Raw genomic sequence first — 230,686 nt, forward strand, 5'->3', positions numbered from 1 at the left:
ATCCATTAAATACCCGGCATACATAACATTAACTTTATTGCCAATTGCTGGCTTTTCTCCGGTACCGTTTTCCAAAGTCAATACCTTTAGTCCGGATGGCAACGTTTTAGCTTTTGCCTTTTGAGCATCTATTGATGCTGCAAACTCATCTTTTATTTTTTGCACTGCAGCTAATTTCTCAGCTTTTTCCTTTTCTATGGCTGCCAGTCTTTCTTCCTCACCATCAAAATAATCGGTCATAATCTGTACAGCATCGAACTTACGAGCTTCTTTGCCATTGCGAATTATTTCTATAGTGTTCATAATAACCGGTTCTACCGGTTTGTTGCCTGCTCCTACAGGTACATTGGCAATTGAATCCACGACGTCCATACCTTCCACTACCTCACCAAAAACAGAATGCTTGTTGTTTAACCAAGGTGTTTCTTTATGTGTAATGAAGAATTGACTACCATTTGTTGCGGGTCCTGAATTTGCCATAGACAAAATACCTTTTCTGTCGTGTACCAAAGAATCATTGAACTCGTCCATGAATTTATACCCAGGGTTTCCGGTACCTTGACCTAATGGGTCGCCACCTTGAATCATAAAGTCTTTCATGACCCTATGGAAGGTTAAACCGTCATAATACTTTTTGTCTTTGTACTCTTCGCTCACAAAAGTATTTGTACCCTCTGCCAAAGAAACAAAGTTTGCGACGGTAACGGGTGTTTTTTCTTGCTCTAGGCGAACAATGATATCGCCCTTAGAGGTTTTGATATCGGCGAATAAACCGTCACCTAAGTCTGCTCTTTTGCTAGTCTTACAGCTGGTCATAATTAAACCGATAACTGCAAGCAAATACATTTTTTTAATCATAATGGTCATTTTAATTTACTGTATTTTCTTGTTGTTTTTCTATTTGTAAAATTGTTATGGTAGACTTAAGGGGAACGTTACTGCCAATTTTATTTTCATCGCCATGATAACCAAAGGCTATGGAGGAAGGAAACAAAAACGTAGCGCGCTCCTTTTCTTTCAGCATTTTAACGGCATCACGTAAGCCTAGGAATAATTCTTGTTTATCTACCTTGTAATTAACAACACCAATATCTTCCTTAGAGTAAATGGTGTCATTGTCCAATGTTAATATATCATAAGTAAATACAACCAAATCGTCCGTTTTAGGTGTGTAGTCACTTGTTTCATTTACTGTTAAATAATGATACCACGAGCCAGATTTGCTATGATCATAATGTTTTAATGAATCTAACTCAATAATCGCCTGAATTTTCTTTTCTTCGGCTTCTAGCAACTTTCGGCTTCGTTCTATAGATGCCTTAAAGAAGCTTCCGCTTTTGGTCTGTACCGGTTTTCTTGGTTCAGGACCATCACAACAGCTAAATAGTACAACTAAAAATAGAATAGATAATATTCTCATGATTGTAATTGATTCTTATACAATGGTAATAACGCGGTAAATTTGGCAATGGTATCTGCTATATTGTCTTCACTTCTGCCTCCTGCGGCGTTTGTGTGCCCGCCACCATTAAAATGTTTTCTTGCAAAGTCGTTGACAGAAAAATCGCCAACGGACCTAAAAGAAATTTTAAAAATTCCTTCTTCTTTATTCTCAATAAAAATTACGGCAAATTTAATACCGTCTAAGGTTAAACCGTAGTTTACAAAACCTTCTGTATCTCCTTTTTGGTAATTGTATTTGTCCAGTTCATCTTGGCTCAAAGTTATATATGCCGTAGCATATTCGTTTAAAATGACCATATTCTTTAACGCACAACCTAATAAATGTAGTCGGCTTGGGGAATTGGTGTCATAAATTCGATGATGAATTTCTGTGCCTTCAGCACCCTTGTCCATAAGGTCTGCTACAACTCTATGTGTATTACTTGTGGTTGCTGCAAATTTAAACGAACCAGTATCTGTCATAATTCCCGTATAGATACAGTTTGCCATATCTGGGCTAATGCTATTTTCATCACCTAGTTGATTAATGAGTACATATACCATTTCACATGTAGAGCTCATGCTTACATCAGAATACATGATACTGGCATAGTCAGAAGGTTCTTGGTGGTGGTCTACCATCACAAAAGTAGCCTGCGCCGACTCTAAAATTTCACTCATTTGACCAACGCGACCTAAGTGGTTAAAGTCTAGTGTGAAAACTATATCCGCTTCGTTGATTACTGTCTTGGATTGAGAATTTTCTCTTTCAAAATTTAATATCTGTTGTGCGCCGGGCATCCATTTTAAAAATTTTGGAAAGTCGTTGGGCGCTACAATAGTTGCTGAATGACCATTGTTGGATAAATAGTGCCAAAGTGCCAATGTAGATCCAATGGCATCACCATCAGGATTTTTATGTGGTATAATAGCTATTTTCTTTGGTGATGAAAGTAGCTTTTTAAGGGCGTTCAAGTGCTCTAAATTCATGGCGGCAAAGATACAATTTAATAATATAGGCTTTAAATGGAATACCTTAATTTTACCCAGACTTAACTATTTTACATGAAAAAAATTGCTTTTTTAATTTGGGGTTTACTGCTCGTTTCTTGTTCGTCTAAAAAGGGTTTAACTGAAAAAAAAGACTTTATAATTGCATTTGGATCTTGCAATAGGGTTGATTTGCCTAACCTTTTGTGGGATGATATTCTTAATACAGAACCAGATGTATGGATCTGGGGTGGGGATAACATCTATGCAGATACAGATGATATGAAAGCTTTGAGGGCTATGTATGATCAACAAAAGAAGGAGCCTGGTTATAAAAAACTGGCTCAGACAACAGATGTTTTAGGCACATGGGACGATCATGATTATGGGTTGAATGACGGAGGTGTTGAGTTTAAGGCTAAAGCCGCCAGCCAGCAAGAGTTTTTGAATTTTATGAACGTACCTAAGAGTAGTGAGTTGCGAAAACGAAAAGGGGTATATAATTCCAAAAATTATGTAATTGATGGGCATGAGGTCCGTATTATACTTTTAGATACAAGATATTTTAGAACACCACTTACACCAGATACCGAAACGGATAAGAGAATTAAACCAAATGAGTATGGTGTAGGTACTATTTTAGGTGATACACAATGGAACTGGCTAGAAAAGGAGTTGCAAAACTCTACTGCAGACTTCAACATTATTGTAAGTAGTATTCAATATCTATCTCAGGAACATGGTTTTGAGGCTTGGGGGAATTTTCCGCATGAAGTGGATAGGCTGGCAAAATTAATAGAGGATACTAAGCCTAAAGGTGTTGTTGTGTTATCTGGAGACCGCCATATTTCTGAATTTTCAAAAATCAATCTAGAGGGTATAGATTATCCTTTAATTGATTTTACCAGTAGCGGGCTCACACATGCGTATAGGGAATTTTCTGGTGAACCTAATAAATACAGAGTTGGAGAGGTAGTTTATACCGAAAGTTTCGGAATATTGGAATTTGATTTTAAGGCTAAAACGGTTGATTTTAAAATAGTTGGTGATAACGGAAATGTGTTAGGGCAATTAGAACAAGTCTATGAATAGTTGTGAGATATGTGGAAAAACGTATTTTTGCGCAAAAATTAAGATATGAGTACGAATAGAACGTTTACAATGATTAAACCAGATGCCGTTGAAAACGGACATATTGGGGCTATTTTAGAAAAAATTACTGCTGCTGGTTTTAAAATCGTAGCGATGAAATATACACAGTTAAGTTTAAGGGATGCACAAGAATTTTATGGTGTGCATAGAGAGCGCCCTTTCTTTGGTGAATTGGTAGAGTTTATGACCAGAGGACCTATTGTAGCTGCAATTTTAGAAAAAGAAAATGCAGTTGAAGACTTTAGAGCTTTGATCGGTGCTACAAACCCTGCTGATGCTGCAGAAGGTACTATACGTAAAATGTTTGCTACCAGTATTGGTGAAAATGCCGTACATGGTTCTGATAGCGACGAAAACGCGGCTATTGAAGGTGCTTTTCACTTTGCAGGAAGAGAAATTTTCTAAGACAATATTTTTATGAATTAAAAAGCCAGTTCTTTAGAACTGGCTTTTTTTTGTCTCATTCAATTATAGATGTTTATCTAAGTATCAATTTCTTCACTACCTCTTTTCCAATTTCTTCATTGATCATTCGTACTATTTTAGATTTGCCTAGGCTTAGCTCTTCGCGCAATACGGAAGAACTTAGAGAAACATACAAGGTGCCAAATTTCAGCTCAATCTCTGTAGTATAGTTGTCTACACCGTTACCCATTAATTTAGCCCATGCAGCTCTTGCATCGACTTTGTCTATTCCTTTTTCTAATTTATTTTTTTGAATAAATGCAGAAAGTGCCTCTTTCATTGAAGTATTTTCGTTTCCTCTGCTTGCCATTATGGGGTTATGTTTATAGGTTCAAATCTATTATATCTATAGGTGACACCTTCGCTATTTTTTACCGAAAAACTTTTCTCATCTAATGAGGTCAACACTTCTTCCCATATGTTGGAGTTGTTAGTGTATTTCATAAAAATAGAGTCATTAGAAATTCTAATAAAAAAAGCTTCGGCGTCGTTTGAGGTTTCAAAGGTGCCATTAAATTTTGGATCTACTTTCTTCCTAAATCCTGATAACGAATCTAACTTTATATAGTCGACCGTACTATTAATTGAGTATTCTTTTTTTGCTCCATCTACGAAGGTAACTTCTTTTATTTCCCAATACCCATTTAGCAAGTGTAATTTGTCTTTGTCAACTTTAGCACTGCAAGAAATTAGAAATAGAGAGAGAATAAGAGTAAGCTTTTTTATCATTACAATTTAAATATTTTATAGGATTGATGAATTTTTTTAACAATGCTCTCGGTACGGTCGGCGTGGGTGTCACTGATGAATATTTGCCCAAAATTCTCATTGTTCACCAATGTAATGATATGGGAGACCCTATGTTCATCTAGCTTGTCAAAAATATCATCAAGAATTAAAATAGGTGTTGTGCCACTTTGAGATTTCATAAAATGAAATTGAGCAAACTTAAGGGCAATCAAATATGATTTTTGTTGGCCTTGACTTCCGAATTTTTTGATTGGGTATTGGCTGATCTCAAAGCTGAGGTCGTCTTTGTGGATGCCAACACTTGTATATTGTAGGGCGCGGTCTTTGTCTAGGTTTTTGTTTAACAGCGTAAGCAAATCATAATCTTTTAATTTGCTTTCATAAGAGAGGGAAACATCTTCAGAATTGCCGGTAATAGATTTGTATTGTTCTTGAAAAATAGGAATAAATGCTTCTAGGAAAGAAGTTCTTTTTTTATAGATTTCAGAACCATAAGTATGCATTTGCTCATTATAAACTGCCAACGTATCGTTATTGAAAGTTCTATTGGCCGCAAAATATTTTAAAAGTGCATTTCTTTGAGAAACAACCTTATTATACTTAATGAGGTTTTGTAAATACGATTTATCTGATTGGGAAATGACTCCGTCAATGAATTTTCTTCGTGTTTCGCTTCCTTCAATGATCAAATCCCTGTCTGCAGGAGATATGATAACTAGCGGCAACAGTCCAATATGGTCAGCAAAACGTTCATAAGCCTTACCGTTACGCTTAATTATTTTCTTGTTGTTTTTTTTAAGGCTGCAAACAATTTTCTCTTCTCTACCTTCTTTTTCAAACGTACCGTCAATCACAAAAAAATCTGACCCATGTCTTATGTTTTGAGAAGAGACTGGGTTGAAATAACTTTTTCCAAAAGACAAATGATAAATAGCGTCTAAGATGTTTGTTTTACCTATACCATTAGCGCCTACAAAACAATTTATTTTTACATCAAAAGCAAGTTCTTTAGATTCAAAATTTTTATAATTGATCAGTGATAATTGTCTCAGCAGCATTAAAAATTTCCGATTTTAGATTTGGTAGGATGAAAACTAGCTTAAAATATCCAAAAATAACGAATAAATACACTTTGCGATTTCAATAAAACCATTATTTTTGCGCGATCAATAAATTTACAGATGGCAACATATAAGAAAAGAGGATATAAACCTGAAACAAAGGCTGAACAGCAAGAATTTGATGAACAGGAAAGCACAACAGCTGAGGTTTTTAGTTCTTTAGATGAAGGAGCTTCAAGGTCAGAAGAGTGGGTTTCTAAGAATCAGAACTATATTTTAGGTGCCATTGGGGTAATAGCTATCAGTGTTTTGGCATATTTGGCGTACAATCAGTTTGTTGAAAAGCCAAAGGAATCAAATGCGGCAAATGAAATGTATTATCCGCAGCAATATTTTGACCAAGCTTTAGTAGCGACCAGTCAAAAAGATTCATTGTTTACTTTGGCTTTAGAAGGAGCTGAGGGTAAATACGGTTTCTTGGATATCATTGAGGAGTATAGTGGAACTAAAGCTGCAAACTTGGCAAATTACGGAGCAGGTATGTCTTACTTGAATATGAACAAATATCAAGAGGCTATCACTTATTTAGAGGATTTTAGTTCTGACGATGCTATTTTAGGATCGTTGGCCAAAGGAGGTCTAGGAGATGCTTTTATGCAATTAGACCAACCTTCCGATGCTTTAGGGTATTATGAAGCTGCTGTAAAACATAGCGGTAATGAATATACAGCCCCTAAATTTCTTTATAAAGCAGGTGTTACTGCATTGGAAATGGGAGAGAAGGATAAGGCTTTGGAGTTTTTTGAAAGAATAAAGAACGATTTTCCAAAATCAGAAAATGCTAGTTCAATAGATGCGTTTATTGGTATGGCTAAAAGTGCTGAATAATGGCAACAGAAAATAAAAATTTATCGGCTTACGATAAGGCAACAATCCCAAACGCGAACGGACTTCGGTTTGGGATTGTTGTTTCAGAATGGAATTCAGAGATTACCGAAGGTCTGTATAATGGTGCTGTTGATGCATTGTTAGATTGTGGTGCCCAACGTTCTGATGTTATTCGATGGGATGTTCCTGGAAGTTTTGAACTTACTTTTGGTTCAAAAAAAATGATACAATCCCATAAAGTAGATGCTGTGATTGCCATTGGTAGTGTAATACAAGGTGAGACCAAGCATTTTGATTTTGTTTGCGATGCCACTGCGCAAGGCATTAAAGACCTGAACGTGATTACAGATGTGCCTGTTATTTTTTGTGTGTTGACCGATAATAACATGCAACAAGCTATTGATCGTAGTGGAGGTAAACATGGTAATAAGGGCACGGAGGCAGCTATTGCCGCAATTAAAATGGCTGTTCTAGGCAACTAAGGTTTCCGGTCTTTTATTTTTAATCTGTTTCAAACTATTTTAGAGGTAACGGTTGACAGCTTCAACTGTTAACAAATTTTGGCATTCCTATTATGCCCTGTTTTTCTATTTTAAGTAACTTTGAGGTTATGGGGATGTTGAGTAAAATAACAAAGTTGCGAAAGAATAGGCGGTTTGAGTATAACCCCAGATTTTATGATGATAAAGGAAAAGGGAATCCTTACAAAATTGAGCCTAAATTTGACCAATTTCGCAGTACACTGAATACATCTCGAGGTTTAAAAAGAAAAATCAACAGTGCCATAGAAGACGCTAAAAGAAAAGGTGATCGCAACCTTAAGATGAGAATGGTCATCATTATAGCTGTTTTGGTTTTGATTTTTCTTTATATAATTGATTTTGACCTCTCAATTTTCTTTTCTTCATAATGGCCGATATTATTAGACTTTTACCAGACCATGTAGCAAACCAAATTGCTGCTGGTGAAGTGGTACAACGCCCATCATCAGTAGTTAAGGAGCTGATGGAAAATGCCATCGATGCCGGTGCAACCGATATTCAATTAATTATAAAAGATGGTGGCAAAACACTTATTCAAGTAGTTGATAATGGTAAGGGTATGAGTGGTACAGATGCCCGTTTGAGTTTTGAACGCCATGCAACGTCAAAAATTCAAAAAGCTGAAGATTTATTTAATTTGCATACCAAAGGCTTTAGGGGAGAGGCACTTGCATCTATTGCTGCTATTGCCCATGTAGAGATGTTGACCAAAACCGAAGATGATGATATTGGTACAAAAATTAAGATTGAAGGCAGTAAAATTGTTTCACAAGAAGTAGTAGTTGCTCCAAAAGGGACTTCTATGTTGGTAAAGAATTTATTTTTCAATATTCCGGCTAGAAGAAATTTTTTAAAATCTGACCAAGTCGAGTATAGACATATTACCGATGAATTTCATAGAATTTCATTGGCACACCCTCAGGTAGCATTTAGTTTTTATAATAACGGGAGTGATGTTTTTCAATTGCCGGCCAATGAATTCAGAAAGCGTATAGTTCATATTTTTGGAAGAAAGACCGACGAGAAACTGGTTCCAGTTGAAGAGGAAACTCAGGTAGTAAAAATATCAGGATATATTCTAAAACCAGAATTTGCTAAAAAGAGTAGAGGAGAGCAGTTTTTCTTTGCTAACAACAGATTTATAAAAAGTCCGTATTTACATCATGCAATTTTAGGTGCTTTTGAAGGAGTGATAAGACCAGGAACGCATCCTGGTTATTTTTTGAATTTAGAGGTGAATCCAGGTACAATCGATATTAATATACACCCTACAAAAACAGAAGTTAAATTTGATGATGAGCATACGTTGTACGCTATGTTGAAATCTACCGTTAAGCATAGTTTGGGGCAATTTAACGTTGTGCCAGCGCTTGATTTTGAACAAGACCAGAACTTAGATACTCCGTACTCTTATAAAAATAAGCAGGTTGGTATTCCGCAGGTAGTTGTAGATGCTTCTTTTAATCCATTTGAAACAACTGTTAAAACATCAAAAGGAAATAACAGTACAGGTAATTATAAAAAACCAAAAGTAGAAGGTTGGGAAAATTTATATGCGGGACTAGAAACCAAGGTAGAAAGTAATGTTAGTCATTTGGAATTTGAATCTGAGGTAGTGAATAGCAGTATCTTTGATGATGAAAAAGAATCTATTGAGCCGACTACTACTACGTTTCAATTGCGTAAAAAATTTATAATTACCACTATAAAATCTGGAATGGTAGTTATAAATCAGAGCAGGGCACATCAACGGGTGCTTTATGAAAACTTTTTAAAGAACATAACTATTAAAGAAGCCGTAAGTCAGCAGTTACTTTTTCCGTTGACTTTATCATTTTCACCAGGTGAAATGAACATTTTAAAGGAAATTAAAGATAACCTTTGCACTGTTGGTTTTGTATTTGGTGATTTGGACGATGAGGGTGTTGAGATAAAAGGAGTTCCTGTTTTGGTCGCTGAGAGCGAAGTACAAATGATTATGGAGCAGTTGATGTCAGATTTTCAACAAGAGGTGCCTGGAGATAGTTTTTCCCAAAGTGATATGTTGGCAAAAACATTGGCAAAAACCCTGTCTGTAAAAACAGGGGAATCATTAGACGAGTTTTCTCAAGTAAAGTTGGTCAACGATTTATTTGCTTGTAAAGAGACTACATTAAGCCCTTTTAACAAAAAAGTATACGTGACCATTACCGAGAATGATATTGAACGAAAATTTATATAGATGGGAAGAATAACAGAAACTATAAAGCATTTATTGATTATTAACGTGCTATTCTTCATTGCCACACAGTTGTATGGGGAACAAATGTATGAGTTGTTTTCTCTTTATTTTCCTAAGAACGAGCATTTTCAACTATGGCAAATAATTACCCATATGTTTATGCATGGGGGTTTTATGCATATTCTTTTCAATATGTATGCGCTATGGGCTTTTGGTTCGCCTTTGGAGCAAATGTGGGGCAGAAATAAATTCCTGTTCTTTTATATATCAGCTGGTTTAGGTGCCGCTTTAATACATATAGGGGTGAACTACTATTATTATAATGCGGGTATGAGTGCTTTAATGGAGGCAGGCTTAGCTGAAAGTAGTATTCTTGAAATCATTAATAGCGGTCAGTATAGTACAGAATGGTACAATATAGCGGATCGTTCAACCATAGATAATTTCTTAGGGGCGTTCAATACACCTGTAGTGGGTGCTTCTGGGGCTATTTATGGTATTTTGGTAGCTTTTGGTATGTCTTTTCCAAATAGTGAATTGTTTTTAATTTTCTTACCGGTACCTATTAAGGCTAAGTTTTTTATTCCCGTTTTAATAGCATTAGATTTGTTTTCTGGCGTTACCGGGTATAGTTTGTTTGGTCAAGGAATTGCCCACTTTGCACATGTTGGTGGGGCACTCTTTGGATTTTTGATGATGTGGTATTGGAAGAAAAATCAGTTTAATAATAATAGGTGGAACTAAAGTATGGCTCAACCAGATTTAAAATATCAATATAGTAGGCTAAACATTGCCGAAAAATTAATTGTTATTAATGTCATTGTATTTCTAATAAATGCGTTGGTACCTTTTCTCTTAGGCTTATCCGGCAATAGTATTGTTAAGTGGTTTGAACTGCCAAATGATATTGTAGATATTGCTTTTCAACCATGGTCTATAATTACCTATTCTTTTTTTCATGGTGGTTTTGGTCATTTATTTTGGAATATGCTTTTAATTTATTTTGTTGGACGCATTTTCTTAAATCTCTTTGATGCAAAACGATTTCTTAATGTCTATGTATTAGGAGTTATTCTTGGGGGATTGTTTTTTGTTTTGGGTTACAATATTTTTCCGGCATTTTTTAATACAAATGCCTACCTAATTGGAGCGTCTGCAGGAGCTAGTGCTGTCTTGATTTTTATATGTACCTATCTACCCAATCAAGAGGTTAGAGTGATATTTTTTAATGTGAAGTTGTGGATTGTGGGCGCAGTCGTTGTGCTTAGTGATTTAATACAGTTGCCCATCAGTAACTCAGGAGGACATTTAGCGCATTTAGGTGGTGCGTTTTTAGGGTATTTATATGCGAGTCAATTGGCAAAAGGAAATGATATTGGTTCTGGTTTTTCTAAGTTTATGGATAGTATAGCAAACATGTTCAAAGGTGCAGGAAAGAAGTCCAACATGAAGACCGTATATAAGAAAGAGAATACATCAAAATCTAAATCCACGGTCAGTGATTATGATAAGAAATCTCATCAAAAGAAAATAGATGCAATCCTAGATAAAATAAGTAAATCTGGCTATGAAAGCTTATCTAAGGCTGAAAAAGATTTCTTGTTTAAAGCGGGAAAAGAAAATTAAAATGAAGAAATTATCTTTTTTCAATAAAATCATGTGGTTTTTAAACGTGATTGCAACTCTTACTTTGTTTTTAGCGTGTATAGTACCTTATACCTCAATTGCTAGTTTAGCCTTTATTAGTTTGGCGGTGCCGGTGTTGGTGTTGTTCAATATGTTGTTTTTTTTGTATTGGCTAATTGGTAGAAAAATCAATATGTTATTGTCGCTGTCCGTATTGATTTATGGATATATCACCTTGGGTTCCTTTATCGCTTTTAATGGTAGTAGTAATGAGAAACTTGAAGAAGATACCATTTCTTTGTTAAGTTATAATTCATTGGGTTTTCGTAGTAAATATCATAATGAATGGGAAACATTAACTACTCCGGAAGTGATAGAATTTGTAGAAGGCGAAAATCCTGATATAATCTTTTTTCAGGAATTTCAACCAATTTTTATTAAGGATGATATGTTAAAGGATTACCCTTATAAGGCTAATAAATTCAAAGATAAAGAAGGAGTGTCCAGTAAAAATTTAGCTATTTTTTCTAAATATAAAATCATTGGAAATGGAGAATTGGATTTTCCCAATACCTTCAATGGTGGAGTGTATGCTGATATTGTATTTAAAGGGGATACGATTCGTTTTTATAACCTACATTTAGAATCGTTGAGCATTAGACCTAACTACATTAAAAAAGAAAGATCAGATAAGCTATTTGTACGTTTAAGAGATTCTTTTGATAAGCAAGAAAGACAATCTAATTTGGTAAAAGAGCATATAGAAAGCAGCCCATATCCGGTTATTGTTGGCGGAGATTTCAACAATACGCAATTCTCAAAAGTGTATTTTAATATCAAAGGAAATTTAAAAGATTCCTTTTTGGAAGCGGGTCATGGTTACGGGGAAACCATCAAGTTTTGGAAGTTTCCTTTTAGGATAGATATGATTCTAACAGACCCTTCATTCGAAGTTGTGTCACATAAAAATTACAAGATCAATATATCTGATCATGAGCCAATTATGGCTACCGTTAAAATCCCTTAGTAATAAAAAAACAATCAACTACATCTGCCAATATATGTATAAGCAGTGCCGCACCAATGATTCTCGTTTTCTTATAAGTAAATAATAAAATGTAAATGACTATTGCCCAATAGGTATGTAATGGGTGAAAGTTAATACTGCAGCGGTTAGAATCAAACATTGGTGTAGCCAACAGGTGGTCAACATCTATAATAATACCCGATAAAAGAATTACTGCAGACCAAAATTTGTTTTCACGGTAAAAGTAGATGGCAATGACAATCGGTACTAGAAAATGAATGCCATAATGAGCTATAAACCTAAGCATTATCTTTATAGATAAAAACTTTTTGAAGATATTCTATAGAATTTGGTCCCATGTTGAAAAGCAGGTCTAAAATGCTTAAATTAGGTATGAAACCATGACGATCACCAAAAACCTGAGTGTAAGGTTCTATAGTAAGTTTGTGTTTTAATTTGGCATTTATCAAAAATCTAAAATCTTCATGTTCACTTAGGGAAACTTCAAATTCTTTTGTAGATTCTTTGGGCATTTCCATTTGTAAACACTCGAATATTGTTTCTATTGTTTTTAAATTGTAATCTAACAACTTATCATATGGTTGGTCATATAATGGCTTAATCTCGTCTTCGTAAAATTCAAAAAACGGAGATGTTCTGTAAGCAGTTTGCAGGGTGCGCCAATGTTGCCTTTGCCATGGATAGGAATTGTCTATTAAAACATCTTTATACTTCTGCCTGCCTTGTTCTTTACCAACATGAATAATCGGTATGCTTAAAATATGCTTGCCGCGATCATTTGAAATGTAGGTTCTATTTCTAAATGTCTGTTTTTGATAATTATCATGTACTTCCCAACATGTAGGTTCATGCAGAACATAGCTAAACGTTAGTATATTTGGAAAGTATGAAGGATGAATTACTTTCATCTGCCTTATTTAGTGCTCTTTTTACGTTTCCAGAACCAATTTCCAACTAGATAGGCAACTAATAGTATCAAGAAATACTTAAAATAAGATTGTGGTTCTCCGTCGCCATTTACTGTGGTAAAAATACGATCCCATCTAGGTCTCCAATTGGAAATGCCTTCGGTAAAGTTGTCAAAACTCATCCAAATAAAGATAGGGGTACCCACAATATGATTTTCAGGCACATAGCCCCAAGCTCTACTGTCTTCAGAATGATCCCTGTTGTCTCCCATCATCCAAAAATAATCTTGTTGAAATGTATAGCTGGTCGCAGGTTTTCCATTGATGCTAATTTGATTTCCGGATATAGAAATTTCGTTGTTCTCATATTCTTCGATTATTTTCTTGTATAATGGAAGAACTTTTAAATTTAAAGCTACAGTAGCACCTTTCTGAGGAATGTAAATAGGACCTAATTGACTATAGTTCCAAGGATAGTCAGGACTTTGAGGAAACAAATTGATCCCTCGTCTACCTTTTTCTGTTACTTGTTGTACAACAGAATCTATGTTGGAATCTTTTCTTAGTGAATTGACCATTTCCGCGGTTAGCGGAACCGTACGCTCACGATCGGTAATTTCTTTTAACGATAACCTGTATTTGGAAATTAGGTTGGCTGGAATACCTTTTGATTTGGTAAATAATTCAATTTGTCCGTTTTCACTTTGGTTAAACCCAATAATGTAGTTTCTAATTCCGTTAACTTGTTCTTGGTTTAAGGGGTTTGATAGGTATTTTCGTGTAAAATCCGTAATGCCTAGGTTGTCCAAAGCTCTTGATGAAACCCCTTTTGAGCTGTAAATAGTGTAGTCAAATTGAGGTTTAGCACTTTTAGGTAGTTCTAATTGCTTGCCGTTTATAAAGACGTAACCATCACGGACTTCTAATGAGTCCCCTGGAATACCCACACAGCGTTTTACGTAGTTGGATTTTTTGTCAATAGGTTTGTCTACACCTTTTTCTTTTTTGAAGAAAACCCTAACTGTATCGGCAGGCCAACTAAAAACTACAATGTCATTTCTTTCTACTTTGGTAAATCCTGGTAGTCTAAAATAAGGGAGTTGTGGCTTTTTTAAGTAAGATGGCACACCTAAAACAGGAAGTGTGTCGTGAACCATTGGCGCAGCAACCGTCGTCATTGGTGTTCTTGCTCCGTAATGAAACTTGCTAACAAATAGAAAATCACCCACCCTAAGCGTGCGTTCTAATGAACCTGTAGGTATTACATACGGTTGTATAAAATAGGTGTGTACCAAGGTGGCCGCGACAACAGCGAATAAAATGGAACTTACCCACTCTCCGGCAGCCGTTTTAGGTTGTAAAGATCTGTCTTCTACGTAAGTTACTTCTAAGGCATAATTTACATAGTAAATATAAAAACCTAGCGTTAGAACCACTATCCATGTTTCTAACTTGCTATTTCTGCCAAAACTTCTAATGGTTTCTACCCAAATAACAGGAAACATTAAAAGATTTATAATTGGTATGAACAACAAGATCACCCACCATTTTGGTCTGTTGATGATTTGCATTAAGACAATGGCGTTATAAACAGGTATTGCAGCTTCCCAAGCTTTTCTACCGGCTTTAACGTATAATTTCCAAGTTCCTAAAAAATGGATAACTTGTACAATGAGAATAAATATAATCCATTGAGTGCCGTTCATCTTCTTTGTTTTTTATTGAAATAGTTTGAATTATGATAAAATGCGCTAGATATCAATAATCCATGAGTCTTAAAGATTTATTTTTGTTACGTTTTTAACCAAGGTTTAACACATCTCTCATTGAGAAAACACCTGTTTTTCCAATAATCCATTCTGCTGCGGTTACCGCACCCAAAGCAAAACCTTCTCTGTTATGCGCGGTATGTTTTATCTGAATGCTATCAACAACACTATCATAGGAAACGGTATGTGTTCCTGGAACCTTGCCAATTCTTTTTGATGTAATTTTCAATGTTTCGGCAGACGCACTATCTAGTTTCCATTCTTTATAACTGGAGTTTGCAATAACCCCTTCAGCCAAAGTTATAGCTGTGCCACTGGGTGCATCTAATTTTTGCGTGTGGTGAATTTCCTCCAATTCAGCCTTATATTCTGGTATATTCTGCATCATTTTAGCCAAATAATTATTCAGCTCAAAAAATATGTTTACACCCAAGCTAAAATTAGAAGCATATATAAACGCTCCTTTTTTATCCTTACACAAACTAACGGCATCTTCATAATGATTTAACCAACCCGTTGTTCCGGATATGACCGGTACATTGTTATTGATACAAGTAGTGATGTTATTGAAAGCAGCGCTAGGCATGCTAAAATCAATGGCAACGTCCATTACGCTAAAGTCAATGTTTTCTGTATTTTCATCAATTTTGGCTACTATTTCATGACCACGATTCAAGGCAATTTGCTCTATCATCTGACCCATTTTTCCGTATCCGAAAAGTGCAATTTTCATTCTTAAAATTTTATAATTAATGCCATGCCGTAATTTGGACTATTGGTTACTTGATTAAAATCTAAGTAAGGCTCAAAGTCTATACTGAGGTCATCGTCAATATTAAACTGTTTTAAATGTGCGTCAACATTGGCGTCGACAATATTAAGAGCGTATAACCCTATAGCTGCAACCAACCAAAGGTCACGGTCATTTTGAAAACGTTCTTGTTGGTATTCAAGGTCATCTAAGTCCAAATCTGGGTCTGCACCTTCTGGGTTATCTCCATTGATATCATAATATTCATCATCTGTAAACCCGGCCTGCCTTCTTTTAAAGGCAGTTCTAAAACTTTTGTACTGATTGTTATTCCATGTATAAGCGTATATACTGCCGCCAATGGCTCCCCAAACGATTGGAACTTTCCAGTATCTCTTGTTGTAGATTTGTCCCATACCGGGTAGTACGGCAGAGTAAAATGCAGCTTTACTTGGGGCTAATGGTTTAAATTCTCTTTCTACCTTTTTCAAGGCAACAGAATCTTTAATGACTACCCCTTTTTTGGCAAGGTCTGCCTGTACGCTATCTATTTCAGTTTTAGGTATAGAATCTTGCTCCTCTTGTGAGAAGGTGAAATTTATAAATAGCAAAAGTGTACTAAATAATAAAAGATAGTTACGCACCTGTTATCAATTTTTTGATACGGTCAAATTCCTCTTGAGACTTAAATGGTATGGTTATTTTTCCTTTGGCATTATCAGTAGATTTAATATCTACCTTTACGGATAAGGCATCCGTTAATTCTTTTATCCCTTTTCTAACAAATACAGCTGGATCGTTCTTCGCCTGCTTTTTGACCTCTGTAGGGGCTTCTGCCTTAGAATGATATGCTTTTACGGCGCTTTCGGTATCTCTAACAGAAAGGTTGTCAAATATGATTTTCTCGTAAATTGAAATTTGATCTTCTTTTTTCTCAATATTGACCAAAGCCCTACCATGCCCCATACTTAGAAAACCATCGCGCATGCCTGTTTGAATAATAGGGTCTAGCTTTAAAAGGCGTAAATAATTGGCAATAGTAGATCTTTTTTTACCAACACGTTCGCTCAGCTTTTCTTGTGTAAGATTTATTTCATCTATTAAACGCTGATATGAAAGTGCTATTTCTATAGGGTCTAAGTCCTGCCTTTGTATATTCTCAACCAAAGCCATTTCCAAAGACTCTTGGTCATTGGCAATACGTATGTACGCAGGTATAGTTTCTAAACCTAATAGTTTAGAAGCACGAAACCTTCTTTCTCCTGATACTAGCTGAAATTCATTAAAACCTAGTTTTCTAACGGTAATTGGTTGTATAACTCCCAATTCTCTTATAGAAGTAGCAAGTTCTTTTATGTGTTCGTCATTGAAATTTGAACGTGGTTGAAACGGATTTACCTCTATATGGTCTAAATCCAATTCAATTATATTTCCAACAACTTTATCTGCATTTTTGTCAGATGCTGTGTTTATGTCATTCTCCGGATCTTTTAAAAGAGCCGAAAGTCCTCTACCTAAAGCTTGTTTTTTAGTCGCTTTTGCCATACTTAAACCGTCTGCTTATTTTTTTTGACTATTTCATTAGCCATGTTCAAATAATTTGTTGCCCCTTTACTGGCAGCATCGTATTTGATAATACTTTCACCATAACTAGGAGCTTCACTTAACCTAACATTTCGTTGAATTACGGTGTCAAATACCATATCTCCAAAATGCTTTCTTACTTCATCTACCACTTGGTTAGATAATCGCAACCTTGAGTCGTACATCGTCAACAACATACCTTCAATGTCCAATTCAGAGTTATGTAGTTTTTGTACGCTCTTAATCGTATTCAACAATTTGCCTAAACCTTCAAGTGCAAAGTATTCGCACTGTATAGGTATTATAACTGAATCTGCAGCAGTCAATGCATTTAAGGTCAACAATCCTAAAGAAGGAGCACAATCAATTAAAATATAATCATAATCGTTCTTAAGGTCCGTAATGGCCTTTTTCATCATGTATTCGCGCTCATCCTTATCTACCAGTTCAATTTCAATGGCAACAAGGTCAATATGTGCCGGAATAAGGTCTACATTGGGTGATGTGGTCGGTATGATCGTCTCACGAGCACTTTTGGTGTGTTCCAAAAGTTGGTAAGAACCCAATTCAACCCCATCGACATCTATACCAAGCCCAGAAGTAGCGTTCGCCTGGGGGTCAGCGTCTATCAATAATACCTTTTTTTCCAATACACCTAGCGAGGCAGCTAAATTTACTGAGGTAGTAGTTTTGCCTACACCTCCTTTTTGATTGGCTATAGCAATAATCTTGCCCATGTTCAAAGTAAGTTAGGTGGTAAAAATACAATTATTTATGAGGCTAATGAAAGCTTTTTGTTAACACTAAGTGAATAAGCACTCACTTTTCATTAATAATGCGTTAAACTTTTAGTTTTGAAAAGGTTAAGACTTGGTGTAATATAAAGTATTTAGAAAGTGAAAAACTTATTAAAATGATATGAAAATTATTTTTTATCCTTAAGTTTTAGACTATCCTCATATTCAATAAGATAAATTTCTTCGTTCTTTTTCTTAAGATAATACTCTTCTCTGGCAAACCGTTCCAACTCATCTTCGTCAGATAATTTTTCTATAATCTTTTTATCCTTGGCAATTTCTTCTTTTAAAAATTCTTGTGTTTTCTCAAGCTTCTTAATTTCTTTTCTTAACTCTAGGTGTATTAACAATGAATTGGTGTCAAAAAAAAGCATCCAAACAACAAAAACGGTCAAGACCAACACATACATGTTGGTCATGATTTTAAACCATTTTTTTTGTTTTAAATCTTTGAATGCCATTATGACTGCATTATTTTTTCGTTGATGATACTCTTTACAATTTCAACGGCTACTGTATTGTATTTATTATTAGGTATAATAATATCTGCGTATTCTTTGGTAGGCTCAATAAATTGTTCGTGCATTGGCTTAATGACCGATTGATATTTTTCAAGGGTTTCATCTAAATTCCAACCACGTTCGTTTACATCTCGTTTTAGTCTTCTGATTAATCGCTCATCTGTATCTGCATGAACAAATATTTTGATATCGAACATTTTACGAATAGCAGAATTGGTCATGATTAAGATACCCTCTACTATGATAACTTTTGTAGGGTGGGTAAGTACAGTTTTTGCGGTTCTGTTACATTCAAGAAAAGAGTAGACTGGTTGCTCTATTGATTCTCCGTTCTTTAAGGCGATTAGGTGTTGTTCCAATAAGGCAAAGTCAATGGAGCTTGGGTGGTCAAAATTGGTTTTTCGTCTATCTTCTAATGATAAATGAGACAGATCGTTGTAATAAGAATCTTGTGAGATTACACCAACTTCTTCATTGGGCAATTCATTGATGATTTGATTTACTACCGTGGTTTTTCCACAACCGGTTCCACCAGCAATACCTATAACGAGCATACATTGAAATTTAATGCAAAAGTACATATTTGAATTTCAAAATTACCTAAACTTAAAAATCAACTTTTAATTAACATTGCTTGTATGGTTAAGCCGTATTTTTGCACAATGCAGAATGAACAAGTAAAGCCAAATTTTGAATTTGTAGCCTTAATGGCTTCTTTAATGTCAATTGTTGCCTTAACAATTGATGCCATTTTACCGGCTATGGCAGACATAGGTATAGCTATCAATAGTTTAGACCCAACCCGGAATCAACTATTGGTAACTATGATATTTTTGGGATTGGGGGTAGGTCAACTTTTTTTCGGACCACTGTCAGATAGTTTAGGTAGAAAGCCCATTGTTTATTTAGGTTTTACGGTGTTTCTTATTGCTAGTGTTATTTGCTTGTTGGCTCCAAATCTTGAAATTATGTTGGTGGGGCGTATTTTGCAAGGTATTGGGTTATCTGCTCCAAGAACAATCAGTATATCCATAATTCGTGATACTTATAGAGGAGATTACATGGCAAAAATCATGTCATTTGTTACGGCATTTTTTATTTTGGTACCCGTAGTGGCTCCTGCAATAGGCAAAGCGGTAATGGAGTATACCGGATGGGAAGGAATTTTTTATATGCAATTGTTTTTTGCTCTTGTTGTAGGTATCTGGTTTTATAAAAGACAGGAGGAAACGTTGAAACCCCAATATAAAGTGCCATTTTCTTTTCATGTTTTTGTTAGAGGTACCAAAGAGATTTTTAAATATAAAGAAACTGTTTCGTGTACCATGATTTCGGGTTTGATCACAGGATCCTTCTTAGTGTACTTAAGCTCTGCGCAACACGTGTTTGAAGAACTTTATGGTTTAACAGATACATTTCCATATGTATTTGCAGGTTTGGCATTGTCCGTTGGTTTTTCAACATTAATGAACGGTACATTGGTTTTGCGTTTTGGTATGCGTAATCTCTCTTTTGCCGCACTGGTTGCCTTTACGGTAATTGCTTTGTCTTACAGTTTGCTGTTCTTAAATTCTCAAAACCCGAGTATAACGATACTATTGATATTTCTTTCGTTACAATTTTTATGTTTAGGTTTTATCTGGGGTAATATGCGATCTATTGCTATGGAGCCAATTGGGCACATTGCAGGAATAGGTGCTGCCATAACAGGATTCATTTCTACAATTCTGTCCATTCCTATTTCTATATTTGTGGGAAGTTTTATTGAGGATTCTGTTTGGGCACTGTTTGCTGGTTTAGGGGTATGCGGCTTAATTTCGGTAGTGTTGTTTATGTCTTTTAAAACCAGGCCCTTGTTCGCGAATAATCATGCCTTCTCTAAGTAATCTTTGTAAAAGCGTCTAATTGTTGCTTGAGGTTTTAAATTTTTAGAGTTTTTGTTATCTATACGCTTTTTAAGGCTATTTGTACGTTAATTGGTTGATTTTCAGAACTGTGGATTTATATTGTGAATGTTATGTTTTAATAAATAATAATGTTTACAGCTATGAAAAATCCTTTTCTCTATGTGCTAATACTATGGCTTGTTTTTGTAGCATGTAAGAATAGGGGAAATACGCACGATATTTCAAACAGACCTTTTATAGCTTGTGCGCCTATTACAACAGATTTATCTTGGTATCAATCTGATAATATAGCTCCATTGATCGATGGTTTAGATGTAATAGAGTTTCCTGTAACTACTAATGATAGGCTGGCTCAAAAATATATTAATCAAGGCATGGTATTGGCTTATGGATTCAACCATGCAGAAGCGGCAAGGTCTTTTTATTATGCAACTAAATTGGACCCTGATTGCGCAATGGCATACTGGGGTTTTGCCTATGTTTTGGGTCCAAATTATAATGCGGGCATGGAGCCGGATAATTACCAAAGAGCGTATGATGCTGTTCAAAAGGCAAAAGAATTAGCGAGTAAGAATGCATCTCAAAAAGAAAAGGATTTAATTAATGCCTTATCCAAAAGATATGTTCAATTCCCGGTCGAGGATAGAAGTGAACTTGATCTAAAATATTCAAATGCGTTATTGGAAGTTTATAATAAGTATTCATATGATGCAGATGTAGCTGCCTTATATGCCGAATCTATCATGGATATGTTTCCTTTTGATTTGTGGGATGAAAATGGAAATCCAAGAGAAAGAACAAATGAAATTGTTCAAGTTGTAAATAAAGCTTTGGAAATAGATCCAAAACACCCGGGTGCCCATCATTTTAAAATTCATATGCTTGAAGCATCTTTGCACCCAGATGGAGCCTTGGAAAGTGCCAAAATTTTTGACGAAGGTTTGGTGCCTGGCGCTGGACACCTTATTCACATGCCTTCTCATGTTTATATAAGAACGGGTGATTATCATAAAGGTACTTTGGCAAATTTGCGGGCTGTGGTAGTAGATAGCAATTATGTGGCTGCTTGCAATGCCCAAGGTGCATACCCAATAGCCTATTTTCCCCATAACTATCATTTTTTGGCTGCTACCGCTGCGTTGGAAGGAAATAGTAGTTTGGCGTTAAATGCTTCGTACAATGTAGCAAAACATTCAAGTACTACCTTAATGAAAGAGCCGGGCTGGGGAACACTGCAACATTTTTACACGATACCGTTTTATATTAGTGTAAAGTTTGGTAAATGGGAAGAAATATTGGAATTGGAGAATGAGGTACCTTCTTTAAAATACCCTGCCGCAATTCTTAATTATGCACGTGGTATGGCTTTTTTAAGTTTAGGTGAAATGGAAAAAGCAAAAAAAGAATTATACTCTTTGGAAACTTTTGCGAAAGATGAAAGTTTAAAAGAAATAACCATTTGGGATATTAATACCGTTTCGGTATTGGTTCAAATTGCCAGAAATGTTTTAAAAGCTGAGATTTTGGCAAAGGAATTTAAATATTCTGAAAGTATATCATTGTTACGCGAAGCGATTGAAATAGAAGATGGATTAAATTATAATGAACCGCCAGATTGGTTTTTTTCAGTAAGACATCACCTTGGAGCAATTCAAATAGAAGCTGGGTTGTACAATGATGCAGTAAGTACGTATAAAGAAGATTTGCTGAGGCTACCTAAAAACGGATGGGCGCTACACGGTTTAAAACTGGCTTACGAAAACTTAAACAATCAGGATAAGGTGAAAGAGGTTGAACTGCTAAGAAAGCAAAGTTGGGAAAATGCCGATATTGTTTTGACCACCTCTCGTGTAAAATAAAATTCGCCAAACCCATTTTTTCAATGAGCTTGACGAACTTGGTTTAAATAAAGTATGTGTCGTAATTGTAAATTATAGTGCATTTTCCATAATTTCTTGAACAACTTCTGGGTTTAAAAGTGTACTGGTATCTCCTAAATTACTTGTGTCGTTGCTGGCGATTTTGCGTAAAATTCTTCGCATAATTTTACCACTTCGAGTTTTTGGCAGACCAGATACAAATTGAATTTTATCCAATTTGGCAATAGGACCTACATGTTCTGTAATTTGCTGGTTGATTTCTTTTCTTAAATTTTCACGATCTCTACTTTCACCAGTTTCCTTAAGAATTACATAGCCATAAAGGGCATTTCCTTTAACATCATGTGGGAAACCTACAATAGCTGATTCCGCAACAGCAGGATGTTCGTTAATAGAATCCTCAATAGGAGCGGTACCCAGATTGTGACCAGAGACAATGATTACATCATCTACACGACCTGTAATTCTGTAATACCCAACGGCATCTCTCAACGCACCATCACCTGTAAAATACATGTTTTCAAAGGCAGAAAAATAGGTGTCCCTGTACCGGTCATGATTGCCCCATACCGTTCTTGCAATAGACGGCCATGGGAATTTAATGCACAGCCTACCATCAACTTGATTGCCTTTTATTTCTTTACCATTCTCATCCATTAGTGCCGGTTGAATGCCAATAAATGGTAAAGTCGCGTATGTAGGCGTAGTTGGTGTTACGTAAGGTATTGGTGTAATCATTATTCCGCCTGTCTCCGTTTGCCACCAAGTATCCACTATAGGGCTGTTTTTTTTGCCAACATTGTTGTTGTACCAATGCCATGCTTCCTCATTTATGGGTTCACCTACTGAGCCTAACACTTTAAGGCTGGATAAGTCATGTTTTTCAACGAAATCTAAATTTTCTTTTGCCAAAGCTCTAATGGCCGTTGGCGCGGTATAAAACTGATTAACTTTATGTTTTTCTACAACCTCCCAAAAACGTCCGTAATCTGGGTAGGAAGGAACTCCCTCAAACATTAATGTGGTTGCTCCATTGGCAAGTGGACCGTACACTATATACGAGTGCCCGGTTATCCAACCTATATCAGCAGTACACCAGTAGACATCATTTTCTCTATATTGAAATACGTTTTTAAATGTATAGGCGGTATATACCATATAACCTGCAGTGGTATGTACCATTCCTTTGGGGGTACCGGTTGATCCGGAGGTGTACAGTATAAATAATGAATCTTCGGCATCCATGATTTCTGCAACACAATCTGCATAAGCTTCGTCCAATAAGGGTTGTAACCATTTGTCCCTGCCATCTAGCATGTCTATTTTGGTTCCTGTGCGTTTGGTCACTAAAACATTGGCTACACCAGGGCACCCTTCCAATGCTTTGTCGACAATTCCTTTTAGGTCGATAGATTTACTACCTCGAAAAGAACCATCCGCAGTTATGACAACCTTACAATCAGAATCATTGATCCGTGTTGCTAGGGCATTTGAAGAAAACCCTGCAAATACAACGGAATGTATGGCGCCAATACGTGCACATGCCAATAATGCGACAGATAGCTCAGGAATCATTGGAAGATAAATACAGACACGATCTCCTTTTTTTACGCCATGGTCCAATAATACATTTGCCATTCGGCAAACTCTCTCGTGCAATTGCCTGTAGGTGATATGAAGAGCTTCTTCTTTAGGATCGTTAGGTTCAAATATGATGGCGGTTTTGTCACCTCTTGTGGGTAAATGCCTGTCTAAACAATTTTCTGTGATGTTGAGTTTTGCACCTTCAAACCATTTTATTTCGGGCTTTTTAAAATCCCAGCTCAATACATTGTCCCAGCGCTTGCGCCAGACAAAATGCTCCTCTGCAATCTCTTCCCAAAATGATTCGGGATTTCTGATCGATTTTCTATAGACTTGATAGTATTCCTCAAGATGTTTAATGTGGTAATTACTCATGGTATGCGTTAATTAATATGCAAAGGTTGTTGAGGCCTTTGGTCGTTGTTGTTTCTAATTGATTTATGTTGTTTAATGTCCCGTAGCTTCACCTGCACCACTGGGTATTCTAATATTTTCTACAATTTCTTGAACATCTTCTGGAGGTTCAGGAGTAAATTGCAGTATAATAATGGCTACTATAAAATTAGCGATCATTGCGATGCTACCAAAACCTTCTGGTGAAATTCCAAACCACCAATCGTTTGATGCTCCGCCCCCAAACCAACCGAATTTAAATTTGGTCATATAGAAGAGCATAAGTAAGATGCCGACGACCATACCGCCAATGGCACCTTCTTTATTCATTTTTTTGTAAAATATACCAAGTACGATTGCCGGAAAAAAAGATGCGGCAGCAAGACCAAATGCCAGGGCGACAACTGCAGCTACAAAACCTGGCGGATTTATACCAAAGTACCCTGCAATTATTACGGCAATGGTGGCCGATCCCCTTGCGACCCATAATTCCGCCTTATCCGAGATGTTAGGTTTAAAGACTTTTTTGACCAGATCATGTGATACCGAGGCAGATATAACAAGCAATAGCCCTGCTGCTGTTGATAGGGCAGCCGCCAGACCGCCAGCGGCAACCAAAGCAATTACCCAAGCCGGTAGATCCGCAATTTCGGGGTTTGCCAATACCATAATATCATTGTCAATAGTCAATTCATTCTTTGATTTTTCAGCTACATATTGAATTTTGCCATCTTCATTTTTATCATCAAAAGATAATAGTCCGGTTTCTTCCCAATTTTTGAACCAAACAGGCATGTTTGAATATTCTTCATTACTGACCGTGTTGATGAGATTGGTTTTTGCAAATACGGAAACAGCCGGGGCCGTGGTGTATAAAATAGCGATTAGTAATAAGGCGAGTCCGGCAGATTTACGAGCATCTTTTACTTTTTTCACCGTAAAGAAGCGAACAATGACATGGGGTAAGCCTGCAGTGCCTACCATGAGAGCCAAGGTTATGGCAAAAATATCGGTGACAGATTTAGATCCATCAGTATATTCGTTGAAACCTAGTTCTGTAGATAATCCGTCTAGTTTATCCAATAAAAAAGTTCCAGACCCATCATTTAAGGTGGAGCCCATTCCTAATTGAGGTATAGGATTTCCTGTCATTTGTATGGATATGAAAATTGCAGGAACCATAAAGGCGAAAATCAGCACACAGTATTGTGCTACTTGGGTATAGGTAATACCTTTCATTCCACCTAACACGGCATAGAATAATACGATGATCATTCCTATAATCACCCCCGTATTGATATCTACTTGAAGAAATCTTGAGAATACTACACCTACACCGCGCATTTGTCCTGCCACATAAGTAAACGACACGATCAGTGCACAGATCACAGCTACAATTCTAGCCGTTTTTGAGTAGTAGCGGTCACCAATAAAATCCGGAACGGTGAATTTTCCGAACTTTCTAAGATATGGAGCAAGTAATAGGGCCAAAAGCACATATCCACCTGTCCATCCCATTAAATATACAGAACCATCATAGCCAGCAAAAGAGATGATGCCTGCCATAGAGATAAATGAAGCTGCCGACATCCAATCCGCTGCGGTGGCCATACCATTGGCTAATGGAGAAACACCGCCACCCGCAACATAAAAATCTTTTGTGGAACCTGCGCGAGACCATATAGCTATACCTATGTATAGTGCAAAGGTGAGTCCTACTAAAATATATGTCCAGGTCTGTACATTCATTTTGTTAGTTTTAGTTGGTGTGATTAATCGTTGTATCCGTATTTTTTATCCAATTTGTTCATGAGTCTTACATAAACAAAAATTAGGATGACAAAGATGTAAATAGACCCTTGTTGCGCAAACCAGAAACCTAATTTAAATCCGCCGATTTTAATAGTGTCCAATGCTTCCTTAAATAAAATGCCAGCTCCAAATGATACAGCAAACCAAATGGTCAGCAAGATGAATAAATAACGTACATTTTCTTTCCAATAAGCGGTAGCTTTCTTTTGTTTTTCAGACATTTTATATGCTATTTTAATGAGTGAATACGCTTAGAGTGCACTAAAGCCGTATTCGTTTAAAACTTGTACCATGACAGAGTAAAGGCTCTATTATTTTAAATCTCGATTATCAAGTAAATTAGGCATAAAAGTTTAATTAGGTATGAACAATACTCCACTTGATGAATCTTTTTTTGCTCCAGTTACGGAGGAAAGTACATTTGTTAGTTGCTCAACCCTTAAAACGCCCATTAACGCAAATACCAAAGCTTCTTTAAACTCTATAATTATTTTTTCGGGCACCACTACATTTGTGGTTTCGCCCAATTTAGCTTGTAATGTTTCGGTTAGAAAGGAATTTAAAGCTCCGCCACCGGTTACCAATAATTCTTGGTTGTTGTGTTTAAAATTCAATTGAATCTGTTGTGCCACTTTATCGCAGATATGATGAACACTGGTGTGTAACAAGTTCTCTAAGGTATCTTTGGTATCTTCTACAATGGGCACTACCTCGGCTAAAAACCACTCATACCCAATAGATTTTGGGTGTGGTAATAAATAGTACTCTAGACCATTTAACCTTTCTAACATGGTTTTGTTTATTTTACCCTTGCGGGCTAGTTTACCGTCCTCGTCGTATTCTAGATCCACCTTTCTGGTGATATAGTTGAGAATCATATTTGCTAAACCAATATCATAAGCTATTCGCTTTCCTTTTACATCAAAAGATATATTGCTGATGCCACCTAAATTTAAACAGAAATCATATTGAGTAAAGAAAATACTATCACCAATAGGTACTAGAGGAGCTCCTTGACCACCCAATGCCAAATCATTTGTTCTAAAATCACAGATGACTTTTATACCGCAAGCATTTGCCAAATGCTGTCCTGAGCCAACTTGAAATGTAAGCCCCATCTCTGGTCTATGGTGAGTGGTATGACCATGACTGGCAATATAATCTACTGCCAACGAATAGTCGTTAACAAAGGTCAAAACCTGTTCTCCTAGCCAAGTGCCATAGGTGTTATGTAATTCTATAAGTTTTTCTGCAGATAAATCAATGGCATTTTTTAAGGTGTTCAACATTTCAGTTGAATACTTAATGCTCTTGGTTTCTTTGATTTCAAATTGCCAAGTTCCTTTTTTCTCCCAAATGTGACAGTAAGCTAAATCAAGGCCATCTAATGATGTGCCTGACATGAGACCGATAATTTTATATGTTTTCATTTCTGATGGGTTGCCGTTTTTTTACTTGATAATAATAAATGATCAGTGCTACCAGTGTTAGTTCTGTTATTAATGAAAAAATAGAGCCTTCAAAACCGAATTGCCCTCCGTTCATCATATTATTTTCTGGAACAGTGAACTCTATGATACTATAGATATCTTGTCCGCTTACATTAAAGCCGAACAAGGATTGAAATAGATTCCAACTAAAATGGAAGGCTATAGGGTACCATAAATTTTTTGTGTAGATGTATGAGACCCCCAGTGCAATTCCTGCTAAAAAAAGGCCTGTTAAACTGAAAAGACTAATATTTGGATTTGCTCCATGAGCTATGGCGAACACTATAGAAGAAATTATAAGTGCGATATACTTGTTAAAGGATAGCATAAGGTTCTTTAGAATATACCCTCTAAAAAGAACTTCTTCTAAAATGGCTACAAGTATGAACAGTAATGTAGTATAGATTAACTCTAATACATCAAAGTTAAATTCAGTATAGATAATTTCTTCGGCTGCCCATAAACTAACATAGGCCAATCCCATTATGACCAACCCAAGTAGAGTACCTGTTATAATATCGTTTTTTCTGTTTTTAATCTGAAGCCCAACGTCCATAAAATTTTGCTTGTCCATATATTTCATGAAAATCCAGACTAAAAGTAGCGTTCCTAAAAACGAGAAAAATGTCATGATTAGTTGCTGAAGAGAGGTTTCTTGAAAATCTTTATCACCAAATGGAATACCGGCAACGAAAGCACCGGCAAGTTGAAATAGACCAACTATTATAAAATATGGAAATATCAATGCAATTACTCTAGCCCATCCGCTATGATTCATAAGACTCTAATTTAGTTTTACAGGTAATTTTCCTTTTGCCTCTAATGTACCCATAAAATGTGCTGTGGCAACGTCTTGAAACTCTTTGAAATTCTGATATGCAATTACGGTAGCCATTGTTTTATCCGTTTTAAAAGATTGTAGAGCATATGGGTTTCCAAAATGATACAGGACCACTTTTTTGGTAATGATTAAATCATTTAAAAAATCTATTTCCTCTTGAAGAAAACCAAAATTATTGGTTGGTTTTATTTGAGGAGGAGTTAGCAGCAAAAGAATCTCGGTTTCATTTTCAACTTCTTTTCGCATTGCCGTAATATTTTCAACAATGTCTTGGTTCATTTGATCTGTGGTAAACCTTTTAAGTGTCAATGTGCAGAAATTGGTTGTTCTAAAATGTTCAATATCTTGCGCAGTGCCATTATGTAAGGTGATTGATCGCTCCGCTATTTGTTTGTTCAGAGCACTTGGGTCTGTTAATTCTAGAGTGGAATCAACTTCTGATATTGCCTTTGCTTTCAGTTTCCAAATACGTTCTATACTCTTGTTAATTTGTGCTTCCGATGCATTTTTTAAAATACATTGAATGCCTTCTTCTATATGCTCGGCAAAACATAAAACGTCATTACCTGCATTAAAGGCCAACCATTCCAATTCTCCTTTGGTCGGGTAGTTTTTAGATACTGCATGCATGTTCAAGGCATCTGAAATGACTACTCCGTCAAAGCCCATTTCATGCCTTAATACACCGGTTATTATATCTTTATTAATGCTAGATGGTAATTCTGGGCTAGTGGTCAGTGCAGGCACAGATAAATGACCTACCATCACGGAATCTACACCTTCATCAATTAATTTTTGAAACGGGTAGAGCTCAGTCTCCAATAACTCGGCTTTTGTTTTCTCTATAACAGGAAGCCCCAAATGTGAATCTGTAGCCGTGTCTCCATGTCCGGGAAAATGCTTAATGCTTGTAAGTACACCTTCGGACTGGGTTCCTTTTACAAATGCTTTTGCCAATGTGATTACTTGTTCTTTGTCATCACCAAAGGATCTATACCCAATTACAGGGTTGTTAGGGTTTACGTTGACATCTACTACAGGAGAAAGATTCCAATGTATTCCTGCGGCTTTACAATCTTTGGCAATGTTCTGGCCTACTTTAAATACTAAGTCTTTATTGTCCTTATTGGCTCCTAAGGTAATGGCGTACGGATATTGGGGGGTGTTTTCTATGCGCATGGCCAAACCCCATTCCGCATCAATGGAAATCAATAGGGGGTAAGTAGCCGCTTTTTGATATCTTTTGATGAGGTTTTTTAAAGTTTCAAAACTATTTTCATTGACAACAATTTTCTTTTTGCCTTCAAAGTTAGTTGCAGCACTTGCGCGTGAATGAAAAAAACAAAGCCCGCCAACATGGTGTTCAGAAATTAATTTTTCTAGCTGCTGTATTTCTTCTTCGGTATCATTTATAAAAGCTGCGGGTATAAATAATTGACCAACTTTTTCTGAAAGTGAAAGTTGCTTTAAGGCTTTATTTGTAGGTAGTAATCTATTCATTGGTAACCGTTGTTTTTTTCCCGAAATCTGCTGGGTAGGTAATAAATTTTAAAAGTAAGAGTGCTGGTAGGGCCGCAATGACTACCCATACAAAAAAGCCGTCATACCCCAGCCATTGCTGCATGTAACCGCTGATCATACCGGGTAGCATCATCCCTAAGGCCATAAAACCGGTGGCAATGGCGTAGTGAGATGTTTTAGATTTGCCCTCGGCAATGTAAATGAGGTACATTAAAAAGGCGGCAAAACCGAAACCATATCCAAATTTTTCAAAAACCACTGTTGCCGTAACGGCATAGATACTTGTAGTATTGGTCATGGCCAAAACGGCGTAAAGAATATTAGGCAGGTTCAATGAAAGTACCATGGGTAACATCCATTTTTTTAAACCATCGCGCGAGATTAAGATACCACCCAATATACCGCCAACGGAAAGAAAAATAACTCCTACGGTACCGAAAATAGTTCCCAATTGTTCCGTAGAATATCCTAATCCGCCTTTATCGGGTGAGTCCAATAAAAAAGGGGACGCCATTTTTACCAATTGTGATTCACCTAAACGGTACGTAAGAATAAAAGCTAACGCAATACCTATGCCCGGTTTTTTAAAAAATGATGCAAATACCTCTAAAAAGCCTGCTGGTTTTTCTTTATCCTCCGTATTTTCAGATTCATATTTTGGTGTAACAAAAAAGTTGGCAACAGTCATGATCAACATTAAAAAAGCGGCAGCTGACATAGTTATGCTCCAAGCTTTGGTGTTGTCGCCATATTTGTTTTCCAAGAAACCGGCAAGTACAACTATTAAACCTTCGCCCGTTACCATGGCAAGTCTGTAGAAAGTACTTCTCATGCCAACAAAGAACGATTGTTTTTTTTCTGTTAAGCCAAGCATGTAATATCCATCTGAAGCAATGTCATTGGTGGCAGAGGCAAATGCAGCCATCCAGAAACAGGCCAAAGATGAAACAAAGAACATATTAGTAGGCAATGTTAAGCCCACACCTAACAATGCAACAGCTATTAATAGTTGCATGCTTAAAAACCACTTTCGTTTGGTGCTTTTTAAATCAACGAACGGACTCCATAATGGTTTAAGTACCCATGGTAAATAGAGAATACTGGTGTATAGGCCTATGTCTTCATTGCTGACCCCTAATTTTTTGTACATGATTACGGAAACCGTAACTACCAATACATAGGGCAAACCTTGTGTGAAATAAAGCACAGGTACCCATGCCCAAGCTCCTTTGTCTTTTTGTACCATACTACTTATTCACTTGTTTTAAATTAATAATTATTGGAGTGGTCTCTTTACCGTAAACATCAATGAAATTAATGGCGTTGTACTTTTTCTTCAACTGGTCAAGTGGTATGTTTAGGCTTGTGTTATTGTTCTCAACATAAATTTTCGATCTTAATTTCTTTATGTCATAGGTGTCTTTAACCCTTATGCCAGATGAGTAGACTAAAGCAAATCTTATATTGTTCAAGTCATTGAACTCTAGTGATAATTCAGTATCGTTTTTACTTGCACTTACCAATTTTGGTGTTTTTATCGTGTGGTTTTTGGCTAAGCCAGAAATAGGATTCAATGCTGGTCTCTTATAGTATTTTTTGTGAATATATTCTACCACATCATCTTTGTCAGTCATTAATGATTTGGCACTGAACATGATATTGCCTTGTATTTGCGGTGTGTTACGCGCCAACTCTAATTGCATGGGCAATTCTTTTTTTTCTTCCCAAGCTTTATCGCTGTTATTTCTAATCTTATAAGGTCCGTTACCTACATATAGATTAGTGTTATTGTTGTTCTTTGCCCACCAATCAACAATTTTTCTGTGCGATGCTACAGGTAGACCCATGCTCCAGTATACTTGGGGTGCTAAATAATCTATCCAACCTTTTTCCATCCAAAGTAATGGGTCGGCATACAAATCTTCATAAGTAGTTTGTCCTGCTTTGGTGTCAGAACCTTTTGGATCTGTACTATTATTTTTCCAAACCCCAAACGGACTTATACCAAACTGAACCCAAGGTTTAATTGATTTTATGGTTTCGTGAGACTGTCTTACTAAAGAGTCAATATTACTACGTCTCCAATCATCTAATTTTTGATGCTCTTGTGCGTACATTTTAAAGGCGACCGAGTCATCAAAAACTTCATTTAAAACCTTGTAAGGATAAAAATAATCATCAAAGTGTATGGCATCTACATCATAATTAGTCACTAACTCCGCTATAATATTTGAAAAGTGGTTGCGAACTTCTGGCAAACCTGGGTTGTAATAATTTTTCTTGCCATAATGCACTATCCACTCTGGGTGGGTACAGTAGTCATGAGTTTCTGATAATACTTCAAAATTTTCATCGAAAGTTGCCCTGTACGGATTTAACCACGCATGGAACTCCATGCCTCTTTCATGGGTTTCGTTGATCATCCATTCTAGGACGTCTGTATTCCATTTGGGGGCTGTACCTTCTTCTCCTGTTAAAAATCGTGAATATGGCGCATAATCAGATTGGTAAAAAGCATCGCCGGCTGCACGTACTTGAACTATTACGGCGTTATAATTCTCTCTTTCATAAAAATCTAAAATCTTTAAGAAATCGGTTTTTTGTTTTTCTGCTGAATCATTGCCATTCTTTGGCCAATCTATATTGACCACAGTAGCGACCCAAACCCCTCTAAATTCACTTTTAGGGTATTTTTCATATGACTTAAAAATGCCACATGAATTAAGAATAAGTAGTAAAGCAAATAGTGTTAGCTGTTTTATCATAAAGTTGAAGCCGATTAGATGACTTTTAACAAAAAAGGCCCATTTTAATTTTAAAAATAGGCCTTTTAATTCAATTCAGTTGTTAGTTGAATTTATGTCTTACAAAGGCTTCCATTGCTGCATATGATGATAAGCCCATTGCTTTGTATTTATTAGCGGTATCCCGATTTCTTTCTTCGGCGCGCATCCAGAATTCTCTTGAATCATCTCCTTGAAACATGACACCATCTTTTTGGGATTGGTGACAGAAAATAGCATTACGCTTTTTCAAAACCTGACCAGGACTCATTGGTACTGCCATTTCAATTTCATTGATGTCCCACTCATGCCAAGCACCTCTATAAAGCCATAACCAACAATCTTTCATAAAGTCTTCGGTCTTTAGTTTTTCGCAGGCTGCAAACACTGCATCTAAACAAACTTTGTGCGTGCCGTGTGGATCGGCAAGATCACCAGCTGCATATATTTGATGGGGTTTTATATCGCTTATAATATTGGCGACAATGGTAATGTCTTCATCAGAGAGATTTTTCTTTTTTATGGTGCCCGTTTCATAGAATGGCAGATCTAAAAAATGCACATTTTCATCTTGTAACCCCATGTATCTTGTTGCCGCATAAGATTCTCCTCTTCTTATCTTGCCCTTTAAATTTCGAACTTCTGGCGAGTCTATACGGGTTTCATTCTTTTCCGAAAGAGATTTGATGATTTTATTAGCTTCGTCTGACGGACTGATATGTAAAGCTATTTCTGCATATTTCCTGGCGTCTGTATCAGAAACCGCTATGTTACCAGAGGTTTGATATACAATGTGCACCTCATGACCTTGTTCTACAAGCCTGTCAAACGTACCACCCATTGATATGACATCATCATCTGGGTGCGGACTAAATATTATCACTCTCTTTTTTGCAGGAGTGGCACGTTCTGGGCGGTGAGTGTCATCTGCATTAGGTTTTCCGCCAGGCCAACCTGTTATGGTATGTTGCAATTTGTTGAACATTTCAATGTTCAGGTTATAAGCATCATTTAGAGCAAGTAAGTCTGCCATACCGTTATCATTGTAATCTTTATCGGTTAAACTTAAAATCGTTTTTCCGGTAGTCTCGCAAAGCCAAACGATAGCTTTAGCTTTCAATTCTTCTGTCCACTCACAGGCATCTACCAGCCATGGAGTTTTGTTTTTTGTCAATTCGCTTCCGGCACCCGTATCAAGAACAAAGGTGCAATTGTCATGCTCTTGCAAATATGTTGCCGGTACGTGTGAAGATATTTCCCCTTCAATTGTTTTCTTAATAATGTTCGCCTTGTTTTGACCCCAACCTAATAAAACAATACGTTTAGCTTTTCTTACCGTTGAAATACCCATGGTAATGGCTTTTCTAGGTACATTGTCTATGCCTAAAAAAGAAGGTGCGGCATCTACTCGTGTAATATGATCTAATGTAATTACTCGTGTGCCGGAATTAAAGTGAGATCCAGGTTCGTTAAAACCAATATGCCCTGTTCTGCCAATACCTAAAAGTTGAAAATCCAGCCCTCCATGTTCTTTAATTTTACGCTCGTAGCTTAAACAATAAGCCGTAGTTTCTTCGTTGCTTACCGTGCCATCTGGAATGTGAATATTCTTTTCAGGTATATCTACATGATTAAATAGATGTTCGTGCATGAAGTAGAAATAACTTTGAATATTATTTGGCTCCATGGGTAAATATTCATCTAAGTTAAAAGTGATTACATTTTTAAAACTTAGACCTTCTTCCTTATGCATGCGAACCAACTCTTCATAGACCCTGATCGGTGACGATCCTGTGGCTAAACCCAAAACGCAATTTCTTTTTTGCCCTTGTCTCTTTTTTATTAAAGCTGCAATTTCATGAGCAACTTGAATAGAAGCTTCATTTGAATCTTGAAAGATTACATTATGAATTTTTTCAAACCTGGTTTCTTCGAATTGCCCAATGGGTTTATGACTAATGTCAATTTTGGAATCTATTACGGCGTTTTTCATTTGATATTGATGGGTTTTTGGATTTTTAAATCATGCAAATATATGCGTTATTTTTATTAACTGCAGTTTTTTGCAATAAATTATGCGACTTTTTGCTGTTAATTTATCCTTAACTACACTTTACAATATATTAACGTCATAAAACGGCATCTGATAAAATTCGCTATATTTGCCATGTTTATTAGAAAATTGCCGTTAATATGTTAAAAGAGGAACGCCAACAAACCATTTTAAATGAGGTGGATCTGCACAATAGAATTCTTATCACAGATATTGCCGAGGCGTTAGATGTATCTATTGATACCATTAGGCGAGATGTAAAAGAGCTTGATGCGGAAAATAAGCTCAGAAAAGTACATGGTGGTGCCATTTCTATGGGATTTATGACCAATAGTGCAAGAAATACTAATATTTATAAATTAGAGGATAAAGTTACAATTGCAACCAAGGCAGTTGCCATGTTGCGAGATGGTGCGGTTATTTTTTTGGACGGAGGAACCACGTGTATGGAATTGGCACGAATAATACCTGAAAACTTAAATCTTACCTGTTTTACCATAAGTCTGCCCGTTGCCATGGAACTTTCTCATAAAGCCAATATTAATGTGATTTCTATTGGCGGTCAAATTTCAAAAGAAGCACAGATCGCTATTGGTGCAAATGCCATTCACCATATTTCTGAAATTAGGTTCGATTATAGTTTTATAGGAACGGGATATGTAGATGCTACCTTTGGCTTAACGGAGTTTGATTGGGATATCGTTCAAATAAAAAAAGCGATTATAAAAGCCTCTAAAAAAACTGTATTATTGTCTATTTCAGAAAAATTAAATTCTCAACATCGATATAAAACATGTGATATTAGTTCTATTAATACTATGATTACTGAATTGAACCCCAGTGATCTGTTATTGAAAGCCTTTAAAAATCACGATATAAAAATTATATAATTAAATGGATTATAAAAAAATCACCGAAACTCCTTCTAATCATAATAATTTGGAGTTAATGGATACCCAGACCATTCTTCACAAAATGAACGAAGAGGATAAGAAAGTGGCATTGGCGGTAGAGAAAACTATTCCACAGGTTACTAAGCTTGTAGATGCTTTGGCAGAACGTTTTGCAAAAGGAGGTAGGCTATTTTATATTGGGGCAGGAACCAGTGGGCGTTTGGGTATTCTTGACGCTTCTGAAATACCCCCAACTTTTGGTATGCCACATGAACGTGTTGTTGGTTTGATCGCAGGCGGAGATACGGCTATAAGAAAAGCTGTAGAAAATGCTGAAGATGCCATACAGCAGGCATGGGTAGATTTAATGATGCATGATATCAATGATACCGATGTTGTAGTCGGTATAGCGGCATCTGGTAGTACTCCTTATGTAATTGGGGGACTGGAAGATGCAAAGAAAAATGGAATTTTAACGGCTGCAATTACCAACAATCCTGGCGCTCCTATTGCAAAAATTGCGGATATTCCCATTGAAATTAATGTGGGACCTGAATTTCTGACCGGGAGCACTAGAATGAAAAGCGGTACATCTCAAAAATTAGTATTGAATATGATATCTACTGCCTTAATGATTAAAATAGGTAGGGTGAAGGGGAACAAGATGGTAAACATGCAATTGAGCAATGATAAGCTTGTTGATCGTGGTACTCGTTATATTATGGAAGGTCTTGATATTGATTATACCGAAGCTGCTGCCTTATTGAAAAAGCATGGGTCTGTTAAACTGGCTATAGATGCTGGTAAACAATAAAGACGATGATTACTTCTAGCTAAAGAGAAAGCCTGAATATTTAAATTTATATTCAGGCTATTTTTTATGCTTTAGCTTTTCGGAATCAATTTATAGATTCCTTTTCCTTCAACAGCTACATAAATTAATCCGTCCGGACCTTCATGTACGGCACGAACTCTTCCCATACCGTCCATTAATTTTTCCCTAGCAATTACTTTGTTACCATCCAAAATCAATCGTTCTAAATATTGGAAAGCTAAAGATCCTACCAATATACTCCCTTTCCAGTTTTTGTAGATGTCACTAGTAACATAAGTCATGCCGCTAGGTGCAATAGAGGGTACCCAATAATGAATAGGCTGTTCCATACCTTTCATTTCGGTTTTATCAGTAATAGGTGTTCCGCCGTAATTAATGCCATAAGTAACTAATGGCCAACCATAATTTGCACCTTTTTTAATGATATTGATTTCATCGCCACCTCGCGGTCCGTGTTCATGGTCCCAAATTTCTCCTGTTACGGGGTGCATGATCAAGCCTTGGGGATTTCGGTGTCCATAACTATAAATAGCTGTTTTGGCACCTTTGACATCCTGAAAGGGATTGTCTGCAGGTATACGTCCATCATCGTGCAAACGGTAAATTTTGCCCCCATCTCTTTTTATGTCTTGCGGGTTGGTATCCCTGTCGCCACGTTCACCTATAGAAAAGTATAGAAAACCGTTTTTGTCAAAGGCAATTCTAGATCCAAAATGTTGTCCTTTGGTAGTGTTAGGTGTTGCTTTGTACAATACTTGCTGTTCGGTCAATGAGTTGTTCTTTAATTTTGCTCTCATTAGGGCAGTGTGCCCTCCTTTTTCCTTTCCTTCTACAGAGGCATAGGTTAAATAGATCCAACCATTTTCTTTGTACTTTGGGTGCAATGCAATATCTAAAAGTCCGCCCTGGCCTCTATTATAAACTTCAGGAGTATTACCGATTATCGATTTTTTGCCCTTGTTAAAATGTATCAATTTCCCTTCTTTTTCAGTGATTAATAAACTATTGTCGGGAAGGAATGTAAAGCCCCATGGAATCTGTAGCTGATCGATGAACAGCTCAGGGGTGAAAAACATCTCTTTTGGGGTATTTACTTTATTTTCAGGGTTTTGTGCGCAAGAAAAATTAAGCGTTACAACGAATAAAAGCGGGATGATAATACTATTTTTCATATTGAGGCGTTAGAAATATATTAAAGAACACGTGATTAAATTAAAGACAAAATATAAGTAAAAAATTACACCAAAGAACTATAAAGATCCCAAATCGAAATTGTTCTTAAAAACGAAACTTAACCTATGCTCCCAAAACAACAGCGGTATACGCTGTATGTACTGTTTCTGATTGTTATTTCAGTAATTGGTACTACGGCTCTGGCCAACTCCAAAGTAAGTACTTTGTATGCAGAGGTGGCCCATGTAATCGAAAAGGCTGTTTCGATTTCTACCACAAATCAACCCATAAAAGAAAATAAAGAAGCGCTTACGCAAAAAGCTAGCTTGGCAGCTCCTGCAATGTTCAATACGGTTATTGTAGGTGCAGATGCTACCGAAACGTGTAACGATAACGGATTTACAATTGCCCGGTTTAATTTATGTGGGGATTATGATGATCGTATAATAAGTTTATCAGGAGGTCCATATAGTAGTGTCATATGGCAAGAATTGGGAGGTTCTTGTTCACCTGATGTTAATACTGAATGTCCTAATACCACCGCTTCTTGTTATTCAAATGTTGTAACTGGGCAACAAACCTTTACTCTTGATGCGAGCTCTGTACCCTCTACTTCTGGAGCTGAGTATAGGGTTTTAGTAGACGGACAACCTTATTACTTTAAGGTTAAAAAAAGTACCATTACCCAAACTTATGTAAAACAAGACTATATATGTGGGGTTGATGGTAGAATTCAAATAACAAATCTTTCTAGTGCCTATGAATTTGCTATTGATAGTGGTAGCGGATTTGGCGCTTGGCAAGGAGCTATTTTCTCTAACTTGGCACCTGGTACATATAATGTAAAAGCTAGATTGAGAAATACGGCAAATACTTGTGAATACCCATATGAGCCTATAGTTATAGAAGAAAAGGAAATTGAGATTTCGGCAACGTTTACAGATGCCCTTTGTAGTGGTGATACCGGTAGTATTACCGTAACCGCCTCAAACGTTCCTGGTCCATATAAATACACCTTGCTTAATTCTAGTGGCGTTGCCCAAGAGTTTACCGCTTTTGTTTCTACAAATCCCTACACTTTTTCTGCTGTAGGTTTTGGAACTTATACGGTACAGGTAGAAACACAGCAATGTACTGGTGATCCGTTAAATGGAATTGATCCACCTAGGCAAAGTGTTGATGTTAATGGTAATCCATTAACTATTGGTGCCGGTGCTTCTGCTTTAGATGCATCTACAGAGGTAAACAGTAGTTTTGGGTGTTCTGATATCTCAAGTGTAGATATAACCTTAAATACTTCAGGTGGTTCTGCACCTTATACGTTTACGGTTAATGGTGGTCCGGTACAACCTTCTTTTGGAAATGCTGCTACCGATTCTGGTACTACCACATATACGGTAACCTCTGCAGGAACTTATGATTTTGTTATTACGGATAGTAACGGCTGTATTATAAATGCATCATCTGATGTAGAAGATTTATTGCCGCCAGATGTTACAGTTGCAGGTATAGATGGTACCTGTAGTAATGGTGGTGCAAAATTAGAGTTCACCATTAATAATGGTAGAGGTTATAATATTTCATATAGGGAAAGTGCAGCTGATCCTTGGGTAAGTACGCCACAGATTTCTGTTGCGGCAGGTACCTATAATGATATAGAGGTAAGATACCAACAGGGAGGTTTTGAATGTACGTTAGATCTACCATCTGTAACCGTAGATACTGTGGGGTCATTGACAGGAAGCGCTACTAAAGTGGCAGATGTAACCTGTTCTGGAGCTGGAACGGTAGGTGGTCAAATTGATTTTGCTGGTCCATTTTCAGGAGGCTCGGGTAGTGGTTATGAGTTTAGTATTGATGGTGTAAACTTCTCAACTGTTACTTCGTACACAGATTTGGCAGCAGGAACTTATACACCGATCATTCGTGATGCTGGCGGTTGTAGATTAGAACTTACTGCTATTGATATTTTAGATGTTGATCCACCTACGGATTTAGATTTTGCACAAAGTAATACAAGTTGTGCAGCAGGTACTACAGATGTTCAGTTGACACCTACTAGTAATGCTGCAATAAATAGATATGAAATAATTAGTCCGGCGTTTGTTGACAATGGTACTAATGATACGTTTACGGGTTTAATGACCTCACAAGCGTATATCTTTCAAATAACCGATGTTAACGGATGTTCATATACTGAAGGTTTTAGACCGGTTGAAATAAGTTCTATTAGGGTACGAGTAAAATCTGGTGGCGACTTAAGGGTATGTAACGGTGCAACCGATGGTACGGGATCCTTTGTTGTAGATGGTTTTGCTAACAATTATACCTATGACATTAATGGTGGATTATTCACTGGAGGACCTCAAAATAATAATGAAGTAGCACTTCCTTTATCAGGTGCAGGTACCTATACCATTACAGTAACCGATGCCGATACCGGTTGTACGGATACTACCTCTTTTGATATTGAAGAGGCTCCTGTTTTAGATTTATCCACGAGTACGGTTACTGCAATGAGCTGTGCCAATGGTAATTTAGGAAGTGTAAGAGCAAATGCAACCGGTGGTTGGGGAACATATAGATATACCTTGACTCCTCCGGTAGGACCACAAATAGGTCCACGATCTGGAAGAACCTTTAGTAATCTTTCTGCAGCGGGAACATACACATTATCTGTAGAAGATGCTGAAGGTTGTACAGATACCTTCACTTTTGACTTAAACCCAATTGATGCGCCAACTATTGCATTAGATGGTCCGTCTTCAGATTTTTGTTTTGTAGCCGGCGTAGGAGCTACGGTTGCCGTAACCTCAACCGCTGGTACTGCAGCAGTAGGTACGCACCAATATAGAATTAATGGTGGAACTTTACAGGCGAGTGCTTCTTTCTCAGGCCTTTCTCCTGGTAACTATACTATTGAGGTGGTAGATGGTAATGATTGTTCGGATAGCTTACCTATAACCATTGAGCCCCAATTAAGGGTAAACACCAGTATTGAAACTGAAATACCTTGTGGAGGAGCTCCTGGTCAAATAAGAGTTCAGGTGAACGGTGGCTATACTGCAGGCGCTGGGGCTAAACAATATGAAGTTAGTTCTGATAACGGGGTAACTTTTGGTGCGGCAATACCATTGACTTCCAACAACTTTTTATACGATACCGCTATACCGGGCGATTATGTCTTTAGAATTACGGATAACAATACTACAAGTAGTGGTTGTGTTGCCGAATCGGTTGCAATAACGTTGAACCCACCACAAAATATTGCGGCAGCCCATATTACCACTAGACCGGTTAGCTGTAGCTCAACTAATAATGGAGCAGTAACAATAACACCGGATGCAACAAGTGGGGTGCCACCATATGAAGTTAATTTTAACGGAAATGGTTGGGGTTCAGAAACTGTATTTTCAAATTTGACCGTTGGAACGTATTCTTATTTGGTAAGAGATGCTAGAGGTTGTGAGACTCCAGCTGATTCCTTCGTTATTTCGGAGGACACTACACCGCCACCAGCAACTACGGTTTCTGAAGTTCAGGCTGTTTGTAGTGGTAGTGGTCCAGTTAGCGGTGGTATCAGTATTGATGCTATTGCTGATGGTTATCCAAATTTCGATTTTATTGTAGAAGATAATACAGGGGTGGAAATTGCGAGAATGGAAGATGTTGACCCAGCTACTTTACCCGTACAAATTGTAGATCCACTTTTAGTTACAGGAGATTACACAGTGATTACAATTGATGCTCATGGTTGTACCGATATTGATACGGTGACCATTACATCAAATGAAGTGGTAATTACACCAATTCCGCAACCAGCACCTGCTGATTGTGATGATACTGCTTTCACCTATGCTGTTAATGTTAGTGGAGGTTCAGGGTCTTATCAGATAAGATTGTTGGATCAGCCATCATTCTATAATCTAAATAATACACCAGGGGTCAATGACCATACTTTTAGCAATGCAACGGACGGTATACAATATGGTGTAGCGTATACTGTTGTAGTATTGGATGTGGGTACTGGTTGTACCTATGAGCAAGAAATTCCACCAGTTGAGGGTCCGTCTTCTTTGGATGTTACGGCATCTTCCACACCTGGTGCCTGTGATATCAACAGAAATGGTGAAATAGCCTATGAAATTACTGGTTATACTATTGGTGATCAGTTAAGAATAGTATTGATCAATAACGAAGATGGATCAGAAACGGAGTTAGAAGCTGCTTTGACAACTACAGGTTTACCTTATAACGGTACCTACGCGGAATTGCCTGGTGATTATCAAATTTTGGTTGAAAATTTAACTGATACTTGTACAGATGCTGCATCTGTGACTATTGATCAGAATTTACCGGATATTGATATTTTACAGGAAGTTCCTGCAAATTGTAATGCCTTTGGTCAAGTTACGGTTCAAGGAAGAGGTGGTTCTGGCGGGCCATATGAATTCGCCTTTATGAACAATGGTGATGTGCCTACTGGTACTGATTGGACAACAGATACCACATTTACAGCTCCTGATGGTGATTATGACGTATATGTTAGAGATGCTAGCGGATGTACATCTTTTGATATTGCTACCATTATTTCTTTAGATCCAGATTTACCGGCACCTACTTTTACCGTTGTTAATCAATGTGATCCTACCTCAACGGCATTTGATATTACTGTTACCGTACCAAATTCTTTGAATACACCGAGATTTACTCTGGGTGGTGATGAACAATTGCCTACGGATGATGGTACAAATTGGACTTACACTTACACGGTAAGCAGTCCAGGTGATTATGTAGTAGATGTAGTTGATGCCAATGGATGTACAAGTCAAGGTACTGCCACGGTATATGATTTCTTGTCTGCAACAGGTGACTTTACTACTGATAGTACTTGTAATGATGCTGATGGAGAAATTACAATAACTACCAATGGCGGAAGTGGAGATTTCGATTATGAATTAACAGGTATAGATTATAATTCAAATGCGGTGGCACCGATCTTACAAACCAATGATCCAGTATTCACTGGTTTAGAACCTGGTAATTACCAAGTTGTAATCACTGACCGTGTTGTAAATGATGGAACTGGTTTTTGTGAAACTACGGTATCTAACATTATTCTTAATCAGGCTGCTCAACCAGTAATTGTTGCTCAAGATGCTGATGATATTAGCTGTAGAGATGAGAATGATGGGTTTATAGAAGTAATAGTTGGTCCTGCAAATGCAATGGTTCCTTTTACTTCGCAAGATACTCCGTTAACCTATATCCTAAATGATGTTACATCTGGTACAACGGAAGTTACAAGGAATAATACGGGAGCCTTTTCAGGTTTGCCTGCGGGAGATTACCAAGTACAAGTAGTTACTGCACGTAACTGTGAGGTGTTGTCTTCGGTACATACCATAAATAACCCCGATGATTTTAGTATTACTGCCAGCGCAGCGGATTTTTCCTGTGAACCAGGTGCTAATAGATATAGTTCCACCATTATTACCGTGAACGTTGTTGATGTCGGTACTATAGGTTCTGGTTATCAATATAGTATTACCGGGTTCGAGAACTATCAAACAGGTAATACATTTGAAATCATTGATAATGGTTCTGCTCAGAATATTACGGTTTATGCTATAGATGGCAATGGTTGTCAAACTACATTTGATGTGCCTACGATCAATCCGCCAACAGATGTTGTACCCACAATCATAGATATTGATATTTTAAATTGTAGAGATGATGAACGTGTACGTATAGAAGTTGCGGGTACAGCTGACTTTACTGTAAATACGGTTTCGGTTACAACAGTTGCTCCAGTAACAAATTCAGCCGGAAATAATTATGTAGACGTGTTTTTACCGGATGTTGGTGATTATTTATTCGAAATCGTTGATAATACAGTAGGTTGTACCTATCCAATGCCTGTGCACACGGTTAACACGCCTATTGCACCAACAGTGTTAATAAGTGAGGCTAAACCGGTTAGCTGTGCGGTGCCTGGTAACGATGGAGCATTGTTCATCACCGTAGGTGATTATAATGGTGTATATGATTATATCGTTTATGAGGCTACTGATGATGCTAGAACAACTCCTTTGGCTTCAGGAACTTTTGATACCAATAATTTCCCTGATGTTAATGGTGATGAAGCCCGTATAGATAATTTACCTGGTGGTAATTTAATTGTAGATGTGGTTTCTGTGGGTAATCCATATTGTGCAGGTATCAGTAATGTTGCCAATATTAGAACACCTAACGGTCCGCTACAAGTTACGGCAGAGTCTATAGGAAATGTTAGCTGTACCAATGACACAGGTGAAATTGTTGCTACAGGTACTGGTGGTTGGGATACTACTCCTTATGAGTATAGATTATTAATGAGCACGGATAATGGTGCTACTTATACCACTGAAATTGCTGCATTTTCCAATGATAATGAATTTACCGGCTTGTCTTTCGGTTTCTATGAGATAGAAATTAGGGATGTAGAAGGGTGTACAAATACAGTGGAGATAGAATTAGAAGAAGTACCGCAAATAGTTGCCGGTATTAGAGAACCACAGAGTTTAGATTGTCCCAATGGTAATAATGCGGTTTTAGAAGCTTATGATATTACGTCTGGTGATGCTATTACTGCAACAGCAGGAGCAAGTGGTGGTTTTCCTGGTGCAGGTTACAATTATACATTATTGTATTTAAGTGGTGATGATAATACGGCTGTAGTATCTGAAAGTGGTTTGCAGAATACACCAACCTTTATTGGTGATAGTGGAGGGTACATTAGTGCTGGCTGGTACGCAATAGAAGTTTCGTCTAGTTTTGGATGTTCTTTTGTTACCGAAGCTTATTATGTAGATCCACCACCACCAATTCAGCCGGTATTGGTACAGACAAGAGTTCCTGGTTGTGGAGGGGATGGCGAAATGAGAATGACCGTTGAAAACCCTGACCCTTTGTTTACTTATGAATATTTAAGGGTAGAAAACGGCGTTACCATTGGCACCTATCAACCAATGACAGTGAATTCTGTTACCATATCTGGAGTACAGGGTATTACTTATCAATTTGATGTGAGAAAGGTAAATGCAGCAGGTGCTTGCCCCGCAATTAGATCAAATGGTATTACCATGACCGATGCTACGGGAATAACGTTATTGCCTAACTTACCAGATGATATTTCTTGTGCATCTGAATTGGATGGTAGAATAGAATCTTTTGTGAACGGCGGTGTAGGTGAAGATGTGTTCTATTTATACGAAGGTGATCCTGTTGATGCTTTTAATCCGGCAGCTACTGCAACAGTGGTAAGAGGTCCACAAGATAACGGTACATTTGAAGGTTTAGCTGAAGGAACCGAATACTATATAGCGGTAACTAGTGGAGCTACTTGTAGTGATATTGCAGGTCCGTTCGCAATAGTTAGACCTGATCCTATAATTTTTGACGCCGTGCCTACAAATGTTTCATGTAACGGTGAAGAGGATGGTACCATAACCGTATCTGTTAGCGCCGGTGGTGAAGGGTTAATACAGTTTGCGATTGCTCCTAATTTTAATGAGTTCTTTAGTGATTCGGATAACCCTGGTACATATACTTTTGATGAGTTGGCGGCAGGTACGTATGAGATTTTGATCAAGGATGATAATGGCTGTTTTGAAAAGGATTTTATTACTATTGAAGAGCCTGATCAAATAGAGGTGATCAATATAGATACTACACCCGAGTTATGTATAGGCGCAAATAATGGTACTGTGGTATTTGATGTCATTGGAGGTACTCCTTTCAATGATCCTTTAGTAAGTGCTACACCATATTTTGAATATAAAATAGAAATGATCGATCCGGTAGATGAATCGGGTACCGCCACGTTTGCACCCTATACTGGTGAAATAATAGAAGACTTACAGGGTGGAGCATCTTATGTTATCTATATACAAGATGTAAACCAATGTACGGCTTCGGAATTATTTACTATAGATATTGGAGTAGATTTAACCGCAGCAGCTCAGGTGCAGTATGGTTGTGAAGGTATATTCCCTACCAGTACAACCACTATTCAACTGGAAAATGATAATCTTTTGCCGGAACTAATGTTTGCTTTGGATCCAATAGATCCTACAGATGCTATTACGGCTAATGCTACGGATGAGTATGTATGGGGAGATTTACCTGCCGGTGATCACATTGTATATATTTATCATGAAAATGGTTGTACCAATAGTGTTGAGTTCAGTATTGATGGTTATGAGCCATTAAGTTTGGTAGTTGATAAAACTGGTCCCAATGAAGTTCAAGCTTCTGCCGCTGGTGGTTATGGTGAGTATGAATTCTTTTTCAACGGACAATCTTTTGGAGATGAGACCGTATTTACGACCAATGAAAGCGGAATAGTAAATGTTCGTGTTAGAGATGCAAGAGGTTGTGAACTGGAGCTTAGCGTACCTTTTGAATTCACCGGAATGTTAGAATTTCCTAATTTCTTTACACCTGATGGTGATAACTTGAATGATATTTGGTCTCCAAATAATAGAGAGCTATTTGATGGTGTAGTGGTTAAAATTTACGATCGTTACGGTAGGGTAGTAGCTGTACTGGATGAGGTCAGTGGCTGGGACGGAACCTATGAAGGTAAAGAGGTACCTACGGGTGATTATTGGTATGTTGTAAATGCCAACAGTGATGCCATCAAATATGTAGGTCACTTTACATTGTATAGGTAATAACTTTAAAATCATATTATTTTAAGAGAAGGAGATGCTAAGAGTATCTCCTTCTTTGTTTAGGGGTGATTGCTTATAACTTAGTTTTGGTAAATGGCATTTGAAATCCAAATTGATCTAATGATACTTTAACTTTAATACAACTTGTTTTTAGGTACATTTGAGCGTAAATTGTTTTTATGATGAGGATTGTTCCGTATATAGTTCTATTGATTATTTTTCAAAGTTGTGCATCTCAAGAAAAGCCTAGTCTAATAGACGCTGAGATGGAGACCAATGTAAAAGAGAAACTATCTTATTATTTGTACTATCCTGAGGATTATGAGGATGAACCTGATAAAGAGTTTCCGATCTTATTGTTTTTGCACGGTGGTGGTGAATCTGGTGATAGTTTGGTCACGGTGAAGAGAAATGGTCCTCCAAAATTGATAGTTCAAGGAAAAAAGTTCCCATTTTTGATTTTGGCGCCACAGAATCCCAACGCCAAGAAATGGTGGAATACAAGGGCTGTTAAACAGTTGTTAGATTCTATTGTGGATAATAATAGAATAGACAAAAAACGGATTTATATAACCGGATTGAGTAGGGGTGGTGGCGCTGCATGGGAAATGGCAGTACAGTATCCCAATACATTTGCTGCAATGGCAGTAGTTTGTGGTATGGCACCATTGCCCTATGCTTCGTGGATCAATAGGGAAATGCCCATATGGGTCTTTCATGGTGAGAAAGATAAATCCATTCCATTCTCAGAGTCTGAAAATATGGTGGCTAAATTAAAGGAAATGGGATATGAGGTAATTTTCACAAGATATCCTAACGTAGGCCATAGTGCATGGATAAAAGCTTATGAGACCGATGCACTTTATGATTGGTTTATGAACCAGGAATTAAAGTAGATCTTAAAAACTACAATGAAAAGCAAGCATACAAAATACATTTTATGGTCAATTGTTCTTGTATTGCTCTTTTATATCTTATGGTATCTAAAAAACACTGTTACAACCTCGGATTATTTAGAGCCGGAAATTGTAGCTACACATTATAATGGCAAAAACTTTGTAGCCCAGGATACCTGCATAGAATGCCATGAAGATATTTTTAAGAGCCATGTAAAAACAGCCCATTACAACACGTCAGCGATTGCCAATGAAGAACACATTAAAGGTAAACTTGCCGAAGGCTCCAATGAGCTGAACCTAAAAGGGGTGCGTTTAAAATTAATAAAAGAAAACGATGGGATTTATCAATTGACCAAACCAAAGTTTGGCGATACTGCCTTGGTGAAATCTAAGCTGGATATTACTATTGGTTCTGGAGTAAAAGGGCAAAGTTATCTGAGCTGGGAAGATGATAAGCTATATCAATTACAACTATCCTATTTTGAGCCTGCCAATACTTGGGTCAATAGTCCCAATTTTCCCGAGTACTCTTTCAATAGACCTGTAGATGATAATTGTTTAAAGTGTCATGTGACCTTTGCCGAAAATAAAAATGAAACTGGTAACGGAAATATTTATAACCGAAATAAATTGTTGCTAGGTATTGATTGCCAAAGGTGTCATGGACCATTAGAAGAACACGTAGTTTACCATAGGACCAACCCTAGTGCAAAAGTAGGTGTACATGTAGATAATTATGGTAAGTACTCCCAACAACAGCGCTTAGATGCCTGTGCCGTATGTCACTCTGGGTTACAAGCACAACAGGTAAAAGGTAATCCGTTCTCCTTTATTGCCGGCGATACATTATCGGCCTATTCAAAAAATTATCAGAATAACAATAGAAATCTCAAATTAGATGTTCATGGAAATCAAATGGGACTTCTCAGTGAAAGCAAGTGTTTTGTGAATTCTTTAAAAATGGATTGCATTACTTGTCATAGTCCACATGAAAATGAACGAGGTGAACAAGATGTTTTCAATGCAAAGTGTTTGTCTTGCCATACTATTACAGCTGTTAATAGTAGCGTTGAGGTAAATAAACATACTGAAACGCTAAATTGTATTTCCTGCCATATGCCTTTGGTACCTTCTGAAGTAATGAAATTAAAATTAGACGATGGTCTCAACGAAATACCGGTCTATATTAGAACTCATTTAATAGGTGTCTATTGATAATTTAACCGAGTAGTTTTAAGTTAATAAAGAGTGGCCAAAAAAATAATTTGACCACTCTTTATGCAACTAACAATTAACAATTATTTTAATTAGTAAGCTGGATCTTGTGTCAATGTTGGTTGACCATCAACTGCAGATCTATCAATTGCTTGACTTGGTATAGGGAAATATTCATTTTTTCCTTCCGTAAAAGATTTTCCTACTAAGTATGTTCTATGTTGAGACTCACTGGCTATGTAGTTGTTTAAGGTTTCAGCGGCAATTCCCCAACGGACCAGATCCCAATAGCGGTGACCTTCCATGGCAAATTCCAATCTTGTTTCAAAACGTACGGCATCCCTTGCGGCAGCTTTGTCCGTCCAGGGTGCATCATACGTTGCAATATCATAATTTGCTGCAGCTTCGCCCTCTACAATGCTAAAATCATTTCTGTCCGTTCCTTGTGTGGCCAAAGGTACAAATCCATCAGGATTAGCGGCTCTTGTTCTAATTTCATTTACAAGTTCACGAGCTCTTTCTAAACTTCCTACTTCCACTTCTGCTTCTGCCAACCATAATAGAATCATGCCATAGCGCATATATCTGTAATTGTTTGCTGATAGATTTCCCCATCCGCCAACACCAAAACCTTCTGGCTCTGCAACATGCTTCTTAGAGAAGAAAGGACCTGCATATGACAAATCTCTAACAAAATCGGTTTGATAGATTTTGAAACCTTTGTAAAGTATTCCAGGTCTTCCTAAAGTATGATCTATTCTAGGGTCTAAAGTAGCCGTTTCAGCACTAGTACCGTCTTCATTGGTATCTATACTGATGTCCTCAGCATCAAAATTATCGATCAAAGGTAAACCGGCTTCGGTTCTATAGGCATTTACCAAGTTCTGTGATACCTGATAAAATCCGCAACAGCCCCAGGGGTCTGTATATGGGTGGGCAAGACCCATACCTCTACTAGAGGCTTGATCTGCAGCACTACTTACGGCATATTGAATTTCAAATATAGACTCTGGGTTATTTCTTGTGGCTACCAAAAAATTATCTTCAAATTTAGTGGCAAGGCTAAATACACCTGAGTTCACAATTTCATCTAGTAAAGTTTTGGCCTCACCAAGTTTTGCGGTATTAGGCGTTCCATTCTCGTCCCAACCCTGGTACATTTTTGATTTGGCCAAGAAAGCTTTAGCTGCCCAACTAGTAGGTCTACCTACTTGACCTTGTGTTGTGGGTAAACTTGCCGCTGCAGCTTCAAAATCAGCTTCAATAAACGGCCATATTTCACGATCATTAGGCACTTTGGTGCTTTCAACATCATCTAAAATGTAATCTTCCTCGCCAATGTAAGGTGGCATTCTCCACATTTTGCGTGCTTCCATATGAAAAATACCTCTTAAGAATCGCGCTTCAGCAATTACTTGGGTTCTCTTTTCATCAGAAAGATCTTCTAAACTATTGGCGGCGTTAATGGCATTGTTCGCTCTAGCTACACCTTTGAACAATGATCTCCATCTATTTGTAATATGACCATTGAAAGATTGATAGTCATAGGCCTCAATAAAAGACTGCTCTGGTTGGTCACCCGCATCGGTACCCTTAAGTGCATCATCCGAAGCTATGTTAAATGCCCAGTTTTCTACCGTAACGTTCCAATCTGCAGTGCCATCTAAACCTGCACCGTCAATCATGGCATAGGCACCTAATAGAATGCCATCTAAACCATCTTCCGTTTCAAGACTATTTGTACCAAATTGCCCCTCTGGAGTTCGTGTTAAAAATTCATCGCTACAACCAACGGTAAAGATGGCCATACAGATAAATACCATTAATATTATATTTTTTCTTTTCATCATTAAAATTTTATAAGTTTCATTAAATGATAGCTTTTTTAAGCAATTAGATTTTTTAGTTAAGGGTTAATCTTAGACCTAATGTATAGGTACGCGATACCGGCATGTAACCGCCATCAAAGCCTAATGTAGCGTCATCTCTATTACCTGCTTGTATTTCAGGGTTTAAACCTGTGTACTTTGTCCATGTAGCTAAGTTTTGACCCTGTACATATATCTGTCCTCTTGAAATACCTATTTTTTCCATTAAATCTGAAGGGAATGAATAGGTCAACTGAACATTTTTAAGTCTAAAATAACTACCATCTTCAATGAAATAAGATGAAGGTCTACTACTAATTTGATCGTTAGCATCCATTATCGGTACAGTGGCATTTGGATTAGCCGCTACCCATTCGCTAACGGGAGCAGAAGGGTTGGCAGGTTGCCATGCATCATAAAGCGCTCTTTTTGATCTGTTTCCTTGAAAGGTGTTAAAATCTGCAAAATACCTTACGTAGTTGTAAATGTCATTTCCTTCAGAACCATTACCGAATATGTTCAAGGCAAGGTTTTTGTAACTAACATCTATATTGACACCATAGGTGAAATCTGGGTGCGGACTTCCAATGATCGTTCTATCATCATCATCTATCTGCCCATCATTATTTACATCTGTTACCTTCAATTTACCAGGTGCATTGTAGCTGCCATATGTAGGCCAAGCATCTGCCTCTGCTTGAGATTGGAAAATTCCTTCGGTTTTAAAGCCATAGAAAGATGATATTGGTTCGCCAACTTCTGTAATGGTTAAAGAAGGAACTCTAGAAGCATCACCAAACAAAACGGTACCGTCATCTGTTTCACTTAATTTGTTAACCTCGTTTTTGTAAGCAGAAAGGTTGAAGCTAACACCGTAACCCCAGTCACCTTTTTTATCGTCCCAAGATATTTGTAAGTCTACACCTTTATTGGTCATTTCACCAACATTGAAGAATGGTGCTTGTGCATCACCTGCGGTATACGTGATTTGTCTTCTAAACAACATATCTGTCGTTATCCTGTCCCATAAATCAAGACCAATATTAAATCGTCTATCGAACATTGAAAGGTCAACACCAATGTTGTTTGATGTAGTAGTTTCCCATTTAGCATTTGGGTTACCGTAACTTTGAACGTCAAAACCTAAAGTTGGTGCACCCGTTGCTCCATCAATTGGATATCCTGCGTTGAAAATATTGGAGCGGTAAGTAGTATAAGAATTGTAATCTCCAATTTCTTGGTTACCCGTTTTACCCCAACCATATCTAAGTTTAAGTTCATCTATCTTTTCTAGATTTTGCATAAAGGCCTCGTCTGATACTCTCCAACCTAAACTAAAAGCAGGGAATATTGCACTCCTAGAAGCAGATTGAAACCTAGATGAAGCATCATTCCTTAATATAAACTGAGCTAAATATTTTCCATCGTAGTTATAATTCAGCTTTCCAAATTCAGAAAATAGCGTATAATCTCTAAATGCATACCCGTAGTTACTCGCCGTGGTAGCATCACCTAAATCTAAATAGCGTTGAATGTCAAGTGTTTCAAAAGCATAGCCATTTCTACTGGCCCCAAATTCTTCACCATAAGCCTCAATACCCTCAACCCCTACATAAGCATCAAAATTATGGACTTCATTCCAAGTTTTAGCATAGGTCAAAACCGTATTCCATTGCCATTGATATTCATACCTGTTGGTGGAAGTAGAGCCGCTGATGAAGTTTCCTTCAACATACTCTGGGTTTTGTCTTCTTAAATATCTACCTCTTTCACCTGTAGCATCTACACCAAAACTAGTTTTCACCTGCAAGTCGTCCGTAATGTCATAAGAGGCAAAAACGTTACCGAATACACGTAAACGATATGTTCTGTTGTCTTGCTCTCTGTATAAAGTTGCATATGGGTTAAAGTTGTTACCTAGGTTAGCACCTCTACTACCTGCAAAGTTACCGGCAATATCATAGATCGGTAAAAGTGGATGATGTTTATACGAACCCGAAACTGCATTTTGTTCCTCATCATTTCCAAAACCACCTTTTCTATTATCAAAGTTTACAGAAAGGTTTTCACCAACGGTTAACTTTTTATTTAATGCTTTAAATTCTGTATTTGCACGAATGGATGTTCTATTATAGCCTACAAATTTAGTTATCGCATCTTGAGCAAAGTAACCTAGTGTAAAGGCGTATCTTGCATTTTCAGTTGCGCCAGAGGCTGATATTTGATGGTTTAAAATTGGTGCGGTTCTAGTTACTTCATTCCACCAATTGGTATCGGCGGCGCGCACAATAGCATAAATATTACCTTCTTCCAATGCATACAAATCGGGGTCTGTACCGGGATCACCTTCCATGGCACCACTTGGGAAAACATAGTCAGGTATTCCTATTTCTCCATTTGGGCCAAAAGAATATTGACCATGACTAGGATCCTTGCCAGCATATAGATCGGCTAAATAAAGGTATTCACCTAACTCCGCAGCATTTAAGGCTTCTACTTCTCCTAATCCCGACTGTAAACCGTAATAGGTATCATAAGTGATGACCGGTTTACCCATTTTACCTTTTTTTGTGGTGATAATTATTACACCATTTGCAGCTCTTGAACCGTAAATTGATGCTGCAGATGCATCTTTAAGAACCTGTAAAGATTCTATGTCATTTGGGTTAAGGTTTGCTTGTGATCTTGAAGGTACCCCATCAATAACGTATAGAGGGTCATTGTTACCAATGGTACCAAAACCTCTAATTCTTACCGTAGCCTCACCACCAGGGGTTGCATCATTTACAATACCAATACCGGCAGCCCTACCTTGTAGTTGTTGTGCAAAAGTAGTAGCAGGCACGGCATTTAGTTCTTCAACATCTACTGTTGAAACTGAACCCGTTACATCCCTTTTAGACTGAGAACCATATCCTGTTACCACAACCTCATCCAAAGCAGCGGCATCTTCGGTTAAGGTTACTGAAATAGGAGAGGAGCTAGCAGCTATTTCAACAGTTTTAAAACCTACGTAACTCACTACTAAGGTTGCAGATGCCGCTACGTTTATGGTAAAATTACCATCAAAGTCGGTTTGGGTTCCATTTGTGGTACCTTTTTCAATGATACTGGCACCAGGTAACGGAGTGCCTAGGTCATCTAATACCGTACCGGTCACAGTTGTTTGAACCTTGAGGGGTTCATTGTACTTAATTTCGTTTGGCTTTTCATTAGCGCTAAGGCCATTAAAGCATAATGACGCTAAAATCAATAAAAATCCGCTTCTTAAGACTGACTGTCTTTTCTTGGATTTTAATGATTTAAAATCTAGTTTTTGATTCATAATTAGTTGTTGTTTGATTAATTGTTGATTTATTAACTAATCTTAATTTTAGTTAAGATTAACGTAATATTATTATAATATTAGTTAATAATTTGTCAAAAAACCAGTTTTGCTTATTAAAATTTATGAATAGTTTATTTGTAGTTTCAGTAGTGTTGTTAGTCGATTATTAGATGTCGTTCAGGTATGATTTTGTAGGGTAGTAAATACAAGTTAAGTGAGGTGTCAAGCAAAAAAGGGGTGAAATAATCTGTAACATCACAGATTATTTCACCCTTTTTTTATTTTAATTTAAGTAGCTAACAAAAGTTGGATATTCTCTTGAGATGTTTAAATATCCTCTATTTAGTTGGGCTTGCTCAAATTAATGAATTTATGCGAACTAGTTTTTTTGAAAAATTCTTATAGAATCTCTGTTTTGTGTAACAATATAATAGGGTAGTGCGTTCTTACTATTTTTAACGGTAGTGATACTTTTTGCATCACCAGGTACAAAAAAGCCGCTTTTGCTAGTTGATACCGATTTAAAATTACCATTACCATCATTTTGCAATAGCAGACCGTTCAAGGCATCATTACGACCTACAAAAACTTCATTACCAAAATTATTGCCAATTAATAAGATGTCATTATAACCGTCTTCATTAAAATCTACCGTTATTGAACCGTTAACAGGGGCTACTTGTGCATCAATAGGTAAAGGCATATGTGAAAATTTACCCTCACCCTCATTTAGCAGCACTATGCTTTTGTCATAATTAGCTGTTAATTTAGTTGAATTTTGTAATTCTTCATTAGAAAACAAACTTGTGATTGTTGCCCTTGAATAGGCTTTAAAAGAATTGTACTTGGCTCTAAAAATAGGACTTTGACCATTTAAATCTCCCCAAAAGTTTATAGGGAATGATTTGTAGGTAGGGTTTTCAAAGCTTTCTTTAAAGTAAGCGAACATTACTGGGTCTAAAGTACCATTGTTATCAAAATCTTTGGCAATCAGATTAACAGGTCTTTCGGTTGTAGGATTGTAAAAGTTGTTCATTCCTAAATTACCTATTATAAAATCTATATCACCATCATTGTCAACATCTGTTTTTGTTATACTCTCCCACCAGCCAAATAAACTGTCAACCCCGGTATTTTCCATTTTCGAAAAACGTGTAAGGCTATTTTTATAAATGGTAATGGGCATAAATTTACCCACAATAATTAAATCTTCATTTCCATCCAAATCAACGTCTGCCCATACAGCATCGTTTACCATTCCAATATGACGAAGGTCTGGAGCTATATTGTCCGTAACATCTTTTAAAATACCTTTTTCGTTCTTTAAAATAAAACTTTTGTCAGGATTGGGGAATTTAGAAAAAGGAGTTCTGCCACCAACAAAAAGATCAACATATCCGTCATGGTCGTAATCGGTAATAGCTACTATAGAACCACTTGTTTTAACCAATGGCATTTTATCTGTAGTAAGTATGAAATTTCCGTCACCATCGTTTGTTAGTAACCTATGATTGTAATAATTGCTATCCAATTCAAACTCGTTACTGCCAGAAACGAGATACATGTCTAGATCGCCGTCATTATCTAAATCAAACAAAGCAATACTTTCTTCTTCATATTTTTTATTTTCCTCATCGGAGAACAAAGGTTTTTGCGTAAAATGACCCTGTGCATTTTGGAAAAATAATTGTGGCGACATACCGGCAGAACTGGCAACTATAAAATCTTGATGACCATCACCGTTTAAATCTCCAGCAGTGGTAAATGGACCATTTTGTGTTAGTTTGTGCGGTAATGTACGTTGTATGTTATAATCGATAATATCTTTTTCTTCATGTAAAAACGTTACCCCAATATCTTTTGAAACTTCTCTAAAAATTGGTTTTTCCTTTTTGGGGACGAATGGAAAAACAAGGCTGTTATTTTTTACTGTCTTTGCATTTTTGGCCTCTAATATTATACGTTGGTTACTTTCAATGTCGGTCAATTTTTGGTATTTATTATCTGTCCATAAAACTTCGATAGACTTAACTTTTGTTGCATCACCAAGACCGAAATGAAATATATCCTCAACGGTAGACATGTAGCCCCTATAGGTGTGATATTCTTTATACTGAAATGTGCCATCATTTAGCCTAACAACAATTTTAGCTCCATCCTTTAAGGTATTGGAGGAGGTGTTATTTAAAGCTATGCTCAAATAATTATGTTTTTCATCACTTGTGTCTGTAGTATTTTCAAATATGGATGCTTCATCATTAATATTGTTTATGATATAGTCTAAATCCCCGTCATTGTCAAGATCGGCAAATGCAGCACCGTTAGAAAATGATGGTATGCCAATGCCCCATTCATTACTTACATCAGTAAAACCATTGTTATGATTATTTTTATAGGCATAGTTTGGAATCTTAATTTTAGGAATTGAATCTAAAATTTGTGCAGGACTAAGATATCTACTTACATTAAATTTAAAATCGCCAAAATCCAAATCGGTAATATCTCTAGGAAAGCCATTTGTAATCATTAAGTCTTGGTAGCCATCATTGTCCATATCCGCAAAAAGTGGTGACCAACTCCAATCTGTTTTTGACACGCCAGCCAATAAACCAATTTCGCTGTAAGGTATGTCGTTGCCATTGCCTTTTTGAAGCATGTTTCTAGTATGTTGATATTCATAACCAAATCTTTCGTTCAAAATATATTCAGTGTATTTATGCCCAGATAAGGTAGTTTTTAACCTTCTGTTGGTTTCGCCAAGCATATCCAAGGTTACAATATCTAAATAACCATCATTGTTAAAGTCAGATATATCATTACCCATAGAAAATTTGCTTTGGTGCTTTATACGAGATGCAATTTGATTGGTAAATGTTCCGTCTTGATTATTGATATAAAGAAGGTCATTGGTTAAATAGTCATTACTTACATAAATATCTGGCCAGCCATCATAGTTAAGGTCAGATATGGAGAGCCCTAAACCAAAACCTTCAATAGTTATACCTGCTTCAACGGTAGCATCTGTAAAAGTGCCGTCGCCGTTGTTTTTGTATAATTTATCATTGCTTAATGCAGTTCCATCGGTAATTTTCTTTCTGTAGTTGGTAGGTAAAATATGAATATCTACATTATTTAGTACATATAGGTCAAGTAAGCCGTCTTTATTGTAGTCAAAAAAGGTAGCGCCCATACTGTTGCCAGATTCCTCTATACCATATTCTTTTGCTAAATTTTTAAAAATTGGAACGCCATTTTCATTTAGACCTTGATGAACAAATAGTATGTTTTTTTTGGCCTCGTCACTATTCAACATTGCAGAACATACATACATGTCTAAATAACCGTCATTATTGATGTCAGCAAGTGCAACTCCAGTATTCCATTGATCAATAGCTTCTATGCCAGATTCTTTTGAAACATCCTTGAACTTAAAATTACCAAGATTTAGATATAATTTATTATTTACTTGATTACCGCTAAAAAAAATATCTGGTAGCTCATCATTGTTAAAATCACCTACGGCAACACCACCACCATTAAAAATGTATTCGCTAGTTAGAATATTAAAGCTATCCGTTTCTATTATTTTATTGTTGAAGGTAATTCCAGATTCATTACCCGGAACCATTTGAAATAATGTTGATTTTTGTTTAGTACATGAAAAGATACTAATTGCGATCAGTATTATTGAAGAGTAAGAAATAATACGCATATCAGTTAGTTTTTGTTGTGTTGTTTGTTGTAAGTTATTGTTTAAGTATTGTTCTTATCAGTTAATTGAGTTTTGACAAGTGTTAGGGAGTACTATTTGAATGAATAGTCTATTTGTTGATCTACTATGCAAAATAGTGTTTTACAATGAATTTATGAAAGTTAAATAGATAGCATTATAGGCTTAAATTAATTAAAATTTAACCAGGGTAATTCTAAATAAGGATAGGTTTTTAGGATATAAAAAAAGCAGGACATCAATTAGATGTCCTGCTTATTATAAAGAATTTATGGTCTTAAAAACCTGGGTTTTGTTCTAAAATACCTCCACTTAAATCAATTGCACTTAAAGGTATAGGCAATAAATCATGTTTAGCTTCGAATGCGTTAGCTTTTGTGCCAAAATTTTCAATAGTACGGCTTTCATTAGCAATGTACTCATTGATTACTTCAACTCCGTTGCCCCATCTTCTTAGGTCAAACAAACGGTGACCTTCCATTCCAAGTTCTAAACGGCGCTCATGACGAACTGCTTTTCTTGCAAATGCTTGATCAGAAAAACTTGTGTAAGGTTCAATTACATAATTGGCTGCATCTGCATCACCAGCTTCATTTTGCACATAAGACATGCTTTTTGCTCTGTTTCTAACCATGTTTACCCAAGTTAATGCTGATGCTAAGTCGTTTAATTCAACTGCAGCTTCTGCACCCATTAAAAGAACATCTGCAAAACGTATAATGTTATAGTTTATACCAGAGTGTTGCTGACCCCATGCACCTGTACCTTGGTTGTCGGTATCACCAGATTGATAAACGTTTTTGGATGGTAAATATGGACCTGATATATCAGCAAATGTTGCACGGATCCAAGAATGCCCTGGGAATGTACCATAACCATTATAATCAATACCTCTTCTACCTACAGTATAATCTAATCTAGGGTCTAAAGGTCCGGTATGAGGTGTAAAGGCATCTTCATCTTCAATACCGTAATCATTGGCTACATCATTACCAGCAGCATTAAAGGTATCTAATAATGGTAATCCGTCCTCATCAGTTTGGAAAGCATTTACCAAATCTTGAGAAGGTTGGTAAAAGCCACAACATGAACCAAATGGACCTGGATTAGGGAAGTTTAGTACACCACCAATATTACCGTTAAAAGATTGTCCGGTATCTGCAGTGAACTGAATAGCGAAAACAGATTCTGAACTATTCTCACCTGAGCTAATGAAATTGTCCAAGAATTCAGCATTTAAACTGTATGGGCCATTGTTGATTACATCTTCTAATAAATCAAATGCAGCTGCCCAATCTGATTGCTGTAAGTGTACTTTTCCTAAATAAGTCTGGGCTGCCCAAGATGTAGGTCTACCGGATTGCTCTTGTGTAGCAGGTAGATTATCCATTGCGAACTGAAAATCAGCTTCAATCTGATCCCAAATAGGACCTGGATTTGGTTGGTTAAACTCTGTATTTGCATAATTTTCTTCAGAAATGTAAGGAACATTTCCGTAGATTCTTTGCAATTCAAAATTAAAATGACCTCTTAAAAAACGGGCCTCGGCAAGTTTACCTGTTAAATCTGCATCTTCAATTGAAGAAATAAGAGATATGACGGCATTTGCTCTGTTTACACCTGCAAAAATTGACGACCATTTACCTAAAACGTATGGGTTACCTGTGGTCCAGTTGTAAACTTCCATTTCAAAAAGATCAGCTTGGTCACCATCTGTACTTCCTTTGTGGGCATCATCTGCGATAACATCAAACCACCAGTTGTCACCACTAGCGGCAAAACCGTTACCTGATAAATTGTTTCTAATTCCATCTAAGGTTGAATACGCGCCAATTAAAAGTAGTTCCACACCGTCTTCATTTTGAACGGCAGCATCACTTAGCGCACCTATAGCCGGTTGCTCTGTAAATTCATCGCTACATGCACTTATAGCGGCGAATAATGTGAATAAATAAATTAATTTCTTTTTCATTTTTTTACAATTTTAAATTAAATCCAAGTGTAAGAATTCTAGATTGTGGTACAACCTGGTTGTCTACACCCAATGTTAAGTTATTACCGGTAACAGATGATATAATTTCTGGGTCAAAGCCATCATATCCTGTAATAGTAAACAAGTTAGTTCCTTGAATGTATACTCTCAACATATCAAGACCAATTTTACTTGTCACTTTTTCAGGGAAAGCATACCCTAATTGTATATTCTTTAAACGCAAGTAAGAGCCATCCTCTACAAAGTAAGAATTAGGTTGCGTTTCACTGTTTTGTATTGAATTACTTAGTGCTGGTAAAGTAGCATTAGTATTTGATGGTGTCCAAGAATCTAATACTCTGACACTTCTGTTTCCATCAACAAAAGTTGGGAAATCTGTAAATATCTTAACGTAGTTGTATACATCGTTTCCTTGAGAACCTTGTAAGAATAATGATAGGTCAAAAGCTTTATAACCTAGGTTAAAGTTAAAGCCATATGTAAAGTCTGGATGCGGAGATCCAATAAATGTTCTATCACTATCGTCTATAGTATTATTACCATCTATATCTCTATACTCAAATCTACCTTCATCTGTGAAACCTATTACTTCTCTACCAAAGAAAGACGAAATTGGTTGACCTACTTGAGTTCTAGATACTGCTCCACCACGGAAGCTATCATCACCTGTTTGGAATTCACTGATCCAATCTGTTACTTCATTCTTGTAATGAGAGAAATTTACATCAAACCCATATTTCCAACCAGATGTAGTTTCATCTTTGTATCTAAGATTAATGTCAAAACCTGTGTTTTCTACATTACCTGAGTTTACATATGGTGCTCCAGCATCAATTGCTGTAGTACTGATCAAACTGTTATCTTGAGTAATCAAATCTTTTGTAGTGATCTTAAACCATTCAAAATCAACATTGAACTTGTCATTGAAAAAGCCTAATTCTACACCTGCATTAATAGCTTCACTAGTTTCCCAGCGTAAATTTGGGTTACCAACAGAAGATAATATTGCTCCAGTAGCAATTGCATTTCCGTCAATAGCATAGTTACCTAAACTCTCATTAAGTGAAGAAATATTGATAGTAGGGTTACTTGCAGGTAAAGATTGATTACCTAATTGACCCCATGAACCTTTTAATTTGAACCAGCTCAAAGCTGAATCAGAAGAAATAAAATCTTCTTTGCTAACTACCCAACCTGCACTAATAGAAGGGAACGTATCACTCTTATTATCCCCTGAAAAACGAGAGGAGGTATCATTACGTAAGGTACCCGTTACAAAATATTTGTCAGCATAAGAATACGTTGCAGAACCAAATAAAGAATAAAGAGATGTAGCCGAATCAAAAGCATTGTCGATGTTTGGTGTTCCGCTACCATTGTTCAACAAATAAAAATCTGGAGTTTCAAATAAGAAACCTGTACGGCTAACTTGTTTTCCTTTAATTCCATCTTCTACAGACTCTATACCTACTAAGGCATCTATTTTGCTGTTTTCAAAGGTTTTCTTGTAATTTAAGGTGTTAGTAAAAGTCCAAGAATAGCCATCTTGATTTATTTCTGTTAGTGTGTTAGTTCCTAACGGCTCACTATGTTCTGGATCTAAAGCTTGGAAACTACGGGTGTTGAATGAATTGATTGTTCCACCAATAGTAGTTTTGAAAGTAAGGCCATCCATTAACTCAGCTGATAAGTATACATCTCCAAGAAGTCTTAAGGTCTTATTAAAGTTGTCACTTTGTCTACTTAATTGAGCTAATGGGCTTCTTGAGTTACCTGTACCTTGAGCACCGGTACCAGCAAAGTTTCCATTGTCATCATATAAAGGAATTAATGGGCTGCTTCTTACCGCTTCTTCATATCTTGCTCCAGCTCCACCTTGGTTACCATTGGAATATGCAGCACTGAAATGCTCTCCAATTCTTACTTTGTCTCCAAGTTTAAATTCAGAATTTAAACGTATTTGACCAATTTTGTAAAATGTATCTACAAGGTTACTTGGGTTGTTTAAATAATTTGCTGAAAGAGAGTATTTACTATTTTCCTCACCATTTGCAACAGAAAAGGCAACACTTTGTATTACCGAAGTTCTTGTAATGGCATCTAACCAATCAGTACCGTTAGGGTTAACAGTAGCCGAAGCGTCACCTCTTACAATAGGGTCATAAGAAACGACTCTGGTATAACCATTTAAGGTAGAAGGAACAATTGCTGAAGAACCATTTCCGTATTGTGGGTGGTCAAAAGCTGTACCATCGTTAGCTGCACTTTGAAATAGGACATCTCCTAATTGTTGTGCGTTCAAGAAATCTGGTGTATTCGCTATTGAAGAGAAACCAGTATAAGTATCAATAGATACTATTGGTTTTTCCATATTGTAACCACCACCTTTGGTTGTAATAATCACTACCCCGTTAGATGCTCTTGCACCGTAAATTGCCGCTGCACCATCTTTTAAAACGTTCATTTGGGCAATATCGTTAGGGTTTATACTATTTAGTACAAATGGATCATCTGTCTGTAGACCATCTATAATAAATAATGGGTTGGTGTTATTACTAGTACCAAATCCACGAATATTAATTTTTGGTGGACTACCTGGTGTAGCATTCTGTACTACGGTAACACCACTAACACGTCCTTGTAATGCAGAAGCAGCATTTACAACTGGTGCCTTGGTTGCTTCAGAAACATCTACAGAAGCTACAGACCCCGTAAGGTCACCTCTTGTTTGTTGAGAATATCCTAAAACAATAACTTCGTCAAGTGCAGCTGCATCCTCGGCTAGGGTAGCGTTTACATTTGACTGGCCGTTTACGGCAACTTCGGTGCTTTTAAATCCTATATAGCTAAATACCAACGTAGCACCGGCAGATACATTTAAGCTATAATTACCATCAAAATCTGTTTGTGTACCGTTAGTAGTACCTTTCTCTACGACGTTTGCACCAGGTAAAGGTTGACCTGTGTCATCTAGAACGGTTCCGGTAACAGTAGTTTGAACTGCTCCTACTTCAACTTTGTTTGAAGTACTTGTGTTTTCATTTGCATGCACTAATTGTGTGCCTAGGCAAACAAGCATTGACAATACCCCAGATTTAATAAAGGAAGACCTTTTACTGGAGCTCATCAACGTGTAATCACGTTTTTGACTCATAATTGTTGTTTGTTAGTTTAAATTAATTGTGTAGAAATTGACTTTTTAAAATTTATAGTTGCGGAATTAAATGTTAAAAAAATCAAAATCCGGTATAATAATAGCAATTTTCCTTTAATAATCGATGATTCGATAACGTTAATTTGCAAGTGTCAAAATTTTAAATTTCGTTGTTTTGATTATGAAAATCGTTTTAGAAGACCGTAAATATTAAGATATCAATAATTTGTGAGTTGAAAAGAACATGTTTTTGGTGTTGAAATTTTAACAACTTATATCAATTATGTATCTAAAAATAAGGTTAAAAGTTAATATACAACGTTGTAGTTTGCGAAGTTTCTTGTTTAAGTTGATGTGATTTTTGAACGTTTTTTATATCGAAATTCAGAACATTTTAGTGACGAAAACAAGAAATTAACATTAGTTTTCCGTTTAAATCAGTTGTAGCAAAAACATAGTTTTCACCACCGTCTTTTAGACCTAGTTTTCTTCTAATTTCAGACACTGAATCAGGAAAATTTCTCGTGGTAATATTGGTTTTTTTAATACCGGATTTTTTAAAAGATTTTTTAGAATATTCATAGATATTTTCAATTTTGAATACTCTACCGGGAAACTTGATTAACTCTGTTGAAGTAAAGAGATGTGAGTTTGGATGTAATTTATTTAGTTTAAAAAATGATCCAATAAATTGAAAAGACCCTGATTTTAAGATAGCTGCGTTTGGTTCGTAAAGGTAATTTTGTGGTTTGGAAAAGTTGGAGATTGCATTTTCTTCATCACTAGGTTTAAAACTGAACTCTTGTTTTATGCTATTTTTAAAATTGATTGTTTTTATAATAGGTTCTTGATTGTACTTTTTATCCATTAACCATAACACCTCTTTTACATCGTTATTTATGGCAACAATATGTATTTCTTTTACATTGCTCAATTCTGTTAATCCAATTTTTAAATCTAATAACGGACCTGTTTTAACCAATACGTTATTGGCTTTTGTAAATAAAAAAGATGCTTGGTTGACTATATTTGGCTCACAATCAGCTAAATAGTATACTTTTTTATTGTTTTTATCTCTTCTGGAAGGATCTATATATAACCAGTTAAAAGTGGTTGTTGAGGCTTTTAAAAACTCTAATCCCTCAGACGCGATACAGTTAATGTTAGTAGCGCCCATTTGCTCAAAATTATGTTGCGCAATGTTAGACAAGGCGCTATTTTTTTCAACATGGGTTACTTGTTCAAATTTTTGTGAAAATGCGTAAGCGTCTACCCCAAAGCCACCTGTAATGTCAACAATACTCTTGCCATTGATTAATGAAGCCTTGTATTGCGCCGTAACTTCAGATGAAGTTTGTGATAGGTTCAGTTTATTTGGGTAGTATATATTTTTCGTTGAAAACCAAGAAGGTAATTTTACTTTGGCTTTTGTTTTAGATTCAATTTGCTCTACCAATTCTTTGGGGGAAACTTCTGTGAACCTCGGTTTTGATAAAAGTATCTTATGCACATCTGTGCCCAGTTTATCTGTAATATATTGTTGTACCTCGTTTGTAACTATTTCTGAATTCACCTCTACCTAAAGATTATGCGTCAATGATTTAACAATTTGGTTATCGGATAAAAATTCTTTTAATATAACCTTTATTGCGGTGTAACCCGGTACGGCTACAATCATACCTACAACACCAAATAGTAGCCCCGCAATAATAATGACCAGGAAAATTTCTAACGGATGGGATTTTACACTATTTGAGAATATGAATGGTTGTGAGAAGAAGTTATCTACCAATTGGCCAAAGAGTAACCCTAAGAATACATAACCTGTTTTTGGGAGTATAACTTCGCTAAAATCCGATCCTAAATTACTGGTCATAGTAAGGGTCAACATTATTACACCGCCAATTATAGGACCTATGTATGGTATTATATTGAACAACGCACATAGAAAAGCAATTACTACAGCATTCTCAATACCAACAATTAAAAGTACTATGGTGTAAATGACGAAAAGAATAAAAATTTGAAGTAACAATCCCACAAAATATCTTGATAACAAGCCATTTATTTTTCCGATGGAATTCGTTGTGCCTTTCTTTTTATCAATTGGAACGAAAATCAACAATCCATTTTCAAATAATTTGCTGTCTTTTAAAAAGAAAAAAGAAATAAAAAGCACTGAAAATAAGCCAATGCTCGCAGAGCTTAATACATTTAAAAATGAATTAAGAAAATTAGGTATGAACCCAATATCCAAACCTTGTAAAATATTTTTTTCTAAACCGGCATCATCTATAACGTCTTCTACGATATGCGATGATAGGCCAAGGTGATTGGTGATTTGATGGTATAAGGTGTTTAAACTGGTTTGTAATTCATCAATATCCAATAAGGACAAGTTCTTTCCTTGTTCAGAAAGTAATGGTATAAACAAGGCTATGATACCGGCTAGAACACCTACCATTAAAAGCATGGTCAGTATTACTGCTAAAATATTGGGTAACTTAATTTTTCTAAAAAAACGTACTAGAGGGCTGCCTATAAGCGCCACTACAGCGGCAATGGCCAAGTAGGCCAAAACAGATTGTATAGTATAAAGAAAGTATAGCAAAATGGCGATACCTACCAATACGCCAATAGCTCTTAATATGCCTTGGGAGATTGTTTTTGATGTCATAGCTTAGTTTTTAAAGGCGTAGGTAATAATATTGGCTCCCATTTCAAGTGCTTTTTGTCTTACTTCTGGAGCGTCGTTATGAACTGTTGGGTCTTCCCAGCCATCACCTAAATCAGACTCTGAGGTAAATAATAATAGAATCCTATTATCCTGTAAAATTGCAAAAGCTTGTGGACGTTGCCCGTCATGCTCATGTATTTTAGGTAGTCCCTTTGCAAAAGAATATGAATTATTGAAAATGGGGTGATCAGCTCCCAATTCTTCTAAATTTTTGTTGGGGAATAGTTTTTTTATCTCTCTTGTAATGTAGGGTTTCATGCCGTAATTATCATCAATATGTAAAAAACCACCTGACATTAAATAGCTTTTTAAGTTTTCAATTTCCTCATCTGAAAAAACCACATTACCATGTCCTGTCATATGTAAATACGGGTATTGAAAAATTGTGCTGCTACCTACTTCTACAGTTTCGGGTTTGTTTTGTATTGTTGTTCCAATATTGTCATTACAGAATTTTATAAGATTTGGTAATGCTGTAGGGTTGGCATACCAATCACCGCCACCTTGATATTTTAGAATTGCAATCTCCTGTGCTCTTAAGTTAAGGCATGTAAACGCCATTATAAGAAAAAGATATATAGTAAGGTTTTTCATTTTATTTCGAATAATAAAGTATAACCACATTATTATGATTGATAAAAAAAATTATGTTTTCTTATTTTCTATAGCTGGCCTTCTGTTAACCACCATTATTTGGTCTCAATCCAGTAAAGATAATAAAGTTGATGATGCTTTGTTTTCTGAACATTCGGAAAAATTATCTAAGGGTAGTGTGGTGTTTGAACTTTTTACTTCGCAAGGATGTTCTAGTTGTCCACCGGCAGATGCACTTTTAGAAACTATAAAGGATTCATATCCAGATAATGTTTTTGTTTTGAGCTATCATGTGGACTATTGGAATTATATAGGTTGGAAAGATCCTTTCAGTAATCAGAAATTTACCGTGAAACAAAGTGCCTACAATACAAAATTCAGGTATCGAAGTAATTATACGCCAGAATTGGTCGTTAACGGCAAAGAGCATATGGTGGGGTCAAATAGGGCGGATGTTATTAGGGCTGTTGAGAAATATAGCAATTTACAGTCTCAAAATGTTATTGGTATATCTAATATTACACGAGATGGTGATAAAGCAACTTTTGAATATAACGTTAATGGCAAAATTGAAGGTAAAACTATAAGGGCGGTCTTGGTGCTTAATGAAAGAACCACAGAAGTTAAAAGGGGAGAAAATCGTCATAGAACTTTAAAGAATGCCAATATTGTAGTAGCCGAAAAATATTTAAATGATGTAAAATCAAAAGGCTTTGGTTCTATTGAAATTCCAAACATTGTAGGTAAAAATGAAGCTATAACTTTGATGTTATTGGTAGAGAATGAAAAGGTGGATATTACTAGTGCTGCAAAGGTTGCTATTTAACTAGCCATTGTTGATAGATGCTACAATGGTACAAGCAACAATAGCCGCAGTCTCGGTTCTTAATCTTGTTTTGCCCATAGCTACCGGGGCGTACCCTTTTTCCAATGCACTTTTAATTTCTTGATTTGAAAAATCACCTTCAGGGCCTATAAGTATAGTAATGTCTTTGTCAGCGGCAACACGCCTTTTTAGTTCATGTCTTTCGGTTTCTTCACAATGTGCAATAAACTGTAGCCCTGTTATTGGTTTTTCTAAAAACTCAACTAAGGAAATTGGTTCGTTAAGTTTAGGTAGATAGGTTTGTAGTGATTGTTTCATTGCTGATTCCAATACCCTTTTCATTCGTTCTAATTTTAGAATCTTACGTTCTGATCGATCACAAATAATAGGAGTGATTTCATCAACGCCAATTTCTGTGGCTTTTTCTAAAAACCATTCAAAACGATCGTTCATTTTTGTGGGTGCAACAGCCATATGTAACCAATGAGATTTGGCATGTGTTTTTTTAGATGAGTTGATCTCTACCTCACATTTTTTAATGGCATCATCAATTATTGTAGCTTCAAATAAGTAACCGGCTCCATTGGTAATCCATAATTTGTCCCCATTCTTTTTTCTGAGTACTCTGATGATGTGTTTGCTTTCATTACTGTCAAAAGTAAAGGTGTTGGCAGTAGGGTCTAGTTCAGGATTAAAGAAAAGTTGCATGTGGTTTTTGTTTTAATCTATGAAATAACATATCTGGCCTTTGCCGTAACGTCTTGATCCGAAAATTTTTCATTTTTATATTTCAGATAGCCTACTATACCGATCATTGCGGCATTATCTGTACAAAATTCAAATTTTGGGATGTAGGTATTCCATCCATATTTGGTTTGTGCTTCGGTTAAAATATTGCGTATTCCAGAATTTGCAGATACCCCTCCACCAATAGCTATTTCCTTTATACCGGTCTGTTTCACTGCTTTTTTTAATTTTTTCATTAAAATAGTAATGATGGTATATTGAATAGATGCGCAAATGTCTTCAAGGTTGTTTTTAATAAAATCTGGGTCTGCCTTGGTCTGCTTTTGTATAAAGTAAAGAATATTTGTTTTTAATCCACTAAAACTAAAATCCAAGTCTTTTACATTTGGTATGGGGAAATCAAATTTATGTGGGTCGCCAGTAGCTGCATATTTATCTATTAACGGACCGCCAGGGTAGGGTAGCCCTAATATTTTTGCACTTTTGTCAAAAGCCTCTCCTACGGCGTCATCAAGTGTTTGTCCAATGATTTTCATGTTAAAAAAATCATTTACCTGAACAATTTGTGTATGGCCGCCACTTATGGTCAATGCTAAAAAGGGAAATGAAGGTGCTTTCATGGATTCCTCTTTTATAAAATGGGCCAATATGTGGGCTTTCATGTGGTTAACTTCGATCAAAGGAATCTGTAAACCAAGTGATAACGATTTGGCAAATGAAGTACCTACCAATAATGAACCCATTAAGCCAGGTCCACGTGTAAATGCTATGGCTGATAATTGTTTTTTATCGATATTTGCTTTGGCTAATGCTTGGTGAACAACTGGCACTATATTTTGTTGATGGGCTCTTGAAGCAAGTTCAGGTACAACCCCTCCATATTCTTTGTGAATTGCTTGGGTGGCAACAACATTACTGAGCACTTTATCGTTCATTAAAACTGCCGCAGAAGTGTCGTCACAAGAAGATTCAATAGCAAGTATATAAATTGTTCTGTGCTCCAGCATATTTGGAATAAATTTTGAATAACAAAGGTAAAACATAAAGACCTATCAAAAAACTGAGAAAAATATTGGTTAGAACATTATTGGTGATTTTACTGATATGTGTTTTAGGTACCATCGTTTTTTCACTGCCAGTGGTACAGACCTTATTGGCACAGTTTGCTACGAAAAAAATCAACGATCAATATGGAACGCACATCAATATTGAGCGGTTAAAGGTTTCGTTGATTTCTTGGAATACAGGTTTGGAGGGTGTATATATTGAAGATTATCAGCAGGATACACTTTTTTATGTAAATGAACTTAAAACCTCAATTCTAAGTTTAGGTAATCTTGCTCAAGGTAATTTGGAATTTGGTGATATCGCTGTTGATCAACTGAACTTTAAACTTAAAACATATTTTGGCGAGAGAAATACCAACTTAGAAGTGTTTGTAGATAAGTTAGATGATGGCAAGCCAAGGGCAGAGGGTACGCCCCCTTTTAAATTATCTTCATCTAATGTGGATATTGCGCATAGTAGGTTTAAATATATTGATGAGAATTTACAAAATACTACAGTTTTAAATTTTGATAGCCTAAACATAAATGCGGGCGACTTTTTAATTTTAGGCCCAGAGGTTTCTGCGGATATTAAAGAAATGTCATTCTTTAGTAATAGAGGGTTAAAAGTAGATCGCTTGGCTACCAATTTTAAATATACTAAGCAGCAAATGCGTTTTGATTCTCTAAGCATTAATACACCATTATCTGCTTTAGAAGGTAATTTGGTTTTTAATTATAACCGAGAAGATTTTGCCGATTTTTTGAACAAGGTTAATGTAGTTGCCGAGTTTAAGGAGTCTAAAGTGGCTTTTGATGAAGTCAACTTACTTTATGATGAATTTGGAAAAGGTAAAGAAGTAACCTTCAATGCAAATGTGAATGGAGTATTGAACGATTTGAACACTGATGACCTTTTCTTGTTTTCAGATGATACCGGTATTCGTGGTAATTTTAATTTTAAAAATCTCTTTAATAAACAGAAAGCATTTAGTTTAAATGCCGAAATGAGGAATGTAACAAGCAGTTATTATCAATTAAATGCATTATTGCCCAATTTAATTGGTAACTCTTTGCCGTCGTCATTTAGCAAATTAGGGCAATTTACAATTCGTGGTAATGCCTTTATTACCAATTCTTCTATTGATGCTAAAGTGAACTTAAATACTGCCGTGGGTAGTAGTTATGCGGATATTGTACTTAGCGATTTTAATAATATTGACAATGCAACTTATAAAGGTTTTATTTCTTTAATAGATTTTGATTTAGGTGATTTTGCCGAGAATAAAAACTTGGGAAAAACAACCTTGGATTTTAATGTGGAGGGTAAAGGTTTTGTAAAAGAAAAATTGAACACCGAGGTAATTGGTCAAATTTATTCTTTGGAGTTTAATAAGTACAATTATCAAGATATTAGAGTGTCGGGTATTATAAAAGATCAATTATTTGATGGTTCTTTGGTAAGCAATGACGAGAATTTTAAGTTCGATTTTAAGGGGCTTGCAAATGTTGCCGAGACTAGGAACAATTTTAATTTTATCGCTTCGGTCGATTATGCCGATTTAAAGAAACTGAATATTATAAATGATAGCGTTTCTGTATTTAAAGGAAATGTAAGTATGGATATTACGGGCACCACGCTTGATAATATTGTTGGTGACATCAATTTTACACAAACTAGCTATCAAAATAAAAATGATACTTACTATTTTGATGATTTTGCGGTTACCTCTAGTTTTGATCAAGAGAGGGAACGAACCATAAATATAAATTCTCCAGATATTATTACCGGATTTATGAAAGGTAATTTTAAGGTCAGAGAATTGGGTAAACTTGTGCAGAACTCCTTGGGTAGTATTTATACAAACTATAGGCCTTTTCAAATTTCAGATGGTCAAAATCTCTCCTTTAATTTTAAGATTTATAATAAAATCGTAGATGTGTTCTTTCCGGAAGTTCGCTTTGATCCCAATACGTTTATTAAAGGTAATATAGTAGCAGATGAGGGTGATTTCAAATTAAATTTTGAGTCCCCAAGTATAGAGGCCTTTGGTACGGCAGCCGATAAAATTGAAGTGCGTATAGATAATAAAAACCCATTATTCAATACATATGTATCTGTTGGTGAGTTGGATACTCCGTATTATAATTTTAAGGATTTTAACTTGATCAATACTACCTTAAAGGATACTTTGTTCTTTAGGTCAGAGTTTAAAGGCGGTAGTGAGTTCAATGATTCTTACAACCTAAACTTTTACCATACATTCAATAAGGAAAATAAATCTGTAATTGGTCTTAAAACCTCCGATGTTAATTTTAAGGGGAATAAGTGGGTTTTAAACAAAGAGGGAAATACAAAGAATAAGGTTATTCTAAGTAGGTCTTTAGATAGTATTACAATTCAAGAAATTGTAATGAACAATGAAGAGAAAGAGCAGATAAGGTTAAAAGGACAATTGGCAGATTCTACTTACAAAGACCTACAGTTGCAATTTAAAATTGTTTCCTTAGATAAGATAACCCCGGTAATAGATAGTTTGAAATTACAGGGAGAGGTCAATGGAACCTTAAACGTTTTACAGAAAGATGGTGTTTATTTACCATCATCAAATCTAAATATTGATAAATTCGGTATTAATGATATTCCTTTAGGTGATTTAGCTATAAATATCATTGGCAATAGAGATTTGACAGAATTTCAAGTGAACTCCCAACTGTCTGATAATGGCTTGGAAAAATTTAGCGTAGTTGGTAGTGTAGAGAATAGGGGAGATATACCAAGGGCAGATTTAATTGCGAATTTCAGCAATTTTAATTTAGAACCTTTTAGCCCTTTGGGTGAAGGGGTTATTGATCATATTAGGGGAGATATAGACGGTAGGGTGGTTATAAAGGGAGATGTTGATAATCCAAACTTTGACGGGCTTCTTACTTTGGACAATGCTGGTATTGCAGTGCCGTACCTAAATGTAGATTATGAATTTGCACCCCGGTCTAGAGTTGTTCTAAGTAATCAAACATTTGATTTTGAAAATATAGCATTAAAAGATGTAGCTAAAGGTACTACGGCAAATTTAGATGGTACCATTACTCATAGTTTCTTTAAAGATTGGGTTCTGGACTTGAATGTTGATACCAAGAATGATAGGTTCTTGATTTTAAATACAGAATTTAAAGAGGGTGAGTTATATTATGGTACTGGTTATTTGAATGGTACAGGACGAATCTATGGTCCTACTACTGCCTTGAATATTACTGTTGATGGTACTACCGCAAAAGGTACTTCTTTAAAAATTCCGCTTAGTGATGTTGCTAGTGTAGGGGATTATTCTTTTATCAATTTTATTGAAAAGAACGATAAAAAGAGAATAGAGAGTCAGCGACAATTAAAGGATTATCAAGGTCTTGAACTTGAATTTAACTTAGATGTAACGCCTGATGCCGAAGTTGAAATAGTAACGGATACAAAAACCGGTAGTTCCCTAAAAGGAACAGGGGTAGGTATTATTTTAATACAGATCAATACCAATGGTAAATTTGAAATGTATGGTGATTATGTTGTGGTAACTGGTGAATTCAATTATAAGTTTGGTGGTATTATAGATAAGAAATTTACGGTTGAACCCGGGGGTACCATTAATTGGGATCAAAAACCATTAGAAGCCATTTTGAATATGGAGGCGATATATTCATTAAATGCGAATCCTGCTCCATTATTAGATGATGCCGGTTTTACCCGTAGAATTCCTACTGACGTAATTATAAGTTTAACCGGGCAGCTTCAAAAGCCAGATATTGATTTTGGTATTGATTTTCCGGGTACTAATTCTATTGTAAAATCAGAATTGGAATACAGACTGCAAGATCCCACGGTAGAGGAGAAAAATGCGATATTCCTATTGGCCCAAGGTACTTTTGTAAATTCTCAAAGTGGTATTAACCAACAAGCAATTACAGGTAATTTGGTTCAAAGCGCATCTAGTATTTTGAATTCAATTCTTAGTGGTGGCAATGATAAGTTCAACCTTGGTCTATCCTATGAACAAGGTATTTTAGACCGTTCTGCGGATATTGAGACAGATGATAGAATTGGCGTTACCGTATCAACACAAATATCGGATAGAATTCTATTTAATGGTAAAGTAGGGGTTCCGGTGGGTGCATCTAGTGAAACCTTGGTCGCAGGTGATTTTGAAATACAGGTTTTGCTAAATGAAGAAGGTACGTTAAGTGCAAATTTTTTCAGTAGACAAAGTGAAATACAGGCATATTTGTCGGATCAACAGGGGTCTACCCAAGGGGCGGGAATTTCGTATGAAGTTGATTTCAATAATTTTAAGGAGCTTTTTCAAAAAATACTGGCAACCAGACCAAAAGAAAAAGAGGTACCTGTAAAAGAAAATGAAACACCATCATCTGTAATGGGGAATGATAGTCTTATTCGTTTTTACAATAAGCCAAAATCATTAAATCAATAACTAAACGCTACATAACTGTTAAGTATTAAAATATTTTAAGAATTTAAGCATCAATATGTTACAACGAAATCCTTTTCGTTGATTTTTTCTTAAAATGCGATGGAAGTTAGTTCCTTTTTTGATGAAGATTTGTTACTTTCGTTGGCTTAAATTTTTCAATGTTATCACAAATTAAAAAAATAGCAGTGCTGACTTCAGGAGGCGATTCTCCTGGTATGAATGCAGCAATTAGATCGGTTGTTCGTACGTGTGCCTATATGAAGGTAGATTGTGTTGCAGTCTATAGAGGGTACCAAGGTATGATTGAGGGAGATTTTAAACCAATGGATGCCCGTAGTGTAAATAATATTATCAATAAAGGGGGCACTATTTTAAAATCGGCAAGATGTAATGACTTTAGAACTCCAGAAGGAAGGAAAACAGCTCATGATCAGCTAGTAAAGGCAGGTATAGACGCGTTTGTCGTTATTGGAGGAGATGGTAGTTTTACCGGTGCCATGATTTTTAATAGAGAGTATAACTTTCCTGTAATTGGAATTCCCGGTACTATTGATAATGATATTTTTGGTACTACGTTTACATTAGGTTTTGACACAGCTTTGAATACTGTGGTAGAGTGTATAGATAAAATTAGAGATACTGCCAGTTCCCATAACAGATTGTTCTTCGTTGAGGTTATGGGTAGAGATGTTGGGCATATTGCGCTTAACGCCGGTGTTGGAGCAGGTGCAGAAGAGATTTTAATACCTGAGGAAAATTTAGGTTTAGACAGGTTGTTAGAATCTTTGAAAAGAAGTAAAGAGTCTGGTAAATCATCTAGTATAGTTATTGTTGCCGAAGGTGACAAATCTGGTAAAAACGTATTTGAACTTAAAGAATATGTTGAAGAACATTTGCCTATATATGATGTGCGTGTATCTGTTCTAGGGCATATGCAAAGAGGTGGTGCGCCATCTTGTTTTGATCGTGTGCTTGCCAGTAGAATGGGGGTAAAGGCGGTTGAGGCATTATTAGAGGGTAAAACTAACCTAATGGTAGGTATACAAGATAACAAACTTACATTAACGCCAATAAATAAGGCGATAAAAGGACATACAAAAATTGATAAGGAACTTATACGAGTTTCAGAAATAATGACTACATAATTTAAATATTAAAAAGAGAGAAAATGTCAAATTTGAAAATAGGAATTAACGGATTCGGTAGAATAGGAAGATTAGTCTTCAGAACAACAATTAAGCGTGGAGATGTTGATGTAGTAGCTATCAATGACTTGTTAGATGTTGAGCACTTGGCTTACTTGTTAAAATACGATTCGGTACATGGTAAATTCGACGGTACTGTTGATGTAAAAGATGGTCAATTGATCGTAAATGGTAAGACTGTTCGTATTACTGCGGAAAGAGACCCTAAAAATTGTAAGTGGGATGAGGTTGGTGCAGATACCGTTGCTGAATGTACAGGTATTTTTACAACATTAGAAACTGCTCAATATCATATAGATGGTGGTGCTAAAAAGGTTGTTATTTCTGCGCCTTCTAAAGATGCTCCAATGTTTGTAATGGGAGTTAACCATACAGAGGTTACTGCTGATAACACAATTGTTTCAAACGCATCATGTACTACAAACTGTTTAGCTCCAATGGCTAAGGTATTAAATGATAAATTTGGTATTGAAGAGGCTTTAATGACCACTGTTCATGCAACAACGGCCACTCAAATGACTGTTGATGGTCCTTCTAAGAAAGACTGGAGAGGCGGTAGAAGTGCAATGTTGAACATTATACCGGCTTCTACGGGTGCTGCTGTAGCGGTTACCAAGGTAATTCCTGCTTTGAAAGGTAAGCTTACGGGAATGGCGTTTAGAGTTCCTACTGCAGATGTATCTGTTGTAGATTTAACTGTTCGTCTTGAAAAGGAAACTTCATACGAAGAAATTAAAAAAGCATTTAAATCTGCTTCTGAAGGAGAGTTAAAAGGTGTTTTAGGATATACAGAGGAGTCTGTAGTTTCTCAAGACTTCATAGGTGAGTCTCATACAAGTGTATTTGATGCTGGTGCAGGTATCGAGTTGAATTCTAAATTCTTCAAGTTGATCTGCTGGTATGATAACGAGGCTGGTTTCTCCAATAAAATGGTAGACCTAATTCAGCACGTTAACACGTTGTAAGCATCATTTTAGTATAACAATAATATATCCTGAAAATGAGGCTTTTGCGTCTTGTTTTCAGGTTTATTTTTTTAAAGACATTCGGTATATGATTTTAATAGTAGATAGTGGAGCAACCAAGTCAGATTGGATTGCTTTAGATGAAAATGGCGAACAGCTTTTTTTAACGCAAACATTGGGTTTAAGCCCAGAAGTGTTGACAAAAGATGTCATAGAAGATCGCTTAGCGAATAATTTTGAACTTTCTAAGAACAGGGAGAAAGTCAGTCATTTGTACTTTTATGGAGCCGGTTGTGGTACCGATCGTATGAAAGTCTTTTTAAAAGGTATATTCAAGGACTTTTTTCCAAATGCAAAAGCAGATGTAAAGGAAGATACATATGCGGCAATTTTTGCTACTACCAAAGTTGGTCACCAAGGTATCGTTTGTATTTTAGGTACGGGGTCTAATTGTAGCTATTATGACGGTAACCAATTATTTCAAAAAGTAACTTCATTAGGGTATATACCTATGGATGATGGTAGTGGAAATTTCTTTGGACGTAAGTTGATACGTGATTACTATTTTCATAAAATGCCATCTGATTTAGCGCATAAGTTTGCGGCTTCGCATGATTTAGATGCCGATGTAATTAAAGAAAACTTATATAAGCAGCCTAACCCAAATACGTATTTGGCAACCTTTGCAAGGTTTTTAATTGAAAATAAAGAACATCCGTACTCTAAAGGGGTTATAGATAAAGGTTTTCAGCAATTTATAAATAACTACGTAATGCAATTTGAATTGGCTACAAAGGTGCCGATCAATTTTGTAGGTAGTATTGCGCATTACCTAAGAGATGAATTAACATCTGTACTGCTTAGAAATGATTTGATCGTTGGTGTTATTAGGCAAAGACCTATTGAAGGGCTTGTGGAATTTCACAGATCAAATATGTAAATCGTTATTTTACGGCAATCATTGAAATTTCAACATTTACGAACTTAGGTAAATTTGCTACTTCAACGGTTTCTCTTGCAGGTGCAGTTTCTGCATTAAAGTAAGTGGCATAAACTTCGTTTACATCGGTGAATTGATTCATGTCACTGAGAAATATTGATGATTTAACAACATGTTCAAAGGTCATTTCAGCTTCGGTTAAAATGGCCTTTAAATTTTCCATAGACTGTTTAGTTTCTAATTTAATATCACCTGAAACTAATGCGCCATTTTTTGGATTAATTGGAATTTGCCCAGAGATATATAAAGTGCCATTACTTAAAATTGCTTGGTTATATGGGCCTATTGGTGCTGGGGCATGTTCTGTATTTATAATTTTTTTCATCGTAGCTAATGTTTAATTTTTTAATTCTGACTTCTGTTTTCCCACTTAAGGTCTTTTAAGATAGAAGAATCTATACCAATAAAGAAATACCATCTTTTATAGGTGCCAAAAGGTGTCCAGTTAAAACGCATGGTGAAACTTTTAAGGTCTCGTTGAAAACGCAATTGGGTTAAGGTGAAACCTTGATTTTTGAAATCATAACCAGATGAACCTCCTATAGACCACCTTGGCGCAAGTTCTATGTCGCCAGAAAACATTAAAGAGTGACTACTAAATTCATTTTGCCTTGCTGTGTTGCTATAGTTTGCGGAATAGGCCAACCTAAAATTCCATGGTATTTTGGTTCCATATACTGGGTTTTCAACATCGGCATTTTTGTCATCCTTCCTAATGGGGTTTGAATTGAAATCATCGGCCCTTCCAAAAAGGTCGTCATCTCTACCACCACTTTGCGCTACGTAATCAAAAGGATCTTCATCTTCTTCTTCCTTTCTTCCTTTGTCATCTTTTTTATTGAACATATCACTACTAATAGAATAGGATACATTGGCATTAGCTCTAGTAAGTCTAAATAGGCTACCGCCATTGTCAATATTCCATGTATCTATTCTTCTACCATTATTATCTATGGCATAAGGGTCTAAACCGGCAGAAAAGTTAATGGACATTTTGTTGTCCAAAATATTGGTTCCACCATTAATGCTTAATGGATTCAATCTAAGGGAATCAGATTCGAAATTATATCCGGTAGAGACATTAAAATTGCTTAAAAGGGATATTTTTTTAGGTTCAAGTTTTGTGGAGTCTTTATCCTTTACCTTAGCCTCTAAAGTGTTGGCCAATGAAAAACTTAAGCTGTTAGACTGCCCTAAAGAAGGTGCTCCGTTTAATGTACCCGTAAAACGACTGTATTGTACTTCTACACCGTCTTCACCTAAATATTCGTCATAAAATTGCTCAAATGATGGTGCATAACCATAACTAAGAGAAGGCCTAAGTGTGTGTCTAATAGCCTGAATTTTTTTGTCCTCACCAAAATTAAAAGTACCATACAAGGTAGTTCCAATACTTGCGCTAAAATTATAGGTATTGTAACGGTCAAAACCACTAACCGTATCTATAACAACTTCTTCGGCAACATCGTCATAGCTTCTGTTGTAAGTTTCCAATGTCCAAACATCTTCATAGTTACCACCCAAACTAACGCTGAAAAATTTAGCAACCTTAAAGTTCGTTGCAACAGGAATACTATGGCTGGCACCTACACGGGCATTGTCAAACATCCTAGCCGTGAAAAAATCCTCATCATTTGTTGTTAGCCTATTTTGTGCGTTTACGCTATACTGAAAGTTGATGTTGTCTATGATTCCTTTCTTTACACCGTCTTGCTTTACAAACGGATAAATACGCTCTACACTTGCTTGAAATGTCGGCAAGGTCATATTGATATTGTCATCATCGTCATCATCATCTGTAGCTACCGATGTCAGTTGTGAGTGGGTAGCGGTCAAACTCATGTTCACAGAAGGGTAATTTGGAAATGTTTTAGAGTATGAAATTGATGATGATAGTGTGTTGTTCTGGGTATTTGGTAAATTTCTTTGTTGTAAGGAATTTTGGTAATAATCACTACTTCCTAAATTTACCGATGCTGAAAATCGTGAGTTGGGACTTGCCTTGGTGTCTTGTGTGTGAGAAAATTGAATATTATAATTTCTTGAAAGACTGTAATCACTAAAACCTTTTTGGCTATTAACGATATTTTCAAATCTTAGGTTTACATTACCGCGATACTTGTACCTTTTAGTATAAATAGATGCTGTTCTAAATGCGTAACTTCCGTTCGTATAAAAGTCTCCGGATAAAGTAATGTCGGCATAATCACCTAATGGTACATAATACCCCATATCTTGTAAAAAGTAACCCGCATCTGGATCGTTACCGAAAGAAGGCATTAAAACACCTGCTGATCGGCCAACACTCAGTGGAAAATAAGCAAATGGCATTGCTATTGGGGTTGGTACATCTGCAATATATAAATTGCTGAACCCGGCAATCACTTTTTTCTTGGGAACAAATTTTGCTTTTCTAACCCTTATATAATAATCTGGGTTAATAGTGTCCGTTGAGGTGGTCAATTTTCCTTCGCTTAGAAAGTAAACGGAATCATTCTCTTTTTTGGTAATCTCGGCATAAACCTTCATGGCATCACTACCTAAAGCACCGGCTGCCGCTTGTTGTTCTGTTCGTGAGTTCCAAATTAGTGCCTTTTGCGTATCAAAATTAAAACGGATAGAATCTGGTATAACAATGTTCGATCCCTGTTTAAAATAGGGTAGCTGGCTGTAATTGCCGAGTGAGTCAACCATTCTACCGGCATACACCTCATTTTTAATGTAATCCATGATGATGATACCAGCTTTTAACTCCGTATCTTGATAATAGATTTCAGCTTCGTTATAGAGGTAAATTTTATTTTCTTTTTGGCTTAATTTCACATAATCTTTAGCCTTATAAGTGATTTTATCTAAAAGTAAAGGAGGCTTTTGATTAAGGGAATCTGTAGCCAAAGAATCATTGGCTATAGAGTCTTTTATTGCGGTTGGCGGAAATAGTGGTGCAATAATTGAATCTCTCTCTGCTTTGATATTGAGCGGAGTGATTTTTCCTTCTTGACCGATGGCAAAAAAACCACAGACAACAACCATGAATAGGAAAAGTAAGTATTGTTTGTTTGATTGCAAGGCTATATATCCTATTTTTGTAAAGGTTTGGCGGTCAAATGAGCCGTTATTTGAGATGTCAAACTTACATATATTTTTTAATCCCCATGTAGGGTCTTACAATAAATTTAACCATAATAAGGGCGATATAATCCCCAATACATATGAAAATAAAATTCTTAAGCATTTCATTGGTTTTAGTTACAGCCGTATTTCTACTGTCTTTTACTGTTGATAAACAAGAAGTTGAATCTGATGATCCATTTATTGTTGTTTTAGATGCCGGTCATGGTGGTCATGATCCAGGAAACCTGGGAAATGGGTATTTGGAGAAAAAAATCGCTTTGAACATTGTTTTGAAAGTCGGTGAAATTCTTGAAAAGAATAAGGATATTAAAGTTATCTACACGCGTAAAGACGATACGTTCATTGATTTGTACGTTAGGGGCGAGGTTGCCAATAAAGCCAATGCAGATTTGTTTGTGTCGGTTCATTGTGATTCCCACACCTCAGATGCGCATGGGGCAGGTACCTTTGTACTAGGGTTGCATGCCAATAAGCAAAACTTTGAAATTGCGAAAAAGGAAAACTCTGTAATTTATTTAGAGGACAACTATGAAAACAGATATGCGGATTATGATATTAATTCGCCGGAATCGGTAATAGGTTTGACCATTATGCAAGAAGAGTTTTTGGATCAGAGCGTTGCTTTGGCCACAATGATACAGGAAAATTTTTCTAGGCAACTTAAAAGGACAGATAGAAAAGTAAAACAAGCTGGTTTTATAGTATTGCACCAAACTTTTATGCCAAGTGTTCTTGTAGAGACCGGTTTTCTTACCAATAAGGATGAAGGTGCTTATTTAAACTCTACTAAAGGGCAGAATGAAATGGGAGATGCCATTGCGAAAGCCATATTGAATTATAAAGAAGGCGTACAACCTACTGTAAAGAATGTAGAAACTACGGTTTCTAAACCTAATGTGCCGCCAATTAAAGAAGAAGTGGTGGCTAAAGCTGATGAAAAAAAGGAACTGGCTGTTAAAGAAATAGCTGAGATTGAAGAGAAAAAAAATGTAGCTAAAGAAACTGTTGCAGAAAAAGTTACTGAGGTTGAAAAAACGGAACCTGTTAATACACCGGCGGTTGTTGTAAAGAAAGAAGAGGTTGCTCCAAACGTGCAAGTAAAAGAAGCGATCAATGCCAATGAAGTAGCTAAATCCATTGTCTTTAAAATTCAGTTAATGGCAAGCAGTAAGAACGTTGCACTTAACCCTGGTAATTTTAAAGGACTTTCAAACCTTTCACAAGAACCTTATAAGAATTTATACAGGTATATGTATGGTGAAACAAGGTCATATAGAGAAGCTAAAATGATGCAAGGTCAGGCACAGGGTAAAGGATATAAATCGGCTTATATTGTAGCTTACAAGCTTGGAGAAAGAATTCCTATTCAAGAGGCTATAGACGAGGTTTCTCAATTTAATCCATAAAGTGTAAATATTATTCATAATTTTGAGTGTAATAAAAATACAGTTGCTTGAAACTATCTAGAGAATTAAAAACGGGAATTATTGTAATTGGTGGCATACTACTGTTCATCATGGGATTCAGTTATTTAAAGTCCACTCCAATTTTTGATAATAGCAAAACCTTTTTTGCAGTTTACCCTAATGTTGGCGGACTTCAATCTGGTACTACTGTTTCTATTAATGGTTTTAGTGTTGGTAAGGTTAATGATATTAGGTTTTTAGATGAAAAGGGAAATCTATTGGTAACTTTTACGGTTGGTAATGATTTTAAATTTTCTAAAAATAGTACGGTAGAATTATATGATACAGGTATTATTGGTGGTAAGGGGTTACAGATAAAACCTATTTTTGATGGTGCACCCGCGCAGTCTGGAGATACTTTAAAAACTGAAACAAGACCCGGTATTACCGATCTAGCACAGCAAAAACTAAATCCATTGGTACGTAAAGTTGAATCTGCAATTTCTGGAGCAGATTCTGTATTGGTTAATGTGAATTCTGTCTTGGATGAAAACACCAAGAAAGAGCTGAAAGAAGTTATAGGTGGTTTAAATGAACTGATCACTAGCTTAAACGGAAGTGCATCAACCCTTAATACCGTTTTGGCCGGAAATGAAGAAAAACTAAATACTTCATTTGAAAATTTTGAAAAGCTTACGGCTAATTTTGCGAAACTATCAGATTCTTTAAATGCTGCCGGTCTTGGCCGTACCTTGGCCAGTTTGGAATCTACCATGGCAAATCTAGATCAGCTAACAGCAAAAATTGAAAATGGCGATGGTACTATGGGCTTACTTATGAATGATAAGGAGCTTTATTCAAATCTAAACAATGCTTCTAGAGAGCTAGACTTATTGCTGCAAGATTTTCGTTTAAACCCTAAAAGGTATGTAAACGTTTCGGTTTTTGGTAAAAAACAAAAAGATTATGAATTACCAGAAGATGATCCTGCCGCAAATTCTATAGAGAATTAAAGAAGACTTAATTATATGCAATATCTCCCTAATGTAATTTTTGTAATCCTACTTGTTGTAGGTGTTGGTTTTTTTGTCAAGAATATTAGCAAGCTAAAAAGAAATATATTCCTTGGTAAAGAAGCTTCTTTGAATGATAATAAACCACAGCGTTGGAAAAACATGGCCAAAATTGCCCTTGGGCAAACTAAGATGGTCGTAAGGCCAATTGCCGGTATGCTACATATCATCGTTTATGTTGGTTTTATCATTATTAATATTGAGGTACTTGAAATTATTTTGGACGGTATTTTTGGTACCCATAGAATGTTCGCCGTTCTAGGGCCTGTTTATGATTTTTTAATTGGCTCTTTTGAAGTTCTTGCGCTATTGGTAATAGTGTCTGTGGTGATATTTTGGATAAGAAGAAATATCATAAGATTAAAGCGTTTTCTTAAGCCGGAAATGGAAGGATGGCCAAAAAACGATGGTAACCTAATACTTTATATTGAATTGGTTTTGATGGTGCTATTCTTGACCATGAATGGGGCAGATTATCAATTGCAGCAAATGGGGGCAGACCACTATTCGGCTGCAGGCTCTTTTCCAATAAGTAGCATGCTTTCACCAATTTTTGAGAATATGTCTATTCCTACACTTGTACTTATTGAGCGTATAGCTTGGTGGTTACATATTGCCGGAATATTGTTTTTCCTTAATTACTTATATTATTCAAAACATTTACATATTCTTCTTGCCTTTCCAAATACATATTATGGTAAGCTTACTCCTAAAGGGCAATTTAAGAACTTACAGTCGGTAACAGATGAAGTACGTATGATGATGGACCCAGATGCGGATCCGTATGCCGAACCTGCTGAAGATGCTGCTGTGCCAGATAAGTTTGGAGCATCGGATGTGCAAGATTTAAGTTGGGTACAATTGTTAAACGCTTACACGTGTACAGAATGTGGTCGTTGTACAAGTGAGTGTCCGGCCAATCAAACCGGAAAAAAACTATCGCCTCGTAAAATCATGATGGATACTCGTGATAGACTTGAAGAGGTAGGAAAGAATATCGATCAAAATAAGGGTGAATTTAAAGATGACGGTAAGCAATTACTTAACGATTATATTACGCCAGAAGAGTTATGGGCATGTACATCCTGCAATGCTTGTGTTCAGGCCTGCCCAATTAGTATTGATCCACTATCTATCATTATGGATATGAGACAGTATTTGGTCATGGAACAATCTGCCGCTCCAACAGATTTGAATAATATGATGGGTAATATTGAAAATAATGGAGCACCTTGGCCATTTAATCAAATGGACCGTTTAAATTGGAGTAAAGAATCTTAAAGAGAGATATGGCAAGTGAATTAAAAGTGCCTACAATGGCAGAGTTTTTTGCAGCTGGAACAGTTCCCGAAGTATTATTTTGGGTTGGTTGTGCCGGTAGTTTTGATGATAGGGCAAAGAAAATAACGAAGGCTTTCGTTAAGATTTTGAATAAGGCGAATGTTTCATTTGCTGTACTTGGTACAGAAGAAAGTTGTACCGGTGACCCGGCAAAACGCGCTGGTAATGAGTTTTTGTTTCAAATGCAAGCAGTTACGAATATAGAGGTGCTAAATGCCTACGAGATTAAAAAAATAGTTACGGCATGTCCGCATTGTTTTAATACGATAAAAAATGAATACCCTGGTCTAGGTGGTAATTATGAAGTTGTACATCATACTCAATTTCTTAAAGACCTGTTGAATGATGGTAGAATAGCTATGGAAGGAGGCTCTTTTAAGGGTAAACGAATTACCTTTCATGATCCTTGCTATTTGGGTAGAGCTAACGGAGTTTATGAAGCACCAAGAGACTTGATCAGAAAGTTGGATGCTGAACTTATAGAAATGAAAAGCTGTAAGCAAAGAGGTTTATGCTGTGGTGCAGGTGGAGCGCAAATGTTTAAAGAACCTGAAAAGGGTGATAAAGATGTAAACATTGAGCGTACGGAGCAAGCTTTGGAAACCAAGCCGGAAATAATTGCTGCAGGTTGTCCGTTTTGTAACACCATGATGACCGATGGTGTTAAGAACAAGGAAAAAGAAGGTGCTGTTGCGGTAATGGATATTGCCGAATTAATTGCTACCGCAGAAGATTTATAAATATAAAAGTATAGAAATTGCTAGTAGACTTTAAAACATTACCGGAAACTTCCAGAGTTTGGATTTATCAGTGCAACCGTTCATTTTCTGATGTGGAAATAACTGAGATCAGTTCAGATTTAGATGCTTTTCTAACTTCTTGGACTGCGCATGGTAATGATTTAAATGCCGGCTATGAAATAAAGTATAAACGCTTTATTATAATTGCACTTGATCAATCTACACAAGGTGCTACAGGGTGTTCAATAGATGCATCTGTGCGTTTTATTCAAGAATTGGAAAGAAAGTACAATGTTATGCTCTTGGATAAAATGAATGTTTCTTATAAGCAGGGGGAGTTCGTAGCCTATAAAAGTCTTTTGGATTTTAAGGTAATGGCGAAACAAAAAGCCATTTCTAAAAATACTATTGTATTTAACAATCTGGTTGCCAATAAAGGAGAGTATTTAGAGCATTGGGAAGTACCTGCTTCCGAAAGTTGGCATGCTCGTTTTCTTTAACATAATTTCTTCTTAAGTATTAGAATTTATTGGGTTTTATCGATGAAATGCAATAATTTCAACCTGTATTAGTTATCTCAGTACATATTATTTTATGCGCCATATTTTTATTATTATTTGTGGGTTGTTTTGCTATTCGGTACTATCAGCCCAAAATCCGTTAGTTACCAGTGACAGCTTAGCACAACAAGCGTGGGTGAATAGCCAATATGCTCAAATGAGCTTGGATGAAAAACTGGGGCAATTATTTATGGTCAGTGTAGCATCTAATCAAAGCAAACAGGCTACCGATAAAATTAAAAACCTGATTGTTCAGGAACACTTGGGCGGTGTTATTTTTTCCAAGGGCGGGCCAGTACGTCAAGCAAAACTTACCAATAATTATCAAGCCGTATCTAAAATCCCTTTATTGATCGGGATGGATGCCGAGTGGGGACTTTCCATGAGATTGGATTCTACTTATGCTTTTCCGTGGAATATGACATTAGGTGCTATACAAGATAGTTCCATTGTTGAAAGAGTAGGTTATCAAATAGGTAAACATGCCAATCGTTTAGGGGTGCATATAAATTTTGCTCCAGATGTAGACATTAATACCAACCCAAAGAATCCTATTATAGGAAATCGTTCTTTTGGTGAAAACAGGGATAATGTAGTTCAAAAAGGAATTGCTTTTATAAAAGGAATGGAAAGGGCTGGTGTGTTGGCCAATGGGAAGCATTTTCCCGGTCACGGAGATACCGAGGTAGATTCTCATCATAATTTACCCATAATTCCTTTTTCCAGAAAAAGGTTGGATAGTCTAGAATTGTATCCGTTTAAAAAATTAATAGGTTCGGGTTTAAGCAGTATTATGGTTGCCCATTTAGAAGTGCCAGCTCTTGAAATGAAGAAAGAACTGCCTTCTTCAATCTCAGAACAAATAATTACAGGAATTTTAAAAGAGGAGTTAGGGTATAATGGCTTGATTTTTACAGATGCCCTTAATATGAAAGGAGTATCCACAACCGGTAAAGAGGGTAGTGTTGAACTTGCAGCTTTTATGGCAGGTAATGATATGCTATTAATGCCAGAGAATATTGTAAGTGCCAAAGAGAAATTGACTAAGGCTTATGAAAAAGGTAAATTGTCAGAGGATCGTTTAGCCTATTCGGTTAAGAAAATTCTAATGGCAAAATACAAGGCAGGTTTACATCATTACAAACCCATTAAGCTTGAAAACTTATATACCGATTTAAATGGCCTTGAAGATGATATTGTTTATGAGCAAGCTATAGAAAATGCTATTACCGTAGTTAAAAATAAACTGAATCTTCTATCCATTAAGAACTTGGACAATAAAAAAATTGCCTATGTTAAAATGGGGAATTCGGACAACGAGGCATTTGTCCAAGGGTTAAAGAATTATGCGGAAGTTACCTTAATTGAGGCAAGTGATATTACTATTTTAAAAACAAAACTAAAAGAATTCAATTTGATTATTGTTGGTCATCATATGAATAATGAGAGTCCTTGGAAGTCTTACAAGTTCTCGAACTCTGAATTGGAATGGCTGCAGGAAATTGCTAATGAGCGTACTTCTAATCTTATATTATGTGTATTTGCAAAACCATACGCACTATCGGATATCGATTCGTTCAATAATATAGATGCTGTGGTAATGGCATATCAAAATAGTGATATCGCCCAAGAAAAAACTGCAGAAATACTATTTGGTGCCGTAGGCGCTACAGGTAAATTGCCCGTTACGGCGCATGAAGAGTTTCCGGTGCATACCGGAGTAGAAGTTAAGTCTTTAAGTAGATTGGGCTATAGTATACCAGAACGTGTGGGTATGAGTTCACAAGGGCTAAAACGAATTGATGAATTAATGCACGACGGCCTTGATAGTTTAATGTTTCCAGGGGCGCAAGTGCTAGTGGCTAGAAAAGGTAAAGTAATCTATCAAAAAGGATTTGGTAAACCTACCTATGATTCTAAAGTGAACATTACTAACGATTATATTTATGATTTAGCTTCCCTTACCAAAATATTGGCAACCTTGCCTATGGTCATGAAGATGGAGGAAGAGGGTAGAATTGGGCTTAATAATACCTTTGAGGAGTTGGTTCCTAATTACTCCAATACAGAAATTAAGAACGTAACAGTGCTTAAAGCATTGTCCCATTACGGGCGTTTGCCGGCATGGATTCCTTTTTATATTAGAACATTGGATGATAACAAAAAGCCTTCAAGTGAATTTTATAGAAATTCACCTTTGCCAGGTTTCTCTACCAAAGTTTATGATAATCTGTATTTAACAGATGCCTACCAAGATTCCATTTACAATAGAATAGGGAGGCAAGATTTAAAATCTAATAGGTATCGGTACAGTGATGTTCCTTATTATGTAATGAAAAAAGTAATTGAGGATAGCTATGGACAAAGGTTAGATTATTTAACCAATAATTTTTTATACCAAAGAATAGGAGCAAACCATACAACTTACAATCCTTTAGAGAAATTTGATAAGAATAGTATAGTGCCTTCAGAAGAGGATGATTATTATAGGTATGGTACGGTTCAAGGATATGTTCATGATATGGGAGCGGCCATGCAAGCAGGTGTTGGTGGTCATGCAGGTTTGTTCAGCAATGCCAATGATATTGCAAAAATTATGCAGATGTACCTTCAAGATGGCTATTACGGCGGTACAAAATTTTTTGATTCTAGAACGGTTAAGAAATTCAACACTTGTTATTTCTGTGAAAACAATGTAAGAAGAGGAGTAGGCTTTGATAAGCCTCAATTACAGCACAGCGGACCAACATGTGGTTGTGTTTCTCGAAAAAGTTTTGGGCATAGTGGTTTTACGGGAACTTATACGTGGGCAGATCCTGAAGAGGAAATTGTATATGTATTTTTATCTAACAGAACTTATCCGTCCGCATCAAATACACTTTTAGTTAAATCTGGGTTAAGAACTAGAATTCAACAAGCCATTTACGATTCAATTCTGAATTAAAAAAGGTAATTTTGTTGTAATGAAAATAGCAATAGTATGTTACCCTACCTTTGGAGGTAGTGGTGTAGTAGCAACGGAATTAGGTATAGCATTGGCCAATAGAGGTCATGAAATTCATTTTATTACATATAAGCAACCAGTTCGTTTGGAGTTGCTGAGCAATAAAATTTTCTTTCATGAAGTGCATGTTCCAGAGTATCCGTTATTTCATTACCAACCATATGAACTTGCCTTATCCAGTAAATTGGTTGACACCATTAAGCTTCATAAAATAGACCTTTTACATGTGCATTATGCCATACCACATGCCTATGCTGGCTATATGGCCAAGAAAATGTTAGAGGAAGAAGGTATCTATGTGCCCATGATAACAACATTACATGGAACAGATATAACCTTGGTGGGTAAACACCCCTTTTATAAGCCTGCCGTAACGTTCTCAATAAACCAATCTGACGTAGTTACTTCAGTGTCGGAAAGTTTAAAACAAGGAACTTTAGAAACTTTTGATATACAAGGTGACATCGAAGTCATTCCTAATTTTATAGATGCAAAAAAGTATAGTACCTCTTTTACCGACTGCCAAAGGTCTAACATGGCAACAGAGGAGGAACGTATTGTAACCCATATTAGTAATTTTAGAAAGGTAAAACGTATACCGGACGTAATTAAAATTTTCAGTAAAATTCAGTTAGAAATTCCTTCTAAATTGATTATGGTTGGTGAAGGACCTGAAAAAGCTGGTGCAGAACGTTTATGTGAAGAACTGGGTATTTCCGATAAAGTTATATTTCTAGGTAATAGTAATGAGATAGATAAAATTCTGTGTTTTTCAGATCTGTTTCTTTTGCCATCGCAATCGGAGAGCTTTGGTCTTGCGGCACTTGAGGCTATGATCAATAAGGTGCCTGTTATTTCAAGTAATGCGGGTGGTATACCAGAGGTCAACACAGAAGGTGTTAGTGGGTTTTTAAGTGATGTGGGAGATATTAATGATATGGCTTCTAAAGCTATTACCATTTTGAAAAATGATAATGTTCTGGAAAGATTTAAGTTAAATGCGCTTAAGGAAGCCCAACGATTTGATATTCAGAAAGTGGTGCCGTTATACGAAGAAGTTTATGTACGAGCTTATAATGGAAGATTGAAAAATGTTTAAAATTTCTATTTGTTTACTATTGGTCGCCATAATGCAATTAAATTCTTGTAAAAGTACTGCTCAAAGTAGTTTGCAAGAATCTGATGATGTTGGTGTGAAACTTATTTTAAATGAAAATTATAGCGGATTTGAACAAGAAGAGTATTTTTTGATAAAAAATGAAAAAGAGTTAAGTGCTTTTTACGGGAAAATAAATAGAACTAGAAAGCCGGGGTTGACTCCGCCAATAATAGACTTTGATACGGAAATGATTTTGGTTTGGTGTGGCGATAGTTCAGCAACAAACTATGCTAATTTTGAGTTGAATGAAAAGGATAAATTTATAGAGCTTCATAAACTTAAAAGCAAAACTTTCAAAGAAGAAAGTACATTGGTGGTAAGCCCTTTTAGTATGTATAAATTACCATTAAGCACAAAAAGTCTTAAAATTAAAAAGTAATTAATCGATAATAATTCTACATTCAACTATCAAACGATTTTAACTGCTGTATACAGTAATTATTTTTTAACGACCTCATTTACAATTATTTTTACATTTTATAACCCAAATTATTAATTATGAAAACTACTAAAATTTTTAGTTTTATATTTCTGCTCATGCTATCGTCTGTCACATTTGCTCAAGATGAGCTTCAGATAACGGCTAAAGATAGTATTGTGCAAAGTTCATGGATTGTTGGTATAGGTTTAAATGCCGTAGATGATTCTGGTAATGTCTTTGATGGTATTTTCAATGTTGGTAAAGAATGGAACATAGTTCCATTTCCTTCAAGGGTAAGTATTGGTAGGTACTTTAAAAATGGATTGGGTTTAGAAGCTATTGGAGCTTATAACACTTATATGGAGGGTAATATAATTGATGGCAATGTAATATCAGAAGATATTGATTACTATAGCTTTGATGGTAGAATAACATATGATCTCAATAAAATTATTGGTCAGACTGGTTGGTTCGATCCTTATGTTGGTATAGGGGCTGGTTATACAGATGCAAACAATAAGGGTAGAGGTACGTATAACGCAGTAGTTGGATTCAGAACTTGGTTTTCGGATCGTTGGGGTTTAGATTTTAATTCAAGTGGAAAATGGGCAATGAGTCAAGCTGATGGTGCTACAAATCACATACAACATGCAGCGGGTGTTGTTTATCAATTTGGTATAGAGAAAGGTCTTTCTAAACGAGGTGAAGAAAAATTAGAGTTGTTAGCGGCAATTGAAAAAGAAAAACAACGTCAGCAAGATTCAATTAATGAAGTAAATCGATTAAAGGATGAAGCCTTATTGGCAGAAAGGCTTAAGAAGCAGCAAGAAGCAGATGCATTGGCAGCTGCTGAAAAGGCCAAAATAGATGCGTTAAATAAGAAAAGGGAAGAAATTAAGTCACGAATAGAAAGTTTGGGTAATGTTTATTTTGCCTTAAATTCTTCCGTGGTAAATACTAGTTCTAAGAAAGTTTTAGATTCTTTGGCAAATGTTCTAGAAGAAATACCAACATTAAAATTAAAGATTACTGCACATACAGACTCTAGAGGAACCTCTAAATATAATGATTGGTTATCTCAGCGAAGAGTTGATAAAACAAAAGCTTATTTGGTCTCAATGGGTATATCTGAAGATAAATTGGTTGCAGAAGCTTACGGAGAAACTATGTTATTAAACGAATGTGATGATAATACATATTGTCCAGAAGATAAACATGCTGTGAACAGACGTTCTGAGTTTGTTATTTTAGAGTTTTAAATGTTAATCTAAATAGTCGTTCTCCGTGTTTTATTTACATTTCTGTTTTATATAGAAATTGAATTAATTGGTTTTCTATACATAGGGAAAAAATCGTTTGTATTTGGGTCTGAATAATTAATGGAGTTCATTGTAAGTGAATTTTTAATTTCTTCATTCAAATACTCGTATATTTCTTGGTTAACGATTTTTCTTCCGGTATAGAATGTAATATCATTTTCTTTTGGGAAAAATGATTTTTTATAAGCATAAAGATTGTCATTGTCAATTCTGCCACCTCCTAGAACATAGGTTTTATAACTGTTTTCTATTGCCCAATTAATAATATTTACTTTTAAAAAATCATTTGGACGACAATTAAAAAAATCTGCATTGGTACCGCCAAGGTAAGAGTATATTGTATCTTTTGATAATAATAAAAATTCCGTGGAAATAGGGGTGTTACCTTTAGAGACTATAGCGATAGCGCAATGTTGTGGATTCAATTTTACATAATTTTGGAAATAGCTTAAAGAAAAGTATAAATCAATATCCGCATTGCGTCTAATCATTGTGTTTTTGTATATGTCATAAAATTGAGAAACGATTTTAGGTTCCATGTTACCTGAATATACATGAAATGTTAATTGATTTTCTACAGACTTTCTGAAGTTATTTCGAACCTTTTTATCAAACTTATTCCATATTGTATTTGAATCTGTGAGTTCACCACAAACATTTTTTAAGGTCGGTATTATTTTACCATTATAGCCTAAGGTGTTATTGTTAAGGCTAAACCTTATAAATTCTGTAATAACATTATTTTCCTTATACCACAGGTCAGCAAGTTGCCAAAATTCATTCATGTCTTTATCGTTGGCCTCTTTTGATATTAGTGGACCGCTATATCCATATGGACTAATAACGTCATTAAAAGTTGTTTGTTTGTTGTTGATTATAATAGATCGAAGAACTATTGGCATTAGGATTATGGGATCGTTGGCTTTACGCAATACAAAACAATGGATTGAATTTTTTGAAAATTTATTGTTAAGGTTTAAATCAAATTTGAAAAAAGGGTTGTCATCGTTAATTTTTGCACACTCTTTTAGGTAAGAGCTAAAGTTCTTTGGTGTGTCTATATTGAAAACTTTAAAAGTGTTGGATTTCATTATTTAATTTTAATTGCTTGAAATTCATCTGTTAATTTATTAATTGTTTTGACAATTATTTTCAATCCTTTTTTACGAAATTTTGTGTAAAGTAATTCAAAATTATCATTGTCATTTATTTTAATAGCTACTTGATTTAATATAATTCCTTTGTCATATTCATGGTTTATAATGTGAGTGGTAATTCCTGTAATTTTAACTCCATAAACCAAGGCATCTTGAATAGCTGTCTTTGTTCCTAAAAAACTAGGAAATAGAGACGGATGAATATTTATTATTCTGTTTGGAAACGTACTTAACATTTCTTGTTTAATTAAGTATTTATAGTTCAGGAGAAATATAAAATCTATTCTTCTTGATAGTATTTCGTGGATTAGTTTTTTTTGATGTTCAATAGAATCTTTAAATGTGTTTCTTGATATTTGCAAAACATCAATACGGTTACTCTTTGCTATTTTAATCGCACTAAAATTGCTTGATTCGTAAATGATTAGAGAAATATCGAAGGAGTTTTGTTGAGGATTTTTTTGATAATAATTAATGATGTCATATACATTATTACCTTTTCCGCTACACAATAATGCCCATTTTACTTTATCGGAATTATTCATGTAATCTCATTGAAGTAAGTTTAATCTATGATTACAAAGAGTTAGATTTTATAGTAAATGTATATTTAATTAATTACATTCTATCCCTCTTATTAGGAATATTTTAAGGGAGAGTTTAATTTCCAACATTGAAATTGAAAACCGATGAGGAAGTTTCATTTCCAACATAGTCTCTTGTTACTATTTTCCAATAATATGTATTGCCGGCCTCAACGGGAATATCGTTATATCTAGTTGTTTCAATATTCTCGATAAAAATTTCGGGAATTTCAGATTCCCCAAAATACAGGTCATAGTTCAATATGTCATTGTCTTCATCTTCGCCCTTCCATATTAAATTTACGGTGGTACTGGTTTGCGATATTGATGCTCCTGATACTGGTGATATTGCAATTGCAGCCAAAGGCGCCGTAGATGTTTCCCAGGGACCTATGTTTTTAAAAGTCCAAAGGGAACTTCCGTGATTTATAGAATCACTTACTGCCCATGAATAAGAGTTGTTTCGTTTAAGTGGAATTGAAGCTTTATTACCAGTACTTTCATACACTTGAACAGTTTTATTGTCGAGGTTGGTCAGCTCTAGGTAAAATATTTGGTTCTCATCTTCAGTTGAAGATTCCCATTTGAATTCAAGTGTATTGGTTGTATCTGTAAGTATTATTCCTTCGTTAACCTCAGAATTGTCTTCTGGATATAATAAGTGAATGGTGTTTTTTTGGTACTCAAGAACTTCAGCATCAACACCACATGAATATATTCCTATGAAAATTAAAAATATGAAGATTATTGTCGTTTTTCTCATTTTAACTAATAGAGTGGGGTTGGTAAAAGTGTAAAAAGTCTAAAATTAAAGATTATATGTTCAACGCTCTAAATATTGATTGTAAATGTAACTATTTCATGTTAATTGATTTAAATGGTTTAATTAATTCAAAGAAAATAAGTATACAATGCATATTTTGACAAAGTTGAAAGTAACTAGTTCATATAGTAGTTGTTGACTTGTAAACAATAGTAGATAAATGTAATTTTTTTGTAAGAATTATTCGGTTAAATCGTTGTTTTTGAATCCCCCTAAATAAGCTTTATATATTGAAATTAAACGTTTTTATATGGCGTTGAACGATATTAATCGAGTGTTCGTTATTATTGCTTTTTTTTTGTTTTATAATTATACCCATCTCTATATTATTTAGAATTATGATTAAAAAAATTACTTCATCTTTTCGTAATGTAAAAAAATTACTGTTAGCAACAAGTGTTGTAGGTTCAGTAGCGGTTTTTATGAGTTTTAGTCCAATGTTTTTTGGACCTGGTTTAACTGAGGCTACTCCTTATGTAGCATTTTCGGATACCAACTTTCCAGATCTTAATATTAGTACTCAGCCTTATGAAGTTGCATTTGAGAATTTAACTTTTGATTATCCTTTAACATTTAATCCTGTTCCAACACAAAATCGTATTATAGTTGGTCAACTTAACGGGGAGATTTTTTGGTTTCAAGATGATCAAAATGCAAATGTTAAAAACTTAATTGTTGATTTTTCTGAAGAAGTCGGCTCTGCTGCGGGTACTAGAACTGATGGAAATATTGAAGTTTGGGACGGTGGTCTATTAGGACTAGAATTACACCCTGATTTTGGGACAAGTGGTAATAATTATGTGTTTATTTATTATACTACGGAATCAGAAACAGACGATGATACCTTAAGTGATGGCGGTAACGGTACTTTTGGATGTGATTTTAATAATTGGCATGGAAATTATATTCATTTAGAACGTTTTGAAGTTGATCCTGTGGATCTTTCTTTTGTGGAAAACTCTAGAACTAGACTGATCAGACGTAGAATGTTGAATACAGCTCACCGTGGTGGGGCTTTGGTGTTTGGAGATGATGGTTTTTTATATGTAGCAATTGGGGAACAAGGACGTGCAATTAGCTCTCAAGATATATCTGAAAATATAGATGGAAGTATTTTGCGGATTGATGTGGATATGGATGCTACTAAAAGTCATCCGGCAATAAGAAAAATGCCTGAAGACATAGGGGCACCAGAAGAAGTTACAGGTCAGAATTATTTTATTCCTAATGATAATCCTTTTTTAGATCCATCAGGTAATAATTTTGAAGAGTTTTATGCTATTGGAATACGGAGTCCACATCGTATGAGTAAAGATTCGGATACCGGTTCAATATATATAGGTGATGTAGGGCTAAGTACTCATGATGAAATAAATGTACTTACATATGGTGGAAATTATGGCTGGCCTGTATATGAAGGTGGGGTTCGGGGACCTGAAAATGGTTGCGGAATTACTAGTTTGTTAAATAACATGCCTCATGAATTACCGTTAACTGCATTTTCTAGGGAAGATGCCGGCTCTATTATTGGTGGTCATGTATATAGAGGTTCAGAATTCACGTCTTTTAATGGAAAGTATATTACTGCGGATTACATTACTGAAAAGATAATGTCCGTTGATATATCAACAGGAGAAGTGTCTACGTTAGGTTCCATGCCTAGAAGACCTATTTCTTTTGGAGAAGATGCTGATGGTGATATATTTTACCTTACTGCAGGAAATAATATACAATTGTTAAGGTTTGTTGAACCTGGTGTAGCATCAGGAGTACCACAAACTTTAACGGCAACAGGGGCTTTCACTGATGTGGAAAATTTAGTGGTTAGAGACGGTTTTTTACCGTACGAACTAATTGACCCTTTTTGGTCCGATGGTGCATTGAAAAAACGTTGGATGGCTATTCCCAATGATGGAAATCCAGATACAGCAGATGAGCAAATTAATTATTCAGAAAATGGAATATGGGAATTTCCTGTAGGTTCGGTAATGATAAAGCATTTTGATTACCCTATAGATGAAAACAACCCAGAGGTGACGCAAAAAGTTGAGACGAGATTTTCTATAAAAAATAGCAATGGAAATTGGACTTTCTTATCATATAAGTGGAATGCTGCACAAACCGATGCAACACTTATTGATATGAGTGCTGGTGATGCAAAAGATGTTCAAGTTGCTTTAGAAGATGGGGGTAGTAAAACTATTACGTGGCAATATCCATCCACAAGTGAATGTTTAAGTTGTCACAATGAAATATCAAAAGGAACTTTAGGGCCAAGAACTCGGAATTTGAATAGTGACTATGATTATACTGGTGTTGGCGGTGTTTCTGGTAATCAATTAGTTACATTAAGTGAACTTGGTTTTATAGAAGAAACCATAACTGAAGGCGATACACAAAACTTCCTGACTCATGCATCCATTAATGATATCAATGCGAGTGTTAATGATAAAGCAAGATCATACTTAGATTTAAATTGTGCTTATTGTCATCGATCGGATAATAACCTTCGAGCAGATTTTGATTTACGATTGGCAAAAAGTTTGATCGAAACTAATCTTTTAACTGCATCAATTGTAGAACCTGTTGAAGAAATGTCAGCTGATCAGCAAATTATTTTTGTGGGTAATCCATCTAAATCTCAAATTTATCATAGAGCAAATAGCACTACGCCAGGTGTTATGATGCCTTGGCTAGCCAAAGGTCAGGTAGACGAAGCAGGTGTAGCCTTATTGGAGGAGTGGATAACTAACTTGTCAATTCCACCTACACCGGTAATTACGGCAGATAAAACACTTGGTAATATAGATTTGATAGTCAATTTTACTGGTAATGAGTCTACCGATGATGATACTATAGATACTTATGAGTGGACTTTTGGTGACGGTGGAACATCTTCAGAAATAGACCCTAGTCATACGTATACGGTACCAGGTGTTTATACCGCTACTTTGGCAGTTACAGATAATGATGGTCAAACAGAATCAAAATCAATTGAAATTACCGTAACTGGTGGTGCTGTTAATAATACAGCAGATGAGAATATTAATGTAGCCTTGGCTGGTGATGCAATATTATCTAGTCAAATACATGGTGAAGAGGGGCGTGGGGTAGCCCAGGATATATTATATGACCCTTCAATCAATGATTACGTTGTAGCAACGGATTGGAATGAATTTGGAGTTCTTCGTTATCATGATTCGGGTACATTGCCCATTGAAGAAGCTATTACTTGGAGAGTTGATTGGTTGAATAAAAAGTTAGTTAACTATATCACTTTTGGAGGAACTTATGAAAATCAACCTCAACCCAATACGGCTTGGAGACTTAGTTATCGTCAAGGAGACAATTGGATAGTAATAGAAGAAGGAGTTGGTGGTTGGATCGATTCCGGAATTTATGAATGGGGAGGTAAATCTCAAGATCCAGTTGAAGCTGATGGATTCCGCATGCAATTATATAGTGATGGCGTAAATGATATTGAAAGTACGCATTTAAGGGCAAGAGGAGGTAACTCTTTAAGAATTGACGACACTGACCAACCTATAAAAGCAACCTTGTTTCAATATTTGGAAGATGATGGTGCTCCAACGGCAAGATTTGATTATACAACTAATGATCTGGAGGTAACTTTTGATACCTCCGAAAGTACTGATGATGTTGGTATTGTTACCTTTGATTGGGACTTTGGAGATGGTGAGACATCTGATGAACAAAATCCAGTTTATGATTTTGTAGGTCCAGGAACTTATGATGTTACTTTAACGGTAACGGATGCTGATGGATTAAGTGATAGTTTTACGCAAAGTATAACTGTTGATGGAGTTCCTGTTATACCGGTGGCCAATGCCTCTTCCAATGTTCAATCGGGTCCTGCGCCTTTGACTGTTGAATTCACGGGCAGTGGTTCTACAGATGATGTTAGCATAGTTTCCTATGCTTGGGATTTTGGAGATGGTTCTACGTCTTCTGAAGAAGATCCAATATATGAATATACGGTACCTGGTACTTATAATGCTACATTAACGGTTACTGATGCAGATGGTAACGCTGATGAATCAACCATAAAAATTGTTGCAAATGGAGGTGCAGTGGATAATAATGCAAACGCTAATGTGAATTTAGCCTTGTTGTCAGATGCTGTATTAAGCGGTTCGGTAGAAAATGGTCGAGGTACACCTGAAGCTATATTATATGATCCATTACAGGATAATTACTTTGTTGTCACTGATTTTAATGAATATGGTGTTTCCAATGGTGAAAACTTAGGAACTCCAGATGTAGATAACGGTTTTAAATGGCAGGTAGATTGGGCTAATAGAAAGGAAGTTAATTATATCACTTTTGGTGGAGTATATCCTAATCAACCACAACCAAATTCTGAATGGAGAATTAGCTATAGAATTGGTAATGATTGGACTATCTTAGAAGAAGGAACTGGTGGGTGGATCGATGCTGGAATCTTTGAATGGGGTGGTGCAACTACAACACCCATTCAGATGGACGGTCTTAGGGTTCAAGTGTATAGTAATGGTGTAAATGAAGTGGTAAGTATTCATCTAAGAGGTCGAGGTGGTATTTCTAATAGATGGGATGACAGTGATACTCTAACAAAAGCTACCTTAATACAATTTTTACCAGATACCGGTGCACCAGAAAGTGCTTTTGATTACACTATAAATAATTTGGAAGTAACTTTTGATTCTTCTGAAAGTACAGATAATGTTGGCATTGTTTCCTATACATGGGATTTTGGAGATGGTAACGGTTCTACCAGTGCAAACCCTGTGCATACTTACGAAACTTCTGGAACATATGATGTTACTTTAACAGTTACGGATGGCAATGGTTTAAGTGATATTTCGGTTCAAGAAATTACTGTAATGGAAGATAATTCTATACCGGTGGCGGTTGCTACTTCAGATGTATCCGTAGGTCCTGCACCTTTAAATGTACAGTTTACAGGTGATGATTCTAGTGATGATGTTGGTGTGGTCTCTTATTTGTGGGATTTTGGAAATGGAGAAACTGCTGATGTGGCTAATCCAAACTATACCTACTCGGCATCTGGTAACTATACGGTTACTTTAACGGTTACCGATGCGGATGGTAACACCAATATAGACGAACTTAATATTTTAGCTAATGGGGGAGCTGTGGACAACAATCCAAATGCCGGTTTAAATTTGGCATTACTTCCAGATGCAGTGTTAAATGGATCTGTTTTAAACGGTAGAGGAACACCGCAAGCTATTCTTTTTGACCCATCAAGAGGTAATTATTATGAAATAACCGATTTCAATGAGTATGGGGTTGCAAAAGGTGAAAACCTTGGTACACCTGACGTTGATGATGCATTTGTATGGCAGGTAGACTGGGCCAATAGAAAAAATGTTAATTACATTACTATCGGTGGTGTTTTTGATAACCAACCACAACCAAATTCGTTATGGAGAATTAGTTATAGAGTTGGAAATAGCTGGACTATCTTAGAAGAAGGTACGGGAGGTTGGATCGATGCTGGTATATTTGAATGGGGAGGTCAATCTCAGGCACCAATGGCTATAGATGGACTTCGTGTGCAAGTATATAGTGACGGTGTTAATGATTTAATTAGTATCCACTTAAGAGGTAGAGGTGGTGTGTCTAACAAAGTAAATGATAGTGCTACGGAGACAAAGGCTACGTTGATTCAATATTTGCCGGACACAGGAGCTCCTGAAAGCAGTTTTGAATATGTTATTAATGATCTTGAAGTTGATTTTGATGCTACTTTAAGTACTGACGATATGGGTATTGTTTCTTATGAATGGGATTTTGGAGATGGAAATACGTCAACTGACCAAAACCCAACAAACGTGTTTACAACTTCAGGTTCTTACAGCGTTATGTTAACGGTAACCGATGCAGATGGTTTAAGCGACACCTCTACACAAGTCATTAACTTGGGTGCACCAGCAAATGAAGCGCCAGTTGCCGTAATTGAAACAAGTCTAATTACCGGGGCAGCGCCACTTACGGAAGATTTTGTAGGGAGTAATTCAACCGATGATGTGGCTGTAGTTACATATGAATGGGATTTTGGAGACGGCAATTCGTCTACTGAAGCAGATCCTACATATGTTTATACTCAACCTGGGAACTATACCGCTACTTTAACAGTAACAGATGAGCAGGGATTAACGGATCAAGCATCTGTAGATATTATTGTAACCAGTGATCAAGCAGATAATGGACCTAATGCGGGTATTAATATTGCCTTATTACCAGATGCAACGGTAACTGGATCTGCCACAAATCCTAGGGGAACAGTACAGTCTATATTATATGATCCGGCTAGAGATGATTATTTTGTTCGAACGGATTATAATGAATATGGAGAGCCGTTTGGTGCTAATTTAGGAACACCGGATGTTGATAATGGTTTTAGATGGCAAGTAGATTGGGCCTCACGTAAATTAGTGAATTATATCACCTTTGGTGGTGTATATGATAACCAACCACAGCCAAACTCTTTATGGAGAATTAGTTACCGTGTAGGTAATGATTGGATTATTTTGGATGAAGGAGCGGGTGGCTGGATCGATGCAGGTATTTACGAATGGGGTGGTACGGAACAAGCAGCTATTCAAATGGACGGATTAAGGGTTCAAGTCTATAGTGATGGAGTTAATGATTTGGTAAGTATTCATTTGCGTGGAAGAGGTGGCGTGTCAAATTCTATAGATGATAGTGCTACGGAGACAAAAGCTACATTAATACAATATTTACCTGATACCACTGCACCTGAAAGTGCTTTTGATTATACCATAGATGAACTTCAGGTAAGTTTTGATTCTTCGTCAAGTACGGATGATAACGGAATTGTATCTTATTTTTGGGATTTTGGAGATGGAAACACCTCTGACGAACCAAATCCAATTCATGTATACGCTGCCTCTGATACCTATAATGTTTCCTTAACGGTTACGGATGCAGATGGTAAAGTAGATACTTCTGCCGCTAATATTTCTGTGGCTGGAAATGGTATTCCTATAGCGCTTGCTACCGCAGATGTATTGGAAGGTGATGCTCCGCTAACGGTTTCCTTTAATGGTAGTGGGTCTTCTGATGATAATGGTGTAGCATCCTATTTATGGGATTTTGGAAATGGTGAAACTTCAAATGAAATGAATCCTGTATATACTTTTGAAGATGTTAATGTTTATGAGGTGATATTAACGGTAAGCGATGTTGAAGGTCAAACCCATAATACTTCATTGACCATAACGGTAAATGAACCAAATGTGGCACCAGTAGCCATAGCTAGTTCAGATATTGTTTCTGGTGAAGCGCCACTTACTGTGTCTTTTGTAGGTAGTAACTCCACAGATGATGTTGGTATAGCTAGCTATACTTGGGATTTTATTGATGGAGGAACATCAAACGTACCGAATCCAGAGCATGTTTTTGAAACTGCAGGTGTATTTGAGGTAGCCTTAACCGTTACGGATGAAGAAGGATTGTCCAATACCACAACGCTGACTATAACGGTTGAAGAGGGTATGGTTGTAAATGAAGCACCAGTTGCCATAGCTAGTTCAGATATAACAACAGGTGAAGCACCGCTTTCAGTATCGTTTGTAGGTAGTAATTCTACAGATGATAATAATATTGTTACTTATTCATGGGACTTTGGTGATGGTGGAACTTCTATGGAAGCTGATCCAGAGCATGTTTTTGAAACTGCCGGTGATTTTACGGTGGTATTGACCGTGACCGATGATGAAGGCTTAACAGATGAAGCATCTCTAGTGATTACGGTGGTTGTTGAAAATGATTTTAACGAAGCACCAGTTGCTGTGGCTAGTTCAGATGTGGTTTCAGGTGAAGCTCCGCTTACAGTATCATTTATAGGAAGTAATTCAACTGATGATAACGGTATTGTTTCTTATGAATGGGATTTTGGTGATGGTAACATAGTACTTGAGGCAGATACTGAATTTGAATTTGAAACAGCTGGTACATATGAAGTTGTTTTAACGGTAACAGATGAGGAAGGTTTAACGGATTCAACTTCATTGTCCATTGTGGTAGAAGAGAATGAAGTACTTGAAGAAGTAGCGTTGGATATGGTATTATCACCTAATCCGTCCGTAGATTTTGTTGAAATAACTTTAAATGGTATTGTTGATGATGAAGATATCATAGGTTTTATGCTCCATGATTCCGCAGGTAGATTAATTAAGCAGTACACCCCTAATGAAATTTTTGTAAGTGGCACGTATAGAATATCATTAGAAATTTTAACCGCAGATGTATATGTTGTTACTGTTGTATTGAATAATGATGAACCTGTTTCTAAGAGACTAATTTTAAGAAGGTAACATTTGTTTTATAATTTAAGTCGTGTTAAAGTTTTTTTACTTTAGCACGACTTTCTTGTTTCAATCATGTTATGCTGTTAATTATATAGTTTTATCGAATAATTATAATAAAACTTATTATTTAAGGTTTAATTTGTCAGCAGGCATAGGTATTTATGTTTAAATCTTAACCAGCTTTATAAATTATATTTATTAGTAGCCATTAAAACAATTCAAATTGAATAATACAATACAAAAGATAAAGAACGATTCTAGTATAAATGTCGTTTTTACAGATTTGTTTGATACTTTAATACATAGAACAGTTCATCCAAATTATGTATATAGAATTTGGGCTAAATTTCTCATTAGAGATTTGGGATTAACATTAGATGTTGGGGTTTTATTTAAGATTAGAGCAAATGTTGTATCTAAGCTAGCTGCCGATATGAAATTAAGTAAGGTTGAGGTGCCTTATGAGCTAGTAATGAGGGAAGTGTACTATAGATTGATAAATTCTAATATTCTGGATAACGTAGAATGGTTAGAATTTTATAATATTACTATGGAAGCAGATTATAGAAGTGAAACTTCTGTACAGTTTATAAACGCTTCATTGGTAGATGGCCTAAAATTTTTGAAGTCTGAAAATTATAGTATTTATATAGTTTCAGATTATCACTTGCCTAAAAGTATTATTTTAAGATTGTTAGATTTTCATGGTATCACTGATATTTTCAATGAAGTTTTTATTTCATGTGATTATAAAAAGAGTAAAGAAAGTGCAGGTAATTTGTACCCTTTAGTTTTAGAAGCAACAGGTTCTGTTGCAGCGGAAACAGCCATGATGGGAGATAATAAAACCAGTGATGTTATTAATTCCGTTAAACACGGTATTTCAGGAAACTTCTTAAAGCATTATTCACATAAATTTAGAAATAAAAAGAATTTATTCGGTAATGTAGAAAAGGAGTTCATTAAGGCTTGTAAAAAGGTAGAAAAGAATTGTAAGAAAAGTGATTATCCATTTAGTGAATATATCATTCATTTTTATTTTTTTACCGAAAGATTGTATACTGAAGCAAAAAAGAAAGGTATAAAGGATTTATTCTTTTTGGCACGTGAAGGTCATTATTTAAAGCATTTATTTGATGCTTATCAGAAATTTAATGGAATAAGTTCAGAGAATCAAATAAACACACATTATTTCAAAGCTTCAAGGCATTCTGCTAAACAAGTTTCTCTAAAACCTATTGAGGAAGAAAAATTTGCTCCTATAAAAAAGAACTATGATGTCATGACAACTGCCCAGTTTCTGGAATCTTTTAATATTGAAGAAAAAGATATATTAACAATTGCTTCGGCGGTTGGTGTAGATAAAGATGAAGAGATTGAAAATTTCAGTGCATCGGACGTTGTTATTAAGTTACGAGCTAATGACGCTTTTAAAGAAGCCTATGAGTTACATAGGGTAGGGCAACGCGATGCTTTTAATAATTATTTAAATTCATTTAACGTTGACTTTAAGTCAGATGGTATGACTTTAGTTGATGTGGGTTGGGGAGGTACCATGCAAGAATGCATTTATCAATACTTAAATTGCGAAGTACCGGTTACCGGATATTACATAGGTTTGCGCGAAATTTATACTATAGAAAGTAAAACAAAAAGATACGGCCTAAATTTTACGGTGTATCCTAAAAAAGGTTATTCTGACCATATTCTTCAAGCAAATGGCCAATTGTATGAGCAATTATTGGCAGCCCCACACGGAAGTACCTTAGGTTATAAGAATAATCCCGAATTTCCTACTATAGAATACCATGAGCCTAATGAAAAAAAGGTATTTGATGAATTTATATCGCCTATTCAAAAGTTTATGGATACGCAATTCGATGATTTGATGAAATCATTAAATGGACTTACTTATTCTGATACTATGGTTCAAAATTACATAACAGGACTTGCGTTGAGGTTGGGATTGTTTACTAATAGGAAGAAATTGAAATTTATACAATTAATCTCTAAAGGGTTTTATCAAAATGTTGGGGGAAATAAAGTAGGTATGGTTTATGATCCAAGTCAATTGTCTCAATCCAAAATACAGCTTTTAAAGGAATTTATTTGGAGTCCAGAAAAGACATTTAGATACTTGGTAAAGGTTAAACCATTATTATATGATAAAAAAATGGCTTGGATGGGGTGGACAGTGAGTAGTTCGTACTATTATATTAAGTTTAATAAATACCTGAAAAGTAGAATGTTTACTAAAGATCTAATTAGTTAGATATCACAAAAAATAAACCGTGTTGTTATTCTACAATGCGGTTTTTTATTCCTATTACTTATTATACGACACTTATTTCATTAAATGATCGTATTAAGCTTTCTGGTGAGTTTAATGCGTTGTAACAACTATTAGGGTGTATGTTTAATCCATTATCAATAAGGCCAATAGTATGCCAACCTAAATACGCAGGTGTTATAAAGTCTTTTTTAAAATTATCTCCAAAATAATAATATTTCGAAACCTTTAAATCTTTCTCTATTAATTTGAAGTTTCTTTTACTTGGTTTTTCGGTACCAACACTTTCGGAAATAATACAGCAATCAATAAGATTCCATATACCTAACGCCTTTAATTTATTGGATTGTGTAACGGTTCTGCCGTCAGTAACAATACCAATTTTTCCCTGTCTTTTCTTAATTCCTTGAAGGAGTTCCAAAACGCCAGGAAAAGTTTTAATTGTAGGAAAATGATTCCTATACTGAAATATCAGATGGTCTATTGAAACATCGTATTTTTCAGCTAAATATAAAAAGGGATTATCACCATTTCTATAAATTGAAAATACATGATTATAGAGAATTTCCGTATCTTTTTCAGTAAGCTCTGAACAAATATACCAATAGGCAGATTTTAAATATTCTATTTCATTATATAAGGTATCATCTAAATCAAATACCAAAGCTGTAGATCTATCAATCTTTATATCCATGCACTAAAACTTCACCGTCATATCGAAGCATAAGTAAATCTTCTTTCCAATCATCGAAATAACCTGTTAATTCCTCTCCTAGTAAGTATTCTTGTAAAATCCATTTTACATAGTTTGCACCAGCACTATGCGTTAAAGGGTAGCCACCTCCAAATCTTGGGTTCACTTCTATACCATAAATGTCTTTGGTTTCTTTGTGCATAAAAAACTGAACCGTTAAGCAGCCTCTAATGCCATCTAGGTGTCCAAGCTGTTTTTTAATAAAGGGTACTAATTCATTCTTTTTGGTAATTCCCTTATTTACTTCACCGGCTCTTACATAAAGTCGCTGTCTTGGTACTGCACATCTTAAATTGCCATTTTTGGTATAATAAAGATCACATGTGAATTCATCATAAAGGTCGTGGTCCAAGTATTCCAAGAACATTAATTTTTTGTTTTCATAATGATATTCGGTCAATTCATCCTTATTCTTAATAACAAAGTTGTCAATACTGCTACTACCATCGTAAGGTTTTATATAAAGTGGTAATTGAAAAGTGTTTTTGCAGTATTCTTCCGCTACATTAACCCCTTTAGATTCAAAAAAATCATGGATCATTCGTTTATCCCTACATTTTGCAACAAAATCTTCATTGGGTACCACTACCGTTATTCCATTCTTTTTTAATAATTCTTTATGCTGTGACAATGGTAATAAAGAGGGGTCTATAGTAGGTATTATTAATCTAATGCCTAAGTTGGTACACTTTTCTATTAATAACGAAATATATTCTTTATCACTTGCTTTTGGCATAGTAAAACTTCCATCGGCAACTCTACATGCAGCGGATAATTTAGGGTTCATGTCTGACCCATAAACTTTTGCATCGGGGAAAATAGACTTCAATTCATTTTTAAAAAATTTCGCTAAGGAAACTCTCCTACCTATTGAAGTAATTAATATATTATTCATTTAAAGAATTATGTTGGCTGATATATTAGTGTAACTTACTGAAAAGTTTTTAGGATTGCTTTAAGTTAACTTTAACAGTTGATCAAAAATAAGCTTTATTTTAGGAAGTAAGCGTATAATCTTTTCTTTCAATGTCCAAATCGGCCATATAGGAACTCTGGTCTAATTCGACATCAGAAGTTTGGAATACTTTAATTAAGGTTTTGTAAAAAATCTGAGCATCTTGTTTAAAGCTTAGATTTTGAACATAATAAATGTCTTTCCTAAATTTTTCATCCCAACTCATATAATTTCGCCCGCTAACTTGAGCCAAACCGGTAATGCCTGGGCGAACAGAAAATCGTATTCTTTCTTCGGGTTTATAATAGGGTAAGTATTTAACAAGTAATGGCCTAGGCCCTATAAGGCTCATATCCCCAATTAAAACATTGAACAATTGTGGCAACTCATCTATAGATGTTTTCCTTATGAAGATACCAAGTGGAGTCAATCTTTCGGTATCACTTAAAAGTTCTCCATTTTCATCCTTTTTATTATTCATAGTTTTTAATTTAAAAACCTTGAATATTTTTTCATTTTTACCTGGTCTACTTTGTGTAAAAAATGGGGTGTCTTTAAAGTCTAAAGCTAAAATTAAAGCTACTACTAGTAAAATTGGTGATAATATCAATAGACCAAATAAGGAAAGAACAATATCAAATGATCGTTTTAAGTATTTATACATGATAAGGGGACTATTTAAGTTAAATTTTGACTTTGTTTACAACTTCTGCAAATTGTTTGCATAGTAACGTTTTGTCATAAACGGTTTCTGCAAGTTTTCTTGAATTTTTGCCCATTACTTTTAGGTTTTCTTGATTTTGCGAAAGTAAAGTCAATTTATCTGCAAAGTCTTGAGGAGATTCCGGATCTACAAATATGCCACATTTATTATTTTCCACTAAATCTTTTGTCCAACCGGCAGAATTTACAATGATTGGTTTCTCTGCAGATAAAGAATCAAACAATTTGTTTGGCGAGTTAGTGGCTAGAATTGGTAAATTCTTGAAAGTTACTAATGAAACATCGCAAAAGTTAACAACTTCAGACGTTTTTTCCATATTAAAAAAGCCTAAGTATCTTACATTGTTATAGCCTTCTTTTGTGTTGTAAGCTTCTATTAATGCAGTACCTGGTCCACTGCCTATAAATAAAAACTCAATGGTTTTGTTTTCTTTTAATAACGCAGCACTTTCTAAAATATATTCAATAGCATTGGCTTTGCCTAAAGCACCAAAATAAATTACTTTAAAGGTATCTTGTGAAATGTTCAAGTCTTTCATTAATGCATAATCTGGCTCTCTTGACCAGAAGGCATCTATTTTTGCCATGTTAGGTATCATGCTAACTTTTTGTTTAGGTGTGTTTTCTTGCAAAACGCCATCTTCCATACCGGGTGAAAGTGCAATGACATGACTGGCATTTTTGTAGATGGTACGTTCAAACCATTTAGCAAATTTAATGGCTGTTTTATTGTTTAGCCCGCCCATTTGAATGGGTACCTCTGGCCAAAGATCTCTAACTTCAAATAGATAAGGGACTTTTTTAATTTTTTTTAAAACCAAAGCAGGAAAACCAATGGTTAATGGGGTAGAGGTGGCTATTACAAAATCAATATTTTTTTCTTTCATTGCTAAATATGTAGAAAACACCATAAAATGCAAAAAAGATTTTAAACGTGATGCTATACTCATGGTTTGTGAATAGGGCACTCTAACATATATGACGTCTATGCCATCTACCGTTTTACGCTCAAACCTTTTTTTATTATTTTTTCCTAAAGAAATAACAGTTACTTTATGACCATGTTTTAGCAACTCTAGGCTGTTCCAATAAGAACGTGTGCCGCCAGGTTGATTAGGGGTGGTGAAGTATTGATGTAGGTATAGAATGTTCATGTTCAAGTTGGTTTAATATTTCTAATGCCTCCTTTGGATTTAAATCCCAATATTTAGATTTTTTTAAATCATTAAAAACATTATCGTCTAATCTTTTTTTATAAAATTTAGCAGGACTGCCAAAATAAATAGAATTTTCTGGAATATCGGTATTTACAAAAGACATAGCACCTATTACTGCTCCGTCACCAATGGTAACACCTTGCTTTATAATACAACCAGCTGCGATCCAAACATCATTACCTATGGTTGTTACGTTATCATAAACACAATGTTTACTTAACCTTGGTGAAGTGCTAGCCCACCAATATGAATGCTGCATACCTCCAATTTGAACTCCTGGTGCAATCGAGGAATAATTACCAATTCTAGTGTTAATAATAACAGTGTTGCATGCTATATAATTTTCTTTCCCAATTTTTGAGTCTGAAATAAGTGAGTTATGACTTATTTTAGTGCTAAAATGAATTTTATTTTTTTTTATAAAGTCTGTAGGTATTCTTAAAATAACCTTGATTGTAAAATATATTTTTTTAAAAAGTAACATATTGATTATATAGTTGAACGTATTTGTCGGCTATGTTATTCCATCGGAATAAGGAAAAATCAATTCTATCTAATTGATAGTTTTCATAGTTTTCTATAAGCTTTATTAGATTTAATTTAATTTCTGAGATATCATCAATAGAGCACTTTTCACCTACTTCAAATTCAAAAACATTATCTACTCCATCATTTTCCATATACAATATAGGTAGTCCTTGGGACAAACTTTCAATATATACCAAACCAAAAGTTTCACCTACTGAAGGCATAGCAAAAATATGATTTTCTTCATACAGATCTTTTAATTTACTTTTATCATTTACTTGCCCTATCAGTTTAATGATAGCACTATTAGAGTTCGCAAGCTTTTTTATTGAATTTTCATCTTTGCCTCCAGAACCGACAATATTTAGTTGTAATGGATAATTGGAATTGTTTAATTCAATAATAGCATTTGCTAACTTAATCAGGTTTTTTCGTGGAATTAATCGACCTACATATAGGACCTTGAAGGGTTGCTCTTTTTTTTGGTTTGTTATATTGTCTAACCAAAAGTCATTAATTCCATTGTAAATTACCTTAGATTTATTTTTGAGACTTACTTTGTTACCTAATACTAACGGATGTTTGAAAAATTTGTTTTGTAAAGAGTCACTTATAAAAATTATTTGCTTTGCTTGTTTTAAAATAGCTTTTGCTAAAAAAATTAGATCAGGACGGTATTTTAGAAAAACTTCAATGTCTGTAGACCTTATTGCTACAATATATGGGATATTATGCTTTTTTTTCAACATATAACATAATCCGCCATCACTAAATAGTGTTGTAGCATGTGAAATTTTAATTTGATCAATTTTAATTTGGGATACCAAATCCTTGTACAAAAATTTTATTTTTTTTCTATAAAAAAATTTATGTTTTAGTTTTAATTTTTTTGAATAGAATATTTGACTTTCTCCTGTTTTAAATTCTATATTATTATTTCCAACCGGTGTAGTATTTCTAATAGGATTAAATACTATTTGTGGAATATTTAATTCATCTATAGATCTATAAAGATTGCTATGAACTTTTGTTAAAGAAAAATCATTACAAATGTGTAGCACCATTTTGAATTATTTTAATTGTTAATGACAAAAACTTATTAAATTATTTTTTTAAGAGTGTTTTCCCATTTAGTAATTATAAATTCTAATTTAAATTGACTAATATGATTTCGGTCAAAATCTGTGTACATTTTGCGTTTATTTTGATTTTCTATTAATAAATTTATCTTATTTGCCATTTCTTGAATATTGAATGGTTGTATCAAATATCCATTTTTTTTGTCAATTATTATTTCATTAGGACCTGTAGGTATATCAAAACTAACTAACGGTAATTTTGAGGCTAAACCCTCAATTAAGCTCATAGGAAAACCTTCATATTTTGAAGTCATAACCATCATGGCGTAATCATTATATAAATTATATAAATCACTACTTTGCCCCATAAGATTGACTTTACCGCTTAAATTTTTTGATTCTATTATGTTATTCAACATTTCTTCATCTTCTCCTGAACCATAAATATCCCATATAAAGTCAGGATGTTTTTTGAAAACTAATTCAGCAACATCAAGTGCAGCTTCAAAGTTTTTTTGAGCGGTTAATCTGCCAACACTAATGATTTTTTTTGAGTTTTCATTGTAAGTTTTTACATTTTCCAATAATCTTTTGTCAATAGGGTTATAAATTTGAGTAACAAATTTCGCCTTAGTTTCGTTACTGTAATTCTTTTCATCAGTTTTTGTCAGACTAATTAAGCAGTCACAAAAAAGGGCGCTAAAATGTTCGTTGAAAATTCTAAATTGTTTATTGGAAGTACCTTTAAAACTAGAATGAGACCAGTAAACTAACTTGGTTTTATTAAAACGTGTGCCAAGAACGCTTAAGGGTCCTGTAATTGCGCCACAAGAAATAAGAATATCTATGTTATATTTAGAGATTATTTTTCGTAATTTATTAGTAGCGGACCATATACCCTTTTTCATGGGTGTTCTTTTTTCTAATAAATAATGATATGGTAATTCGCTGTTCCAATCATAAGAGTTAGACTGCTTTTTAGCATAACTGATAATATGAATTTCAAAATTTGGATTTAAACTTAATTCATTTGAAATAATGGAGGTAACTCTTCCTATTCCTCCTCGTTCTGTTATGATACTTAGCAGAAATGCAACTTTTATTTTACCATTCATCATTTCTTATTTTTTAAAATTGACAACAGTTTATTTTTAATTGTCAAGTATTCCATTGGTTTAATTATTTCATTGATAGAAATAAAAACGATGACTCCAGTAATAAGTTGTATAAATAGCATTAAATATATATCTGATAAAAAATATGTAATACTTAACATACTAACAAATGTGACAATAGCAATTGTAAAAAATGGTAAAAAATCCTTTAATTGATTCTTTAGATTATAATTAATTATTTTTCTGGTGTAAAAACTATTAATAAAATATTCAATTATTGAGAAGGTAATAAGCCCATATATCATATAAACTATTCCATAATTAACGGTTACTAATATTATTGGAATAAGTATTATTTTTTTTATTACTTCTAGTCTGAGATTTAGATTAGAGTAACCTTTTATAAGTAACAAATTTAAATGTAGAATTTGTAATGGATACAACATGCCTGGTATACATAAAAGTTGGAGATAAAAAATAGATGTTTCCCATTTCTCACCTATAGTAATTAAAATTAATGGTTTTGAAATGGCTGCAATAATAAGCATGATCGTAAAGTTCAAGAACATACTAAAACGAATGAACTGAATAAATTTTAGTTTTAGATTTTTTCTGTCATTTTGAAAATTAGATAATATTGGAAAACTGATTCTTCTTATAGCGAAGGTTATGTTGGTAGAAAATGGAGTTTGAAATTGGTCAGCTCTTGTGTAAAAACCCAAAGATGTAGGGGAGAAGTATTTGCCAATTATAAAATAATATACATTTTTATAAGCAGTATTTACCAAATTTGTTATTAAAAGTTTATAACCGAAATTAAATAATTCCGTAAAACTTTGTCTAGAAAATTGAAGTTTTGGAGCCCAGGTAGAGCTTATCCATAACATTATACTATTCATTAGCGGTCTCAAAACTGAAAACGCTATTAAACTCCAAACACCATAATCCTTATACGCCATAAAAACGGCAATAGCACCTGCTAATAAGGAGGATATTACAGCAAAAACACCAAGCTTTTTAAAATCTAATTGTTTAGTTAAAATGGTTCTTTGTATAATAACTAGCCCATTTATGACAAGAATTGATGCCGATACTTTTATTAAGTCGTTTAGAATTGGCGTATTAAAAAAATACGCTATCTGTTTTGCAGAAAGGAAAAGTAATAGATATAAAAAAACAGCCGTAACTAAATTTGTGTAAAATACCGTGTTGTAATCTTTATCATTGGCTTCAACTTTACGTATTAAAGCGCTACCAAATCCAGCTTCTACAACTGAATTAGTCACTGTGATAATAGCGGTTATAATACCTACAACACCAAAATCCTCAGGAGTTAAAAGTCTGGCTAATATTATACCTACAATAAATATGGCTCCTTGGCTAAATATACCTTCAAAAACGGTCCAGCTGAAACCGCTAATTGCCTTTTGTTTTAATGACACATTATTTAAGTTAAAATGTTTTGATAATAATTTATGTTAGCTATCTATTGTGAAACGGTGTCATTCTTTTGAAGCGTAATAATTAGGAAAAAGTACATCATGGAAAAAGGGAATTTATAGAACACATAAAAATTATTATAAATTAGAAATGTAATAAAAAACAATAGATAGAATTTGTACAGTGGGTTATTTTTATCTTTCCTGTAATTTTTGATACTTTGTATTGTCGGTATTAGAAATAAAGCGAATAACAATACGCCTCCAATTATTCCATGTTCGGCTAAGACTTCAGTGTACGAATTGTGGGTAAACAATCTATATTTACTATAAAAAGGGAATTGGCCTAAACCTACTCCAAAAATCGGATTAAGTTTAAAAACTTCTATACCTTCTTCAATTAAAACTTCTCTTGAGTCTTTCTTATGTTCGGTTTTCGCTACTCTGTTTTGTATTCTAGATCCTTCATAAATTTTTAAAAATTGAAAAATCAATAGAACTAAAGCAGAGAGTATTAGAAATTTTCTAAATATTGTTCTGAATTTAGTTGGGTTGACGGGCTTGTTTACAAATAGCCAAAAACTTACATTGATAAGAGTTATTAGCAGTAATCCTGCTCTTGACTGCGTTGTAAAAGCAATAATCAAGAATAAAATGGGTAGTAAAATTAAAAATATAAGTATAAGATTCTTCCTATATTTTAAATAAAGATAAAACAATGAGAAGTTGGCAAAAATGCAGAAATAGGAATATGCATTCGCATTTAACATAAACCTATCTCTAAATGCTATGGCCGATGCAAAATTGGTAGTGATATTACCATTTATGACCATTATTAAAAACAGTAAAATAATAGATATAATGTAACCAATATGAATATAATTGCTATAATCTATTCTTTTTGTAAGGCCAATGGCAATATATGCAGATATTACTGCACCAAAAAAGGAACTTAAAGTAGAAGTAAATTCTTCAAAGCCTTTGTAGTAAAATATAGTAGTAAAGCTTATTAAAAATAAAGTAAGGAATATGAAAAATTCCTTTTTTTTTAGGTGTAGATCTTTTGAATCGTATAAGAAGGATATTCCAGCTAATATAGGCAGCAATCCCATAGTTACTATATATTGTAGCTGAAAATATGGACCTAAAGCTATTAAAAAAATAATAACAAAAATTATAAAAAGACCAAGTATTAATTTTGGCTGATTAGTTTTGTTCATGCTAATTAATTAAACTATACAAAGTGCATTACCATTTCAACTAAATAATAAAATATGCCAAAAATAACTACTAAATAGAAAATACTACTATTAATTCGATGTGATTGTTAATTTGTTCGGTATTAAAATAAAAATTATAAGCCCTGAAAGGGCTTATAATTTTAAATTATTGTTCTGGGTAAACTGGATGTCCATCCTCTAAGATTTTAGCATTTAATGCCGCTATACCTAAGGGCTGAATTCCATAATAAGTTAAATTCTTACCAGTATAATCTTTTATAATTCTTTCCTGTATTTCTGAATCATAACTACCTAAAACAAGCCATTCATGAATTCTACCATGTAAATCAAATTCACCTGTACCATCCACATTGGACATAAAATTGGAGCCAAATTCTTCTTTCCAAATAACATCTTTTAACGTTGATTTTAAAGCGTCTATATCTTCTTGGTTCCAATACATGTCATTTTCATAGGCGTTTACAATAAAACTAACTATTGCGCCTGCATGATCCGTATCTTGAATTGAATTAATATCCCAACGTTGACTCCAGGTTACTGCTGATGAAACCTTACTGTTAGGTTTTAACTGATTTCTAAGATTAGATGGGCGGTAGATCATATCGCCGTATGAAATATTTTCAAAAACAGTTTTGTATTTTTCCTTGCCAGTGATAATATATAACTCCATACCAATTCTAGCCCAATGAGTAGACATATGGGTGTTAATTCTATAAAAATTATTTAACCCTTGAACTTCATATCTTTCCCAAATGTTTTTCTCTGAGAATGCTAAAAGTTCTTCATATTGTTTTTGATAGTCTTCTGTGGCTCTCAAATTTGGCGATTGATGCATTATTCTAAGTAACGTAGCTACGTAGCGCCAATAGTAACTATCCCAGAGTGGGTAACCATCATTTTCATTGTTTGGCCATCCTAGGTATCCGTTACCTACATTAGTAGCATCGCTTACCGTTAGATTAATTAGTTTTAAAGCTTCATCCAGATAACTGTTTTCCCCTGTCGCTTGCCAAATTTTAATTAAACCATCAACATAATAGGCTAAAAAATAATATTCTTGACCTACATTTGCACTTTTGGCTCTAAGTAAGGCATCTGCATGATCAATTTGATTATCATTATCCAACCATTCTTGATCGAACTTACTTTGCCAATATTTTACAGCTTCACTGATTTCGTTTGGTGTTCTATTGGACTCATCATTAAGTATAGATTCATCATTACTGACCGTAACAGTAGCCTCTTCCTCTGTAACTGTGCCATCTTCTTCAACCTCTTCTGCTGTGTATGTAAATGTGTCTTCAAACTCTTCTGTTTCTATTACTTCTTCTTTAGGGGTATACGTTAGGGTATTATCACTATTAATTACAATAGTCCCGTTCTGGGCTGTGGAAGTATTGGTAATGGATACATTAGTTAATTCTTCAAAATTGTCATTGTTCAATACATCTAGAACAATATCAGTATTATTATTAATGTAGAAAACATCATTTACAACATAGGTTTGTAAATTAGTAGCGTTATCATTTTTAGTAATAACATACTCAGATAATAAATCGGCATCTTTACTACAAGAGTGGAAAATTAAAACAAGACATAGTAGGGCTGTCATGCGTGTAGGGATGTGTAGGTTTCGCATAATGGGTTAAAAGTGTTTAATTACTTAAGATTTAGGGATTTAAAAATATTTCTTTTTTTTAGAATAACGATGAAATAAACCTTTTATTCGTTGAAATACATCAATTGTTCTTCAATTATACGGACGAAGTTTGTCTTTTGGATTAAAAAAATATTCAAAATCGATAAAAAGCAGTTTTTTTTAACATTTTATTCCCGTTTGTAAATTTATCGTAAACTTGTGGTGGATCTATTTTAACACTAAAATCTGTATAAACAAAAAGGCGTCCCTAAAAATAGAAACGCCTTTATGCTAAAAATAATAAGATTATACTGCAATGTCCATATTTTGGATTACTGCTCTATATTTTGGAAAAAATGAAATGTCATTTTTGTCAATTCCAGGATACTTATTCAAATGGTCTATAGTTAGTTTTTCGTATACCTCTTCATTGACTACAAATTTCCATAATTTAAAGTTTTTGAAATCTTTGGAAAATCCGCTTTTAAATCTGAAAAGAGAATCTTCATTGCTGCCACCTCTTCCTCCACCAAGGTTTAAATAAGTGTATCCTTCTTCAACTGATTTTAGCCGCATTTCATCTATAATAAGTTTTATGGGGTTTAAATCAAAAAAGTCAGCATCTAAGCCAGATAGGTGATATTGTACAATATTGTCTTTTTTAATAAAAATTGCACCACCTATAGTTTTCTGGGTCTCATTGTCCTTACAAATCATTAGTTGAGGTGTATAGTCCTTACTTGCCATAATACGCTCAAAATATTCTTCATTAAAAAAGTAACTATCGGTGGCATCTACACGCCTCATGTTTTCATGATACAATTCTATGAACTTTTTTAAATCTTCTTTGTGATTGCCTTCAATAACGGTACAAACTTTTCTAGCCTTGTTTAAGTACGTTTTTAGCCTTCTGTTAAAATTAGCTCTCTGAACATCAATAGGTAATGTAAGGTCTAAATAAACTACCATCCCTTGCTCTGTAATTTCTCCTAAACCTTCTAGTAAATCTTCTTGAGCGTCCATAAAAGGATGTAACCTAGAAAATACTGATACTATGTTTTTCTCGACAAAAAATGCTTTAAGGCTCTTTTGAAATTCTGATGCATTGATATTTGAACTATTATCATTAGTTAATATGCCAGCATAGCCATAAACGGAAATGGCGTCTTTATATTCGGTACCTGAAATATTTCTTAAGAGTAGGGGTAACAAGATACTTTGGTTGCCTTGAGTGTATTTCAACAGAATTGGCTGTTCACCTTCGCTTTTAGATAAATGATGATAATCATATGTAAAGTAAAAATCAGTATTGCCGATTTTGGCCAATTGTTCAACCCATTTTTCTTTGTGTTCAATTGTCTCTATCATAAGATGTGTGTTTTTGATTAATTTGAGTCTAGGTTTTTTAATTGAATATAGATAAACCTTAAAATCACAATGTTTTATTTAGAAAATCGGTCTTTAGTATGGTATTAAATCCTAAACATTGCCGCTGTAGGTTTTAAGCCCACATAAGCCATACCGGCTTGGTTCATCCAATGAGGTTGGATTATGCCATGTTGTAAAACAGCATAAATGTCCCTATGGATTCTTTCTATCCTAAATTTGGAATACAATGAGGATGTACCTGCTACGGCATAAATTTCAGAAACCATAGTTCTTGCTGCGGTTGCCGCTTCATAAGATTCCGCCCAAACATCTGCTAATTGTACATCGGTAAAGGAATTTTCTTTTACCGATTCCTCCCATATTATATTGACTGCATGATGTAGCTGTGTTCTATGAGCAGCTAAAATTGTTTTTGCCTTAGCTAATGCCATTTGTACCGTAAGTCTGTCACGTAAGTCTGGATTTTTGCCAGGAGTAACCCTTTCTAAACACATTTTGGTAAGTTCATCTATGGCACCCTTTAACAGGCCTAAGGCCATGGCTGCACAACCAGAGGAATTGATTGCCCCAATAGGAAGTCTATTGTAAGCACTATCATTTTCAACATGACTTTCAAAATCAACGGCGTAGCTGTCTTTTACGAAAGTATCTTCAATTTCAATATCATGACTTCCGGTACCTCTTAACCCACCAACGTTCCAAGTGTCTATTACCTTTACTTTGTCCTTAGGAACATACATTAATTTTAATTTTGCACCAGGTCCTAATTTGGTAGGAAGATCCCCGCCAGTTACCAAGCAGCGTAAAACAAACCAATCTGCAAGCTCGCATCCGGAAACTAAGCTCCACCTGCCAGATACCATATAACCACCTTCAATTATTTTTGCAACACCTTCTGGTCTAGTAGAATTGGCATAAACATCATTTGGGTTATTGTAAATTTCGTTTAGGTTTTCATTGTTTAAAAATCTGCCAAAGGTACAAGCTAAATGATTGTTCCATACAATCCATGCAACCGATGTTTCCGCACTGGCTAAGGTTTCGTAAACTTTTAAAGTTTCAACAGGGTTGCCTTCCCATCCTCCCAAATGTTTTGGAAGTGCCATTTTGAATAACTGGTGGTTTTTAAGTTCTTCTATAATCGATGGCGCTAATTTTCTCTCAGATTCTGTAACTTCTCTATTGGAAATTGCTGTAGAGCAAATTTCTTTAGCTAATTCAGATGGGGTTGAAATCAATGTTTCAGATGTTTTTACATTGTTCATGGATATGGGTTTTGTGTGATATAATATTTTAACGAGTTACAATTTTAACTTTAGAAAGTTACTTTCTTAGGAATTGTTTAAAACTTTACGTAAAACTATGTAGTAATTTTAATACGAAAATAAAAATTAGTTCAACAGCAATAAAAGCAGATGATTAGAAGTGAGGGAAAAGTTTGAAAGGAGAAATATATGGTGGTGCGCTTTTTTATTAAAAAAACAATGCTATGTTAAATACGATAGCATTGCTTGATTTTTAGCAGAGTTGGTAAAAAACAGTTTACAATCTACCGTCTACCTTACCGGTTAATATTCCTTTGACGTCATATATAATCCCGTTATCAGTCAATAAGTTGGTGAAATCAATATTTAGAAATTGTTGGTGGGCCACGGTCAATACTATAGCATCAAATTTTTCTGAAGGAATATCATTGACTATGTTCATTTTGTACTCATGTTCAACTTCAGCTTTTGAGGCCCAAGGATCATAAATAGTAACAGCGGTGCCATAAGATTTTAGATTGTTTATAACGTCTACCGCTTTTGTGTTTCTTACATCTGGACAATTTTCTTTAAAGGTTATTCCTAGTGCCAATATTTTACTTCCTTTAATTTTTATGTCTTTTTGTACCATTAATTTTACGACTTCTGAAGATACATATTTACCCATAGTATCATTCATACGTCTACCGGCCAAGATAATTTCTGGATGGTAACCAAATTCTTGTGCTTTTTGGGCTAAGTAATAAGGGTCAACACCAATACAGTGACCACCTACCAAACCTGGTTTAAAAGGTAAAAAGTTCCATTTTGTACCTGCGGCTTCTAAGACATCGTGGGTGTCAATTCCCATAAGATTGAAAATTTTAGCCAATTCGTTGACGAAGGCGATATTAATATCACGTTGTGAATTCTCTATGACCTTGGCAGCTTCAGCTACCTTTATTGTTGGGGCTAAGTGTGTTCCTGCAGTAATTACGGAGGCATACAGTTCATCTACTTTTTTACCAATTTCCGGTGTGGAACCAGAGGTGACTTTTAATATTTTTTCTACGGTATGTTCTTTGTCGCCAGGATTGATCCGTTCCGGGGAATAACCGGCAAAAAAATCTTTGTTATAAACCAGACCACTTTCTTTTTCCAAGACAGGGATACATTCGTCTTCTGTAACCCCAGGATATACTGTAGATTCATAAATAACGGTATCTCCTTTTTTTAATACTTTACTAACAGTTTCAGAAGCTTTATACAGTGGGGTCAAAATTGGTCTATTGGTGCTGTCTACTGGTGTAGGTACGGTAACAATATAATAATTACAGTCTGCAATATCTTCTAATTGATTACTGCAAAATAGACCGGTCTCCATTTTTGGTCCATCTTTGAGTACAGCTTGTAAAATGTCATCTTCTACTTCTAAGGTACTATCATGACCTTTTCTAAGTTCAGCTATACGGTCTTTATTAATATCAAAACCGATAACAGGATATTTTGTTGCAAATAATCTAGCAAGTGGCAAGCCTACATACCCTAAACCAATAATGGCAATTTTTATATCTTTCATATTCTTATTACTTCGGTTTTTATCAGTAACCTAAATTTATTAGTAAGGTTGCGAAAAGCAACCATAGTATTTATATTTTTAACTCCTAGCGTATTTTATTTCAAATTTTTCCAATACCACTTCACCGCTTCTTTTAATCCGGTTTTAATGTCATACTGAGGGTCATAATGTAATAACGCTTTGGCTTTGTCAACTGAGGCTAAAGAATGTGGTACATCTCCTGCTCTTGTTGGTCCATACACATTTTTTACTTCTTTTATTTTAGGGTCAAATTCACCTAAGTACTCTTTTAACAGTTCGGTAAGTTCATTTAAGTTTGTACGTTCACCATAAGCTGTATTATATACGGTATTCATTGCATTTTGGTTGTCGCAGACAATTGCGCGAATATTCATTTGTATGACATTGTCTATATAGGTGAAGTCTCTGGAAAATGAACCATCGCCATTAATAACGGGAGATTCATGTTTCATCAATTGCATTACAAATTTTGGAATTACTGCTGCATAGGCACCGTTAGGGTCTTGTTTTCTTCCGAAGACATTAAAATAGCGTAAACCAATGGTTTCCATACCATAAGTTTTGCTAAAGACATCGGCATATAATTCATTTACATATTTTGTTATGGCATAGGGGGAGAGTGGTTTGCCTATAATATCCTCTACTTTGGGCATATTGGTAGAATCTCCATAAGTTGAAGAACTAGCGGCATAAATAAAACGCTTTACTTTAGCATCTCTAGCAGCCACTAGCATATTTAAAAATCCTGAAACGTTAACGTCATTACTGGTTATAGGGTCATTAATAGACCTTGGAACGGATCCTAAAGCTGCTTGGTGTAAAATATAGTCTACTCCGTCACAAGCCTTTTGACAATCGCTCAAGTTTCTGATGTCACCTTCAATTAAAGTGAAATTTTGATGATTTACTATTGAAGCCAAGTTTTTGCGCTTTCCAGTTGCAAAATTATCTAAACAAGTTACTTGGTTTCCGTTTTGAATTAACTCGTTGCACAAGTTGGAACCAATAAAGCCGGCACCACCTGTTACTAAGATGTGAAAATTTGATTTAAGGTTATATAAACTCATGTAAGGTTTTTGTGTTTTTCAGTTCTTTTTTAGAGAAATACTTTGTTACATCAATGACAAGCAAGTTATACCAATATTGTGCTAAGAGATGTAAAAATTCTTATACCACTCTACAAATTGCTGAACACCTTTTTTAATAGGTGTATTGGGGCGATATTCATAATCTTTAATCAAATCGTCTACATTGGCCCAGGTTTTTTCAACATCACCCAGTTGCATGGGGTACATGTCTTTTTTTGCTACACCACCTAAACTTTCTTCAATAGCAGTGATAAAATCCATTAATTTTACAGATTTGCTATTGCCAATATTGTAAATTTTAAATTCACCTTTAATTCCTGATTTTTCTACAACCGGCTTTTGTATTATGCGAACAACACCTTCTGTAATATCGTCTATATAAGTAAAATCGCGTTCTAATTTTCCGTTATTAAAAACTTTAATGGGTTTGTTGTTAACAATAGCATCGGTAAATAGGAACATAGCCATATCTGGTCTTCCCCAAGGGCCATAAACGGTAAAAAATCGTAATCCAGTCGTTTTAAATCCGTACAAATGACTGTATGCATGAGCCATTAATTCATTACTTTTTTTTGTGGCAGCATATAAACTTACGGGGTGGTCCACAGTATCAGTTGTTTCGAATGGAATTTTTTCATTTAAACCATAAACACTTGAACTACTGGCGTATACTAGATGTTTAATTTTAAAATTACGACAACATTCTAAAATGTTTAGAAATCCAACCAAATTACTATCTACATAAGCTTCTGGATTTTCTAAACTGTAACGAACCCCTGCTTGGGCGGCTAAATTACATACCACATCAAAATTTTGAGCATTGAAGAGTCGAGGTAAATTGTCTCTATCTTCAAGTGTCAGTCGTATAAAAGAAAATGATTTAGTAGTATTACTTGGGCTTAAAGCATTAAAAATTTCGGCTTTTTCTTTGGTTATACCAAGTTCGTTTAATCTAGCATATTTAAGGTTGACATCATAATAGTCATTAATATTATCTAAGCCAACCACCGTATGCCCTTTCTCTACTAGCGATTTTGCAACAAAAAAGCCGATAAAGCCAGCGGCACCGGTTACTAAAATTTTCATGATTGGCCTATTTTATAATAATTAAAGCCAATGGATTCCATATTATTAGTATCCAATAAACGTCTGCCATCAAAAACAAATGCCGGCTTTAACATTTGTTCGTAGATGGTTTTCCAATCATAACTTTTAAATTCATCCCATTCGGTTAAAATTGCAATGGCATGGGCATCTTGAGTAGCTTCCATTGGATTTTTAGTGACTTTCAATAAACGTCTGTTTTCCTCTGGAGATCTAGTACCTAAATAGTCTAAATCAGCATAGATACGTTCTTCCGATACTTTTGGGTCATAGACGATAATTTCGGCATGTTCTTCCAATAAAGCATCGGCCACTGCGATGGCAGCGGATTCACGTGTGTCATTGGTGTCTTTTTTAAATGCCCACCCATATATGACGATTTTTTTACCCGAAATGGTATTGTATAGCGTAGAAATAATATTTTCCGCAAAACGACTTTTTTGATAATCATTGGCAATGATAACCTGTTCCCAATAATCAGCAACTTCTGTTAAGCCATATGATCTTGCGATATAGACCAAATTTAAAATGTCTTTTTGAAAACAAGACCCACCAAAACCTACAGATGCATTAAGGAATTTAGAACCTATACGACTATCAAAGCCTATAGCTCTTGATATTTCCTGAATATTGGCATCTGTTTTTTCGCAAAGTGCAGATATTGTGTTAATAGAAGAAACTCGTTGAGCTAAAAATGCATTGGCAACAAGCTTTGATAATTCTGATGACCAAACGTTTGTTTGTAAAATGCGTTCTTTTGGAAGCCAATGTTCATAAACAGCACTAAGTGCATCTTTGGCAGCTTGTCCAGATGCAGTGTCGTTCCCTCCAATAAGTACTCGGTCAGCATCCAAAAGGTCTTCTATGGCAGTACCTTCAGCTAGGAACTCAGGGTTTGATAGTATTTCAAATTTGACGGAATTTCCAGTATTGTCTAAAATATTTTGAATAGCTTGTGCAGTTCTAACTGGTAATGTTGATTTTTCCACAACGATTTTATCATCTTTTGCAACCTTGGCAATATTGCGAGCGCAAAGCTCAATAAATTTAAGGTCAGCAGCCTGCCCTTTCCCTTTACCATATGTTTTTGTAGGAGTGTTTACAGAGATGAAAATCATTTCTGCTTCATCAATTGCCTTGTCTACTTCTGTAGAAAAGAAAAGGTTTTTACCTCTTGTTTCTTTTACAATCTCTTTTAACCCAGGCTCGTAAATTGGAAGTTGGTCTAAGTCATCTGTATTCCATTGATCAATACGAGCTTTGTTAATATCAACAACGGTTACTTTTATTTCTGGACATTGTTTAGCAATAACTGACATTGTAGGTCCACCTACATATCCAGCTCCAATACAACATATTTTCGTAATCTTTTTCATTTAAATTTTATAAGGATTAAAAAAGCAAAGATTAAAAAATAACGTGCTAAAAAGAAATATATTTTAGATGAACTCGTTATTTACAGGGTTCAAAAACCTATAGCTACGATTAAAGGATGAACAACTTTACTTTGACCGATAATTTACACATATTAAACGAAATATATGTATTATGCGTTGTTTTCAGAAAATGTATAGTTAATTTTGATTTCTAAATATATTTGTAACCCTAAATTGTCAACTATTGAAAACCGTATCTACACCTACTAAAATTTGGCTTTCTTCTCCGCATATGGGAGGTTCTGAGCAAAAATATGTAAATGAAGCATTTGAGACTAATTGGATAGCCCCTTTGGGTCCCAATGTAAATGCTTTTGAGCAATCTATTAAGAATAAACTTGGAAATGATGTTCATGTAGCTGCATTAAGTGCAGGTACAGCAGCAATTCATTTAGGTCTTGAACTTTTAGGTGTTGGCAAAGGGGACGATGTCATTTGTCAAAGCTTTACTTTTTCGGCGTCTGCAAATCCAATTTCTTATGTAGGGGCTTCTCCTGTTTTTGTTGATAGTGAATTGGAAACTTGGAATTTATCGCCGTCTTTATTGCGTAAGGCTATAGAAAATGGAATTGAAAAAGGTAAAAAACCCAAAGCAATAATTGCTGTGCACTTATATGGGATGCCTTATAAAATTGCTGAAATACGGGCGATAGCTGATGAATTCCAGATTCCTATTTTAGAAGATAGTGCAGAGGCATTGGGTAGTACTTATAAAGGAATGCCTTGTGGAACTTTTGGAGATATAGGTATTCTATCTTTCAACGGTAATAAAATTATTACAACATCAGGAGGAGGAGCATTAGTTTCTAAAAATAAAGAGTTTGTAGAGAGAGCTGTGTTTTTAGCAACGCAAGCTAGGGACGATGCGCCTCATTATCAGCATTCTAATATTGGTTATAATTATAGGATGAGTAACGTTTTAGCTGGTATTGGAAGAGGTCAAATGGAAGTTTTGGACGACAGGGTAAATGCTCGTAGGGCAAATTATCAATTTTACTCGGATTCTCTTAAGGAATTTTCTCAATTAGAATTTCTAGGGGAACCGGAGGGTTGTTTTTCGAATAGGTGGTTAAGTTGTATCTTAACGCCATCATTTGAAATTAGGGAAAGGCTTAGAATGAACCTTTTAGATGAGAATATAGAGTCTAGACCTTTATGGAAACCTTTACATTTGCAACCTATTTTTAATGGAAATCAACATTATGTAGATGGTACCTCAGAATCATTGTTTGAAAGAGGGCTTTGTTTACCTAGCGGATCTAACTTGACTAAAGATGATTTGGATCGCGTAGTAACAACTATCAAAAACGTTTTATCATGATACAGAAATATCTTAATTATAGTGCACAACGTTATGCTTCTAAATGGCTTGTGTTATGTATTGACCTGATAACGGTAATTTTTTCTTTTATCTTATCTTATTTTATAAGATTTAATTTGACCTTGAATTTTGAAGTTAAGAACTTATTAGTGCAAATACCACTTGTAGCTGTTACTTCATTATTAGCATTTTTGATTGTTGGCTCATATAAAGGAGTTGTCCGTCATACGGGAGTCAGGGATGTTTATAATATTTTTAATGCGGTTTGTCTTTTTAGTATTTTGATCATATTTGTTGTAATGGTTAATGGGCAAATGAATATTCTAAGCCAATTTACAATTCCATTATCCATTATTATTATTAACAGTTTAATTACGTTCGTAGGTCTTGCAGCTTCTCGTTTTGTTTTTAAATCATTTTACAACAAAATGAATAGTAATATCAAGGTGTCTAAGAATATATTAATTTATGGAGCCGGTGATTCTGGTGTGTTAACTCATGGAGCAATAGCAAACAATGCTAAAAGTAGATATAAGGTTATAGGTTATATTGATAGAGATGCGAAAAAAATTGGAAAGAATATAAATGGAGTTCCCGTATTTGCAAGAAGAACTTTGACAGAAGCATTTATTGTCAAGAATAATATATCTGAAATTATATTTTCAATACAGAATATTGATTCTGTGAAATTAAGAAAGACGGTAGAAGGTTTGGTTGATTTACCTATAGTGGTAAAAATTGTGCCTCCGATAGAAGATTGGATAAACGGAGAATTAAAAGTTTCGCAAATTAAACAAGTTCAGATTGAAGATTTGTTGGATCGTGCTCCAATTACAATTAAAAATAGTAAAATTGCCATGGAGCTGATGAATAAATCGGTAATGGTGACTGGTGGTGCAGGGTCTATTGGAAGTGAAATTGTACGCCAGATTTGTAACTACGATTATAAATCTTTAATTGTTATTGATTCGGCAGAATCTGCCTTATATGATTTACAACAGGAATTAAAACAAAACGGTTTTCATAATTTTATTCCAATTGTTACGGATATAAGAGATAAAAACAGAATGAATGCCTTGTTCGGTGAGCATAAACCTAATGTAGTATTTCATGCAGCTGCTTACAAGCATGTACCCTTAATGGAATACAATTCATACGAGGCAATTAAAATAAATGTTGGAGGAACAAAGAATGTTGCGGACTTATCCATTTTGCATAACGTGGAGAAATTTGTTTTTGTATCCACGGACAAAGCAGTTAACCCGACCAATGTAATGGGGGCAACAAAGCGCATTGCCGAGATGTATATTAGTTGCATGCAAAAGGAAAATAAAACTAAATTTATTACAACCAGATTTGGAAATGTTTTAGGCTCTAATGGATCCGTGATTCCTTTATTTAGAAAACAAATTGAAAAAGGAGGGCCTTTAACTCTGACGCATAAGGATATTACCCGATATTTTATGACGATTCCCGAAGCTTCTCAGTTGGTACTAGAAGCTGGAGCCATGGGAGAAGGTGGTGAAATTTTTATTTTTGATATGGGTGAATCTGTTAAGATTTATGATTTAGCCAAAAATATGATAAAACTTTCTGGTTTACGATACCCAGAAGATATTGATATTAAAATTACTGGTTTGAGACCAGGAGAAAAGTTATATGAAGAGCTTTTAGCCAACGGGGAGAATACATTGCCAACGTATCATCAAAAAATAAAGATTAGTAAAGTTCGTGATGTGGAATACGCGAAAGTGAGATCGAAAATTGATGAATTGTGTATAACGAATATGTTTTTTAGTGGTAATACGGTAAAATTAATGAAGGAAATAGTTCCTGAATACATATCAAAAAACTCTGAATTATGCGATTTTGATAAAGTTGATTCTAATCAAAGTCCAGAACAAAAACTAAAAGTAGTAAAATCATAAACTTCATCTTAAATAATACATCAATGAATCATTTAACAATAAACTTATTTAAAATCATTTTTTTGTCGATATCAATTGTTCTGATGCACTCTTGTGCTTCTCATAAAGATGTTGTTTATTTTCAAGGTGTAGGTGATTATGAGACTAAAGTGGGTGAAAATAATCATTCACAAACATTTAAGGTGGACGATGTAGTATCTATTAATGTTTCTACATTAGATCCACAGGCAAGTATGCCATTTAACTTGGTGAAAGGTGTTGAAGAAAATAGTTTAAGGGCTGAACAACTGGATTACATCGTTGATAAAAGTGGTAATATTGATTTTCCGGTAATTGGTCAGGTGAAAATTGCTGGGCTAACGGCTGAGAAAACAAAGGAATTGTTGAAAGAGAAATTGAGCAATTACTTAAAAGATCCAATCATTAATATTCGACTTAAGAATTTTACTGTAACTATTTTAGGAGAAGTTAAATCTCCAGGTACTTACCCTGTAATAGGGGAACAGATAACAATTTTGGAAGCATTAGGGCTTGCAAATGATTTAACCATAAAAGGTAAAAGGGATAATATTTTGGTCATACGTGATTTTGACGGAACTAAAGTCTATCATAGGATAAACCTTACTAGTAAAGAAGCATTGGATTCACCTGTTTATTATTTAACGCAGAACGATGTGGTTTATGTCGAACCAAATAAATCTGCAATCACGGCATCTGCTTTGGATAATAGAGCCACAATTTGGGTATCTATAGCTTCTGTTCTAATTACTTCTACTGTTTTAGTTTTAACTAGAAACTAGTTGTTTTTAATAATTTCAATTTTACAATTATCTTATGAGTGAAAGTTTGAATAATGGTCAAAATTTAAGTGAAATACTTAATATTTATACCAAAAAGTGGAAATGGTTTTTAATCGGTGCGGTAATCGCAATTTTATTGGCTTCCATATATTTAAGATATGCTACACCACAATATGCAGGACAGGCAAAAATTCATATAATTGAGGAAAAGAATGCCTCTTCTGAACTTGCAGCATTTAATGATTTGGAAATTTTAGGTGTAGGTGGAACTAATAAGGTGGAGGATGAAATTGAGATTTTGAATTCTAGATCAAATTTTATTGAAGTTGTCAAAAACTTAAAATTAAATATACGATATAATGTAATTGGAAATGTCAAATCTTCTGAGGTGTATAGAAAGCGACCTTTCAATATCAATTTCATTGCTAATGATTCTATCGTTAATAGCTCGGAACTAATATTTTATGTTGATATACAGGATTCAAATAATTTTGGGTTTAACTTTTTAGAAGATGGTCCGGTAAAAATTTACTCTTATGGTAAAAATATTGAAACTCCTATCGGTGATATAGTTTTGACTCCAAATCCGGAGTTTGTTAAGCTTCATGCTGGTAAACGGTTTCTCATAGAGGTTATGCCAATTTTTAAAGTGGCAGAGGCTTATCAGGCTAATACTTTAATTAGTGCAATTGGGGAAAAATCTAATATCATTAATATTGAATTGACTGATCCAATACCACAAAAGAGTATTGACTTAATAAATGGTTTAATATCTGAATATAATCAAAACGGGATAGAAGACAAAAAGATAATTGCAGATAGAACTTCTAATTTTATTGATGAACGAATTAAAGAGATTTCAGGAGAATTAAGTTCAGTAGACCAAGACGCTCAAGATTTTAAGACTTCAAAGGGTGTCACTGATATTGCAAATGAATCTAATATCGCATTAAATTTAAGTGCAGCTAATAGACAAGAATTAGAAAATGCTAGAACTCAGTTGAATATTGCTAGTGGAATGAATCAGATTATATCTGAGGAAAACGGTTATGACGTTTTACCTGCCAATGTTGGGCTTTCAGATCCCAGCATTGCAAATACTACGGCAAAATATAACGAATTGGCCTTGGAACGTAAACGTTTGTTGAAAAGTGCTGATGAGCAAAATCCAATAATCGTAAATTTGGATGAACAACTTGCAGGTCTAAAAGGAACAATTAAAAGTAGTTTGTCCGGTATGGAGAGGAATCTTGGTATGCAGGTGAATAACTTAAGTGGACAACTTTCACGAATAAACTCAAAAATATATTCGGCTCCTAGTAACTCTCGACAATTAAGAGATATTGAAAGACAGCAACAAACAACAGAGTCTTTATTTTTATATCTCTTACAGAAACGTGAGGAATCTCAAATTGCAATGGCTTCCAGTGCGCCTAAATCTAAAGTCATTGATAGTGCTCATTTGATTCAGCAAGAGCCAGTAAAGCCAAAGAATGGAATTGTTTATCTAGCGTCATTAATTTTAGGATTACTCGTTCCTTTTGGTATTATTTATGGAATGGATTTATTGGATACAAAAATTCATAACAAACATAGTTTGGAAGCTTATACTAGTGATGTTCCTGTTTTAGGAGAGCTACCTAGATTGACCAAGAAAGACAATAAAATTATTATTAATGATGATAGGTCGGTGTTAGCAGAGGCTTTACGTATTATTAGAACAAATCTTGATTTTTTAATTAGGACTAAAAATGCAACGAATAGTAATAAGAATAATATTGTTTTTATAACATCGAGCACACCTGGTGAGGGTAAAACATTTGTATCTACCAATCTATCTATGATTTTAGCTAGTACTGATAAAAAAGTCTTATTGGTAGGTGCGGATATTAGAAATCCGAAATTGTATTCGTTTTTCTCAGGGGATTCAGTGGATAAACTAAAATCTCCCTCAAGAAATAAAGATGCGGGATTAACAGAATTTTTGTTGGATGACTCTATACAAGTTAAGGATATCATAAGACCTATGCTAGTACATCATAATACTATTGATGTAATTTATTCTGGTAAAATACCTCCAAACCCGGCGGAACTTCTAATGAGTTCCAAAGTTGAAGATTTGTTGCATAAAGTTTCGGAATTATATGATTATGTGATTGTGGATACCGCACCAATGATGGTGGTAAGTGATACATTATTGATTGCTCCATACGCTAATCATATTGTTTATGTTACAAGGGCGGGTGTAACCGATGAAGCAGCAGTAATGTTTCCACTAGGTCTACGAGATGAAGGTAAGCTCAAAGGAATATCATTTGTAGTTAATGATGTTACTCTAGATGAATTAGGATATGGAGGAAAATACGGCTACGGTTACAGTAAAACAAGTAAAAAATGGTGGAAATTTTAAACCACTTCATCTGAAATTATAAATCGTTTTTTCTATAATAGGCTTTATAAGCATCAAAGTTTTTTCTTTGATGCTTATTTTTTTTAATGCGTTTAGTTGAGATGTTTTATGGACGTCACTGGCCGCAAAATCAACTAAATTGTTCTTTAATAGCCAGATTGCAACTTTTTGTACTTCGCTTCCGTAATAATCACCAAGAGATAACAGGTTTAATTGAAGAAGCATACCATTGGTTTTAAAATGTTTATACTTATCCAATTTATTATGAAGATACATGTATCGCTCAGGATGTGCTAAAATTGGAAATAAGCCATTTGTTTTAATTTTTTGAACAGCGCTATCAAAATTAATGGAAGCTTGTAGATAAGACATCTCTATTAAAAGATAACTTTTTGCAAGAAGCATTACTTTATGTTCATTTAATATTGTTTCAAATCCTGAATCGATCATATGTTCTGCAGCAGCTTCTATATTGATATGCTCAAGATTATTCATCTTCAAAGCATTTTTCAGTAACGATAAAGAACTTTGAATTGTAGAGGGGTTATTAGGATAATAATTCTCCATGATGTGTGGGGTGCAAATAAAATCATTTACCCCAAAATCATTAAAACCTTTTATTAGTTTAATGGAATCTTCAACAGTTTTTGCGCCATCATCAATGCCTGGTAAAATATGATTGTGTATATCAATAAAACCTTCAAGATGATCAATTAAAAAATGTTTTTTAGAAAAAAAGTTGAACATGGTTAAAATTAAAATTTAGTTATTTGCCGATACAGGAATTGTAATATCAATAAATATAGTGTCTCAGGTGAATTGAGGTACAATATGTATTAACAAGTGTACGGAAATTAGCGTTTAGAGTTTAACAAGAAATGAAATTAACTATTCTTCCATAATTTCGCTTAGATATTTAAAAATACTTTTAACACTGTTTCACTTTTATTGACTAGTGGGCTTTATTAGCTGAATTGTTTTACGACTAATTACTTAGGGTCTGATCAGCTTTTTGAGTCTTGTTTGGTAAGCTTGAGCATAGTTTCTTTTCGTTTTCTCATTAAGATATGAAAGTTCAATTAAGTCCAGAACTTTATCCTCATGAGAGGTGATCTCTCTAAATATTTTACTGCTTTGTTTTTCTGAAATACCTACAAGTTCTGCAAGCTTTAAAAACTGTTCAGTAATTTTTCCTGTTGTCTTATCTAGGGGTAAAAGTCCATCCTCTAGAGCAAAATCTCTATCCTCAATATGTATTCTACTATTTAACAAATCATATGCCGGACTCAGTTTAAAATCTCCCATAGATGTTTCTATTATTGAGAAATTCTTAAAATGGGCATCGCCGTTAGAGATGAGATAATTAAAAAGGATTAATTTAAATAATTTTAAAGCTTCTATTGGATAAGCGGGTACATACTGTTTTAAAAGATCGAACATTTCTAAATAGTTACCTGAATATTTAAAATCTGTTCCATGGGTTTGTGGTGTCCTTTTGGCTAATGTTGCAAAATCTTCTACAGCCAATTTTGTTCCATCTTCATTTAGATCAAAACGTTTAGTTATATAGGCTGGGTCTTCGTTTTGAAAAAATACTAAACCATTTTCAGCTGTTTCAATTCCAAAAACTTGTCTTGCTATTTGCATGCTCAGATGTTCATTTGCCGGCATCTGTTCTGTTCTGCTTCCCACATTGGGAATAGGTTTTAAAATGTACTGACCTTGTTCTCCTTCATTTATCAGGCGTAGTTTGTTCCTTTCTAGTAATACAGAGAATTTTTCTTGTACACCAGAAATGGACAACCGTTTTTTGTTTTCTTTGAAAAGTTCTTCGGTAACGGCATTTGATACAGGTGATTCATAAGGTAGGGTAGGGCTTACCTTTCTTCCATTGAATAAACGATTTAAAGCGGTCTTGCTGTATGTATCAAGACCTTTCTTTAAAGTACTTGGACAGTTGTTTATAATCATTTAGTTAAGTTTAATTTCTTTAACTTGTATGGCTCCAATGGTATCATATTTGGCTGTAGTCAATAACAGACCAAAATAATCTTCAGGATCAATACGTAATTCAAAACATATATTTTGTTTGTTCGATCCTTCAGGTAACATATTATAAAAAAATGGAAACAGATGTTCTGAATTATACTCTTGCTTATTTTTAGGTAGCGTAAGACTAATAGCTGGTTTGTCATTTGATTGAAACCATACGTCTAGATATCTGAATTTGAAGCTTCCATCATTAAGTTGAGTTAATCTGCCCGCTTCTTCTTTCTTGTATAATATCAATGCTTGTCTCATTCTTCAGATGTTGTTGTTTTTATTTGGAATGTCAATTCCATACCCAAGGCATTACCCAACTTATTCAAAGTTTCTGCTGTTGGGTTACCTTTCCCACTTTCAAACTGTTTAAGCGTACGCAATCCTACTCCTGAAAGATCTGCTAATGTTTCTTGAGTTACATTTAGTATTTCTCTGCGTTCTTTTATACTATTTATTAAACTTTCAAAGTGCATTATATGGCTCTTTTTTATGTAAATATAGTTATATATTTCAATTTAACAAGAAATAGTGCTTTAAAATGCACTATTTGGAATTTTAAATTTTGTTTATTTGAAATAATCATTTAAAGTGCATTATAGTACACTTTATTTAGAATTGATAGAATTAAGGAAATTCGATTTTTAGGTTATCAATTTTGTATTTGAATTCTTCGCTTCAGAAAAAACCGGTAAATTAATCTTTATATTTTAAGGTGTTAATTTAGGAGACAGTATTATGTTTGGAAGGAAGTCTCTATCATGGAAAGTAAAAAATAAAATTATGAAGACGAATCAAGAAATTTTAGATGAATTTGGAAGAATATTAATATCCAGGGTATTTGATAAACAATATGGATTTATCAAAAATGACGTATCAGATCTTGCGGAAACAAAAGGTTATGAGAATCTCTTTTGTAATATGACTAAGAGTCAAAAAAGTGAAATTGAAAAATATACTAAAGAAGTTTTAGAAGGTGCTTTATTTGATTTTCTTAAAATATTTGAAGAACACGAGGCTTTTAAAATAAAGTTTCAAAACGAAAATACCCAAGTGGATTTAGTTGAAATTAGTGAGATGTTAAAAGCAGAACCAATTGTTGAAAATGGCTGGATAAATCAATTTAGTGCGTTTAAGTTTTCTGATACTAAATAGTTAATTACGTTTTATATAATAATGCTTCATCTGATTTTAATTTGGACTTTACTTCTAAAATAATGTCTTAAATATAATCTGTTATTGATTATTCGCTTTGTACAGAGCGGAAGCTTAATTCCTATTGCGTTTTTGACTTATAGAGAAGCAATAAGTTTTAAAAAATGTATGTACTAATCATCTTTAGTTCAAACATAATCAAATGAATATCTTTATGTTTATCTATGATATCATTCCAAGTAATATTCTAAGATTAATCATAATCTTTTTATTGTTTATAGCACTCAATAGACTTTCTAACACTACCATGCTCTAATAATAATGATTTTGCAAGACTTTCATTTATTCCTAATTCTTCCATTATCATTTTAGTTCCGCGATCTACTAGTTTATTGTTAGATAGTTGCATGTCTACCATTTTATTTCCTTTAACTCTACCAAGGTTAATCATAATTGAAGTAGAAATCATATTTAAAGCCAGCTTTTGGGCTGTACCTGCTTTCATTCTCGTGCTGCCAGTAACAAACTCTGGACCAACTACGAGTTCCATAGGGCAGGTTGCAATTTCTGATACTAAAGAATTTTGATTGCATGAAATACTCCCTGTAAGTACGCCATTGGCATTAGCAGCTTTTAATCCTCCAACTACATAGGGTGTTGAGCCCGATGCCGCTATTCCCAACAAAACATCGTTTTCATTTATTTTATAGACTTCAAGATCTTTCCATGCCATGGCTTCATTATCTTCTGCATTTTCAACGGCTTTTCGTAATGCCTTATCTCCACCTGCTATTAGACCAATAATCCAATCATCTGAAACTCCAAATGTTGGAGGGCATTCGGAGGCGTCTAGAACGCCTAATCTGCCGCTGGTGCCTGCTCCTATATAGAATAGTCTACCACCTTTTTTCATTCTAACTAATGTCTGCTCTACAAAATGTTCAATGCTAGGGATAGCTCTTTCTATGGCCAACGGAACGGCCTTGTCTTCTTGATTCATGTTAACTAGCAATTCGTTAACGGTCATTTTTTCTAAATCATCGTAATTTGATGACTGTTCTGTAGTGGGTTTAAGTGTATTCATAGTATTATTTTTTAATAAGCAATAACCCTATTACGGTTAAGCTTGCATTGACTGCTATGTTTATAAATCCGAAATCAAAGTTGAATGTGTTTATTGAGAATTGTCCTAGTAGATAAGTTATTATCGGTGCGGATAAGCATATTACAGGAACCCATTTATCTTTTAATTTTATTTTTGAAAACATGCCAAGAAGGTATAATCCTAACAGTGGACCATAGGTGTAACCTGCAACTTTAAATATTAAGGAAATAACATCTCCCTTGCTATTAGAAAAGGAAAGTATAATTACGAATATTATGCAGGAGAAAAGTATTATGACTAGATTCTTTAACTGCTTTTTTGTTTTACTTGATTTGTTTGAAATATCTAAAAAATCATAGGTAAAAGAAGTAGTCAATGCGGTAAGTGCGGAATCTACACTAGAGAAAGATGCTGCTATGATGCCTAGGATAAAGAAAATACCCGCTAAAGTACCAAGATGGTTCAGTGCAAGGTTAGGAAAAAGGTTGTCAGTATTTAAAAACAATCCATTTTCGCCCTTAGGTAATAGTATGCCCATTTCATTTGCATAGACATACATTAACACTCCAAGACCCATAAACAGAAATTGTGTCATTGCTAAAATAATACTGTAGGTCAAGGTGTTTTTTTGAGCATCCCAAACATTTTTGCAAGTGAGTGTTTTTTGCATCATGTTTTGATCAAGTCCGATCATAGCAATGGCTACTAAAATTCCTGCTATAAATTGTTTGTAGAAGTTATTTCCAGAATCAGATTCCCAATTGAATATTTTAAAATATTCGTGGGAAGTTATACGTTCAAAGGATTCTGTAATGCTAAAGTCTAACGTGTTTATTATTGTATAAATGGTTATTGAGGCACCAAGTATTAAAAATATAGTTTGCATAGTATCTGTCCATACAATGGTTTTAATGCCTGACTTGTTTGTGTAAAGCCACACCAAAATCAAAATAATGATGATGGTTACATAAAAAGGAACATTGAAATAGTCAAAAACTGCATATTGTAGAATTTTGGCGGCTAACATTAAACGTAATGCCGCACCGAAAGATTGAGATACCAGAAAAAACAATGAACCTGTCTTGTATGTATTGTTTCCAAACCTCACTTTGAGAAAGGTGTAAATGGAAACGAGTTGAAGTTTGTAGTATAAAGGAGTTAATACAAAGGCTATAAAGAAATAGCCTACAATGTTTCCGAGTATAAATTGATAAAAATAGAAGTTATTGTTTGCCACCATACCAGGTAAGGACACAAAGGTGACACCGGATAAACCAGCACCCACCATACCGAATGCTACTAAATACCATGGTGATTTTTTGTCGCCAGTAAAAAATGTATCATCACTGTTTTTCTTTGAGGTGAAATATGATATAATCATAAGTACAGCAAAGTAAAAGGCAATAATTAGAATGATTGTTGTAGGTTTCAATTGGTAATTTTAATTAAAAATTAGGGCAGTTTAATAACTGCCCCAATTTAGATAGTGGTTGTTGAATTTAAACTTACTAAGAAGTGGGGTTTGCGGGGGTATTTGTGTTGTTGTCTCTTTCAGAATTAGGGTAGGGGTAATAGTCCCTGTTTCTTTCGGCATCCGTTTCCGTTGCACCTGGTCTATCGAACCTTCTGCTGTCCTCTAAAGAGAGTCCGGTCAAGTATAATTCTACTCTTCTATTCTTATAAATTTCATCTAGAATTGCAGATTGTTCCAAAGCACCATCATACTCGGGTAGATTTGCACCTAAACCATAAATGTCAGAACTGGATGTTTTGGTTAACACAGCATTCAATTCTGTTACAGCACTTGTTAAATCATTACTTCTAGCATATGCTTCAGCTTTTATCAGCATTATTTCGCCCGGAAGATATACTGGTATTTCATCTACATTGTCACTCCAAAAACCTACAACCTGGTAATTTGGTGTTTCGGCTTCCAAATCTTCAGCGGTTATATAGAATGGTATTCTCTCGTCATTTTCATCGGGTAATAAATCTGTTGGTAGACCGAATGTTAAATCTTTGGCTTGGGTCACATTTTGTGAGCCAAACCAAAATGCTAAAGGATTAGGGATAGATGCATCATACTCCCAAGTAGATTTTACTGAAAGATCAACATTATTGGCAGCTGTAATTGCCGCGTCATAATTCCCTGCCATTAAATTAAACCTTGCTAACAGCGCATTAACAGAATTTTCAATATCAACAGAAGTAAAGATATCTGCAGTAATGGATGTATCTAAACCTGCATCAATATATCCCTTAGCTTCGTTCAAGTCAGCTATTACATCATCTAAAACAGCAGAACGTTCAATAAAATCTGCATCCTCAACAATTTCTAGTGGTATGCTTTCAAAATATTGAATTAGTGTACCGTGAGCCAGCGCTCTATAGAATAGACCGTAGGCTTTTAAAGAACCCGAAACAGAAGTACTTTCGCTAACATCATCAGCGGCATCGATCACTGTAGTAGCTTCCTTTCGGGTTAATAATGCATTGGTCCAAGTGTTAATTAATAATTCATTGCTTCCGCTAACATCATCTCCTCCAAGTAAGATTTCATTTTCACCAAGGTTTCCAGGATTCAATAATCTTAATTCATCAGTATTTAATCCAGAAATATGTGTGCCTGTGTAAATTAATCCGGTTCTTTCTGTACTCCATCTTTGCTGAACACCATTGATAAGGCGTACCAGATTATCTGTGTTGTTGACTACATCTGGTTCTAATGTAGAATTAGGATCCAAATATTCAGTATTACAAGACGTGGTTGCAATGAGCAATGTGATAGCTATTGTTTTTACTATATTTTTCATATCTGTCTTTTTAGAAGTTAGCGCTTAGTGATAATGAGATTGTCATTGGAATTGGCACGTTACCAAAATTCACTGAGCGCAATAAGTTTGATTGCCCTCCAGCATTTGTTTCAGGATCATAGCTAAAGAATTTGTCAAAAGAAACAAGGTTTCTTCCAATCAATGAAAGTCTTACATTTTCTAAACTAGAGTTGAACAATGACGGAAATTCATAACCTAAAGAAACTTCTCTAAGTTTAACAAATGAACCATCTTCAATTCTGAATTCTTCTATAGGATAAATACCAGCGATATATCCTCTAGGTAACTCTCCTGTTAATTCTTGCGCTGCTAATTGACCAACACCTACACCTTGTCTGGTTCTTTTGTCAGCATCAAAGACATCAAAGCCCTGTACCGCTTCCCAAAGCATACTGAAATTGAAATTCTTGTATGTAAGGTCAGTCCCAATTCCAAGGATGTAATCTGGATTAGGGTCACCAATAACTTTTCTTAAGACATCTCCAGTCGGTTGTCCGTCTGCATCACGCTGTGGTGTATTGGTTGTAAGGTCACCTCTTTCTTGTTGAGGAACCCCAACCGGACTACCATCTGTAGATTCACCTGTTAATATTAATTCGCCATTGTCATCTGTAGCATAGTAAGTACCATAGAATACGCCCAGAGCTTCACCTTCTCTTACAATTGGCGGAGCACCGGTTACACTTTCAATAGTAATATCGCCACCTACCGTGCTTAGTACCTTGTTTCTATTACTACTATAGTTGAAATTAAGATCCCATGTTAAATCATCAGTTTTAATAGGTGTGATTTTTGCATAAAGCTCAATACCGTTATTACGCATTGTACCAACATTTTCTGTTCTTGTTGAGCCACCTAATGAAGGTGCCAATACACGACTTACAATTAAGTCTTCAATGTTTTGACGGTAATAGGTAAATAATAATGAAGCCCTGTTGTTAAAGAAACTTAAGTCTGTACCTATTTCAAATTCTTTTGTACGCTCAGGCTTTAATCCTTCGTTACCCAATCTGGTATTTTGTTGTAATGTTGAGGAGCCTAAGTAATCATTTGAGGTATAGCTGCCATATCTTTCATAAGGACTTATTGCGGTTAAGTTACCGGCTTCACCGTATGATGCTCTTAACCTTGCGGAATTCAAGAAACTTTCCGTATTCCAAAATGGCTCATTTGAAAGAACGTAAGATCCAGAAACTTTTGGATAGAAATTAGATCTTTCGTCAACATCAAAATTTGTAGCCCCATCAATTCTGCCAGCTAGTGTTAAAAACAATTTGTTATCCCATGATAAGGTCTCTTGTAAAAAGAATCCGTAAATATCCAAGTTGGTGTCAATGGGTTGTGTTTGTAATGGAATTGTAGGTTCATTATTGTTATCCAACCCTCTTCCTTGAGTTCCTTCAAAAGAAAGTTCACTACTTTGAAAACTATATCCTGCAGTTGTAACCGAATTTAATTTATCCGTAATATTGGTGTTGTATGCCATGTTAATGTCATAGTTCCAATTAAAAACTTTAGCCTCTGCGCTACCAATGTATCCATCATCATAATACGCAGGGTTTACATTTTCATAAGGATAAACTGGTATATAGATGTTACCTTTTTGATTGTAAGTGTCAACACCAATAATTTGATCTATAGATAACTTTTCAGTGGGCTTAATTTTAAGATGTAGATTAGGGATAAAGTGATTTACATCTTGAGTAATATCAAAAGTTTCAATAATTGTCAATGGGTTAACTCTGGTGTTTTCTACAGCCATTAAATTCCCGTTAGCATCTCTTTGAGTGATGTCGAATGTGTTGTTGGTTATATTTATAGAGTTGATTGGACTCCAAAAAACATTACCATCTGGTTTTTCATCAGACTTACTATTTGCATAGTATAACCCTAGGTCATAAGACATCCAATCGGTTACTTTATGATTAAAATTAACTCTTGCAGAAAATCTATCGAACTTGGTGTTTTTGATGATACCTTCATTGGTCAAATAGCCAATAGAAGCCATATAGCCCATTTTTTCATTACCTCCTTTTGTTGAGAAATAATTGTCGCTACCGAAACCGGTCTGGAAAATCTCATCTTGATAATCATATCTAGTAGTTTCAAACTTATCGGTTGATAAATTTCTGTACGTTGTAAGGGCATTTCCGTCATTTGGGTCAAAACCAAATATTGGCCATAGCCTGCCAGAAAGATCACTGTTAGGTACAGTTTCAAATTCTTCACCTATGAGGTTTAAATCTAGTTTCTTACGAATTGTATTTACGCTGAAAGTAGATTTAAAATAAAATTCTGGTCCGTCTTCATAATTGCCACCCTTTTTTGTTGTTATTACCACAACACCGTTAGATGCTCTAGAACCGTAAATTGCAGCAGCGGCAGCACCATTTAAGATGTTGACATTTTCAATATCGTTGGGGTTAATGTCTACCATTCTATTTTGTCCTGGGGCAGCATCGCCCGCATCTACATTTAAGTTGGTAACATTGGTAGTTAAGTTACTGGTGATTACTCCGTCAACTACGTATAAAGGTTCTGAAGATCCTTTGATCGTACTTGGTCCTCTAAGTCTAATAGAAAAACCACCGGCGGGATCACCTGAATTTTGTGTTATTTGTGCACCAGGAACTTTACCTTGTAAGGATGTCGTGATATTTGCAGGTGAAGCTTTTACTAGCTCTACCGACTTTACGGTAGTAATGGCGTTACCCAATTTTTTTCTAGATTGGGTAACAGATGAACCCACTAGAACTACTTCGTCTAAAGCATTTGAATCTTCCATCAAGGTAACATTGATAGTTTGATTCATGCCCGTTAAAGCAATTTCTTCTGTTTTGTAACCAATGTAACTAATAACTAGTGTTTTGCTATTAGAGTTAGAAAGCTGTATGCTGAAATTACCATCAAAATCGGTGGAAGCCCCCGTAGTGGTTCCTTTTAACAAGATGGTAGCGCCTGGCAACGGAAGGCCGTCTTCGGCAATAACAGTACCTGAGACTGTTGAAGTTTGTGCATAAGTACTGAGTGAAAATAGCATCAGCAAGAGCACCGAGAGAACATGATAGGTTTTCTTCATAATATTAGTTTTAAGTAGTTGTGCTAACAAACCTAGCAGAATATTTTATGTTTTGCAATATTTTATTGCAACAAAGCAATTAAATCTAGAAATATTTATTGTATTCTAAAATGAGGTATATGTTTTGCAGTATTTTGTTGCAAATGTTAGTTGTTTATTATTAATTTGATATCCTTGTAATAGTTTTTAAAGAATATATTTTGCAAAAAACCGATAGACATCAAGTAATAGTAGAAGAGGTTCAGTTACATAATAGGGTGTTATTGACAGATTTAGCCAACATTCTAAATGTGTCAATGGATACCGTTAGGCGAGATATAAAAGAGCTTGATGAGTTAAAGAAATTGCGAAAAGTTCATGGAGGAGCAATCTCTAACGGATTCAATACCTATTCCGATCGGTCTAAGGAGATTTTTGAACAGGACAGTAAAGTGAAGATTGCAAAAAAAGGCATCTCTCTTTTAAAAAATGGTGATGTTGTTCTTATAAGTGGGGGGTCTACCAACTTGGAGCTTGCTAAACTTATTCCTAGAAAAATGGACCTTACCTTTTTTACGCCAAGTTTACCTATGGCAATTGAACTTTTGAATAATAAAACTCATCATCATGAAGTATACATAATAGGAGGTAAGCTGTCAAAGGAATCCCAATTGGTTACCGGTGGAGTGTCTATTAATAGTTTAACGGATATTTCTGTGGATGTTTGTTTTTTAGGTACTGGATATTTGGATAGTGAAAAAGGTATTACGGAAACCGATTTGGAAATTGCGCAGTTAAAGAAGGCTATGATAGATTCATCAAAAAGATTGGTGGCTTTAACCATCAGTAAAAAGTTAAATACTGTAAGTCGTTATAAAATATGTGAAATTAATACACTAACTGATTTAGTCACAGAGCTAGAGCCCTCTGCCAAGATTTTAGAATCCTACAGGAGTAAAGGGGTTAATCTGGTATAATAATTTTGAATAAATAAATTCCAAGTAATAATAAAATCTATAGTAACTATATTTGATTCAGGGTTTTCTTAAGCTTAAGAATTTAATCGTATTTATATATATGTGAACTTCTTTTACTTCCCGATACAAAAATTAGCGAAAATATTTCCTAACAACTCATCATTAGTTACTTGACCGGTAATCTCACCTAAATGATAAAGTGCTTCGCGAACGTCAATGGCCATTAAGTCACTAGAAATTTCTGCTTTCATACCAAACTGCACTTTTTCTATTTCTTCTAAAGCTTTTAATAGGGAGTTGTAATGACGGGTATTGGTGACAATGGTTTCATTATTTCTGAGTGCTCCTGTATTTACAAATTCCAGAAGGCTGTTTTGTAAATCTTCTACACCTTCACCTGTTTTTGCAGATAGGTATTTTACTTCGTCTAAATGAGATGTAATTTTTTCCTTATCCGTTTCAGAAAGGGTATCGGCTTTATTTACTAGAAGAACCAAGGGCTTTAATGGATTCTTATTTTTTATTTTCTCAAAATCGATTACTGTATTTTTTAACTTTTGGTCATTTACCAGAAGTTTTGATCCATCAACGAGTAATAAAATAACTTGTGCTTGTTCAATTTTTTCAAAGGTTTTTTTAATACCCATTCCTTCCACAACATCTTCGGTTTCCCTAATTCCGGCAGTATCAATGAACCTAAAGCCTATGCCGCCAATAGAAATTTCGTCTTCTATGGTGTCTCTGGTGGTTCCTGCTATATCGGACACCAAGGCACGCTCTTCGTTTAAAAATGCATTCAATAGTGTAGATTTACCTACATTTGGCTCACCTACAATTGCAACAGGTATTCCATTTTTTATCACATTGCCAACAGCAAAAGAGTCAATCAATCCTTGAAGTACCTTTTGAATTCTGGCCAATAATTCTTTGAACGCGGTACGATCGGCAAATTCTACATCTTCTTCTGAAAAATCGAGTTCTAATTCTATTAATGAGGCAAAATTGAGAAGCTCTGTACGTAAATGTTTTATTTCATTGCTGAACCCCCCACGCATTTGTTGTATGGCAATTTGATGGCTTGCTGCATTATCACTAGAAATAAGATCGGCTACTGCCTCTGCCTGACTAAGATCCATTTTTCCGTTAAGAAAGGCACGTAACGTAAACTCTCCAGGGTCTGCGGTTCTGCAACCATTTCTAAGAAACAATTGAATGATCTGCTGCTGAATATATGGCGAGCCGTGACAAGATATTTCTATGACGTTTTCGCCTGTGTATGAATGCGGATTTTTAAAAATAGAAACAAGGGCTTGGTCCATAACATTTTCACCATCCATGATATAACCTAAATGAATGGTATGGGTTCTTTGGTCTTTAAGAATTTTGTCTGATGCAGACTTAAAGTGCTTAGAAGCAATTGTGATGGCATCTGGACCAGAAAGTCTTATGACCGCAATTGCTCCTGCCCCTGCAGGAGTGGCCAATGCTATGATAGTTTCCGTTTTAATCATCGTGCAAAAATAATCATTTAATAACTGTTCTTCTTTTCTTATTTTACTGGTATTTTGTTTTCAGTATTCATTTATATAGTAATTTTACACGGTTTAAATTTTAATCAGAAAATGAAAAAAGTATTTGTTTTAGTTGTATTTATGTTTGTTTCTATTACAGGTGTTGCTCAAAGTGATACTGATGGTTCTTCTACCGAGATTACTATAGAGGAACAGAAAGAAATGGAAGAGGTTAAAAAGAAAGTAGAAAAAGCGGAGGCGAAAGCCAAGAAAGAAAAGAAAGAAGCTGCTGAGAAAAAAAAGCAGGAGAAACTTCAAAAGCAGATCAAATCGAAAGAGAAATCTATTTCAAGTGAAAAGAAGCAAATTGAAAAACTACAGTCTCAATTAGAGAAAGGAAAGTTAAAAGGTACGCTCTCTCCGGTCGATATTCAGAAAAAAGAAGATAAGATAGCTAAGGGTCAAATGAAGATCATGAAAGAGCAAGAAAAATTAAAAAAACTGAATAGAAAATTATAATTTATTCTTTTTTGTAACAATTACGGGGGTTGTGCGTCTTATTTATAGTATTCATCATTAAATCAATCAAAAATGGAACTAGTAAATAAAAACGCAGTCGCAGTACGTGAAGACCGAAATCTATTGGTCATAACGCATTTATCTCAATATTTAGATTTTGTAACAGGCTTTGGCGGACTTCTTGTGCCGTTGGTAATTTGGTTAACCACCAAAGACACGGTTATAGGAATGAATGAACATGGTAAGTCTGTAATTAATTTTCAATTATCATTGATTTTGTATCTGATAATTGGTATTCCTGGTATTTTATTATTTGGACTTGGAATCTTATTGTTGGTTTTTGCAGGAATTTTATCTTTGGTAATGCCTGCTATTAACGCCATAAGAGCTAGTAACGGAGAATCGCCAAGTTATTTTGGTACCATACGTTTTATCTCATAAGCTAATTTATAAAGCAATAAAAAAGGGTCAGTTTTTAAACTGACCCTTTTTACTATTTTAAACTTAGGAAATTAACTGTTCAACATAACAGGCATTACCAACATGGTTACATATTCACCTTCATCCAAACCGTCTGAAGGAGTAAGTATACCGGCACGGTTAGGTAAACTCATTTCTAAAGAAACTTCGTCTGAACTTAAGTTGTTCAGCATTTCAGTTAAAAATCTTGAGTTAAATCCTATTTGCATATCATCACCTTGGTAAGAACACGTTAATCTTTCTTCTGCCTTGTTAGAGTAATCAATATCTTCTGCGGAAATGTTCAATTCAGCACCGGCAATTTTTAATCTAATCTGGTGCGTTGTTTTATTTGAGAAAATAGAAACCCTTCTTACTGAACTTAAGAATTGATTTCTGGCTATCGTAAGTTTGTTTGGATTCTCTTTAGGTATTACCGCTTCATAGTTTGGATACTTACCATCGATCAATCTACAGATAAGCTCTGTGTCTTCAAAACTGAACTTGGCATTACTTTCATTGTATTCTATAAGAACGTCAGATTCGCTGCCCGCCAAAATTCCCTTTAATAAGGTTAAAGGTTTTTTGGGCATAATGAATTCTGCTACCTGTGAGGCCCTAACATCTGTACGTTGATATTTTACCAATTTGTGAGCATCTGTTGCTACAAAAGTTAAATTCTCTGGTGAAAATTGAAAGAAAACACCGCTCATTACAGGTCTTAGGTCATCATTACCGGCAGCAAAAATGGTTTTGTTGATAGCAGTGGCAAGAATATCTCCAAGTAACGTTGTTGAACTAGGGCTAGTTAATTCCACAGCTTTTGGAAATTCTGCCCCATCGGCATATGCTAAGGCATATTTACCGTGATTAGAACTAATTTCTACGGTATTGTTATCTTCAACAACAAATGTCAAAGGTTGTTCCGGAAAAGTTTTCAACGTTTCTAAAAGTAATCTGGCAGGTACTGCAATGGTACCCTTGTTATCCGAATCTACCGTTATAACGGAACTCATAGTGGTTTCTAGGTCAGACGCTGATACAGTTAGTTTGTCCTTTTGCAAGTCGAACAGGAAATTATCCAGTATTGGTAATGTATTACTGTTGTTGATTACACCTCCTAATATTTGGAGTTGTTTTAGCAAATAGGTACTTGAAACTATAAATTTCATTCTTTAAATTTTATTGATATTGTTCCTGAAATCATCAAGAAAAATAGGTTTTAATCCTTAATGTTGGCAGTTTTCATTATCAACAAAGATATTTTAATTGCCCTTTTTAAGGAAACAAACTTATTAACAGTTTGTTGTTGGTCAAGGTACGGTATACTACTAGTTTTTACGGCATTATGCTCATATAATTTTCATAAGTACATTAGTTATTAACTTTTACCGTTTTGAGTTTTATTAAAAGTACACCTGTTAAAACAAAATATTTCTGTTTGTAAGGCTACTCAAAATCTACCATAATCGTATCCCTGTAATCTAATCCTAATAGGGTAGAGGCTCCGCCTACGGTAGTAAGGTTACTTTTAAATATTGCCAATTCTATATAGTTAGATGAATTAAATATCGCCAATAAATCTCCTGCACTTTTTCTCTGGCTCTTCTCTAAACTGTAATCTATAAAATCATTATATGCTTTATGGATCGTGTTTATTTTATGGTTACGAACCAATAGCGTATACGGTCTATCTTTGCGATAAGCGTCAAATAGATTTTTTCTAATATTAGTTACCACATTGCCATAGTTGTCTATATAAATGACACTGCCAATAATTTTTTTGCCTTCTTCAGTAATTCTAGGTGAAAACTCCCTTAGGTCCCTAAGTTCGGTAAATGGCTTGCCTACCAATTCTAAAGTACCTCCACGGGCTATATGACAGGCAACTTGTATAAAGACATTAAGCACGGGAAAAGAATTTGCAATAGAATCCGGTAAATTTATTTCAAACACTTTTTCGGGTGTCATTTCAGAAGTGATCAACCCTATAACACCGGTATTTGCACTTATAAAATAATGACCGTTTACCAATGCTACAATATGTTTATTGTCCGGGGTTTCTTCTGAGTCTACACCAACTATATGTATAGTGCCTTTGGGAAAACTATTGTATGAATTAGATAGCACGTAGGCACATTCTTGAATGTTGAATGGCATGATGTCATGCGAAATATCAACAATTTTAGCATCGGGCAATTCGGTATATATGGAGCCTTTCAATACAGCTACAAAGTGATCTTTAAGTCCAAAATCTGTTGTGAGGGTAATTATTGCCATACAGCAATGTTGATATGTTTTTGGTTAGTCAAACTTAAAATTTGCTTAAATTTGATATACAAAACTAAACAAAAAAACAGCGATTAGAAATTAATATTCGCTAACTATAAATCATTATAAAAACGACTGTTTGAACGAGATAATTCTAGAACTTACCGAAATTAGCCCAAGAGAATTTTTTGGGCAGCAAAATGAGCATATTGATTTATTGAAAAAGTACTTTCCGAAGTTGAAGATTGTTGCCCGTGGCAATAAGATAAAGGCTTTTGGGGACGAAGAACTTCTGGAAGAGTTTGAGAGGCGGTTTGATATGCTTACACAGCATTTCATCAAATACAATAAATTAGATGAAAATAGTATTGAGCGTGTACTTACCAGCTCTGATGACGAAGAATTGAAATCTTCAAAGAATAGTGGTGAAACTTTGGTACATGGTGTTAGCGGTAGGTTGATCAAGGCACAGACAGCCAACCAACGTCGCTTGGTTGATGCTTCTAAAAAGAATGATATGGTTTTTGCCATTGGACCTGCCGGAACTGGTAAAACTTACACCGGTGTTGCGCTTGCGGTAAAAGCTTTAAAAGAAAAACAGGTTAAAAAAATCATATTGACCAGACCAGCGGTTGAAGCTGGTGAGAACTTAGGTTTTTTACCAGGTGATTTAAAGGAAAAGCTAGATCCTTATATGCAGCCTTTGTATGACGCGTTAAGGGATATGATTCCGGCGGAGAAGTTGGTGCATTATATCGAAAACGGAACCATACAAATTGCCCCAATGGCCTTTATGCGTGGTAGAACCTTGGATAATGCCTTTGTTATATTAGATGAGGCGCAGAATACTACCCATGCCCAAATGAAAATGTTTTTGACAAGAATGGGTAGAAATGCACGATTTTTAATAACTGGTGATCCAGGGCAAATAGATTTACCACGTAGAACCATTTCTGGATTAAAGGAAGCTTTACTTATTTTAAATAATGTAGAGGGTATAGAAATTATATATCTAGATGACAAAGATGTAATACGACATAAGTTGGTGAAGAAAGTAATCGACGCGTATAAAACTATAGAACATCACAATTAAAAAATTTCATGGCAAATAATACTATTTACGAAACAGAATTTAATTTTCCTGGTCAAAAAGATGTCTATAAGGGCAAGGTAAGATCGGTATACACATTAGAAAATGATAGGTTGGTAATGATAGCGACCGATAGGTTGTCTGCATTTGATGTGGTTATGCCCAAAGGAATTCCTTATAAAGGACAGATTTTGAATCAAATTGCAACTCAAATGATGGCTTCTACCGAAGATATTGTGCCTAATTGGCTAACGGCAACACCTGACCCAAATGTAGCAGTAGGCGTAGCTTGTGAGCCTTTCAAAATTGAAATGGTTATTCGTGGATATTTATCTGGTCATGCCGCTAGGGAATATAAATTGGGCAAAAGAATGCTTTGTGGCGTTGCAATGCCAGACGGAATGAAGGAAAACGATAAATTTCCCAATCCGATAATTACACCTGCGACCAAAGCGGAAATGGGTGATCATGATGAGGATATTTCTAAAGAGGATATTTTAAGTAAAGGGATTGTCTCTAAAGAGGATTATGCCTTACTGGAGAAATATACTTATGCTCTTTTTGAAAGAGGCACAAAAATAGCTGCAGACAGAGGTTTGATTTTAGTGGATACCAAATATGAATTTGGAAAAACCAAAGAAGGTGAAATTGTATTGATAGATGAAATACATACCCCAGATTCTTCAAGGTACTTTTATTCTGAAGGGTATCAGGAAAGACAAGATGCCAATGAGCCTCAAAAGCAATTATCAAAAGAGTTTGTAAGACAATGGTTGATTGCCAATAATTTTCAAGGTTTGGAAGGACAGACGGTACCTGAGATGTCAGATGAGTATATTGAATCGGTTTCGGAAAGGTATATTGAATTATATGAGCATATCACCGGAGAACCTTTTGTAAAGGCAGACACTACGCATATTCATGATAGAATCAACAGAAACGTTTTAAATTATCTTGAGAGTCTATAGTGTTACCTTATCAAAGATTTGAACGTAAAGTTTTTCTTTTCTTTTAATCTTGAAATGATTTTTAAAAAGGCGACTGCTGTTATGTAAGCGTCGCCTAATGCAGTATGCCTATCTTTTTTGGAGATAGAGAACTTTTCTGCAAGCTCATCTAATGAATACTGGGCTTTGGGCTGCACCAAATAAGATTTTAAAAGGGTTTTCTTATAAATTACACCGGTATCTAAGACCTTGTTTTTTAATTTGGGTAAACCATGCCTTTCTAAAGCGGTATTTAGCATCCCCATATCAAAACCTGCATGGTGCGCAACGATAATGGCATTGCCAACATAGGCCAAGAATTTTTCTAAGGCTAGAATTTCTTGAATACATTCTCGTTGTCCATTTTTCAATAAACCGTGAACAGGAACGGTTTCTTTATTGAATTTTTCTTGTTCCAAATAAATATCAAAGACTTCCTGTACAGAGATGGTTTCCCCTTTGACCTTTACAGCACCTATTGAAAGTATTCTGTCTTCTTCAAAACTAAATCCTGTGGTTTCTGTATCAAGTACTACAAAAACAAGTTCATTGAAATTTTTACTTTGAGGTTCTTTAAAGAGGTTCTCGTATTTCAACCAAAAATCAGGTAAATGCTTGGGTGTTTTTTTAAATAGCCTCATTATCCTAAAATATTGGTGACCTTAAAACGAAGCGTGATCAATTCTTGTATTTCTTTTATCGCTTTAAAGGTGCGCTTCAATTTCATTTTTTCTTGCTTTGTCAATTGCTCCAATTCAATAAATCTACCAGAATCATGATGTAAAAGCCCTTGTCTTGTTCTAAATTTAAGTAAAGCCTTTGTAGCGTAAGAGCAAGCTAAATATAATTCTTGATTGTTTGGTTCCAACTCCGCCAATTTTTCATAACGCTCCCAAGTGTTGCTAATAGCTTTTACTGAATGCGATAATATTAATACCCTGGCTGCATCTATCAAAGGTCTTAATGCTCTACTTTTTAAATCGAAAAAATCTTTATGCTGTCCATCCTGCTCTACTAAAAACTGTCTAAAGAAGCCGGTGGGTGACGGACTCTGTAATGCGCCATTTGCCAAATGCACCAAGAAAATAGGGTACTTTTCTACAGTTCTAAATATGTGTTCAGACATGTTGTCCAACAAACTTCTTTCTCCATATGCCAAACTGTAATCAAAAAATATGGATGACATTAATACTTCATTTGGTCCAGGGTTGCTGATCCAGTATGATAGTTTATTTTTCCATTCTTGTAAACTTAAACACCATTTAGGGTTTGATGACATCATATCTGCAGGACAATACTCATATCCAATAGTATTAAGTCCTTTGGTTATATGTTTGGCAAGCTCTAAAAAATACGTGGTAGTCTTTGGTAAATCCTCTTCTGGCACATCTTCAAAAACTAAGGCATTATCTTGATCAGTGTGTAACAATTGTTCACTTCTACCTTGACTTCCTAAAGCCAACCATGCAAAATTGGTTGGTGGAGGGGTGTCCATTTTTGCTATGGATATTTCTACTACTTGTTTTATACAGGTGTCATTAAGTTCTGAGATAATTTTTGCGATTAACCCTAGTGGAATATTTTGTTCCAAATACCCCGTTAAAAGCACCATAATACTTTTTCTGAGCTGCTTTATTTTCTTTATGCGCGTTGTTCGTTTTATGGCTTTGACCAAAACTGCGGGGTTGTCACCCAAGGAAACCATTACGTCATGTTTAGATAATATACCTAAAGCTGGAGTGTTTGGAGTACCGTCTTCGGTGATCACCAAATGACTGATGTTACTTTTCATCATAGCCATTTGAGCTTGTGTAATGGTTAGATTTTTTGGGTAGGTTATTACCGGTGAAGCCATAATGGTCTTTACCGATGCGGTTATAGGCTGTTTGCCCGTTATTACCTTATTTCTAAAATCTTTATCTGTTATGATACCTACAGGTAGTTCTTTGCTGACAACAAGAATAGATCCTATTTGCTTTTTGGTCATTATCTCTGCAGCCTTTTGTATTGTAGTACGTGTTGAACAGGTAATCAGCTTTTTAGAATAACTAGCTAATTGTAAATCTGGTAGTACTACTTCATTATTGGTTGCTTCACTGTCTTCCGTATCGTAAAGCTGACCTTTTTGACTTTTGGCGTAAGGGTTGCGCGTATTGGAGGCAAAACTCTCCATTAAAAAAATCGTTACTTGCTCGTTCTGTTTTGCAATTGGTTTGAATATGTCTATAGGAATACCATAGATAATAGATTCTTCATGTGCTCTAGCCTCTAATTTGTAGTTTTCATTGGCAAAAAGCGGCCGTAGACCAAAAATATCGCCTTCATCGCAATAGTCAAGAATATTGGAGGTCGTAGGGTTGTTCAACGTTACCGCGCCCTTATGAACCAAATAGAAATGAGCGTGTTGGTTTTCATCAACAGAGAAAATGATGCTGTTTTTCTCTTTATAAATAATGACTACGTGTTCGGCCAATTGAAATAATGACTTATGGTCAAGGGCGTTGAACGGAGGGTAGTTCTTAATAAAATCCGCTACTCTTTCAGAAATAAGATTTTTCATAAATTAAAGATGATAAAAAAGGTCCGGACAATGTTTGCGCTTTCATGACAAAAACCAGCTTGTTTTAAGCTTAGCAATCACTTAAGAAAACGCCTACTGCAAGTCCGCCTTCAGAGGTTTCTTTGTATTTAGAGTTCATATCCTTGGCGGTTTCCCACATGGTCTGTACAACTTTATCTAGCGGTACTTTAGCTGCATAAGGGTCAGAACCCAATGCAAGTTCAGCGGCGTTTATAGCTTTAATGGCTCCCATAGAATTTCTTTCTATACATGGTATCTGTACCAGACCACCTATAGGGTCACAAGTAAGTCCTAAATGATGCTCCATGGCTATTTCCGCAGCCATGAGAACTTGTTCTGGAGTGCCGCCTAAAAGTTCGGTCAAAGCTCCCGCTGCCATTGCTGACGATACTCCTATCTCTGCTTGGCAACCACCCATGGCCGCTGATATTGTAGCTCCTTTTTTAAAGATACTTCCTATTTCTCCCGCCACTAATAAAAATTGTTTTACATGCTCAAAATTACCGGCATGGTTTTCAATGACCATGTAATACATTAATACGGCAGGTATAACACCTGCACTACCGTTTGTAGGTGCAGTGACTACACGGCCCAAAGAAGCATTTACTTCATTTACACTTAGGGCAAAACAGCTTACCCATTGCAAAATTTGCCTAAATTTTACCTCGGTTTGTCTAATGCTTTGCAACCATTCCTGCGGTGTAGAATAGGGTAGGTCACTTTTTAATTTATTATGCATTTCAAATGCCCTGCGCTTAACTTTTAGCCCGCCAGGTAAAGTACCTTCGGTATGGCATCCGGTGTACATGCACTCTAGCATGGTAGACCAAATTCTATCAAGTTCGTGGTCTATGACCTTATCTTCTCTTAAAGAACGTTCATTCTGCAAAACAAGGTCAGATATCTTTAGGCCTTCATTTTTGCAGAACTCAAGTAACTCAGTCCCTTTTTGCACAGGAAAAGGAAATTTTTTGAACATGTCAACTTTGCGCTTGGCATTTTTTCGGTCTTCTCCAATTACAAATCCACCGCCAATAGAATAGTAGGTTTTTGAGATTTTTCTTCCAGATTTCAATTTTGCCTGAAATTTTAGACCGTTAGCATGAAAGGGCAAAAACTTCTTATTGAAAATAATATGTTTGTCCGGATCAAATACAATACTGTACTTACCGTCTAAAAGCAACACATGGTCATTTTTTATTGAAGATATCATAGGATCTATACTTTCAATAGGCACTAATTCCGGATCGGCACCCAATAGCCCTAACATTACTGCGTAGTCTGTGGCATGCCCTTTACCCGTTAATGATAGAGAGCCATACAAATGTACCTCTACTTCTTCAACGTTTTCAAGATTGTTTTTAGAGTTTAACCGTGCCAGCCAACGTTCTGCGGCACGCCATGGTCCAAGAGTATGTGAACTGGAAGGACCAACGCCTATCTTTAACATATCAAAAACACTAATGCTTTCTATCTCCAAATCTTATTAGTTTTGTAGGCTAAGGTACAATGTTTCGGCAACCTTTTACCATACTAAATTGGCATATTTAATTTCCTTTAAAACATAATAATGACATCATGTCAGTTTTTTGTGCTTGGCATATTGTTTGTCATTTACATATCGATTGTAAAATAAAGCACTTAATTTAAAACATATAAAATGAGTAAGATTATAGGAATAGATTTGGGTACTACCAACTCCTGTGTTTCCGTAATGGAAGGTAATGAGCCAGTGGTAATTCCAAATGCAGAAGGAAAAAGAACTACGCCATCTGTCATCGCTTTTGTTGATGGTGGTGAAATTAAAGTTGGTGATCCAGCAAAAAGACAAGCGGTAACCAACCCTCATAAAACCATTTATTCTATTAAAAGGTTTATGGGTAATAAATTTTCTGAATCAAGTAAAGAGGCAGGAAGAGTACCTTATAAAGTTGTTAAAGGAGATAATGATACGCCTAGAGTAGATATTGATGGCCGTTTATATTCTCCACAAGAATTATCTGCAATGATTCTTCAGAAAATGAAGAAAACTGCAGAAGACTATTTAGGTCAAGATGTTTCACGTGCGGTTATTACCGTACCAGCATACTTTAACGATGCACAGAGACAAGCAACCAAAGAAGCTGGTGAAATTGCCGGTTTAACTGTAGAACGTATCATTAACGAACCTACAGCTGCATCTTTGGCTTACGGTATGGATAAAAAAGATACCGACCAGAAAATAGTTGTGTTTGACTTTGGTGGTGGTACACATGATGTATCTATATTAGAGTTGGGCGATGGAGTATTTGAAGTATTGGCTACTGATGGTGATACACACTTAGGTGGTGATGACGTAGACCAAAAAATCATTGACTGGTTGGCAGAAGAGTTCAAGGCTGAAGAAGGCTTGGATCTAAGAGAAGACTCTATGGCGTTACAACGTTTACGTGAGGCTGCTGAAAAAGCTAAGATAGAATTGTCTTCATCTGCACAAACGGAAATTAACTTGCCTTATGTTACCGCAACTGCTTCTGGACCTAAGCACTTAGTAAGAACTTTGACTAGATCTAAATTTGAGCAATTGATTGCTGATTTGGTAAAGAGAACTATTGAGCCATGTGAAACTGCTATGAAAGCAGCGGGACTTTCTAAGAGCGATATTGATGAGATTATCCTAGTTGGTGGTTCTACTAGAATACCAGCGGTACAAGAAGCTGTTGAGAAATTCTTTGGTAAAAAACCTTCTAAAGGTGTAAACCCAGATGAGGTTGTTGCTATTGGAGCAGCTATTCAAGGTGGTGTTTTAACTGGTGATGTTAAGGATGTATTGTTATTAGACGTTACACCACTTTCATTAGGTATTGAAACTATGGGTAGTGTAATGACAAAGCTGATTGAAGCTAATACTACAATACCAACGAAAAAATCTCAGGTGTTCTCTACGGCAGCGGATAACCAACCATCGGTTGAAATTCATGTATTGCAAGGGGAAAGACCTATGGCAAATGATAACAAGACCATTGGTAGATTCCATTTAGATGGTATTCCACCAGCAAAGAGAGGTACTCCACAAATTGAAGTAACTTTTGATATCGATGCTAATGGTATTATTAAGGTTTCTGCAACTGATAAGGCAACGAACAAAACTCAAGATATTCGTATAGAAGCTTCTTCTGGATTAACTGAAGAGGAAATCAAAAAGATGAAAGCAGAAGCAGAAGCTAATGCCGAGTCTGATAAGAAAGCGAAGGAAACTGCTGATAAGCTAAATGAGGCCGATGGTATGATTTTCCAAACTGAGAAGCAACTTGAGGAATTTGGAGATAAATTATCTGATGATAAGAAAAAGCCGATAGAAGAAGCTTTAACAGAGTTGAAAGCAGCATATGAGACAAAAGATATAGCTGTAATTACTCCTGCTTTAGATAAAATCAACGAAGCTTGGAAAGTTGCATCTGAAGAGATGTACAAAGCACAAGCTGAAGCTCAAGGTGGTGGTGCTCCTCAAGGAGAGCCAACTGCAGACGGTGGTGCTTCTGAAGGTGATAATGTTGAAGACGTCGACTTCGAAGAAGTAAAGTAATATAACTTTAACTTGATATATAAAAGGGGCGGTATTTACCGCCCCTTTTTACTTTTACGGTAATTTATTTTGAACCACGTATTATTAAAGTAATTTTACCGTATGATAAGAAAATACTTTCAGACATTTTCAGTTGTTTTCATTTCGATTATAGGGACAATACAAAGTCAAGAGATTCAGATTTTCACCGTTGAAGATTTTGATTTGACGGGTAACGTAAAAAAGTGTTTGGTAAGCACCGACTATGGTAAAGAGGAATATGACTTTAATAAAAATGGTCTTTTGACAAAATCGGTTACCAGATATAATGATCAAGATTATGACGTGGTTTATTACAAGTACGGTAAAGGGGAGTTGTTAGAAAAGCGCTCTGAATCATACAGAAATAATGCTTTTGATGCCAGTACGTCAATAGCTCATTTCTATGAAATAGATTCTACGGATAACCTTAATATACAAGAACGGATATTTTCTTATGATAAACAGTTTTTAGATGAGTACATCTATTATTATGACGAGTTTGGTGATTTAATTAGCATTAAAAGAACTAACAATGATGGTACGGATATTACCCAAATAGAGCATAAGAAGTTTAAAGGTGAGAATACGGTGACCTATCTATTGAACGAAGTACCTTTAAAATCTATTCGAACATCTACTTTAAAGCCTAAGAATAAACCGGTACAAAAAGTTGTGTTGACCAAAGAGTATTTAAATGGTGAAGAGAATTTCGCTTTTGAAGAGGTTTATAGTTTAGGTGGTAAGTTAATGGCTGAACAGGAATTTGAATATGATGGTGTTGCTGAAAAATTTGTACCTACCACTAGAACTACTTATGAATACGATGAGAAGGGAATGTTGGTAACCGAAACTGCAAAGAGAGGAGCGGGAATCATAAAAAAGGAATACATCTACCAATACGATAATTCAGAGTTTGGCAACTGGGTAAAACAAATAGTTACACCTGATAATACCTATACAACTAGAAAAATAACGTATTACCCACTAGTGTCTAAAACGGTTGAAGAATAATACTATTGATTTTTCTTTATCCATTCAGTACGCAGTAAGCCATAACAACACGTGTTTCTTTTAAAGCCATCTAAGAGGTAGACATCCTTTCTTAAAATACCTTCTAAAACACATCCTATTTTTTCTACTGCTTTTCTAGATGCGGTATTACGCTCGTCTACACGAAATTCCACTTTTTCAAAATCTAAAGTGGTAAAGGCATAATCAAGCATTAATTTTTTCATTTCCGTATTTAACCCAGTACCCTGAAATTCACGACCTATCCATGTAGAACCTATATGTAGTACTTTGTTTTTATAATTCATATTCATATAACGGGTGCATCCGGCATAAACACCTTGCTTTTTATCATATATTATGAATGGAATGCTAGTGCCTGCCACTAATTGTTGTAAAGCTATTGTTACATAATTTTTTAAGCTGTTGGGCGTAGCAATATCGGACGGAGAATATTGAACTAAATTTTCTTGAGATGCTATAGGTATCAATACTTTGTAGTTATCCATTGTTAATGGACTTAACCTTACCCTTTCATTTTCTAGAGTTACTTGACCTTTCATTATACTAACTGATTTATAATTTCTTTTTTTACTTCATGTACACCGTCAAAACTTATATGTTGAATATTATCTCCAAATAACAAATGAATTTTTTCGCTTTCTTTTGATAATCTTTCAGGACTAAGATATTGGTCTTTATCTCCAATAATGGATATGACTTTGGTGTCTTTGTTTAAAAAGTTGAAATCTTGTTTCTTGAGTTCATTGGGCAAACCACCTGCGTAGATAATCAATTTTGAACATTGAAGTTTAGAATAAGCCAGATACCTTGTAGCTATTGAAACTCCTTGAGAAAATCCGAAAAAAATAATCTCACAATGTTCTGGCAAATTTTCGTTTTCCAATACCGCATTAATATAATTAAAAACGTTTATGGTTTCCAATGATGTATTTTCTTTGGTCAACCAACTTGCCCCCACATGTTTGTATTCATTTTTTAAATAGTATTTAGAAGGTGCTTGGGGTGCAATAATATAATTTTCTTCTTTGGGCAGGTCTGCAAAATATTTAAGAAAAAAACGGCTTAAGTACCCAATGCCATGGAAAACTAACCAGACACGTTTTGTTTGGCTATTTAATTCATTTAAAGTCTCATAGGTATTGGTGGTATGATATGAGACGTTTTTAACTTTCTTGTTCATGTATTTGCAATTCTTCTTAGCTTTTCAATTGGTAATGTAATGCTTAATTTTACAAAAAAAAGGATGAACGACTACAAAGAAAAAATTTTAAAGATCTGTAACGAAACTTCTAAGAATACCTTAATGGAAACATTGGATATTGAGTATATAGATGTTGGGGAAGATTTTTTATTGGCTAAAATGCCAGTTACGTCAAAAGTTCATCAGCCCGACGGTGTTCTGCATGGTGGTGCGTCTGTGGCATTGGCAGAAAGTGTTGGTAGTGCGGCATCCTATATATTTTTGGATGGAAATAAGTACTTTGTAAGAGGTTTGGAAATTGCTGCAAATCATGTAAAAAGCATAAAGGATGGTTTTGTTTATGCAAAAGCTACCATTTTACACAAGGGAAGAACCACACAACTGTGGGAAATAAAAATAACCAATGAAGCAGATCAATTAATCTCGCTTTGTAAACTAACTACAATAGCATTACCCAAAAGCTAGTATGCCGCAAGAACTTTTTGATCAAGTTGAAACCTGTTTAAAAGAACAGTTACCATTTGTATTGTATAGAAAGCCCAATAACGCTGAACTCATTGGGATATTTCAAAGTAACGATGAGGTTCACTATGTTAAAGATTTTACAGAAACGGGTTTCGTTTTTGCACCCTTTAATTTAAATGACAATGCCATATTGTTAAAGATGGATGTTGTTATTAAAGCTTTGTATGAGCAAAGTGAGATAAATGATCTTAACCAAAATGTGTCAGTAGCGTACAATGAAATAGAAAAACTTAGATATCTTAATTTGGTTTCATCTGCAATTAAAACTATTGACAAAGGTGATTTTAATAAGGTAGTATTGTCTCGTAAAATTGAGGTTGAATTTAAAGAAGACGTATTAGAGGTATACCAACATTTGTTGAATACCTATAAAAAAGCATTTTGTTACTTCTGGTATCATCCAAAAATTGGTTTCTGGATGGGGGCAACGCCAGAAATACTGGTAGAAAGAAAAGGTTCTCAATTTTCTACTATGTCGCTTGCGGGCACACAGAACTCTTATAAATCTGAAATGCCAAAATGGTCAAAGAAAGAATTGGACGAACAACAATTGGTGACAGATTATATCTTAAACGCTTTAAAGGAAAAAACGGTTTTATTAAAAAGCTCTGAAAGAGAATCTGTAAAAGCTGGTCAACTTTGGCATCTTAGAACGGAAATAAAAGGTACTTTTTCTCCTAATAATTTTGGCACTGTATTAAAAGCACTGCACCCAACACCGGCTGTGTGTGGTACACCTTTGGCTAGCGCCAAGGAATTTATTTTGAACAATGAGATGTACGATCGCTCGTTTTATACAGGTTTTCTTGGGGAGTTGAATATTCAAGAAGAAGTGTCAAGAAACAGAAATAGAAAAAATCAAGAAAACAGTGCCTACCGAAGTGTTGCAAAAACATCAGAGCTCTTTGTGAATTTACGATGTATGCAATTGCTGAAAGATAAAGCGGCTATTTATGTAGGTGGTGGTATCACAAAAGATTCCAATCCAGAAAGTGAGTGGGAAGAAACCGCTTTAAAAAGCATGACAATGCTTCGTGTATTAAGCGGTAATTAGGCACGCAATTTTTGGTATATAATCGGCATTGGTCGTATTTTTGAACTACATGAAATACTCTGCTATACCCACTGCACAAACTATTGTTCAACATTGCCAGGCCAAGGAAATTTGTAATATTGTAATTTCACCTGGTTCAAGAAATGCGCCATTAACAATTGCTTTTGCAGAGAATCCTTTTTTTAAGTGCTTTAGTGTTGTTGATGAGCGATCTGCCGCATTTTTTGCCTTAGGTATGGCACAACAGTTAAAAGAACCTGTAGTGGTACTTTGTACCTCTGGTAGTGCCCTTTTAAATTATTACCCTGCAATTGCCGAAGCATACTATAGTAACATTCCGTTAATTGTAATTTCTGCAGATCGGCCCGTTTATAAATTAGGTATTGGTGATGGGCAAACTATTGATCAGCGCAATGTTTTTAAAAACCATATTGGTTATTCGGCAAATTTAAAACAAGATGTAAGTCACGCCTCCTCAACAGTATTGCAGTACAGACCAGATTGGTTTGAGGATGGTACTATGGAAGATATTCAGCATGAGGTTCAAACCTTTAATGACCAGCAACTTAATCTTGCTTTTGATATTTCGTTGAAATCTAATAGTCCGGTACATATAAACGCACCCTTTGAAGAGCCCTTGTATAATACAGTTTTAGAACCAACTGTTTCACCTCTATTAAATGTTGATGCTAATGAAATCGTAGATGTTCTAAATTTAGAGCCTCATAGGGAAATTTGGAATGCATCTTCTAAAAAAATGGTTTTGGTAGGGGTAAGCTCTCCCAATGAGGTAGAAAGTGAAATTTTAGATTTTTTAGCGAATGACCCTAGTGTTTTGGTATTGACTGAAACTACTTCTAACATTCATCATCCACATTTTTTTAATAGTATAGATTCTTTAATTGCACCTATTGAAATGCAATTGGATAGTGATGAGTTGTTCAAAAAATTAAGACCTGAAGTGTTGATCACATTTGGTGGATTAATTGTCTCTAAAAAAGTAAAGGCTTTCTTAAGAAAACATAAACCAGATCATCATTGGCATATTGGTGGACAAACAGCGAATAATACATTTTTTTGCCTGAATGAGCATTTGAAAATTTCTGTTAACCGTTTTTTTGATGAGATGTATGCACAACCCATTAAAACGGAAAGCGATTATTTTTTGAGTTGGAATAAGGTGAAACAAGGCTACATGTTAAAAAGAGAGGCGTATCTTAAAAAGATTCCTTTTTCTGATTTTTCAGCTTTTGGACAGTTGTTGGGTTCCGTGCCAGATAATTACATGTTGCAATTGGCAAACAGCTCTACTATTAGGTATACCCAGTTGTTTGATTTGAACCCTTCATTAAAGGTATTTTGTAATAGAGGTACTAGTGGTATTGATGGTAGTACATCTACTGCCGTTGGTGCGTCTTGGGCATATGGTAGCCCCACTTTATTGGTTACGGGTGATTTAAGTTTTTTCTATGACAGTAATGCACTTTGGAACAATTATATAAAGAACAATTTTAGAATTATAGTAATTAATAATGGTGGAGGTGGCATTTTTAGGATTCTCCCTGGTAAAGATGATTCCAGTGTATTTGAAACCTATTTTGAAACACGTCATTCTCTTTCCGCTGAGTATCTGTGCAACATGTTTGGTTTTGATTATAGAACGGCTAAATCTTCTATAGAACTTGAAGAGGAATTAAAGGACTTTTACAAAGAAACCGTTCGTCCGATGTTACTGGAAATTACTACACCTACATTAATAAACGATAAAATTTTGATTGATTATTTTCGTTTCATATCTTAGTAGGGTATTAACCATTAATTATAACACATTTAACATGAGTAAAAGAGACGATTTAATAGAAAAGTATGCTGCGGACATCAAAGATAAATTTGGTGAGGATGCAGATATGGACTTGCTTAAAAAAGTAACTGTTGGTTTAGGACCATCTATTTACAATATTGATGCTTCTAAAGTATCTGGTAGTGACCAAAAAGAATTGGATACTGTTAAGAACAACTATTTGATCAAAAAATTAGGTCTTGCAGATGATTCTAAATTAGATGACGCTATTGCTACAGTTATGGAGAAGTATGGTTCTTCTAACAGAAATAAGCATAGAGCGGTTATCTATTATAAGCTTTGTCAACATTTCAATAAAGCATCTGTTTACGATAAATAGTCAGATGGCAAATAATATAAAGACCGTTATCTTTTGATAACGGTCTTTTTTTTGCTCCGGTATTTAAATATTTAAAATGTAATTTTGCAGCATGATAGAATTAGGACGTATTAACAACCTTGAGATTTTAAGAGACACTAGTGTAGGGCTTTTTTTGGGCGATGAAGAGGGTAATGATGTTTTGTTGCCAAATAAGTATGTACCTACGGGGTATGAAATAGGGCAGAAGATTAAAGTGTTCTGTTATTTGGATTATGATGAAAGACCAGTTGCAACAACTTTAGAACCGGATATTATGCTTGGTGAATTTAGGTTGTTGCAAGTTGCTGAAGTTAATGAATTTGGTGCTTTTATGGAGTGGGGACTGGAAAAACACCTGTTGGTACCTTTTAGGGAGCAGCGTGTTAAAATGAAAGAAGGGCAATGGTATGTTGTTCATTGTTATTTAGATGAGCGTTCTGGTAGATTGGTAGCGTCTAATAAGCTTGATAAATTTCTAAGTAATGACACCGTAGATTTAAAAGAATGGGAGCAGGTAGACCTAGTGGTTACACGGCAAACAGACTTAGGGTGGGAAGTGATCGTAAATGAAAGGCATAAAGGTTTGGTATATTTTAATGAAGTCTTTAAGCCAATTAATATCGGTGATGTAATACCTGGTTGTGTAAAAACGATCAGAAAAGATAATAAGTTGGATATTTCACTTCAACCACTTGGAGCAAAAGTATTAGAACCTGCGGCAAAAAAAATATACGAAGTCTTGGTTGAAAACGGTGGGTTTTTAGGGTTACATGATAAATCTGCACCAGAAGAAATTAGGGATGTCTTTCAAATGAGTAAGAAGACTTTTAAGAAAGGTCTGGGTACGCTTTATAAAGACAGAAAAATAAAAATAGAATCTGACGGCATCACATTATCAGATGATTAGGGTGTTAATTGTAAGAAAAATCTTAGGTATTTGATTTTCAACGAAATAACTTAAATAATGGTCAGGTTTATTGTGATAACTTACAATTAATTTTATTTTTGTGGTAAATGAAAAGTTATTAACAAATTTTAACTTACATTTAAGTTTTAAGCGCAAAATTTACCCTGTATATGCCTTTTATAGAAGAAAGTGATTTACTAGAATTACATAAAGATGTAGATAAAGCTCAAATTATTAATGAGCGTTTATTGGATCAAATAAAGTTTAAGAATAAAGAATTAAAAAAGAGTAAGATTCAGCGAAACATTTTTGCCGGTATTACAGGTCTTTTCTTAATAGGTGGTTTGGCATTCACATCTTTTACCGCTGGTATTTCTAGTTCTGGAGGTTTTAACAGGAATAATAATAAAGATTTGGTTTTGACATCAATTGATAGTGTTGATGCATATAGAACGCGCTTGGAGAACCTAAAAGAACAGAATGAAGAACTTAGTTTGGTAAAGGAATTTTACTTGGCAAAAGAGTTTTTACAGAAAGAAAAGATATATTCGGTTCAGGTAAAATCATTTGTGGATAACAATGTGACATTGGCTTCTGAGGCATTGACCAATACACTTTTTGTAAAGACAAATCCTTTTTACTCTTATTCCTTAGGAAACTTTGAAACTCTAGAAGAGGCCCAGTCATTCAGAAAACAATTGGTTGATCTAGGTTTCAACGATGCTTTCGTAGCTTCTTACCAAGACGGTAAAAGAATTCAAATAGAAGATCCATATTAGTGACTAAAGTTAAAGCTTGGCTCAACGCTGCAAGGCTTAGAACGCTTCCCTTATCAATATCAGGTATTTTTGTAGGTACGGCATTGGCTGCTTATTATGGTGCTACCAATGTAACTATTTTCATATTGGCCTTATGTACAACTATAGGTCTACAGGTGACCTCTAACTTTGCCAATGACTATGGTGATGGTGTTAAAGGCACTGATGGTGATGATAGAATAGGTCCTAAACGCGCCTTGCAAAGTGGTTTGCTTACTGCCGCAGAATTAAAAAGAGGTATCTGTATCAGCATTGTAATTAATGCAGTTTTAATCATTTCATTGATTTTCATATCGTTTGGAATTAAAGATGTTCTTTATCCTGTCTTATTTTTGGTTTTAGGTGCATTGGCCATTTGGGCCGCAATTAAATATACTGTAGGTAAATCTGCTTATGGTTATCAAGGTTTGGGAGATGTTTTTGTCTTTATATTTTTCGGATTGGTAAGTGTTTTGGGGTCCATGTTTTTGTACTTGAAATTTATTGATTTGTTCGCTGTGTTACCGGCAATTGCAATAGGACTTTTAAGTGTTGGGGTTCTTAACCTTAACAACATGCGAGACATTAAATCAGATACCGCTGTTGGTAAGAATACGTTGGCTGTAAAAATGGGATTGTCAAAGGCAAAGAAATATCATTATACCATTCTGGTCGTATCCTTTTTGTGTTTGTTTTATTTTCTCTTTACAACAAATGCCTCACAGTTACGTTATGTAAGTCTTGTAGGCTACCTACCAATACTGGTTCATTTAAGAAAAGTAGCTCTTACAGAAAAGGCTGCAGAACTAGATCCTGAGCTTAAAAAATTAGCTTTAAGTACGTTTTTTATAGCGGTATTGTTTTTTATTAGTTATTATTATTTTTTGTAATTTTGAGTATAACCCACAAACCATTTTAAGTCTTGGAACAACCCATAAAAATTCTAATTGTTGAGGATAATGTAATCATCGCTGATGATATGCAATCTATGTTAGAGGAAATAGGATATGAAATAGTTGATAATGTAATCGTTTACGAGCAAGCAGTTGAGGTGTTAAAAACCCAGCAGGTTGACTTAGTACTTATTGACATCATTTTAGCCTCTGATAAAACAGGTATAGACTTAGGTAAACATATTAGGGAGAATTATGACATTCCTTTCATTTTTGTAACCTCTAACTCTGATCGTGCAACGGTTGAGAATGCCAAGACGGTTAAGCCTAACGGTTATTTGGTAAAGCCATTTGAGCAACAAGATCTTTATACTTCTATTGAAATTGCCTTATCTAACTTTATTTATGGCAAACAAAATGCCAGTAATGGAACGGCTAACAGTGGAAATACTGAAGATGTTGCCATGTCAAATTCAATTTTGAAGGATTCTATATTTGTTAAAAAACAACATTTATATTACAGAATTCAATTTGGTGATATTCAGTTTATAAAAGCAGATAATGTGTATTTAGAAGTGAATACCGTGGATAAAAAATTCTTGGTACGATCACCATTAAAAGATTATTTAGAGAAGCTTCCCCAGAATAAATTTTATAGAGCACACAAATCATACATTGTAAATGTAGATCATATTGATGCTATCAATTCAAAGGATATAATGATCAATAATACATTGATTCCAATTTCTAAAGACTTTAAAGAATTTATTATTTCGGCAATGAATTCTTGATATAAGTTGATATATAAAAAAAACACCTTTTTTAAAGGTGTTTTTTTTTGCCCCAATCTTAGATGAAAGGTATTTTTTCATCGTTTAAATGTTATTTTTCATCGGTAAAATGCATAGCTGAACCACTTGTTTGCATTTCACAACAAATATTTGAGGTTACACAACAATTAATGCACGGTCCTATGGCTAATTCATAATTTTGATTTATTGATAATTGCCTATGGTTTTAGCCATATTGGTCTAAGGCAGCCAGTATAAAGCGCAATTTTTAATGATTTAATAAAAAGTACGTAGAACACGCTTTTTGGGCTCGTTGTTATTTAATGATAATTTAATAACGGCTCACAACAAAAATTTAGTAGGGTCAGCTATTAGCATTAAGTTTGATTCGACTTTTATTGAGATATGAAAAAACCTTTTTTTTGAGATTTGTAGGCACTATAGTTCTTAGTGTATTTATGTGCACTTTAGCGGCGCAAGATGGTGTAACGACTCAAAACGAAGATTACTACAAGCAGTTTCAAGATTTAGAGAACGGAGAATTACGTTCTTTCTTCTTTTTTAATACTCCAAATCGTTACAATCAGAATTCACCATATGATTGGTTAGATACCGTAAAAGTGTATTTGAACAGTTCTGAGAAAACTAAAGATTCTATTTCCATTAGGAATTATCAACTTATTGAGTCTCAAATATATTACGATTTGGGCAACTATGAGAAGAGTTTGGCTATTGCTAGACCTCTATACGATGAGTTAAGTAATTTGGACCTAGATTCCAAACACATCATTTTAGATATTTTAGATAGTAATTATGCTAAGCTAGAACTTTATGATAAGCAAATAGAAATCAGAAGGGTAAAGCGTGAATTGGGTTTAACCGATAATGTTGCCTTTTATGATATTTACGCGAGTCTTGGTCAGTATAGAAAAGCTATGCGAGATTACATGACCGAAGAAAAGAAAGAGCTTAAAGATGATGACTACTACGGACTTGCCATTTACAATAATACAATTGGTAATTATTTAAGACAAGATAAATCTACCCCTACGGCGCTTAGCTACTTTAAAAAAGCAGAAGGTTTGATCAAGGTTTTTTTAAGTGATGTTACCAATCAACATTCTGATAAGGAAATTGCCGATGGCAGAATTTTAAACGGAATCATTATTGGCAATATTGGTAAATGTCATGTACAACTGGGTGAATATGAAAAAGCAATTCCGTTTTTAGAAGAGAGTAGGGAAGTTATTAGAAAATATAATAAGAGTAAGTTTTCATCTGATATTATTGAAAATACCTTGGCGTTGGCAGAGTGTTATTTAAAATTAGATGATTATGCTAAGGCAACAGATTACTTAAGCGATGAAATGAACCCAATTAAATTGGATAATATTTTAAAGCGGAACAGAATATATGCGGATTATTATTTTAAAACCGGTGATTATCAAAACTCAACGGTTTATTTAAAGAAAAATATTAGAATTAGAGACTCTATAGATGCTCTTGCTTCTAATATTAAAAATCAGCAACTGACATCGGTAATTGAGCAAGATTTGGATAACTCCAAAAAAACTATGGAGCAACAAAAAGCTCAATTAGAAGCATCTAGAAAAGATATTAAGGCTAGGGATGATAAAATTAGCTTGGTTTTTGTTTCGTTGATATTTACGCTTATTGGCTTTGCTGGTCTGGTATATGCTTACTTAAAGAGTATTAAAAATCAACGTCTTATTGCCGAGCAAAAATTTATTATCGAAAACTCTTTGGTAGAAAAAGATTCCCTGTTGAAAGAGATACACCACAGAGTAAAGAATAACCTACAGATGGTTTCTAGTTTACTGAGTTTACAAACCAAAAATACTAGAAGTAAAGCTGCAATTGCCGCATTGGAAGAAGGTAAAAGTAGGGTAAAGGCCATGGCGCTGATACATCAAAAATTATATCAGAACGATGATTTATCCGTAATTGAAATGCAAGGGTATATTGAGAGTTTGATCAATAGTATTCAATCCGTATATAAAAAAGGAGGTCATAATATTAATATTACCATAGATGCGGAAGGTGTTGAGCTGGATATTGATAGAGCTATACCTTTTGGACTTATTTTAAATGAATTGGTATCTAACTCGTTTAAATATGCATTTCCCCATGATGATAGTAACGGTAAAATTTACATTCATTTGAGAAAAATTGCGGGTCAAGAAGGTTTCTTTGAGTATACGGACAATGGTATTGGCTTACCGGAAGATACAGATGAAAGAGCAAATTCCTCAATGGGTATTCGTTTAATGAACAGATTGGCAAATCAGCTACAGACTTCGTTGAATACAGATAAAACTAATGAAGGAGTTCGGTTTTGGTTTAATTTTAAATAAATTACCTCACCTTACTTTTCATTACTACACGGTGTAATAGTTTAGGGAAAAAGCGTTTTAAGTAAATGCCAAATTTTTCTTTTCCACCAATATAGGTTTCAAAGCGTTTCTTTTTAATAGCGCTAATGATTTCCTTAGCACATTTTTCTACGGGCATGCCGTTAAGAGTTGCATTGTCCTCTTTTTGTAGTGCGGTACCATTGGCGGTCAAAGCATTTTTGGCAACGTTGGTCTGTATAAAGCCAGGGCAGATGATAGATACATCAATATTGTCTTTCTCATGCTCCATTCGCAAGGCATCAAAGAAGCCGTGTAATGCATGTTTTGCACCACAATATCCAGAACGGTAAGGCGATGAAAACTTACCCATTAAGCTGGTGATGGTTACGTAATGACCTCCTTTTTGTTTTATGAAATAGGGTAAGGCATGTTTGGTTAATTTTATGGTACCCAGATAATTGACGTCTATCATTTGTTGATAAACTTCAAATTTGGTTTCAACAATCAAAGAACGTTGACTTAATCCTCCATTGTTGATTAAAACATCAATTTTTCCAAATATCGAAAATGCAGTATCGGTAATTTCTTCAAGTGATGAAAAATTGGTTAGATCTAATGGGAGTATTTCAACATTGTCCGGATTCTTGCAATTATTTTTAACTTGAGTCAATACACTTTCCCTTCTAGCCGAAGCTATTATTTTTGCGCCCAACGCGTTCAATTGATATGTTAGCGCTTCACCAATTCCTGATGATGCTCCCGTTATCCAAATTACCTTTTCTTCCATTCTTTTAAATCCGTCGGTATTAAAGTGAAAATATAGCTAAATTTGAAGGATTATATGAAAGCAATTTTTAAAAAGTATATCCTAAATTTTAAAAATCCGAGCGGGACCTCCAGAGGAATTCTAAAAACCAAGGAAACATGGTTTCTATTCTTGGAGCAAGATGGTAAAAAGGGAGTAGGTGAGTGTGGATTGTTTAGGGGACTTAGCTATGATGATGTGCCTGGTTATGAAGATAAATGTAATTGGGTTGTAAGTAATATCAATTTAGGTGAAGCGGAATTGCTTAAGCGATTATCTAATTTTCCAAGTATTCAATTTGGGGTTGAACAGGCATTTCTGTCACTGCGATCAAACGATCCTTTTCATCTTTTTGGTTCCACTTTTTTAGAGGACCAAGAACCAATTTCAATTAATGGTCTGGTTTGGATGGGCGATAAAGAGTTTATGCATCAGCAAATAGAGAATAAGCTAAAAGATGGTTTTTCATGCATTAAAATGAAGATTGGTGCCATTGATTTTAATACTGAAATTGCATTGCTTAAATCTATTAGAGAGCGTTACTCTAAAGATGAAATTGAATTGCGTGTAGATGCCAACGGTGCATTTTCTGCAGAAGAGGCGTTGGCGAAATTAGAAGTATTGTCAAAACTTGATTTACATTCCATTGAGCAACCTATTAGACAGGGACAATGGAATGAAATGAAAGATCTTTGTGCTAAAACACCATTGCCTATAGCTCTTGACGAAGAATTAATTGGGGTTGTTGATGTAACAAAAAAGGTAACGTTGCTACAAACTATACAACCACAATATATTATTTTGAAACCAAGTTTAGTTGGAGGTTTTGCAGGTAGTAATGAATGGATTACAATTGCAGAAAGAAACAATATTGGTTGGTGGGTAACTAGTGCGTTAGAAAGTAATATAGGTTTAAACGCAATTGCTCAATGGACCGCAACTTTAGGTAATAATATGCCACAAGGTTTAGGTACCGGAGCTTTGTTTACTAATAATGTTAATAGTCCTTTAGAGGTGCGGAATGGCGGTTTGTTTTATAATAAATCTAAAAACTGGAATACGAATTTAATTGATGAAATATGTATATAGAACAGGCGTATAAAGGTTTAATTGATAATTGGAGATATTTAGTAGGAATATTGATAATTATTGTGGTGTGGCAGTTTTTAGGCTCCTTTCCGTTATTGGCTGCTTTGGCACTGGAAGAAGGTGGTATGTCTGCAATGATGAGTAATAGTATAGGAAAGATGTCCCAGGTATTGGGCTCCAATACATTTTTGTTCTACATGCTCTTAACCTTTGTTTTCGGACTTATTGCGGTTTTTCTAGTGGTTAAATTTTTGCATCAACAATCGCTTACCGCATTGACCACTTCAAGAACTAAAGTTGACTGGAAAAGAGTAGCTTTTTCTTTCTTTTTATGGGCTTCAATATCTGTGCTTTTTATCGGTATAGATATTTATTTTGCGCCTGAGGATTATGAATACAACTTTCAATTGGAACCTTTTTTGATCTTAGCCGTTATAGCTATTGCAATGATTCCGTTACAGACAAGTATGGAAGAGTATTTAATGAGAGGGTACATGATGCAAGGTCTGGGTGTACTTACTAAGAATAGATGGTTTCCACTTCTCTTTACCTCTTTGCTGTTTGGATTATTGCACATATTGAACCCGGAAGTGGATAAATTGGGTTACGGTATCTTGATTTTTTATATAGGAACCGGACTCTTTTTAGGTATAATTACACTTATGGATGAAGGTTTGGAACTTGCTCTTGGTTTTCATGCCGCAAACAATTTAACTGCAGCACTTTTAGTAACTGCAGATTGGACCGCATTTAGCGTAGATTCTGTCTATAGGGATATTTCAGAACCTGTGCTTGGTTGGGATATGTTGGTTCCTGTATTTGTAGTTTTTCCCATTCTTTTATTGGTTTTTTCAAAAAAGTACGGATGGACTAATTGGAAAGAAAAATTAACAGGTAAGGTGTTAACTGAAGAAGAATTTTTAAAGCTCGATAATTAAGTAATGTATAAACCATTTATACACCCTAATTTTTCAATTCATGGTAGGGCAATTTCTTTTGATGATTTAACAGAGGTTAGTTATAGTCTAATAAAGGAAGGAGAGGACTATGAAAAACAAATCGGGGCATTTCTTTTGGATTGGATTGATGACTCCGAGATAATATTGGTAAAAACCTCTGGTTCTACAGGAAAGCCAAAGGCTATTGCACTTCAGAAAGAATATATGGTAAATAGCGCTTTGGCAACAGGTAGCTATTTTAACCTGAAGCCTAAGTCCACAGCTTTACTCTGTTTGCCCGCTTCATACATTGCAGGTAAAATGATGTTGGTCAGGGCTATGGTTTTGGGCTTGAATATTCATTTTTTGCCTCCAAGTTCATATCCATTGGAAGGTGTTACGGATTCTTTTGATTTTGGGGCTATGGTACCTTTGCAAGTGGGTAACTCTTTATCCAAACTACATCAAGTATATAAATTAATTATTGGTGGTGCACCCATTTCCAATTCAATAAGAGAAGAATTAAAGGGTGTTGATAATAGCAGTTATGAAACCTATGGTATGACGGAAACCATTACTCATGTCGCTATAAAACCATTGAACCATAAAGAAGTTAAAGATGCTCCTTTTACGGTTTTACCAAATGTAGAACTTACCATAGATGATAGAGGTTGTTTGGTAATTAACGCACCAAAAATTACAGACGAAACCGTGGTGACCAATGATATGGTTGAGTTACTTTCAAAAACTCAATTTAAATGGTTGGGTAGGTTGGATAATGTCATTAATTCTGGAGGAGTAAAATTACATCCAGAACATGTTGAAAAAGTAATATCAAACTATATAGATACTTCGTTTTTTGTTGCCGGTGTTGCAGATGAGGAATTAGGACAAAAAGTGGTTTTAGTGGTTGAAGATGCAGAAGTAAATGACATTCGGAAAATTATTGACGGTATAGGGGAATTCAAGAAATTTGAGAAACCTAAATCGATTTTGATAGCTAAAGAATTTCAAAGAACCGATAGTGGAAAAATTCAACGTTCTAAAACTGTTGAACAAATTTTGAAGCCTTAATATATTCCGCTATTTTCATCATTAGAAAAACCACTATCTAATGATCAAGCAACTAATTACCGTATTCATTTTTATTCAGGGCTTTTTATTGAACGCCCAACAAATCCTCAATGAAAAAGAAAGAGCCATTGTTATAGATGAAATTTTAGACGACCGTTTTAACAACTTACTTCCAAAACTTATGGATGTTGCTGACTTAGACATGTGGGTGGTAATTTCAAGGGAATACAATGAGGATCCAGTGATAAAGACCATGCTGCCTGCTACGTGGTTAAATGCCCGTAGAAGAACTATTCTTTTGTTTTATAGAGATAAAGAAAAGAACACTATTGAAAAATTAGCCGTTGCTCGTTATAATGTTGGTAAGAATATTGTTTCCGCTTGGGATAAGGAAAAGGAGCCTAATCAATGGAAAAGGTTAATGCATTTGATATCAGAAAGAAATCCAAAAAAAATCGGACTTAATTATTCTACAGACCATAATATTGCCGATGGTTTGGTAAAGACGGATTATGAGGAATTCATGGCAAATCTACCTAAAAAGTATACTTCAAAAGTAACATCTGCAGAGCAACTAGCCGTACGCTGGATTGAAACTAGAACGGAGCGTGAAATGATTATCTATGATCAATTGGTAGATATTACACATGATATTATAGCCGAAGCATTCTCAGAGAAGGTAATAACTCCGGGAATTACCACGACTTCTGAGGTTGAATGGTGGATGCGCCAAAAAGTGACAGATTTAGGTTTAGAAACCTGGTTTCACCCAACCATAGATGTACAGCGAAGTAAAGAGGAATTGGTAAGTCACCTGTACTCTTTCTCTGGTAGACCAGAAGATACAGTGATATTACCAGGGGACTTGGTCCACTGCGATTTCGGTATTACGTATTTGCGTTTAAATACTGATTGTCAAGAATTAGCGTATGTACTAAAGCCAGAAGAAACTGCTGCCCCAGAATTTTTAGTAAACGGACTAAAGGAAGGGAATAAATTGCAAGACTTTCTAACCAGTAATATGATTAAAGGAAGATCTGGAAATGAAATTCTTAAAAAATCGCTGGACGAGGCTAAAGCTGTAGGGTTAAGACCTTCTATTTACACGCACCCGTTAGGTACTTATGGTCATTCTGCCGGAACAACTATTGGAATGTGGGATGCTCAAGATGGTGTTATGCGTGACGATGGAGAAAATTATGGACTTAATCCTAATACTGTTTATGCTATTGAATTAAACACGACCATCAACATACCGGAATGGAATAGAGATATCAGAATCATGCTTGAAGAAGCAGGTTTTTACGGTGAAGATGGATTTAGATATGTAAATGGTAGACAAACGGAATTATTGTTGATACCACGAGTGAAAAATCATCAGGGCAATTAATCTTAATTTGTAAGACAAAATATTGTTGATGTAATAAAAATCTTATTTTCTATTTATTGTGTTAGGTTTAAAAGCTTGATATTCATATATTTAAGAGTAACCTGACGGTTGTTGAATAACTCGCTTAATGAAATGGATTACTAAACTTCATATAAAGTATTGTCTTTTATTGTTTTTGTGTACGCTAAGTATAGGACTTTTTGGGCAACATCAATTTAAAGGAACAGTAGTAGATGCTGATACGAAAGAGACGCTTCCTTTTGTAAATATTGGAATTGTAAATAAAGGTGTAGGTACCGTAAGTAATTTTGATGGTAAATTTTATCTAGAGATTAATAAGGCTGATTTTTCTAATACAGATGTGCTACAATTTTCTTCTGTAGGTTATAAAACTATTCAGCTTAAAATTTCAGAGGTAAACTTTAATAATTTGTTGTTTCAAAAAGTTGTTATGAAGCCCCAGGCAATGCAATTACATGAGGCAATCGTATCCGCTAAATATCTGAAAGGTAAAAAAGATGATGTTGTAGGCTTTTCCTATCCTAGTAAAAATAAGTTTGGGTATTGGAAAGGCGATGGTTCTTTGGGTGCTGAATTGGTGACAAGGATAAGTGTGGATAAAAAGAAGCACTTCTTAAAAGATTTTCACTTTTATCTAAACGAAAATTATTCTGATAGTGTATTGGTGCGCATTAATGTATATAAAGGCGGCACCATTTATCCTGAAGATAAATTATTGAAAAAGAACGTTACCAAAATGATAGGCAAATCTCCTGGAATGGTAACCGTAGATTTAAAGCCGTACAACCTTATTGTAGATGAAGATTTTAGTATTGGTCTAGAATTATTGGAAGTATATGGTAAGCGAGTGGGTTTGGTTTTGGCCGCGGATTATAGACCAAGTACATCATACAGAAGATATGTGAGCCAAGGACAATGGAAAACATTCAGGGGAGATGCAATGACTTTTTATGTAAATACTTCTGCTTTGAGTGAGGATGACATTTCTCAAATATCAGAATACGCTAGACATAAAACCCTTCAAAATTCGTTCAACACTCCTCAAATAAATATCAACCCTGTCCAAACTCATAGATCAATTACGGGTTTTGTTTTTAATAATGGTAAGCCTGTTGAAAATGCTACTGTTCAAATAGCGGAGTCATTAAAGCATACACAAACAGACGCCTATGGTAGGTATACCATTATGGCACAAATAGGAGATGTCCTTAGTTTTGATTATTTGGGTTTCGAAAAAGTGGAACGTACCGTATTGGAGACCATACATAATATCAACGTCACCATGAATGTGATGGTTGAAGAACTAGAAGGTGTTACCGTTACTGAAAGAGCGCGTTTAAAGAAAACCGAGGCAGAAATGTTCTCTGAATATTTAACGAATGATGAATTTGCTAAGAGTGCTTATGGAACTCTTGATAAAAAAACAATTGGTCATGCAATAACTATTGTAGATGGTAAGAGTTTGAACTTATCGGCGCCAAATATTCTAGCAGCTTTAGATGGTAAAATAGCTGGAGTTCGCATTGGTAATGTAACCAATGGAAATACTTGTTTTGGATGTTCTTTTACCAAAGTTGCTGTGTTTATAAGAGGCGGTAAAGGGTCAATTAATAATATTAGACCTGCAATATTCGAAATTGACGGAGTAATTTATGAAGATGTTCCGTATTTTTTAGATTTAAATGTTATTGAGCGCATAGCGGTAATACCTGGTCTTGCTGGCGTTGGAAGATATGGGCAGGTTGCCGCGGGCGGCGTAATTGCAATAAGTACAAAACATGCTAATTATGCTACCAAGAATAATAGAGCTAGTGACCTAGCTAAAATTCGGAATAATATTTATGAATTTGATGCTATTGATAAACAACAAGCTAATAAAAATTTGCCAAGCTATCTTAAAGCTTTTTTAGCTTGTAATACATTTGAAACTGCTAAAAGAGTATATGAAGAAAATGAGAAAATTTATAGTAGTTCTGCTTCGTTTTTTCTTGACGCCTATATTTATTTTACTGCCAATTGGGAGCAAGAAAAATTCAATAATGATATAATCGCTAACCATCAATCTCTATTTGTTGATAACATCAATGAAATGAAAGCTTTGGCATATGCTTATCAGCGAGAAGGTAAATTTGAAAAAGCAAACGAACTATATACCAGCGTTTTTGTAAAGAGACCAAATTATGCGCAATCATATAGAGACTTGGCAAATAGTTATATTGAAGTAAATGAAGTGCAGAAGGCAGCCAATCTATATAGTAGGTATACCAAATTATTGAACGAATCTTTTCTTGTGGCAGATACTATAGGATTACATCCTATTATTACGACTGAGTTCAATCATTTTTTACAGCATAAAACCGACTATGCTATTAGTTCAGAAGATTTAAAAGAAGTGGCTGAAATGCGGAAGGGCGCGGATACCCGTCTTCTTTTTGAATGGAACGATGATGAGGCTGAGTTTGACCTTCAGTTCGTAAATACTGAAAATCGCTATTTTATTTCAAGTACATCACTATATAGTCAGAATGAATATTTTGGTAAGCAAGAAAATTCATCAAGTAAAGAGTTCTATCTTGAAAGCGATATTCAAGGAGAATGGACTATAAATATAAATTATAAGGGGAATAAAAGCGGTTTGCCCACTTATTTAAAAGTGACTGCTTTCTCTGGCTACGGTACAGATAATGAAGAAAGTACTATTAGGATTTATAGGTTGTCGTTAAAAAATGTGAATCAAAATCTATTTTACTTGCCAACCCTGGGCGATGATAGGTTGAATTAAGTGTTGTATTTATTTGAAAAACAAGGGTTTAATCAGTTTGGTTAGATGTGGTATGATGTAAATTACCTTAATTATCTATAAAATGTTAAATTTATCACGATTAGTGTGTTGTTTTCTTTCAATATTAATCATGGATTGATTTTTGATGTCATATAACGGACTTATCTTCAATACTATATACTATGAAAAAAATTCTATTTCTCTTTGCGCTAATAGCTTGTGTTTGCAATGTGCAAGCACAAAGCAAAACAATTAAGGGTAAGGTTACCCAAATGGATGCTCCTTTGGCAAATGTTCAGATTTCTATAATAGATTCTGATATTTCTACTACAACAGACGCCAACGGATTATATCAAATATCTGCGGAACCTAGGGATGTAATTAAATATACATATCCCGGTTTGAGTGATGTTCAGATAATGGTTGAAGATGTTACACGAATCTTAAATATTGAAATGACTCAGAAAATTGAGCAATTAGATGAGGTTACCGTGCGTAATAGTAATAGAAAATCACAGAGCGAATTAGAAGAGGAGTATAAGTATAAACCAAATTTAATTAAAACAGCATTTGGTATTTTGGATAGTGAGACCGCCCCTGGGAAAATCAGGTTTTTGCAAGAGGACGAAATCAATGATGTAGGGATTTGTATTCTAGATGTTGTGCGTAATAAGTTTGCTAGCGTAAGGGTTTTTGGTGATTGTCAGCGTGGAGGGGGAATATATATTAGAGGTTTCAATTCTATAAGTCAGGCATCTCCAGCAGTTTATGATGTTGATGGTCAGATTTTAACTAATGCTCCTACATGGATTGCACCAGCTTCAATTGCTAGATTGGCTGTTTTAAATAATTTGGCAATGACCACTAGATACGGGTCAATAGGTGCTGGCGGTGTCATAGTAATTAACACAAAAACATTATTATATGCTGGTAATATTGATGGAAAGCCTTATGATCAAGCTAAGCTTAGAAATAATAAATATGATAATTCAGCATTAAGTACAGTTAATTTTAAAGAAGATAAGCCTTCCTACATGAATGAACTTTTAAATGCGAAAACCGAAGAAGATGCAAAGGTTATTTACGAAAATCAAATAAAAAAATACAGTAGTTCATTCTACTATGTACTTGATGCTTATGATTATTTTTCGAACAAATGGAAAAATAAAGAATTTGCAAATAAGATAATCGAAGAGAATGACAATATTTTAAGTGGTAACCCTATCGCATTAAAATCGTTGGCATATATCTATCAAGCGGAAGGAAAGTTTAAAGAGGCAAACAAACTTTATGAAGATGTGTATACACTTAGAGCGGATTATGCACAATCATATTTAGACTTGGCAAATAGTTATAGAGAATTAGGTTTAAATCAAAAAGCTGCCGCTATGTACTTGCGTTATGATTACTTGTTAGCAGAAGAGCTATTGGAAAAAGAAGAGCCAGTGAAAGTTATTATGGATCGTGATTTAAATAATTTGATTTCTCTAAAAGGGGCTGATTTAGTTTCAACAAATAAGGTAAAAGAAATTAAACTTGATGATGATTTTAAAGGAACACGTTTGGTTTTTGAATGGAGCGATAGTGAGGCTGAATTTGTGTTACAATTTGTAAACCCAGAAAAGCGATACTATAATAGTGAGCATTCTTTAGCTGCAGATGCTGAACGTATTCAAATTGAAAAGCGCTCAGGTTTCTCCAGTGAAGAATATTTAATAGATGATACGCTTCGTGGTAATTGGTTGGTTAACGCTACCTATTTAGGTAATAAAAGTTTGACGCCTACATATTTGAAAGCCACTATATATTATAACTATGGAAGTGCATCGCAACGAAAAGAAACAAAGGTCTTTAAACTGGGTCTACGTAATGTAAATCAGCAATTGTTTTCAGTATCAAATGCGGTAAGTGTCGTTGCTAATTAAATCCGTTAATTTCTCAAAATATAAAAGATAAATAAATATAGTTATTATAAAAAGCCCACAATACAATTATACTGTATTGTGGGCTTTTTGAATGTAAATAGTTTTATTTGTTGATACTAACGATTTTTCAGGAAATTACACCTGCAACACTCCCATATTAAAAGGCTTTTCAATAGGTGCATGATCAGCGGCTTCTATACCCATTGAGATCCATTTACGCGTGTCCTTTGGGTCTATAATAGCATCGGTCCATAATCTAGAGGCTGCATAGTATGGAGAAACTTGATTGTCATATCTTTTCTTGATATTATCGTATAGTTCCGTTTCTTTTTCCTCAGTGATGGTTTCACCTTTCTTTTTCAATGAAGCCTTCTCAATTTGTAAAAGAACTTTTGCAGCAGAGTTTCCGCTCATTACGGCTAATTCTGCGCTTGGCCAAGCAACAATTAACCTAGGGTCATAAGCTTTACCGCACATGGCATAGTTTCCTGCTCCGTAGCTGTTTCCTATTACGATAGTGAATTTTGGAACCACCGAGTTGCTTACCACATTTACCATTTTGGCACCATCTTTAATAATACCACCATGCTCACTTTTGCTACCAACCATAAAACCGGTAACATCCTGTAAAAACACCAGCGGAATTTTCTTTTGATTGCAATTGGCTATAAATCTGGTTGCTTTATCTGCAGAATCGGAATAAATGACTCCGCCAAACTGCATTTCTCCTTTTTTGGTCTTTACAACTTTTCTTTGGTTGGCAACAATACCAACTGCCCATCCATCTATTCGTGCATATCCGGTAAGTATGGTTTGTCCGTATCCGGCTTTGTATTCTTCAAATTCCGAGTCGTCCACCAATCGCTTAATAATTTCCATCATGTCATACTGCTCTGCTCTTGAGCTAGGTAGTATACCATAGATGTCATCAGGATTTTCTTTTGGTTTTATACTTTTCTTTCGGTTGTATCCCGCTTTTGGGAAATCACCGATCTTATCCATAATATTCTTTATGGTGTCCAAAGCAGCTGCATCATCTTTCGCTTTATAATCGGTTACCCCACTAATCTCGCAATGAGTGGTTGCTCCGCCCAATGTTTCATTATCTATGCTTTCACCTATAGCAGCTTTTACCAAATAGCTTCCTGCCAAGAAAATACTGGCAGTCTTATCTACTATTAAGGCTTCATCGCTCATAATAGGTAAGTAAGCGCCACCGGCAACACAACTGCCCATAACCGCAGAAATTTGGGTTATGCCCATACTGCTCATAATCGCATTGTTTCTAAATATGCGCCCAAAGTGTTCTTTATCCGGGAAAATCTCATCTTGCAATGGTAAGTACACGCCGGCACTATCTACTAAATAAATAATAGGAAGTCTGTTTTCAATAGCAATTTCCTGTGCTCTTAAATTCTTTTTGGCGGTAATAGGAAACCATGCGCCAGCCTTTACCGTTGCATCATTGGCAACTACTATACATTGCTTTCCTTTTACATATCCAATTTTTATAACAACACCGCCAGAAGGGCAGCCGCCATGTTCTTTGTACATGCCTTCGCCAACAAAGGCTCCCACTTCAATCTGTTCGGTTTTTGGATCAAAAAGATAATCAATACGTTCTCTGGCTGTCATTTTACCTTGATCGTGCTGCTTGGCAATTTTTGCTTTTCCTCCACCCAAATAAACCTCGTTCAGCTTTCGTCTAAGGTCAGATAATAACAACTTATTCCTATCTTCGTTTTGATTGAATTTTAAATCCATTCTGTATATTTATTTTCTTCGCATAAAGATAAGAAGTTAATTTTGGTGTACATGCAACAAAAATAAAAAGTATGATAAAGTGGGGTATTGTAGGGGCAGGTAACATAGCACATAGTTTTTCTAAAGATTTAGCTTTGGTAGATGGCGGTCAATTGGTTTCGGTAGCATCTAGAAGCTTGGAGAAGGCACGGACATTTGCCAAAGAGTATGGAGCTCCCAATGCTTTTGGTAGTTATGAAGAGTTATTTCATAGTAATACGGTAGATATTATTTATTTGGCAACACCGCATACTTCCCATGCAGATTTGAGCATTGCCGCCATGAAAGCCGGTAACGCCGTACTTTGTGAAAAACCTTTGGGTGTCAATGCTTCGGAAGTTCAGGCAATGGTAGCTGCTGCTAAAGAGAATAATGTATTTCTTATGGAAGCATTATGGTCACGTTTTAATCCGACCATTAAAAAAGTAAAGGAACTTGTAGATAATGGGACTATAGGAGATATAGGTTATTTACATTCAGATTTTGCGTTTTATGCTCTGGATAGGGATGAAAACGGTAGGCTATTAAATCCTAATCTTGCAGGAGGTTCTCTATTAGATATAGGGATCTATCCTATATTTTTAGCTTATTTACTGTTGGGGATGCCAAAGGATATTAAGGCAACCGCCAATTTTTATAAAACTGGGGTAGAAGTGCAATGTAGTATGATTCTTAATTATGACAACGCACAAGCCATTTTGTATAGCGGACTCAACTCTAACTCTGAAAAGAAATCTGAAATAGCAGGAACTAAAGGAACAATTTTTCTTCATCCAAGATGGCATGAAACTACTGGATTTACGTTGGAAAAAGATGGGGAAGTAGTAAGTAATGAACTGGGTAAGAGGGGTAAAGGCTATGTTCATGAGATAGAAGAAGTGCATAATTGTTTAAATTCTGGTAAGAAAGAAAGTGCACTTTGGAGTCATCAAAACAGTTTGGATCTTATAACAATTATGGATACGGTTCGTGAAAAAACAGGAATTGTGTTTCCGTTTGAATAATAGCAGGGGTAATAGTGGATAAATGTCTTAAAATTTACGATATTTGATGTTCGCTTAAATTTTAATTGATTCAAAAATGAACAAGAATACTGTGCTCACTTGGGCTACTTTTATTATGATCTTCGTAGGGCTTGCGCTAATTGCATTAGGAGCCTTTCGATACGATGATGTCGCTGGTTGGGGTTTTGCATCTGTGGGTATAGGGTTTTTTGCCATTGCTTGGGTGTTCAATGCCCTTAAAGGTAGAGTATAATCAATGTTTTTAACTAGTAGGGATTTCTTCTACTGGATGATAATTTTTTCACTAAACACTATAATTTTATGTCAGACGATAAGAAGGTAATCTTCTCCATGTCAGGAGTTACGAAAACCTATAAGAATGCTAACACCCCAGTTTTAAAGAACATATACTTAAGTTTTTTCTACGGTGCCAAAATCGGTATTTTAGGTCTAAACGGTTCTGGTAAATCTACTTTGTTGAAAATAATAGCAGGTGTAGATAAAAATTTTCAAGGTGATGTGGTCTTTTCTCCAGGATATAAAGTTGGTTACTTGGAACAAGAGCCAGAACTGGATGAAAATAAAACCGTTTTGGAAATTGTAAAAGAGGGCGTTGCCGAAACGGTAGCCATTCTTGATGAATACAATAAGATAAACGATATGTTCGGTCTGCCGGAAGTGTATGAAGATGCGGACAAAATGCAGAAGTTGATGGATCAGCAGGCTGTATTGCAAGATAAGATAGATGCAGCCAATGCTTGGGAACTAGATACCAAATTGGAAATTGCTATGGATGCCTTGCGTACTCCAGATCCTGAAAAGAAAATTTCCGTGCTTTCGGGTGGTGAGAGAAGAAGGGTGGCCTTATGTAGGTTGTTGCTTCAAGAGCCGGAAATCTTATTATTAGATGAGCCTACCAACCACTTAGATGCAGAGTCTGTACATTGGTTAGAGCATCACCTGGCATCTTATAAGGGAACTGTAATTGCCGTAACGCACGATAGATATTTCTTGGATAATGTTGCCGGTTGGATTCTTGAATTAGATAGAGGTGAAGGTATACCTTGGAAAGGGAACTACTCTTCTTGGTTAGATCAAAAGTCTAAGCGTATGGCTCAAGAAAGTAAAACAGCTTCTAAAAGACAGAAAACATTGGAGCGAGAGCTGGAATGGGTTCGTCAAGGAGCAAAGGGTAGACAGACCAAACAGAAAGCACGTCTTAAGAACTACGATAAGTTGATGAGTCAAGATCAAAAACAACTTGATGAAAAACTGGAAATCTATATTCCTAACGGACCACGTTTGGGTACCAATGTTATTGAAGCTAAAGGCGTAAGTAAGGCATACGATGATAAGTTGCTTTACGAAGACCTTAATTTTAAATTGCCACAAGCGGGTATTGTTGGTATTATTGGACCAAACGGTGCTGGTAAGACCACTATTTTTAGAATGATCATGGGTGAGGAGACACCGGATAAAGGTGAATTTGAAACTGGTGAAACCGCTAAAGTAGCCTATGTAGATCAGAGTCATTCCAATATAGATCCTGAAAAAACCATTTGGCAAAACTTCAGTGATGAGCAAGAGTTGGTGATGATGGGTGGTAAGCAGGTCAATTCTAGGGCTTACTTAAGTAGATTCAACTTCTCGGGTAGTGAACAGAATAAAAAAGTGAGTATGTTGTCCGGCGGTGAGCGTAACCGTTTACATTTGGCAATGACTTTGAAAGAGGAAGGTAACGTGCTTTTATTGGATGAGCCTACCAATGACTTGGATGTAAATACATTACGTGCTTTAGAAGAAGGTTTGGAGAATTTTGCAGGTTGTGCCGTAGTCATCTCTCACGATAGATGGTTCTTAGATCGTATCTGTACACACATATTGGCTTTTGAAGGCGATTCTCAAGTGTATTTCTTTGAAGGTTCGTTCTCCGATTATGAAGAAAACAAGAAGAAAAGGTTAGGCGGAGATCTTATGCCGAAACGAATTAAGTATAAAAAACTAATCAGATAAAATTTTGGTTATAAAGAAAAAGCCCGCAATTGCGGGCTTTTTAATTTTATTAACAACTAAAGTATTAATATTCGTCATTAGGGTACCAGTCTAATTGTACCACTTCAATATCTTGGTTGCCGGCATCTACCAATTGTTTGAACTTGGTAACATCGCTAACATCTGGATTGCCCCTGTAGTGATAAGGATAAACTTGTTTTGGTTTAAAATCTAACACTGCTTCGGCGGCACTCTCAACGGTCATGGTATAAGGTAAATTCATACTAACAAAAGCTTTGTTTATATTCTTTAAAGAACGCATTTCCGGGATATCCTCTGTATCTCCGGAAAAATAAATACGTTGATCGCCAATAGTTAAAACATAGCCGTTGCCACGACCTTTATTGTGAAATTTAAGCGCTTCACTTCTTAAATTATACATGGGTATGGCTTCAATGGTAATACCGTTTACTTCTTTACTGGTCCCGTTGTCCAAAATTACAAGCTGTTCTGCATATTCTTCGGGCAATTCTTCTGCAACGGCTTGTGGTACAACAAAGGTAGTATTGGTTGTTTCTAATTCTTTTAAGGTCTCCATATTTAAATGATCACCATGTATATCGGTAATTAATATTAATGTAGCATTCTTTTGTCCTTCAAAAGCTGTGGCGCCACCTGTTGGGTCAATATAGATTACTTCATTATTCCATTCTAAGACAGCCGTTGCGTGTTCTATGGGTGTTATGGTGATTTCTGTGTCTTTAGCCTCATTTTTCATTGAAGTCGACATTTCCGCTTCCGCTTCTATGACTTCGGAATCTGATTTCTTTACTTCTTTACATGAGAAAGAAATGGCTCCTATACATAATAATAAAAAGAGTTTATTGATGTTCATTGTTATATTGTTTTAGTTTTAATTCCATTTTAATGTCAGATCTAAGGTAGTCTAAATTATCTTCCAACGGCGTTTCTGTAAATCCGTATTTTTTATAAATATGCAAGGCGGCGTCAAGCTTGGTGCTTGAATATAGTTCAAGTGTATTCCAGTTTTTATTCTTTGCAAAATCAATGGCATGTAATAATAATTTTTGACCAATTTGTAAGCCGTGATAAGATTTGCTAACTGCCATTTTTCCTAATTCATATCTTTCCTTGTTTTTTCTAATTAATGCAAAACACCCGACAGGTTCATTATTCCAGAGCCCAATAAAGATAAAGCCACCTTTGTCAATGATAGAGGCTTGGCTGTTTTCTAATAGTTCTCTGTCCTTTTCTTCAACCTTAAAATATTCGGTAATCCACTCTATATTCAAGTCTTTAAAGATTTGAGTATATTTAGTCTCAAATGGCACAATGGTAAGCATGGTCTATGTATTGGTCTAATGGTTACTTCTAAATTATACTATATTTTATGGTATTTACCACGTAATATAATTTAATTTTATGCTAAAGAATCTAAAATTTGAATTAACACGTATATAAACTGAACAAACAGACACTTTATTAAATTTAAAATTATGACTGAAACAAAAAACAACAATGGTTTAAAAGTTTTGACCGCTCTTTTAGGTGTTGTGCTTTTAGCAACTATCATTTATACAGTTAGTCTTTATCAAGATAAAAAGAAGACAGAGGTTGTTCTTTCTAAAGAGAAAGAATTGGTGGTTGAAGATTTAAATAGCTTAAAATCAGAATATGATAAAGCTATTTTGGAAAGTAATGCTACTAACGAAGAATTGGTTAGCGCAAGAGATAATATTGCTAAATACATAGACTCTGTAAAAACTATGAAAGCAGATATTAGTTCTTTGTCAAGATACAGAAGACAAGTTAGTGTTCTTAAAGCGGAGAGAGAGCAGTTGTTAAAGCAAGTTGATTCTTTAACTCGTTCTAATAGTATGATCGCTATGCAGCGTGATAGTACTTATGTTGAGTTGGAAAAACAAACAGTTTTCAACGATTCTTTAGTAGTGCAAAACACAAATTTGGCTCAAGTAGTTGAAAAAGGGTCTGCATTGAATTTATCTAAATTTAATGTTGATGCAGTTAAGGAGCGTAACAGTGGAAAATTAGTTTCTACTCAACGTGCCAGAGCTACTGACAAGTTTAAAATTTGTTTTACCGTAGCGGATAACGTTATCGCCCAAGCTGGTGACAGAGAGTTCTTCTTAGAAGTTTTAGATCCACAAGGTAATGTTCTTGGAGGTGGTAACTCAATGACCAACGATAATGGAGCATCAATTACTTATAGTAAGCAAACAGGATTTTACTATGAAAACAAATCTTTAGATGTATGTGATTACATTAGTAAGCCAGCTGGTGATTTTAAAGATGGAAATTACATGGTAAATGTATATGACGATCAGTTGAAATTATTGGGAACTTCTAAGTTCATGTTGAAGTAAGTTTTACTATAATTATATAATACAAAAGGCGACCAATTTGGTCGCCTTTTTTTATTTGTTGGTTTAGTTATTAGTCTTTTAAACTACCCACCATATTTTCAGGTTTTACCCACTCGTCATAATCTTCAGCAGAAACGTAACCTAAATTAACAGCTTCTTCTTTTAATGTAGTGCCGTTCTTATGTGCGGTGTTTGCAATCTCTGCAGCTTTGTAATACCCAATTTTGGTATTTAAAGCAGTGACCAACATTAAAGAGTTATTCAACAATTCTTTGATTACACCGTGATTTGGCTCAATACCGGCAGCACAATGCTCTTCAAAACTAACACAGGCGTCACCAATAAGTTGTGCAGACTGAAGAATGTTTGCTGCCATCATTGGTTTAAAGACATTCAATTCATAATGTCCCTGAGTACCACCAACGCTTACAGCAACGTCATTACCCATAACTTGTGCGCAAACCATTGTCATTGCTTCACATTGAGTAGGGTTCACTTTACCTGGCATTATTGAACTACCAGGTTCGTTGGCAGGAATAATGATTTCACCTATTCCTGAACGAGGTCCAGATGCCATCATTCTAATATCATTTGCTATTTTGTTCAATGACACTGCCAACTGTTTTAAAGCTCCGTGGCTTTCAACAATGGCATCATGTGCAGCTAGCGCCTCAAACTTATTTTCAGCGGTTATAAAAGGCAATCCTGTGAAATCTGCAATATATTTTGCTACAAGTACATCATAGCCTTCCGGTGTGTTTAATCCAGTTCCAACAGCAGTACCACCAAGTGCCAATTCACTTAAATGTGCTAAGGTGTTGTTCAATGCTTTTAAACCATGGTCCAATTGAGAAACATAACCGGAAAATTCTTGACCTAAGGTTAGGGGAGTGGCATCCATTAAATGGGTGCGACCTATTTTAACCACATCTTTAAATTCTTTTGATTTTTTATGCAATGTATCTCTTAACTGAGTTACACCAGGAATGGTCACTTCTACAATCTTTTTGTAAGCGGCAATATGCATACCGGTAGGGAAAGTATCGTTAGAAGATTGAGATTTGTTGACATCGTCATTCGGTTGAATGGTTTTTTCTCCCTCACCAATTACTTTACCGGCAATTTCATGGGCTCTATTGGCAACTACTTCATTAACGTTCATATTACTTTGCGTACCAGAACCAGTTTGCCAAATAACCAATGGAAATTGGTCATCGTGCTTTCCTTCTAAAATTTCATCGCATACCTGGGCGATCAAATCTCTTTTTTCGGCAGCTAAGACACCAAGCTCACAATTGGCATATGCGGCGGATTTTTTTAAATAAGCAAATCCGTAAACTATGTCCAACGGCATAGATGCCGATGGTCCTATTTTAAAATTATTACGCGAGCGTTCTGTTTGTGCACCCCAGTATTTGTCTTTGGGTACTTCAACATTGCCCATGGTATCTTTTTCGATTCTGAACTCCATAATCTTATATTTTATATGAATCTTAAATTAACTTTTATATACAGCATCAAAAATAAGGTTTACATTTATTTTTCTTACGACAAGATTAGAAGGAAATGTGAAATTAATTTTGCAGAACGTTTGCAAAAAATAATTGGTTTATGGTATCTTTGTCATATATAAGCAAGAAGATATGTTTGATTTTGACCAATATTTAGGATTTTTAGCTTTTTTGACCATTTTGACAATAGGTTTTTGGCTAATGATGTTTTTGTTATTATTTGTTGTGCCTTACTGGTTAGGTGGGAACATTATAGAGTTATTGAAAGAAAGACGCGACAAGAAAAAAGCTGCGCGAGAAGCATAAAAGATATTATTAAATAAAAAAAGGAAGCCAATTGGCTTCCTTTTTTTATTTACCATTTATGGGTAACTGCTTATCCTTCAATTTCTTCGTCACCTTCATCATTATTATTTCCTCTGCCATTTTTATTTCTTTCTTTTGGTTGATTAAAGCGGTATACAAAGCCCATGGTTATCTGGCGTTGTCTCCATTGGAACTCACTGTCAGACGTAAAGAATTCCGTTTCTGTATAAGAAGTTCTTTTTCTGGAATTTAATAGATCGCTAACGTTCAGGGAAATTGTTCCATTGTCTTTTAAAATATCTTTACTGAACGCTAAATTTAAAGAGAATATACCTCCATTTTCCGTTTGGGCGGTTGATGATGGGCCTCTATAAAACGCATTGGTCTGCCAGTCAATTTTTGCAGGTAAAGATACTTTAGAGCTAAATCTGGCAAACCAGCTGGTATTTGTTGTACCATAATCTATACCGTTGAATGCGCCATCTGTCTTAAATTGAAAGAAGTTGAAACTGGAATTTAAACGTAACCATTTTGCAGGACTATATAGCATACCGGCTTCAACACCTATTCTATCATTTGTAGATAGGTTAATGGGAATTGATCTAATTATTTCAATTCCATCTGTGGTGGTTTCACCAGTTTCTTCTTGTATACGTTCAAATGAATCTGTTTCTCGTTGGTAATACACAGAAGAGGTAAGGGTTAGCTTATCCCATCTCTTTAAGTAACCAACATCAAAAGCATTGGAGAACGCAGGATCAAGATCCGGGTTTCCTTGAAAAATATTTGTTCTACTAGATCTTGAAGGAAAAGGGTTTACGTACCTTCCTCTTGGTCTATTTATCCTTCTATTATAGCCTAATGAAATATTTTCATTTTCACCCAGTTCGTAAATGACGTTCACAGTTGGGAAAAGCCCTAAATAGTTTTTATCGAAATTTGCCTCAACATCTACTCCCAATTGATCCTCTAACTCAGAAGAATCATATAAAGAGGTCAATTCTCCTTTTAACTGGGTGTTCTCTAAACGTAATCCTAAAAGAAAAGAAAATTTACCGTATTTGTTACCATATTGGGTATATACGGCATTTACATTTTCAGTATAAGCAAATAAGTTGGTCAGGTCTTGGTTGATATCGAACAGACCGGTGGTTTGGTTTAAAGAGTCTAATCTATAATCCGTTTCTGTTTTTTCAAAAGTTCCTCTATACCCAGCTTCAAATTGTGCATCGCCCATAGGTAATACATAATCTGCTTGTACTAAATATTCATTTTGGGTTTCTTTTTCAAAGACATTTTCCAAGACTATTAAATCATCATTAGGCAACGTATTGTTTTCTTGTATGATGTTGGTCTTATCTTCTACGCCGTTAGAGTATTGAGCGTCTACCGTTAGTTTTTGTCCATCATCATCAAGATTATTAATATAATTCAAAGAAAATTGATAGTTCTCATCATCTTCACCTTCATCTTCAGTTCTAAAGGTTTCACTATCTAGTGTGCTGTTAATAAACCTTTGGTTGGTATTTTCAGTTTCATCTTCACTTTTAGAGGTTCTGTAAAATACACTTCCTGTAATTGAAGATTCCTCTGTAATAAAATACTCAAGTCCCAAATTAGTGTTGAATCCTTTTCTAAGTCTAAAATAGTCCCTGTCCTCTATAATCCTATCATATGATCCAGAAGTATAGGTGTTATCATAAAATGCATTTCCTGGGGCATCTCTATAGTTATACCCTGTTGTGTTGAACAAATTAAATTTGTCCGTACGTAAATTTGCATTAACGGATATACCACTATTCACAGGGTAACCGATAGTAGTGTTTACAGAACCGTTAAAGCCCAGTGTTTTTTCCTTTTTAAGAACAATGTTCAAAATACCTGCGGTACCTTCTGCGTCATATCTTGCAGACGGACTAGTAATCACCTCAACCTTTTCAATGGCATCTGCAGGAAGTTGTGTAAGAGCATCTGTAGATCCAAAACCCGCTAATGCTGACGGTTTGCCGTTAATAAGAATTCTAACATTCTCATTACCCCGTAAACTTATGGCGCCTTCAACATCTACATCAACAGAGGGTACATTATTCAAGGCGTCGGTAATAGTTGCGCCACTATTGGTTAAATCCTTACCAATATTATAGATCTTTTTGTCTAAACGTACCTCTACGGTAGTTTTTTCGCCAACGACTTCAACGGCTTCTAGTTGAGCTACATCTAAAGCAAGTTTAACCGTACCCAAATCTGTAGATTCGGTCAATGTTTGATTTGGTAATTTGTAAGTTTTGTATGAAATGTATTCTATGGAAATATTGTACTTCCCTGGTGTGGTTTCAACCTGAAAGTTACCATCAATATCTGTAATGCCACCTGTAATTTTATCAGGGTTATTTACACTTTGTAGTACCAGTGTAGCATATTCTAAAGGAAGATTATCGTCTTTGTCTACGACTTTACCGCTAATGATAATTGGACCTCTTTCCCGTTCTCCTCCGGGTCTTTGACTGTATATATAATTAAATGATAGTGTTAAGAGTAGGAGTAAAGGGTAAAGTTGTCTCATTAAGTCAGTTTTTGGATTTCTTTCGTTTTTCTTTTTTCTTCTTTTTATTCTTCTTTAAAGTTTTTGAAACACCATCTTTTTGTAATGCAACAAAAGCTTCATACTTTTCTAATGGCAGACCGGCTTTTAATTCCTCATCTTGCCTTTTAGTTATGTTTTCATATACTTCTGCCATTTTTTCTGGCGGAAGTTTTAATATTTGAGCCTCTATACGCTCTTGTACATATTTTTTAAGTACAGAGCTTAATACGGCCTGTTCAAATTCATTTAGTTCCAATGCCTCTGTAATTCTGGGCATTTCACCATCTACCAGTTCCTCGGCAGTTTTTGGTTTGGGTTCTTCGGCCGGAGTTTGTGCTTGGGGAATAGAACTCCTTTGACTTCCATAACCATAACCTCCTCTAGATCCATAACCATATTGCGACCCATAACCATATTGTGCGTAAATTGCTGTAGTACCAAATAAGGCAACCAACAATGTCAATACATTTAGTCCACTATGCTTTAATACTTTTTTCATGTCTTTAGATTATAAAGTTATACTATGGTTTAACCGAAAATGGTTAATTGTTTGTTAAGATAATATACTTAACAATTATAATAAATTCTATTTCAACAAAGAGTTAATGTTTGAAGCCGGTCTACCAATAACCGCGCTATTTCCATTAATTACAATTGGTCTTTCTATTAATTTTGGATGCGTGATCATGGCATCGATCAACTCTTCATCGTTTAATGATAAATGTTTGAATTTCTCTTTCCAAACGGCTTCTGACTTACGTATTAAGTTAATTGGTTTAATGTCCAAACAACTAATAATATTTCTAAGTTCATCTTTTGTTGGTATATCTTCTAGATATTTTACCACTTCAAATTTCTTGCCAGACTCTTCTACAACTTTTAAACCTTCTCTAGATTTGCTGCATCTAGAATTGTGATATATTTTAATCATATTACTTTTAGCTTTATGTTAAAACCCTATCTATTAAATATAATAAATAGGGATTAATAATTTATTCTTCTTCTTTTTGTCCCATCATCATTAGAAAGGCTTTTAAAAACTGGTCAATGTCACCATCCATGACATTGTCTACATTACCGGTTTCTTCTCCGGTTCTTACATCCTTAACCAATTTGTACGGATGCATAACGTAGTTTCTAATTTGAGAGCCCCATTCAATTTTCATTTTAGAGGATTCAATCTCTTGGCGAGCCTCCATTTTTTTACGTAGCTCAATTTCATATAGTTGAGATTTCAGCATTTTCATCGCCGTGGCCCTATTATCATGCTGGCTTCTACTGTCTGAACAAGATATTTGAATTCCTGTAGGGTGGTGGGTCAATTGGACTTTAGTTTCAACCTTGTTTACATTTTGCCCACCAGCACCACTTGATCTTGCAGTGGTTATGGTAATATCTGCAGGGTTGACATCTACTTCTATACTGTCATCTACTAATGGATATACATATACGGAAACAAATGAGGTATGTCTTTTGGCATTACTATCAAAAGGTGATATACGTACAAGACGATGAACTCCATTTTCTCCTTTTAACCAACCAAAAGCAAATTCACCGTCAATTTCCAAGGTTACGGTTTTAATGCCGGCAACATCACCATCTTGGTAATTGAGTTCTTTGATTTTGTAACCGTTCTTTTCGGCCCACATCATATACATACGCATGAGCATAGCTGCCCAGTCGCAACTTTCGGTACCACCTGCGCCTGCTGTAATCTGAAGTACCGCTGGTAATTCATCACCCTCTTCTGAGAGCATATTCTTGAACTCCATTTTTTCAATGGTGTTCACTGCTTTCTCATATTGCTTTTCAACTTCGGCTTCAGAGACTTCGCCTTCTTGCTGAAACTCAATCAATACTTCTAAATCTGCAACCAATAGCTGGGCGGCATCATAATCATCTACCCATTGTTTTTTAGACTGAATGAATTTCATATGTGCCTGTGCCTCTTGCGGATTGTCCCAAAAGTCAGGAGCCAAGGTTTTTTCTTGCTCGTTTTCTATTTCAATTAATTTGGCATCAATGTCAAAGATACCTCCTTAACGCACCAAGGCGATCTATAAGACCTTTGTAGTGGTCTGTACTTATGTTCATACAATTCTAATTTTGAGTAAAAATAATACTCTTTTAAGTAATGTTTAAAGATATTTTTAGATTAACTATTGCTGGCTTTGCAATGTGACCGAGTGTGTGGTCTTATTTGTGCCCAAAGAATAAATAATACCTTTTAATGGAGCACAATCATTATAATCTTTACCGTGGCAGACTTTTATGTGGTTCATATCCGCTAAAATATTATTGGTAGGGTCAAAACCTTTCCAGCCTATTTCTGGTATATAGCATTCTACCCAGGCATGCATTTGTGAATCTCCTTTAAAACCATGGGTTTGGTCTAGGTATCCGGAGACGTACCTTGTTGGTATGCCATTAATTCTTGCCAAGGCACAGAAAAGATGTGCAAAATCTTGGCAAACGCCTTTTTTATTAGTTACAACGTCATTTAACATTGTACTTACATCTGTAGCTCCTGTTGAAAATTCAATGAAATTATATACCCAATGGTTTAGGTTTTCTAGATTTTTGAATATGGAAATAGTTGAATCAAAGGCGTATAGTTGCTCTTGTGCAAAACTTAGGTTTGTAAATGTAGTCGCTTTTAAAAAGCGTTCGTAATTAATTCTAAAATCAAGTTTTTGTAACTCGGCATGTGCTGCTGAAACGTTAGGGTTGATGTTAAAATCAAAAGGGTCAATATCTTCTTTGATCAGTTTAAATTTTGCTTCAAAAGTTACCTTCTTGAATTTTTTCTTCGGATGTATTCTTAGGGTTTTAAAGCCATAACCGTTAATGGAATTTTCGGTAATGGCAAATAATGAATTGTTGAATTCTATCTCTACATTATGTTGGCTATCGTTCTCTACCGGTATAATAAGAAACTGCCAATATGCATTATGTACCCAATCGTCATAAATATTTTTAGCCCTATATGTAATCTCAATATCTCTTGGCATAAGAGCGCAAAGATACCTTATTTATATGGGCTAATAATTAAAAAATTCCTCATCTACCTTGTCGCTGATATCAACAAGACTTTCTAGAATATTTTCAATGAAAGATTTTATGTCTTGATCTATTTCCTCAATATATTTAAATTCATATTCTGATCTTACCCTGCCGATTAAAAAAGCCGTAGAATTTTTGTTATACCGTTTTTCGGGGTTTAAAATTTTTACATGTTGATTTACCTGGTTCAAAGAATTCATTACCGATCTTGGGCAATTAGGGTTAAGAATTAAGAACTCTAATGTAGTTATGCTCGTAGGGGTTTTTTTGTAGAACCTACGCATCATATCATAAGATTCGGCACATTTTAATAACGTGGTCCATTCAAAACTTTTACTGAACTTTTCATTTTCACCGCCTTGAGAAAGTAATGCATCATTGTATTTAGAATTGATCATTCTAGTAATTTGTGTAGCCCTTTCAATGTTTATACCCATTGATATTATGGCATAAGTGGCATCATGTAAAAGTGTACCGCGTATTTTTCCACGAAGTATATCTGTCATTTCAGCTACCTGGGTAGTGAAATCATGTAGACCATTTTTAACAAAAACTTCTTTAGGGTAGTTGACAACAAAATGATAGAATTTATTGATTGCTTCATAAAGCTCAGTTGAAATTAAATCCCGTGCGCTATTTGCATTTTCCCTTGCAAACTTAATATTGTTTATGATGGATGAGCTATAAGTGGGGTCTAGGCCAATTTTATAGAGTACATCTTCCTCTTTTAAAAATTTTTCTGAATTCTCTTCGGGATCTCCGACCATAAATAACATAGAACGTAAAACAAATTGACGATCTTGAGATTTTAGATTTGGAGCATCTAAAGAAGAGAAATAATTTACATTTAAATATCTTGCTACGTGTTCAGAACGTTCAATATAACGTCCCATCCAAAATAGATTATTGGCAACTCTTGCTAACATATAGATTTTTTATTTTTTTAATACCCAGGTGTCTTTTGATCCGCCTCCTTGAGAAGAGTTTACAATTAAATTTCCTCTCTTAAGTGCTACGCGTGTTAACCCGCCCTTGAGAACAAATTCTTTGTCTTTCCCGAGAACGGTAAACGTTCTTAAGTCAACATGGCGTTGTTCAAAAGATTCGGTATCGTCTATATAGGTAGGGTGAACGGACAATGACATAATAGGTTGGGCTACATATTTTCTTGGGCTGGCCTTTACCTCTGCCTTTACCTTTTCAATTTCTTCTTTACTTAGCTTGTTTCCTATAGAAATACCGTAGCCACCGGCTTCATCAACAGGTTTAATAACTAGTTCATGAATATGTTCCAATACATATTTTAATTCATCGGGTCTGCTGCAATGATAGGTATGTACATTGTTTAATATAGGTTCTTCGTCTAAGTAATATTTTATAATTTCTGGCATATAGGTGTATACGGCTTTATCATCAGCTACACCAGTGCCAGGGGCATTGGCCAACGTAACATTCCCTTTTTTATACGCGGCAAATAAACCGGGTACGCCAAGAACGGAATCTGGATTAAACTCCAGAGGATCTATGAACTGGTCATCTATTCGTCTATAAATAACATCAACCTTTTCTGGACCCTTTATAGTCTTCATGTAAACAAAATCGTTTTCTACAAATAGATCACGACCTTCTACCAATTCAACTCCCATGGTTTTGGCTAGGTAAGAATGCTCATAAAATGCAGAGTTGTACATACCAGGTGTAATAACTACTACATTGGGTATGTCCACGCCCTTAGGTTTTACGGATTCTAGTAGTTCTAAAAGGTTTTCCGCATAATTGGTCACCGTATGTGTCTGGTAATGATTGAACACACCAAACAACGCCTTTTTAAGTGCTGTTCTGTTGCAGATTACATAACTTACCCCAGACGGACATCTAATATTATCTTCAAGTACATAATATTTACCGTCCTTATGTTTAATGACATCTGTGCCTGAAATGTGATTATAGATACCTCCTGGCGGATTTACACCGTTCATTTGATCTAAGTAGTTGGCTGAAGATGTAATGAGTTCTATGGGTACAACCTTATCTTTTAATATTTTTTTATCATGATAAATATCCCACAGGAATAAGTTCAAAGCCTTACTTCTTTGTATGGAGCCACGCTCTATAATATCCCAGTCTACGGGATCAATAATTCGTGGAAATAAATCAAAGGGAAAAATCTTCTCTTGCACGTTGTTTTCCCCGTATACTTGAAAAGTGATACCTTGATTAAAAAATGAAGACTTCGCTTTATTGTTTAGCGTAACGTAATCTTTAATAGAATGTTCACCATAGAGGTTGAATAACTTTTGATAAACCTCTTTTACCTTTCCTTTCTTATCATGAATTTCATCATATAAATCTGGGTTTCTTTGATAAGAAGAAAAAATTTGATTTTCAATGTTCTCCATAGAATTAGTTTTGTTAAAAGGTACATGATAAAAAGCGATTATTAGGTGTAATATTTACAATAATTGGTAGTATTTTTCCTTATTATGTAATTATTAGGTAACTTTTTTAACAAGTATGATATTTATAATATAGTTGGGCTTTCCTGTTTTTCATTCGTTGGTTTTTCTCTACTTTTAGTGAAAACTTTTAGAGAATGAGAAAGCACTATGTACTTTTGGTTGGATTACTATTGTTATCCATTACTACAATAACCGCACAGTTTAGCGATCAAAAGAAGAATTTTGATAAATATGAGGGGTTCTATAATTTCTACTATGACGAGGGCAATGATAAAATCTTTTTGGAAGTAGATCAGTTGGATAAGGAATTTCTTTATGTATACTCTTTAAGTAGTGGAATAGGAAGTAATGACATTGGCTTGGACAGAGGTCAACTGGGAGACGAGCAAGTAGTGTATTTTAAAAAAGCGGGGAATAAATTACTGTTGGTTCAGCCAAATTTAAAGTATAGGGCCATAACGGATAATGAATTGGAACGAAAATCTGTTGAACAAGCGTTTGCCAAATCTGTTCTGTTCGGCTTTCCTATTGTTGAAGATAAAAACGGTACCTATATAATAGATGTCACCGATTTTTTAATGCAAGATGCACATGGTGTCTCTTCAAGACTAAAAAGAACCGAGCAGGGTTCTTATAGTCTGGATAAATCTAAAAGTGCCTTTGCCTTGGAAAGAACTAAGGCTTTTCCCAAGAATATAGAGTTTGATGTTTTAATGACCTTTAAAGGCGAGGCGAAAGGTGGTTATATTAGAAGTGTAGCTCCCAATGCGAATTTAGTAACCGTTGCTGAGCATCATTCTTTTATTGAATTGCCAGATGATAAGTATAAAAAACGAGCTTTTGATCCAAGATCAGGTTCTTCTCCGTTTAACTATTATGATTATGCGACACCTGTGGAGCAGAATATTCTAAAGCAGTTTATAAGAAGGCATCGTTTAGAGAAAAAAGATCCTACTGCAGAGGTTAGTGAGGCCGTAGAACCTATTATTTATTATTTGGATAATGGAACACCGGAACCTGTAAGATCCGCTTTATTGGAAGGTGGCCGTTGGTGGAACCAAGCTTTTGAAGCTATAGGTTATAAAGATGCCTTTCAAATAAAAATGTTGCCAGATGATGCGGATCCTTTAGATGTTCGTTACAACGTTATCCAATGGGTTCATCGTTCTACCAGAGGTTGGAGCTATGGTAGTAGTATAACAGACCCAAGAACTGGTGAAATTATGAAAGGACATGTTAGTTTAGGAAGTTTAAGAATAAGACAAGATTATTTGATCGCCCAGGCTTTAATGAACAAACCATTTGCCGAAAGAGATGATAATTATGAGCCAATGTTAGAAATGGCCATAGCAAGAATAAGACAATTATCTGCACATGAAATTGGGCATACTTTAGGTTTTGCCCATAATTATGCCGCCAGTACTACGGGCAAGGCTTCCGTGATGGACTATCCTCATCCGCAGTTTACTTTGAACAATGGAAAGGTTGATTTTTCAAGTGCCTATGAAACAGGTATTGGAGCATGGGATAAAGTTACCGTAGCATACTCTTATCAGAACTTTCCTGAAGGGGAAGAAAAAATAGGCTTGAACAATATTTTGGATAAGGCCAAAGCAGATGGGCTACGTTATATAACGGATCAAGATGCCAGACCACAAGGTAGTGCCCATGTCTTGGCTCATTTGTGGGATAACGGCACCAGTATCAGCAAAGAATTGGACGAAATGCTGAGTATTCGTAAAGTAGCCATTAATAACTTTTCTGTAGATAATATTCAAGAAGGTGCACCTTACTCTGTATTGGAAGATGTTTTTGTACCGCTATATTTCTTTCATAGGTACCAAACAGAAGGTGTGGCAAAAGTCATTGGTGGTTTAGAATATAATTATGCGGTAAAAGGTGATGGCCAAGAGGTAGTTGCCGTTGCGGATAAGTCTTTGCAACAAGAGGCATTAAAGAGTGTGTTACGGACTTTGGATGCTGCAGAAATAGCTATACCAAAAGAAAAATTGAGCTTGTTTCCTCCTAGGTCATTTGGAACCCCTAGAACAAGGGAGTCTATAAAAGGTAAAACCGGTGTTTCTTTTGATGCCTTGTCGGCAGTGGAAACAGCTTCGGATATGACTTTAAAATTTTTATTGCATCCGGAGAAAGCATCAAGACTTATTCAGCAAAAAGCAATAGTTACGGATAATGTTGGTTTGGCTGATGTTTTAGATGAATTGATAGCATCAACCATTAACAAAAAGCAGAAAGATACATATTTGAACGAAGCGCAAACGATAATCAATTTTAGGGTATTGTATCATATCATGAATTTGGCAGGGCATACCAATGTGCATCCACAGGTAAATGCCATAGCGTCCCAAAAAATAAATGAATTGAATATGCAGTTAATGAAAGATTCTGGGGCTAATGCAATTAGTGCGGAAATGGTTAAGAGAATAAAATCATACAGAGAGCACCCGGAACAATTCAAAATGATACCTTCGCCAAAGATTCCTGATGGTTCGCCAATTGGAATGAGCTGTTTTCACTAATTAAATCGTTAGAACTTTATTATGCTTATTAATCTTATCAGTGATACGGTGACCAAGCCTACACCCGGAATGTTAGATGCTATGATGACCGCTGAGGTGGGTGATGATGTTTTTAAAGAGGATCCTACCGTAAATGCCTTAGAGGAAAAGGTGGCAAAACTTTTTGGAATGGAGTCAGCACTGTTTTTTCCTAGTGGTACCATGACCAACCAGACCGCTATAAAATTGCATACGCAGCCTGGGGAGCAATTGATCTGTGACAAATATGCCCATATTTATAATTATGAAGGTGGTGGTGTTAGTTTTAATAGTGGGGTGTCTTGCAGACTGGTAGATGGTGATAGAGGTACAATGACAGCGGAACAAGTGGCAGTGGCAATAAATCCACCGGATTTTTACCATAGCCCGTTAACCACATTGGTATCCATAGAAAATACAGCAAATAAAGGTGGAGGTACTTGTTGGAATTTTAGTGAACTGCAGGCAATTAAAAAGGTTTGTGCTAATAATGGTTTAAAGTATCATTTAGATGGAGCAAGATTATGGAATGCTATGGTTGAAATGAAAGAGACTCCGTTGCAGTACGGAGAGCTTTTTGATACCATAAGCGTCTGTCTGAGTAAAGGGCTAGGTTGTCCTGTAGGGTCTTTGCTATTGGGTACTAAAGAACAAATGGACAAGGCGATCCGTATTCGTAAAATATTTGGTGGTGGCATGAGACAATCGGGGTTTTTGGCGGCAGCGGCTATTTATGCTTTGGACAATCATATAGAGAGATTGGCAGAAGATCATAAAAAGGCAAAGGAAATAGGAGCGGCATTAGCGGCAAAATCTTTTATAAAAAAGGTAGAGCCTATTGAAACCAATATTGTCATTTTTGAAATTGATGAGTCATTTATGACAAGCGATCAATTTGTTCATAAATTAAAAGAAAAGAATATTTTAATAATTGGTATGGGGCAGGGGAAATTGAGAATGGTTACCCATTTGGACTATACTAATGATATGCATGAAGAATTGCTTAAGCAGCTAGCGTCTTTTTAATATGTTACTCTAAACTGTTTGTAATATTCAATATACCATTTTCCATACCGGCTTCTGAAGTGTAAAGTCCGCTACTACCAACAATTTTGCCTGTAGAATTTTTTAATTCAACTAAAAATCTGCCATCCGTATTAGTTCTTCTTTCAAAGAATTTTCCGTTAGATTTTTTCAGTGCCTTAATGTCTTTTATGGTGCTATCTGTTTCATTTTCACTATTAAAGGGTATGCTCTTTAATAATACTTGCCCGTTGCCAGACTTCAAAACAAATTGATATAGGCCGTCTTTATCTTTAACAATTTTAATCATATCCTTAAAGATAAATAATATTTTCTCCGCTTTTCAGTGACTTTTTAAATAATAGTGTGTCTTAATTATTGAGGCGTTAAACTCACAGGTTTTAAAATAGCATTCGACACTAGGTTAAAACCAGTTTACAGGAAACCTCAAATAAATAATTATAAATAACCAATTATTAATTTTAAACACTATCAAAATGAAAAAAGTATTATTTCTAGCAGTGGCATTTTCTGCTTCGTTTGCAATGGCACAAGATTTGCCGTCAAATCCAGAACCAGGTAAATGCTATGTACGTTGTACCACACCAGATGTGTATGTAAATGAAACGACTACGGTTACAACCAACCCTTCGTACAAAATTTTAAAAACAATTCCTGCTACATTTAAAACAATAACAGAACGTGTATTGGTGAGAGAAGAAGAAAAAGTGCTTACTGTTGTTCCTGCTAAGTGGGGAACAGAAACGGTAACCTATGTATCTAAAGGAGGTGGAAATTCTTTACAGGTGATCCCTGCTTCTTTTTCTCCCAGTACACAAACTATAGAGGTCAAGCCTGCATATGCACAGTGGGAGTTGGGCGTAGCGGCACCTGATTGTGAATCTGGTAATCCAGATGATTGTAGATACTGGTGTTACAAAGGATACCCTGCACAATTTGAAACAGTTTCTACGCAGGTATTGGCTAATGATGCCTCTACAACGAGTTCTCCATTAGGTTCTAAAAATGGATCTTACACAAAAGAAGTTTTGATCTCACCTGCTACCGTAGTTGAAAAAATTATTCCTGCAGTTTATAAAGAAATTACTAAAACGGTATTGGATAAAGATGCTTATACAGTAGAAGAGATTATTCCGGCTAAAACTACAACGATTACCAAAGAGGTATTAAAGGAAAAAGGTGGTTTAACTACTTGGAAAGAAGTGGAGTGTGCTTTGGTTGAGTACCAAGCTTTACCAATTAACTGGGATTCTGGTAGTGCTACATTGACTTCTGCGGCAAAAAGTATTATCGATAATAGATTATTACCAGTATTAGCTCAAAACCCTGGTGTTAAGGTTGAATTAGCTTCTCATACAGATTCACAAGGTAGTTCAGTGTCTAACCAAGACTTATCTGAAAGAAGAGCGAAAGCAGTAGCTGATTATTTAATTACTAAAGGTGTTAATTCAAGTCTTTTAGTAGCTAACGGTTACGGTGAAACAAGATTGTTGAACAGATGTAGTGATGGTGTTTCTTGTACGGCTAGAGAGCATGCAGTGAACAGAAGAACTCAATTTAGATTGATCAACAATTAATGAATAGGTTGTTTTTTTGATTGAAAAGGGCTTACACTAGTAAGCCCTTTTTTATGCTTTTAACTTAGGTTATAATAGTAACCTAATTGTTTCAAAAGGTGCTAAGCTGTTTGTAAGCTAGAAGTAAGTAATTATTGTAGTTGAGGTTTGGTTGTCTCCCTAGACTTGCCAATAGCATGGTAATTATGAAGTTTAATGGTATATATCTATTTAGGGTATACATCTTTCATATTGAAATAGGTTAATTGTTTTAAATGTTATTGCTTGGAATTGATGTATAACAAAAATGGCTCATGTATTTACATGAGCCATTTTTTATGAAATAAAATTTATCTTACTTATTTTTTTCTAAAAGTTTAAGATGAGAATCAACTACGCCGTTCATGCTATAACCAGAAAGAGCGTCTAATTCTTTTCCTTTGTAATCTATTACTTTAAATAATGGAAATACCTTCTTTTTGTTGAGTTTTGTTAGTAGCTCTTTGTTGTGCGCCAATTGTTTTTCAGTTAACAAATCCTTATTTCTTGGAACATCAATGTAGAGCAGTATATAGTTGCTTGACAGTTCTTGAAACTCAACGGTGTCGAACAAATCGGTTTTCAACATTTTGCATGGAGGACACCAATCGCTACCCGTGAAATAAACGAGTACATTTTTTTTCTGCTTTTTGGCTTTTGAAATAGCGGTATCATAATTAGTAAGCCATTTAGAATCAGTTGCATTTTTAATATCCATTTGGGCGGTGGCCAAAAACGGAATCATTAATAATAAAAAAAGATACTTCATGAATTTATATTTTTTAATGTCAATTGCAAATAACCTGCCAATCTTACTTAAATAACGAATCCATACCAGGAATATTGGGCATACCGTCTTTAGCAACAGCAGCTAATTCAGTTTCATTTACGTTAGTAGCGTTTTGTATGGCCTTGTTCAATGTTAGTATCAAATAATCTTCTAATTGCTCTTTGTCCTGTAAAAGACTGTCATCTATTACTATGGACTTAACTTCTCTATTTGCGGTTATGGTCACCGAAACCAAGCCATCACTTGACTTTTCTTCAAGGGTAACCGTATTCAATCTTTTTTTAGTCTCTTCAACTTTTTTTTGGGTTTCTTTGAGTTTTCCCATCATACCCATCATATCTCCGAACATAGTTTGTGTTTTTAATTTTAGATGTCAAAAATACTAAAAATAGGTGCATTTCAGTTTTTGCTTATAATAAAACGGGGGTCTACGAATTAGTCTTATTTTTGCCGTCTTATTTTATAATGTAGTAGGTATGAATATTAAACATCCGCCACAGGCGCAAAAAGTTCCTAAAGAATTAATTATTCATGATGATGTAAGGGTAGATAATTATTATTGGTTAAATGATAAGGAAAACAAAGAAGTTATTACTTATCTAGAAGCTGAGAATGCATATTATAATGCTGTAACTGCGCATACCAAAGATTTTCAAGAACATTTGTTTCAAGAAATGAAAGGTAGAATTAAGGAAGATGATTCTTCTGTTCCCTATAAATTAAATGATTATTGGTACAGTACTCGCTACATAATAGGTGGTGAATATCCATTGTACTCAAGATTTAAGAATGATTTAAGTGCCAATGAAGAAATTATGTTCAACGGTAATGAAATGGCCAAGGGACATGATTACTTTAATCTTGGAGGTATTGCTATCAGCCCTAATAATAAATTGGCTGCGTTTGGTGTAGATACGGTGTCTAGAAGACAATATACCTTACAGGTCAAAAACTTGGAAACTGGTGAGGTTTTAGAAGATAAAATTGAAAATACAACAGGTGGTGGTGTATGGGCAAATGACAATGAAACTTTGTTTTATACACGAAAAGACCCGGTAACACTTCGGTCGGATAAGATTTATAAGCATAAGCTAGGAACGCCTACCTCCGAAGATGTTTTGGTTTTTCATGAGCAAGATGATACGTTCAGTACATTCATATACCGAACCAAATCGAAGAAATATTTGGTTATAGGTTCTTTTAGTACTTTAACGTCTGAATTTCAAATTCTCTCTACAGATACTCCTGATGGTGATTTTGAAGTGTTTTCACCAAGGGAAAGAGGTTTGGAGTATACTATTTTTCATTATGAGGATAGCTTTTACATTCTTACCAATAAAGATAAGGCGGAGAATTTTAAATTAATGCGTACTTCTGAAAACCAAACGTCTTCAGAACATTGGCAAGAGTTTATTCCTCATCGAGCAGAAGTTCTTTTAGAAGACGTAGATATTTTTAAAGAATACTATGTACTCTCTGAGCGTGAAAACGGATTGAACAAAATTAGAATTGTTAGGTGGGATGGTACAAATGAGTATTATTTACCATTTGAAAGTGAAACATACACGGCATATGTAGGTAACAATCCTGATTTTGATACCGAAATACTCAGGTATTCTTATAATTCCATGTCTACACCTAGTTCTGTGATAGATTTTAACATGCGAACTAAGGAAAAGGAGGAGAAAAAGGAACAATCCGTTTTAGGAGGAACTTTTGAAAAAGAAAATTATAGAGAAGTTCGTTTATGGGCAACGGCTAGAGATGGGGAGAAAATACCTATGTCCGTTGTTCATAGAAAGGATACTGTTTTAAATGAGGATACACCAATTTTACAATACGCATATGGTTCTTATGGTTCAACAATTGATCCTTACTTTTCTACGGTAAGGTTAAGTTTGTTAGATCGTGGTTTTGTATTTGTAATAGCTCATATTAGGGGTGGGGAGTACCTTGGTAGAAGATGGTATGAGACCGGTAAATTATTGCAGAAGAAAAACACTTTTACTGATTTTATTGATTGTTCAAAATTTTTAATCGAACAAAAAATGACCAGTGCAAAGCATTTATATGCAATGGGCGGTTCTGCCGGTGGTTTATTAATGGGGGCAATTATAAATATGCAACCTGACATTTATAATGGTGTTATTGCTGCTGTACCGTTTGTAGATGTGGTAACAACAATGTTAGATGATTCTATTCCGCTAACCACAGGTGAGTATGATGAATGGGGTAATCCAAATGAAAAGGTATTTTATGATTATATGAAATCCTATTCCCCTTATGATAACGTGGTGGCTCAAAAGTATCCTAACATGTTGGTCACTACTGGTCTGCACGATTCTCAAGTGCAGTATTTTGAGCCGGCCAAATGGGTTGCCAAGTTAAGGGAGTTGAAGAAAGATGATAATCAACTACTATTAAATACTAACATGGATGCTGGTCATGGTGGTGCTTCTGGTAGATTTGAGTCGTTAAGAGAAGTTGCCAAAGAATATGCATTTCTTCTTGATTTGGAAGGAAAAATCACATAGTGGAAAAAAAATGGTAGCTTTGCGTCAGAAATTTCAAGAAATTTCTTTTTATAAAATAACTAAACATTGATATCCCCCTTATGAAAAATGAGATCAGGGCTTACAACAATATTTTAGAACTAGTAGGTAATACACCTTTAGTTAAGTTAAATAGAATTGCAGAAAATCTTACCGGTAACTTTTATGCAAAGGTAGAAGCTTTTAATCCGGGTCACTCTTCTAAAGATAGAATTGCGATTCATATTATAGAGCAGGCTGAAAAGGCAGGTATTCTAACCGAAGGTAGTACTGTAATAGAAACAACTTCAGGAAACACTGGCTTTAGTATTGCAATGGCAAGTATCATTAAAGGATATGACTGTATACTAGCGGTTAGTTCCAAGTCATCACCGGACAAAATAGATATGTTGCGCTCCATGGGTGCCAAGGTATATGTTTGTCCCGCACATGTAAGTGCAGATGATCCAAGGTCATATTATGAAGTTGCTAAAAGGTTGCATAAAGAAACAAAAGGTTCTATATACATCAATCAGTATTTCAATCAACTGAATATGGAAGCCCATTATAAATCTACAGGTCCAGAGATCTGGGAGCAAACAGGTGGGCAAATTACGCACTTGATCGCATGTAGTGGTACAGGTGGTACAATATCAGGAACGGCTCGTTTTTTAAAGGAGCAAAACCCCAATATTAAAGTTATTGGTGTTGATGCTTATGGATCGGTATTAAAAAAGTATCATGAAACAGGAGAATTGGATACCAATGAAATCTATCCTTATAGAATAGAAGGTCTAGGTAAAAATTTAATTCCTGGTGCTACTGATTTTAGTACTATTGATGAATTTGTAAAGGTTACGGATGCAGAAAGTGCGCACACTGCTAGAGAAATATCAAGAACAGAAGGTATTTTTGTTGGGTATACCAGTGGGGCGGTAATGCAGGCCATTAAGCAATTGGACGAATTAAATACATTTGACAAGAATAGTAATGTTGTTTGTATATTTCCTGATCATGGTTCTAGATACATGAGCAAAATTTATAGTGATCAGTGGATGGAAGATCAAGGTTTCTTGAATACGAATACCGTAGAGGAGACGCAAGAAATACAATACGTTAAGTAAAAAATAAATAGATATAATTTTATAAAAAAGTGGGTTTATAGCCCACTTTTTTGCGTAGTAAATAATTTATGAATCTTTATCAAAATTTTTTACTTTTGCAGACAGATCCAAATTAAACAATGAAAGACTTATTTGATAGAATTTTAGCTAATAAAGGCCCTTTAGGTAAATGGGCTTCACAAGCAGAGGGATACTTTGTTTTCCCTAAATTGGAAGGTCCTATTTCTAATAGAATGAAATTTCAAGGTAAAGATGTTATTACCTGGAGTATCAATGATTATTTAGGCTTAGCGAATCTTCCGGAGATTAAGAAGGTTGATGGTGAGGCTGCAGCTGAATATGGTTCTGCATACCCAATGGGTGCAAGAATGATGAGTGGTCATACAGAGTTTCATGAGCAATTGGAGCAAGAATGTGCTGCTTTCGTTCAAAAGGAAGCTTCTTACTTGCTGAATTTCGGGTATCAAGGTTTTATGTCTGTAATAGACGCCCTGGTTACAAAAGATGATATTATAGTTTATGACGTTGATTGTCATGCTTGTATAATTGACGGTGTACGTTTACACATGGGTAAGCGTTTTACCTTTGTTCACAATAATGCGGAGAGCCTAGAAAAGAATTTAGAACGTGCAACCAAATTGGCCGAACAAACCGGTGGAGGTATCTTGGTTATATCTGAAGGCGTTTTTGGTATGCGTGGTGAGCAAGGTATCTTAAAAGAAATCGTAGCCTTAAAAGAAAAATTCAAGTTTAGGTTATTGGTAGATGATGCACATGGCTTTGGTACTTTAGGTGAAACCGGTGCAGGTGCAGGTCAAGAGCAAGGTGTGCAAGACGGTATTGATGTTTATCTTGCCACTTTTGCAAAGTCAATGGCAAGTATTGGTGCATTTGTTGCTGCCGATCAAGAAATTATTGATTATTTAAAATATAACCTACGTTCGCAAATGTTCGCTAAATCATTACCAATGGTTTATGTGAAAGGAGCACTAAAACGTTTAGAAATGTTGCGTACCCAGCCAGAGCTGAAAGCTAAACTTTGGGAAAACGTGAATGCGTTACAAAATGGGTTAAAAGAAAAAGGGTTTGATATTGGTACAACTACTAGTTGTGTTACTCCTGTTTATCTAAATGGTAGTATTCCAGAGGCAATGGCCTTGGTGAAGGATTTACGTGAAAACCATGGTATTTTCTGTTCTATTGTTGTGTATCCGGTAATACCTAAAGGACTTATACTTTTACGTTTAATACCTACCGCTACCCACACCTTACAAGATGTTGAAGAAACATTGGAAGCTTTCTCTTCTATTAGGGAGCGCTTGCAGAATGGTACATATAAAAGATTATCTGCTGCAGTTGCCGCTGCAATGGGAGAATAATCTACAACAGACGTATATAAAAAGGTCCGAAATCAAATTTGATTTCGGACCTTTTTCTTTTTAAGAAAGTGATTTTCTATACGTTCTTCTACGTTTATAGATTACTGGGTCAAAATGTTTCCACATTTGCTTTATTGCAATGTTCTCCTCTAATTCTGGAGTGCGGTAGCACATGTCAATGCCTTTTTCTTTGAATGTTTTGTAGTACTCGTTGAAAATTACTGCAGTAACTCCTTTGTTTTGGTATTCTGGTCGTATTCCTATTAAATAGAAAATAACATCCTTACTGTTTTTCTTGGCCTTCAATAAGTGGTATAATCCAAACGGAAACAACTTACCTTTAGCTTTCTGCAGTGCTTCTGAAAATGATGGCATTACAATGGCAAAGGCGATGAGTTTATCCTCTTTATCTTTAATGAATTTTATATACTCTGGGTTAATAAAGCTTATATATTTCTTTTTGAAATAAGCCTTTTGTATTTCTGTTATGGGAACAAAAGAAGAAAGGTTGGCATAGGTTTCATTAAATAGATCAAACATTTCATCTGCTAAGGGCATAACCTCTTTAGTCTTTGTGAAATTAACCTCTTTAAGACCGTACCTTCTTTTAACTAGGTCGTTCAATTTGGTAAAGAGTGCTGGATCTGCATTACCTGCAGGAAATTTATTTTCCATGTATTCCTTTTCCTTTACAAAGCCAAGACTCTCATAATGGTCTTTGTAATAAGGATGGTTATACCAAGTTATCATGGTGCCAATATGATCAAACCCTTCTATAAGTACTCCAACTTTATCTAAGTTTGAAAAACCTACAGGACCTTCCATAAATTCCAATTGGTGCTGATTACCAATTTCTGCTACTTTGTCTAAAAGTGCTTTAGATACATTTTGATCATCTATAAAATCGAACCAACCAAAACGCATTTTTTTTACATTTTGTTGGTCAACTTCTAGGTGATTGACAATAGCGGCTACACGACCAACTATTTTATCACCGTCCATGGCAAGGAAGAACCATGCCTCTGCATCTTTAAAAACAGGATTTTTTTCTTTATCAAAACTTTCAAGTTCGTCATTTATAATGGGTGGTACCCAATATTTGTTGTTTTTGTATAACGAAAAAGGAAAGGTTACAAAACGTTTTAAATCTTGCTTTGATTTGGCTTCATGTATCGTAATCATTGGACTTCTTTAGAAGTGCCAATATTAGTGATATTAATCTACATTATAAAGGGGTGCGTAATGAAATATTGAAGAGTAGAATGTAGTGTTAAAAGTCGATCTCGCTACTTTCTTTCTTTTTCTTCTTTTCCGCTTTCTTAAGTTTTTTGAGCTGTTTTTTAGAAGGCCCAAGGTTTACGTCTTCTGCACCGCTACCTTTACTTTTCTTATCCTTCTTTTTCTTTTTCATGGCTTTTTTGTCAATGGCACCACCATTTTGATCCGCTTCTTGATCTTCAATTGGTTTTAAGCTGTCTTTATGGAAATCCATTCTGTAAGAACCGCCAATTCCAAAAAATATACGTGTAGGTGTATTTTTTAGACTAGCTCCCATATTAAAATCGAACTGCAGGTTTTCTTTTAATAAATGGGCAATACCTCCACGTATCAATACATCTGAGTACCGATCGCTGTCAATGCCTTGGTGTTCTACAAAAACACTCCATTTTGGGTTTCTAAATGCATGGGATAATGATATGGTATAGCTGAGCTCAGGGTCATCTGTGCTTATACGGTCATATGCGGTGTTGGTAATTAATACGAACCTTGGAGTCAAACGACTTTGGGTAGCTATCATACCACGATAAGAAATGGTTGGTTCACCTATATAAAAAGGATTATCGCCTAAAACAAAATTTGCTCCACCGTATAAAGAAACTGCGGGCAGTAAATTCTTAAATTGAAATTTATGATTGGCTCTCCAGCTATAAAGGTTGGGTTTGTTGGCTTCAGGATTTTTAAATGGGTCATAGATCAAGTATTTTAAACCTAATCTATTTCTAGAAAAATCTCTTCGCTTGCCCTCTAGGTCAAAATTCAAAAATGTAATCTTTTGATCTTGAAAAGTACCTTCGTAATTAAGTTCTAATCTTTCGAATAACAAACCATATCGTAATGAAACATCGGTTCCCCAAATATTCGATTCTGTATTTAGAATGGTGTGGTCTCTTTGTTCATAGAATAATCCCATTTCTGCCTGTACCACATTTTTGCCAACCGCGTAAGCGCTCACAGAAACTCCAGGTCTATTAGAATTTATTACATCTGTATACTGAGAAATACCTATTAACGGTATTAGAAATAATAAAGCGAATACGTATTGATATGATTTAGAGTAGGCAAAAAGACTATTCATGAACACGATTTTATATATATTTTAATAATATGATTCTACATATACAACGTGATAATTGTATTTTTGATATATATAAGCAGTAATAAATGGCTTTTTTAAAAACTATATTAATTATTCTTTTGGTCTATTACCTTCTAAAAATATTAGCAAGGTTATTTGCGCCAAAAATTTTGAATTACGCAGCAAAGAAAACTGAATCTCATTTCAGACAAGCTTTTGATAATCAACGCCCATTTAATGAACAAGAAGATGAGAGTGTAATTATCAATAAAAAAACCACTAGAAAAAGGAAGGATTCAGAAAAAGTAGGTGAATACATTGATTTTGAAGAGCTAGACTAGTTATCTTTGCTTAAACACTACTTTTAGCAAATGAAGCAAGGCTTAAAATTCTTTTTCATCAATTTTTTTGTTGTCGTATTTTTCATCATCGCCGCCTTGGCTTATTTTAGTCCGGTTCTGCAGGGTAAGGTTATGTACCAGCATGATATTGCTCAATATACCGGTATGGCCAAAGAGCAGAACGATTTTAGAAAAGCTACAGATCAAGAACCGTATTGGACCAATAGCGCTTTTGGTGGCATGCCAACGTACCAATTAGGAGCAAATTACCCACATAATTACATTAAAAAATTAGACCGTTTAATTCGGTTTTTACCGAGACCGGCAGATTATCTATTTCTATATTTTATAGGTTTTTATATTCTACTGTGTTGTTTAAAAGTAGATTTTAAGTTAGCTGTAATTGGTGCACTTGCCTTTGGTTTCTCTACCTATTTAATAATAATTTTAGGTGCCGGACATAATGCTAAGGCTCATGCCATGGCATATCTACCTATGCTTTTAGGTGGTATTGTATTGGTTTTTAGAAAAAAATATCTGTGGGGCTTTGTTTTAACCGCTTTGGCTATGGCTTTGGAAATTACGGCCAACCACTACCAGATGACCTATTACTTTATGTTACTTGTATTGGTTTTGGGTGTGGTTTATTTGATATATGCCATTAAGGATAAAAAATTGAAGCATTTTTTCACTTCGGTCGGTATATTGTTGATAGCCGTAACTTTAGGTATTGCCGCCAATGCTACAGGGTTAATGGCAACTAAAGAATATGCTGATTGGAGTACGCGAGGTAAAAGTGAATTAACGATCAACCCAGATGGTTCGCCTAAAGAGGACACTGGCGGATTAAGCAAAGCTTATATTACTAACTGGAGTTACGGTATTGCTGAATCGTTGAATTTATTTGTTCCTAGACTTTTTGGTGGCGCAAGTCAAGAAAATTTGGGTGAGAATTCAAAATCGTACAATTACCTAATTGATAAAGGTTTGGCTAGATCCAGTGCCTTGGATTTTGTTAGTGGTCTACCACTGTATTGGGGAGAACAACCAGGTACTTCAGGACCGGCTTATTTAGGTGCGGTGATATTCTTTCTATTTGTTTTAGGGTTGTTTTTGGTAAAAGGCAAGCATAAATGGTGGCTACTGTTTGGCTCATTGTTGTCATTAATACTTTCATGGGGAAAGAATTTTAGTGTATTGACAGATTTTATGATAGATTACTTTCCGCTATACGATAAGTTTAGGGCGGTGTCTTCCATTCAAGTTATATTAGAGCTATGCGTACCTGTTTTGGCAATATTGGCATTGAAAAAGCTATTTAAGGATAAGGTGCCACATGCCGATAAGATCAAATCTTTGACCTTAGCTACAGCTACAATCCTAGGGCTTGGGGTTGTGTTATTTTTATTTAAAGGAGCTTTTCATTTTGTGGGTGCTGCCGATGATAATTTGAGAATGACAGGGTTAGAGGAGCTTCCGGAAATGCTTCGTTTAGATCGTAAAAGTGTTTATACAAGTGATCTATTGCGTTCTTTAGGGTTTGCTTTGGCAACCGCTTTATTGATCTGGTTGTATTTGAAAGAGAAATTGAAAATGAATTTCTTAATTATCGCTGTTGGTGTTTTAGTGGTGGTAGATTTGGTTGGGGTTGATTTACGTTATGTGAACAATGACAATTTTGTGTCTAAGCGTAAAATGCTTGAGCCATTTCAAGAAACTACCGCCGATAAAATTATTGCAAAAGATGATGGTGTTTTTCGTGTATTTGATCAAACCGACGGATTTGACTCTGCTAAAACGGCTTATTTTCATCAAAGTATAACGGGGTATCATGCCGCAAAACCTGCCGGTATGCAAGATTTGTTTAATTTCCACGTATATAACGGTAATCTGTCTGTCTTGAATATGATGAACATTAAGTATGTTATTAGGCAAGATCAAGAAGGAAATACCTTTCCTATTGAAAACCCTAATGCCAATGGTAATGCTTGGTTTATTTCTAAACTGAATGCGGTCAATAATGCCAATGAGGAAATAATGGCACTTGACAGTTTAGATACTAAGAATATAGCCGTATTTAACGCTACTTCATTTGCAGATGTTAAGCCAATGGAATATCAAGTGGATTCTACGGCATCTATTGAATTAATAGATTATGAACCCAATCACCTAGTATATAATTCTAAAAACAGTAATGAAGGTGTAGCTGTTTTTTCTGAAATGTATTACAAAAATGGTTGGAATGCTTATATAGACGGAAAACAAAGTGATTATTTCAAAGTTGATTATGTATTAAGAGCACTTTCGGTACCTTCTGGGGAGCATAAAATAGAGTTCAAATTTGAACCAGAGGTGGTAGCTACGGGTAGTAAAATTACTTTAGCAAGTACTATTTTATTGGGACTGGTAATTGTAGGTGGTTTAGGTTTTTCTTTTTGGAGGTCTAAAAAAGAAGAGGAATCATAATGAGAAAAGTGCTGGTCATTACGTACTATTGGCCACCTGCTGGCGGACCAGGAGTTCAACGTTGGCTAAAGTTTGTGAAATACCTTAGAGATTTTGGTATTGAGCCGGTACTATATATTCCTGAGAATCCTCATTACCCCATGTTAGATGATACTTTTTCTCAAGATGTACCCACTGATATAAAAATCTATAAGCATAAAATTAAAGAACCTTATCGCATTGCTTCACTCTTTTCAAGTCAAAAAACGCAGCGTATTAGCTCTGGAATCATACAGACGAAAAACCAATCTTTTATAGAGAAAGTTCTTTTGTGGGTTCGCGGAAACCTTTTTATACCCGATGCAAGAAAGTTATGGGTAAAACCATCTGTAAACTTCCTAAAAGATGTGTTGGCTAAAGAGAGTATTGATACTATAATAACTACTGGTCCTCCACACAGTGTGCATTTAATTGGCTATTATTTAAAACAAGGGAAACCTGTACATTGGGTTGCAGACTTTCGCGATCCGTGGACAACTATTGGCTATCATAAGAAATTGAAATTAACCAAATCGGCAAAAAAGAAACATAAACTATTAGAAGCTAAAGTTCTTCATACGGCAGACAAAATTATAGTTACTAGCAGTACTACAAAAAAGGAATTTAAAAACATTACAGGTAAACCAATAAAGGTTATTACCAATGGGTTTGATGGGGAGTTGCTGACTGATGATGGGTTAGATTCAAAATTTACCATTTCACATATAGGGTCATTATTAACCGGTAGAAATCCCGTGAAATTATGGTCGGTTTTGGCACAAATGGTAGATGAATTTCCTGCATTTAAAGAGGCATTAAGACTACAGTTTATAGGTGTTGTCAGTGATGAAATACTATCAACTATAAAAGAAGTTGGATTACAGGACTTTATTGAAGTTATTGGATATGTTTCTCACCAAGAAGCTTTGGTATATCAACGAAAATCTCAAGTATTATTACTGGTAGAAATAGATTCTCAGGAAACCATTGGAATTGTACCAGGTAAACTGTTTGAATATATGGCAGCCAAGCGACCAATTTTAGGAATAGGACCTAAGAATTGGGACGTAGAAAGTATTGTTGAAGAAACTAAAACGGGCTATATATTTGAACATTCTGATGATATTGAACTGAAAAATGTAATTTTAAGATGGTTTGAAAATTATCAGAAAGGGCAATTAAATATTATTGCTGACAACATTGAGCAATTTAGCAGAAGAGAGCTCACCAGAAAATTGGCTGAATACATCTAATGGGTATCGTACTAAAACAATCTTTAAATAATACAATTGTTACCTACATAGGTTTTGCGATAGGAGCTGCCAATACCTTGTTTTTGTACACCAATTTTATGCAACCAAGTAATTACGGTTTAATACAGGTTATTTTGTCCGTGTCTTCAGTTTTAATGCCCATTTTAGCATTTGGTGTTCCCAATAGTTTAGTCAAATTTTATTCAAGTTTTAAGGATCAAAAGAATCAAGATTCATTTTTGACTTTAATGCTGATTTTGCCTTTGTTCTTGATTATACCGGTGGCAGTAGTTAGCTATGCCGCTAATGATATGATAGGAAATTTGCTTTCTAGACAAAATGATGTGGTTAGGGAGTATGTGTGGCATATTTTTTTGGTAGGTATGGCAATGTCATACTTTGAAGTCTTTTATGCATGGGCGCGAATTCAAATGAAATCGATGTTCGGCAATTTCATGAAAGAGATTTTTTGTAGGGTAGGGCAAACCGTATTACTACTGCTATTGTATTTTAAGTTGATAGATATATCATTTTTTATTAATGCTTTGGTAGGCTTCTATATTGCGAGAACATTAATAATGAAATTATATTCTTATAGCTTACGTTCTCCTAAATTAGATTTTCATTTTCCGAACAATTGGAGAAATATTGTAAAGTATAGTGCTTTAATAATTTTAGGAGGTTCTACTGCTATTGTATTGATGGAGGTAGATAAGGTTATGTTGAATAATTTTTTGGAGCTTGAAAATGTGGCTTTTTATGCTGTAGCTGGTTTTATTGCATCAACCATTGCAGTGCCCTCAAAAGCAATGCATCAAATTACATATCCGTTAACGGCAAATTATTTAAATAGTAGGGATATACCGGCTCTTACGCAATTATACCAAAAAAGCTCGTTAACACTGTTCATAGTCTCCGGCATACTTTTTTTATTGATTTTATTGAATCTTAATGAGCTTTATGAATTATTGCCGAATAAATATGCTGGCGGTTTTATGATCGTATTTTGGGTTGGTTTGGCAAAGGTGTATGATGCGCTTTTAGGGAACAACAATGCCATACTTTTTAATTCAGATTACTACCGGTCTATTTTGTTTTTTGGCGTATTATTAGCGGTTTTGGCTATTCTTTTTAATCTCTGGTTGATTCCGAACTACGGTATAAACGGTGCGGCAATAGCTAGTTTCAGTGCCTTTTTTATTTATAATTCATTGAAATTGGGCTACGTAAAAGCAAAGTTTCAAATGCAGCCTTTTACACATGAGACAATTAAAGTATTGCTTTTGCTGATTATTATAGCAGTGATTTTTTCAACATTTTCATTTTCTTTTCATCCGCTAGTCAATATTGCGTTGAAAAGTATTTTGATGATTGCGCTTTATGTAGGTGTTCTATATCGATTTAAAATATCGGAGGATGTGTATGCATTCTTGAATAAATATTTAAAATTTTAATTACATCTTATTTTCGTTTTGCTTGGTCGATTTTTGAATGCCGTATTGTTGTTTGTATATTTTTACAATAATTAAGAATAAGTTTATAATTAATGGACCAAAAATAAGTCCTACAAAACCAAAAAGAGGTATACCAATTAATACACCAATTAAGGTAATTAACGGGTGAGTGCTATCTAATTGTTTTAAAACGAAAAGTCTAATGACATTATCGGTCATACCCACCACCAAAATACCATAAAGCAAAATTCCCCAAGCCTGAAAGTCTTCCCCACTGGCAAGACTCAGTACAAACACTGGAAATATTCCTATAAATGTTCCTATAAAAGGAATCATGGATCCAATAGTAACGATTACAAACCAAAATAAGGGGTTGTCTACACCAAAAATATAGAACCCGATAAGAGCGATAATTCCTTGAGCTAATGCAACCAGTGGTATGGCAATAGCATTGGAGCGTACCACACTATCAATCTCCTTTCCCAAGGTCATTAAATTTTTATTACTGAGGGGAATATATTCTAAAAGAGACTCTTTTAATTGTTTTGGGCTCTTTAACATGTAGTACAATAGAAATAGCAATATGCCCAATGAAATAAACACATTGAAAGTGCCACTGGCAAAACCTTGCATATTATCCGTTAACCAGCCTGATGCTTGTTTGGGGTCAATAGTAGATGAAATGTCATACTCTATATATTTCTCTACTTGAAATAGTTGATCTTTAAACGCCTTGGTAACTTGTTCAGATTTGTCTGCCAAATTACTGAGTTCAGAGCTTAACATAAACCCTGCTGCGGTCAACGGAATAAAGATGCCAACAAGGGAGGCAAAGATAAGTAGCATAGCTGCCCACATTCTTTTTATCCCTTTATTGATTAATTTGAGCATCCATTTTCTAAGAACTACATAAAGGGTAAGGGCTCCTAAAACTCCGGAAATATACGGAAGCATGTATTTGATAATCAATCCGCCTAAAAAAATAATCAGCGACAATATGATAAGTTGTCTAAGAATCTTATGGTTGATTTTTTTCATTTCGGTTTTTGATGATGGATTGTTAACTGGGTGAAAATTAAACTTATATAGGTAGCATGGTTAACTCACTTAAGTATTTTAGTAGTTCTAAAGTATTTAAATGGATAACTAATAAAACAGAGTTAACTTTGGGCTTAAGATGATTTTGAAGCAGACGCATATTGTTCAAGAACTAACTGACCCAATTAGGTTGCAGGAATACGGAGTAGGGATATTTCAACAGATTTCCACAAAATCCGCTTTAAAGAAAGCGCTTAAAAAAAATCAGATTACGGTAGATGGGGTAGTGGGCAGTACAGCAACTTTTATTAAAGGTGGGGAAATTATAATATATCACGCCACAGAGAAGGAAACCAACACTAGATTGGTTCTTACCTTAAAAGTTATTTACGAGGATGAGTATATGGCGGTAATTAATAAACCAGCAGGAATTTTAGTAAGCGGTAACGGATTTAAAACCGTGGCTAATGCACTAGCTCAAAACCTTTCTCCCAGTACATTGTTTGATGCCGTAAGTCCAAAACCGGTACATCGTTTAGATTATGCAACTACTGGATTGCTTCTTGTTGGGAAAACCAGTAGCGCAATTAATGCACTCAACAAATTATTTGAACATAAAGAAATTACTAAAACGTACTATGCCGTAACCATTGGTTCACAAATACCAGCTGGGGTTATTGATGATGCTATAGATGATAAACCTGCTAGTTCTAGTTTTAAGGTAGTAAAATCTCTAAAGTCTGAACGTTTTTCATTTTTAAATCTGGTAAAGCTAAATCCGAGAACGGGGCGAAGGCATCAACTTAGAAAACATTTACTTTCTATTGGAAATCCCATTTTGGGCGATGCTACTTATTTTCTTGAAGGGTTGCAATTAAAGGGTAAAGGTCTGTACTTACATGCCGGCACCTTAGAGTTTATTCATCCTTTTACCCAAGAGAAAATGAAGATAGTTGCTAGTTTACCTAAAAAGTTTAGAAAATTATTTCCTGAGGAGGGATTATTGCATTAAAAAAGCGCCGCAATGAATGAATTCATTACGGAGCTTTACAACTAACCAACCTAAAAACTTATTTTAATTTCTTCTACTACTTCTAGTTGCAGAACTTGTTCTAGAGCTTGAGCTTCTAGAAGGAGCTTTACTTACAGATCTTGAATTAGAACTTCTACTTACCGTACTTCTAGAAGGACTCTTGGTCGCTTTTCTTGTAACAGTGCTACGCTGTGTTCTGGTATTTGTAGCTGTTCTAGTATTTGCACTTCTGCTAACGGGTTTCTTGTACATTGTAGTACTTCTTTTTACCGTAGTACTTTTTGGTGTACGTGTAACCTCTCTTTTTGTAACCGTTCTATTTGGCGTACTACGATTTACTGTAGTACTTCTTTTAACTGTTCCGTTATTAGAACTTCTAGTAACCGTTCTGCTTTGCGTGGTTCTACCACTATTGGTATTACTACGTCTAACAGTAGTAGATCTATTGACCGTTGAGTTTCTATTGTTTCTTGAAGTATTGTTAGCGGCAACCGATCTACCGGTTCTTAATCCATTGTCTCTTTTAGCCACCGATCTGTTACTTCTGTATGTGTTGTTTCTTACTGCTACACGCTTATCGTTTCTATAAATTTTAGTTCTGTTATTTCTTACTTTATTATATCTATACTGCTTACCAACATTTACATAAGCCCTTCTGAAATTATTTCTATAAGGTCTGTAGTAAGAATATCTTACTGGTGTGTAATATCTTCTGTACGGACTATTAAATACCAAACTAAATCCTACTGCAGGTCTAACGAACCATCTATGGAAAGGACGGTACACATAGTTTCTGTTGTAAATATTGATATAACCGGTATGGTAATCATAAAAACCACGGTTGTTATAGTATACATACATACCACCTATACTACGTACTCTGTTGTTTCTGTAATTGATATTAACATCACCAATTTGATTAACACGACCATAATAGTCATAATAAATAGGCACATTTTCTACTTGAATTACAGCACCATAATCATCATATTGAGCAAATGGACTATAATCGTAACCTGAATTGAACGTTACTCCGTTTCTACTTCCTGTTACTTGGTTTTCAATATAAAAATCAAATTCACCATCTGGGTAAACAGAAAAAGTAATTCCGTTTTCTATAAAAATAAATGAGTTGTCATATCTATAAGTATTGCTGTTTGCAACCTTATCTTCGCTAATACCTGAAGCGAAAACACCTGTGGTGCTAAAAATCATCGCTGTAAAAAGGAGTACTAAGTTCTTCATAATATAAGGTTTAAATCTGCCCCGTGGAGCAGTTGTTCTAAATGTAATTATTTACATTCCCTTAGTACATTACAAACAGCGTGCCAAAAATCAAAACCATTGATTATAATATTGATAATCAATGGTTTGTAATATATTTAAATACTTTGCTTTTGGAGTGAATTTAATTTATTTTCTCTTTTAGGTAGTTCGCCGTGTACGATTTTTTGCTTTTTACAACCTCTTCTGGAGTACCTTCGGCTAATAATTGTCCACCATTTTCACCACCACCTGGACCAAGATCAATAATGTAGTCTGCACATTTAATTAAATCAATATTATGTTCAATGACTACAATAGAATGTCCTTTCTTAATAAGTGCGTTAAATGATTTCAATAGTTTTTGAATATCATGAAAATGTAATCCCGTAGTTGGCTCGTCAAAAATGAAGAGCGCTTTTTCTTTGGTACTACCTTTAATCAAAAAAGAAGCTAATTTAATACGTTGTGCCTCTCCACCGGAAAGGGTAGATGAAGATTGTCCCAATGTTACATACCCCAAACCAACATCTTGTAAAGGTTTTAGTTTAGTGACTATTTTGGTTTGCTCTCCGGTTTCAAAAAACTGAATAGCATCGTCAATGGTCATATTAAGTACATCGTCTATATTCGCATTATTGAAAGTGACCTCAAGTACTTCTTTTTTAAATCGTTTACCACCACAGGTTTCACATTCCAAATGAACATCAGCCATAAACTGCATTTCTACGGTGATTTCACCTTCACCTTTACATTTTTCACATCTACCGCCATCGACATTGAATGAAAAATGCTTTGCTTGGTAATTTCTGATCTTACTCAGTTTTTGGCCAGCGAACAAACTTCTAATATCATCATATGCCTTTATGTATGTTACAGGATTAGAGCGTGAAGATCTCCCGATCGGATTTTGATCTACAAATTCTACATGTTTAATATGTTTGTACTTACCCTCCACAGAAGTATGCTGACCTGCTTTTTCTCCATACCCCCCAGTTTCTTTAAGTACTATAGGATATAACAGTTTTTTGACCAAAGTACTTTTTCCACTACCAGATACACCTGTTACTACGGTTAACATATCTAAAGGAAAAGTAACATTGATGTTTTTAAGGTTGTTTTCACGAACACCGTTTATAGTAATATGGTTTTTTGAAGTTCTACGTTCTTTGGGAACTTTAATCTCCATTTTACCATTTAGATACTGGGCCGTGAGCGATTTTGACTTAAGTATTTCCTTAAGTGTACCTTGAGCCACTACTTCGCCGCCATGTGTACCGGCTTCTGGACCTATATCAATAACCATATCTGCGGCCTTCATGATATCTTCGTCATGTTCAACCACTATAACGGTATTGCCCAGATTACGTAACGATAGTAAAACCTCTATCAAATTTTCAGTATCTCTTGGGTGTAGTCCAATACTTGGCTCATCTAAAATATACATGGAACCTACCAAACTACTACCTAAAGAGGTTGCTAGATTTATACGCTGACTTTCTCCACCTGATAATGTATTGGATTTTCTGTTAATGGTTAGGTAATTTAAACCCACCTTATCCAAAAATCCTAACCGTGTGTTTATTTCAACTAAAAGTCTTGCTGCAATGGTTGCGTCATTTTCATTTAATTTAAGGTCGTTAAAAAACAGAATCAGTTTTTCTATGGATAACCCTACCAATGAAGAAATGGAAGCTCCGCCAACTTTCACATAATCTGTCTCTGGACGTAACCTTTTGCCATTACAAACATTACATTTGGTTTTACCTCTATATCTTGAGAGCATTACCCTGTTCTGTATTTTATAGCTTTTCTCTTCTAACATCCCAAAGAACTTATGTAGTCCTATAAAATGTGCATTACCATCCCAAACCAATTGTTTTTGCTCTTCAGTAAGTTCAAACCAAGGTTTATGAATTGGAAAATCAAATTTATATGCTGAGTTGACCAACTGATCTCTATAAAAACTCATGCTATCTCCTCTCCATGGGAAAATCGTATTTTCGTAAACCGATAATGCCGTATTTGGTACAACCAGATCTTCATCTATACCGATAACATCTCCGTACCCTTCGCACTTTGGACAAGCACCGTAGGGATTATTGAAGCTAAAGAGATGAACATTCGGTTCAAGAAACGTAATACCATCTAATTCAAACTTATTACTGAAAAGTGTTTGTTTGCCATCTGCCAGTTCCTCGATCATACATTCGCCCTTACCTTCAAAAAAGGCAGTATCTACGGCATTTGCCAATCTATTGTAAAAATCTTCGTCGTCTTTGGTAATGATTCTGTCAATTACAAGATCAAACTTTTTGCCAATATCCTTGGGAGCTTGATCTATTCGCATTACACTGTCATTATATTTAATACGTGCGTAACCTTGTTTTGAAAATAATTCCAATGATTTTATGGCATCTCTATCTTCACGAATGGTAATAGGTGCTAAAAGTAAGAGCTTGGTACCTTCGGTATAAGCTTTTACATGATTAACAACATCTGTAACAGTATGTTTTTTTACTTCGTTACCAGAAACAGGGGAGTAGGTCTTACCAATACGCGCAAACAAAAGTTTTATGTAGTCGTAAATTTCAGTGGTTGTACCAACGGTTGATCTAGGGTTGGTAGAATTCACTTTTTGCTCAATTGCAATAGCTGGGGCTATACCTTTAATGTAATCTACCTTAGGTTTATCCAGTTTGCCCAAAAACTGTCGGGCATAGGATGATAAGCTTTCTACATAGCGTCTTTGACCTTCTGCGTACAAGGTGTCAAAAGCTAAACTAGACTTTCCAGAACCTGAAAGTCCTGTAATGACCACAAGTTTATTTCTAGGTATAACAACATCAATATCTTTTAGGTTGTGCAATTTAGCACCCTTGATTATAATGTTTTCTTTCGGATTTATTTCGGTAAGTGTAGGCATACAAATTTCTAAGAATACAAAGATACGCTTTGCCTTTTTTCTGAACTAAAAAATGCCGTTTATCTAAAAATGCAGTAAGAAATTTTCACATTTTTATAAGAGTATTTATTTTTTTATATCTTTGGAATCTCATTTTAATTCAATACGCCTATAACGCAACATTACTTTTTAAGTTAGAATTTAACCATTAGACCCTTATTCTTTTTGAATTTGGGACTGCATTTTAACCCTACAAGTAACGTTATGGTAGTACAAGTTGAAGATTCCCAATTAGTAAAGCAATATATTCAAGGAGACGAAAAAGCTATTGAAGCTTTAATCAATCGTCATAACTCTAGGTTAACAGGATTTATCTATTCTAAAGTAGGTGACCGTGAACTTACCGAAGATATTTTCCAAGATACTTTTATGAAGGTTATACGAACCTTAAAAAGAGGTGCCTATAACGAAGAGGGTAAATTTTTACCATGGGTAATGCGTATAGCTCATAACCTTGTTATTGATCATTTTAGAAAGCATAACAGAATGCCAATGTATAATAGCAAGGAAAGTTATAATATCTTTTCATTATTAGGGGACGACAAATTGAATGCGGAAAAGCAATTGATAAAAGAGCAAATAGATACTGATCTATTGAGAATGATAAAAGAGCTACCGGAGGATCAACAAGAAGTTTTAGAGATGCGTATATATAAAGATATGAGCTTTAAAGAAATTTCCGATAATACGGGTGTGAGTATTAACACTGCGTTAGGAAGAATGCGCTACGCTTTAATAAACCTTAGAAAGCTTGTTGAGGCCAATAATATAGTTTTAACGAATTAATTGGTCTTAGGTCGAGTGGATCTACTATCTTCATCCATGTGTCGTTCTTTAGATGAACCTAAACAACAAATAGCATGGAAAAATTATACACTAAGAACCAGAATAACACTAAAGTAGTAAAAGCTAAACCAGAAACTATTCAGTTTTTACTGTCTTATTCTAAATCTTTAAATGTAACTGAGGCAAAAGGATTGCAGTTCGAAACTAATTTGAACTAAGAACAATCTTACATCATATATAAACCCTTAAGCTAAGCTTAAGGGTTTTTTCATTTCTACTACTTTTTTATTATCAAGTTTTTTTTGTTGTAGTATTTATTCTTGTAGGACAAATAATATATTACCTCTTCTTATATATATGTATTCTATTGTATTAGCAATACTTAAGGGCTTTCAGTGAGATTTTGGAATTCTTACAATTTGCCCGCTGAACTATACTAAATACTATTTATTGTATGGAAATATACTTTTTCGATGTTTCACATCAAAAAAACGCGGTTTGACAACATACTTTTTCCTACAGCCCCCCTTTTCTCTAGTTTTATATCAGAAATAAAAAACAAACCAATTAACTAAAAAGATTTTCCCAATCTTAACCAATTAAAGAAAGTAACTCGTATGAAACTACAAATTGAAGACTCAGAATTAGTTAAGGATTATATCAACGGAAACGAAGGTGCCCTTGAAATTTTAATTAACAGACACAATCAGCGTATTACTAGTTTTATCTATTCTAAGGTTTTAGATAGGGATATTACAGAAGATATATTTCAAGATACTTTTATTAAAGTGATCAAAACTTTAAAAAGAGGTAAGTATAGTGAAGAAGGTAAATTTTTACCTTGGGTAATGAGAATTTCACATAACTTGATCATTGACCACTTTAGAAGAAACAAAAGAATGCCAATGTTTGAAGGCAGCGATGACTTTAATATTTTCTCTGTAATTGGAGATGATAAGTTAAATGCCGAAAAACAACTAATTAAAAATCAAATAGATACTGATCTTAGACAATTGGTAGAAGAATTGCCAGATGATCAAAAAGAGGTTTTGTTAATGCGTATCTATAAGGATATGAGCTTTAAAGAAATCTCAGAAAATACAGGTGTAAGTATAAATACAGCTTTAGGTAGAATGCGTTATGCTCTTATTAACCTTAGAAAAATCATTGAAAAAAACAATATAGTTCTTACGAATTAATAGAGGGTAAAAATTAAATAAACAATATTTCCAAATTTGCTGCGTTATTTTATTGTAACAACGTAGGAAGTATGGAAAAAATTTACTCAGATTACCAAGAACAGACAGGATTTAATAAAGTATGTCCTAAAACAATCAATTTCTTGTTGAGCTATTCACAAGCGCTCTTTGAATTTGAATACGAAGATTTAGAATTCGAAACATTTTTGAATTAATAAAAAAACCCGCAGTTAGCGGGTTTTTTTATTTTTATAATAATCATTTAAAACCGTTTTTCTACCAATGGTCTTGGTGATTATGTCTTTTTCAAGATCCCAGCCTCTAGCGGGTGAATATTCTCTACCATACCAAATAATCTGTAAGTGAAGATCGTTCCAAATTTCTTTTGGAAATAGCCTCTTGGCATCTTTTTCGGTTTGTACCACATTTTTACCATTGGTAAACCCCCACCTATATAGTAGTCTGTGAATATGTGTGTCTACCGGGAAAGCAGGAATTCCAAATGCTTGTGAGATCACTACACTCGCTGTTTTATGGCCAACAGCAGGTAATTCTTCTAAATCTTCAAGATTTTGGGGAACCTCACCATTATGTTTTTCTATTAAAATTTTTGATAATCCGTAAATACCTTTTGCTTTCATTGGCGATAAGCCAACGGGTTTAATAATTTCCCTAATTTCATCTATGCTCAGTTTAATCATGTCATAAGGGTTGTCCGCTTTTGCAAAAAGTAAGGGGGTTATTTTATTTACCCTAACGTCTGTACTTTGGGCAGACATTAATACTGCAATTAATAAAGTATAAGGATCTTTATGATCTAAGGGAACAGGAATTTCTGGATATAACTCTTGTAAAGTATCAATTGTAAAAGCTATTTTTTCGGCTTTCGTCATTAAATGTTTAATTTTGATTGAGAATATTTAAACACAAATTTAAAAAATATCATAGATGAATACGTTAAAAGTTGGTGATAAAGTACCATCATTTTCTGCTAAAGATCAAGATGGCAATACTGTGAATTTATCAGATTATAAAGGAAAAAAACTAATAGTATTTTTCTATCCAAAAGCAAGTACACCTGGTTGTACCGCAGAGGCTTGCAATTTACGCGATAATTATGCGGAATTACAATCACAAGGTTATGAACTTTTAGGAGTAAGTGCCGATTCTGAAAAAAGACAAACAAATTTTAGAAACAAATATGAATTTCCTTTTCCGTTATTGGCAGATGAAGACCATACGGTAATCAATGCTTTTGGCGTGTGGGGTTTAAAGAAATTTATGGGTCGCGAATATGATGGTATTCATAGAAAAACCTTTATAATTGATGAAGAGGGGATAGTCACTAAAGTGATAGATAAGGTAAAGACCAAGGACCACGCAGCTCAGTTATTAGATTAATTTTGTAGACTTTTAAAACACTAAAAATGCCCACTATTGTGGGCATTTTTTATTTTTTGGAATCGAAGGTAGAAAACTTATTCAGCTTCTTGATCTTCGGTTTTTCTAGTAAATAATTGTTTTTGCTTTATAATTTCGGCAATACCTTCTGGCAACATTTCTTCCCAGCCATCTTCATTGTTCATCAACTTTTTAAGTACATCTCTAGAGAAAATATGCATAACGTCTGGTTCATAATCAATGATATCCATAACCTTACCATTGTATTTAAAGAATTTGTACAATTCTTTCATACGAGGGTGAACCTTAACGTTGTTACTTGTCATGATCTGCCCGGTATCTGGGTTTTTCATTGGGTATAGGTATACCTGTAAATCTTTAAAGAATAGTTTACCAAAAGCCTCAAGTATGCCACCACTTAAATGACGATAGTACTTTTCATCGAATATGTCTACAAGGTTATTTACACCCATTGTAAGACCAATTCTGTTTTTGGTATAATTGTTAAAGTATTCTACCAATTTATAATACTCCTGGAATTTGGAAATCATTACCGAATGACCAAGTGAACACAGTAATTCTGCCCTGTCCATGAAATCTTGTTCATCAATTTCACCAGAAGCTTTTAAGTTGGAAAGTGTTATTTCAAAAATGACAATAGTGTTATTTTGGTCTACACCTTTATCTCGTATAAAAATATCATAAGACTTCTCGAACATATCTAAATTAACCTTGGTTACGGGTCTAAAACTACCACGTAAAGCCAATATGTTCTTTTTGTAAAGCACGGCCGCAGGTAAAAGGTTGTTACCGTCAGGACCGAACATTACAGCATCTGTCATGTCATTTTTAATAAGTTGCAAACTCATTAAACGGTTATCCACTTCTTTGAAATTTGGCCCGGAGAAGTTGATCATGTCTATTTCCAATGTATCCTTATCTATATGGTCATATAAATATTTCAACATTTTCTTTGGTTTATGATACTTGTAAAAAGCACCATATATTAAGTTTACACCAAGAATTCCTAGGGTTTCTTGTTGTAGTCTTGCTTCGTTCTGCTTAAAACGAATATGTAATATAATTTCGTCAAATTCTTTTTGCTTAGGGTCTAATTGGTATCTGATCCCAACCCAGCCATGACCTTTATATCGCTTAGAAAAATCAATGGTCGCTACTGTATTCGCATAGGAGAAAAATAATCGGTCAGGGTGGTTTTCCCTACTAATTCGCTCTTCCATTAACTGCATTTCGTAATCTAGCATGGTCTTTAACCTTGCTTGGGTTACATAGCGTCCATCAGATTCTACACCGTAAATAGCATCACTAAAATCTTTGTCATAGGCACTCATTGCCTTTGCAATGGTACCAGATGCACCACCGGATCTAAAGAAATGACGGGCGGTTTCTTGCCCGGCGCCAATTTCTGCAAAAGTTCCGTAGATATCCGGATTTAAATTTATTCTTAAGGTTTTTGCCTTTATAGAAGGAATATTTTCAAAGACACTATCTCTTTTTAATACCGATGCCATTTTGTTAGCTGTTTAACTTTTAACAAAGTTATAAAGAATGGTTGTTACAAAGGGCAATAGCTCGAAAAAATTGGAAGAAGTTTTGGTAATTGTTTTTATTGCCTCTCAATTATGTTAATCTCTTTAATTTCCATCATTAATTTTATTAAAAAGGAATTAAATTTGTAGCACATGACCAATAAATTAAGTGTTACTTTTTTAGGAACGGGGACTTCTCAGGGTATTCCAATTATTGGTAGTACACATCCTGTTTGTTTAAGTAGTAATGAGAAGGATAAAAGGCTAAGGGTTTCTGTCTTACTTTCGTGGAAAGAGTTTAACTATGTAATTGATTGCGGTCCAGATTTTAGACAACAAATGCTAAGGCAGCATGTTAATCGTTTAGATGGTATTTTGTACACCCATGAGCACTCTGATCATACGGCTGGTTTAGATGATATTCGCCCATATTTCTTTAGGCAAGGTAATATTCCTTTGTTTGCTCATAGCAGGGTAGTGACCTCATTAAAAAAGCGATTTGATTATATTTTTGAAGAGAAAAACAAATATCCTGGTGCGCCAACGGTAGATATTAATTTGGTTAAAAATAATGAGCCATTCTCAATTGGGGATACATTAGTAACTCCTATTAATGTTATGCATAACAAGGTGCAGGTATTTGGCTATAGAGTGGGCGACTTTACCTATTTGACCGATGTTAAGACCATAGCCCCAGAAGAATTGGAAAAGATTAAAGGTTCTAAGGTGGTGGTGGTAAACGCACTACGTATTGAGCCGCATATTTCTCATTTTAACCTAGAAGAAGCACTTGCCTTTATTGATTTGATTCAACCGGAAAAAGCATATTTAACACACATAAGCCACTTACTTGGTTTTCATGATGAAATAGAAAAATCATTACCGAGTAACGTACATTTGGCTTACGATAATTTAACAATCACCATTTAATTATGAAGAATAAAATATTTCTTTACCTGTTTTTATTTGTATCACTAATATGTCTGTATTTATTTGTCAGTAGTAATAACATAGTGAAAGCAGGGTCTGAGAAAATCTCTAAGTTGGAAAAACAAGTTGAAGTTTTAAAAGATTCAGTACAAACATCATCTTTAAAGGTTTTGGATATGCAGTATTTTTCATTGGAAAACAATGATGATGCCTTGGCTTATTTTGATCACTTGGATTTAGAAAATCCTGCAGGTTATATTGCCGATAAACTTCTGGAAACCAATGCGCAAAAAGGTGATAATCCATTAGTTCCGTATGAAGGTATGCAGAACGATTTTAAGATCAATAAAATAAAAGTTCTTAACCATAAATGGATTTTAACCGATTTTTCCGATGGAAAATACTGGGGAGAACTTTTAATCAGATATGAGTTAAAAGATGATCTTGGTGTAGACTTTACACTAGTTGATCACTTGCTTTATACCCGTAGTAATTAAATCTTAGTTGAAATCCATTTTTTTAAAGAATAGAAGTTCTGTGGAGCTACGCCATGCCCGGCAGGGAATTCTTCAAAAACATGTTTTATGTTCAGTTTTTCCAATATTACCGGTGCTTTTCTAGCCCAATCAATAGGGATTACTTGATCCATATCACCATGTGAAGAATAGAAATTTAAATGGTCGAAATTGTTTTCTTTATAAGTTTCAACCAATATATTTTCATTAATGTACCCACTAAGAGCAATAATATTCTTTACTTTTTCAGGGTATGATAGAGCAACGGCATAACTTAGAATGGTACCTTGACTAAAGCCTAATAAGTTTACATTTTTTTCATCCAAGCCATAAGTGGAGCAAGCTTCGTCAATGAAATTTTTTATTTTGTCACGAGATGCTATGGCTTGATCATCATCGCTCCATTTTCCTTTTTCGTTATCAAAATTTATGGCATACCATGCATATCCATAAGGTTGTAAAATATATGGGGCACGTACCGAGATAATACATAATTCCTGTGGCAGTTCAGAGGCAAATGAAAAAAGGTCATCTTCATTACTACCATAGCCATGCAGCATAAATAGTACCGGAGGCTTTTTGTCGGTCAATGAAGAAGGTTTTATAATATGTTCTAAGGATAGGGGAGCTGTTGTCATTTTATTATTGGATAAAGGTGAACCACTTTTGAAAATAAGGACCTACAATAGGCACAATTTGTTCTTTGTTGCTAAGGGCGCCAATAAAGCCGTATACCCATAACACAATGTAACAAAGGTATAAACCATATAATGCATATTGGTTAAACCAAACGCTTGAGAAAATAGCAAATCCGTGGAACATTAAGTGTAGCCCAAAAGCTTGGCGTGTATGTACTCTGGCAAACGTATGTTTTGGTTCATTGTTCATAAATAAAGCTATTATTGCTCCAATTATGGTTAAGTATGCTATTACTGCTATATTTTTTCCAGGTACATCGGTAGATTTCTCCATTACTTATTTAAAATGATTTGATTATTAGAAATGCTTCCAATGACTTTTCCTTTCAAGGTCTTACCTAAAGCTATAGCATTTTTACTAGAGCTGTAAATATGCTCATCAGAGAATTCAAAAGTATCTTCGGTTGTGAATAAGGTTAAATTGGCAGCTTTACCGGTTTCAATTTCAGGTTCATCCAACCCAAATATGGAACGTCCTTTGGTAAGTATTGCTATGGTTTCTTCTACACCAAATATATCATTGAGCGTACCAAATGCACTTTCTAAACCAATGGTTCCAAAATCGGCATTGTCAAATTCTACATGTTTAAGTTCAATGTTCAGGGGTGTATGGTCTGTTGTTACCAAATCAATAGTTCCGTTTTTAACTGCTTTTTGTAATGCTTTAATGTCAACAGAAGTTCGTAAAGGTGGCATGACCTTAAACTGTGTGTCAAAATTTTCAAGTTCACTGTCTGTAATCGTTAAATTATGCACAGCAACACTGCAGAACACTTGAAGCCCTTTCTTTTTTGCGTCGGCAATTATTTTTACAGAGTTTGCAGAGGAAACAGTTGGAATAAACAATTTGCCGCCAGTATATTCAAGAACAAAAAGGTCTCTTGCAATTTGTAATTCTTCGGCTAATGTTGGTATACCTTTTAAGCCTAATTTGGTGCTGGTAATGCCTTCATTGACAATTCCTTTTCCAGAGATGCTTTTATCCAAAGGAAAAGAGAATATCATACCTTCAAAATTTTGAGCATATTGCAGAGCTATCTTTAAAAGGTTGGCATTGCCCATTGGTGCTTTGTAATCATAAAAGCCAAGCGCCCCGGCATTTTTCATGTCATAAATTTCGGCAAGAACTTCTCCTTCTCCTTTTACGGTAAGATTCCCTAGCGGATATAAGTTGGTTAGCTGATTTTTGGACGCATTTTTAATGTATACAATATCCGATGCCGAATCTGGAGTTGGATGGCTGCTGGTATTTAAAACTACATCTGTAAATCCACTTTTTGCAGCTGTCAATAATCCGTTTTCTATGGTCTCTCTTTCCTCGTAACCTGGCTCGCCAAAATTTACACCACTATCAAACCAGCCGATGGAAACATGTAGGTTCTTTATGTCAATAACCTTTGTTTTGCCACTAGGCTCTATCTTGCTTTCAATGGCATCTATTATACCATTTTTAATCAGAATATCGCGTTTTTTTAAATGAAGATGTTTAGTATTCCCATTTACTATCGTTACTGATTTTAAAAGTATGTTCATAGGGCTACAGAGGGTTCGTTATTATCTTATTTTAAAAATCTTTGAAGTAAGGTTTCTATTATAACAAATACCAATGCTAAAATAGCAAACCATTTCCAAAACTCGTTTATGGCATTGTTTTTTTGACTTTCTAAAAAGAAATTGGAAATGGATGTACTGCTGTTGTTTTCCGGTAATGGTGAATACAACAACTCACTTTCTTTTCTATTTTCATTAAAACTGATATGTCTAAGAATACTATCGTTATGAACAATTTTATAAATACCGGCACTTTTCGGATTTTCGGTAAAATTGATGCGAACTTTATTAGGTAGTATACGTTGTTGTGGAATAAACTCATTTACGGAACTGCTAACTTTAATAATATCGTCTTGTTGCAAGTTTAGTGGTATTTCTACAGAAATATCAGTACCAAGATTGGCATACAACGGAGGAATTTTTAAACTGTTTACTCCCATATTGTAAAAAGACGGAACTATTAACGGGGAATTTATGAAATTTGAGTTGTTGGCATTTAATGCTGCAGAGAAGAAATAAGCATTAGAATCTCCTACCAAATAAGGGTCATTGTTTTGAAACGCTATGGCAACAGGACCTTTGGTACTTATTTTAAAGTGCTCATTAACTTTTGGATATTGAAAATTGGACACCTTTTTATCAAAGACATTTTGAAATAAGGGATGTCCCGTTTTTATTTCGGATATGGATAATTCCTGGGCTGATGAATTGCCGTATTGTGTGGTGGAATGTGCCGAAGATAGGTCGTTGTATGAATTGTTGTTGCCTTTTACAGCGGGTATAAGTGTAAAGCTACCACCGTTTTTAGTTAAGGTTCTCAATGCTGTTACAAGTGAGCTAGGTAGTTTCTCTATTTCATTTAGAACTACTAAATCTTGGTTTTCAATACTGCTGTAATTTAATTGATCTAGTGTACTGTTGGTAAATACAAACTCATCATCTGTAAAAATACGTTCTAAGAACCCTGAAGGAGAATTGCCAATGGCCAGTACTTTGATCTTTGGGTTTTTATCGATATTAAAGTAAAATTCATTATCATAGGATAATCCATTATCTGAAATGGTGATCTTACCTAGAATAGCCTCTTTCGCATTCAATGTAAAACTAACTTCGGTCTTTTTAGATCCATTGAACTTTGCTGCTGTTTTAGCAATAAGTTTGTCATTGTCAAATAATGACACTGGTATGGATTCTTCTTCTGTATTCGTTGATAAATAGGCTGTTAGCTCAATGTTCTCATTGGTTCTGTTACTTATGAAAATAGAATCTAAAGAGGTATTTGCTATGAAGTTACTATACGGTTTTATGTATTTAATATGAAGATTATCAATAGTGTCGGTCTTAGAAATGGTACCCAATCTTTGTTGAAAATCAGATATAAGAACTAAGTTCTTTTGAGTTCCGGTGTTCTTACTAAAAAAGGTATTTCCCCTTAATATGATTTCATCGATTTTTAATTGTTCTGAAGAAACCTTAATATTCAATAGCTCATTCTGTATTTCACGTATCTCTACATCTTTGAACACCTCTTTGTTAGTAAACAAGGTAAAGCGTGTATCCGTTGGTGCGTATTTAATGAAATCTTGAATGGTATTTTGAAAAAGATTTCCGTTTTCAATTTGGGCGTTCATACTAAAAGAATCATCCAAGTAGAACACAATTTCTTTTTCTTGTAATGCCGTATCGTTTGCAAAGAATGGTTGAGCAAAAGCCAATACCAAGGCAGCAAGCATCATCATTCTAGTTATGAGCAACAACCATTTTTTTAGGGTGCTGCTTTTTCTAGATTCAGAGACAACTTGTTTTAAGAACTTTACATTTGTAAAGGGTGTTTTCTTAAATCTGCGTAATTGAAAAAGGTGAATTAATATAGGAATGAGTAGTAGTAAAAGACCCCAAAGAAGTTCTGGATATTTAAATTGCATTCCTGTTTTTGATTAATGCAAAGATAATTATTTTGAATTTAGAAGTTTGTTAGTTTGCCACTATTATTTTTATGAAGGTCTCTTAACAGAAAAAGAAATAATCTACTGCTGTTTTTTTATTCAATTCATTATAAAAAGAGGTAATGTTCAGTTGATCTTCCTCATTGGCTACGGTAATAATGGTTTTACTGTGAGATAATTTGCGTAAAGCAGAGAAATGAACAAGGCGTACACCATAAATGTCCTTACCTATTTTCTTTTCGTTATCACAAACCCAATGAAAAGGTATATTTTTTTTAACCAGTAAATTGGCAATTGTTTTTCCTTTTTTTCCCGCGCCCCAAACTACAAGGTTGTCGTTTGCTTTTAATTCAAGCTTTAAGAAGTAATGTAGTTTTATATCTAAAAAGTAGTTTTGCGCATAATGTTCGCTAGTACGTGATGTTCTAATGTCATAATCTCGCCAATAGTGTAGGGTAGTGGTGCAGGGTAAACATTTTAAGCCCTTTTCATAAAAACGAAATGCCAAGTCATAATCTTCCGGGTATCTATTAGGCTTAAATGCACCGCATGCGTCAAAGTCAGACCTAAGTACCATCCAACAAGGGGAGGGAATTACACATTCCTTGTATATTTCCTTAAAATTATCGCCCGTTGCGGTTAGCTTGTTCAACCACTTTTCATAACGGTCATAACCGTTATTTACTCCTTTTTTTGAAAAATATTTCACTTTTCCTATGGCAAGAGTTTCTTTTCCATGAGTAGCCAGTGATTCCGCCATAATCTTAATACGGTCTTTATCCATGTAGTCATCGGCATCCATCCTAGAAATATAATCACCCTTACTGTGTAGATAAGCTTTTCTTAGGGCCGTTATAATTCCGGCTTCATCATTGTCCAGTATTTTAAACCTAGCGTCTTTAGCTGCAAATGATTTGGCTATTGTTACACTTAAGTCATTAGAGTTGTCATTAACGGCAACTACTTCCCAATTGGTATACGTCTGTTTTTGAATAGATTCTAGACATTCTTCAAAATATTCGGCTACACTTTTAAAGGGAATTAAAATACTTACTAGTGGTTCATACATTGTGGCAAGGTAATAAATAACTGAAATTCAACCTTTTCATTTTTTTAAAAAGAGCTAATAGTATTTAGATGAAAAATAAATTAGAAAAGGCTTTATTAGAAAAGAAAACCTTTATATATTTGCACCCGCATTCAGGGAATACCTGATGAGGCACTCAGGAGAAATGGCAGAGTGGTCGAATGCGGCAGTCTTGAAAACTGTTGAGGGTCACACCTCCGGGGGTTCGAATCCCTCTTTCTCCGCAGAAAAACCCCGTAGACGCAATGTTTACGGGGTTTTGTTTTTTTAGGTGTCGAATTAGGTGTTGTTTTGTAGATTGTTATTGACCGCCTATTTTTTCAATAATGAAATTACATTTTTCTATAAAAATTTTTTTGTCTATAGATTTAGATAAAATTTCATTGTCAAAATAATCTAATTCATATTTTTCAATTATTTGTTTTATAGCATTCAACTCATTAGAAGCATCCTTAAAATTTGTCAATTCTGATGATATGCAATTTACAATAGCTTGTTTTCTCATAGAAATAAATAATTCATTCATGGAGTTTTCAAAATGGTTTTCATGATATTTTATTTCGTCCAATATTTCATTAGCGTAATTAGGGCTTTCGTCTAATGCCAGTTGGCTTATTATTTCTAAATTTTCTTCTAAATGTTTGTTCACCATATCAATATGAAATTTTTTAAGTCTCTCATCCTTACTATTCTTCCAATCGTTCAATCTTTTTTTTAGATAAATAAAGTGCTCAATACTTGTCATATTTATAATAAATTTATTTTTGCGGTGAATTTAGATTAGACTCAGAGATTATATTTTTGGCAAATTTTACATATTTTAGAATATCTTTTGCATTACCAATAGATTTTAGAAATAAATTTTCACTTGTATTTCTAGGTAATTCCCATTTACTGTGTTTTAAGTCAACATATAATCCTTTATTTTTTTGAGAATTTGCGTTTTCTAGCCAGGCAATTAATTGATACATTTCATCAGAAAATTTTTGATTTTCCTTTATCCAATTCATTCTTGCTGCAATTTTTGGGTTTTTTCTTTCAAAGGTTCTTTTTTCTTTACGATTAGGAAGGTTTTTTTCGTACTCATCAATTAAGTCGTAACAATATTTCATAATTGTTCTGATAAAATCATATAAATATTCATGTTTAATTTTATGGTTCCTGAATATTTTGTCAAAGTCGCTGACTTTTGAATTAGGCTCTATACTCTGCTGAATTATAAATAAAGCTTTTATAGATTCTTCGGCTGACAGAATTGATAATGATACAGCAACACCGTATTTCTTTAATTCACCTGAATTATTCGCTATTAATAATAAGTCAGAGGCATTTTGAAGAGTTTCTTTATAGCCATTTAAATAAAATTCAGAAGTCATAGTGTGATAGAGTGTTTAGTACAGGATTGTGAAATTAAAGAAAGTTTTTAATCACTTTGTTTTAATGTAGTAATTTGTAAATTAGGGTTTTACTAGGGTGATAAACGCCATTTCTTCTTTGAAAATTAATCTACTGTATTTAATGTCTAAGAATTCTTTGGTAGTAGCAGCAGTAATCAAGTAAATTTGATTTAAAGTATAATCTTGATTAATGTCAATCATGCATAATAGGTCGAATTTTTCAGGCTTTAGGCTACTTAAATATTTTACGCCTTTTTGATTTCTTCTGGTCTTTACTTCTATTTTAATTTCTTTAGAACTAAAATGCTTTTTTAAACTAGAATCTTTTTTAAGGATTCCAATTAAATCACATTCTGAATTTGAGCTTTTTTCTTGGGTTACTACTTCAAACATGTTTTCCTCTTCGTTGAGTAATTTGTGAGCATAGAACTCACCTATATCTGCGGTTATTTTATTTGTTGAAAATCGTAACCCGTTACTTTGAATTAGTGCAGCTATTTTATTTTCAGTTTCAAATAAAACTCTTAGGTTTTTTTTTAATTTTTCAAAATCGTTCAAATTTTTTATTTTAATTATTTTAAATGTAATATCACTTGTGTGTTGTATTCCACAATACAAATCTTATAACTATTTTTTTGCAAATTTTTTTCAATTTCTTATGTAGGTCTTGTTTTGTTATTTTTCATAATAACAAAATTATTTAAGCTATTGATTCAATTAGTTTATAATACTTCGGGTAATCTTTCGGTTGCTT

185 protein-coding genes and 1 tRNA gene (2 of these 186 only partly in view) are annotated in these 230,686 nt (G+C 35.0%); 83 read left to right on the forward strand and 103 right to left on the reverse strand.

Annotated features, from left to right (window positions below):
- The 3 genes in view from VBZ51_RS13260 to VBZ51_RS13270 are tightly spaced (at most 13 nt apart) and all read right to left on the reverse strand, a layout consistent with a single transcriptional unit that may run on beyond the window.
- Nucleotides 1-855: the 5' portion of a peptidylprolyl isomerase gene (locus VBZ51_RS13260; RefSeq protein ID WP_416577451.1), read on the reverse strand. It extends 282 nt beyond the left edge of the window; only the first 855 of its 1,137 coding nucleotides appear in the window; its start codon is at nt 853-855; the stop codon falls past the left edge of the window.
- 13 nt (nt 856-868) lie between these two features.
- Nucleotides 869-1,420 carry a gliding motility-associated peptidyl-prolyl isomerase GldI gene (gldI, locus tag VBZ51_RS13265; protein WP_321826940.1) on the reverse strand — a complete coding sequence of 184 codons (552 nt, stop codon included), beginning with the start codon at nt 1,418-1,420 and terminating at the stop codon, nt 869-871.
- Nucleotides 1,417-2,433, reverse strand: a complete 1,017-nt coding sequence (locus VBZ51_RS13270) for a DHH family phosphoesterase (protein WP_416577235.1) — start codon at nt 2,431-2,433, stop codon at nt 1,417-1,419. The genes gldI and VBZ51_RS13270 overlap by 4 nt, the downstream gene beginning before the upstream one ends.
- Nucleotides 2,434-2,508: 75 nt before the next feature.
- On the opposite strand from VBZ51_RS13270, the gene VBZ51_RS13275 reads away from it, so the two are divergent.
- Nucleotides 2,509-3,525 (forward strand): alkaline phosphatase D family protein, encoded by a 1,017-nt coding sequence (locus VBZ51_RS13275; RefSeq protein WP_416577236.1) that lies wholly within the window; start codon nt 2,509-2,511, stop codon nt 3,523-3,525.
- A gap of 45 nt (nt 3,526-3,570) precedes the next feature.
- Nucleotides 3,571-3,990: a nucleoside-diphosphate kinase gene (locus VBZ51_RS13280; protein ID WP_071341764.1), complete on the forward strand. Its 420-nt coding sequence runs from the start codon at nt 3,571-3,573 to the stop codon at nt 3,988-3,990.
- A 73-nt stretch (nt 3,991-4,063) separates the two neighbouring features.
- Here VBZ51_RS13280 and VBZ51_RS13285 read toward each other — a convergent pair whose 3' ends face one another.
- The 3 genes from VBZ51_RS13285 to recF are packed head-to-tail and all read right to left on the reverse strand — an operon-like array spanning nt 4,064 to nt 5,858.
- Entirely contained in the window at nt 4,064-4,360 is a 297-nt protein-coding gene (locus tag VBZ51_RS13285) for a DUF721 domain-containing protein (RefSeq protein ID WP_058103334.1), read from the reverse strand.
- Complete coding sequence (locus VBZ51_RS13290; protein WP_091605482.1) at nt 4,360-4,779, reverse strand: lipocalin family protein; 420 nt, start codon at nt 4,777-4,779, stop codon at nt 4,360-4,362. Before VBZ51_RS13290 ends, VBZ51_RS13285 begins: the two co-directional genes overlap by 1 nt.
- Nucleotides 4,779-5,858, reverse strand: coding sequence for a DNA replication/repair protein RecF (recF, locus tag VBZ51_RS13295; RefSeq protein WP_416577237.1), 1,080 nt, complete (start codon nt 5,856-5,858; stop codon nt 4,779-4,781). Before recF ends, VBZ51_RS13290 begins: the two co-directional genes overlap by 1 nt.
- Nucleotides 5,859-5,981: 123 nt before the next feature.
- Between recF and VBZ51_RS13300 the strand changes: the two genes are divergently transcribed.
- The 7 genes from VBZ51_RS13300 to VBZ51_RS13330 all read left to right on the forward strand — a co-directional run bounded on the left by VBZ51_RS13300 (nt 5,982) and on the right by VBZ51_RS13330 (nt 12,165).
- A complete protein-coding gene (locus tag VBZ51_RS13300) occupies nt 5,982-6,749 on the forward strand; it encodes a tetratricopeptide repeat protein (RefSeq protein WP_099191560.1) in 768 nt (255 codons plus the stop codon).
- Complete coding sequence (ribH, locus tag VBZ51_RS13305) at nt 6,749-7,231, forward strand: 6,7-dimethyl-8-ribityllumazine synthase (protein ID WP_058103330.1); 483 nt, start codon at nt 6,749-6,751, stop codon at nt 7,229-7,231. Before VBZ51_RS13300 ends, ribH begins: the two co-directional genes overlap by 1 nt.
- Nucleotides 7,232-7,386: 155 nt before the next feature.
- Nucleotides 7,387-7,659, forward strand: a complete 273-nt coding sequence (locus tag VBZ51_RS13310; RefSeq protein ID WP_317038720.1) for a riboflavin synthase subunit beta — start codon at nt 7,387-7,389, stop codon at nt 7,657-7,659.
- Complete coding sequence (mutL, locus tag VBZ51_RS13315; RefSeq protein WP_416577238.1) at nt 7,659-9,512, forward strand: DNA mismatch repair endonuclease MutL; 1,854 nt, start codon at nt 7,659-7,661, stop codon at nt 9,510-9,512. The genes VBZ51_RS13310 and mutL overlap by 1 nt, the downstream gene beginning before the upstream one ends.
- Nucleotides 9,513-10,256, forward strand: a complete 744-nt coding sequence (locus VBZ51_RS13320; protein ID WP_058103327.1) for a rhomboid family intramembrane serine protease — start codon at nt 9,513-9,515, stop codon at nt 10,254-10,256. It abuts the gene before it with no gap.
- A gap of 3 nt (nt 10,257-10,259) precedes the next feature.
- Nucleotides 10,260-11,138 (forward strand): rhomboid family intramembrane serine protease, encoded by an 879-nt coding sequence (locus VBZ51_RS13325; RefSeq protein WP_416577239.1) that lies wholly within the window; start codon nt 10,260-10,262, stop codon nt 11,136-11,138.
- A gap of 1 nt (nt 11,139) precedes the next feature.
- A complete protein-coding gene (locus VBZ51_RS13330; protein ID WP_416577240.1) occupies nt 11,140-12,165 on the forward strand; it encodes an endonuclease/exonuclease/phosphatase family protein in 1,026 nt (341 codons plus the stop codon).
- Here the strand turns inward: VBZ51_RS13330 and VBZ51_RS13335 are convergent.
- From VBZ51_RS13335 to udk, 9 genes are all read right to left on the reverse strand, one after another.
- On the reverse strand, nt 12,152-12,472 hold the full coding sequence (locus VBZ51_RS13335; RefSeq protein WP_416577241.1) for a DUF6122 family protein: 321 nt from the start codon (nt 12,470-12,472) through the stop codon (nt 12,152-12,154). The genes VBZ51_RS13330 and VBZ51_RS13335 overlap by 14 nt on opposite strands.
- Nucleotides 12,465-13,094: a WbqC family protein gene (locus VBZ51_RS13340; protein ID WP_416577242.1), complete on the reverse strand. Its 630-nt coding sequence runs from the start codon at nt 13,092-13,094 to the stop codon at nt 12,465-12,467. The genes VBZ51_RS13335 and VBZ51_RS13340 overlap by 8 nt, the downstream gene beginning before the upstream one ends.
- Nucleotides 13,095-13,099: 5 nt before the next feature.
- Nucleotides 13,100-14,800, reverse strand: a complete 1,701-nt coding sequence (gene lepB / locus VBZ51_RS13345; RefSeq protein WP_416577243.1) for a signal peptidase I — start codon at nt 14,798-14,800, stop codon at nt 13,100-13,102.
- Between the two features lie 94 nt (nt 14,801-14,894).
- Nucleotides 14,895-15,596: a 4-hydroxy-tetrahydrodipicolinate reductase gene (gene dapB, locus VBZ51_RS13350; protein ID WP_416577244.1), complete on the reverse strand. Its 702-nt coding sequence runs from the start codon at nt 15,594-15,596 to the stop codon at nt 14,895-14,897.
- A 2-nt stretch (nt 15,597-15,598) separates the two neighbouring features.
- Nucleotides 15,599-16,258: a DUF5683 domain-containing protein gene (locus VBZ51_RS13355; RefSeq protein WP_244745430.1), complete on the reverse strand. Its 660-nt coding sequence runs from the start codon at nt 16,256-16,258 to the stop codon at nt 15,599-15,601.
- The gene (locus tag VBZ51_RS13360; protein ID WP_058103319.1) at nt 16,251-17,159 is read right to left on the reverse strand and encodes a ParB/RepB/Spo0J family partition protein; all 909 of its coding nucleotides are present in this window, start codon (nt 17,157-17,159) and stop codon (nt 16,251-16,253) included. The genes VBZ51_RS13355 and VBZ51_RS13360 overlap by 8 nt, the downstream gene beginning before the upstream one ends.
- A 2-nt stretch (nt 17,160-17,161) precedes the next feature.
- Nucleotides 17,162-17,935 carry a ParA family protein gene (locus VBZ51_RS13365; protein ID WP_058103318.1) on the reverse strand — a complete coding sequence of 258 codons (774 nt, stop codon included), beginning with the start codon at nt 17,933-17,935 and terminating at the stop codon, nt 17,162-17,164.
- A 188-nt stretch (nt 17,936-18,123) separates the two neighbouring features.
- Nucleotides 18,124-18,456 (reverse strand): FtsB family cell division protein, encoded by a 333-nt coding sequence (locus VBZ51_RS13370; protein ID WP_058103317.1) that lies wholly within the window; start codon nt 18,454-18,456, stop codon nt 18,124-18,126.
- Nucleotides 18,456-19,070, reverse strand: coding sequence for a uridine kinase (udk, locus tag VBZ51_RS13375; protein WP_058103316.1), 615 nt, complete (start codon nt 19,068-19,070; stop codon nt 18,456-18,458). Before udk ends, VBZ51_RS13370 begins: the two co-directional genes overlap by 1 nt.
- Nucleotides 19,071-19,178: 108 nt before the next feature.
- Between udk and VBZ51_RS13380 the strand changes: the two genes are divergently transcribed.
- Together VBZ51_RS13380 and VBZ51_RS13385 are read left to right on the forward strand one after the other, a co-directional pair.
- Nucleotides 19,179-20,402, forward strand: coding sequence for a multidrug effflux MFS transporter (locus VBZ51_RS13380; protein ID WP_215997398.1), 1,224 nt, complete (start codon nt 19,179-19,181; stop codon nt 20,400-20,402).
- Nucleotides 20,403-20,563: 161 nt separating this feature from the next.
- Nucleotides 20,564-22,282, forward strand: a complete 1,719-nt coding sequence (locus tag VBZ51_RS13385; protein ID WP_416577245.1) for a hypothetical protein — start codon at nt 20,564-20,566, stop codon at nt 22,280-22,282.
- Between the two features lie 72 nt (nt 22,283-22,354).
- On the opposite strand, the gene acs is transcribed toward VBZ51_RS13385, so the two are convergent.
- The 9 genes from acs to nagB all read right to left on the reverse strand — a co-directional run bounded on the left by acs (nt 22,355) and on the right by nagB (nt 34,720).
- Entirely contained in the window at nt 22,355-24,262 is a 1,908-nt protein-coding gene (gene acs, locus VBZ51_RS13390; RefSeq protein ID WP_416577246.1) for an acetate--CoA ligase, read from the reverse strand.
- Nucleotides 24,263-24,334: 72 nt separating this feature from the next.
- Complete coding sequence (locus VBZ51_RS13395; protein ID WP_416577247.1) at nt 24,335-26,029, reverse strand: sodium:solute symporter family protein; 1,695 nt, start codon at nt 26,027-26,029, stop codon at nt 24,335-24,337.
- Between the two features lie 23 nt (nt 26,030-26,052).
- Nucleotides 26,053-26,313: a DUF4212 domain-containing protein gene (locus VBZ51_RS13400; RefSeq protein ID WP_099191582.1), complete on the reverse strand. Its 261-nt coding sequence runs from the start codon at nt 26,311-26,313 to the stop codon at nt 26,053-26,055.
- Between the two features lie 132 nt (nt 26,314-26,445).
- Nucleotides 26,446-27,522: an anhydro-N-acetylmuramic acid kinase gene (locus tag VBZ51_RS13405; protein ID WP_416577248.1), complete on the reverse strand. Its 1,077-nt coding sequence runs from the start codon at nt 27,520-27,522 to the stop codon at nt 26,446-26,448.
- On the reverse strand, nt 27,509-28,360 hold the full coding sequence (locus VBZ51_RS13410) for a CPBP family intramembrane glutamic endopeptidase (protein ID WP_416577249.1): 852 nt from the start codon (nt 28,358-28,360) through the stop codon (nt 27,509-27,511). Before VBZ51_RS13410 ends, VBZ51_RS13405 begins: the two co-directional genes overlap by 14 nt.
- 6 nt (nt 28,361-28,366) lie before the next feature.
- Complete coding sequence (locus VBZ51_RS13415; RefSeq protein WP_416577250.1) at nt 28,367-29,923, reverse strand: glycoside hydrolase family 3 protein; 1,557 nt, start codon at nt 29,921-29,923, stop codon at nt 28,367-28,369.
- Nucleotides 29,916-31,190: an MFS transporter gene (locus VBZ51_RS13420; RefSeq protein ID WP_416577251.1), complete on the reverse strand. Its 1,275-nt coding sequence runs from the start codon at nt 31,188-31,190 to the stop codon at nt 29,916-29,918. The genes VBZ51_RS13415 and VBZ51_RS13420 overlap by 8 nt, the downstream gene beginning before the upstream one ends.
- 1 nt (nt 31,191) lies before the next feature.
- Nucleotides 31,192-32,709 (reverse strand): glycoside hydrolase family 10 protein, encoded by a 1,518-nt coding sequence (locus VBZ51_RS13425; RefSeq protein WP_416577252.1) that lies wholly within the window; start codon nt 32,707-32,709, stop codon nt 31,192-31,194.
- A gap of 82 nt (nt 32,710-32,791) precedes the next feature.
- Nucleotides 32,792-34,720 carry a glucosamine-6-phosphate deaminase gene (gene nagB / locus VBZ51_RS13430; RefSeq protein WP_071341786.1) on the reverse strand — a complete coding sequence of 643 codons (1,929 nt, stop codon included), beginning with the start codon at nt 34,718-34,720 and terminating at the stop codon, nt 32,792-32,794.
- Between the two features lie 200 nt (nt 34,721-34,920).
- Here nagB and VBZ51_RS13435 point away from each other — a divergent pair, with 200 nt between their 5' ends.
- Together VBZ51_RS13435 and murQ (VBZ51_RS13440) are read left to right on the forward strand one after the other, a co-directional pair.
- Nucleotides 34,921-35,670, forward strand: coding sequence for a DeoR/GlpR family DNA-binding transcription regulator (locus VBZ51_RS13435; protein ID WP_416577253.1), 750 nt, complete (start codon nt 34,921-34,923; stop codon nt 35,668-35,670).
- A 4-nt stretch (nt 35,671-35,674) separates the two neighbouring features.
- A complete protein-coding gene (murQ, locus tag VBZ51_RS13440) occupies nt 35,675-36,487 on the forward strand; it encodes an N-acetylmuramic acid 6-phosphate etherase (RefSeq protein ID WP_416577254.1) in 813 nt (270 codons plus the stop codon).
- A gap of 71 nt (nt 36,488-36,558) precedes the next feature.
- On the opposite strand, the gene VBZ51_RS13445 is transcribed toward murQ (VBZ51_RS13440), so the two are convergent.
- Nucleotides 36,559-37,680 (reverse strand): PQQ-dependent sugar dehydrogenase, encoded by a 1,122-nt coding sequence (locus tag VBZ51_RS13445; RefSeq protein ID WP_416577255.1) that lies wholly within the window; start codon nt 37,678-37,680, stop codon nt 36,559-36,561.
- A 126-nt stretch (nt 37,681-37,806) separates the two neighbouring features.
- Here VBZ51_RS13445 and VBZ51_RS13450 point away from each other — a divergent pair, with 126 nt between their 5' ends.
- The 3 genes from VBZ51_RS13450 (at nt 37,807) to VBZ51_RS13460 (ending at nt 48,512) form a co-directional block, all read left to right on the forward strand.
- Nucleotides 37,807-46,398, forward strand: coding sequence for a T9SS type B sorting domain-containing protein (locus VBZ51_RS13450; protein ID WP_416577256.1), 8,592 nt, complete (start codon nt 37,807-37,809; stop codon nt 46,396-46,398).
- A 179-nt stretch (nt 46,399-46,577) separates the two neighbouring features.
- Nucleotides 46,578-47,294 carry a prolyl oligopeptidase family serine peptidase gene (locus VBZ51_RS13455; RefSeq protein WP_058103302.1) on the forward strand — a complete coding sequence of 239 codons (717 nt, stop codon included), beginning with the start codon at nt 46,578-46,580 and terminating at the stop codon, nt 47,292-47,294.
- Nucleotides 47,295-47,309: 15 nt separating this feature from the next.
- Complete coding sequence (locus VBZ51_RS13460) at nt 47,310-48,512, forward strand: cytochrome c3 family protein (protein WP_416577257.1); 1,203 nt, start codon at nt 47,310-47,312, stop codon at nt 48,510-48,512.
- 92 nt (nt 48,513-48,604) lie between these two features.
- On the opposite strand, the gene VBZ51_RS13465 is transcribed toward VBZ51_RS13460, so the two are convergent.
- The 8 genes from VBZ51_RS13465 to VBZ51_RS13500 form a co-directional block, all read right to left on the reverse strand.
- Nucleotides 48,605-50,359, reverse strand: a complete 1,755-nt coding sequence (locus VBZ51_RS13465) for a RagB/SusD family nutrient uptake outer membrane protein (protein WP_071341792.1) — start codon at nt 50,357-50,359, stop codon at nt 48,605-48,607.
- Nucleotides 50,360-50,414: 55 nt separating this feature from the next.
- Nucleotides 50,415-53,705, reverse strand: a complete 3,291-nt coding sequence (locus VBZ51_RS13470; RefSeq protein ID WP_416577258.1) for a SusC/RagA family TonB-linked outer membrane protein — start codon at nt 53,703-53,705, stop codon at nt 50,415-50,417.
- Nucleotides 53,706-54,087: 382 nt separating this feature from the next.
- Nucleotides 54,088-57,420, reverse strand: coding sequence for a VCBS repeat-containing protein (locus VBZ51_RS13475; RefSeq protein ID WP_416577259.1), 3,333 nt, complete (start codon nt 57,418-57,420; stop codon nt 54,088-54,090).
- A 295-nt stretch (nt 57,421-57,715) separates the two neighbouring features.
- Nucleotides 57,716-59,410, reverse strand: coding sequence for a RagB/SusD family nutrient uptake outer membrane protein (locus VBZ51_RS13480; RefSeq protein WP_099191610.1), 1,695 nt, complete (start codon nt 59,408-59,410; stop codon nt 57,716-57,718).
- A gap of 4 nt (nt 59,411-59,414) precedes the next feature.
- Nucleotides 59,415-62,585 carry a SusC/RagA family TonB-linked outer membrane protein gene (locus VBZ51_RS13485; protein WP_416577260.1) on the reverse strand — a complete coding sequence of 1,057 codons (3,171 nt, stop codon included), beginning with the start codon at nt 62,583-62,585 and terminating at the stop codon, nt 59,415-59,417.
- 394 nt (nt 62,586-62,979) lie between these two features.
- Entirely contained in the window at nt 62,980-64,158 is a 1,179-nt protein-coding gene (locus tag VBZ51_RS13490; RefSeq protein ID WP_416577261.1) for a THUMP-like domain-containing protein, read from the reverse strand.
- A 6-nt stretch (nt 64,159-64,164) separates the two neighbouring features.
- The gene (locus VBZ51_RS13495) at nt 64,165-65,262 is read right to left on the reverse strand and encodes an AI-2E family transporter (RefSeq protein ID WP_071341796.1); all 1,098 of its coding nucleotides are present in this window, start codon (nt 65,260-65,262) and stop codon (nt 64,165-64,167) included.
- Between the two features lie 3 nt (nt 65,263-65,265).
- Nucleotides 65,266-65,916, reverse strand: coding sequence for a DUF4159 domain-containing protein (locus VBZ51_RS13500; protein ID WP_058103295.1), 651 nt, complete (start codon nt 65,914-65,916; stop codon nt 65,266-65,268).
- A gap of 34 nt (nt 65,917-65,950) precedes the next feature.
- On the opposite strand from VBZ51_RS13500, the gene VBZ51_RS13505 reads away from it, so the two are divergent.
- Nucleotides 65,951-66,742, forward strand: a complete 792-nt coding sequence (locus VBZ51_RS13505) for a DUF1223 domain-containing protein (RefSeq protein ID WP_416577262.1) — start codon at nt 65,951-65,953, stop codon at nt 66,740-66,742.
- Here the strand turns inward: VBZ51_RS13505 and VBZ51_RS13510 are convergent, their stop codons facing one another.
- Both VBZ51_RS13510 and tsaD read right to left on the reverse strand, forming a co-directional pair.
- The gene (locus tag VBZ51_RS13510; RefSeq protein ID WP_091605399.1) at nt 66,743-67,450 is read right to left on the reverse strand and encodes a 16S rRNA (uracil(1498)-N(3))-methyltransferase; all 708 of its coding nucleotides are present in this window, start codon (nt 67,448-67,450) and stop codon (nt 66,743-66,745) included.
- A 17-nt stretch (nt 67,451-67,467) separates the two neighbouring features.
- The gene (gene tsaD / locus VBZ51_RS13515; protein ID WP_416577263.1) at nt 67,468-68,496 is read right to left on the reverse strand and encodes a tRNA (adenosine(37)-N6)-threonylcarbamoyltransferase complex transferase subunit TsaD; all 1,029 of its coding nucleotides are present in this window, start codon (nt 68,494-68,496) and stop codon (nt 67,468-67,470) included.
- A gap of 86 nt (nt 68,497-68,582) precedes the next feature.
- Between tsaD and VBZ51_RS13520 the strand changes: the two genes are divergently transcribed.
- The 4 genes from VBZ51_RS13520 (at nt 68,583) to VBZ51_RS13535 (ending at nt 76,123) form a co-directional block, all read left to right on the forward strand.
- Nucleotides 68,583-73,013: a translocation/assembly module TamB domain-containing protein gene (locus VBZ51_RS13520; RefSeq protein ID WP_416577452.1), complete on the forward strand. Its 4,431-nt coding sequence runs from the start codon at nt 68,583-68,585 to the stop codon at nt 73,011-73,013.
- 158 nt (nt 73,014-73,171) lie between these two features.
- Nucleotides 73,172-74,158 carry a 6-phosphofructokinase gene (gene pfkA, locus VBZ51_RS13525; protein WP_074673142.1) on the forward strand — a complete coding sequence of 329 codons (987 nt, stop codon included), beginning with the start codon at nt 73,172-73,174 and terminating at the stop codon, nt 74,156-74,158.
- Nucleotides 74,159-74,181: 23 nt separating this feature from the next.
- On the forward strand, nt 74,182-75,183 hold the full coding sequence (gap, locus tag VBZ51_RS13530; RefSeq protein WP_058103290.1) for a type I glyceraldehyde-3-phosphate dehydrogenase: 1,002 nt from the start codon (nt 74,182-74,184) through the stop codon (nt 75,181-75,183).
- 88 nt (nt 75,184-75,271) lie between these two features.
- The gene (locus VBZ51_RS13535) at nt 75,272-76,123 is read left to right on the forward strand and encodes an N-acetylglucosamine kinase (RefSeq protein ID WP_074673146.1); all 852 of its coding nucleotides are present in this window, start codon (nt 75,272-75,274) and stop codon (nt 76,121-76,123) included.
- Between the two features lie 4 nt (nt 76,124-76,127).
- Here the strand turns inward: VBZ51_RS13535 and VBZ51_RS13540 are convergent, their stop codons facing one another.
- Both VBZ51_RS13540 and VBZ51_RS13545 read right to left on the reverse strand, forming a co-directional pair.
- Complete coding sequence (locus VBZ51_RS13540) at nt 76,128-76,508, reverse strand: RidA family protein (RefSeq protein ID WP_416577264.1); 381 nt, start codon at nt 76,506-76,508, stop codon at nt 76,128-76,130.
- A gap of 20 nt (nt 76,509-76,528) precedes the next feature.
- The gene (locus VBZ51_RS13545) at nt 76,529-79,216 is read right to left on the reverse strand and encodes a putative LPS assembly protein LptD (protein WP_082642887.1); all 2,688 of its coding nucleotides are present in this window, start codon (nt 79,214-79,216) and stop codon (nt 76,529-76,531) included.
- 179 nt (nt 79,217-79,395) lie between these two features.
- Between VBZ51_RS13545 and VBZ51_RS13550 the strand changes: the two genes are divergently transcribed.
- The 9 genes from VBZ51_RS13550 (at nt 79,396) to VBZ51_RS13590 (ending at nt 90,281) form a co-directional block, all read left to right on the forward strand.
- On the forward strand, nt 79,396-80,724 hold the full coding sequence (locus VBZ51_RS13550; RefSeq protein ID WP_416577265.1) for an N-acetylmuramoyl-L-alanine amidase: 1,329 nt from the start codon (nt 79,396-79,398) through the stop codon (nt 80,722-80,724).
- 47 nt (nt 80,725-80,771) lie between these two features.
- Complete coding sequence (locus VBZ51_RS13555; protein WP_416577266.1) at nt 80,772-81,737, forward strand: MlaD family protein; 966 nt, start codon at nt 80,772-80,774, stop codon at nt 81,735-81,737.
- A 15-nt stretch (nt 81,738-81,752) separates the two neighbouring features.
- Nucleotides 81,753-83,078 carry a 4Fe-4S dicluster domain-containing protein gene (locus VBZ51_RS13560; RefSeq protein WP_416577267.1) on the forward strand — a complete coding sequence of 442 codons (1,326 nt, stop codon included), beginning with the start codon at nt 81,753-81,755 and terminating at the stop codon, nt 83,076-83,078.
- Nucleotides 83,079-83,086: 8 nt separating this feature from the next.
- Nucleotides 83,087-83,878, forward strand: coding sequence for a (Fe-S)-binding protein (locus VBZ51_RS13565; RefSeq protein ID WP_058103283.1), 792 nt, complete (start codon nt 83,087-83,089; stop codon nt 83,876-83,878).
- Between the two features lie 17 nt (nt 83,879-83,895).
- Nucleotides 83,896-84,378 carry an ABC transporter ATPase gene (locus VBZ51_RS13570; RefSeq protein ID WP_416577268.1) on the forward strand — a complete coding sequence of 161 codons (483 nt, stop codon included), beginning with the start codon at nt 83,896-83,898 and terminating at the stop codon, nt 84,376-84,378.
- Between the two features lie 94 nt (nt 84,379-84,472).
- A complete protein-coding gene (locus tag VBZ51_RS13575; protein ID WP_416577269.1) occupies nt 84,473-87,382 on the forward strand; it encodes a glycoside hydrolase family 3 N-terminal domain-containing protein in 2,910 nt (969 codons plus the stop codon).
- A gap of 19 nt (nt 87,383-87,401) precedes the next feature.
- Nucleotides 87,402-88,541 (forward strand): N-acetyl-alpha-D-glucosaminyl L-malate synthase BshA, encoded by a 1,140-nt coding sequence (gene bshA, locus VBZ51_RS13580; protein WP_058103280.1) that lies wholly within the window; start codon nt 87,402-87,404, stop codon nt 88,539-88,541.
- Nucleotides 88,534-88,980 carry a hypothetical protein gene (locus VBZ51_RS13585; protein WP_416577270.1) on the forward strand — a complete coding sequence of 149 codons (447 nt, stop codon included), beginning with the start codon at nt 88,534-88,536 and terminating at the stop codon, nt 88,978-88,980. Before bshA ends, VBZ51_RS13585 begins: the two co-directional genes overlap by 8 nt.
- A gap of 119 nt (nt 88,981-89,099) precedes the next feature.
- Nucleotides 89,100-90,281, forward strand: a complete 1,182-nt coding sequence (locus VBZ51_RS13590; protein ID WP_416577271.1) for an OmpA family protein — start codon at nt 89,100-89,102, stop codon at nt 90,279-90,281.
- A 47-nt stretch (nt 90,282-90,328) separates the two neighbouring features.
- Here the strand turns inward: VBZ51_RS13590 and VBZ51_RS13595 are convergent, their stop codons facing one another.
- The 3 genes from VBZ51_RS13595 to VBZ51_RS13605 all read right to left on the reverse strand — a co-directional run bounded on the left by VBZ51_RS13595 (nt 90,329) and on the right by VBZ51_RS13605 (nt 92,845).
- Nucleotides 90,329-91,432: a GNAT family N-acetyltransferase gene (locus VBZ51_RS13595; RefSeq protein ID WP_416577272.1), complete on the reverse strand. Its 1,104-nt coding sequence runs from the start codon at nt 91,430-91,432 to the stop codon at nt 90,329-90,331.
- The gene (locus VBZ51_RS13600; RefSeq protein WP_416577273.1) at nt 91,432-92,043 is read right to left on the reverse strand and encodes a formyltransferase family protein; all 612 of its coding nucleotides are present in this window, start codon (nt 92,041-92,043) and stop codon (nt 91,432-91,434) included. The genes VBZ51_RS13595 and VBZ51_RS13600 overlap by 1 nt, the downstream gene beginning before the upstream one ends.
- A gap of 115 nt (nt 92,044-92,158) precedes the next feature.
- Nucleotides 92,159-92,845 (reverse strand): hypothetical protein, encoded by a 687-nt coding sequence (locus VBZ51_RS13605; RefSeq protein WP_416577274.1) that lies wholly within the window; start codon nt 92,843-92,845, stop codon nt 92,159-92,161.
- 398 nt (nt 92,846-93,243) lie between these two features.
- Between VBZ51_RS13605 and VBZ51_RS13610 the strand changes: the two genes are divergently transcribed.
- Both VBZ51_RS13610 and VBZ51_RS13615 read left to right on the forward strand, forming a co-directional pair.
- A complete protein-coding gene (locus tag VBZ51_RS13610) occupies nt 93,244-101,271 on the forward strand; it encodes a PKD domain-containing protein (RefSeq protein ID WP_416577275.1) in 8,028 nt (2,675 codons plus the stop codon).
- Between the two features lie 217 nt (nt 101,272-101,488).
- Nucleotides 101,489-103,537, forward strand: coding sequence for an HAD family hydrolase (locus tag VBZ51_RS13615; RefSeq protein WP_416577276.1), 2,049 nt, complete (start codon nt 101,489-101,491; stop codon nt 103,535-103,537).
- A 61-nt stretch (nt 103,538-103,598) separates the two neighbouring features.
- Here VBZ51_RS13615 and VBZ51_RS13620 read toward each other — a convergent pair whose 3' ends face one another.
- The 16 genes from VBZ51_RS13620 to VBZ51_RS13695 form a co-directional block, all read right to left on the reverse strand.
- Nucleotides 103,599-104,249 (reverse strand): HAD family hydrolase, encoded by a 651-nt coding sequence (locus tag VBZ51_RS13620; protein ID WP_416577277.1) that lies wholly within the window; start codon nt 104,247-104,249, stop codon nt 103,599-103,601.
- A complete protein-coding gene (locus VBZ51_RS13625; RefSeq protein ID WP_416577278.1) occupies nt 104,233-105,204 on the reverse strand; it encodes an ATP-grasp domain-containing protein in 972 nt (323 codons plus the stop codon). Before VBZ51_RS13625 ends, VBZ51_RS13620 begins: the two co-directional genes overlap by 17 nt.
- Before the next feature lie 100 nt (nt 105,205-105,304).
- Nucleotides 105,305-105,928, reverse strand: a complete 624-nt coding sequence (locus VBZ51_RS13630) for a sugar transferase (protein WP_416577279.1) — start codon at nt 105,926-105,928, stop codon at nt 105,305-105,307.
- A 19-nt stretch (nt 105,929-105,947) separates the two neighbouring features.
- Nucleotides 105,948-107,141 carry a glycosyltransferase family 4 protein gene (locus tag VBZ51_RS13635; RefSeq protein ID WP_416577280.1) on the reverse strand — a complete coding sequence of 398 codons (1,194 nt, stop codon included), beginning with the start codon at nt 107,139-107,141 and terminating at the stop codon, nt 105,948-105,950.
- On the reverse strand, nt 107,101-107,688 hold the full coding sequence (locus VBZ51_RS13640; RefSeq protein WP_416577281.1) for an acyltransferase: 588 nt from the start codon (nt 107,686-107,688) through the stop codon (nt 107,101-107,103). Before VBZ51_RS13640 ends, VBZ51_RS13635 begins: the two co-directional genes overlap by 41 nt.
- Entirely contained in the window at nt 107,675-108,796 is a 1,122-nt protein-coding gene (locus tag VBZ51_RS13645) for a glycosyltransferase family 4 protein (protein WP_416577282.1), read from the reverse strand. Before VBZ51_RS13645 ends, VBZ51_RS13640 begins: the two co-directional genes overlap by 14 nt.
- A 35-nt stretch (nt 108,797-108,831) precedes the next feature.
- Nucleotides 108,832-109,929 carry a glycosyltransferase gene (locus VBZ51_RS13650; RefSeq protein ID WP_416577283.1) on the reverse strand — a complete coding sequence of 366 codons (1,098 nt, stop codon included), beginning with the start codon at nt 109,927-109,929 and terminating at the stop codon, nt 108,832-108,834.
- On the reverse strand, nt 109,926-111,368 hold the full coding sequence (locus VBZ51_RS13655; protein ID WP_416577284.1) for a lipopolysaccharide biosynthesis protein: 1,443 nt from the start codon (nt 111,366-111,368) through the stop codon (nt 109,926-109,928). The genes VBZ51_RS13650 and VBZ51_RS13655 overlap by 4 nt, the downstream gene beginning before the upstream one ends.
- Nucleotides 111,369-111,412: 44 nt before the next feature.
- A complete protein-coding gene (locus VBZ51_RS13660) occupies nt 111,413-112,585 on the reverse strand; it encodes an O-antigen ligase family protein (RefSeq protein WP_416577285.1) in 1,173 nt (390 codons plus the stop codon).
- Between the two features lie 166 nt (nt 112,586-112,751).
- A complete protein-coding gene (locus tag VBZ51_RS13665; protein WP_416577286.1) occupies nt 112,752-114,245 on the reverse strand; it encodes an Ig-like domain-containing protein in 1,494 nt (497 codons plus the stop codon).
- A 306-nt stretch (nt 114,246-114,551) separates the two neighbouring features.
- The gene (locus VBZ51_RS13670) at nt 114,552-115,613 is read right to left on the reverse strand and encodes a peptidoglycan bridge formation glycyltransferase FemA/FemB family protein (RefSeq protein ID WP_416577287.1); all 1,062 of its coding nucleotides are present in this window, start codon (nt 115,611-115,613) and stop codon (nt 114,552-114,554) included.
- A gap of 104 nt (nt 115,614-115,717) precedes the next feature.
- Complete coding sequence (locus VBZ51_RS13675; protein WP_416577288.1) at nt 115,718-116,899, reverse strand: acyl-CoA dehydrogenase family protein; 1,182 nt, start codon at nt 116,897-116,899, stop codon at nt 115,718-115,720.
- Nucleotides 116,900-117,176: 277 nt separating this feature from the next.
- Nucleotides 117,177-118,457 carry a nucleotide sugar dehydrogenase gene (locus VBZ51_RS13680; RefSeq protein WP_099191668.1) on the reverse strand — a complete coding sequence of 427 codons (1,281 nt, stop codon included), beginning with the start codon at nt 118,455-118,457 and terminating at the stop codon, nt 117,177-117,179.
- A gap of 95 nt (nt 118,458-118,552) precedes the next feature.
- On the reverse strand, nt 118,553-119,545 hold the full coding sequence (locus VBZ51_RS13685) for an SDR family oxidoreductase (protein WP_416577289.1): 993 nt from the start codon (nt 119,543-119,545) through the stop codon (nt 118,553-118,555).
- Nucleotides 119,546-119,626: 81 nt separating this feature from the next.
- Complete coding sequence (locus tag VBZ51_RS13690; protein WP_416577290.1) at nt 119,627-120,652, reverse strand: NAD-dependent epimerase; 1,026 nt, start codon at nt 120,650-120,652, stop codon at nt 119,627-119,629.
- Complete coding sequence (locus VBZ51_RS13695) at nt 120,649-122,046, reverse strand: nucleotide sugar dehydrogenase (protein ID WP_099191674.1); 1,398 nt, start codon at nt 122,044-122,046, stop codon at nt 120,649-120,651. Before VBZ51_RS13695 ends, VBZ51_RS13690 begins: the two co-directional genes overlap by 4 nt.
- 292 nt (nt 122,047-122,338) lie before the next feature.
- On the opposite strand from VBZ51_RS13695, the gene VBZ51_RS13700 reads away from it, so the two are divergent.
- From VBZ51_RS13700 to VBZ51_RS13715, 4 genes are read left to right on the forward strand one after another with little or no spacing between them, the layout of a single operon-like run.
- A complete protein-coding gene (locus tag VBZ51_RS13700; protein ID WP_416577453.1) occupies nt 122,339-123,427 on the forward strand; it encodes a DegT/DnrJ/EryC1/StrS family aminotransferase in 1,089 nt (362 codons plus the stop codon).
- Complete coding sequence (locus VBZ51_RS13705) at nt 123,424-125,355, forward strand: polysaccharide biosynthesis protein (RefSeq protein ID WP_416577291.1); 1,932 nt, start codon at nt 123,424-123,426, stop codon at nt 125,353-125,355. Before VBZ51_RS13700 ends, VBZ51_RS13705 begins: the two co-directional genes overlap by 4 nt.
- 23 nt (nt 125,356-125,378) lie before the next feature.
- A complete protein-coding gene (locus VBZ51_RS13710; RefSeq protein WP_416577292.1) occupies nt 125,379-126,155 on the forward strand; it encodes a polysaccharide biosynthesis/export family protein in 777 nt (258 codons plus the stop codon).
- Between the two features lie 34 nt (nt 126,156-126,189).
- Nucleotides 126,190-128,565 carry a GumC family protein gene (locus VBZ51_RS13715; protein ID WP_416577293.1) on the forward strand — a complete coding sequence of 792 codons (2,376 nt, stop codon included), beginning with the start codon at nt 126,190-126,192 and terminating at the stop codon, nt 128,563-128,565.
- Between the two features lie 6 nt (nt 128,566-128,571).
- Here the strand turns inward: VBZ51_RS13715 and VBZ51_RS13720 are convergent, their stop codons facing one another.
- The 4 genes from VBZ51_RS13720 to VBZ51_RS13735 form a co-directional block, all read right to left on the reverse strand.
- Nucleotides 128,572-129,312 carry a tyrosine-protein phosphatase gene (locus VBZ51_RS13720; RefSeq protein ID WP_416577294.1) on the reverse strand — a complete coding sequence of 247 codons (741 nt, stop codon included), beginning with the start codon at nt 129,310-129,312 and terminating at the stop codon, nt 128,572-128,574.
- Between the two features lie 246 nt (nt 129,313-129,558).
- On the reverse strand, nt 129,559-130,536 hold the full coding sequence (locus tag VBZ51_RS13725) for a type II toxin-antitoxin system HipA family toxin (protein ID WP_416577295.1): 978 nt from the start codon (nt 130,534-130,536) through the stop codon (nt 129,559-129,561).
- Complete coding sequence (locus VBZ51_RS13730; RefSeq protein WP_210706653.1) at nt 130,537-130,866, reverse strand: HipA N-terminal domain-containing protein; 330 nt, start codon at nt 130,864-130,866, stop codon at nt 130,537-130,539.
- Nucleotides 130,863-131,081 carry a helix-turn-helix domain-containing protein gene (locus VBZ51_RS13735; protein WP_058103250.1) on the reverse strand — a complete coding sequence of 73 codons (219 nt, stop codon included), beginning with the start codon at nt 131,079-131,081 and terminating at the stop codon, nt 130,863-130,865. The genes VBZ51_RS13730 and VBZ51_RS13735 overlap by 4 nt, the downstream gene beginning before the upstream one ends.
- Nucleotides 131,082-131,388: 307 nt before the next feature.
- On the opposite strand from VBZ51_RS13735, the gene VBZ51_RS13740 reads away from it, so the two are divergent.
- Complete coding sequence (locus tag VBZ51_RS13740; protein WP_416577296.1) at nt 131,389-131,760, forward strand: hypothetical protein; 372 nt, start codon at nt 131,389-131,391, stop codon at nt 131,758-131,760.
- Nucleotides 131,761-132,028: 268 nt separating this feature from the next.
- Here the strand turns inward: VBZ51_RS13740 and murQ (VBZ51_RS13745) are convergent, their stop codons facing one another.
- From murQ (VBZ51_RS13745) to VBZ51_RS13760, 4 genes are all read right to left on the reverse strand, one after another.
- Nucleotides 132,029-132,844 carry an N-acetylmuramic acid 6-phosphate etherase gene (gene murQ, locus VBZ51_RS13745; RefSeq protein ID WP_215997452.1) on the reverse strand — a complete coding sequence of 272 codons (816 nt, stop codon included), beginning with the start codon at nt 132,842-132,844 and terminating at the stop codon, nt 132,029-132,031.
- Between the two features lie 4 nt (nt 132,845-132,848).
- A complete protein-coding gene (locus tag VBZ51_RS13750; RefSeq protein ID WP_416577297.1) occupies nt 132,849-134,297 on the reverse strand; it encodes a sodium:solute symporter in 1,449 nt (482 codons plus the stop codon).
- Between the two features lie 76 nt (nt 134,298-134,373).
- Complete coding sequence (locus VBZ51_RS13755; protein WP_099191688.1) at nt 134,374-135,678, reverse strand: RagB/SusD family nutrient uptake outer membrane protein; 1,305 nt, start codon at nt 135,676-135,678, stop codon at nt 134,374-134,376.
- Between the two features lie 10 nt (nt 135,679-135,688).
- Complete coding sequence (locus tag VBZ51_RS13760) at nt 135,689-138,778, reverse strand: SusC/RagA family TonB-linked outer membrane protein (protein WP_416577298.1); 3,090 nt, start codon at nt 138,776-138,778, stop codon at nt 135,689-135,691.
- 200 nt (nt 138,779-138,978) lie between these two features.
- Between VBZ51_RS13760 and VBZ51_RS13765 the strand changes: the two genes are divergently transcribed.
- Nucleotides 138,979-139,734 carry a DeoR/GlpR family DNA-binding transcription regulator gene (locus VBZ51_RS13765; RefSeq protein ID WP_210706658.1) on the forward strand — a complete coding sequence of 252 codons (756 nt, stop codon included), beginning with the start codon at nt 138,979-138,981 and terminating at the stop codon, nt 139,732-139,734.
- 113 nt (nt 139,735-139,847) lie between these two features.
- Here the strand turns inward: VBZ51_RS13765 and mnmE are convergent, their stop codons facing one another.
- The gene (mnmE, locus tag VBZ51_RS13770) at nt 139,848-141,245 is read right to left on the reverse strand and encodes a tRNA uridine-5-carboxymethylaminomethyl(34) synthesis GTPase MnmE (protein ID WP_416577299.1); all 1,398 of its coding nucleotides are present in this window, start codon (nt 141,243-141,245) and stop codon (nt 139,848-139,850) included.
- A gap of 111 nt (nt 141,246-141,356) precedes the next feature.
- Here mnmE and VBZ51_RS13775 point away from each other — a divergent pair, with 111 nt between their 5' ends.
- On the forward strand, nt 141,357-141,764 hold the full coding sequence (locus VBZ51_RS13775; protein WP_071341853.1) for a hypothetical protein: 408 nt from the start codon (nt 141,357-141,359) through the stop codon (nt 141,762-141,764).
- 72 nt (nt 141,765-141,836) lie between these two features.
- Complete coding sequence (locus VBZ51_RS13780) at nt 141,837-142,205, forward strand: DUF4870 domain-containing protein (RefSeq protein WP_058103241.1); 369 nt, start codon at nt 141,837-141,839, stop codon at nt 142,203-142,205.
- A gap of 71 nt (nt 142,206-142,276) precedes the next feature.
- Here the strand turns inward: VBZ51_RS13780 and dnaN are convergent, their stop codons facing one another.
- Nucleotides 142,277-143,395 (reverse strand): DNA polymerase III subunit beta, encoded by a 1,119-nt coding sequence (gene dnaN, locus VBZ51_RS13785; protein WP_416577300.1) that lies wholly within the window; start codon nt 143,393-143,395, stop codon nt 142,277-142,279.
- A 277-nt stretch (nt 143,396-143,672) separates the two neighbouring features.
- Nucleotides 143,673-144,503: an SAM hydrolase/SAM-dependent halogenase family protein gene (locus VBZ51_RS13790; RefSeq protein ID WP_058103239.1), complete on the reverse strand. Its 831-nt coding sequence runs from the start codon at nt 144,501-144,503 to the stop codon at nt 143,673-143,675.
- Between the two features lie 130 nt (nt 144,504-144,633).
- On the opposite strand from VBZ51_RS13790, the gene VBZ51_RS13795 reads away from it, so the two are divergent.
- Together VBZ51_RS13795 and VBZ51_RS13800 are read left to right on the forward strand one after the other, a co-directional pair.
- Nucleotides 144,634-145,587 carry a PhoH family protein gene (locus VBZ51_RS13795; RefSeq protein ID WP_074673268.1) on the forward strand — a complete coding sequence of 318 codons (954 nt, stop codon included), beginning with the start codon at nt 144,634-144,636 and terminating at the stop codon, nt 145,585-145,587.
- An 8-nt stretch (nt 145,588-145,595) separates the two neighbouring features.
- Nucleotides 145,596-146,552: a phosphoribosylaminoimidazolesuccinocarboxamide synthase gene (locus VBZ51_RS13800; RefSeq protein ID WP_074673270.1), complete on the forward strand. Its 957-nt coding sequence runs from the start codon at nt 145,596-145,598 to the stop codon at nt 146,550-146,552.
- 2 nt (nt 146,553-146,554) lie between these two features.
- Here the strand turns inward: VBZ51_RS13800 and VBZ51_RS13805 are convergent, their stop codons facing one another.
- From VBZ51_RS13805 to VBZ51_RS13815, 3 genes are all read right to left on the reverse strand, one after another.
- On the reverse strand, nt 146,555-147,211 hold the full coding sequence (locus VBZ51_RS13805) for a PolC-type DNA polymerase III (RefSeq protein WP_058103236.1): 657 nt from the start codon (nt 147,209-147,211) through the stop codon (nt 146,555-146,557).
- Nucleotides 147,211-149,130 carry a DUF294 nucleotidyltransferase-like domain-containing protein gene (locus tag VBZ51_RS13810; protein ID WP_416577301.1) on the reverse strand — a complete coding sequence of 640 codons (1,920 nt, stop codon included), beginning with the start codon at nt 149,128-149,130 and terminating at the stop codon, nt 147,211-147,213. The genes VBZ51_RS13805 and VBZ51_RS13810 overlap by 1 nt, the downstream gene beginning before the upstream one ends.
- A gap of 70 nt (nt 149,131-149,200) precedes the next feature.
- Entirely contained in the window at nt 149,201-150,625 is a 1,425-nt protein-coding gene (locus VBZ51_RS13815; RefSeq protein ID WP_416577454.1) for an L-serine ammonia-lyase, read from the reverse strand.
- Nucleotides 150,626-150,811: 186 nt separating this feature from the next.
- Between VBZ51_RS13815 and dnaK the strand changes: the two genes are divergently transcribed.
- The gene (gene dnaK / locus VBZ51_RS13820; protein ID WP_058103234.1) at nt 150,812-152,716 is read left to right on the forward strand and encodes a molecular chaperone DnaK; all 1,905 of its coding nucleotides are present in this window, start codon (nt 150,812-150,814) and stop codon (nt 152,714-152,716) included.
- A 102-nt stretch (nt 152,717-152,818) separates the two neighbouring features.
- Entirely contained in the window at nt 152,819-153,748 is a 930-nt protein-coding gene (locus VBZ51_RS13825) for a hypothetical protein (protein WP_416577302.1), read from the forward strand.
- 2 nt (nt 153,749-153,750) lie between these two features.
- Here VBZ51_RS13825 and VBZ51_RS13830 read toward each other — a convergent pair whose 3' ends face one another.
- Nucleotides 153,751-154,308 carry a GNAT family N-acetyltransferase gene (locus VBZ51_RS13830; protein ID WP_416577303.1) on the reverse strand — a complete coding sequence of 186 codons (558 nt, stop codon included), beginning with the start codon at nt 154,306-154,308 and terminating at the stop codon, nt 153,751-153,753.
- Complete coding sequence (locus VBZ51_RS13835; protein WP_416577304.1) at nt 154,308-154,949, reverse strand: alpha/beta hydrolase; 642 nt, start codon at nt 154,947-154,949, stop codon at nt 154,308-154,310. The genes VBZ51_RS13830 and VBZ51_RS13835 overlap by 1 nt, the downstream gene beginning before the upstream one ends.
- A 63-nt stretch (nt 154,950-155,012) precedes the next feature.
- On the opposite strand from VBZ51_RS13835, the gene VBZ51_RS13840 reads away from it, so the two are divergent.
- The 9 genes from VBZ51_RS13840 to VBZ51_RS13880 all read left to right on the forward strand — a co-directional run bounded on the left by VBZ51_RS13840 (nt 155,013) and on the right by VBZ51_RS13880 (nt 164,513).
- Complete coding sequence (locus VBZ51_RS13840; RefSeq protein WP_058104270.1) at nt 155,013-155,435, forward strand: PaaI family thioesterase; 423 nt, start codon at nt 155,013-155,015, stop codon at nt 155,433-155,435.
- Between the two features lies 1 nt (nt 155,436).
- Nucleotides 155,437-156,549: a chorismate-binding protein gene (locus VBZ51_RS13845; RefSeq protein WP_416577305.1), complete on the forward strand. Its 1,113-nt coding sequence runs from the start codon at nt 155,437-155,439 to the stop codon at nt 156,547-156,549.
- A 49-nt stretch (nt 156,550-156,598) separates the two neighbouring features.
- The gene (menD, locus tag VBZ51_RS13850; RefSeq protein WP_416577306.1) at nt 156,599-158,350 is read left to right on the forward strand and encodes a 2-succinyl-5-enolpyruvyl-6-hydroxy-3-cyclohexene-1-carboxylic-acid synthase; all 1,752 of its coding nucleotides are present in this window, start codon (nt 156,599-156,601) and stop codon (nt 158,348-158,350) included.
- Between the two features lie 34 nt (nt 158,351-158,384).
- Nucleotides 158,385-158,729 (forward strand): DUF2853 family protein, encoded by a 345-nt coding sequence (locus VBZ51_RS13855; RefSeq protein WP_071341864.1) that lies wholly within the window; start codon nt 158,385-158,387, stop codon nt 158,727-158,729.
- Between the two features lie 91 nt (nt 158,730-158,820).
- The gene (locus VBZ51_RS13860; RefSeq protein ID WP_074673285.1) at nt 158,821-159,657 is read left to right on the forward strand and encodes a S1 RNA-binding domain-containing protein; all 837 of its coding nucleotides are present in this window, start codon (nt 158,821-158,823) and stop codon (nt 159,655-159,657) included.
- Between the two features lie 170 nt (nt 159,658-159,827).
- Nucleotides 159,828-160,436, forward strand: coding sequence for an SPOR domain-containing protein (locus VBZ51_RS13865; RefSeq protein ID WP_058103226.1), 609 nt, complete (start codon nt 159,828-159,830; stop codon nt 160,434-160,436).
- Nucleotides 160,436-161,344, forward strand: coding sequence for a 1,4-dihydroxy-2-naphthoate octaprenyltransferase (gene menA, locus VBZ51_RS13870; RefSeq protein ID WP_416577307.1), 909 nt, complete (start codon nt 160,436-160,438; stop codon nt 161,342-161,344). The genes VBZ51_RS13865 and menA overlap by 1 nt, the downstream gene beginning before the upstream one ends.
- Nucleotides 161,345-161,376: 32 nt before the next feature.
- Nucleotides 161,377-162,138, forward strand: coding sequence for a LytR/AlgR family response regulator transcription factor (locus VBZ51_RS13875; protein WP_058103224.1), 762 nt, complete (start codon nt 161,377-161,379; stop codon nt 162,136-162,138).
- Between the two features lie 422 nt (nt 162,139-162,560).
- On the forward strand, nt 162,561-164,513 hold the full coding sequence (locus VBZ51_RS13880) for a sensor histidine kinase (RefSeq protein WP_416577308.1): 1,953 nt from the start codon (nt 162,561-162,563) through the stop codon (nt 164,511-164,513).
- Nucleotide 164,514: 1 nt separating this feature from the next.
- On the opposite strand, the gene VBZ51_RS13885 is transcribed toward VBZ51_RS13880, so the two are convergent.
- Nucleotides 164,515-165,300: an SDR family oxidoreductase gene (locus VBZ51_RS13885; RefSeq protein WP_416577309.1), complete on the reverse strand. Its 786-nt coding sequence runs from the start codon at nt 165,298-165,300 to the stop codon at nt 164,515-164,517.
- Nucleotides 165,301-165,354: 54 nt separating this feature from the next.
- Here VBZ51_RS13885 and VBZ51_RS13890 point away from each other — a divergent pair, with 54 nt between their 5' ends.
- The 6 genes from VBZ51_RS13890 (at nt 165,355) to VBZ51_RS13915 (ending at nt 174,537) form a co-directional block, all read left to right on the forward strand.
- Nucleotides 165,355-166,407, forward strand: coding sequence for an o-succinylbenzoate synthase (locus VBZ51_RS13890; RefSeq protein ID WP_416577310.1), 1,053 nt, complete (start codon nt 165,355-165,357; stop codon nt 166,405-166,407).
- Entirely contained in the window at nt 166,398-167,345 is a 948-nt protein-coding gene (locus VBZ51_RS13895) for a CPBP family intramembrane glutamic endopeptidase (protein ID WP_416577311.1), read from the forward strand. The genes VBZ51_RS13890 and VBZ51_RS13895 overlap by 10 nt, the downstream gene beginning before the upstream one ends.
- A gap of 3 nt (nt 167,346-167,348) precedes the next feature.
- Nucleotides 167,349-168,419, forward strand: a complete 1,071-nt coding sequence (locus VBZ51_RS13900) for an AMP-binding protein (RefSeq protein ID WP_416577312.1) — start codon at nt 167,349-167,351, stop codon at nt 168,417-168,419.
- A 40-nt stretch (nt 168,420-168,459) separates the two neighbouring features.
- Entirely contained in the window at nt 168,460-169,809 is a 1,350-nt protein-coding gene (locus VBZ51_RS13905) for a M24 family metallopeptidase (protein ID WP_416577313.1), read from the forward strand.
- Between the two features lie 127 nt (nt 169,810-169,936).
- Complete coding sequence (locus VBZ51_RS13910) at nt 169,937-172,612, forward strand: carboxypeptidase-like regulatory domain-containing protein (RefSeq protein WP_416577314.1); 2,676 nt, start codon at nt 169,937-169,939, stop codon at nt 172,610-172,612.
- Between the two features lie 182 nt (nt 172,613-172,794).
- Nucleotides 172,795-174,537: a carboxypeptidase-like regulatory domain-containing protein gene (locus VBZ51_RS13915; RefSeq protein WP_416577315.1), complete on the forward strand. Its 1,743-nt coding sequence runs from the start codon at nt 172,795-172,797 to the stop codon at nt 174,535-174,537.
- Nucleotides 174,538-174,672: 135 nt separating this feature from the next.
- Here VBZ51_RS13915 and VBZ51_RS13920 read toward each other — a convergent pair whose 3' ends face one another.
- Nucleotides 174,673-176,301 (reverse strand): acyl-CoA carboxylase subunit beta, encoded by a 1,629-nt coding sequence (locus tag VBZ51_RS13920; RefSeq protein ID WP_416577316.1) that lies wholly within the window; start codon nt 176,299-176,301, stop codon nt 174,673-174,675.
- Between the two features lie 71 nt (nt 176,302-176,372).
- Here VBZ51_RS13920 and VBZ51_RS13925 point away from each other — a divergent pair, with 71 nt between their 5' ends.
- From VBZ51_RS13925 to ettA, 3 genes are all read left to right on the forward strand, one after another.
- On the forward strand, nt 176,373-177,344 hold the full coding sequence (locus VBZ51_RS13925) for a Gfo/Idh/MocA family protein (protein WP_416577317.1): 972 nt from the start codon (nt 176,373-176,375) through the stop codon (nt 177,342-177,344).
- Between the two features lie 76 nt (nt 177,345-177,420).
- A complete protein-coding gene (locus tag VBZ51_RS13930) occupies nt 177,421-177,597 on the forward strand; it encodes a CAL67264 family membrane protein (RefSeq protein ID WP_091605214.1) in 177 nt (58 codons plus the stop codon).
- Between the two features lie 68 nt (nt 177,598-177,665).
- Nucleotides 177,666-179,357, forward strand: coding sequence for an energy-dependent translational throttle protein EttA (gene ettA, locus VBZ51_RS13935; RefSeq protein ID WP_074673309.1), 1,692 nt, complete (start codon nt 177,666-177,668; stop codon nt 179,355-179,357).
- 64 nt (nt 179,358-179,421) lie between these two features.
- On the opposite strand, the gene VBZ51_RS13940 is transcribed toward ettA, so the two are convergent.
- Nucleotides 179,422-180,231, reverse strand: a complete 810-nt coding sequence (locus tag VBZ51_RS13940) for an MBL fold metallo-hydrolase (RefSeq protein WP_416577318.1) — start codon at nt 180,229-180,231, stop codon at nt 179,422-179,424.
- Nucleotides 180,218-180,700: a GNAT family N-acetyltransferase gene (locus tag VBZ51_RS13945; RefSeq protein ID WP_416577319.1), complete on the reverse strand. Its 483-nt coding sequence runs from the start codon at nt 180,698-180,700 to the stop codon at nt 180,218-180,220. Before VBZ51_RS13945 ends, VBZ51_RS13940 begins: the two co-directional genes overlap by 14 nt.
- A gap of 153 nt (nt 180,701-180,853) precedes the next feature.
- On the opposite strand from VBZ51_RS13945, the gene VBZ51_RS13950 reads away from it, so the two are divergent.
- On the forward strand, nt 180,854-181,741 hold the full coding sequence (locus tag VBZ51_RS13950) for a hypothetical protein (protein ID WP_058103210.1): 888 nt from the start codon (nt 180,854-180,856) through the stop codon (nt 181,739-181,741).
- Nucleotides 181,742-181,811: 70 nt separating this feature from the next.
- Here the strand turns inward: VBZ51_RS13950 and fumC are convergent, their stop codons facing one another.
- Complete coding sequence (fumC, locus tag VBZ51_RS13955) at nt 181,812-183,212, reverse strand: class II fumarate hydratase (protein ID WP_058103209.1); 1,401 nt, start codon at nt 183,210-183,212, stop codon at nt 181,812-181,814.
- A gap of 172 nt (nt 183,213-183,384) precedes the next feature.
- Between fumC and VBZ51_RS13960 the strand changes: the two genes are divergently transcribed.
- Nucleotides 183,385-183,558: a hypothetical protein gene (locus tag VBZ51_RS13960; RefSeq protein WP_091609002.1), complete on the forward strand. Its 174-nt coding sequence runs from the start codon at nt 183,385-183,387 to the stop codon at nt 183,556-183,558.
- A gap of 70 nt (nt 183,559-183,628) precedes the next feature.
- On the opposite strand, the gene VBZ51_RS13965 is transcribed toward VBZ51_RS13960, so the two are convergent.
- The 7 genes from VBZ51_RS13965 to VBZ51_RS13995 all read right to left on the reverse strand — a co-directional run bounded on the left by VBZ51_RS13965 (nt 183,629) and on the right by VBZ51_RS13995 (nt 191,604).
- Complete coding sequence (locus VBZ51_RS13965; RefSeq protein WP_348100685.1) at nt 183,629-186,121, reverse strand: TonB-dependent receptor domain-containing protein; 2,493 nt, start codon at nt 186,119-186,121, stop codon at nt 183,629-183,631.
- 4 nt (nt 186,122-186,125) lie between these two features.
- Complete coding sequence (locus VBZ51_RS13970; RefSeq protein ID WP_058103206.1) at nt 186,126-186,641, reverse strand: hypothetical protein; 516 nt, start codon at nt 186,639-186,641, stop codon at nt 186,126-186,128.
- Between the two features lie 87 nt (nt 186,642-186,728).
- Nucleotides 186,729-187,073, reverse strand: a complete 345-nt coding sequence (gene arsC / locus VBZ51_RS13975; RefSeq protein ID WP_058103205.1) for an arsenate reductase (glutaredoxin) — start codon at nt 187,071-187,073, stop codon at nt 186,729-186,731.
- 61 nt (nt 187,074-187,134) lie between these two features.
- Nucleotides 187,135-188,236, reverse strand: a protein-coding gene (gene prfB, locus VBZ51_RS13980) for a peptide chain release factor 2 (protein ID WP_232231219.1) whose coding sequence is annotated in 2 segments (ribosomal slippage) — nt 187,135-188,169 and nt 188,171-188,236 — 1,101 coding nt in all. Because the reading frame shifts where the segments join, the coding sequence is not laid out codon by codon here.
- A gap of 65 nt (nt 188,237-188,301) precedes the next feature.
- Nucleotides 188,302-189,153: a transglutaminase-like domain-containing protein gene (locus VBZ51_RS13985; RefSeq protein ID WP_416577320.1), complete on the reverse strand. Its 852-nt coding sequence runs from the start codon at nt 189,151-189,153 to the stop codon at nt 188,302-188,304.
- 30 nt (nt 189,154-189,183) lie between these two features.
- Nucleotides 189,184-190,131: an alpha-E domain-containing protein gene (locus tag VBZ51_RS13990; protein ID WP_416577321.1), complete on the reverse strand. Its 948-nt coding sequence runs from the start codon at nt 190,129-190,131 to the stop codon at nt 189,184-189,186.
- Nucleotides 190,132-190,140: 9 nt separating this feature from the next.
- Entirely contained in the window at nt 190,141-191,604 is a 1,464-nt protein-coding gene (locus VBZ51_RS13995; protein ID WP_058103202.1) for a circularly permuted type 2 ATP-grasp protein, read from the reverse strand.
- A 194-nt stretch (nt 191,605-191,798) separates the two neighbouring features.
- Between VBZ51_RS13995 and VBZ51_RS14000 the strand changes: the two genes are divergently transcribed.
- Nucleotides 191,799-194,204, forward strand: coding sequence for a zinc-dependent metalloprotease (locus tag VBZ51_RS14000; protein WP_416577322.1), 2,406 nt, complete (start codon nt 191,799-191,801; stop codon nt 194,202-194,204).
- A 21-nt stretch (nt 194,205-194,225) separates the two neighbouring features.
- Entirely contained in the window at nt 194,226-195,248 is a 1,023-nt protein-coding gene (locus VBZ51_RS14005) for a threonine aldolase family protein (protein WP_416577323.1), read from the forward strand.
- A gap of 4 nt (nt 195,249-195,252) precedes the next feature.
- On the opposite strand, the gene VBZ51_RS14010 is transcribed toward VBZ51_RS14005, so the two are convergent.
- Nucleotides 195,253-195,555 (reverse strand): DUF1508 domain-containing protein, encoded by a 303-nt coding sequence (locus VBZ51_RS14010; protein WP_071341884.1) that lies wholly within the window; start codon nt 195,553-195,555, stop codon nt 195,253-195,255.
- Between the two features lie 187 nt (nt 195,556-195,742).
- Here VBZ51_RS14010 and VBZ51_RS14015 point away from each other — a divergent pair, with 187 nt between their 5' ends.
- The gene (locus VBZ51_RS14015; protein ID WP_416577324.1) at nt 195,743-196,843 is read left to right on the forward strand and encodes an OmpA family protein; all 1,101 of its coding nucleotides are present in this window, start codon (nt 195,743-195,745) and stop codon (nt 196,841-196,843) included.
- Nucleotides 196,844-197,177: 334 nt separating this feature from the next.
- Here the strand turns inward: VBZ51_RS14015 and VBZ51_RS14020 are convergent, their stop codons facing one another.
- Both VBZ51_RS14020 and VBZ51_RS14025 read right to left on the reverse strand, forming a co-directional pair.
- Complete coding sequence (locus VBZ51_RS14020) at nt 197,178-197,630, reverse strand: thioredoxin family protein (protein WP_416577325.1); 453 nt, start codon at nt 197,628-197,630, stop codon at nt 197,178-197,180.
- Nucleotides 197,631-197,673: 43 nt separating this feature from the next.
- Nucleotides 197,674-198,000: a YbaB/EbfC family nucleoid-associated protein gene (locus VBZ51_RS14025; protein WP_071341887.1), complete on the reverse strand. Its 327-nt coding sequence runs from the start codon at nt 197,998-198,000 to the stop codon at nt 197,674-197,676.
- 127 nt (nt 198,001-198,127) lie between these two features.
- On the opposite strand from VBZ51_RS14025, the gene VBZ51_RS14030 reads away from it, so the two are divergent.
- From VBZ51_RS14030 to VBZ51_RS14040, 3 genes are all read left to right on the forward strand, one after another.
- Nucleotides 198,128-200,185 (forward strand): S9 family peptidase, encoded by a 2,058-nt coding sequence (locus VBZ51_RS14030; RefSeq protein WP_416577326.1) that lies wholly within the window; start codon nt 198,128-198,130, stop codon nt 200,183-200,185.
- An 80-nt stretch (nt 200,186-200,265) separates the two neighbouring features.
- The gene (locus VBZ51_RS14035; RefSeq protein WP_058103194.1) at nt 200,266-201,306 is read left to right on the forward strand and encodes a PLP-dependent cysteine synthase family protein; all 1,041 of its coding nucleotides are present in this window, start codon (nt 200,266-200,268) and stop codon (nt 201,304-201,306) included.
- A 119-nt stretch (nt 201,307-201,425) separates the two neighbouring features.
- Nucleotides 201,426-202,685 (forward strand): aminotransferase class I/II-fold pyridoxal phosphate-dependent enzyme, encoded by a 1,260-nt coding sequence (locus VBZ51_RS14040; RefSeq protein WP_074673329.1) that lies wholly within the window; start codon nt 201,426-201,428, stop codon nt 202,683-202,685.
- 60 nt (nt 202,686-202,745) lie between these two features.
- On the opposite strand, the gene VBZ51_RS14045 is transcribed toward VBZ51_RS14040, so the two are convergent.
- Nucleotides 202,746-203,867, reverse strand: coding sequence for a hypothetical protein (locus tag VBZ51_RS14045; protein WP_058103192.1), 1,122 nt, complete (start codon nt 203,865-203,867; stop codon nt 202,746-202,748).
- Nucleotides 203,868-203,955: 88 nt separating this feature from the next.
- The gene (locus tag VBZ51_RS14050) at nt 203,956-205,041 is read right to left on the reverse strand and encodes a transporter (RefSeq protein WP_091605171.1); all 1,086 of its coding nucleotides are present in this window, start codon (nt 205,039-205,041) and stop codon (nt 203,956-203,958) included.
- Between the two features lie 86 nt (nt 205,042-205,127).
- Here VBZ51_RS14050 and VBZ51_RS14055 point away from each other — a divergent pair, with 86 nt between their 5' ends.
- The 4 genes from VBZ51_RS14055 to VBZ51_RS14070 are packed head-to-tail and all read left to right on the forward strand — an operon-like array spanning nt 205,128 to nt 210,573.
- The gene (locus tag VBZ51_RS14055) at nt 205,128-205,382 is read left to right on the forward strand and encodes a DUF4834 domain-containing protein (RefSeq protein WP_416577327.1); all 255 of its coding nucleotides are present in this window, start codon (nt 205,128-205,130) and stop codon (nt 205,380-205,382) included.
- A gap of 30 nt (nt 205,383-205,412) precedes the next feature.
- Nucleotides 205,413-207,848, forward strand: a complete 2,436-nt coding sequence (locus tag VBZ51_RS14060) for a YfhO family protein (RefSeq protein WP_416577328.1) — start codon at nt 205,413-205,415, stop codon at nt 207,846-207,848.
- Complete coding sequence (locus VBZ51_RS14065; protein ID WP_416577329.1) at nt 207,848-209,119, forward strand: glycosyltransferase family 4 protein; 1,272 nt, start codon at nt 207,848-207,850, stop codon at nt 209,117-209,119. The genes VBZ51_RS14060 and VBZ51_RS14065 overlap by 1 nt, the downstream gene beginning before the upstream one ends.
- Nucleotides 209,119-210,573, forward strand: a complete 1,455-nt coding sequence (locus VBZ51_RS14070) for a polysaccharide biosynthesis C-terminal domain-containing protein (protein WP_416577330.1) — start codon at nt 209,119-209,121, stop codon at nt 210,571-210,573. Before VBZ51_RS14065 ends, VBZ51_RS14070 begins: the two co-directional genes overlap by 1 nt.
- Here the strand turns inward: VBZ51_RS14070 and VBZ51_RS14075 are convergent, their stop codons facing one another.
- Entirely contained in the window at nt 210,574-211,611 is a 1,038-nt protein-coding gene (locus VBZ51_RS14075; protein ID WP_416577331.1) for an AI-2E family transporter, read from the reverse strand.
- A gap of 139 nt (nt 211,612-211,750) precedes the next feature.
- Here VBZ51_RS14075 and VBZ51_RS14080 point away from each other — a divergent pair, with 139 nt between their 5' ends.
- On the forward strand, nt 211,751-212,623 hold the full coding sequence (locus VBZ51_RS14080) for an RluA family pseudouridine synthase (protein WP_416577332.1): 873 nt from the start codon (nt 211,751-211,753) through the stop codon (nt 212,621-212,623).
- Nucleotides 212,624-212,686: 63 nt separating this feature from the next.
- On the opposite strand, the gene VBZ51_RS14085 is transcribed toward VBZ51_RS14080, so the two are convergent.
- Nucleotides 212,687-213,889, reverse strand: a complete 1,203-nt coding sequence (locus VBZ51_RS14085) for a hypothetical protein (RefSeq protein WP_416577333.1) — start codon at nt 213,887-213,889, stop codon at nt 212,687-212,689.
- Between the two features lie 163 nt (nt 213,890-214,052).
- Complete coding sequence (uvrA, locus tag VBZ51_RS14090; RefSeq protein ID WP_416577334.1) at nt 214,053-216,833, reverse strand: excinuclease ABC subunit UvrA; 2,781 nt, start codon at nt 216,831-216,833, stop codon at nt 214,053-214,055.
- 243 nt (nt 216,834-217,076) lie between these two features.
- Between uvrA and VBZ51_RS14095 the strand changes: the two genes are divergently transcribed.
- From VBZ51_RS14095 to VBZ51_RS14110, 4 genes are all read left to right on the forward strand, one after another.
- Entirely contained in the window at nt 217,077-217,658 is a 582-nt protein-coding gene (locus tag VBZ51_RS14095) for an RNA polymerase sigma factor (RefSeq protein ID WP_058103182.1), read from the forward strand.
- A 74-nt stretch (nt 217,659-217,732) separates the two neighbouring features.
- Nucleotides 217,733-217,876 (forward strand): hypothetical protein, encoded by a 144-nt coding sequence (locus VBZ51_RS14100; RefSeq protein WP_167342518.1) that lies wholly within the window; start codon nt 217,733-217,735, stop codon nt 217,874-217,876.
- A gap of 399 nt (nt 217,877-218,275) precedes the next feature.
- Nucleotides 218,276-218,857 carry an RNA polymerase sigma factor gene (locus tag VBZ51_RS14105; RefSeq protein ID WP_058103181.1) on the forward strand — a complete coding sequence of 194 codons (582 nt, stop codon included), beginning with the start codon at nt 218,276-218,278 and terminating at the stop codon, nt 218,855-218,857.
- Between the two features lie 71 nt (nt 218,858-218,928).
- Nucleotides 218,929-219,072, forward strand: coding sequence for a hypothetical protein (locus VBZ51_RS14110; protein WP_167342516.1), 144 nt, complete (start codon nt 218,929-218,931; stop codon nt 219,070-219,072).
- A 15-nt stretch (nt 219,073-219,087) separates the two neighbouring features.
- On the opposite strand, the gene VBZ51_RS14115 is transcribed toward VBZ51_RS14110, so the two are convergent.
- Entirely contained in the window at nt 219,088-219,750 is a 663-nt protein-coding gene (locus VBZ51_RS14115; protein ID WP_058103180.1) for an endonuclease III domain-containing protein, read from the reverse strand.
- A 55-nt stretch (nt 219,751-219,805) separates the two neighbouring features.
- On the opposite strand from VBZ51_RS14115, the gene bcp reads away from it, so the two are divergent.
- Complete coding sequence (bcp, locus tag VBZ51_RS14120) at nt 219,806-220,258, forward strand: thioredoxin-dependent thiol peroxidase (protein WP_058103179.1); 453 nt, start codon at nt 219,806-219,808, stop codon at nt 220,256-220,258.
- 77 nt (nt 220,259-220,335) lie between these two features.
- On the opposite strand, the gene VBZ51_RS14125 is transcribed toward bcp, so the two are convergent.
- Nucleotides 220,336-221,790: a hypothetical protein gene (locus tag VBZ51_RS14125; protein WP_058103178.1), complete on the reverse strand. Its 1,455-nt coding sequence runs from the start codon at nt 221,788-221,790 to the stop codon at nt 220,336-220,338.
- A gap of 171 nt (nt 221,791-221,961) precedes the next feature.
- Between VBZ51_RS14125 and VBZ51_RS14130 the strand changes: the two genes are divergently transcribed.
- Nucleotides 221,962-222,738 carry an MBL fold metallo-hydrolase gene (locus VBZ51_RS14130; protein WP_058103177.1) on the forward strand — a complete coding sequence of 259 codons (777 nt, stop codon included), beginning with the start codon at nt 221,962-221,964 and terminating at the stop codon, nt 222,736-222,738.
- A gap of 2 nt (nt 222,739-222,740) precedes the next feature.
- Nucleotides 222,741-223,235, forward strand: a complete 495-nt coding sequence (locus VBZ51_RS14135; RefSeq protein ID WP_058103176.1) for a hypothetical protein — start codon at nt 222,741-222,743, stop codon at nt 223,233-223,235.
- Here VBZ51_RS14135 and VBZ51_RS14140 read toward each other — a convergent pair.
- The 5 genes from VBZ51_RS14140 to VBZ51_RS14160 form a co-directional block, all read right to left on the reverse strand.
- Nucleotides 223,232-223,891, reverse strand: coding sequence for an alpha/beta hydrolase (locus VBZ51_RS14140; protein WP_058103175.1), 660 nt, complete (start codon nt 223,889-223,891; stop codon nt 223,232-223,234). The genes VBZ51_RS14135 and VBZ51_RS14140 overlap by 4 nt on opposite strands.
- Nucleotides 223,892-223,895: 4 nt before the next feature.
- Nucleotides 223,896-224,225 carry a hypothetical protein gene (locus VBZ51_RS14145; protein WP_058103174.1) on the reverse strand — a complete coding sequence of 110 codons (330 nt, stop codon included), beginning with the start codon at nt 224,223-224,225 and terminating at the stop codon, nt 223,896-223,898.
- Nucleotides 224,225-225,484, reverse strand: a complete 1,260-nt coding sequence (locus VBZ51_RS14150) for a dihydroorotase (RefSeq protein ID WP_416577335.1) — start codon at nt 225,482-225,484, stop codon at nt 224,225-224,227. The genes VBZ51_RS14145 and VBZ51_RS14150 overlap by 1 nt, the downstream gene beginning before the upstream one ends.
- Nucleotides 225,485-225,510: 26 nt before the next feature.
- Nucleotides 225,511-227,427, reverse strand: a complete 1,917-nt coding sequence (locus tag VBZ51_RS14155) for a BatA domain-containing protein (protein WP_416577336.1) — start codon at nt 227,425-227,427, stop codon at nt 225,511-225,513.
- 82 nt (nt 227,428-227,509) lie between these two features.
- Nucleotides 227,510-228,517, reverse strand: coding sequence for a glycosyltransferase family 2 protein (locus VBZ51_RS14160; protein WP_416577337.1), 1,008 nt, complete (start codon nt 228,515-228,517; stop codon nt 227,510-227,512).
- Between the two features lie 157 nt (nt 228,518-228,674).
- Between VBZ51_RS14160 and VBZ51_RS14165 the strand changes: the two genes are divergently transcribed.
- Nucleotides 228,675-228,759 (forward strand) — tRNA-Ser (locus VBZ51_RS14165).
- A 77-nt stretch (nt 228,760-228,836) separates the two neighbouring features.
- Here VBZ51_RS14165 and VBZ51_RS14170 read toward each other — a convergent pair.
- From VBZ51_RS14170 to VBZ51_RS14185, 4 genes are all read right to left on the reverse strand, one after another.
- Nucleotides 228,837-229,280 (reverse strand): hypothetical protein, encoded by a 444-nt coding sequence (locus tag VBZ51_RS14170; protein WP_416577338.1) that lies wholly within the window; start codon nt 229,278-229,280, stop codon nt 228,837-228,839.
- Nucleotides 229,281-229,293: 13 nt separating this feature from the next.
- Nucleotides 229,294-229,911 (reverse strand): AbiV family abortive infection protein, encoded by a 618-nt coding sequence (locus VBZ51_RS14175; RefSeq protein ID WP_416577339.1) that lies wholly within the window; start codon nt 229,909-229,911, stop codon nt 229,294-229,296.
- Between the two features lie 81 nt (nt 229,912-229,992).
- Nucleotides 229,993-230,490, reverse strand: coding sequence for a hypothetical protein (locus VBZ51_RS14180; RefSeq protein ID WP_416577340.1), 498 nt, complete (start codon nt 230,488-230,490; stop codon nt 229,993-229,995).
- A 164-nt stretch (nt 230,491-230,654) separates the two neighbouring features.
- Nucleotides 230,655-230,686: the final stretch of a DUF6998 domain-containing protein gene (locus tag VBZ51_RS14185; RefSeq protein ID WP_416577341.1), read on the reverse strand. The gene runs 421 nt beyond the window's last position; the window shows 32 of its 453 coding nt (coding positions 422-453); the start codon falls outside the window, past its right edge — the gene reads right to left on this strand; the stop codon is at nt 230,655-230,657.

This window comes from Maribacter sp. HS (genome assembly GCF_048059195.1).
GTDB classification, from domain to species: Bacteria; Bacteroidota; Bacteroidia; order Flavobacteriales; family Flavobacteriaceae; genus Maribacter; species Maribacter dokdonensis.

Coding starts and splice junctions, on each gene's coding strand:
- gldI (WP_321826940.1), bottom strand. CDS start 1,420: ATGAGAATATTATCTATTCTATTTTTAGTTGTACTATTTAGCTGTTGT.
- VBZ51_RS13270 (WP_416577235.1), bottom strand. CDS start 2,433: ATGAATTTAGAGCACTTGAACGCCCTTAAAAAGCTACTTTCATCACCA.
- VBZ51_RS13275 (WP_416577236.1), top strand. CDS start 2,509: ATGAAAAAAATTGCTTTTTTAATTTGGGGTTTACTGCTCGTTTCTTGT.
- VBZ51_RS13280 (WP_071341764.1), top strand. CDS start 3,571: ATGAGTACGAATAGAACGTTTACAATGATTAAACCAGATGCCGTTGAA.
- VBZ51_RS13285 (WP_058103334.1), bottom strand. CDS start 4,360: ATGGCAAGCAGAGGAAACGAAAATACTTCAATGAAAGAGGCACTTTCT.
- VBZ51_RS13290 (WP_091605482.1), bottom strand. CDS start 4,779: ATGATAAAAAAGCTTACTCTTATTCTCTCTCTATTTCTAATTTCTTGC.
- recF (WP_416577237.1), bottom strand. CDS start 5,858: ATGCTGCTGAGACAATTATCACTGATCAATTATAAAAATTTTGAATCT.
- VBZ51_RS13300 (WP_099191560.1), top strand. CDS start 5,982: ATGGCAACATATAAGAAAAGAGGATATAAACCTGAAACAAAGGCTGAA.
- ribH (WP_058103330.1), top strand. CDS start 6,749: ATGGCAACAGAAAATAAAAATTTATCGGCTTACGATAAGGCAACAATC.
- mutL (WP_416577238.1), top strand. CDS start 7,659: ATGGCCGATATTATTAGACTTTTACCAGACCATGTAGCAAACCAAATT.
- VBZ51_RS13320 (WP_058103327.1), top strand. CDS start 9,513: ATGGGAAGAATAACAGAAACTATAAAGCATTTATTGATTATTAACGTG.
- VBZ51_RS13325 (WP_416577239.1), top strand. CDS start 10,260: ATGGCTCAACCAGATTTAAAATATCAATATAGTAGGCTAAACATTGCC.
- VBZ51_RS13330 (WP_416577240.1), top strand. CDS start 11,140: ATGAAGAAATTATCTTTTTTCAATAAAATCATGTGGTTTTTAAACGTG.
- VBZ51_RS13335 (WP_416577241.1), bottom strand. CDS start 12,472: ATGCTTAGGTTTATAGCTCATTATGGCATTCATTTTCTAGTACCGATT.
- VBZ51_RS13340 (WP_416577242.1), bottom strand. CDS start 13,094: ATGAAAGTAATTCATCCTTCATACTTTCCAAATATACTAACGTTTAGC.
- lepB (WP_416577243.1), bottom strand. CDS start 14,800: ATGAACGGCACTCAATGGATTATATTTATTCTCATTGTACAAGTTATC.
- dapB (WP_416577244.1), bottom strand. CDS start 15,596: ATGAAAATTGCACTTTTCGGATACGGAAAAATGGGTCAGATGATAGAG.
- VBZ51_RS13360 (WP_058103319.1), bottom strand. CDS start 17,159: ATGGCAAAAGCGACTAAAAAACAAGCTTTAGGTAGAGGACTTTCGGCT.
- VBZ51_RS13365 (WP_058103318.1), bottom strand. CDS start 17,935: ATGGGCAAGATTATTGCTATAGCCAATCAAAAAGGAGGTGTAGGCAAA.
- VBZ51_RS13370 (WP_058103317.1), bottom strand. CDS start 18,456: ATGGCATTCAAAGATTTAAAACAAAAAAAATGGTTTAAAATCATGACC.
- udk (WP_058103316.1), bottom strand. CDS start 19,070: ATGCTCGTTATAGGTATTGCTGGTGGAACCGGTTGTGGAAAAACCACG.
- VBZ51_RS13380 (WP_215997398.1), top strand. CDS start 19,179: ATGCAGAATGAACAAGTAAAGCCAAATTTTGAATTTGTAGCCTTAATG.
- VBZ51_RS13385 (WP_416577245.1), top strand. CDS start 20,564: ATGAAAAATCCTTTTCTCTATGTGCTAATACTATGGCTTGTTTTTGTA.
- acs (WP_416577246.1), bottom strand. CDS start 24,262: ATGAGTAATTACCACATTAAACATCTTGAGGAATACTATCAAGTCTAT.
- VBZ51_RS13395 (WP_416577247.1), bottom strand. CDS start 26,029: ATGAATGTACAGACCTGGACATATATTTTAGTAGGACTCACCTTTGCA.
- VBZ51_RS13400 (WP_099191582.1), bottom strand. CDS start 26,313: ATGTCTGAAAAACAAAAGAAAGCTACCGCTTATTGGAAAGAAAATGTA.
- VBZ51_RS13405 (WP_416577248.1), bottom strand. CDS start 27,522: ATGAAAACATATAAAATTATCGGTCTCATGTCAGGCACATCATTAGAT.
- VBZ51_RS13410 (WP_416577249.1), bottom strand. CDS start 28,360: ATGAATCATAGCGGATGGGCTAGAGTAATTGCATTGATATTTCCATAT.
- VBZ51_RS13415 (WP_416577250.1), bottom strand. CDS start 29,923: ATGAATAGATTACTACCTACAAATAAAGCCTTAAAGCAACTTTCACTT.
- VBZ51_RS13420 (WP_416577251.1), bottom strand. CDS start 31,190: ATGGTACAAAAAGACAAAGGAGCTTGGGCATGGGTACCTGTGCTTTAT.
- VBZ51_RS13425 (WP_416577252.1), bottom strand. CDS start 32,709: ATGATAAAACAGCTAACACTATTTGCTTTACTACTTATTCTTAATTCA.
- nagB (WP_071341786.1), bottom strand. CDS start 34,720: ATGAAAAACGCCGTAATAGATTCCAAAATTGACATTAGTCATAAACCC.
- VBZ51_RS13435 (WP_416577253.1), top strand. CDS start 34,921: ATGTTAAAAGAGGAACGCCAACAAACCATTTTAAATGAGGTGGATCTG.
- murQ (WP_416577254.1), top strand. CDS start 35,675: ATGGATTATAAAAAAATCACCGAAACTCCTTCTAATCATAATAATTTG.
- VBZ51_RS13445 (WP_416577255.1), bottom strand. CDS start 37,680: ATGAAAAATAGTATTATCATCCCGCTTTTATTCGTTGTAACGCTTAAT.
- VBZ51_RS13450 (WP_416577256.1), top strand. CDS start 37,807: ATGCTCCCAAAACAACAGCGGTATACGCTGTATGTACTGTTTCTGATT.
- VBZ51_RS13455 (WP_058103302.1), top strand. CDS start 46,578: ATGATGAGGATTGTTCCGTATATAGTTCTATTGATTATTTTTCAAAGT.
- VBZ51_RS13460 (WP_416577257.1), top strand. CDS start 47,310: ATGAAAAGCAAGCATACAAAATACATTTTATGGTCAATTGTTCTTGTA.
- VBZ51_RS13465 (WP_071341792.1), bottom strand. CDS start 50,359: ATGAAAAGAAAAAATATAATATTAATGGTATTTATCTGTATGGCCATC.
- VBZ51_RS13470 (WP_416577258.1), bottom strand. CDS start 53,705: ATGAATCAAAAACTAGATTTTAAATCATTAAAATCCAAGAAAAGACAG.
- VBZ51_RS13475 (WP_416577259.1), bottom strand. CDS start 57,420: ATGCGTATTATTTCTTACTCTTCAATAATACTGATCGCAATTAGTATC.
- VBZ51_RS13480 (WP_099191610.1), bottom strand. CDS start 59,410: ATGAAAAAGAAATTAATTTATTTATTCACATTATTCGCCGCTATAAGT.
- VBZ51_RS13485 (WP_416577260.1), bottom strand. CDS start 62,585: ATGAGTCAAAAACGTGATTACACGTTGATGAGCTCCAGTAAAAGGTCT.
- VBZ51_RS13495 (WP_071341796.1), bottom strand. CDS start 65,262: ATGACATCAAAAACAATCTCCCAAGGCATATTAAGAGCTATTGGCGTA.
- VBZ51_RS13500 (WP_058103295.1), bottom strand. CDS start 65,916: ATGAAAAACCTTACTATATATCTTTTTCTTATAATGGCGTTTACATGC.
- VBZ51_RS13505 (WP_416577262.1), top strand. CDS start 65,951: ATGATTGATAAAAAAAATTATGTTTTCTTATTTTCTATAGCTGGCCTT.
- VBZ51_RS13510 (WP_091605399.1), bottom strand. CDS start 67,450: ATGCAACTTTTCTTTAATCCTGAACTAGACCCTACTGCCAACACCTTT.
- tsaD (WP_416577263.1), bottom strand. CDS start 68,496: ATGCTGGAGCACAGAACAATTTATATACTTGCTATTGAATCTTCTTGT.
- pfkA (WP_074673142.1), top strand. CDS start 73,172: ATGTTATCACAAATTAAAAAAATAGCAGTGCTGACTTCAGGAGGCGAT.
- gap (WP_058103290.1), top strand. CDS start 74,182: ATGTCAAATTTGAAAATAGGAATTAACGGATTCGGTAGAATAGGAAGA.
- VBZ51_RS13535 (WP_074673146.1), top strand. CDS start 75,272: ATGATTTTAATAGTAGATAGTGGAGCAACCAAGTCAGATTGGATTGCT.
- VBZ51_RS13540 (WP_416577264.1), bottom strand. CDS start 76,508: ATGAAAAAAATTATAAATACAGAACATGCCCCAGCACCAATAGGCCCA.
- VBZ51_RS13545 (WP_082642887.1), bottom strand. CDS start 79,216: ATGGTTGTTGTCTGTGGTTTTTTTGCCATCGGTCAAGAAGGAAAAATC.
- VBZ51_RS13550 (WP_416577265.1), top strand. CDS start 79,396: ATGAAAATAAAATTCTTAAGCATTTCATTGGTTTTAGTTACAGCCGTA.
- VBZ51_RS13560 (WP_416577267.1), top strand. CDS start 81,753: ATGCAATATCTCCCTAATGTAATTTTTGTAATCCTACTTGTTGTAGGT.
- VBZ51_RS13565 (WP_058103283.1), top strand. CDS start 83,087: ATGGCAAGTGAATTAAAAGTGCCTACAATGGCAGAGTTTTTTGCAGCT.
- VBZ51_RS13575 (WP_416577269.1), top strand. CDS start 84,473: ATGCGCCATATTTTTATTATTATTTGTGGGTTGTTTTGCTATTCGGTA.
- bshA (WP_058103280.1), top strand. CDS start 87,402: ATGAAAATAGCAATAGTATGTTACCCTACCTTTGGAGGTAGTGGTGTA.
- VBZ51_RS13585 (WP_416577270.1), top strand. CDS start 88,534: ATGTTTAAAATTTCTATTTGTTTACTATTGGTCGCCATAATGCAATTA.
- VBZ51_RS13590 (WP_416577271.1), top strand. CDS start 89,100: ATGAAAACTACTAAAATTTTTAGTTTTATATTTCTGCTCATGCTATCG.
- VBZ51_RS13595 (WP_416577272.1), bottom strand. CDS start 91,432: ATGAAATCCAACACTTTTAAAGTTTTCAATATAGACACACCAAAGAAC.
- VBZ51_RS13600 (WP_416577273.1), bottom strand. CDS start 92,043: ATGAATAATTCCGATAAAGTAAAATGGGCATTATTGTGTAGCGGAAAA.
- VBZ51_RS13605 (WP_416577274.1), bottom strand. CDS start 92,845: ATGAGAAAAACGACAATAATCTTCATATTTTTAATTTTCATAGGAATA.
- VBZ51_RS13610 (WP_416577275.1), top strand. CDS start 93,244: ATGATTAAAAAAATTACTTCATCTTTTCGTAATGTAAAAAAATTACTG.
- VBZ51_RS13620 (WP_416577277.1), bottom strand. CDS start 104,249: ATGGATATAAAGATTGATAGATCTACAGCTTTGGTATTTGATTTAGAT.
- VBZ51_RS13625 (WP_416577278.1), bottom strand. CDS start 105,204: ATGAATAATATATTAATTACTTCAATAGGTAGGAGAGTTTCCTTAGCG.
- VBZ51_RS13630 (WP_416577279.1), bottom strand. CDS start 105,928: ATGTATAAATACTTAAAACGATCATTTGATATTGTTCTTTCCTTATTT.
- VBZ51_RS13635 (WP_416577280.1), bottom strand. CDS start 107,141: ATGAACATTCTATACCTACATCAATACTTCACCACCCCTAATCAACCT.
- VBZ51_RS13640 (WP_416577281.1), bottom strand. CDS start 107,688: ATGTTACTTTTTAAAAAAATATATTTTACAATCAAGGTTATTTTAAGA.
- VBZ51_RS13645 (WP_416577282.1), bottom strand. CDS start 108,796: ATGGTGCTACACATTTGTAATGATTTTTCTTTAACAAAAGTTCATAGC.
- VBZ51_RS13650 (WP_416577283.1), bottom strand. CDS start 109,929: ATGATGAATGGTAAAATAAAAGTTGCATTTCTGCTAAGTATCATAACA.
- VBZ51_RS13660 (WP_416577285.1), bottom strand. CDS start 112,585: ATGAACAAAACTAATCAGCCAAAATTAATACTTGGTCTTTTTATAATT.
- VBZ51_RS13665 (WP_416577286.1), bottom strand. CDS start 114,245: ATGCGAAACCTACACATCCCTACACGCATGACAGCCCTACTATGTCTT.
- VBZ51_RS13670 (WP_416577287.1), bottom strand. CDS start 115,613: ATGATAGAGACAATTGAACACAAAGAAAAATGGGTTGAACAATTGGCC.
- VBZ51_RS13675 (WP_416577288.1), bottom strand. CDS start 116,899: ATGAACAATGTAAAAACATCTGAAACATTGATTTCAACCCCATCTGAA.
- VBZ51_RS13680 (WP_099191668.1), bottom strand. CDS start 118,457: ATGAAAGATATAAAAATTGCCATTATTGGTTTAGGGTATGTAGGCTTG.
- VBZ51_RS13685 (WP_416577289.1), bottom strand. CDS start 119,545: ATGAGTTTATATAACCTTAAATCAAATTTTCACATCTTAGTAACAGGT.
- VBZ51_RS13690 (WP_416577290.1), bottom strand. CDS start 120,652: ATGAAAATTTTAGTAACCGGTGCCGCTGGCTTTATCGGCTTTTTTGTT.
- VBZ51_RS13695 (WP_099191674.1), bottom strand. CDS start 122,046: ATGAAAAAGATTACGAAAATATGTTGTATTGGAGCTGGATATGTAGGT.
- VBZ51_RS13700 (WP_416577453.1), top strand. CDS start 122,339: ATGGGAGGTTCTGAGCAAAAATATGTAAATGAAGCATTTGAGACTAAT.
- VBZ51_RS13705 (WP_416577291.1), top strand. CDS start 123,424: ATGATACAGAAATATCTTAATTATAGTGCACAACGTTATGCTTCTAAA.
- VBZ51_RS13710 (WP_416577292.1), top strand. CDS start 125,379: ATGAATCATTTAACAATAAACTTATTTAAAATCATTTTTTTGTCGATA.
- VBZ51_RS13715 (WP_416577293.1), top strand. CDS start 126,190: ATGAGTGAAAGTTTGAATAATGGTCAAAATTTAAGTGAAATACTTAAT.
- VBZ51_RS13720 (WP_416577294.1), bottom strand. CDS start 129,312: ATGTTCAACTTTTTTTCTAAAAAACATTTTTTAATTGATCATCTTGAA.
- VBZ51_RS13725 (WP_416577295.1), bottom strand. CDS start 130,536: ATGATTATAAACAACTGTCCAAGTACTTTAAAGAAAGGTCTTGATACA.
- VBZ51_RS13730 (WP_210706653.1), bottom strand. CDS start 130,866: ATGAGACAAGCATTGATATTATACAAGAAAGAAGAAGCGGGCAGATTA.
- VBZ51_RS13735 (WP_058103250.1), bottom strand. CDS start 131,081: ATGCACTTTGAAAGTTTAATAAATAGTATAAAAGAACGCAGAGAAATA.
- VBZ51_RS13740 (WP_416577296.1), top strand. CDS start 131,389: ATGAAGACGAATCAAGAAATTTTAGATGAATTTGGAAGAATATTAATA.
- murQ (WP_215997452.1), bottom strand. CDS start 132,844: ATGAATACACTTAAACCCACTACAGAACAGTCATCAAATTACGATGAT.
- VBZ51_RS13755 (WP_099191688.1), bottom strand. CDS start 135,678: ATGAAAAATATAGTAAAAACAATAGCTATCACATTGCTCATTGCAACC.
- VBZ51_RS13760 (WP_416577298.1), bottom strand. CDS start 138,778: ATGAAGAAAACCTATCATGTTCTCTCGGTGCTCTTGCTGATGCTATTT.
- mnmE (WP_416577299.1), bottom strand. CDS start 141,245: ATGATTAAAACGGAAACTATCATAGCATTGGCCACTCCTGCAGGGGCA.
- VBZ51_RS13775 (WP_071341853.1), top strand. CDS start 141,357: ATGAAAAAAGTATTTGTTTTAGTTGTATTTATGTTTGTTTCTATTACA.
- VBZ51_RS13780 (WP_058103241.1), top strand. CDS start 141,837: ATGGAACTAGTAAATAAAAACGCAGTCGCAGTACGTGAAGACCGAAAT.
- dnaN (WP_416577300.1), bottom strand. CDS start 143,395: ATGAAATTTATAGTTTCAAGTACCTATTTGCTAAAACAACTCCAAATA.
- VBZ51_RS13790 (WP_058103239.1), bottom strand. CDS start 144,503: ATGGCAATAATTACCCTCACAACAGATTTTGGACTTAAAGATCACTTT.
- VBZ51_RS13800 (WP_074673270.1), top strand. CDS start 145,596: ATGGCAAATAATACTATTTACGAAACAGAATTTAATTTTCCTGGTCAA.
- VBZ51_RS13805 (WP_058103236.1), bottom strand. CDS start 147,211: ATGAGGCTATTTAAAAAAACACCCAAGCATTTACCTGATTTTTGGTTG.
- VBZ51_RS13810 (WP_416577301.1), bottom strand. CDS start 149,130: ATGAAAAATCTTATTTCTGAAAGAGTAGCGGATTTTATTAAGAACTAC.
- dnaK (WP_058103234.1), top strand. CDS start 150,812: ATGAGTAAGATTATAGGAATAGATTTGGGTACTACCAACTCCTGTGTT.
- VBZ51_RS13825 (WP_416577302.1), top strand. CDS start 152,819: ATGATAAGAAAATACTTTCAGACATTTTCAGTTGTTTTCATTTCGATT.
- VBZ51_RS13830 (WP_416577303.1), bottom strand. CDS start 154,308: ATGAAAGGTCAAGTAACTCTAGAAAATGAAAGGGTAAGGTTAAGTCCA.
- VBZ51_RS13835 (WP_416577304.1), bottom strand. CDS start 154,949: ATGAACAAGAAAGTTAAAAACGTCTCATATCATACCACCAATACCTAT.
- VBZ51_RS13840 (WP_058104270.1), top strand. CDS start 155,013: ATGAACGACTACAAAGAAAAAATTTTAAAGATCTGTAACGAAACTTCT.
- VBZ51_RS13845 (WP_416577305.1), top strand. CDS start 155,437: ATGCCGCAAGAACTTTTTGATCAAGTTGAAACCTGTTTAAAAGAACAG.
- menD (WP_416577306.1), top strand. CDS start 156,599: ATGAAATACTCTGCTATACCCACTGCACAAACTATTGTTCAACATTGC.
- VBZ51_RS13855 (WP_071341864.1), top strand. CDS start 158,385: ATGAGTAAAAGAGACGATTTAATAGAAAAGTATGCTGCGGACATCAAA.
- VBZ51_RS13860 (WP_074673285.1), top strand. CDS start 158,821: ATGATAGAATTAGGACGTATTAACAACCTTGAGATTTTAAGAGACACT.
- VBZ51_RS13865 (WP_058103226.1), top strand. CDS start 159,828: ATGCCTTTTATAGAAGAAAGTGATTTACTAGAATTACATAAAGATGTA.
- VBZ51_RS13885 (WP_416577309.1), bottom strand. CDS start 165,300: ATGGAAGAAAAGGTAATTTGGATAACGGGAGCATCATCAGGAATTGGT.
- VBZ51_RS13890 (WP_416577310.1), top strand. CDS start 165,355: ATGAAAGCAATTTTTAAAAAGTATATCCTAAATTTTAAAAATCCGAGC.
- VBZ51_RS13895 (WP_416577311.1), top strand. CDS start 166,398: ATGTATATAGAACAGGCGTATAAAGGTTTAATTGATAATTGGAGATAT.
- VBZ51_RS13900 (WP_416577312.1), top strand. CDS start 167,349: ATGTATAAACCATTTATACACCCTAATTTTTCAATTCATGGTAGGGCA.
- VBZ51_RS13905 (WP_416577313.1), top strand. CDS start 168,460: ATGATCAAGCAACTAATTACCGTATTCATTTTTATTCAGGGCTTTTTA.
- VBZ51_RS13910 (WP_416577314.1), top strand. CDS start 169,937: ATGAAATGGATTACTAAACTTCATATAAAGTATTGTCTTTTATTGTTT.
- VBZ51_RS13915 (WP_416577315.1), top strand. CDS start 172,795: ATGAAAAAAATTCTATTTCTCTTTGCGCTAATAGCTTGTGTTTGCAAT.
- VBZ51_RS13920 (WP_416577316.1), bottom strand. CDS start 176,301: ATGGATTTAAAATTCAATCAAAACGAAGATAGGAATAAGTTGTTATTA.
- VBZ51_RS13925 (WP_416577317.1), top strand. CDS start 176,373: ATGATAAAGTGGGGTATTGTAGGGGCAGGTAACATAGCACATAGTTTT.
- VBZ51_RS13930 (WP_091605214.1), top strand. CDS start 177,421: ATGAACAAGAATACTGTGCTCACTTGGGCTACTTTTATTATGATCTTC.
- ettA (WP_074673309.1), top strand. CDS start 177,666: ATGTCAGACGATAAGAAGGTAATCTTCTCCATGTCAGGAGTTACGAAA.
- VBZ51_RS13940 (WP_416577318.1), bottom strand. CDS start 180,231: ATGAACATCAATAAACTCTTTTTATTATTATGTATAGGAGCCATTTCT.
- VBZ51_RS13945 (WP_416577319.1), bottom strand. CDS start 180,700: ATGCTTACCATTGTGCCATTTGAGACTAAATATACTCAAATCTTTAAA.
- VBZ51_RS13950 (WP_058103210.1), top strand. CDS start 180,854: ATGACTGAAACAAAAAACAACAATGGTTTAAAAGTTTTGACCGCTCTT.
- fumC (WP_058103209.1), bottom strand. CDS start 183,212: ATGGAGTTCAGAATCGAAAAAGATACCATGGGCAATGTTGAAGTACCC.
- VBZ51_RS13960 (WP_091609002.1), top strand. CDS start 183,385: ATGTTTGATTTTGACCAATATTTAGGATTTTTAGCTTTTTTGACCATT.
- VBZ51_RS13965 (WP_348100685.1), bottom strand. CDS start 186,121: ATGAGACAACTTTACCCTTTACTCCTACTCTTAACACTATCATTTAAT.
- VBZ51_RS13970 (WP_058103206.1), bottom strand. CDS start 186,641: ATGAAAAAAGTATTAAAGCATAGTGGACTAAATGTATTGACATTGTTG.
- arsC (WP_058103205.1), bottom strand. CDS start 187,073: ATGATTAAAATATATCACAATTCTAGATGCAGCAAATCTAGAGAAGGT.
- VBZ51_RS13985 (WP_416577320.1), bottom strand. CDS start 189,153: ATGCCAAGAGATATTGAGATTACATATAGGGCTAAAAATATTTATGAC.
- VBZ51_RS13990 (WP_416577321.1), bottom strand. CDS start 190,131: ATGTTAGCAAGAGTTGCCAATAATCTATTTTGGATGGGACGTTATATT.
- VBZ51_RS13995 (WP_058103202.1), bottom strand. CDS start 191,604: ATGGAGAACATTGAAAATCAAATTTTTTCTTCTTATCAAAGAAACCCA.
- VBZ51_RS14000 (WP_416577322.1), top strand. CDS start 191,799: ATGAGAAAGCACTATGTACTTTTGGTTGGATTACTATTGTTATCCATT.
- VBZ51_RS14005 (WP_416577323.1), top strand. CDS start 194,226: ATGCTTATTAATCTTATCAGTGATACGGTGACCAAGCCTACACCCGGA.
- VBZ51_RS14010 (WP_071341884.1), bottom strand. CDS start 195,555: ATGATTAAAATTGTTAAAGATAAAGACGGCCTATATCAATTTGTTTTG.
- VBZ51_RS14015 (WP_416577324.1), top strand. CDS start 195,743: ATGAAAAAAGTATTATTTCTAGCAGTGGCATTTTCTGCTTCGTTTGCA.
- VBZ51_RS14020 (WP_416577325.1), bottom strand. CDS start 197,630: ATGAAGTATCTTTTTTTATTATTAATGATTCCGTTTTTGGCCACCGCC.
- VBZ51_RS14025 (WP_071341887.1), bottom strand. CDS start 198,000: ATGTTCGGAGATATGATGGGTATGATGGGAAAACTCAAAGAAACCCAA.
- VBZ51_RS14030 (WP_416577326.1), top strand. CDS start 198,128: ATGAATATTAAACATCCGCCACAGGCGCAAAAAGTTCCTAAAGAATTA.
- VBZ51_RS14035 (WP_058103194.1), top strand. CDS start 200,266: ATGAAAAATGAGATCAGGGCTTACAACAATATTTTAGAACTAGTAGGT.
- VBZ51_RS14040 (WP_074673329.1), top strand. CDS start 201,426: ATGAAAGACTTATTTGATAGAATTTTAGCTAATAAAGGCCCTTTAGGT.
- VBZ51_RS14045 (WP_058103192.1), bottom strand. CDS start 203,867: ATGATTACGATACATGAAGCCAAATCAAAGCAAGATTTAAAACGTTTT.
- VBZ51_RS14050 (WP_091605171.1), bottom strand. CDS start 205,041: ATGAATAGTCTTTTTGCCTACTCTAAATCATATCAATACGTATTCGCT.
- VBZ51_RS14055 (WP_416577327.1), top strand. CDS start 205,128: ATGGCTTTTTTAAAAACTATATTAATTATTCTTTTGGTCTATTACCTT.
- VBZ51_RS14060 (WP_416577328.1), top strand. CDS start 205,413: ATGAAGCAAGGCTTAAAATTCTTTTTCATCAATTTTTTTGTTGTCGTA.
- VBZ51_RS14065 (WP_416577329.1), top strand. CDS start 207,848: ATGAGAAAAGTGCTGGTCATTACGTACTATTGGCCACCTGCTGGCGGA.
- VBZ51_RS14070 (WP_416577330.1), top strand. CDS start 209,119: ATGGGTATCGTACTAAAACAATCTTTAAATAATACAATTGTTACCTAC.
- VBZ51_RS14075 (WP_416577331.1), bottom strand. CDS start 211,611: ATGAAAAAAATCAACCATAAGATTCTTAGACAACTTATCATATTGTCG.
- VBZ51_RS14080 (WP_416577332.1), top strand. CDS start 211,751: ATGATTTTGAAGCAGACGCATATTGTTCAAGAACTAACTGACCCAATT.
- VBZ51_RS14085 (WP_416577333.1), bottom strand. CDS start 213,889: ATGAAGAACTTAGTACTCCTTTTTACAGCGATGATTTTTAGCACCACA.
- uvrA (WP_416577334.1), bottom strand. CDS start 216,833: ATGCCTACACTTACCGAAATAAATCCGAAAGAAAACATTATAATCAAG.
- VBZ51_RS14095 (WP_058103182.1), top strand. CDS start 217,077: ATGGTAGTACAAGTTGAAGATTCCCAATTAGTAAAGCAATATATTCAA.
- VBZ51_RS14100 (WP_167342518.1), top strand. CDS start 217,733: ATGGAAAAATTATACACTAAGAACCAGAATAACACTAAAGTAGTAAAA.
- VBZ51_RS14105 (WP_058103181.1), top strand. CDS start 218,276: ATGAAACTACAAATTGAAGACTCAGAATTAGTTAAGGATTATATCAAC.
- VBZ51_RS14110 (WP_167342516.1), top strand. CDS start 218,929: ATGGAAAAAATTTACTCAGATTACCAAGAACAGACAGGATTTAATAAA.
- VBZ51_RS14115 (WP_058103180.1), bottom strand. CDS start 219,750: ATGACGAAAGCCGAAAAAATAGCTTTTACAATTGATACTTTACAAGAG.
- bcp (WP_058103179.1), top strand. CDS start 219,806: ATGAATACGTTAAAAGTTGGTGATAAAGTACCATCATTTTCTGCTAAA.
- VBZ51_RS14125 (WP_058103178.1), bottom strand. CDS start 221,790: ATGGCATCGGTATTAAAAAGAGATAGTGTCTTTGAAAATATTCCTTCT.
- VBZ51_RS14130 (WP_058103177.1), top strand. CDS start 221,962: ATGACCAATAAATTAAGTGTTACTTTTTTAGGAACGGGGACTTCTCAG.
- VBZ51_RS14135 (WP_058103176.1), top strand. CDS start 222,741: ATGAAGAATAAAATATTTCTTTACCTGTTTTTATTTGTATCACTAATA.
- VBZ51_RS14140 (WP_058103175.1), bottom strand. CDS start 223,891: ATGACAACAGCTCCCCTATCCTTAGAACATATTATAAAACCTTCTTCA.
- VBZ51_RS14145 (WP_058103174.1), bottom strand. CDS start 224,225: ATGGAGAAATCTACCGATGTACCTGGAAAAAATATAGCAGTAATAGCA.
- VBZ51_RS14150 (WP_416577335.1), bottom strand. CDS start 225,484: ATGAACATACTTTTAAAATCAGTAACGATAGTAAATGGGAATACTAAA.
- VBZ51_RS14155 (WP_416577336.1), bottom strand. CDS start 227,427: ATGCAATTTAAATATCCAGAACTTCTTTGGGGTCTTTTACTACTACTC.
- VBZ51_RS14160 (WP_416577337.1), bottom strand. CDS start 228,517: ATGTATGAACCACTAGTAAGTATTTTAATTCCCTTTAAAAGTGTAGCC.
- VBZ51_RS14170 (WP_416577338.1), bottom strand. CDS start 229,280: ATGACAAGTATTGAGCACTTTATTTATCTAAAAAAAAGATTGAACGAT.
- VBZ51_RS14175 (WP_416577339.1), bottom strand. CDS start 229,911: ATGACTTCTGAATTTTATTTAAATGGCTATAAAGAAACTCTTCAAAAT.